Source organism: Streptomyces sp. NPDC006602 (assembly GCF_042870385.1).
Classification (GTDB): Bacteria; Actinomycetota; Actinomycetes; order Streptomycetales; family Streptomycetaceae; genus Streptomyces.
Map to the genome: position 1 here is coordinate 1 of NZ_JBIAHG010000006.1, position 226,756 is coordinate 226,756.

Annotated in this window: 200 protein-coding genes, 5 tRNA genes, 1 rRNA gene, 1 other RNA gene and 2 pseudogenes (1 of these 209 cut by a window edge); 119 read left to right on the top strand and 90 right to left on the bottom strand. The window is 69.9% G+C overall.

Features of this window, described 5'->3' with window-relative positions; all coding sequences use genetic code 11:
• Positions 1-95: ribosomal RNA gene (gene rrf / locus ACFYO2_RS17915) — 5S ribosomal RNA — on the top strand; the annotation flags it as partial.
• A 60-nt stretch (positions 96-155) separates the two neighbouring features.
• Here the strand turns inward: rrf and ACFYO2_RS17920 are convergent.
• From ACFYO2_RS17920 to ACFYO2_RS17940, 5 genes are read right to left on the bottom strand one after another with little or no spacing between them, the layout of a single operon-like run.
• Positions 156-1,466, bottom strand: coding sequence for a DUF58 domain-containing protein (locus ACFYO2_RS17920; protein ID WP_388349631.1), 1,311 nt, complete (start codon positions 1,464-1,466; stop codon positions 156-158).
• The gene (locus ACFYO2_RS17925; protein WP_388350372.1) at positions 1,466-2,455 is read right to left on the bottom strand and encodes an AAA family ATPase; all 990 of its coding nucleotides are present in this window, start codon (positions 2,453-2,455) and stop codon (positions 1,466-1,468) included. The genes ACFYO2_RS17920 and ACFYO2_RS17925 overlap by 1 nt, the downstream gene beginning before the upstream one ends.
• Positions 2,455-3,657 carry a DUF4350 domain-containing protein gene (locus tag ACFYO2_RS17930; RefSeq protein WP_388349633.1) on the bottom strand — a complete coding sequence of 401 codons (1,203 nt, stop codon included), beginning with the start codon at positions 3,655-3,657 and terminating at the stop codon, positions 2,455-2,457. Before ACFYO2_RS17930 ends, ACFYO2_RS17925 begins: the two co-directional genes overlap by 1 nt.
• Positions 3,654-4,502: a DUF4129 domain-containing protein gene (locus tag ACFYO2_RS17935; RefSeq protein WP_388349635.1), complete on the bottom strand. Its 849-nt coding sequence runs from the start codon at positions 4,500-4,502 to the stop codon at positions 3,654-3,656. Before ACFYO2_RS17935 ends, ACFYO2_RS17930 begins: the two co-directional genes overlap by 4 nt.
• A 4-nt stretch (positions 4,503-4,506) precedes the next feature.
• Positions 4,507-5,859, bottom strand: a complete 1,353-nt coding sequence (locus ACFYO2_RS17940; protein ID WP_388349637.1) for a hypothetical protein — start codon at positions 5,857-5,859, stop codon at positions 4,507-4,509.
• A gap of 141 nt (positions 5,860-6,000) precedes the next feature.
• Here ACFYO2_RS17940 and mtnA point away from each other — a divergent pair, with 141 nt between their 5' ends.
• The 7 genes from mtnA to ACFYO2_RS17975 all read left to right on the top strand — a co-directional run bounded on the left by mtnA (position 6,001) and on the right by ACFYO2_RS17975 (position 15,168).
• Positions 6,001-7,149: an S-methyl-5-thioribose-1-phosphate isomerase gene (mtnA, locus tag ACFYO2_RS17945; RefSeq protein ID WP_388349639.1), complete on the top strand. Its 1,149-nt coding sequence runs from the start codon at positions 6,001-6,003 to the stop codon at positions 7,147-7,149.
• Between the two features lie 177 nt (positions 7,150-7,326).
• On the top strand, positions 7,327-8,016 hold the full coding sequence (mtrA, locus tag ACFYO2_RS17950) for a two-component system response regulator MtrA (protein WP_187284748.1): 690 nt from the start codon (positions 7,327-7,329) through the stop codon (positions 8,014-8,016).
• A 1-nt stretch (position 8,017) separates the two neighbouring features.
• Entirely contained in the window at positions 8,018-10,135 is a 2,118-nt protein-coding gene (mtrB, locus tag ACFYO2_RS17955) for an MtrAB system histidine kinase MtrB (protein ID WP_388349642.1), read from the top strand.
• A complete protein-coding gene (locus ACFYO2_RS17960) occupies positions 10,125-11,951 on the top strand; it encodes an LpqB family beta-propeller domain-containing protein (RefSeq protein ID WP_388349644.1) in 1,827 nt (608 codons plus the stop codon). The genes mtrB and ACFYO2_RS17960 overlap by 11 nt, the downstream gene beginning before the upstream one ends.
• Before the next feature lie 263 nt (positions 11,952-12,214).
• Positions 12,215-13,213, top strand: coding sequence for a ComF family protein (locus ACFYO2_RS17965; RefSeq protein WP_388349646.1), 999 nt, complete (start codon positions 12,215-12,217; stop codon positions 13,211-13,213).
• Positions 13,214-13,524: 311 nt separating this feature from the next.
• Positions 13,525-14,217 carry a ribosome hibernation-promoting factor, HPF/YfiA family gene (gene hpf, locus ACFYO2_RS17970; RefSeq protein WP_388349648.1) on the top strand — a complete coding sequence of 231 codons (693 nt, stop codon included), beginning with the start codon at positions 13,525-13,527 and terminating at the stop codon, positions 14,215-14,217.
• Between the two features lie 204 nt (positions 14,218-14,421).
• Positions 14,422-15,168, top strand: coding sequence for a response regulator (locus ACFYO2_RS17975; protein WP_388349650.1), 747 nt, complete (start codon positions 14,422-14,424; stop codon positions 15,166-15,168).
• Positions 15,169-15,178: 10 nt separating this feature from the next.
• Here ACFYO2_RS17975 and ACFYO2_RS17980 read toward each other — a convergent pair whose 3' ends face one another.
• Together ACFYO2_RS17980 and ACFYO2_RS17985 are read right to left on the bottom strand one after the other, a co-directional pair.
• Positions 15,179-16,378 (bottom strand): winged helix-turn-helix domain-containing protein, encoded by a 1,200-nt coding sequence (locus ACFYO2_RS17980; protein WP_388349652.1) that lies wholly within the window; start codon positions 16,376-16,378, stop codon positions 15,179-15,181.
• Between the two features lie 55 nt (positions 16,379-16,433).
• Positions 16,434-17,012, bottom strand: a complete 579-nt coding sequence (locus tag ACFYO2_RS17985; protein ID WP_388349654.1) for a GNAT family N-acetyltransferase — start codon at positions 17,010-17,012, stop codon at positions 16,434-16,436.
• Positions 17,013-17,277: 265 nt separating this feature from the next.
• On the opposite strand from ACFYO2_RS17985, the gene secA reads away from it, so the two are divergent.
• Complete coding sequence (gene secA / locus ACFYO2_RS17990; RefSeq protein WP_388349656.1) at positions 17,278-20,118, top strand: preprotein translocase subunit SecA; 2,841 nt, start codon at positions 17,278-17,280, stop codon at positions 20,116-20,118.
• Positions 20,119-20,271: 153 nt separating this feature from the next.
• Here the strand turns inward: secA and ACFYO2_RS17995 are convergent, their stop codons facing one another.
• Positions 20,272-21,246 carry an Rv3235 family protein gene (locus tag ACFYO2_RS17995; RefSeq protein WP_388349658.1) on the bottom strand — a complete coding sequence of 325 codons (975 nt, stop codon included), beginning with the start codon at positions 21,244-21,246 and terminating at the stop codon, positions 20,272-20,274.
• A gap of 252 nt (positions 21,247-21,498) precedes the next feature.
• Between ACFYO2_RS17995 and ACFYO2_RS18000 the strand changes: the two genes are divergently transcribed.
• The 3 genes from ACFYO2_RS18000 (at position 21,499) to ACFYO2_RS18010 (ending at position 28,425) form a co-directional block, all read left to right on the top strand.
• The gene (locus ACFYO2_RS18000) at positions 21,499-22,011 is read left to right on the top strand and encodes a DUF6912 family protein (RefSeq protein ID WP_388349660.1); all 513 of its coding nucleotides are present in this window, start codon (positions 21,499-21,501) and stop codon (positions 22,009-22,011) included.
• Positions 22,012-22,126: 115 nt separating this feature from the next.
• Positions 22,127-22,792 (top strand): HAD family hydrolase, encoded by a 666-nt coding sequence (locus ACFYO2_RS18005; protein ID WP_388349662.1) that lies wholly within the window; start codon positions 22,127-22,129, stop codon positions 22,790-22,792.
• 701 nt (positions 22,793-23,493) lie between these two features.
• Positions 23,494-28,425: an NAD-glutamate dehydrogenase gene (locus ACFYO2_RS18010; protein ID WP_388349664.1), complete on the top strand. Its 4,932-nt coding sequence runs from the start codon at positions 23,494-23,496 to the stop codon at positions 28,423-28,425.
• 80 nt (positions 28,426-28,505) lie between these two features.
• Here ACFYO2_RS18010 and ACFYO2_RS18015 read toward each other — a convergent pair whose 3' ends face one another.
• Together ACFYO2_RS18015 and ACFYO2_RS18020 are read right to left on the bottom strand one after the other, a co-directional pair.
• A complete protein-coding gene (locus tag ACFYO2_RS18015) occupies positions 28,506-29,348 on the bottom strand; it encodes an ABC transporter ATP-binding protein (protein WP_388349666.1) in 843 nt (280 codons plus the stop codon).
• Complete coding sequence (locus tag ACFYO2_RS18020; protein ID WP_388349668.1) at positions 29,341-30,264, bottom strand: ABC transporter permease; 924 nt, start codon at positions 30,262-30,264, stop codon at positions 29,341-29,343. The genes ACFYO2_RS18015 and ACFYO2_RS18020 overlap by 8 nt, the downstream gene beginning before the upstream one ends.
• Positions 30,265-30,459: 195 nt before the next feature.
• Here ACFYO2_RS18020 and ACFYO2_RS18025 point away from each other — a divergent pair, with 195 nt between their 5' ends.
• Positions 30,460-31,086 carry a TetR/AcrR family transcriptional regulator gene (locus ACFYO2_RS18025; protein ID WP_388349670.1) on the top strand — a complete coding sequence of 209 codons (627 nt, stop codon included), beginning with the start codon at positions 30,460-30,462 and terminating at the stop codon, positions 31,084-31,086.
• A gap of 80 nt (positions 31,087-31,166) precedes the next feature.
• The gene (locus ACFYO2_RS18030) at positions 31,167-31,811 is read left to right on the top strand and encodes a LuxR C-terminal-related transcriptional regulator (RefSeq protein WP_388349672.1); all 645 of its coding nucleotides are present in this window, start codon (positions 31,167-31,169) and stop codon (positions 31,809-31,811) included.
• An 80-nt stretch (positions 31,812-31,891) separates the two neighbouring features.
• Here the strand turns inward: ACFYO2_RS18030 and ACFYO2_RS18035 are convergent.
• The 3 genes and pseudogenes from ACFYO2_RS18035 to ACFYO2_RS18045 form a co-directional block, all read right to left on the bottom strand.
• A pseudogene (locus ACFYO2_RS18035) lies at positions 31,892-32,113 on the bottom strand (ADP-ribosylglycohydrolase family protein); the annotation flags it as partial.
• A 172-nt stretch (positions 32,114-32,285) separates the two neighbouring features.
• Positions 32,286-33,278, bottom strand: coding sequence for a UDP-glucose 4-epimerase GalE (gene galE, locus ACFYO2_RS18040; RefSeq protein WP_388349674.1), 993 nt, complete (start codon positions 33,276-33,278; stop codon positions 32,286-32,288).
• 197 nt (positions 33,279-33,475) lie between these two features.
• A complete protein-coding gene (locus ACFYO2_RS18045) occupies positions 33,476-33,985 on the bottom strand; it encodes a MarR family winged helix-turn-helix transcriptional regulator (protein ID WP_388349676.1) in 510 nt (169 codons plus the stop codon).
• A gap of 115 nt (positions 33,986-34,100) precedes the next feature.
• Here ACFYO2_RS18045 and ACFYO2_RS18050 point away from each other — a divergent pair, with 115 nt between their 5' ends.
• Positions 34,101-34,514 carry an organic hydroperoxide resistance protein gene (locus ACFYO2_RS18050; RefSeq protein WP_388349678.1) on the top strand — a complete coding sequence of 138 codons (414 nt, stop codon included), beginning with the start codon at positions 34,101-34,103 and terminating at the stop codon, positions 34,512-34,514.
• A 233-nt stretch (positions 34,515-34,747) separates the two neighbouring features.
• Here the strand turns inward: ACFYO2_RS18050 and ACFYO2_RS18055 are convergent, their stop codons facing one another.
• From ACFYO2_RS18055 to ACFYO2_RS18075, 5 genes are all read right to left on the bottom strand, one after another.
• Positions 34,748-37,069, bottom strand: coding sequence for a CDP-glycerol glycerophosphotransferase family protein (locus ACFYO2_RS18055; RefSeq protein ID WP_388349680.1), 2,322 nt, complete (start codon positions 37,067-37,069; stop codon positions 34,748-34,750).
• A 156-nt stretch (positions 37,070-37,225) separates the two neighbouring features.
• Entirely contained in the window at positions 37,226-38,134 is a 909-nt protein-coding gene (locus ACFYO2_RS18060) for a carbohydrate ABC transporter permease (protein ID WP_388349682.1), read from the bottom strand.
• Positions 38,131-39,474 (bottom strand): carbohydrate ABC transporter permease, encoded by a 1,344-nt coding sequence (locus ACFYO2_RS18065; protein ID WP_388349684.1) that lies wholly within the window; start codon positions 39,472-39,474, stop codon positions 38,131-38,133. Before ACFYO2_RS18065 ends, ACFYO2_RS18060 begins: the two co-directional genes overlap by 4 nt.
• 4 nt (positions 39,475-39,478) lie before the next feature.
• Complete coding sequence (locus ACFYO2_RS18070) at positions 39,479-40,852, bottom strand: ABC transporter substrate-binding protein (protein WP_388349686.1); 1,374 nt, start codon at positions 40,850-40,852, stop codon at positions 39,479-39,481.
• A 282-nt stretch (positions 40,853-41,134) separates the two neighbouring features.
• The gene (locus ACFYO2_RS18075; RefSeq protein ID WP_388350374.1) at positions 41,135-44,911 is read right to left on the bottom strand and encodes an FHA domain-containing protein; all 3,777 of its coding nucleotides are present in this window, start codon (positions 44,909-44,911) and stop codon (positions 41,135-41,137) included.
• Positions 44,912-45,359: 448 nt separating this feature from the next.
• Between ACFYO2_RS18075 and ACFYO2_RS18080 the strand changes: the two genes are divergently transcribed.
• The 4 genes from ACFYO2_RS18080 (at position 45,360) to ACFYO2_RS18095 (ending at position 50,789) form a co-directional block, all read left to right on the top strand.
• Positions 45,360-47,024, top strand: a complete 1,665-nt coding sequence (locus ACFYO2_RS18080; protein WP_388349688.1) for a serine/threonine-protein kinase — start codon at positions 45,360-45,362, stop codon at positions 47,022-47,024.
• A 124-nt stretch (positions 47,025-47,148) separates the two neighbouring features.
• A complete protein-coding gene (locus tag ACFYO2_RS18085) occupies positions 47,149-48,390 on the top strand; it encodes a serine/threonine-protein kinase (RefSeq protein WP_388349690.1) in 1,242 nt (413 codons plus the stop codon).
• A 157-nt stretch (positions 48,391-48,547) separates the two neighbouring features.
• A complete protein-coding gene (gene prfB, locus ACFYO2_RS18090; protein ID WP_388349692.1) occupies positions 48,548-49,654 on the top strand; it encodes a peptide chain release factor 2 in 1,107 nt (368 codons plus the stop codon).
• Between the two features lie 304 nt (positions 49,655-49,958).
• On the top strand, positions 49,959-50,789 hold the full coding sequence (locus tag ACFYO2_RS18095; protein ID WP_388349694.1) for a hypothetical protein: 831 nt from the start codon (positions 49,959-49,961) through the stop codon (positions 50,787-50,789).
• A gap of 109 nt (positions 50,790-50,898) precedes the next feature.
• On the opposite strand, the gene ACFYO2_RS18100 is transcribed toward ACFYO2_RS18095, so the two are convergent.
• Positions 50,899-51,090 carry a hypothetical protein gene (locus tag ACFYO2_RS18100; protein ID WP_388349696.1) on the bottom strand — a complete coding sequence of 64 codons (192 nt, stop codon included), beginning with the start codon at positions 51,088-51,090 and terminating at the stop codon, positions 50,899-50,901.
• A 223-nt stretch (positions 51,091-51,313) separates the two neighbouring features.
• Here ACFYO2_RS18100 and ftsE point away from each other — a divergent pair, with 223 nt between their 5' ends.
• The 5 genes from ftsE (at position 51,314) to ssrA (ending at position 55,303) form a co-directional block, all read left to right on the top strand.
• Entirely contained in the window at positions 51,314-52,003 is a 690-nt protein-coding gene (ftsE, locus tag ACFYO2_RS18105) for a cell division ATP-binding protein FtsE (protein WP_217238635.1), read from the top strand.
• A 38-nt stretch (positions 52,004-52,041) separates the two neighbouring features.
• Positions 52,042-52,962, top strand: a complete 921-nt coding sequence (gene ftsX / locus ACFYO2_RS18110) for a permease-like cell division protein FtsX (RefSeq protein ID WP_388349698.1) — start codon at positions 52,042-52,044, stop codon at positions 52,960-52,962.
• 67 nt (positions 52,963-53,029) lie between these two features.
• Entirely contained in the window at positions 53,030-54,202 is a 1,173-nt protein-coding gene (locus tag ACFYO2_RS18115) for a S41 family peptidase (RefSeq protein WP_388349700.1), read from the top strand.
• A gap of 54 nt (positions 54,203-54,256) precedes the next feature.
• Entirely contained in the window at positions 54,257-54,799 is a 543-nt protein-coding gene (gene smpB / locus ACFYO2_RS18120) for an SsrA-binding protein SmpB (protein WP_388349702.1), read from the top strand.
• Positions 54,800-54,916: 117 nt separating this feature from the next.
• Positions 54,917-55,303: a transfer-messenger RNA gene (gene ssrA / locus ACFYO2_RS18125) on the top strand.
• Between the two features lie 241 nt (positions 55,304-55,544).
• On the opposite strand, the gene ACFYO2_RS18130 is transcribed toward ssrA, so the two are convergent.
• The 6 genes from ACFYO2_RS18130 to ACFYO2_RS18155 form a co-directional block, all read right to left on the bottom strand.
• Positions 55,545-56,552: a LacI family DNA-binding transcriptional regulator gene (locus tag ACFYO2_RS18130; protein ID WP_388349704.1), complete on the bottom strand. Its 1,008-nt coding sequence runs from the start codon at positions 56,550-56,552 to the stop codon at positions 55,545-55,547.
• Positions 56,552-58,801, bottom strand: coding sequence for an alpha-xylosidase (yicI, locus tag ACFYO2_RS18135; RefSeq protein ID WP_388349706.1), 2,250 nt, complete (start codon positions 58,799-58,801; stop codon positions 56,552-56,554). The genes ACFYO2_RS18130 and yicI overlap by 1 nt, the downstream gene beginning before the upstream one ends.
• 11 nt (positions 58,802-58,812) lie before the next feature.
• On the bottom strand, positions 58,813-59,634 hold the full coding sequence (locus ACFYO2_RS18140) for a carbohydrate ABC transporter permease (protein WP_388349708.1): 822 nt from the start codon (positions 59,632-59,634) through the stop codon (positions 58,813-58,815).
• Positions 59,631-60,599 carry a carbohydrate ABC transporter permease gene (locus tag ACFYO2_RS18145; RefSeq protein ID WP_388349710.1) on the bottom strand — a complete coding sequence of 323 codons (969 nt, stop codon included), beginning with the start codon at positions 60,597-60,599 and terminating at the stop codon, positions 59,631-59,633. Before ACFYO2_RS18145 ends, ACFYO2_RS18140 begins: the two co-directional genes overlap by 4 nt.
• On the bottom strand, positions 60,596-61,891 hold the full coding sequence (locus tag ACFYO2_RS18150; RefSeq protein ID WP_388349712.1) for an ABC transporter substrate-binding protein: 1,296 nt from the start codon (positions 61,889-61,891) through the stop codon (positions 60,596-60,598). The genes ACFYO2_RS18145 and ACFYO2_RS18150 overlap by 4 nt, the downstream gene beginning before the upstream one ends.
• 136 nt (positions 61,892-62,027) lie before the next feature.
• The gene (locus ACFYO2_RS18155) at positions 62,028-63,311 is read right to left on the bottom strand and encodes an MFS transporter (protein WP_388349714.1); all 1,284 of its coding nucleotides are present in this window, start codon (positions 63,309-63,311) and stop codon (positions 62,028-62,030) included.
• Between the two features lie 117 nt (positions 63,312-63,428).
• Between ACFYO2_RS18155 and ACFYO2_RS18160 the strand changes: the two genes are divergently transcribed.
• The 6 genes from ACFYO2_RS18160 (at position 63,429) to ACFYO2_RS18185 (ending at position 72,217) form a co-directional block, all read left to right on the top strand.
• Positions 63,429-64,403, top strand: a complete 975-nt coding sequence (locus ACFYO2_RS18160) for a LysR family transcriptional regulator (RefSeq protein ID WP_388349716.1) — start codon at positions 63,429-63,431, stop codon at positions 64,401-64,403.
• Positions 64,404-64,549: 146 nt separating this feature from the next.
• Positions 64,550-65,689 carry a hypothetical protein gene (locus ACFYO2_RS18165; RefSeq protein WP_388349718.1) on the top strand — a complete coding sequence of 380 codons (1,140 nt, stop codon included), beginning with the start codon at positions 64,550-64,552 and terminating at the stop codon, positions 65,687-65,689.
• Between the two features lie 148 nt (positions 65,690-65,837).
• Complete coding sequence (locus tag ACFYO2_RS18170) at positions 65,838-68,033, top strand: glycosyltransferase (RefSeq protein ID WP_388349720.1); 2,196 nt, start codon at positions 65,838-65,840, stop codon at positions 68,031-68,033.
• A gap of 38 nt (positions 68,034-68,071) precedes the next feature.
• Positions 68,072-69,271, top strand: a complete 1,200-nt coding sequence (locus tag ACFYO2_RS18175; protein ID WP_388349722.1) for an acyltransferase — start codon at positions 68,072-68,074, stop codon at positions 69,269-69,271.
• 203 nt (positions 69,272-69,474) lie between these two features.
• A complete protein-coding gene (locus ACFYO2_RS18180) occupies positions 69,475-70,860 on the top strand; it encodes a nitrate/nitrite transporter (protein WP_388349724.1) in 1,386 nt (461 codons plus the stop codon).
• 205 nt (positions 70,861-71,065) lie between these two features.
• Positions 71,066-72,217, top strand: a complete 1,152-nt coding sequence (locus tag ACFYO2_RS18185) for a uroporphyrinogen-III synthase (RefSeq protein WP_388349726.1) — start codon at positions 71,066-71,068, stop codon at positions 72,215-72,217.
• A gap of 16 nt (positions 72,218-72,233) precedes the next feature.
• On the opposite strand, the gene ACFYO2_RS18190 is transcribed toward ACFYO2_RS18185, so the two are convergent.
• Positions 72,234-72,749, bottom strand: a complete 516-nt coding sequence (locus tag ACFYO2_RS18190; protein WP_388349728.1) for a DUF1772 domain-containing protein — start codon at positions 72,747-72,749, stop codon at positions 72,234-72,236.
• A 182-nt stretch (positions 72,750-72,931) separates the two neighbouring features.
• Here ACFYO2_RS18190 and ACFYO2_RS18195 point away from each other — a divergent pair, with 182 nt between their 5' ends.
• From ACFYO2_RS18195 to ACFYO2_RS18220, 6 genes are all read left to right on the top strand, one after another.
• A complete protein-coding gene (locus ACFYO2_RS18195) occupies positions 72,932-73,525 on the top strand; it encodes a CGNR zinc finger domain-containing protein (RefSeq protein WP_388349730.1) in 594 nt (197 codons plus the stop codon).
• Positions 73,526-73,844: 319 nt separating this feature from the next.
• On the top strand, positions 73,845-74,366 hold the full coding sequence (locus tag ACFYO2_RS18200; RefSeq protein ID WP_010039908.1) for a sigma-70 family RNA polymerase sigma factor: 522 nt from the start codon (positions 73,845-73,847) through the stop codon (positions 74,364-74,366).
• On the top strand, positions 74,366-75,196 hold the full coding sequence (locus ACFYO2_RS18205; RefSeq protein WP_388349732.1) for an anti-sigma factor family protein: 831 nt from the start codon (positions 74,366-74,368) through the stop codon (positions 75,194-75,196). The genes ACFYO2_RS18200 and ACFYO2_RS18205 overlap by 1 nt, the downstream gene beginning before the upstream one ends.
• Positions 75,197-75,276: 80 nt before the next feature.
• Complete coding sequence (locus ACFYO2_RS18210) at positions 75,277-77,709, top strand: HelD family protein (RefSeq protein ID WP_388349734.1); 2,433 nt, start codon at positions 75,277-75,279, stop codon at positions 77,707-77,709.
• Positions 77,710-78,021: 312 nt separating this feature from the next.
• Complete coding sequence (locus tag ACFYO2_RS18215; protein WP_388349736.1) at positions 78,022-79,437, top strand: NAD-dependent malic enzyme; 1,416 nt, start codon at positions 78,022-78,024, stop codon at positions 79,435-79,437.
• A 353-nt stretch (positions 79,438-79,790) separates the two neighbouring features.
• Positions 79,791-80,072, top strand: a complete 282-nt coding sequence (locus ACFYO2_RS18220; protein WP_054220032.1) for an HU family DNA-binding protein — start codon at positions 79,791-79,793, stop codon at positions 80,070-80,072.
• A gap of 163 nt (positions 80,073-80,235) precedes the next feature.
• On the opposite strand, the gene murA is transcribed toward ACFYO2_RS18220, so the two are convergent.
• Entirely contained in the window at positions 80,236-81,582 is a 1,347-nt protein-coding gene (gene murA / locus ACFYO2_RS18225; protein WP_388349738.1) for a UDP-N-acetylglucosamine 1-carboxyvinyltransferase, read from the bottom strand.
• A 253-nt stretch (positions 81,583-81,835) separates the two neighbouring features.
• Here murA and ACFYO2_RS18230 point away from each other — a divergent pair, with 253 nt between their 5' ends.
• From ACFYO2_RS18230 to ACFYO2_RS18290, 13 genes are all read left to right on the top strand, one after another.
• Complete coding sequence (locus tag ACFYO2_RS18230) at positions 81,836-82,408, top strand: YqgE/AlgH family protein (RefSeq protein WP_388349740.1); 573 nt, start codon at positions 81,836-81,838, stop codon at positions 82,406-82,408.
• A gap of 29 nt (positions 82,409-82,437) precedes the next feature.
• A complete protein-coding gene (locus ACFYO2_RS18235; RefSeq protein WP_388349742.1) occupies positions 82,438-82,737 on the top strand; it encodes a DUF3039 domain-containing protein in 300 nt (99 codons plus the stop codon).
• 223 nt (positions 82,738-82,960) lie between these two features.
• Positions 82,961-84,256: an extracellular solute-binding protein gene (locus tag ACFYO2_RS18240; protein ID WP_388349744.1), complete on the top strand. Its 1,296-nt coding sequence runs from the start codon at positions 82,961-82,963 to the stop codon at positions 84,254-84,256.
• Between the two features lie 50 nt (positions 84,257-84,306).
• Complete coding sequence (locus tag ACFYO2_RS18245) at positions 84,307-85,242, top strand: carbohydrate ABC transporter permease (RefSeq protein WP_388349746.1); 936 nt, start codon at positions 84,307-84,309, stop codon at positions 85,240-85,242.
• Positions 85,239-86,084 carry a carbohydrate ABC transporter permease gene (locus ACFYO2_RS18250; protein WP_388349748.1) on the top strand — a complete coding sequence of 282 codons (846 nt, stop codon included), beginning with the start codon at positions 85,239-85,241 and terminating at the stop codon, positions 86,082-86,084. Before ACFYO2_RS18245 ends, ACFYO2_RS18250 begins: the two co-directional genes overlap by 4 nt.
• A 10-nt stretch (positions 86,085-86,094) precedes the next feature.
• Positions 86,095-87,729 (top strand): beta-N-acetylhexosaminidase, encoded by a 1,635-nt coding sequence (locus ACFYO2_RS18255; RefSeq protein WP_388349750.1) that lies wholly within the window; start codon positions 86,095-86,097, stop codon positions 87,727-87,729.
• A gap of 225 nt (positions 87,730-87,954) precedes the next feature.
• A complete protein-coding gene (locus ACFYO2_RS18260; protein ID WP_388349752.1) occupies positions 87,955-88,848 on the top strand; it encodes an FAD binding domain-containing protein in 894 nt (297 codons plus the stop codon).
• Positions 88,845-90,533, top strand: a complete 1,689-nt coding sequence (locus ACFYO2_RS18265) for a 2Fe-2S iron-sulfur cluster-binding protein (protein ID WP_388349754.1) — start codon at positions 88,845-88,847, stop codon at positions 90,531-90,533. The genes ACFYO2_RS18260 and ACFYO2_RS18265 overlap by 4 nt, the downstream gene beginning before the upstream one ends.
• Positions 90,530-92,839, top strand: a complete 2,310-nt coding sequence (locus ACFYO2_RS18270; protein WP_388349756.1) for a xanthine dehydrogenase family protein molybdopterin-binding subunit — start codon at positions 90,530-90,532, stop codon at positions 92,837-92,839. Before ACFYO2_RS18265 ends, ACFYO2_RS18270 begins: the two co-directional genes overlap by 4 nt.
• Entirely contained in the window at positions 92,836-92,973 is a 138-nt protein-coding gene (locus tag ACFYO2_RS18275; RefSeq protein WP_388349757.1) for a hypothetical protein, read from the top strand. The genes ACFYO2_RS18270 and ACFYO2_RS18275 overlap by 4 nt, the downstream gene beginning before the upstream one ends.
• A complete protein-coding gene (locus ACFYO2_RS18280) occupies positions 92,973-93,500 on the top strand; it encodes an AAA family ATPase (RefSeq protein ID WP_388349759.1) in 528 nt (175 codons plus the stop codon). Before ACFYO2_RS18275 ends, ACFYO2_RS18280 begins: the two co-directional genes overlap by 1 nt.
• 253 nt (positions 93,501-93,753) lie before the next feature.
• Positions 93,754-94,911 (top strand): SUKH-4 family immunity protein, encoded by a 1,158-nt coding sequence (locus ACFYO2_RS18285; protein WP_388349761.1) that lies wholly within the window; start codon positions 93,754-93,756, stop codon positions 94,909-94,911.
• A 75-nt stretch (positions 94,912-94,986) separates the two neighbouring features.
• Positions 94,987-95,892: a chitosanase gene (locus tag ACFYO2_RS18290; protein WP_388349762.1), complete on the top strand. Its 906-nt coding sequence runs from the start codon at positions 94,987-94,989 to the stop codon at positions 95,890-95,892.
• Between the two features lie 44 nt (positions 95,893-95,936).
• Here ACFYO2_RS18290 and ACFYO2_RS18295 read toward each other — a convergent pair.
• A tRNA-Cys gene (locus ACFYO2_RS18295) sits at positions 95,937-96,011 on the bottom strand.
• Positions 96,012-96,269: 258 nt separating this feature from the next.
• Here ACFYO2_RS18295 and ACFYO2_RS18300 point away from each other — a divergent pair.
• The 4 genes and pseudogenes from ACFYO2_RS18300 (at position 96,270) to ACFYO2_RS18315 (ending at position 100,737) form a co-directional block, all read left to right on the top strand.
• A pseudogene (locus ACFYO2_RS18300) lies at positions 96,270-96,660 on the top strand (type II toxin-antitoxin system death-on-curing family toxin).
• 192 nt (positions 96,661-96,852) lie between these two features.
• Entirely contained in the window at positions 96,853-98,646 is a 1,794-nt protein-coding gene (locus tag ACFYO2_RS18305; protein ID WP_388349764.1) for a DEAD/DEAH box helicase, read from the top strand.
• 395 nt (positions 98,647-99,041) lie between these two features.
• The gene (locus ACFYO2_RS18310; RefSeq protein ID WP_388349766.1) at positions 99,042-99,683 is read left to right on the top strand and encodes an IclR family transcriptional regulator; all 642 of its coding nucleotides are present in this window, start codon (positions 99,042-99,044) and stop codon (positions 99,681-99,683) included.
• 262 nt (positions 99,684-99,945) lie between these two features.
• Positions 99,946-100,737 (top strand): S16 family serine protease, encoded by a 792-nt coding sequence (locus tag ACFYO2_RS18315; protein WP_388349768.1) that lies wholly within the window; start codon positions 99,946-99,948, stop codon positions 100,735-100,737.
• On the opposite strand, the gene ACFYO2_RS18320 is transcribed toward ACFYO2_RS18315, so the two are convergent.
• From ACFYO2_RS18320 to ACFYO2_RS18350, 7 genes are all read right to left on the bottom strand, one after another.
• The gene (locus tag ACFYO2_RS18320) at positions 100,727-100,921 is read right to left on the bottom strand and encodes a hypothetical protein (protein ID WP_388349770.1); all 195 of its coding nucleotides are present in this window, start codon (positions 100,919-100,921) and stop codon (positions 100,727-100,729) included. The two genes, ACFYO2_RS18315 and ACFYO2_RS18320, sit on opposite strands and share 11 nt — an antisense overlap.
• Positions 100,918-101,541, bottom strand: coding sequence for an ArsR/SmtB family transcription factor (locus ACFYO2_RS18325; protein ID WP_388349772.1), 624 nt, complete (start codon positions 101,539-101,541; stop codon positions 100,918-100,920). The genes ACFYO2_RS18320 and ACFYO2_RS18325 overlap by 4 nt, the downstream gene beginning before the upstream one ends.
• 95 nt (positions 101,542-101,636) lie before the next feature.
• Positions 101,637-102,596, bottom strand: a complete 960-nt coding sequence (locus tag ACFYO2_RS18330) for a glycine betaine ABC transporter substrate-binding protein (protein ID WP_388349774.1) — start codon at positions 102,594-102,596, stop codon at positions 101,637-101,639.
• On the bottom strand, positions 102,593-103,429 hold the full coding sequence (locus ACFYO2_RS18335; protein ID WP_388349776.1) for an ABC transporter permease: 837 nt from the start codon (positions 103,427-103,429) through the stop codon (positions 102,593-102,595). Before ACFYO2_RS18335 ends, ACFYO2_RS18330 begins: the two co-directional genes overlap by 4 nt.
• Positions 103,426-104,664 carry an ABC transporter ATP-binding protein gene (locus ACFYO2_RS18340; RefSeq protein ID WP_388349778.1) on the bottom strand — a complete coding sequence of 413 codons (1,239 nt, stop codon included), beginning with the start codon at positions 104,662-104,664 and terminating at the stop codon, positions 103,426-103,428. The genes ACFYO2_RS18335 and ACFYO2_RS18340 overlap by 4 nt, the downstream gene beginning before the upstream one ends.
• Positions 104,657-105,304, bottom strand: a complete 648-nt coding sequence (locus tag ACFYO2_RS18345; RefSeq protein WP_388349780.1) for an ABC transporter permease — start codon at positions 105,302-105,304, stop codon at positions 104,657-104,659. Before ACFYO2_RS18345 ends, ACFYO2_RS18340 begins: the two co-directional genes overlap by 8 nt.
• A 22-nt stretch (positions 105,305-105,326) precedes the next feature.
• The gene (locus ACFYO2_RS18350; protein WP_388349782.1) at positions 105,327-105,818 is read right to left on the bottom strand and encodes an Lrp/AsnC family transcriptional regulator; all 492 of its coding nucleotides are present in this window, start codon (positions 105,816-105,818) and stop codon (positions 105,327-105,329) included.
• 124 nt (positions 105,819-105,942) lie between these two features.
• Between ACFYO2_RS18350 and hppD the strand changes: the two genes are divergently transcribed.
• Both hppD and ACFYO2_RS18360 read left to right on the top strand, forming a co-directional pair.
• Entirely contained in the window at positions 105,943-107,088 is a 1,146-nt protein-coding gene (gene hppD / locus ACFYO2_RS18355; protein WP_388349784.1) for a 4-hydroxyphenylpyruvate dioxygenase, read from the top strand.
• A 102-nt stretch (positions 107,089-107,190) separates the two neighbouring features.
• Positions 107,191-108,051: a Teichoic acid biosynthesis protein C (Precursor) gene (locus tag ACFYO2_RS18360; RefSeq protein WP_388349786.1), complete on the top strand. Its 861-nt coding sequence runs from the start codon at positions 107,191-107,193 to the stop codon at positions 108,049-108,051.
• Between the two features lies 1 nt (position 108,052).
• On the opposite strand, the gene ACFYO2_RS18365 is transcribed toward ACFYO2_RS18360, so the two are convergent.
• On the bottom strand, positions 108,053-109,486 hold the full coding sequence (locus ACFYO2_RS18365; protein ID WP_388349788.1) for a tetratricopeptide repeat protein: 1,434 nt from the start codon (positions 109,484-109,486) through the stop codon (positions 108,053-108,055).
• Between the two features lie 92 nt (positions 109,487-109,578).
• On the opposite strand from ACFYO2_RS18365, the gene ACFYO2_RS18370 reads away from it, so the two are divergent.
• The gene (locus ACFYO2_RS18370) at positions 109,579-110,985 is read left to right on the top strand and encodes an FAD-binding oxidoreductase (RefSeq protein WP_388349789.1); all 1,407 of its coding nucleotides are present in this window, start codon (positions 109,579-109,581) and stop codon (positions 110,983-110,985) included.
• Positions 110,986-111,043: 58 nt separating this feature from the next.
• On the opposite strand, the gene ACFYO2_RS18375 is transcribed toward ACFYO2_RS18370, so the two are convergent.
• Positions 111,044-111,457, bottom strand: a complete 414-nt coding sequence (locus ACFYO2_RS18375) for an SsgA family sporulation/cell division regulator (RefSeq protein ID WP_388349791.1) — start codon at positions 111,455-111,457, stop codon at positions 111,044-111,046.
• Between the two features lie 224 nt (positions 111,458-111,681).
• Here ACFYO2_RS18375 and ACFYO2_RS18380 point away from each other — a divergent pair, with 224 nt between their 5' ends.
• Both ACFYO2_RS18380 and ACFYO2_RS18385 read left to right on the top strand, forming a co-directional pair.
• A complete protein-coding gene (locus ACFYO2_RS18380) occupies positions 111,682-113,415 on the top strand; it encodes an RDD family protein (RefSeq protein WP_388349793.1) in 1,734 nt (577 codons plus the stop codon).
• Between the two features lie 89 nt (positions 113,416-113,504).
• Positions 113,505-114,170, top strand: a complete 666-nt coding sequence (locus ACFYO2_RS18385; protein ID WP_388349794.1) for an RDD family protein — start codon at positions 113,505-113,507, stop codon at positions 114,168-114,170.
• A gap of 23 nt (positions 114,171-114,193) precedes the next feature.
• Here ACFYO2_RS18385 and ACFYO2_RS18390 read toward each other — a convergent pair whose 3' ends face one another.
• Entirely contained in the window at positions 114,194-114,496 is a 303-nt protein-coding gene (locus tag ACFYO2_RS18390; protein WP_388349796.1) for a hypothetical protein, read from the bottom strand.
• Positions 114,497-114,896: 400 nt separating this feature from the next.
• Here ACFYO2_RS18390 and ACFYO2_RS18395 point away from each other — a divergent pair, with 400 nt between their 5' ends.
• Both ACFYO2_RS18395 and ACFYO2_RS18400 read left to right on the top strand, forming a co-directional pair.
• Positions 114,897-117,236 (top strand): immune inhibitor A domain-containing protein, encoded by a 2,340-nt coding sequence (locus ACFYO2_RS18395; protein ID WP_388349808.1) that lies wholly within the window; start codon positions 114,897-114,899, stop codon positions 117,234-117,236.
• Positions 117,237-117,369: 133 nt separating this feature from the next.
• Positions 117,370-117,711: a hypothetical protein gene (locus ACFYO2_RS18400; protein WP_388349810.1), complete on the top strand. Its 342-nt coding sequence runs from the start codon at positions 117,370-117,372 to the stop codon at positions 117,709-117,711.
• Positions 117,712-117,735: 24 nt separating this feature from the next.
• Here ACFYO2_RS18400 and ACFYO2_RS18405 read toward each other — a convergent pair whose 3' ends face one another.
• Positions 117,736-118,323, bottom strand: a complete 588-nt coding sequence (locus tag ACFYO2_RS18405) for a nicotinamidase (protein ID WP_388349812.1) — start codon at positions 118,321-118,323, stop codon at positions 117,736-117,738.
• 124 nt (positions 118,324-118,447) lie between these two features.
• The gene (locus ACFYO2_RS18410; RefSeq protein WP_388349814.1) at positions 118,448-119,842 is read right to left on the bottom strand and encodes a nicotinate phosphoribosyltransferase; all 1,395 of its coding nucleotides are present in this window, start codon (positions 119,840-119,842) and stop codon (positions 118,448-118,450) included.
• Positions 119,843-119,922: 80 nt separating this feature from the next.
• Between ACFYO2_RS18410 and clpS the strand changes: the two genes are divergently transcribed.
• The 7 genes from clpS (at position 119,923) to ACFYO2_RS18445 (ending at position 124,778) form a co-directional block, all read left to right on the top strand.
• On the top strand, positions 119,923-120,240 hold the full coding sequence (gene clpS / locus ACFYO2_RS18415; protein WP_388349815.1) for an ATP-dependent Clp protease adapter ClpS: 318 nt from the start codon (positions 119,923-119,925) through the stop codon (positions 120,238-120,240).
• Positions 120,241-120,284: 44 nt separating this feature from the next.
• Positions 120,285-120,890 carry a DUF2017 domain-containing protein gene (locus tag ACFYO2_RS18420; protein ID WP_388349817.1) on the top strand — a complete coding sequence of 202 codons (606 nt, stop codon included), beginning with the start codon at positions 120,285-120,287 and terminating at the stop codon, positions 120,888-120,890.
• A gap of 345 nt (positions 120,891-121,235) precedes the next feature.
• Positions 121,236-122,663 carry an amino acid permease gene (locus ACFYO2_RS18425; RefSeq protein WP_388349818.1) on the top strand — a complete coding sequence of 476 codons (1,428 nt, stop codon included), beginning with the start codon at positions 121,236-121,238 and terminating at the stop codon, positions 122,661-122,663.
• Positions 122,664-122,760: 97 nt separating this feature from the next.
• Positions 122,761-123,183: a Mov34/MPN/PAD-1 family protein gene (locus ACFYO2_RS18430; RefSeq protein ID WP_388349820.1), complete on the top strand. Its 423-nt coding sequence runs from the start codon at positions 122,761-122,763 to the stop codon at positions 123,181-123,183.
• Positions 123,184-123,325: 142 nt separating this feature from the next.
• Positions 123,326-123,421 (top strand): putative leader peptide, encoded by a 96-nt coding sequence (locus tag ACFYO2_RS18435; RefSeq protein WP_019759525.1) that lies wholly within the window; start codon positions 123,326-123,328, stop codon positions 123,419-123,421.
• A gap of 113 nt (positions 123,422-123,534) precedes the next feature.
• On the top strand, positions 123,535-123,813 hold the full coding sequence (locus ACFYO2_RS18440; RefSeq protein ID WP_388349822.1) for a MoaD/ThiS family protein: 279 nt from the start codon (positions 123,535-123,537) through the stop codon (positions 123,811-123,813).
• A 14-nt stretch (positions 123,814-123,827) separates the two neighbouring features.
• On the top strand, positions 123,828-124,778 hold the full coding sequence (locus ACFYO2_RS18445; RefSeq protein ID WP_388349824.1) for a PLP-dependent cysteine synthase family protein: 951 nt from the start codon (positions 123,828-123,830) through the stop codon (positions 124,776-124,778).
• Positions 124,779-124,799: 21 nt separating this feature from the next.
• On the opposite strand, the gene ACFYO2_RS18450 is transcribed toward ACFYO2_RS18445, so the two are convergent.
• The gene (locus tag ACFYO2_RS18450) at positions 124,800-125,261 is read right to left on the bottom strand and encodes a type II toxin-antitoxin system PemK/MazF family toxin (protein ID WP_388349826.1); all 462 of its coding nucleotides are present in this window, start codon (positions 125,259-125,261) and stop codon (positions 124,800-124,802) included.
• A gap of 213 nt (positions 125,262-125,474) precedes the next feature.
• Between ACFYO2_RS18450 and ACFYO2_RS18455 the strand changes: the two genes are divergently transcribed.
• On the top strand, positions 125,475-126,227 hold the full coding sequence (locus ACFYO2_RS18455) for an MBL fold metallo-hydrolase (RefSeq protein ID WP_388349828.1): 753 nt from the start codon (positions 125,475-125,477) through the stop codon (positions 126,225-126,227).
• A gap of 93 nt (positions 126,228-126,320) precedes the next feature.
• Here ACFYO2_RS18455 and ACFYO2_RS18460 read toward each other — a convergent pair whose 3' ends face one another.
• The gene (locus ACFYO2_RS18460; protein WP_388349830.1) at positions 126,321-127,571 is read right to left on the bottom strand and encodes a PTS transporter subunit EIIC; all 1,251 of its coding nucleotides are present in this window, start codon (positions 127,569-127,571) and stop codon (positions 126,321-126,323) included.
• Between the two features lie 148 nt (positions 127,572-127,719).
• On the opposite strand from ACFYO2_RS18460, the gene ACFYO2_RS18465 reads away from it, so the two are divergent.
• The 4 genes from ACFYO2_RS18465 (at position 127,720) to rdgB (ending at position 130,005) form a co-directional block, all read left to right on the top strand.
• The gene (locus ACFYO2_RS18465) at positions 127,720-127,953 is read left to right on the top strand and encodes a glucose PTS transporter subunit EIIB (protein ID WP_388349832.1); all 234 of its coding nucleotides are present in this window, start codon (positions 127,720-127,722) and stop codon (positions 127,951-127,953) included.
• Between the two features lie 95 nt (positions 127,954-128,048).
• Positions 128,049-128,786 carry a ribonuclease PH gene (gene rph / locus ACFYO2_RS18470; protein WP_388349834.1) on the top strand — a complete coding sequence of 246 codons (738 nt, stop codon included), beginning with the start codon at positions 128,049-128,051 and terminating at the stop codon, positions 128,784-128,786.
• Between the two features lie 156 nt (positions 128,787-128,942).
• Complete coding sequence (locus ACFYO2_RS18475) at positions 128,943-129,347, top strand: hypothetical protein (protein ID WP_388349836.1); 405 nt, start codon at positions 128,943-128,945, stop codon at positions 129,345-129,347.
• 55 nt (positions 129,348-129,402) lie between these two features.
• Positions 129,403-130,005: an RdgB/HAM1 family non-canonical purine NTP pyrophosphatase gene (rdgB, locus tag ACFYO2_RS18480; RefSeq protein WP_388349838.1), complete on the top strand. Its 603-nt coding sequence runs from the start codon at positions 129,403-129,405 to the stop codon at positions 130,003-130,005.
• 65 nt (positions 130,006-130,070) lie between these two features.
• Here rdgB and ACFYO2_RS18485 read toward each other — a convergent pair.
• Together ACFYO2_RS18485 and ACFYO2_RS18490 are read right to left on the bottom strand one after the other, a co-directional pair.
• Positions 130,071-130,153, bottom strand: a tRNA-Leu gene (locus tag ACFYO2_RS18485).
• A gap of 54 nt (positions 130,154-130,207) precedes the next feature.
• Entirely contained in the window at positions 130,208-131,212 is a 1,005-nt protein-coding gene (locus ACFYO2_RS18490) for an HNH endonuclease (RefSeq protein WP_388349840.1), read from the bottom strand.
• 144 nt (positions 131,213-131,356) lie between these two features.
• On the opposite strand from ACFYO2_RS18490, the gene ACFYO2_RS18495 reads away from it, so the two are divergent.
• Positions 131,357-131,869: a GNAT family N-acetyltransferase gene (locus ACFYO2_RS18495; protein ID WP_388349842.1), complete on the top strand. Its 513-nt coding sequence runs from the start codon at positions 131,357-131,359 to the stop codon at positions 131,867-131,869.
• Here the strand turns inward: ACFYO2_RS18495 and bcp are convergent.
• Positions 131,850-132,317 (bottom strand): thioredoxin-dependent thiol peroxidase, encoded by a 468-nt coding sequence (bcp, locus tag ACFYO2_RS18500; RefSeq protein ID WP_388349844.1) that lies wholly within the window; start codon positions 132,315-132,317, stop codon positions 131,850-131,852. The genes ACFYO2_RS18495 and bcp overlap by 20 nt on opposite strands.
• Positions 132,318-132,411: 94 nt before the next feature.
• Here bcp and ACFYO2_RS18505 point away from each other — a divergent pair, with 94 nt between their 5' ends.
• Positions 132,412-132,741, top strand: coding sequence for a DUF3618 domain-containing protein (locus ACFYO2_RS18505; protein ID WP_388349846.1), 330 nt, complete (start codon positions 132,412-132,414; stop codon positions 132,739-132,741).
• Positions 132,742-132,795: 54 nt separating this feature from the next.
• The gene (locus ACFYO2_RS18510) at positions 132,796-133,152 is read left to right on the top strand and encodes a GroES family chaperonin (RefSeq protein WP_388349848.1); all 357 of its coding nucleotides are present in this window, start codon (positions 132,796-132,798) and stop codon (positions 133,150-133,152) included.
• 81 nt (positions 133,153-133,233) lie between these two features.
• Here ACFYO2_RS18510 and ACFYO2_RS18515 read toward each other — a convergent pair whose 3' ends face one another.
• Positions 133,234-135,639: a transglycosylase domain-containing protein gene (locus tag ACFYO2_RS18515; RefSeq protein WP_388349850.1), complete on the bottom strand. Its 2,406-nt coding sequence runs from the start codon at positions 135,637-135,639 to the stop codon at positions 133,234-133,236.
• A 212-nt stretch (positions 135,640-135,851) separates the two neighbouring features.
• On the opposite strand from ACFYO2_RS18515, the gene ACFYO2_RS18520 reads away from it, so the two are divergent.
• The 4 genes from ACFYO2_RS18520 to ACFYO2_RS18535 all read left to right on the top strand — a co-directional run bounded on the left by ACFYO2_RS18520 (position 135,852) and on the right by ACFYO2_RS18535 (position 139,418).
• Positions 135,852-136,652: an ABC transporter permease gene (locus ACFYO2_RS18520; RefSeq protein WP_388349852.1), complete on the top strand. Its 801-nt coding sequence runs from the start codon at positions 135,852-135,854 to the stop codon at positions 136,650-136,652.
• A 28-nt stretch (positions 136,653-136,680) separates the two neighbouring features.
• Complete coding sequence (locus ACFYO2_RS18525) at positions 136,681-137,493, top strand: ABC transporter permease (RefSeq protein ID WP_388350377.1); 813 nt, start codon at positions 136,681-136,683, stop codon at positions 137,491-137,493.
• Between the two features lie 69 nt (positions 137,494-137,562).
• The gene (locus ACFYO2_RS18530) at positions 137,563-138,534 is read left to right on the top strand and encodes an ATP-binding cassette domain-containing protein (protein ID WP_388349854.1); all 972 of its coding nucleotides are present in this window, start codon (positions 137,563-137,565) and stop codon (positions 138,532-138,534) included.
• Between the two features lie 56 nt (positions 138,535-138,590).
• On the top strand, positions 138,591-139,418 hold the full coding sequence (locus ACFYO2_RS18535) for a DUF1707 domain-containing protein (protein ID WP_388349856.1): 828 nt from the start codon (positions 138,591-138,593) through the stop codon (positions 139,416-139,418).
• Between the two features lie 252 nt (positions 139,419-139,670).
• Here the strand turns inward: ACFYO2_RS18535 and ACFYO2_RS18540 are convergent, their stop codons facing one another.
• Complete coding sequence (locus ACFYO2_RS18540; protein ID WP_388349858.1) at positions 139,671-141,041, bottom strand: SGNH/GDSL hydrolase family protein; 1,371 nt, start codon at positions 141,039-141,041, stop codon at positions 139,671-139,673.
• Positions 141,042-141,235: 194 nt separating this feature from the next.
• Here ACFYO2_RS18540 and ACFYO2_RS18545 point away from each other — a divergent pair, with 194 nt between their 5' ends.
• Together ACFYO2_RS18545 and ACFYO2_RS18550 are read left to right on the top strand one after the other, a co-directional pair.
• On the top strand, positions 141,236-142,573 hold the full coding sequence (locus ACFYO2_RS18545) for a DUF445 domain-containing protein (RefSeq protein ID WP_388349860.1): 1,338 nt from the start codon (positions 141,236-141,238) through the stop codon (positions 142,571-142,573).
• 65 nt (positions 142,574-142,638) lie between these two features.
• Positions 142,639-144,123, top strand: coding sequence for an MFS transporter (locus ACFYO2_RS18550; protein ID WP_388349862.1), 1,485 nt, complete (start codon positions 142,639-142,641; stop codon positions 144,121-144,123).
• Between the two features lie 167 nt (positions 144,124-144,290).
• Here the strand turns inward: ACFYO2_RS18550 and ACFYO2_RS18555 are convergent, their stop codons facing one another.
• On the bottom strand, positions 144,291-145,748 hold the full coding sequence (locus ACFYO2_RS18555; protein WP_388350379.1) for an alginate lyase family protein: 1,458 nt from the start codon (positions 145,746-145,748) through the stop codon (positions 144,291-144,293).
• Between the two features lie 160 nt (positions 145,749-145,908).
• On the opposite strand from ACFYO2_RS18555, the gene ACFYO2_RS18560 reads away from it, so the two are divergent.
• Positions 145,909-146,268, top strand: a complete 360-nt coding sequence (locus ACFYO2_RS18560) for a VOC family protein (RefSeq protein WP_388349864.1) — start codon at positions 145,909-145,911, stop codon at positions 146,266-146,268.
• Positions 146,269-146,412: 144 nt separating this feature from the next.
• Here ACFYO2_RS18560 and ACFYO2_RS18565 read toward each other — a convergent pair whose 3' ends face one another.
• Positions 146,413-146,718: a hypothetical protein gene (locus ACFYO2_RS18565; protein WP_388349866.1), complete on the bottom strand. Its 306-nt coding sequence runs from the start codon at positions 146,716-146,718 to the stop codon at positions 146,413-146,415.
• 162 nt (positions 146,719-146,880) lie between these two features.
• Here ACFYO2_RS18565 and ACFYO2_RS18570 point away from each other — a divergent pair, with 162 nt between their 5' ends.
• The 3 genes from ACFYO2_RS18570 to ACFYO2_RS18580 all read left to right on the top strand — a co-directional run bounded on the left by ACFYO2_RS18570 (position 146,881) and on the right by ACFYO2_RS18580 (position 150,009).
• A complete protein-coding gene (locus ACFYO2_RS18570; RefSeq protein ID WP_388349867.1) occupies positions 146,881-147,306 on the top strand; it encodes an Hsp20/alpha crystallin family protein in 426 nt (141 codons plus the stop codon).
• A gap of 250 nt (positions 147,307-147,556) precedes the next feature.
• The gene (locus ACFYO2_RS18575) at positions 147,557-147,976 is read left to right on the top strand and encodes a DUF2267 domain-containing protein (protein WP_388350382.1); all 420 of its coding nucleotides are present in this window, start codon (positions 147,557-147,559) and stop codon (positions 147,974-147,976) included.
• Between the two features lie 362 nt (positions 147,977-148,338).
• Positions 148,339-150,009 (top strand): glycosyltransferase family 2 protein, encoded by a 1,671-nt coding sequence (locus ACFYO2_RS18580; RefSeq protein ID WP_388349869.1) that lies wholly within the window; start codon positions 148,339-148,341, stop codon positions 150,007-150,009.
• Positions 150,010-150,055: 46 nt separating this feature from the next.
• Here ACFYO2_RS18580 and ACFYO2_RS18585 read toward each other — a convergent pair whose 3' ends face one another.
• Both ACFYO2_RS18585 and ACFYO2_RS18590 read right to left on the bottom strand, forming a co-directional pair.
• On the bottom strand, positions 150,056-152,125 hold the full coding sequence (locus ACFYO2_RS18585) for a LamG-like jellyroll fold domain-containing protein (protein ID WP_388349871.1): 2,070 nt from the start codon (positions 152,123-152,125) through the stop codon (positions 150,056-150,058).
• Positions 152,126-152,430: 305 nt separating this feature from the next.
• Positions 152,431-152,847, bottom strand: a complete 417-nt coding sequence (locus ACFYO2_RS18590; RefSeq protein ID WP_388349873.1) for a winged helix-turn-helix transcriptional regulator — start codon at positions 152,845-152,847, stop codon at positions 152,431-152,433.
• 98 nt (positions 152,848-152,945) lie between these two features.
• On the opposite strand from ACFYO2_RS18590, the gene ACFYO2_RS18595 reads away from it, so the two are divergent.
• From ACFYO2_RS18595 to ACFYO2_RS18610, 4 genes are all read left to right on the top strand, one after another.
• On the top strand, positions 152,946-153,779 hold the full coding sequence (locus ACFYO2_RS18595; protein ID WP_388349875.1) for an NAD(P)H-binding protein: 834 nt from the start codon (positions 152,946-152,948) through the stop codon (positions 153,777-153,779).
• Positions 153,780-153,988: 209 nt separating this feature from the next.
• A complete protein-coding gene (locus ACFYO2_RS18600) occupies positions 153,989-154,537 on the top strand; it encodes a hypothetical protein (protein WP_388349877.1) in 549 nt (182 codons plus the stop codon).
• Positions 154,538-154,919: 382 nt separating this feature from the next.
• A complete protein-coding gene (locus ACFYO2_RS18605; protein ID WP_388349879.1) occupies positions 154,920-159,455 on the top strand; it encodes a DNRLRE domain-containing protein in 4,536 nt (1,511 codons plus the stop codon).
• Position 159,456: 1 nt separating this feature from the next.
• Positions 159,457-159,906 carry a hypothetical protein gene (locus ACFYO2_RS18610; RefSeq protein ID WP_388349881.1) on the top strand — a complete coding sequence of 150 codons (450 nt, stop codon included), beginning with the start codon at positions 159,457-159,459 and terminating at the stop codon, positions 159,904-159,906.
• Between the two features lie 172 nt (positions 159,907-160,078).
• On the opposite strand, the gene ACFYO2_RS18615 is transcribed toward ACFYO2_RS18610, so the two are convergent.
• Positions 160,079-160,987: a LysR family transcriptional regulator gene (locus tag ACFYO2_RS18615; RefSeq protein WP_388349883.1), complete on the bottom strand. Its 909-nt coding sequence runs from the start codon at positions 160,985-160,987 to the stop codon at positions 160,079-160,081.
• Positions 160,988-161,059: 72 nt separating this feature from the next.
• Between ACFYO2_RS18615 and ACFYO2_RS18620 the strand changes: the two genes are divergently transcribed.
• The gene (locus ACFYO2_RS18620; RefSeq protein ID WP_388349885.1) at positions 161,060-161,452 is read left to right on the top strand and encodes a RidA family protein; all 393 of its coding nucleotides are present in this window, start codon (positions 161,060-161,062) and stop codon (positions 161,450-161,452) included.
• An 11-nt stretch (positions 161,453-161,463) separates the two neighbouring features.
• Here the strand turns inward: ACFYO2_RS18620 and ACFYO2_RS18625 are convergent, their stop codons facing one another.
• Positions 161,464-162,174: a TetR/AcrR family transcriptional regulator gene (locus ACFYO2_RS18625; RefSeq protein ID WP_388349887.1), complete on the bottom strand. Its 711-nt coding sequence runs from the start codon at positions 162,172-162,174 to the stop codon at positions 161,464-161,466.
• Between the two features lie 111 nt (positions 162,175-162,285).
• Between ACFYO2_RS18625 and ACFYO2_RS18630 the strand changes: the two genes are divergently transcribed.
• Positions 162,286-162,987, top strand: a complete 702-nt coding sequence (locus ACFYO2_RS18630) for an NAD(P)-dependent oxidoreductase (RefSeq protein ID WP_388349889.1) — start codon at positions 162,286-162,288, stop codon at positions 162,985-162,987.
• 152 nt (positions 162,988-163,139) lie between these two features.
• Positions 163,140-163,790: a tetratricopeptide repeat protein gene (locus ACFYO2_RS18635; RefSeq protein ID WP_388349891.1), complete on the top strand. Its 651-nt coding sequence runs from the start codon at positions 163,140-163,142 to the stop codon at positions 163,788-163,790.
• A 38-nt stretch (positions 163,791-163,828) separates the two neighbouring features.
• Here ACFYO2_RS18635 and ACFYO2_RS18640 read toward each other — a convergent pair whose 3' ends face one another.
• From ACFYO2_RS18640 to ACFYO2_RS18650, 3 genes are all read right to left on the bottom strand, one after another.
• Entirely contained in the window at positions 163,829-164,200 is a 372-nt protein-coding gene (locus ACFYO2_RS18640; protein ID WP_388349893.1) for a hypothetical protein, read from the bottom strand.
• Positions 164,201-164,275: 75 nt separating this feature from the next.
• Positions 164,276-164,713 carry a hypothetical protein gene (locus ACFYO2_RS18645; RefSeq protein WP_388349894.1) on the bottom strand — a complete coding sequence of 146 codons (438 nt, stop codon included), beginning with the start codon at positions 164,711-164,713 and terminating at the stop codon, positions 164,276-164,278.
• Positions 164,714-164,947: 234 nt separating this feature from the next.
• Positions 164,948-165,436: a hypothetical protein gene (locus ACFYO2_RS18650; protein WP_388349896.1), complete on the bottom strand. Its 489-nt coding sequence runs from the start codon at positions 165,434-165,436 to the stop codon at positions 164,948-164,950.
• Between the two features lie 234 nt (positions 165,437-165,670).
• On the opposite strand from ACFYO2_RS18650, the gene ACFYO2_RS18655 reads away from it, so the two are divergent.
• The 4 genes from ACFYO2_RS18655 to ACFYO2_RS18670 all read left to right on the top strand — a co-directional run bounded on the left by ACFYO2_RS18655 (position 165,671) and on the right by ACFYO2_RS18670 (position 167,744).
• Positions 165,671-165,934: a hypothetical protein gene (locus ACFYO2_RS18655; RefSeq protein WP_388350385.1), complete on the top strand. Its 264-nt coding sequence runs from the start codon at positions 165,671-165,673 to the stop codon at positions 165,932-165,934.
• The gene (locus tag ACFYO2_RS18660) at positions 165,903-166,436 is read left to right on the top strand and encodes a DUF6879 family protein (RefSeq protein ID WP_388349898.1); all 534 of its coding nucleotides are present in this window, start codon (positions 165,903-165,905) and stop codon (positions 166,434-166,436) included. Before ACFYO2_RS18655 ends, ACFYO2_RS18660 begins: the two co-directional genes overlap by 32 nt.
• Positions 166,437-166,461: 25 nt before the next feature.
• A complete protein-coding gene (locus ACFYO2_RS18665; RefSeq protein ID WP_388349900.1) occupies positions 166,462-167,316 on the top strand; it encodes a helix-turn-helix domain-containing protein in 855 nt (284 codons plus the stop codon).
• A gap of 143 nt (positions 167,317-167,459) precedes the next feature.
• A complete protein-coding gene (locus ACFYO2_RS18670) occupies positions 167,460-167,744 on the top strand; it encodes a GNAT family N-acetyltransferase (RefSeq protein ID WP_388349902.1) in 285 nt (94 codons plus the stop codon).
• A gap of 73 nt (positions 167,745-167,817) precedes the next feature.
• Here the strand turns inward: ACFYO2_RS18670 and ACFYO2_RS18675 are convergent, their stop codons facing one another.
• Both ACFYO2_RS18675 and ACFYO2_RS18680 read right to left on the bottom strand, forming a co-directional pair.
• Positions 167,818-168,021, bottom strand: a complete 204-nt coding sequence (locus tag ACFYO2_RS18675; protein ID WP_388349904.1) for a DUF397 domain-containing protein — start codon at positions 168,019-168,021, stop codon at positions 167,818-167,820.
• The gene (locus ACFYO2_RS18680; RefSeq protein ID WP_388349905.1) at positions 168,022-168,867 is read right to left on the bottom strand and encodes a helix-turn-helix domain-containing protein; all 846 of its coding nucleotides are present in this window, start codon (positions 168,865-168,867) and stop codon (positions 168,022-168,024) included.
• Between the two features lie 218 nt (positions 168,868-169,085).
• Between ACFYO2_RS18680 and ACFYO2_RS18685 the strand changes: the two genes are divergently transcribed.
• Positions 169,086-169,718 carry an ATP-binding protein gene (locus ACFYO2_RS18685; RefSeq protein ID WP_388349907.1) on the top strand — a complete coding sequence of 211 codons (633 nt, stop codon included), beginning with the start codon at positions 169,086-169,088 and terminating at the stop codon, positions 169,716-169,718.
• Here ACFYO2_RS18685 and ACFYO2_RS18690 read toward each other — a convergent pair.
• The gene (locus ACFYO2_RS18690; protein WP_388349909.1) at positions 169,715-170,464 is read right to left on the bottom strand and encodes an HNH endonuclease; all 750 of its coding nucleotides are present in this window, start codon (positions 170,462-170,464) and stop codon (positions 169,715-169,717) included. The two genes, ACFYO2_RS18685 and ACFYO2_RS18690, sit on opposite strands and share 4 nt — an antisense overlap.
• A gap of 161 nt (positions 170,465-170,625) precedes the next feature.
• Between ACFYO2_RS18690 and ACFYO2_RS18695 the strand changes: the two genes are divergently transcribed.
• Positions 170,626-171,846, top strand: coding sequence for a DNA cytosine methyltransferase (locus tag ACFYO2_RS18695; protein WP_388349911.1), 1,221 nt, complete (start codon positions 170,626-170,628; stop codon positions 171,844-171,846).
• Here the strand turns inward: ACFYO2_RS18695 and ACFYO2_RS18700 are convergent, their stop codons facing one another.
• The 8 genes from ACFYO2_RS18700 to ACFYO2_RS18735 form a co-directional block, all read right to left on the bottom strand.
• Complete coding sequence (locus ACFYO2_RS18700; protein WP_388350387.1) at positions 171,847-172,338, bottom strand: very short patch repair endonuclease; 492 nt, start codon at positions 172,336-172,338, stop codon at positions 171,847-171,849.
• A gap of 19 nt (positions 172,339-172,357) precedes the next feature.
• Complete coding sequence (locus ACFYO2_RS18705; RefSeq protein WP_388349913.1) at positions 172,358-173,116, bottom strand: NgoMIV family type II restriction endonuclease; 759 nt, start codon at positions 173,114-173,116, stop codon at positions 172,358-172,360.
• A 12-nt stretch (positions 173,117-173,128) separates the two neighbouring features.
• Positions 173,129-174,091, bottom strand: a complete 963-nt coding sequence (locus tag ACFYO2_RS18710; RefSeq protein WP_388349915.1) for a NaeI family type II restriction endonuclease — start codon at positions 174,089-174,091, stop codon at positions 173,129-173,131.
• A gap of 11 nt (positions 174,092-174,102) precedes the next feature.
• Entirely contained in the window at positions 174,103-177,105 is a 3,003-nt protein-coding gene (locus ACFYO2_RS18715; RefSeq protein WP_388349917.1) for a Z1 domain-containing protein, read from the bottom strand.
• Between the two features lie 51 nt (positions 177,106-177,156).
• On the bottom strand, positions 177,157-178,710 hold the full coding sequence (locus tag ACFYO2_RS18720; protein WP_388349919.1) for an ATP-binding protein: 1,554 nt from the start codon (positions 178,708-178,710) through the stop codon (positions 177,157-177,159).
• Positions 178,711-178,897: 187 nt separating this feature from the next.
• Positions 178,898-179,914, bottom strand: coding sequence for an SEC-C domain-containing protein (locus tag ACFYO2_RS18725; protein WP_388349921.1), 1,017 nt, complete (start codon positions 179,912-179,914; stop codon positions 178,898-178,900).
• Between the two features lie 185 nt (positions 179,915-180,099).
• Entirely contained in the window at positions 180,100-180,483 is a 384-nt protein-coding gene (locus tag ACFYO2_RS18730; protein WP_388349923.1) for a hypothetical protein, read from the bottom strand.
• Positions 180,484-180,528: 45 nt separating this feature from the next.
• Positions 180,529-182,001 carry a beta-1,6-galactanase gene (locus ACFYO2_RS18735; RefSeq protein ID WP_388349925.1) on the bottom strand — a complete coding sequence of 491 codons (1,473 nt, stop codon included), beginning with the start codon at positions 181,999-182,001 and terminating at the stop codon, positions 180,529-180,531.
• A 322-nt stretch (positions 182,002-182,323) separates the two neighbouring features.
• On the opposite strand from ACFYO2_RS18735, the gene ACFYO2_RS18740 reads away from it, so the two are divergent.
• From ACFYO2_RS18740 to ACFYO2_RS18750, 3 genes are all read left to right on the top strand, one after another.
• Positions 182,324-182,635, top strand: a complete 312-nt coding sequence (locus ACFYO2_RS18740; protein ID WP_388349927.1) for a DUF6412 domain-containing protein — start codon at positions 182,324-182,326, stop codon at positions 182,633-182,635.
• A 103-nt stretch (positions 182,636-182,738) separates the two neighbouring features.
• On the top strand, positions 182,739-183,479 hold the full coding sequence (locus tag ACFYO2_RS18745) for a YidC/Oxa1 family membrane protein insertase (protein ID WP_388349929.1): 741 nt from the start codon (positions 182,739-182,741) through the stop codon (positions 183,477-183,479).
• A gap of 138 nt (positions 183,480-183,617) precedes the next feature.
• On the top strand, positions 183,618-184,475 hold the full coding sequence (locus ACFYO2_RS18750) for a fumarylacetoacetate hydrolase family protein (RefSeq protein ID WP_388349931.1): 858 nt from the start codon (positions 183,618-183,620) through the stop codon (positions 184,473-184,475).
• 85 nt (positions 184,476-184,560) lie between these two features.
• Here the strand turns inward: ACFYO2_RS18750 and ACFYO2_RS18755 are convergent, their stop codons facing one another.
• The 3 genes from ACFYO2_RS18755 to ACFYO2_RS18765 all read right to left on the bottom strand — a co-directional run bounded on the left by ACFYO2_RS18755 (position 184,561) and on the right by ACFYO2_RS18765 (position 187,166).
• Positions 184,561-185,439 carry an LLM class F420-dependent oxidoreductase gene (locus ACFYO2_RS18755; RefSeq protein ID WP_388349933.1) on the bottom strand — a complete coding sequence of 293 codons (879 nt, stop codon included), beginning with the start codon at positions 185,437-185,439 and terminating at the stop codon, positions 184,561-184,563.
• A gap of 111 nt (positions 185,440-185,550) precedes the next feature.
• On the bottom strand, positions 185,551-186,078 hold the full coding sequence (locus ACFYO2_RS18760; RefSeq protein ID WP_388349935.1) for a heme-degrading domain-containing protein: 528 nt from the start codon (positions 186,076-186,078) through the stop codon (positions 185,551-185,553).
• Positions 186,075-187,166 (bottom strand): Gfo/Idh/MocA family oxidoreductase, encoded by a 1,092-nt coding sequence (locus ACFYO2_RS18765; protein ID WP_388349937.1) that lies wholly within the window; start codon positions 187,164-187,166, stop codon positions 186,075-186,077. The genes ACFYO2_RS18760 and ACFYO2_RS18765 overlap by 4 nt, the downstream gene beginning before the upstream one ends.
• 247 nt (positions 187,167-187,413) lie before the next feature.
• Between ACFYO2_RS18765 and ACFYO2_RS18770 the strand changes: the two genes are divergently transcribed.
• From ACFYO2_RS18770 to ACFYO2_RS18795, 6 genes are all read left to right on the top strand, one after another.
• On the top strand, positions 187,414-188,208 hold the full coding sequence (locus ACFYO2_RS18770) for a hypothetical protein (protein WP_388349939.1): 795 nt from the start codon (positions 187,414-187,416) through the stop codon (positions 188,206-188,208).
• 130 nt (positions 188,209-188,338) lie between these two features.
• Complete coding sequence (locus ACFYO2_RS18775; protein WP_388349941.1) at positions 188,339-189,118, top strand: HAD-IIA family hydrolase; 780 nt, start codon at positions 188,339-188,341, stop codon at positions 189,116-189,118.
• 103 nt (positions 189,119-189,221) lie between these two features.
• Positions 189,222-189,803, top strand: a complete 582-nt coding sequence (locus ACFYO2_RS18780; protein WP_388349943.1) for a hypothetical protein — start codon at positions 189,222-189,224, stop codon at positions 189,801-189,803.
• Between the two features lie 6 nt (positions 189,804-189,809).
• Positions 189,810-190,481 (top strand): class F sortase, encoded by a 672-nt coding sequence (locus ACFYO2_RS18785; RefSeq protein ID WP_388349945.1) that lies wholly within the window; start codon positions 189,810-189,812, stop codon positions 190,479-190,481.
• A gap of 82 nt (positions 190,482-190,563) precedes the next feature.
• Positions 190,564-192,138 carry an LPXTG cell wall anchor domain-containing protein gene (locus tag ACFYO2_RS18790; protein WP_388349947.1) on the top strand — a complete coding sequence of 525 codons (1,575 nt, stop codon included), beginning with the start codon at positions 190,564-190,566 and terminating at the stop codon, positions 192,136-192,138.
• A gap of 471 nt (positions 192,139-192,609) precedes the next feature.
• Complete coding sequence (locus ACFYO2_RS18795; protein WP_388349949.1) at positions 192,610-193,635, top strand: glycoside hydrolase family 6 protein; 1,026 nt, start codon at positions 192,610-192,612, stop codon at positions 193,633-193,635.
• A 79-nt stretch (positions 193,636-193,714) separates the two neighbouring features.
• On the opposite strand, the gene ACFYO2_RS18800 is transcribed toward ACFYO2_RS18795, so the two are convergent.
• The 3 genes from ACFYO2_RS18800 to ACFYO2_RS18810 form a co-directional block, all read right to left on the bottom strand.
• Positions 193,715-195,652: a galactose oxidase-like domain-containing protein gene (locus ACFYO2_RS18800; protein ID WP_388349951.1), complete on the bottom strand. Its 1,938-nt coding sequence runs from the start codon at positions 195,650-195,652 to the stop codon at positions 193,715-193,717.
• Entirely contained in the window at positions 195,649-197,667 is a 2,019-nt protein-coding gene (locus tag ACFYO2_RS18805; protein WP_388349953.1) for a glycosyltransferase family 2 protein, read from the bottom strand. Before ACFYO2_RS18805 ends, ACFYO2_RS18800 begins: the two co-directional genes overlap by 4 nt.
• Before the next feature lie 440 nt (positions 197,668-198,107).
• Positions 198,108-198,181, bottom strand: a tRNA-Lys gene (locus ACFYO2_RS18810).
• Between the two features lie 188 nt (positions 198,182-198,369).
• Here ACFYO2_RS18810 and ACFYO2_RS18815 point away from each other — a divergent pair.
• The 4 genes from ACFYO2_RS18815 to ACFYO2_RS18830 all read left to right on the top strand — a co-directional run bounded on the left by ACFYO2_RS18815 (position 198,370) and on the right by ACFYO2_RS18830 (position 202,241).
• Positions 198,370-199,719 (top strand): peptidoglycan-binding protein, encoded by a 1,350-nt coding sequence (locus tag ACFYO2_RS18815; RefSeq protein ID WP_388349955.1) that lies wholly within the window; start codon positions 198,370-198,372, stop codon positions 199,717-199,719.
• A gap of 107 nt (positions 199,720-199,826) precedes the next feature.
• Positions 199,827-200,948 carry an SPFH domain-containing protein gene (locus ACFYO2_RS18820; RefSeq protein ID WP_388349956.1) on the top strand — a complete coding sequence of 374 codons (1,122 nt, stop codon included), beginning with the start codon at positions 199,827-199,829 and terminating at the stop codon, positions 200,946-200,948.
• Positions 200,949-201,049: 101 nt separating this feature from the next.
• Entirely contained in the window at positions 201,050-201,655 is a 606-nt protein-coding gene (locus ACFYO2_RS18825) for a lytic polysaccharide monooxygenase (RefSeq protein WP_388349957.1), read from the top strand.
• 124 nt (positions 201,656-201,779) lie between these two features.
• Positions 201,780-202,241, top strand: coding sequence for a DUF3592 domain-containing protein (locus tag ACFYO2_RS18830; protein ID WP_388349959.1), 462 nt, complete (start codon positions 201,780-201,782; stop codon positions 202,239-202,241).
• Between the two features lie 68 nt (positions 202,242-202,309).
• Here the strand turns inward: ACFYO2_RS18830 and ACFYO2_RS18835 are convergent.
• The 6 genes from ACFYO2_RS18835 to ehuB form a co-directional block, all read right to left on the bottom strand.
• A tRNA-Lys gene (locus tag ACFYO2_RS18835) sits at positions 202,310-202,383 on the bottom strand.
• Between the two features lie 275 nt (positions 202,384-202,658).
• A complete protein-coding gene (locus tag ACFYO2_RS18840; protein WP_388349961.1) occupies positions 202,659-203,417 on the bottom strand; it encodes an IclR family transcriptional regulator in 759 nt (252 codons plus the stop codon).
• Between the two features lie 222 nt (positions 203,418-203,639).
• On the bottom strand, positions 203,640-204,416 hold the full coding sequence (gene ehuA / locus ACFYO2_RS18845; protein WP_388350389.1) for an ectoine/hydroxyectoine ABC transporter ATP-binding protein EhuA: 777 nt from the start codon (positions 204,414-204,416) through the stop codon (positions 203,640-203,642).
• 10 nt (positions 204,417-204,426) lie between these two features.
• Positions 204,427-205,077 carry an ectoine/hydroxyectoine ABC transporter permease subunit EhuD gene (gene ehuD / locus ACFYO2_RS18850; RefSeq protein ID WP_388349963.1) on the bottom strand — a complete coding sequence of 217 codons (651 nt, stop codon included), beginning with the start codon at positions 205,075-205,077 and terminating at the stop codon, positions 204,427-204,429.
• A complete protein-coding gene (gene ehuC, locus ACFYO2_RS18855; protein WP_388349965.1) occupies positions 205,074-205,793 on the bottom strand; it encodes an ectoine/hydroxyectoine ABC transporter permease subunit EhuC in 720 nt (239 codons plus the stop codon). The genes ehuD and ehuC overlap by 4 nt, the downstream gene beginning before the upstream one ends.
• Positions 205,790-206,695: an ectoine/hydroxyectoine ABC transporter substrate-binding protein EhuB gene (gene ehuB / locus ACFYO2_RS18860; protein ID WP_388349967.1), complete on the bottom strand. Its 906-nt coding sequence runs from the start codon at positions 206,693-206,695 to the stop codon at positions 205,790-205,792. Before ehuB ends, ehuC begins: the two co-directional genes overlap by 4 nt.
• 97 nt (positions 206,696-206,792) lie before the next feature.
• On the opposite strand from ehuB, the gene ACFYO2_RS18865 reads away from it, so the two are divergent.
• Positions 206,793-207,287, top strand: a complete 495-nt coding sequence (locus tag ACFYO2_RS18865; RefSeq protein ID WP_388349968.1) for a DUF3830 family protein — start codon at positions 206,793-206,795, stop codon at positions 207,285-207,287.
• Here ACFYO2_RS18865 and ACFYO2_RS18870 read toward each other — a convergent pair.
• Both ACFYO2_RS18870 and ACFYO2_RS18875 read right to left on the bottom strand, forming a co-directional pair.
• The gene (locus ACFYO2_RS18870) at positions 207,268-208,692 is read right to left on the bottom strand and encodes an amidase (protein WP_388349970.1); all 1,425 of its coding nucleotides are present in this window, start codon (positions 208,690-208,692) and stop codon (positions 207,268-207,270) included. The two genes, ACFYO2_RS18865 and ACFYO2_RS18870, sit on opposite strands and share 20 nt — an antisense overlap.
• Positions 208,693-208,714: 22 nt before the next feature.
• A complete protein-coding gene (locus tag ACFYO2_RS18875; RefSeq protein ID WP_388349972.1) occupies positions 208,715-209,680 on the bottom strand; it encodes a D-2-hydroxyacid dehydrogenase in 966 nt (321 codons plus the stop codon).
• 243 nt (positions 209,681-209,923) lie between these two features.
• On the opposite strand from ACFYO2_RS18875, the gene ACFYO2_RS18880 reads away from it, so the two are divergent.
• From ACFYO2_RS18880 to ACFYO2_RS18890, 3 genes are all read left to right on the top strand, one after another.
• Positions 209,924-210,817 carry an aspartate/glutamate racemase family protein gene (locus ACFYO2_RS18880; RefSeq protein WP_388350392.1) on the top strand — a complete coding sequence of 298 codons (894 nt, stop codon included), beginning with the start codon at positions 209,924-209,926 and terminating at the stop codon, positions 210,815-210,817.
• 10 nt (positions 210,818-210,827) lie between these two features.
• Entirely contained in the window at positions 210,828-211,559 is a 732-nt protein-coding gene (locus ACFYO2_RS18885) for an aspartate/glutamate racemase family protein (protein WP_388349974.1), read from the top strand.
• Between the two features lie 379 nt (positions 211,560-211,938).
• The gene (locus ACFYO2_RS18890; RefSeq protein ID WP_388349976.1) at positions 211,939-213,033 is read left to right on the top strand and encodes an LLM class flavin-dependent oxidoreductase; all 1,095 of its coding nucleotides are present in this window, start codon (positions 211,939-211,941) and stop codon (positions 213,031-213,033) included.
• Here ACFYO2_RS18890 and ACFYO2_RS18895 read toward each other — a convergent pair.
• On the bottom strand, positions 213,019-214,878 hold the full coding sequence (locus tag ACFYO2_RS18895; RefSeq protein WP_388349978.1) for a putative bifunctional diguanylate cyclase/phosphodiesterase: 1,860 nt from the start codon (positions 214,876-214,878) through the stop codon (positions 213,019-213,021). The genes ACFYO2_RS18890 and ACFYO2_RS18895 overlap by 15 nt on opposite strands.
• A gap of 311 nt (positions 214,879-215,189) precedes the next feature.
• On the opposite strand from ACFYO2_RS18895, the gene ACFYO2_RS18900 reads away from it, so the two are divergent.
• Positions 215,190-216,452, top strand: coding sequence for a M6 family metalloprotease domain-containing protein (locus tag ACFYO2_RS18900; RefSeq protein ID WP_388350395.1), 1,263 nt, complete (start codon positions 215,190-215,192; stop codon positions 216,450-216,452).
• Positions 216,453-216,547: 95 nt separating this feature from the next.
• On the opposite strand, the gene ACFYO2_RS18905 is transcribed toward ACFYO2_RS18900, so the two are convergent.
• The 7 genes from ACFYO2_RS18905 to ACFYO2_RS18935 form a co-directional block, all read right to left on the bottom strand.
• A tRNA-Lys gene (locus tag ACFYO2_RS18905) sits at positions 216,548-216,621 on the bottom strand.
• Positions 216,612-217,208 (bottom strand): bifunctional DNA primase/polymerase, encoded by a 597-nt coding sequence (locus tag ACFYO2_RS18910; RefSeq protein ID WP_388349980.1) that lies wholly within the window; start codon positions 217,206-217,208, stop codon positions 216,612-216,614. Before ACFYO2_RS18910 ends, ACFYO2_RS18905 begins: the two co-directional genes overlap by 10 nt.
• A 155-nt stretch (positions 217,209-217,363) precedes the next feature.
• Entirely contained in the window at positions 217,364-217,729 is a 366-nt protein-coding gene (locus ACFYO2_RS18915; protein ID WP_388349981.1) for a hypothetical protein, read from the bottom strand.
• A 135-nt stretch (positions 217,730-217,864) separates the two neighbouring features.
• Complete coding sequence (locus tag ACFYO2_RS18920) at positions 217,865-219,196, bottom strand: AAA domain-containing protein (RefSeq protein ID WP_388349983.1); 1,332 nt, start codon at positions 219,194-219,196, stop codon at positions 217,865-217,867.
• On the bottom strand, positions 219,193-220,782 hold the full coding sequence (locus ACFYO2_RS18925) for a hypothetical protein (RefSeq protein ID WP_388349985.1): 1,590 nt from the start codon (positions 220,780-220,782) through the stop codon (positions 219,193-219,195). Before ACFYO2_RS18925 ends, ACFYO2_RS18920 begins: the two co-directional genes overlap by 4 nt.
• Positions 220,773-221,900, bottom strand: coding sequence for a hypothetical protein (locus ACFYO2_RS18930; RefSeq protein ID WP_388350398.1), 1,128 nt, complete (start codon positions 221,898-221,900; stop codon positions 220,773-220,775). Before ACFYO2_RS18930 ends, ACFYO2_RS18925 begins: the two co-directional genes overlap by 10 nt.
• Positions 221,851-222,804, bottom strand: a complete 954-nt coding sequence (locus ACFYO2_RS18935) for a phosphatase PAP2 family protein (protein WP_388349987.1) — start codon at positions 222,802-222,804, stop codon at positions 221,851-221,853. The genes ACFYO2_RS18930 and ACFYO2_RS18935 overlap by 50 nt, the downstream gene beginning before the upstream one ends.
• Positions 222,805-223,000: 196 nt before the next feature.
• Here ACFYO2_RS18935 and ACFYO2_RS18940 point away from each other — a divergent pair, with 196 nt between their 5' ends.
• Entirely contained in the window at positions 223,001-223,597 is a 597-nt protein-coding gene (locus ACFYO2_RS18940) for a histidine phosphatase family protein (RefSeq protein ID WP_388349988.1), read from the top strand.
• Between the two features lie 117 nt (positions 223,598-223,714).
• Here the strand turns inward: ACFYO2_RS18940 and ACFYO2_RS18945 are convergent, their stop codons facing one another.
• A complete protein-coding gene (locus tag ACFYO2_RS18945) occupies positions 223,715-225,157 on the bottom strand; it encodes a hypothetical protein (protein ID WP_388349990.1) in 1,443 nt (480 codons plus the stop codon).
• A 308-nt stretch (positions 225,158-225,465) separates the two neighbouring features.
• On the opposite strand from ACFYO2_RS18945, the gene ACFYO2_RS18950 reads away from it, so the two are divergent.
• Both ACFYO2_RS18950 and ACFYO2_RS18955 read left to right on the top strand, forming a co-directional pair.
• Positions 225,466-225,882: a hypothetical protein gene (locus ACFYO2_RS18950; protein WP_388350401.1), complete on the top strand. Its 417-nt coding sequence runs from the start codon at positions 225,466-225,468 to the stop codon at positions 225,880-225,882.
• Between the two features lie 234 nt (positions 225,883-226,116).
• Positions 226,117-226,756, top strand: the 5' portion of a protein-coding gene (locus ACFYO2_RS18955) for a spermidine synthase (protein WP_388349992.1). Its footprint extends 230 nt past the window's final position; only the first 640 of its 870 coding nucleotides appear in the window; the start codon lies at positions 226,117-226,119; the stop codon falls past the right edge of the window.

A 226,756-nucleotide genomic window follows, 5' to 3' on the forward strand; every position in this document is an offset into this window, starting at 1 on the left:
AAACGCCCGGTTACATTCCGAACCCGGAAGCTAAGCCTTACAGCGCCGATGGTACTGCAGGGGGGACCCTGTGGGAGAGTAGGACGCCGCCGAACAAATTTTAAAAAAGGCCCACACCTCACGGTGTGGGCCTTTTTGTGTTTACGTCCCGCCTCTCACAGGCGCCCTGCGGCCTTCAGCGCCAGATATGCGTCTGCCAGTGCGGGGGCCAGGTCATCCGGCGTCGCGTCGACGACGGTGACGCCGTGACGGCGGAGTTGTTCCGCTGTACGGTGGCGCTCGGCCTGAGCCTGGGCGGCGGCTGCGGCTTCGTAGACGGCCTCGGTGTTTCCGCGAGCCCTGGCCATGCCGGCGATGTGCGGGTCCGCCACCGATGCCAGCAGGATCGTATGGCGTTGGGTGAGTTGGGAGAGAACTGGCAGCAGGCCCTCTTCGACCGGGGCCGCGTCGAGGGTCGTGAGCAGGACGATCAGAGAGCGACGAGGGGCCGACCTCAGAGCCGTCGCCGTGAGGCCTCGGGAGTCCGTTTCGACGAGCTCGGGTTCCAGCGTTGCCATGGCGTTGACCAGGGACGGGAGTACATCGCCTGCGGAGCGGCCCTGGACGAGGGCGCGTACGCGACGGTCGTACGCCAGCAGGTCGACGCGGTCGCCGGCGCGGGATGCCAGGGCTGCCAGGAGCAGTGCCGCGTCCATGGAGGCGTCCAGGCGTGGGGCGTCACCGACGCGGCCTGCCGAGGTGCGGCCGGTGTCGAGGACCAGGAGGATGTGGCGGTCGCGTTCGGGGCGCCAGGTGCGTACGGCGACCGTGGTCTGGCGGGCTGTGGCGCGCCAGTCGATGGAGCGGGTGTCGTCGCCGGGGACGTACTCGCGCAGGCTGTCGAACTCCGTGCCCTCGCCGCGGGTGAGCACGCTGGTGCGGCCGTCCAGTTCGCGCAAGCGGGCCAGCTTGGAGGGCAGGTGCTTTCGGCTGGTGAACGGGGGCAGGACTCGTACCGTCCAGGGGACTTTGTGGGTGCCCTGGCGGGCGAAGAGGCCGAGGGGGCCGTAGGAGCGGATTGTGACGCGGTCGGACTGGCGGTCGCCGCGGCGGGTCGGTCGTAGGTGGGTGGTCACTCGGCGGCGTTCGCCGGTGGGGACGGTCAGACGGTGGCGGGAGGCCGCCACTTCTGTGCCGGGCTGCCAGGTGCTGGGGGGCCAGGCGTCGCGGAGGCGGGCGCGGAGTGGGCGGCGGGACGGGTTGGTGATGGTGAGTGTGACGTCGGCGGCGTCGCCCAGGCGGACCGATGCGTCGCCCGAGCGGGTCAGGCCGAGGCGTCGCACGGGTGCCGCGAGCGCGAAGTCGCAGGCGCAGGCGACGGCCAGGGGGGTGTTGACCGCGAGGATGCCGGTCCAGCCGGGGTCCCAGATGCCGACCGGGAGGGAGCCCAGGGCCGCCAGGAGTGCGGCGCGTCCGGTGAGTGCCATCAGCGGGGGACGGGGACGTGGGCGAGGATCGCGTTGATGACGGAGTCGGCCGTCACGCCTTCCATTTCGGCCTCCGGGCGGAGTTGTACGCGGTGGCGGAGAGTGGGGAGGGCGAGTGCCTTGACGTCGTCGGGGGTGACGTAGTCGCGGCCGGTCAGCCAGGCCCAGGCGCGGGCAGTGGCGAGCAGGGCCGTTGCGCCGCGCGGGGAGACGCCGAGGGTGAGGGAGGGCGATTCGCGGGTGGCCCGGCAGATGTCGACCACGTAGGCGGTGATTTCCGGGGAGATCGTCGTCTTGGCGACCGCGGCGCGGGCGGCTTCCAGGTCGGCCGGGCCTGCGACGGGGCGTACGCCGGCGGCGTGCAGGTCGCGCGGGTTGAAGCCCTCGGCGTGGCGGGTGAGGACGCTGATCTCGTCCTGGCGGGAGGGCAGCGGGATCGTCAGCTTGAGGAGGAAACGGTCCAGCTGGGCCTCGGGCAGGGGGTACGTGCCCTCGTACTCGACGGGGTTCTGGGTTGCGGCGACCAGGAACGGGTCGGGGAGCGGGCGGGGAGTGCCGTCGACCGTGACCTGGCGTTCCTCCATGGCTTCGAGGAGGGACGACTGGGTCTTGGGCGGCGTGCGGTTGATCTCGTCGGCCAGGAGGAGGTTGGTGAAGACCGGTCCGGGCTGGAAGGAGAACTCGGCGCTGCGGGTGTCGTAGACCAGGGAGCCCGTCACGTCGCTCGGCATCAGGTCGGGAGTGAACTGGACGCGCTTGGTGTCGAGTTCGAGAGCGGATGCGAGGGCGCGGACGAGCAACGTTTTGGCGACTCCAGGGACTCCTTCAAGGAGAACGTGTCCGCGGCACAGGAGGGCGACGACGAGGCCGGTCACGGCGGGGTCCTGGCCGACCACGGCCTTGGCGATCTCGGCGCGCAGGGCTTCCAGGGCGGCTCGGGCGTTGCCCGGATCCCCGGCGTACCCGGCGTTGTCAGTGGTCGGGTCCATCATGGACGGCGTACCTCTCTTTCGAGGGCGTCGAGTTGGTCGGCGAGGGAGATGAGGGCCGCGTCGTCGCCCGGCGGCGGGCCGAAGAGGAGAGCGTGCATGGCCTGTCCGTCTCCAGGGCGGTGGAGGTGGGCGGACAGGGCGGGGAGCAGGGCTTCGGGCGCGTGCGCCTGGGGGACGGGGACGCCTACAAGGGGGGCGAGGCGGGTGCGGGTGGTGGAGCGAAGAGCGGCGGCCGCGCGGTCGCGGGCGTTGGCCTTGCGGTAGAGGCGGGCGCGGCCTTCGACGGTTTCGGAGGCGCGGATCGCCACGGGGAGATTTTCGGACACCAGGGGGCCGAGTCGGCGTGCCCGCCAGAGGGCGGCGAGGGCCGCCGCGATGAAGAGCTGCAGTGTGCCCCAGAGCCAGCCCGACGGGAGCAGGTCGAAGAAGCCCTTTTCGTCGTCCGCGTCGGTGGCGGCGGTGTCGGAGAGCGAGGGGAGGTACCAGACCAGATGGGGGCGGGAGCCGAGGAGTTGGAGGGCGAGCGAGGCGTTGCCCTGCTCGTCGAGAGTGTCGTTGTAGAGGATGTCGGGCGCGCCGAGTACGACGGTGTCGCCGTTCCCGGACGTGTCCGGGACCCGTACCAGGGTGGCCAGGCGCTCGCTGGGGTAGCACTCGTCGGCGTCGGGTCGGGTGGCGGTGTAGCGGATGCCGCCCGTGTCGGCGGTGCCGGCGCGCCGAGCGGCGGGCAGGTCGCAGTCGGGGGAGAGGGTCGAGTCCAGGCTGGTGGCGGGGTTGGCGACGACGCCGGGAGCGAGTCGTTCGACGGACCAGCTGCCGGGGGCGACGAGAACGGTGCGGCCGCCGGAGCCGACGGTCTCGGAGCGCAGTTGGCTCTGTTGACCGTGTGTCAGGAGATCGGGGACGGCGACCAGGAGGGTGGTGTCGGGGCCGGCCGCGGCTCCGGCCTCGGCGAGGGAAGAGACCACGCGCGTGGAGACGCCTCGGTCGGCGAGGAGTTCGGCGACGGCGCGGCTGCCGTAGGGGTCGGCGGAGCGTGGATCGAGCGTGCCGTGCCGGGAGTCGGAGCGGATGACGGCGATCGCGACGGCCGCGACCAGGAGGAGCACGAGGGCGAGGACGACGCCTCGCGTGCGGGTCCACACCTGGCGTGCCGTGGGCGAGGCCGCGGTGGACGGGAGCGTGGCCTCGGTGGTCATTCGGCGGCTCCCCGGCGGGTGTCGTGGGCTGCCGCGCTGTGGGGGATGCTGCTGCTGCTCGCGAGTTGGGGCTTGGTGCGTTCCAGGTCGCGGTCGAGTTCGGCGAGGCGGTGGTACGACTGCTCGGTCGCCGTGCGTCCGCCGTATGTCACGTCGTCGAAGTCCCGGGCGGCGGCGCGCAGTCGGTCTGCCCGCGAGGGAAGTACGCGGCCCGCCTCGGCGGCTGCCTCGTCGGCGGTGCGGCCGGGGCGGGCGTCGAGCAGGGCTCGTTCCTCCAGGGAGCGGACGATGGCACGCATGCGCTCCTGGACGGCCTGGCTCCAGTGGGCCTGGGCCGCGTGGGCCTCGGCGGCCGCGCGGTGTTCGGCGGCGCTGCGGGGGCGGTCGTCGAACAGGGCGGCGGAGGAGGTGCCTTCGCGGCGCGGGGTGCCCAGACGCCACCAGAGGGCGCCCAGGACCGCGAGGACGGCCACGATGACGACCACCAGGCCGAGCGCTCCGCCGGGGGTCGCGGCGGAGGCGGTGTTGAACAGCTTGTCGACCCAGTCCCAGAAGGCGTTCAGGGCGCGCTGGAACCAGCTGGGGTCGTTCTCGTGGTACATCCGCTTGGACAACTCGCGCCGGGCAGCCTCCCGCGCGGGGTCGCGCGGGATCGTCAGCGGTGGTTCGTCGCTGGAGCGGACGAGCGACAGCACGGACGTCTGGTCGGTGTGCGGCGCTGCTCGGACCGATGTGTCGCGGACGCGCAGCAGGGCCACGCCGGTGCGCTGCGCGGCACGTACGGCGATGTCGGCGGCGTTCGGCAGCGCCGGCACCGCTGTGAGAACTCCCCCCGCCAGGATCACCGCATCAGCTCCCGGGGGCGGGGGTGGTGCCGTAGCCCTGGACGCCTGCGGCGCGGGCCAGGTCGATGTCGAGGGCCTCGCGGCGGATGCGCTGGTCGATGTAGAGCAGCACGGTGACGCCGGCGGTGATCGGGAACGTGATCATGGAGCCGATCACCGAGCCGATCCCGCTGATGATGAGGAACGTCCAGCCGAGGTCGCCGGTGCCCTCCATGAAGCCGGTGAAGCCGTCACCACTGAACGCGGCGGCGAGGAAGGTGAAGGGGAGGACGACGATCGCCGCCATGATGTTCGCGATGATCCCCGCGAGGAGTTGGATTCCGAACACTCGCCACCAGGAACCGCGGACCAGCCTCGTGGAGCGGCTCATCGACTTGACGATGCCCTGCTTCTCCAGCATCAGCGCGGGCGAGGCCAGGGAGAAGCGCATCATGAGCCACACGGCTACCACGCCGGCGCCGAGGCCGCCGATGACGGCGAGCGCCGCTCCTGCCCCGCCCGCGCCCGAGACGGCGACGAGGATGCCGGGCAGCACGCCCACGAGGACGATTCCGACCGCGATGAGCATCAACAGGAGGATCAGACCCAGCAGCTTCACCACCTGGGGGCGGGCGTCGCGCCAGGCCTCGCCGGTGGTGACGGGTCGGCCGAGGACCGCGCGGCTGGTGACAGTGGTGAGCAGGGCCGTCGCCATGACCGTGCCGATCAGGGAGATCACGAAGACGACCCCGCTGCCGAGCATGGCGTCGCCCATGGCGCGGGCTACTTCGCTCAGCGTGGCGCTCGGGTCGTTGAGGGCCTCGGCGTCGGTGGTGTCGTTGAGGACGAGACCCTGGAGCAGGATGACGACGATCTCCGTGACGACCGCGACCGTCAGCGAGATGCCCAGGACCGTGCGCCAGTAGGTGCGCATGGTCGAGACCGCGCCGTCGAGGATCTCGCCGACGCCGAGGGGGCGGAGCGGGATCACGCCGGGCTTGGCCGCGGGCGGGGGGCCGCCCCAACCGCTGTATCCGCCGGGAGGGACGTAGCCGCCGCCCCAGCCGCCGTTCCCGCCGCCGGGAGGGCCGTAGCCGCCGTATCCGCCGGGACCGGTGGGTGGTTGGGCGGCGCCCCAGCCCGGGCCGGGCGGTGGGGGTGGCGGCGATTGGCCGGGAGCCTGCGGGCCGGTGGGCGCGGACCACTGGGCGGCCGGTGGCTGGTCCTTGGACCACTTCGAGCCGGGGTCCTGCGGGTCCGTTCCCGGCTGCTCCGAAGGGTTCGCGGCGTCGGGCTGGTCGGCGGGGCCGGACTCGCCGGGTTCGTGCCCGTCGGAGGGGGCGGATCCGGGCGAGGCCCAGCCCGGAGTGTCCTTCATCGTCGCTCCTTCACGGTGCCCGTCCGCGGTCGCGGCGGCAGGTTGGCAGCCATCGTGCCATGGGGTGGTCGTCGACGGACCAGCCGAGGTATAGGCCCGGCCACCATCAATTGTCCGCCGGATAACGGGCAGACTGACCACATGGCTGATCAGCACGCGCAAACCGGCGAGGACAGCAGGCCGACCGACATTCCGGCGATCCGCTGGGAAGAGCCACCCGAAGGCCCCGTACTTGTGCTTCTCGACCAGACGAGGCTGCCGGCCGAGGAGGTCGAACTCGTCTGTACGGATGCACAGGCGCTTGTGGAGGCGATCCGTTCGCTCGCCGTGCGCGGAGCGCCGTTGCTCGGCATCGCGGGGGCGTACGGCGTCGCGCTCGCCGCCGTGCGTGGGTACGACGTGGACGACGCGGCGAACGCGCTGGCGGGTGCCCGCCCCACGGCGGTGAACCTTGCCGTCGGGGTCCGCAGGGCCGAGTCCGCCTACCGGGCAGAGCTCACCAAGGGCGGTGAACCCCGGCAGGCCGCCGATGCGGCGTTGGCCGCGGCCCGCAAGCTGCACCGGGAGGATGCCGAGGCCAGTGGCCGGATGGCCGAGCGTGGGCTGGCGCTGCTGGACGAGCTGCTGCCCGGCGGCGGGTATCGGATCCTCACCCACTGCAACACCGGGGCGCTGGTGTCGGGCGGTGAGGGTACGGCGTTCGCGGTGGCCCTCGGGGCGCATCGGGTGGGGCAGCTGCGGCGGCTGTGGGTCGACGAGACGCGGCCGTTGCTGCAGGGGGCTCGGCTGACGGCGTACGAGGCGGCGCGCAGCGGTATGGCGTACACCCTGCTGACCGACAACGCGGCGGGTTCGTTGTTCGCGGCCGGGGAGGTGGATGCGGTGCTGATCGGGGCAGACCGCATCGCGGCCGACGGGTCGGTGGCGAACAAGGTGGGGAGTTATCCGCTCGCGGTGCTGGCGCGGTATCACCATGTGCCGTTCATCGTGGTGGCGCCGCTGACGACGGTGGATCCGGACACGCCGGACGGGGCGTCGATCGAGGTCGAGCAGCGCCCTGGACATGAGGTGACCGAGCTCACAGCGCCGCAGGTGCCAGTGGCCGGGGCGGAGGCGGGTGGTGGGATCCCGGTGGCGCCGCTGGGGACCCAGGCGTACAACCCGGCGTTCGATGTGACGCCGCCCGAGCTGGTGACGGCGATCGTCACCGAGGAGGGCGTTGTTTCGCCGGTGACCGCTGAGGCGCTTGCGGAGCTGTGTGCGAGAGCGCGGCAGGTGACGATCGACTGAGGGGATCGGCTGGGCCGGCGGGGCATGGCACGCTGGGCTGCCGCGCTCGGGCCCGCCTGGCCACCTCGGGGACATCGACACCCGTGGGCGAGGGCAGACAGTAGCGACTCCGTACGACTATCGTCACAGGCCAGTGACCTCTCTCACCAGCGGCCCGGTCACTGTTACGAGAATGGGATGATGTCGTTTATGAAGGGACGAGTCCTTGTCGTCGACGACGACACCGCACTGGCCGAGATGCTCGGCATTGTGCTGCGTGGTGAAGGTTTTGAGCCGTCATTTGTAGCCGACGGCGACAAGGCGCTGGCCGCTTTCCGTGAGAGCAAGCCCGATCTGGTGTTGCTGGATCTGATGCTGCCCGGGCGGGACGGTATCGAGGTGTGCCGTCTGATCAGGGCGGAGTCCGGGGTGCCGATCGTGATGCTCACGGCGAAGAGCGACACCGTCGACGTCGTCGTGGGCCTGGAATCGGGCGCCGACGACTACATCGTGAAGCCGTTCAAGCCGAAGGAGCTCGTGGCCCGGATCCGGGCGCGGCTCAGGAGGTCCGAGGAGCCGGCGCCCGAGCAGCTCGCCATCGGTGACCTGGTCATCGACGTGGCCGGGCACTCCGTGAAGCGCGACGGGCAGTCGATCGCGCTGACGCCGCTGGAGTTCGACCTGCTCGTGGCGCTCGCGCGCAAACCGTGGCAGGTGTTCACACGTGAGGTGCTCCTCGAGCAGGTGTGGGGCTACCGGCACGCGGCCGACACCCGCCTGGTCAACGTGCATGTGCAGCGGCTGCGCTCCAAGGTCGAGAAGGACCCGGAGCGGCCGGAGATCGTGGTGACCGTCCGTGGCGTCGGTTACAAGGCCGGGCCGAGCTGACATGTCCGGAGACAGTGCCGCTTCGGCGCCCGGCAGGTCCGGGGCCGGCGCGGGGCGGCCTGTCGGCCGAAAGGCGGCAGGGTCGCGCTGGGGTCGCTTCCTCGAGGGTGGGCTGCTGCAGGGCGGCGTCCAGGGCAGTCCGGTGCTGCGCCTCTTCATGCGCTGGGTGCGCCGGCCGCTGCTGCCCGTCATGCGGCTGTGGCGGCGCAACATCCAGCTCAAGGTCGTCGTCACGACCCTGCTGATGTCGCTGGGCGTTGTTCTGCTGCTCGGTTTCGTCGTCATCGGACAGGTGCGCAACGGCCTGCTGGACGCCAAGGTGAAGGCCTCGCAGAGCCAGGCCACCGGCGGGTTCGCGGTGGCCAATCAGAAGGCCGACGAGGCCGCGAGCGGCACCGGCGACGAGGCCGCGAGCGGCACCGGCGACGATGCCACCACGGTGGACGGCCGACCCGCACAGAACGTCACCCAGTGGATGAGCGACCTGGTGGAGTCCCTGTCCAGCGGCGGCCAGGGCGCCTTCGACGTGGTGACACTTCCCGCCGGCAACGACAGCGGCAGCGGGCGCGGGCGGCGCGCTTCCGGCAACGTCGTCGCGTCGTCCAGCGTGCCCGAGGCCCTGCGCAAGCGGATCGACGACAACACGACGGCGGCCCAGAGTTACACCCGGATCGTCTACGACGCCGACAAGGAGTCCCAGCCGGCCCTCGTCATCGGCAAGCAGGTCAACGACCCGAACGGCGATCCGTACCAGCTGTACTACCTCTTCCCGCTCACCCAGGAGGAGAAGTCGCTGAGCCTGGTCAAGGGGACCCTCGCGACGGCCGGCCTCTTCGTCGTCGTACTCCTCGGGGCCATCGCCTGGCTCGTGGTGCGGCAGGTCGTCACTCCGGTGCGGATGGCGGCGGGCATCGCCGAGCGGTTGTCCGCCGGGCGGCTTCAGGAACGGATGAAGGTCACCGGCGAGGACGACATCGCACGGCTGGGTGAGGCCTTCAACAAGATGGCGCAGAACCTGCAGTTGAAGATCCAGCAGCTGGAGGACCTTTCGCGGATGCAGCGGCGGTTCGTGTCGGACGTGTCGCACGAGCTGCGTACGCCGCTGACGACCGTGCGGATGGCGGCCGACGTCATCCACGACGCGCGCGTGGACTTCGATCCGGTGACCGCCCGGTCGGCCGAGTTGCTGGCCGACCAGTTGGACCGGTTCGAGACGCTGCTCGCGGACCTGTTGGAGATCAGCCGCTTCGACGCGGGCGCGGCGGCCCTGGAGGCCGAGCCGATCGACCTGCGCGAGGTGGTACGGCGGGTCGTCAGCGGGGCCGAACCGCTCGCCGAGCGCAAGGGCACGAAGGTACGCGTCGTGGGCGACCAGCAGCCCATCGTGGCCGAGGCGGACGCCCGGCGGGTGGAGCGGGTGCTGCGCAACCTCGTCGTCAACGCAGTGGAGCACGGCGAGGGCAAGGACGTCGTCGTCAAGCTCGCCGCGGCGGGCGGGGCGGTCGCGGTCGCGGTGCGGGACTACGGTGTCGGACTCAAGCCCGGCGAGGCGACCCGTGTCTTCAGCCGCTTCTGGCGGGCGGACCCGGCACGCGCGCGTACCACCGGTGGTACGGGTCTGGGGCTGTCCATCGCCCTGGAGGACGCGCGGCTGCACGGCGGCTGGCTGCAGGCGTGGGGCGAGCCGGGCGGCGGCTCGCAGTTCCGGCTGACGCTGCCGCGGACCGCGGACGAGCCGCTGCGGGGCTCGCCCATACCGCTGGAACCCAAGGACTCGCGGCGCCATCGGGGCCTCGACGACGCCGGTCTGCCCCGAGGCGGCGGCGAGAAGACCGCCACCGTGCCGGCGCAGCCGACGGGCGACCAGGGACCGTCCCGGGGCCCGATCGGGACCCGGCCGTCCGGCATGACGCCCACGGCCGACCCGACGGCGCTGCCGGGCAACGGCGCGCGCGTGGTGCCCCGGCCCGCGTCGGGGACGCGGCGGGACGAGGACATGCCCGCGGCAGGCGTGCCGGGGAGCGGTGGGGCCGACGGGTCACGGAGCGAGGCCGCGAGCCGCCCGGACACCGGGTCGGAGGGCTCGTACGAGCAAGGGGAGGCATTTCGTGGGCGCTGACCGCAAGGGGGGCGCCCGGCACACGCCGGGTCGCGCGGCGGCGTACGCCGTTTGCGGCGTCGTACTGCTGGCCGGGTGTGCGTCCATGCCCGACAGCGGGGATCTGCGCGGCGTCGAGTCCACACCGCGTCAGGACACGCAGGTGCGGGTGTTCGCCATGCCGCCTCAGGAGGACGCGTCCGCCTCGGACATCGTCCAGGGCTTCCTGGAGGCGTTGACCAGCGATGATCCGCACTATGAGACGGCGCGGAAGTACCTGACCGCTCAGGCCGCGAAGAAGTGGCAGCCGGAGCTGTCGACCACGGTGCTCGCCGACGGGGTGAGCGTCGGGTCGGAGCAGGCGGCGGACCGCGAGGACGGCGACGTCGTCTCGTATCCGCTCACCGGCGACAGGCTTGCCACGGTGGACGCGCAGCAGTCGTACGCGCCTGCGGAGGGGGAGTACAGCCAGTCGGTGTACCTCACCCGGAACAAGAAGACCAAGCAGTGGCGCATCGACGGGCTGCCGCAGGGCGTCGTCATGGGGAAGTCGGACTTCCAGCGCAACTACATGTCAGTCGACAAGTACTACTTCGCCTCGAACACGACGGCCAGAACGAGTCCTCAGACCGTGGCCGTCGCCGATCCTGTTTATGTGCGTGAGCGCGTGGATCCCATGACGCAGATGGTGCGTTCCCTGCTCACCGGGCCCACGAGCTGGCTCGATCGCGTCGTCAGGTCCAGTTTCCCCACCGGTACGAAACTGCAGAAGGGCGTCACCTCGCTGACGCCGGACGAACAGGGCAAGCTGACCGTGCCGCTCAACGGCCGGGCGGCAGGGGTGGGTCAGGCCAAGTGCGAGGAGATGGCGGCCCAGCTTCTGTTCACCCTGCAGGACCTCACCCCGGCGGTGGACGAGGTCGAACTGCAGGCGGGCGGCAAGCAGTTGTGCGCGCTCCATGAAGGCGGGGCCGACGCCGTCGCGGCGCGTGGCTCGATGCGGAGTCCCGAGTACCTGTACTTCGTCGACGGGGAGCACCGGCTCGTACGGCTGCCGACGGGCAACGACAGCACGGACCCGGACCCGGTGCCGGGAGCGCTGGGCGAGGGCGCCGAGGAGCTACGGTCGGTCGCCGTGTCGCGCGACGAGCACAGCGCGGCCGGGGTCGGCATCGACGGCAAGGCGCTGTACGTCGGCTCGCTCGTGTCGGGCGGGTCGCTCGGCGAGCCCGTCCTGACCAGCAAGGGCGCGACGGTGAACGACCGGCTGACCGCCCCCAGTTGGGACGCGGAGGGCGATCTGTGGGTGGCCGACCGCGACCCCCGCAACCCGCGCCTGCTGTTGCTCAAGGAGGGCGCGGGCGAGCCGCTGACGGTGGACATGCCGGGGTTGGACGGGCGGATCAAGGACGTCCGGGTGGCTGCCGACGGGGTGCGGATCGCGCTCGTCGTGGAGAAGGGCGGCAAGCAGTCCCTCTTCATCGGGCGGATCGAACGGGGCGAGAAGGCCGGGGAGGCACCGTCGGTGCAGGCGCTGCGTTCCGCGACCCCGGAGATGGAGGAGCTCACCACCATGTCGTGGGCCGGTGACAGCCGACTCGTGGTGGCCGGGCGCGAGCAGGGTGGCGTGCAGCAGATGCGGTACGTCCAGGTCGACGGCTCCACACCGGAGGGGCCCGCGCCTGCGGCTCTGACGGGCGTGAAGGAGATCGCCGCGTCCGAGGACGACCGGTTGCCGCTGGTGGCGTACTCGGAGGACGGGATCGTACGGCTGCCGACCGGGACGCAGTGGCAGAAGGTGGACACGGACGGGACGGCGCCGGTTTATCCGGGGTGAGTGTCGTCCTGCGGGGGCCGAGGGCCGCTGCGGGGTAGGTGGGCGGCCGCTTTTGCCGGGTTTACTCTCCGGCGAGGGCGGTCGCTTCTGTTTTGGGGTGGCGGGAGGGGGCGGTTCGCTCGCTGTGTGGGAGCGGCGGATGGAGCGGCGTACTCGTGGTGGCTGCGGCTGTTTCGTATCGGCTCCATCGGCTCCTTGAGTTATCCACAGAGAGTTGTCCACAGGGGTGGCAGGGTGGCGTCTGCGTTGGCACAGTGGTGGGCATGCGGGGGTGGTGGCAGGACCTCACCGACCTGGTGCTGCCGGCCGAGTGCGGAGGCTGCGGAAGGCCTCGCACGGTGTTCTGTCCGGACTGCCGTGCCGTCCTGAGCGGGGCCGTGCCGCGCCGGGTGCGACCGGTGCCGGAGCCGCCGGGGCTGCCGGTCGTGCACGCGGTGGCCCGGTACGCGGACGAGGTGCGGGCCGTGCTGCTGGCCCACAAGGAAAGGGGTGCGCTGGCGCTGGCGGCGCCGCTCGGAACGGCGCTGGCAGGAGCTGTGCGGGCGGGGCTGCGGGCGGCTCGGGGGCCGGCTGACGGGAGCGGGCTTCTGGAGACGCGAGGGCTGGTCGACGGGGTCGGTGGCCAACAGGCCGCAGGGCGGGTCGGAGGGGTCGTGACGCTCGTTCCTGTGCCGTCCTCGCGTGGGGTGGTTCGGGCGCGGGGACATGATCCGGCGCGGCGGATCGCGCTTGCGGCGGCCGCGGAGCTGCGGCGGGCGGGGACGCCGGCCCGTGTGGCGTCCGTGCTGCGACAGGGGCGCCCCGTGGCCGACCAGGCGGGGCTCAACTCATGGCAGCGACTGGAGAATCTCGCCGGTGCCCTGGTGGTGGTTCCCAGAGGTGCGCGGCTGCTTTCCGGTGGTCCGGTCGTGCTCGTCGACGACCTGATGACCACGGGTGCGTCCTTGGCGGAGGCGGCGCGAGCGGTGCGGGCGGCGCCGTCGGAGGAAGTGGCCTCGGGCGGGGGCGTGACGTCGGGCGGCGTCGCGGGTGCGCGGCCGACTGTGGTGAGTGGGGCGGATGTGTGTGGAGAGGGTGCAACGGCGGTGTACGGCGCGGTAGGTCGGGAAGGCAGGGGAGAACAGAGGAGTCGCGCGGCGGAGGAGGAGACGGGCCGGGTGGCCGCTCTGTCGGGAATGGCGGGCGCCGGCGCTGACGGTGACGTGATCTGCGCAGCGGTGGTCGCAGCCACGCCGGATTCGTTCGAAATAAACCGGAACTGACCGCGAACTTGCATCGTTGCAGGTAATGAGAGGGCCAATTCACCTGAACGGAGGTACGCGGCGGTAGAGGGTGACGACATCGGCCCAGGCGAGATATGTTCGGTTGTGAGAGAAAGGCGCAGGCCACACCTCTCATATCCGAATGCCGTGCCGCGGGTTTTTCACTCTCACCCACGCCGGTGGAGTGGAGATCTTGCCCGCGGGGGAGGAGGTGGACGTCACCGAGTCCGAGGTTCCGGGGCTGACCGGAACCTGGTGCAAAAGGGAGATGCTCCGCAGCGAGGCGGAGCGTTCCGGGAACGGAGTTCTGCGTGGACATCGTCGTCAAGGGCCGCAAGACCGAGGTGCCCGAGCGGTTCCGCAAGCACGTGGCCGAGAAGCTGAAGCTGGAGAAGATCCAGAAGCTCGATGGCAAGGTGATCAGCCTCGACGTCGAGGTGTCCAAGGAGCCCAACCCCCGACAGGCCGACCGCAGTGACCGAGTGGAGATCACGCTCCACTCCCGCGGTCCGGTGATCCGGGCGGAAGCGGCAGCCAGCGACCCGTACGCGGCACTCGACCTGGCGGCAGAGAAGCTGGATGCCCGGCTGCGCAAGCAGCATGACAAGCGCCACACTCGCCGAGGCGCACGGCGGCTCACCGCTGCCGAGGTCGCCGACCACGTTCCGGGCGCGGCGACGCTCAACGGGAACGGCCACACCGCCCACGACGAAGAGTCGGACAGCGTGCCGACCAAGAAGATCGGCTCGCTCGAGGTGAAGGGTGACGGCCCCCTCATCGTCCGTGAGAAGACCCACGTCGCCTCCCCGATGTCCCTCGACCAGGCCCTCTACGAGATGGAGCTGGTCGGGCACGACTTCTACCTGTTCATCGACTCCGAGACGAAGGAACCGAGTGTCGTCTACCGGCGGCACGCCTACGACTACGGCGTCATCCACCTCAGCACGGACCCGATGGTCGCCCAGGCGCAAGCCCCCGCGGCGGGTGGCACGCTGGGCGGCTGATCGCCCGGCGGGCAGCTGAGCCGGTGCCCCTGGTGCGCGTGTGCGCCCCCAGGGGCACCGGTGTGCGACCACTTCGCGCCCGGCTCTGTCACCGCAGTGTCGTCCGGGCATGAAATCATGGCCGCACCGGCCCAACCGCTGGGCCGTTGCCTTGGGTTGGCGATGGCACAGAACCACAGGCCACAGCCTTCAGGGGGAGGAACGATGGCGGACAGCTTCGGACCGATGCAGGACGAGGACGCCGGGGACGGCGTCGTCGCCACGGGCTCGGGCGCGGGCTCTCCACGCAAGGAGCCGATCCGCGTTCTGGTCGTTGACGACCATGCCCTCTTCCGCCGCGGCCTGGAGATCGTGCTCGCGGCCGAGGAGGACATCCAGGTCGTGGGAGAGGCCGGGGACGGTGCGGAGGCCGTCGACAAGGCCGCCGACCTGCTGCCGGACATCGTGCTGATGGACGTACGGATGCCCAAGCGCGGCGGGATCGAGGCGTGCACCTCCATCAAGGAGGTCGCCCCCAGTGCCAAGATCATCATGCTGACGATCAGCGATGAGGAAGCCGACCTCTACGAAGCGATCAAGGCGGGTGCGACGGGATATCTCCTCAAGGAGATCTCCACGGACGAGGTGGCCACCGCGATTCGCGCGGTGGCCGACGGGCAGTCGCAGATCAGCCCTTCCATGGCGTCGAAACTGCTCACCGAGTTCAAGTCGATGATCCAACGGACCGACGAACGCCGTCTTGTGCCCGCGCCGCGGCTCACGGACCGTGAGCTCGAGGTGCTGAAGCTGGTCGCCACGGGAATGAACAACCGGGATATCGCCAAGGAGTTGTTCATCTCCGAGAACACCGTGAAGAACCATGTCCGCAACATCCTGGAGAAGCTGCAGCTGCACTCCAGGATGGAGGCGGTGGTGTACGCGATGCGGGAGAAGATCCTCGAAATCCGGTGAGGGCCGGGGATCAGAGGGTCGTGCGGGTGAGTTCCCTCGCGAGGGGCTCGCGCAGTTCCGGTGCGTCCACCCGCTCCACCCGTACGTCCGTGCAGTTCACCCAGCTCGCCGCCTCGACCAGCGCCTGCGCCACCGCCGGGACCGCCTTCGGGCCGTCCAGGGTGACTTGCCTGGCGACCAGGGTGCTGCCCTCGCGGGCCGGGTCCACGCGGCCGACCAGTTGGCCGCCGGCCAGCACCGGCATCGCGAAGTAGCCGTACACCCGCTTCTGCTTGGGGACGTACGCCTCCAGGCGGTGGGTGAAGCCGAAGATCCGCTCCGTGCGCGCCCGTTCCCAGACGAGGGAGTCGAAGGGGGACAGCAGCGTCGTGCGGTGGCGGCCGCGCGGGGGCGTCTGAAGGGCCGCCGGGTCGGCCCAGGCCGGCCTGCCCCAGCCCTCGACCGTGACCGGGACCAGGCCGGAGTCGGCGATCACCGCGTCGACCTGCTCGGCCTTGAGGCGGTGGTAGTCGGCGATGTCCGCGCGCGTGCCGACGCCCAGGGACTGGCCGGCGAGGCGGACCAGGCGGCGCAGGCACTCGGTGTCGTCCAGGTCGTCGTGCAGCAGGGTGTCCGGTACGGCGCGTTCTGCCAGGTCGTACACGCGCTTCCAGCCGCGGCGCTCGACGCACACCACCTCGCCGTACATGAGGGCGCGCTCGACGGCCACCTTGGTGCCGGACCAGTCCCACCACTCGCTGGTCTTCTTCGCGCCGCCCAAGTCCGTGGCGGTGAGGGGGCCTTCGGTACGGAGCTGCTTGATGACCTGGTCGTAGGCGCCGTCGGGGAGTGCGTGGTTCCAGTGGGGGCGGTTGCGGTAGGCGCGGCGGCGGAAGGCGAAGTGGGGCCACTCCTCGATGGGGAGGATGCAGGCGGCGTGGGACCAGTACTCGAAGGCGTGGGGCCGCACCGGAGACGCGCCTTCGGTCGCGGTGTTCCAGTAGGCGCTCTCGACCGTCTTGCGGCCCACGGCGCCGAGGCGGGCGTACGGGATGAGTTCGTGGGAGCGGGCGAGGACCGAGATGGTGTCGAGTTGGACCGCGCCCAGGTGGCGCAGGGTGCCGCGGACGCCTGCGCGGCGGTCCGGGGTGCCCAGGAAGCCCTGGGCCCGCAGGGCGATGCGGCGGGCTTCGTCTGCCGAGAGGGTGGTGTCCGGGCGCGGGGTCGTCATGGGCCGCACGATAGGGGGTGCCACTGACAATGCGGAGTGAGCTGCGGGTTCGCCGCTACGGCCGGGACGGTGCCGGCAGATACGGCGCCGTCGACGGCAGGCCCAGGTCCGACGGCAGCAGTGAACCCACCCAGCTGTCGCGTCGTACTCCCTGGTGGATGATCGCGGAGCGCAGGACGCCCTCACAGGTGAAGCCGGCGCGTTCCGCCACCGCGCGGGAGGGCTTGTTGCCGACTTCCGCGCGCCACTCCACGCGGTCGATCGACAGATGGGTGAAGGCCCAGCGGGAGGCTGTGCGGGCGGCCTCGGTGACGTAGCCGTTGCCGCGGTGTTCCTTCGCACCCCAGAAACCGATTTCGGCCGCGCTCAGGGAACGCATCGTGAGGCTGAGCATGCCCACCAGGTCCTCCCCTTCGGGGAGGAAGATGCCCCAGGTGAGCATCGAGCCGTCCGCCCAGCCCTCGGGGGCCAATTGCTCCGTGAAACTGCGGGCGTGCTCGGGGAGGTAGGGCGAGGGGATCGTGGTCCAGCGCTGGATGTCGGGGTCCTGGGCGGCCGCGTACACGGCGTCGGTGTCCTGCGGGCCGACCGCGCGCAGCCGGAGACGGTCGGTGGTGAGCGTGACGGGGTCCATCGGCCGATTCTGCTCGGGGCCGGGCAACGGCACCATCTCTTTGCCGTGCGTGAGCAGGTGATCACAATTCGCGCAATTCGTCGGAGCGGCGCGGCACCATCCGACGGGCCCGGACGTTGTCCTTTTGAAGAGATGTGAAGCAGTGGGCGGTCACCGCCCCGGCAGGCCTCCCGGCGTGGCGGGGTCCTCGCATACGATGGCCGTTGCTCAGTAGTCCAATGGAAACCGACCGTCCCAGGCCCGACCGGCAAGGAGACCAACCCCCGTGTCCGTCCTCTCCAAGATCATGCGTGCAGGCGAAGGCAAGATCCTGCGCAAGCTGCACCGCATCGCGGACCAGGTCAACTCCATCGAAGAGGACTTCGTCGACCTCTCCGACGCCGAGCTGCGGGCCCTCACCGATGAGTACAAGCAGCGCTACGCCGATGGTGAGAGCCTGGACGACCTGCTTCCCGAGGCATTTGCGACCGTACGCGAGGCCGCCAAGCGCGTCCTCGGGCAGCGCCACTACGACGTCCAGATGATGGGCGGCGCCGCCCTCCACCTCGGTTACGTCGCCGAGATGAAGACCGGTGAGGGCAAGACCCTGGTCGGCACCCTGCCCGCATACCTGAACGCCCTCTCCGGAGGAGGCGTCCACCTGATCACGGTCAACGACTACTTGGCCGAGCGCGACTCCGAGATGATGGGCCGGGTCCACAAGTTCCTGGGCCTGGACGTCGGCTGCATCCTCGCCAACATGACGCCGGCCCAGCGCCGCGAGCAGTACGCGTGCGACATCACGTACGGCACGAACAACGAGTTCGGCTTCGACTACCTGCGCGACAACATGGCGTGGTCCAAGGATGAACTGGTCCAGCGCGGCCACAACTTCGCCATCGTCGACGAGGTCGACTCCATCCTCGTCGACGAGGCCCGCACGCCGCTGATCATCTCCGGCCCGGCCGACCAGGCCACCAAGTGGTACGGCGACTTCGCCAAGCTGGTCACCCGGCTGAAGAAGGGCGAGCCGGGCAACCCCCTCAAGGGCCTCGAGGAGACCGGCGACTACGACGTCGACGAGAAGAAGCGCACCGTCGCCATCCACGAGTCCGGCGTCGCCAAGGTCGAGGACTGGCTGGGCATCGACAACCTCTACGAGTCGGTGAACACCCCGCTGGTCGGCTACCTGAACAACGCCATCAAGGCCAAGGAGCTCTTCAAGGCGGACAAGGACTACGTCGTCATCGACGGCGAGGTCATGATCGTCGACGAGCACACCGGCCGTATCCTCGCCGGTCGCCGCTACAACGAGGGCATGCACCAGGCGATCGAGGCGAAGGAAGGGGTGGACATCAAGGACGAGAACCAGACGCTCGCCACGATCACCCTCCAGAACTTCTTCCGCCTCTACAAGCGCCACGACCACAACGGCAAGGAACTGCCCGGCCTCTGCGGCATGACCGGTACGGCCATGACCGAGGCCGCCGAGTTCCACCAGATCTACAAGCTCGGCGTCGTCCCGATCCCGACCAACCGGCCGATGGTCCGCAAGGACCAGTCGGACCTGATCTACCGCACCGAGGTCGCCAAGTTCGAGGCGGTCGTCGACGACATCGTCGAGAAGCACGAGAAGGGCCAGCCGATCCTCGTCGGTACGACGTCGGTCGAGAAGTCCGAATACCTCTCGCAGCAGCTCTCCAAGCGCGGCATCCAGCACGAAGTGCTGAACGCGAAGCAGCACGACCGTGAGGCCCCGATCATCGCCCAGGCCGGCCGCAAGGGCGCCGTCACCGTCGCCACCAACATGGCCGGTCGTGGTACCGACATCAAGCTCGGCGGCAACCCCGACGACCTCGCCGAGGCGGAGCTGCGTCAGCGCGGCCTCGACCCCGAGGAGCACATCGAGGAGTGGGCCGCGGCCCTGCCCGCCGCCCTGGAGAGGGCCGAGAAGGCGGTCAAGGCGGAGTTCGAGGAGGTCAAGGAGCTCGGCGGGCTCTACGTCCTGGGCACCGAGCGGCACGAGTCCCGTCGTATCGACAACCAGCTGCGCGGTCGTTCCGGCCGCCAGGGCGACCCGGGCGAGTCCCGCTTCTACCTCTCCCTGGGCGACGACCTGATGCGCCTGTTCAAGGCCCAGATGGTCGAGCGCGTCATGTCGATGGCGAACGTCCCGGACGACGTGCCGATCGAGAACAAGATGGTCACGCGCGCGATCGCGTCCGCGCAGTCGCAGGTCGAGCAGCAGAACTTCGAGACCCGTAAGAACGTCCTGAAGTACGACGAGGTCCTCAACCGGCAGCGCGAAGTCATCTACGGCGAGCGCCGCCGCGTCCTGGAGGGCGAGGACCTGCACGAGCAGGTCCAGCACTTCATGGACGACACCATCGACGCGTACGTCACCGCGGAGACCGCCGAGGGATTCCCGGAGGACTGGGACCTCGACCGGCTGTGGGGCGCGTTCAAGCAGCTCTACCCGGTGAAGGTCACCGTCGAGGAGCTGGAGGAGGCGGCCGGCGACCGGGCCGGTCTGACCGCCGAGTACATCTCCGAGTCCATCAAGGACGACATTCACGATCAGTACGCGGCGCGTGAGGCGCAGCTCGGTTCCGAGATCATGCGTGAGCTGGAGCGCAGGGTCGTGCTGTCGGTCCTGGACCGCAAGTGGCGCGAGCACCTCTACGAGATGGACTACCTCCAGGAGGGCATCGGCCTGCGCGCGATGGCGCAGAAGGACCCGCTGGTCGAGTACCAGCGCGAGGGCTTCGACATGTTCACCGCCATGATGGAGGGCATCAAGGAGGAGTCCGTCGGCTACCTGTTCAACCTGGAGGTCCAGGTCGAGCAGCAGGTCGAGGAGGTCCCGGTCGAGGACACGAAGCCGTCCCTCGACAAGAAGGACGCGGTGCCGGCACAGGCCGGCGCGCGCCCCGAGATCCGCGCCAAGGGGCTCGACGTCCCGCAGCGCCGGGAGCTCCACTTCTCGGCGCCGACCGTGGACGGCGAGGGCGGAGTCATCGAGGGCGACTTCGCCGATGGCGACGAGCCGGCGCGGTCCGAGGCCGACGGCCTCACGCGCGCGGAGCGGCGCAAGCAGTCGCGTGGCGGGCGGCGTCGCAAGAAGTGACGGTGCGTGTGCCTGCGGCGCTGTAGCGGCTTGTTGAAGGGCCGGGTCACCTGAGGGTGGCCCGGCCCTTTGCCGTGGGCGTTCCGGGACTTGGCGTTCCGGGGCTTCGGGGCGGGCGGACGGTCTGTTGCTGCCTGTCGGTGTCAGTGGGTGTCAGTCGGTGTCGTCGTCCGTGTGTGGCCTGCGGGGGCCGCCCACTTCCACGGCCGTGCAGCGCCAGCGCAGGTCCCGGCCCTGTTCCAGGCGGAAGGCCATGGCGCGCAACCGGTCGCCGGCTCCGATGCGGGCGAAGGCCTCGATGGCGCCGGGGCGGGGTTCGAAGTAGCCGATGTCGCGGACGACGGGGAGGACACCGCGGGTGCGCAGGGGGCCGCGTTCGGCGAGCCAGGCCAGTTCGTCGTAGGCGCGGCCCGCGGTGTACCGGAGCATGAAGTGGACGGGACGTCGGCCGCTCAGGACAGCGAGGAGGCGGTCGGCGAAGACGTCGGTGAGGCGGGGCTGGGGGATGGGGAGGGGCCTGCGGGAAATTTGGGAGGGGGCGACGACGGGGGCTGTGGCGGGGGCGGCGCGGGAGGCCGGAGCGGGCTTGCAGGGGGTCGTGGGGGCGGTGGGGGCGGTTGTGCGGGTCCCGGGAGCGAAGGGGCTCACTGCGGCGCTTGTGCCTGCGCCGGGGGCGGTGCCGGGCCTGCCGGGGGGATTCCAGGGCCTGCGAGGGGCGGTGGCGGGCCTGGGCCTTTCCGCGGTGGTGGGGCTTCCCGTGGCCGTGGTGGGCTTGCCTGCGGTGGTGGGCCTTCCGGGGGGCGTTGTCCTGCCTGTGGTGCGGGTGGCTGTGGCGGGCGTGGTCGGGGGGCGGTTGTCGGGCGGGCTGGTGCGGGTGGGAGTGCCACCCGTGCTCGGGGAGCCCGGCGGGCGGCCGTCGGGCGTCGTCGTGCGGGGCGTGCCTCCGCCCGGCGTGCGGGGTGGGGTGCCGCCGGGGCGGCGGGGGTCGCGGCGGCCCGGCGGGCGGGTGCCGGGGTGGGGATTCGCCCTCGTCATGACCTTGTGCATGGTGTCCCCGTTCGATCGGCCCGCGTGATACCGGGCGGTAACTTCTTGGTTGGGGATCTTGTACGGGGTGGTGGACCGCATGGGCAAGGCGGCGGGAGTCCCGCCGGGGTGGCCGGAACGTTCACTTATCAGAGTGGTCGTGGGACGCGAAAAGCCCGTCGTATCGGGGGTGCACCGGGTGAGTTCCGGGACGTCAGGTGGACGCCTTCAGGGGGGTGGGCAGGGACTCGAAAGGGGACCCCACGGACGTATCCTGGAGGCCCTCCGGGAAGCGCCGAACGCCCTTCGCTCCAGGAGGATTCGAGGACCCTCCGACCACGAAAGCGGCGAGCCATGCGTGTCTACGTCCCCCTGACCCTTCCCGGGCTCGCCGAGGCCTACAAGACGGGAGAGCTGGGGAGCGAGCCGATCGTCGCGTACGCGGTCACGCCGGCGTTGCGTGAGTGGTACCTGTCCGACGACATCGAGGAACTGGAGTACGCGGCGCTGAACCGGGCCGCGCTGGCCTCGCTGGGGCTGCTCGCGGCGGACGCCGAGGCGGTGCGGCGGCGGGTGGTGGTCGCTGTGGATGTGCCCGACGGTGCGGCGATCTCTGATCCCGACCGGGCGCTTGATCCTGCGGCGCTCGGTGAGGTGCGGGTTGGGGGTGTGTCGTTGGCCAAGGCGGCGTCCGTGCATGTCGATGCCGGTGACGCGGAGGCGGATGTGGCCGCGGCGGCCGCGGCGCTGGCGGCGGCGGACGGTGGGGACGACGACGCGCAGTTCATTGTGGACGGGGCCGAGGATCATGAACTGCTGTGGTTCGCCACGCAGGAGATTCCGAACCTGGTGGGGCTGGGGGGCTGAGCGTGGCTGGGGGCTGGGGGCTGAGGGTGGCGGGGCCTGGCTGCGGACGGACGTCTAGACGCCGTGCTGACCTGCTCGTCTCTTGATTGTCAGTGGGGGCGGGTACGTTTTGGGCATGGGGAAGCAGACAGGCGCACACATTGTCTGGGACTGGAACGGGACGCTGTTCCATGACAATGACGCGATCATCGGGGCGACGAACGCGGCGTTCGCGGAGCTGGGGCTGGCGCCGATCACGATGGAGCAGTACCGGGCGTTGTACTGCGTGCCGGTGCCGAAGTTCTATGAGCGGTTGATGGGGCGGTTGCCGACCGATGCCGAGTGGGAGGTCATGGATGAGACCTTTCATCGGTACTACGCCGAGCATCGGGTGAGATGCGGGCTGACGGCGGGGGCGGCGGAGTTGCTTGTCGGCTGGGGGTCGGCGGGGCGGAGTCAGTCGATCCTCAGCATGTATGTGCATCACGAGCTCGTGCCGTTGGTGCGGGGGTTCGGTATCGAGGCGCACTTCTTGCGTGTCGACGGGCGGGTGGGGCCGTCCGGGGGGAGCAAGGCGGAGCATATGGTGCGGCATCTCGGGGCGCTTGTGGGGGTGGATCCGGCTCGTACGGTGGTGATCGGGGATGCCGCCGATGATGCGGTGGCGGCGCTGCATGTGGGGGCGCGGGCCGTGTTGTACACCGGGGGGTCGCATGGGCGGGCGAGTCTTGAAGTGGTGGGGGTGCCGGTGGTGGACACGTTGGAGGAGGCTGTGGAGGAGGCGCAGCGGTTGGCGGCGTGACGCTGCGCTGACCTGGGGTGGGGCTGGGGTGGGCGCCGGGTGGTCTCGCCCCCGCCGCCCCTACCCGTCCCATCCTCCAGGGGCTGCGCCCCTGCACCCCCGCTGGGGCTGCGCCCCAGACCCCGCTTCGGCCCGAAGGGCCTCGTCCTCAAACGCCGGACGGGCTGGCTGATGCGGGCGGCGCTGAGAGGCGCGGACCGGTGCGGCACTGCCGGGTGGGTGGGGTGGGATGGGCTGATGGGTGCGGGCCTGCACGGAATGGGGCCTTTCGCCTCTGTGCAGAACGTCAAAGTTCCACCCCCGGTTTTGTACACATACGGCTCATGACGCGGCCCCTGCAAGGAGCGATAGCCTTGGTGGCGTGATCAGCGCGATATCTCGCGGGGGCATCGTCGCTCCTGCCTTGCGCCCGGGGAGCACGGAGTACCTCCGTGGCCGGGCGGCGGTCGCTGGTCCTCGCGGGCGGGGTGGGGGCGCAAGGGCCCCCAGGACGCCGTACACACCCCGGAAGCACGCGCCGCAGAGAGCAGCGTCACACCCGTCCGGCGTGTCGAGAATGGCTGATAACCCCCCGCTCATCTCACCTTGCGGCATAGCGTCGGAGCAGACCGGAGACCCCGCGTCGCGGCGTTACGTCACAGGGGAAGAGACCGTACTTCCACCTACGTCACGCAATGGCGCGCGACAGGAGCCAGAGGACAATGCAGACCAAGCTGGACGAAGCAAAGGCCGAGCTGCTCGAGAGGGCTGCCCGGGTAGCTGAGAACAGCCCGGTCGGGGGGCACCTACCGACCGGGACGAAGGACGAGAGCACCCCCGACCGGGACACCGTGCTCGCGTTCCTCCAGCGCTACTACCTGCACACCGCCCCGGAGGACCTCGCCGACCGCGACCCGGTCGACATCTTCGGCGCCGCACTCTCGCACTACCGGCTGGCCGAGAATCGCCCGCAGGGTACGGCCAACGTACGGGTCCACACGCCCACCGTGGAGGAGAACGGGTGGACTTGCAGTCACTCGGTTGTCGAGGTCGTCACCGATGACATGCCCTTCCTCGTCGACTCCGTCACCAACGAGCTCACGCGGCAGGGGCGTGGGATCCACGTCGTCATTCATCCGCAGGTCGTGGTGCGGCGTGACGTCACCGGCAAGCTCATCGAGGTCGTCACAGCGCCTGTCACCGGCGAGCTGCCGCACGACGCGCACATCGAGTCCTGGATCCATGTCGAGATGGACCGCGAGACCGACCGCGGCGACCTGAAGCAGATCACCGCCGACCTGCTGCGTGTCCTGTCCGATGCCCGTGAGGCCGTCGAGGACTGGGAGAAGATGCGGGACGCGGCGCTGCGCATGGCCGATGAGCTGCCCAAGGAGCCCGTCGCCTCCGACCTGCGCGAGCAGGACATCGAGGAGGCGCGGGAGCTGCTGCGCTGGCTGGCCGCCGACCACTTCACCTTCCTCGGGTATCGGGAGTACCAGCTCCGGGAGGACGACTCCCTCGCTGCCGTCCCCGGTACCGGGCTCGGCATACTGCGGTCCGACCCGCATCACGCCGCGGGGGACAGTCACCCCGTCAGCCCGTCGTTCGAGCGGCTGCCGGCCGACGCCCGGGCCAAGGCCCGCGAGCACAAGCTCCTCGTGCTGACCAAGGCCAACAGCCGGGCGACGGTGCACCGGCCGTCGTATCTCGACTACATCGGCGTCAAGAAGTTCGACGCGGACGGCAACGTGGTGGGTGAGCGGCGGTTCCTCGGACTGTTCTCGTCCGCCGCCTACACCGAGTCCGTGCGGCGGGTGCCCGTCATTCGGCGCAAGGTCGAAGAGGTGCTGGAGCGGGCCGGGTTCTCGCCCAACAGCCATGACGGGCGGGATCTGCTGCAGATCCTGGAGACCTATCCGCGTGACGAGCTCTTCCAGACCCCGCCCGACGAGCTCGAGTCCATCGTCACGTCCGTGCTCTACCTCCAGGAGCGGCGGCGCCTCAGGCTCTACCTGCGTCAGGACGAGTACGGGCGCTACTACTCCGCCCTCGTCTACCTGCCCCGCGACCGGTACACCACCGGTGTACGGCTGCGGATCATCGACATCCTCAAGGAGGAACTCGGCGGTACCAGCGTCGACTTCACGGCCTGGAACACCGAGTCGATCCTCTCCCGGCTGCACTTCGTCGTCCGGGTCCCGCAGGGCACCGAACTGGTGCAGTTGTCCGACGCCGACAAGGAGCGCATCGAGGCGCGGCTGGTGGAGGCCGCGCGGTCGTGGGCCGACGGGTTCGCGGAGGCGCTGAACGCCGAGTTCGGCGAGGAGCGCGCCGCCGAGTTGCTGCGCCGCTACGGCAACGCCGTCCCCGAGGGGTACAAGGCCGACCACACCCCGCGCTCCGCGGTCGCCGACCTCGCGCACATCGAGGAGCTCACCGAGGAGAAGAGCTTCGAGCTAAGCCTGTACGAGCCCGTGGGCGCCGCCCCCGAGGAGCGCAGGTTCAAGATCTACCGCAAGGGCGAGTCCATCACCCTGTCGGCCGTGCTGCCGGTGCTCAACCGGCTCGGTGTCGAGGTGATGGACGAGCGGCCGTACGAACTGCGCCGCTCGGACCGGAGTGTCGCGTGGATCTACGACTTCGGGCTGCGCATGCCCAAGCCGAAGAGCGGGAGCGGCGACTACCTCGGAGACGACGGCCGAGAGCGGTTCCAGGACGCCTTCGCCGCGACCTGGACCGGCAAGGCGGAGAACGACGGTTTCAACGCCCTCGTGCTGAGCGCCGGGCTGCACTGGCGGCAGGCGATGGTGCTGCGGGCGTACGCGAAGTACCTGCGGCAGGCGGGCTCGACGTTCAGCCAGGACTACATGGAGGACACCCTCCGCCACAACGTCCACACCACCCGGCTGCTGGTGTCGCTGTTCGAGGCGCGGATGTCGCCGGACCGGCAGCGTGCCGGGCACGAGCTCGTCGACGCGCTCCTCGAAGAGCTCGACGCGGCTCTCGACCAGGTCGCCTCCCTCGACGAGGACCGGATCCTGCGGTCCTTCCTGACCGTCATCAAGGCGACCCTCAGGACGAACTTCTTCCAGGAGGCGGCGGGCGGCAAGCCGCACGACTACATCTCCATGAAGTTCGACCCGCAGATGATCCCCGATCTGCCGGCGCCCCGTCCGGCGTTCGAGATCTGGGTGTACTCGCCGCGGGTCGAAGGCGTGCACCTGCGGTTCGGGAAGGTCGCGCGAGGCGGGCTGCGCTGGTCCGACCGGCGTGAGGACTTCCGGACCGAGATCCTTGGCCTGGTCAAGGCACAGATGGTGAAGAACACCGTCATCGTGCCGGTCGGCGCCAAGGGCGGCTTCGTCGCCAAGCAGCTGCCCGACCCGGCCGTCGACCGCGATGCCTGGATGGCGGAGGGCATCCGCAGCTACAAGACCTTCATCTCGGCGCTGCTCGACATCACCGACAACATGGTCGCCGGTGAGGTGGTCCCGCCCGCCGACGTCGTCCGGCACGACGAGGACGACACCTATCTCGTCGTCGCCGCCGACAAGGGCACCGCGACCTTCTCGGACATCGCCAACGGGGTGGCCGAGAAGTACAACTTCTGGCTCGGCGACGCCTTCGCCTCCGGCGGCTCCGCCGGATACGACCACAAGAAGATGGGCATCACCGCCCGCGGCGCCTGGGAGTCCGTCAAGCGGCACTTCCGCGAGCTGGGCGTGAACACCCAGGCCGAGGACTTCACGGTCGTCGGCATCGGTGACATGTCCGGTGACGTGTTCGGCAACGGCATGCTGCTCTCCGAGCACATCCGCCTGGTCGCCGCCTTCGACCACCGGCACATCTTCATCGACCCGAAGCCCGACGCGGCCACCTCTTACGCAGAGCGCCGCCGCGTCTTCGAGCTGCCCCGCTCCAGCTGGGCCGACTACGACACCGCGCTCATCTCCGCGGGCGGCGGCGTGTTCCCCCGTACCGCCAAGGCGGTTCCGGTCAACGCGCACATCCGGGCGGCTCTCGGCATCGAGGAGAAGGTCTCCAAGATGACGCCGGCCGACCTGATGAAGGCGATCCTCAAGGCGCCGGTGGACCTGCTGTGGAACGGCGGCATCGGGACGTACGTGAAGGCGAGCACCGAAACGCACGCCGACGTCGGCGACAAGGCCAACGACCCGATCCGCGTCGACGGCGCCGACCTGCGCGTCAGGGTCGTCGGCGAGGGCGGCAACCTGGGCCTCACGCAGCTCGGCCGGATCGAGTTCGCGCTGCACGGCGGCAAGATCAACACCGATGCCATCGACAACAGCGCGGGCGTGGACACCTCCGACCACGAGGTGAACATCAAGATCCTGCTCAACGGCCTGGTCGCGGACGGCGACATGACGGTCAAGCAGCGCAACAAGCTGCTCGCCGAGATGACCGACGAGGTCGGCCACCTGGTCCTGCGCAACAACTACGCGCAGAACACGGCCATCGCCAACGCGCTCGCCCAGTCCAAGGACATGCTCCACGCCCAGCAGCGGTACCTGCGCCACCTGGTGCGCGAGGGCCTGCTGGACCGGGCCCTGGAGTTCCTGCCCACCGACCGCCAGATCCGCGAACGCCTCGGCGCCGCACAGGGCCTGACCGGCCCGGAGACGGCCGTCCTGCTGGCGTACACGAAGATCACGGTCGCCGAGGAGCTGCTGCACACCTCCCTGCCGGACGACCCGTACCTGCGCGGTCTGCTCCACTCGTACTTCCCGAGCGCGCTGCGCGAGAGGTTCGGGGACCGTATCGAGGGCCACCCACTGCACCGCGAGATCACCACGACGGTGCTGGTCAACGACACGGTCAACACCGGTGGTACGACCTACCTGCACCGGCTGCGCGAGGAGACCGGCGCCTCGCTGGAGGAGATCGTGCGGGCGCAGACCGCGGCCCGCGCGATCTTCCGCTCCGGTGCCGTGTGGGACGCGGTGGAGGCGCTCGACAACAAGGTCGAAGCCGCCGTCCAGACCCGGATCCGGCTGCACTCGCGGCGCCTGGTCGAGCGCGGCACACGCTGGCTGCTCAACAACCGGCCGCAGCCGCTGCAACTCGCCGAGACCGTCGACTTCTTCGCCGACCGGGTCGAGCAGGTGTGGTCGCAGCTGCCCAAGCTGCTGCGCGGCGCTGACCTGGAGTGGTACCAGAAGATCTACGACGAGCTGACGGGGGTCGGCGTCCCGGACGAGGTCGCCACCCAGGTGGCCGGGTTCTCCTCAGCCTTCCCGACGCTCGACATCGTCTCGGTGGGCGACCGTATGGGCCGGGACCCGATGGACGTCGCCGAGGTCTACTACGACCTCGCCGACCGCCTCCACATCACCCAGCTCATGGACCGCATCATCGAGCTGCCCCGCGCCGACCGCTGGCAGTCCATGGCCCGCGCCTCCATCCGCGAGGACCTCTACGCGGCCCACGCGGCGCTCACGGCCGACGTTCTGGCCGTCGGCAACGGCACCTCGACTCCCGAGCAGCGCTTCAAGGCGTGGGAGGAGAAGAACGCGCCGATCCTGAGCCGGGCGCGCACGACCCTGGACGAGATCCAGGGCTCGGAGACGTTCGACCTGGCGAACCTGTCGGTGGCGATGCGAACGATGCGGACGTTGCTCAGGACGCATTCGTAGGCCGCTCCGTAGGCCGTACGAGCAGCAGGGCGCCCCGAGCCGTCAAGGCTCGGGGCGCCCTCGCTTTTTTGGGGGCCACGTTACGAGGGGACAGGAACCTTCGGATTGGCCTTCGCCTTGTCCGGGCCGCCGGTGAACGCCTCGTACGCCTCCAGCACCTCCTCCGTCGGCCCGTCCATGCGCAGCTCGCCACGCTCCAGCCACAACACGCGGTCGCAGGTGTCGCGGATCGACTTGTTGCTGTGGCTGACCAGGAACACCGTGCCCGCGTGCTTGCGCAGCTCGCGGATGCGGGCCTCGGAACGCTTCTGGAAGGAACGGTCGCCCGTCGCCAGCGCCTCGTCGATGAGCAGGACGTCGTGGTCCTTGGCGGCGGCGATGGAGAAGCGCAGGCGGGCGGCCATGCCGGAGGAGTAGGTCCGCATGGGGAGGGTGATGAAGTCGCCCTTCTCGTTGATGCCGGAGAAGTCGACGATCTCCTGGTAGCGCTCCTTGACCTGCTCGCGGGGCATGCCCATGGCGAGGCCCCCGAGGTAGATGTTGCGCTCGCCGGTGAGGTCGTTCATCAGGGCCGCGTTCACGCCGAGGAGGGAGGGCTGGCCGTCGGTGTGGATCCGGCCGTTCTCCGCGGGAAGCAGGCCGGCGATCGCCTTGAGCAGCGTCGACTTGCCCGAGCCGTTGGTGCCGATCAGGCCGATCGCCTCGCCGCGGTACGCGACGAACGACACGTTCTTGACGGCGTGCACCTTGCGCACGCCCGCCGCCTGCTCGACCGCTTTGCGGCGCAGCATGCGGTTGAGGGCGGCGGTCGCGGAGCCGCGGCCGGCGCCGGTGCCGTTGACGCGGTAGACGATGTCGACGCCGTCGACGACGACGGTGGGGATCTTGTCGCCGTCGTAGATGTTCTCGCTGTTGTCAGCCACGGCCGTACGTCTCCTCAGCCTTCCAGAAGTAGATGAAGCCTCCGACTCCGGCGAGCAGGGCCCAGCCGGTCGCGATCAGCCACACGTGGGCCGGCAGCTGGCTCGCGTGGAAACTGTCGATCAGCGCGAAGCGCATCAGGTCGATGTAGACGGCGGCCGGGTTGGCCTTGAGTACGGGCGCCACCCAGGACGGCAGGTCGTTGTGCTTGCTGAGCAGGTGGTCGAGGCTCCACATCACGCCGGAGATGTACATCCAGGTGCGCAGGACGAAGGGCATCAGCTGCGCGATGTCGGGTGTCTTCGCACCCATCCGCGCAAGGATCATCGCGATGCCGGCGTTGAAGGTGAACTGCAGCAGCAGCGCCGGGATCGCCAGCAGCCAGGAGGCGGACACCGGCACGCCGAGGCAGAGCAGGATCACGACGAGGGCGGCCATCGAGAACAGCAGCTGTTGGAGCTGTTGGAGGCAGAAGGAGATGGGCAGCGCGGCCCGCGGGAAGTGCAGGGCCCGGACGAGGCCCAGGTTGCCGGAGATCGCCCGGGTGCCCGCCATGATCGAGCTCTGTGTGAACGTCCAGACGAACACACCCGTCACCAGGAACGGGATGTAGTCCGCCACGCCCTTCTTGGTGCCCATCAGCACACCGAAGATGAAGTAGTAGACCGCCGCGTTCAGCAGCGGGGTCATCACCTGCCAGACCTGGCCCAGCTTCGCCTGGCTGTACTGCGCGGTGAGCTTCGCGGTGGAGAACGCGGCGATGAAGTGACGCCGCGCCCACAGCTGCCGGACGTACTCCGGCAGGGAGGGGCGGGCACCGCTGACCGTGAGGCCGTGGCGGGCGGCGAGGGCCGCGAGGTCGTCGTCGGCGGGTGCGGTCGCCTTCGTCGGGGGCGGTGTGTGGAGGACCTGGCTCACATCCGCTGCTTTCGCTCGGGGGGTGGGGTGACGCGTGGTGCTCGTGCGGCTCGGCGGATCCGTTGCCCGGCGTTTCCTTACGCTTCTCTTCACGTTTTCTTACGTCGGGACGGGACCGTATCGTCGCAACGTGAGCGTAGGCCGAATTGACGTCGGAACGCAACCGTTTCGTCGTGACGCCCTATGCTGGTCCGCATGACGACCAACGCCGACGAGCCGCAGACCCGTCCGCGCCGCCGGGCCCCGGCCGGAGCCGCTGTGCTCCGCGAGGACGTGACGGAGGCCATTCGCGCTGCCGTCTTCGAGGAACTCGCGGCCGTCGGCTACGCGCGGATGTCCATCGAGGGCATCGCGCGCCGGGCGGGCGTCGGCAAGACCGCGGTGTACCGCCGCTGGCGCTCCAAGCTGCACCTCGTCCTCGACGTCGTCTCGGCGCTCGCGGTGATGGGCCTCCCGGTGCCGGACACCGGCTCGCTGGAGGGTGACCTGCGGCTGCTGTACGAGGTGACCTCCCGCGCCCTGCGCCACCCCGTGGCCTCACAGGTCATCCCCGACCTCCAGGCCGAGGCGGCGCGCAACCCGGAGATCGCCGAAGCCATGCAGAAGACCCTGCGGGAGGGGCAGGAGGGCGTCGCCAGCAAGATCGTGGCGGCGGCGCGGCAGCGGGGGGAGGTCCGCGAGGGGTTCGACAAGGACCTGGCGCTGGATCTCATCTCGGGTCCGCTGTACTGGCGCTCGGTGGTGATCCGCAGCCCGAAGCTCCCGAAGGGGTATCTGGGGGCGCTGGCGCGGGCTACCGCGGAGGCGCTCAAAGCGCTGTGAGCCCCCGGGGCCAGAGCCTGGGGCGCTGTGTGTCCCGGGCCGGTGGGCGTGCCCCGTGCGACCCGTAGGAACATGGCCCCATGAGACTCGTGATCGCCGAGGACAACGCCCTGTTGCGTGAGGGCCTCGTCCTCCTTCTGACGTCCGCCGGGCACGAGGTGGCGGCCGTGGTGGGCACCGGCCCCGAGGTCCTGCCCGCGCTGCTGGAGCACCGGCCGGACGTGGCCGTGCTGGACGTGCGGATGCCGCCCGGCTTCCGCGACGAGGGCCTGCGTGCCGCACTCGCCGCGCGCAAGGAGATGCCCGGGCTGCCGGTGCTGGTGCTGTCGCAGTACGTCGAGGAGTCGTACGCGGCCGAGTTGCTGAGCGGGGGGAGCAGCGGAGTCGGTTACCTGCTCAAGGACCGGGTCGGGCGGGTGGACGAGTTCCTCGACGCGCTGGAGCGGGTCGCGGCCGGTGGCACGGCCCTCGACCCCGAGGTGGTGACCGAGTTGCTGACCCGGCGCCGCGACACCCCGCTCGACTCGCTGACCCCGCGCGAGAGCGAGGTGCTGAAGCTGATGGCGGAGGGGCACGACAACGCCACCATCGCGAAGACCCTCGTCGTCACGGAACGGGCGGTGCACAAGCACATCGGGAACGTGTTCCTGAAGCTGGGACTGCCGCCGAGCGACAGCGGGCATCGCCGGGTGCTGGCAGTGCTGACGTATCTCAACAACGTGTAGCGGGGCCCAGTCGGAGTCGAGGGCGTTCGATCCGCGAACGAGGTCCGATTGGGTGCGTCTCCTGGACAGCAGGCCTGGGCGCTCAACCGTCGGGGCAGTTCCGTCAGTTCCGGTGTGGGCAGGATCCGTCCGCCGAATCCGGGCAGCGGTACGTGCAGAGGGGCGGTCCAGCGGTCGGGGATCGCGGTGAGGCCGTACACCGCGCCGGCGAGGCCGCCGGTCACCGCGGCGACCGTGTCCGTGTCGCCGCCGAGGTCGATCGCGGCGCGTACGGCTTCCTCGTACGAGGGCGCGCTACGCAGCGGCGGAGACTGCCGGGGAGCTGGTCATCGGCGCAGGTTACTCGCCGCGCGCACCCGCCCCCGTGCCCGCTCCCGCTCCCGCTCCTGGCCCCGTGCCCGCTCCCGTGCCCGCTCCCGGCCCCGCGCCGCTCTCGCTCGCGTCGTGCCGGCTCCCGCGCGCACCGAGCGTCCGCTAGCCGCGGGCTGCCTCCGGGTGGAGCCGGATCCAGCCCTCCCATGCCGACATGATCATGTCCTGGACGTCGTGCTTGGCCTTCCAGCCCAGTTCGGTGGCGGCGCGGTCGGCCGAGGCGACGACGCGGGCCGGGTCGCCGGGGCGGCGCGGGGTGACCGTCGGGGGGCGGTCGTAGCCGGTGAGGGCATTGATGCGGTCGATCATCTCGCGGACCGAAACGCCTTCTCCCCGGCCGATGTTGAGGGTGAGGTCACGGCCCGGGGCGCCCTGGAGGGCACGGGCCGCCGCGACATGGGCCTCGGCCAGGTCGACGACGTGGATGTAGTCGCGTACGCACGTCCCGTCCGGTGTCTCGTAGTCGTCGCCGAAGATGCGCGGGGGCGCGTGCTCCGTGAGCTTCTCGAAGACCATGGGGATGAGGTTGAAGACGCCCACGTCCGCGAGTTCGGGGCGCGCCGCGCCCGCCACGTTGAAGTAGCGCAGCGACGCCGTGGACAGGCCCGTCGCCCGGCCCGTCGCCCTGACCAGCCACTCGCCGGCCAGCTTCGTCTCGCCGTACGGCGACATGGGCACGCACGGCGTCTCCTCGGTCACCAGGTCGCCGTGGCGCACGGCGTCCGGCATGCCGTAGACCGCCGCCGAGGACGAGAACACGAAGGACGGTACGCCCGCCTCCGACACGGCCTCCAGGAGGACGCGCAGGCCCTCGACGTTCTCCCGGTAGTAGTGCAGCGGCAGGTCCACCGACTCGCCCACCTGCTTCTTCGCCGCCAGATGGACCACACCGGTCACCTCGTGGTCTGCGAGGGTGCGGGCCAGGCGCTCGCCGTCCAGGGTCGAGCCGACCACCAGCGGTACGTCTTCGGGGACGCGCTCGGTGATGCCGGTGGACAGGTCGTCGTACACCACCGTCCGTTCGCCCGCCTCGGTCATCGCCCGTACGACATGCGCTCCGATGTAACCGGCGCCGCCGGTGATCAGCCAGGTCATGTGCGGCCGTCCCCTCGTCAGTTGGCCTGTGATGGTGCGTGGTGCGTGGTCTGTGATGCGTGGTCTGTGGCTCGTCGGGGGCGGGTGTGCTGCCGGCTCCCGCCATCAGTGAAGCAGGCGGCGGAGCCGACTGCGATGACTCCGCGTGCACCAGTGGCGACTCGCAGTGCCAGAGCGTCGAGGCGTGCGGCCCGGGGCTACTGGCAGCCCGGCATCTCCTCCAGCGCCGCCGAGTCCAGCGTGGACGTGAGCTGGTCGAGACGTTCGCGCAGCTCGCGGAGTTCGTCGAGGTCGAAGCCGGTGGCCTGGAAGATCCGGCGCGGCACCTGGAGCGCGGGCTCGCGCATCGCGACGCCCGCGTCGGTCAGCCGTACCTCCACCGAACGCTCGTCGCGGACGCTGCGCTCCCGTCGGACGAGGCCGGCCGCCTCCAGGCGCTTGAGCAGCGGTGACAGCGTGCCGGAGTCGAGGCGAAGGTGTTCCCCGAGCTTCTTCACGGGCATCTCGCCCCGCTCCCACAGCACCAGCATCACCAGGTACTGCGGGTAGGTCAGCCCGAGGTCCTTGAGGATCACCCGGTAGACACCGTTGAACGCGCGCGAGGCGGCGTGCAGGGAGAAGCAGATCTGGCCGTCGAGGCGCAGCCAGTTCTCCTCCGAGGTCGAGGCGGCGGCTGATGCGTGGGCGGGGGTCGGCGTGCGGGTCATGCATCCAGGATAGCTCTTGCGAGCCATTCAGTTGTGTGCAATTGAATTGTGTGCTCTACTTGGCGTCGGCGGCCGGACAGGCCGCCGAGACGTGACTCGAGAGGGATGGTTTTCCATGGACGCGCTCTACACCGCTGTCGCCACCGCCACCCACGGCCGGGACGGCCGTGCCGTCTCCTCCGACGGCACCCTGGACCTCGCGCTGGGCATCCCGGTGGAGATGGGCGGCAACGGGCAGGGCACCAACCCGGAGCAGCTGTTCGCCGCCGGTTACGCCGCCTGTTTCGGCAGCGCCCTCGGCCTTGTCGGCCGTCAGGCCAAGGTCGACGTGAGCGACGCCGCCGTCACCGCCGAGGTCGGCATAGGCAAGGAGGGTGAGGGCTTCGGCCTCAAGGTCACCCTCCGCGTGGAGCTGCCCGACACCGTGGACGAGGCGGCCGGCCGCAAGCTGGTCGAGCAGGCCCACCAGGTCTGCCCCTACTCCAACGCCACCCGCGGCAACATCGAGGTCGACCTCGTCATCGAGTAAGCCCACCCGTAGGACAACGGATCACCCCCCGACCCGCGCCAGCACCTCCCCCGTCCGCCCGCTCCACGCCACCGCCACCGCCTCCTCAGGCACCGGGTGCCGGCGTGTCAGCAGTAGCCACCGCACATGATGGCGGCGGGCGACGGCGGTGCGCTCGGCGCGGGTCGACGTCGGGTCGGGGTCGGCCGCGAAGGCCTGGAGGGCATAGGAACTCCCCGGGGCCGTAACGGCGTTCAGACGCGATCGGCGACGACCCGCGGACCGGCCGCCTGCGGCACAGCGTCCGGCGAACCGGCAAGCTGCGGCACACCGTCCAGCGGCCCCGCCGGCTGCGGCACGCCCGCCTGCGGAAAGCGACCGAGGGCCGCCGCCGCGGACGGCACCGGGTGACGCTCGGCGAGCGGCACGACCGGCGGGAGGTTCGTCTCGCCCAGCACCACATGGCGTACGACCCGCTCGGCGGCGCGCCCGTCGTCGTACGGGCAGAACCGCTCGCGGAACGCCGACCGCAGCTGGGTGGAGCGCGAGCCGCGCCAGTGGCCGGTGGCGAAGATGTCGATCAGCTCGTCCTCGCTGCGCGCGACCGCGCCCGGCGGGAAGGACCGCAGGTCGAAGTAGGTGCCGCGGGCCGCCTCGAACGCCTCCCGGTCGTCGGCGAGGAGCACGATGGGACGGTCGAGGTTGGCGTAGTCGAACATGATCGACGAGTAGTCGGTGACCAGGGCGTCCGAGGCGAGGCACAGCTGCTCGACGCTCGGGTGGTCGGTGACGTCGATGACCCGGCCCGATCCGGCGGTCAGGGGTTCGCCGTAGGCGTGGTGGGCGCGGGCCAGGACGACGTAGCGGGGGCCGAGGCTGCGCAGGACCCGCTCCAGGTCGAGGGCGGGGTGCTGGCTGCGGCGGTGGTCGCGGTGGGTGGGCGCGTACAGGATCGCGACCGAGCCCGCCGGGATGCCGAAAGTCTCGCGCAGCCGGGACACGTCCGCGGGGGTCGCCTGCTGGAAGACGTCGTTGCGGGGCTGGCCGTACTCGAGCGTGCGGTAGCGGCCGGGGAGGACGCGCTCCCAGGTCAGGGTGGAGTGGCGGTTGGCGGACAGGACGTGGTCCCAGGTGTCGACGCCGCGCAGGAGCTCGGCGAAGTCCGTGCCGCGGGCGGCCGCCGGGCGTTCCTGGAGGTCGAGGCCCATGTGCTTGAGCGGGGTGCCGTGCTGCGTCTGGAGGAGGATCTGGCCGGGGCGCTTCAGCAGACGGCGGTCGAAGCCGACGTTGCTGACCAGGTACTTCGACCGGGCGAGCGCCGTCCAGTAGGCGACCGTGCCGGGCCCGACGCGGCGGGTGGCGGTCGGGATCGTGTGGTGGTGCTCGGGGCGGGCGACCCAGGACGTGCGGATGTACGGGGCGTAGGTCCGGAACGCGGTCTCCAGTGCGCCGGGGTTGCAGCCGTGGCCGCGGCCCCCGTACGCGGCGAAGAGGGCGCGGTCGGCGCGCAGGGGGAGGCGGCGCTGGACGCGGTAGTGAAGTCGGAGGGCCGCGATGCGCACGGACTTCAGCAGGCGGGTGGCGGACTTGACGGTACGGCGGCGCAGGGCCGATGCCCGTTGCAGGACGTGGAACGTGCGGTGCAGGCCCAGCTGGACGAGGGTGTGCCGCAGCCGGGAGCGCAGCGGGACCGGGTGGCCGGGGGCGTGGTGGCGACGGCAGTGGGCGCGGGCCAGGCGCAGGAACTCGGCCCGTGTGTCGCGCGGCAGCCGCTCGCGGTGGGCGAAGACCGCCGTCAGGTGGTTGACCATGCGGCGGAACAACACCGGCCGCCAGCACGCCAGTTCGGGGCGCTGCTCGACGTACGCGAAGACCCGGTCGTACTGCTCGAAGAGATCGAAATGGCGGCGGCTCGTGGTGCGGGTGATGCTGCCCCGCCGGCGCTGCCGGTAGTGGACGCACACCCGGTCGAGGGTCGCGATCGACTCGGCCGTCATCAGGACCGGGTACGTCCACGGAACGTCCTCGTAGTAGCCGGGCGGGAAGATGAGGCCCTCGTGCTCGACGAACTCCCGGCGGTACGTCTTGTTCCAGACGACCGTCAGCAGCTTGAGCAGACCCGGACGGTCCTCCAGGCCGAAGGGTGCCGGGCCGCGTTCGGTGAGCTGCATCGCGGCCTCATTGCGGACGGTCCGGCCCGACCAGTCGGTGCGCGCGTAGTCGTGGACCAGGACGTCCGGCTCGCCGGTCTCCTTCAGCCGATCGGCGATCGCGCGCAGCGCGTGCGGGGTGAGGGTGTCGTCGCCGTCCAGGAACAGCAGGTAGTCACCGGTCGCAGCGCGCAGACCGGCGTTTCGGGCGGGACCGAGGCCCTCGTTGCGGGGCAGGTGCACGGGGCGTACGCGCGGATCACGGGCGGCGAACTCGTCGATGATCTGGCCGCAGGCGTCCGGTGAGCCGTCGTCGACCGCGATCAGTTCCAGATCCGGATACGACTGGGAGAGCACCGAATCAAGGCATTCGTGCAGGTACGCCTGAACCTTGTACGCGGGGACGATGACACTGAACCTGGGCAAGGGGGACATCCAAGGGTCGTCGCGGGCGTTCTGCCCGGGAACGGCCGATGGGGTGGTTTGGTTACGACTGGTTACGTCATGTGGGGGATTGTGATCGTGGGCGAACGACGGGGGCGGACCGGTGTGGTCCGCCCCCGAAGTGGGTTTCCGTGCCGCCTACTTGACCGCGCCCGCCATCACGCCGGACACGAACTGCCGCTGGAACGCGAAGAACACGGCCAGTGGGATCACCATGGAGATGAACGCGCCCGGTGCCAGGACGTCGATGTTGTTGCCGAACTGGCGGACCTGCGTCTGCAGCGCCACCGTGATCGGCTGGCTGTCGGCGTCGGAGAACACCAGCGCGATCAGCATGTCGTTCCACACCCAAAGGAACTGGAAGATGCCCAGGCTCGCGATCGCCGGCGCGCCCAGCGGCATCACGACCCTGGCGAACAGGCGCAGTTCACCGGCGCCGTCCAGTCGGGCCGCCTCCAGCAACTCCCGGGGGATCTCCGCGAAGAAGTTCCGCAGCAGGAACACCGCGAAGGGCAGACCGAAGCCCGTGTGGAAGAGGACCACGCCGAAGATCGAGCCGAACAGGCCGAGCTTGCCGAAGAGTTCGGCGATCGGGATCAGCGCCACCTGCACGGGCACGACCAATAGGCCGACCACGCCCAGGAACCACCAGTCGCGGCCCGGGAACTCCATCCACGCGAACGCGTAGCCCGCGAGCGCGCCGATCACGACGACCAGGGCCGTCGCCGGCACGGTGATCAGCACGGTGTTGACGAGCGAATTCGTGATGTCGCTGTTCTGCAGGAGCTTGTCGTAGCTCTCGAAGGTGAGTTGGGACGGCTTGGAGAAGACCTCCCACCAGCCGCTTGCGGCCATCTCCCGCGGCGGGCGCAGCGAGGACAGCAGCAGACCGATCGTCGGCACCAGCCAGAACAGGCCGACGACGATGAGGAACACGCGCAGCAGACCGCCGCTGACGCCTTCGGCGAGGCGCGCGGCCAGGGACCGCTTGGCCTTCACGCTCTCGACCGGTGCCCTCTTGGTGAGCCTGTCGGCATGTGTCGTCATCGCCGCACCTCCCGCCTGAGCCTGCGGACGTTGAACCACATCACCGGGATGACCAGCAGGAGCAGGAACACCGAGATGGCACTCGCGATGCCCGGCTGGTCCTCGGAGAAGCCCTTGCGATACAGCTCCAGCGCGAGGACGTTCGCGTCGTCCTGCGAGGAGCCCGGCGCGATGATGAAGACCAGGTCGAAGATCTTCAGGACGTTGATCATCAGGGTGACGGCGACGACCGCCAGGACCGGTGCCAGCAGCGGGACCGTGACCCTGCGGAACACCTGCCACTCGTTCGCCCCGTCCACCCGGGCCGCCTCCAGGAGCTCACGGGGCATCCCGGCCAGCCCGGCCGCGATCAGCACCATCGCGAAACCCGCCCACATCCAGATGTACGACCCGATGATCGCGGGCGTGACCAGCGACGGGCCGAGCCAGTCCAGGCCGTTGTACGCCTCCTTGAAGTTGCTCGCGGGGAGCCGGAGCTGGGCCCCGTCCGCCTTCTCCGACAAGGTGAACGTGCCGTCGTCGGCGGCCTTCGTGGACGCCACGACCTTGCCGTCCTTGACCGCCTCGATCTTCATGCCGGGATAGCCGACCTCGGACGGGTCGGGCGCGCCGAGCGTGCCCACACCCTTGCCGCGGGTGAAGTCCTGCCAGGTCGTGCCGGTGATCTTCCCCGGATCGGCCTGCGGCGCCTCGGCCCGCTTCGCGTCGCCGGGCATCTGCTCGGGAGCGACGCCCACCAGGGGCAGGGTGACCGTGTCGCCGGTGCGGACCGTCGCCTTGGTGACGAAGCCCCCGCCCTGTGCCACCAGCGGCGAATCGCGGCCAGGGTGGGCCTTCGGGAACGCGGACGCCTCCGCGAACGTGTCATGGACGCCCACCCACACCGCGTTCGCCACACCCTTGTCCGGGTCCTGGTCGTAGACCAGCCGGAAGATGATGCCCGCCGCCAGCATCGAGATCGCCATCGGCATGAAGACGACCAGCTTGAACGCCGTACCCCAGCGCACCCGTTCGGTCAGCACCGCGAAGATCAGACCGAGCGCGGTGGCGACCGTCGGCGCGAACACCACCCAGATGACGTTGTTCTTCAGCGCCGTACGGATGCCCTCGTCGGTGAACAGGGCCTCGTAGTTGTCGAATCCGGCGAAGCCGTCACCGGACTGGTTGTAGAAGCTGCGGACGACCGAGTACCCGATCGGGTAGACCACGAGCGCGCCCAACAGCACGAGAGCGGGCAGCAGGAACAGCGCTGCCACGCTCTTGCGGGTGCCGGTCACGCTCTTGCGCGACTTGGGTGCGGCAGGGGGCGGGGCGCCCCCTGCCGCCGTGGCGGACGTCATCGCGTCAGCCGCCGTAGGCCGCAGCCGCGTCGGCCTCCAGTTTCTGCTGGGTGCCGGCGATGTCCGTCGGGTTCTTCAGGAAGTCCTGCAGCGCCTTCCACTCGCCCTTGCCGGGCGTGCCGCCGAAGGCCTGCGGGGCCTGGTCGGACATGTCGAAGCGGAAGTCGTCACCGGCCGCGATCAGCGCCTTGGCCATCTGCTGCTGCACGGCGTTCGGGTACGCCGAGTTCGGCACGCTCTTGTTCGGCGAGAGGTAGCCGCCGAGCTTCGCCTGGACGGTCGCCGCGTCCGGGGAGGCCAGGAAGGTGGCCAGTGCCTGCGCCGCCTCGGAGTCCTTCAGGATCACCGCCGCGTCGCCGCCGGAGACCACGGGCGCGTTGTCGCCCACGGCCGGGAACGGGAACACCTTGGCGCCCGTGCCGACCTTCGCACCGGCCTGGACGATGTTGACCTGCGCGAAGTCGCCCTCGTAGACCATGCCCGCCTTGGGCTGGTCGCCGCCGGTGAAGACCTGCGTCACCGAGGCCGGGAAGTCCGTCTGCAGTGCGCCGGCCGCGCCGCCCGCGACATAGTCCTTCTTGCCCCAGACCTGCGCCAGAGTGGTCAGCGCGTCCTTCACGGACGGGTCCGTCCACTTGATCTCGTGCTTGGCCAGCTGGTCGTACTTGTCCGGGCCCGCCTGGGAGAGATAGATGTTCTCGAACCAGTCGGTCAGGGTCCAGCCCTCGGCGCCGCCGACGGAGAACGGGGTGACGCCGGAGTCGTAGACCGTCTGCGCGGTGGTGAGGAGCTCGTCCCAGGTCTTGGGCTCGGTGGCCCCCGCGTTCTCGAAGACCTTGGCGTTGTACCAGATCAGCGACTTGTTGGCGGCCTTGTAGTAGACGCCGTACTGCTTGCCGTCGACCTTGCCGATGTCCTGCCAGCCCTGGGAGTAGTTCTCCTGCAGTTCCTTGAGGGCGCCGGCGCCGACGGGCTTGGCCCACTTCTTGTCCACGGCCTGCTTGATGGCGCCCGGCTGCGGGAGCATCGCGATGTCCGGCGGCTGGCCGCCCGCGATCTTCGAGCCGAGGAAGTTGACGATCGGGTCCTGTGCGGGCACGAAGGTGACCTTGGCGCCCGTCCGCTTCTCGAACTCCGCGAGAACCTTCTTGAAGTTTGCCTGCTCGGCGCCGCTCCAGACGGCGGCGACCTCCAGGCTCTTGCCGTTCAGCTTGGGCAGGGTGACCGTACCGGTCTCCTTGGCGGTCGTGTCGCTGCCGCTGCTCTTGTCGTCGTCGCCGCCGCAGGCCGTCAGCGAGAGCGCGAGGGCTCCCGCCACCAGAGCGGCTGCGGTCTTCGCGGCCCTGTTCTTCCGGTTCCTACTGCTCGTGCTACGCATCACTGCCCCGTTCTTCGTGCCTCGTCGAACGTTCGAGCGCTGTCCCGTTGCGATCTGGTCTACGCCCGGGGGGTTGGGGGCGGCAAGAGCGCGTCATGTGTCAAGCGGGGGATCGTGACCCCCTCGTGACCAGGTGCGGTGGGTTGCGGCTCGCGTCCACCGGGGGCCGACGCCCCCGGACTCCCGCTATCGGCCAAAGCGCCCTCGTGCTCAAGCTCCCCCGCTCCCGGCCTCGCTCGAACGGGGGGACCTCATGAGCGGCTGGACTGTGCCGAACGGGCGCTACAGGAGTGACGGCACCTCGGTCGCCGCGACCTCTCGTGCCGCCCGCTCCAGCGCGCTGGCCAGCAGAGCCAGATCCGTCGGGCCGTTGCCCAGCTCCCGAACCGGGCGTCGGGTCGGCGGGTCGCCCATCCGTTCCCACTCCAGGGGGACGACCGTGGGCCGCAGGGTCGCCGTGCGCGGGATGCGGCCCGTGACGCGGCCTCCTTGGAACGGGGTCACTCGTCCGTCCGCCCAGGTCAGGCGGCCGCGTCCCGGTGCCGGCTCGTCCGGGCCCGGTGCGGGGACGTCGAGGGTGACGCGGAGGGTGGCCAGCCGTGCCGGGTCCGACTGGGCCGTACGGCCGCCGATGCCGGCCGCGGCCACCAGATGAACGCCGAGGCGCTCGCCCTCGCGGGCCACGGCCTCCAGCGCGCGTATCACCGAACCCGCCGCGGGTCTGCCCGGTGAGCCCAGTGCGGGGGAGACCAGCGCGTCCAGGTCGTCCACGACCACGACGAGGCGGGGCAGGGGCGGGGCGGTCTCCGCCTGGCGCCGGGCGGCCGCCGGGCGCAGTCGGATGGTCGAGCTGGGCGCGGAGTCCAGGTCACCGGTGTGCTCAGCGACGCCGGACGCGCCGCGGGCCGACGCCGTCCGCTGGGCCACGATGCGGCCGGACACCTCGCGCCCGGTGTGCCACTCGGCGAAGTCGGACCGCCCGAGCAGCTCCGCGCGCCGCTTCAGCTCGGCGCTCAGGGACTGGGCCAATTCCCGCATACGCACCGGGTCGTTGGCGGTGAGGTGGGTGGTGACATGCGGTACGTCCGTACACACGCGCAGGCCCTCGCCGTGTCCGCCGCCGTCCGTGCCCACGCTGTCCCGGCCGTCGATCAGCACCACGCTCAGCCGGTCGGGCCGCTCGGCGGCGGCGAGCGAGGCGACGACCGCCCGCAGCAGTTCCGTCCGTCCGCTGCCCGCCGGGCCCTCGATCAGCAGGTGCGGGCCCTCTGCCGCGAGGTCCGCGCAGACCGGGCCGCGCGGTCCGGCCCCCAGCACGGCCCAGGCCCGGCCGCCGAGCGACTCCTTGTCGTCGGCCGCGTCCGCCCAGCGGGCCATCAGCGACGCCGGGGTGGCCCGGGCCAGCCCCAGCTCGTCCAGCAGCCTGGCCGCCTGGGGCAGCGGCGCCGACACGCGCGCGTGCCGCTCACCGGCGGTGCCCGCGGGCCGCAACGGCGCCAGCGCCCGCGCGAACCGCTCGGCCCAGGCGAGCGAGACGGCGTCCACGGCGGCGACGGTGCCGTGGCCCACGGGGCCCACGGGGCCGACAGGGGTGGTGTGGGCGGCAGCGGTGGCCGACGTGGCGCGCGTGGCGGAACCGTCCGTACTCGGCCGCGCAACCCGCAACAGCCGCAGTGCCGTCGCCACGTCGCCGCTGAGCAGCGCCACGGCACCGCACTCGCGGAACGCCGGTGCCGCCGCGCAGGCCGCCTCGTAGGTCTCCGTCACCGGAGAGGCGGGTGACGCGGGTGCCGTCTCGGCGAGGCACACCACGTGGATGCCGGCTCGCGGACCCTCCGACGCCAGCCGCGCCACCGCCTCGCGCACGGCGGCGCCTCCCGGATCGCCGTCCACGACGACCACGGTGTACGGCCCGCGGAAACCGCCCCTGTCCTCGCCGTCCACCGTGTCGTCGTCCCGGGCCCAGGAGGGGCGGTGGTTCGCACCCCGGGGTGACCTGTTGTCGCCGGAGGCACTCCCGTCGCTGCCGTACGACGGGGTGTTGTGCCGGGAGGAGGCGGGGACCGAGGCATCCGTGAGGTGGTCCTCCAGCCGGCGGAGGAGTTCGTCGGTGCGGGCCGTGGCCTGTTCGCGGTCGTAGGCGAGCAGGAGGCGGCAATCCTGGCCGTGTCCCGGGCGCAGATGCGGGAGCCAGCCCAGCCAGGACCACTCGGCGGTGCGCTCCGCGACGGGGCGGGACCGGTCCGCGCTGATCAGGACGACTTCCAGGGCGTCGGGGGAGTGCAGCGCGGCGAGCTGGGCGACGACCGCGCGGGCCAGCCCGGCGAGCCGCTCGCGGGGTCCGGCAAGCCCGAGCGCCCCGGCCTCGCGCAGATCGGCGGTCACCGGAACGGCGGGCAGCAGACCCGAGCCGTCGGGCGCCGCGCGGTCCGCCGTACCGAGCCGCACCGTGAGCGCCTCCGGGTGACCCGGTCCGCGCTCCCACAGCCGGGGCCCGGGGCCCAGCGCGGTCAGTAGCAGGGCTGCCGGGTCCGGCCAGGTCTCGGGGGCCTGCGAGGGCGGGGCCGGGGGTGCCGTCTGTGCTGCGGGGGAGGCGGTGCCCCCGGTCTCGTCGTACGTCCCGCCCCCGGCCGTCTCCTGCTCGCCGCGCCCGCCGGTCAGCCGGCGCGCCCACGCCGAGAGGCCGCCGCGCTTGCGCAGGCCGGGCGGTACGTCGGTCCCGCGGAGGGGGGTTCCTTTGCGGCGGCCGGAACCGGGGGTGGCGGCCGGGTCCATGGTGTCGTCGGCCTCGTCGCCCCGGCTGTGTCCGTGGCCGTCGCTCGCAGGTGTGCCGTGCGCAGGGGTGCCGTGCGGGGCGTTGTCGGACGCGCCGGATCGGGGCCGTCCGCCGTCCTGGCTGATCGGGCGGGTGGCGTCGCCGGGTCGGCTTGTCCCGGACGGGCCTCCGTGTGCTCGTCCGCCGTCGCCGGCGATCGCTCCGGACGGGCCTTCGCGGGTCTGCCCGACGGCTCCGGTCCCAGAGCCCGGGGCGCTGTTCGCCGCGCCCACGCCGAACCGCCCGGCGTGGGTCGCCCCGCTGTCGCCGGAGCCCGAGCCGTCGCGAGGCACGGCGTTGGTCCGGCCGTACGGCCGAGCCCCTCTGGTCTCGATGGGCGGTGCCCCGCCCTGGCCCGGTACGACGAGCGGTGGTTCGACGGGGCCGCGGCCCTGCGTGTCCGGGGTGCCGGTCGAGGCACCCCAGCCCGCCGAGCCGTACGCGTGATGCGTCATCCCAGAGGGGCCGGAGGAACCGGACGGGGCGGTGGAACCGGACGGGCCGGGTTCGCCGTCGGACCCGGAAGCCTGCGCCGGTCCGTCAGCGGTATCGCCGCCGGTCGGCACCCGCACCTGCCCCTCCCCGTCGGGAGTCGTCCGCACGCGTGCCCCCGGGCCGCCCGCCGGGGCCAGCCGCAGGGCCGACTCGCCGATCCGCAGTAGCGCACCCGGCGTGAGACGGACCGGGCGGGTGCCCACTCGTGCGCCGTCCAGTGAGGTGCCGTTCGTGGACTCGAGGTCGGCGACCGAGACGCGGCCGTCGGGGCCGACCGTCACCGCGCAGTGCAGGCGGGAGACGTCGGGGTCGTCGAGCGGGACGTCGGCGTCGGCGGAGCGGCCGATGTGGATCTGACCGCCGTGGAGGAGATGGACCCCGCCCGCGTCCGGACCCGCTACCACGCGGAGTTGGGTCGGCGCGTCGTCCAGCTCGGGATGCGCCTCCGGCTCGCCGGGGGCGCCCAGGGACAGCACGGCGCCGTCGATCAGCGGGGGCTCGCCCAGGGTGCAGCGCTGGGCGTCGAGCCGCTCCGCACCGGCGTACAGCACGACCGGGCCGCCTCCGGCCTCCCGGCTCCGCTCCGGCGGGGCGCCCGCGTCCGCGGGGACCGCCGAGGCGAGCGCCGACGCCACCGCGGCCAGAGCGGTGCCCGCGGGCGCGGTGACCAGCACGTCGCAGCTCGCGGTGCGGCTCTGGGCCCGATCGGGCGACCCCAGCGGGTCTACGACGGTCAGCCGGATCTGCATCGCCGTCAGCGGTCCCTTCTGCGCGGGCACCCGGGGGCGAGGACGAAGCCGCTCCGCGGTCCCACGCCACGGACTTCCCCACCACCACGAGCACGTCGGCCAGTACAGGAGGCATCCTCGCACCTGCCACTGACAAAGCGCCCGCCGCCCATCATCAAATGATCTTGATTGGTCGGCTCTGCCCGCAAAAGTGCCTGACCAGTGCCCGACCCGTGACCACTTGAGATCGGTCACGCGCGGCTGCGGCAACCAACGGGATCGAGTCGTGCGTCTTTCCTTCGAACGCGCACGGGAACCGGTACGTAAGACGCACAGAATGACGACACCGCGGTGTTCCGGACAGCGGCACTACAGTGGGTCGGAACACCCATAGCACGCCGGACACCCGTGCAGGGGTCAGCCAAGCAAGCAGGTAAGCCAGCAACGCCAGCAACAGGGAGCGCATGACGTGCGGCCGGTAGGCAGCAAGTACTTCCTCGAGGAGCCGCTCGGACGCGGCGCGACGGGGACCGTCTGGCGAGCCCGCCAGCGCGAGACCGCGGGCGCCGAGGCGGCCGTGCAGGGCCAGCCCGGCGAGACCGTCGCGATCAAGGTCCTCAAGGAGGAGCTCGCGAGCGATCCCGACATCGTGATGCGGTTCATGCGCGAGCGCTCCGTCCTGCTCCGCCTGACCCACCCGAACATCGTGCGGGTGCGCGACCTGGTCGTCGAGGGCGATCTGCTCGCCCTGGTCATGGACCTCGTCGAGGGCCCCGACCTGCACCGCTACCTGCGCGAGAACGGCCCCTTCACACCCGTCGGCGCCGCCCTGCTCACCGCGCAGATCGCCGACGCGCTCGCCGCCAGCCACGCCGACGGCGTCGTCCACCGCGACCTGAAGCCGGCGAACGTCCTGCTCAAGCAGTACGGCGGCCAGATGCACCCGATGCTGACCGACTTCGGCATCGCGCGCCTCGCCGACTCGCCCGGCCTGACCCGCACCCACGAGTTCGTCGGCACGCCCGCGTACGTCGCGCCCGAGTCCGCCGAGGGCCGCCCGCAGACCTCCGCCGTCGACATCTACGGCGCCGGCATCCTGATGTACGAGCTGGTCACCGGCCGTCCCCCGTTCGGCGGCGGCTCGGCCCTCGAAGTCCTCCACCAGCACCTCAGCGCCGAGCCGCGCCGCCCGTCCACGGTCCCCGACCCGCTCTGGACGGTCATCGAACGCTGCCTGCGCAAGAACCCCGAGGAGCGCCCCAGCGCCGAGAACCTCGCGCGCGCTCTGCGCACCGTCGCCGAGGGTGTCGGCGTGCACGCCAACTCCGCGCAGATCGCCGCCGCGGAGGCGGTCGGCGCGCTGCTCGGACCCGACCCGGCCCCGGCGGCCGTCCCGGGCGTGCCCGGCGCCGCCGACCCGACACAGGTGCTGCCGCACGGCGCGGGCGCGTACGACCCGAACGCCGCCACCAGCGTCATGCCGCACACCGGCGGGCCCGGTGGCCCTTCGGGTGCCGCCGACCCCACCGCCGTCATGCCGCCGGTGCCGCAGCACCAGCAGGGGCAGCAGCCCGGCAGGCCCGAGGACCCGCACCCCTGGCAGAACCAGCTGCGCGCCGCCCGCGACCGCAACGAACAGACGCAGGTCCAGTACCTCGACCCCAGCCAGGACCCGCTGCGCCGCCGCCCCCAGCGGCAGGTCGCCCGGCCGCAACAGCAGCCGCGACCTCAGCAGCAGCGGCCCGCACAGCCACCGCAGCCCGGTGGCTACGGCAACCCGCAGCAGCAACAGCCGCAGCAGTACGCCCCACAGCAGCAGCCCCAGCGACGTCAGCAGCCGCAGCCGCAGCGGTACGCGCCGCCCCCGCAGCCGGAGCCGGAGCGCCCCCGGCGTGAGCCCCGTGAGCGGCGGCAGCGCAGCGCCAACCCGATGAAGATCCCCGGGCTCGGCTGCCTCAAGGGGTGCCTGTTCACGATCGTCATCCTGTTCGTCGCGGGCTGGCTGGTGTGGGAGCTGAGCCCGTTGCAGGAGTGGATCGGCACGGGCAAGAGCTACTGGCAGGAGATCAGCGACCTCTTCACCACGGTGACCGGGTGGATCGGGGACCTGAGCGGGAGCTCGTCCGGCCAGTAGTGACCCCGGGGCCGGGCGACTCTGGGGATTTGTCGACACCCAGCGGGTGATTTCTGTCTCCGCGGTGAAGGTTGGCTCTTCCGACGCGTAGCTTTGTCGGCAACACGCGTCCGTAGGAGCAGCCTTGGCACGGAAGATCGGCAGCCGGTACACCGCCCACCAGATCCTGGGGCGGGGCAGTGCCGGCTCGGTGTGGCTGGGCGAAGGGCCCGCAGGACCCGTCGCCGTCAAGCTGCTGCGCGAGGACCTCGCGTCCGACCAGGAGCTCGTCGGACGCTTCGTGCAGGAGCGCACGGCCCTGCTCGGCCTGGACCATCCGAACGTGGTCTCGGTGCGCGACCTGGTCGTCGACGGCAACGACCTCGCGCTGGTCATGGACCTGGTCCGGGGCACCGACCTGCGCACCCGGCTCGACCGGGAGAAGCGGCTCGCGCCCGAGGCGGCCGTCGCGATCGTGGCGGACGTGGCGGACGGGCTGGCGGCGGCGCACGCGGCCGGGGTCGTCCACCGGGACGTCAAGCCGGAGAACGTCCTCCTGGACATGCAGGGCCCGCTGGGCCCCGGCGGGTCCCATCCGGCGCTGCTGACCGACTTCGGCGTGGCGAAGCTGATCGATTCGCCGAGGCGCACCCGGGCAACGAAGATCATCGGCACTCCGGACTACCTGGCACCGGAGATCGTGGAGGGCCTGCCGCCACGGGCTTCGGTGGACATCTACGCGCTGGCGACGGTCCTGTACGAGCTGTTGGCGGGCTTCACGCCGTTCGGCGGGGGACACCCGGGTGCGGTTCTGCGCCGGCACGTCACGGAGACGGTCGTCCCCCTCCCCGGCATTCCGGACGAGCTGTGGCAGCTGATCGTGCAGTGCCTGGCCAAGGCGCCGGCCTCCCGGCTGCGGGCCTCCGAGCTGGGCGCACGGCTGCGGGAGCTGCTGCCGATGCTGGCGGGCATGCCGCCGCTGGACGTGGACGAGCCGGACACCGAGGCCGAGGAGGACACGGGCGAGGCGCCGCCTTCCAACGAGCCGGCCTCCTCGGCGCCGGTACGGCGGCGGGGTGCGGTGCCGCTGGTACCGGGCGCGAAGCCGGCCGACTCCAACCGGGACACGCATACGTCGATGAGGGTGCCGGCGCCGGACGAGCTGGCCGGGGGTGCGCGGGGCACCGCCCGTGCGCCTCGGGCCGCGGGCGCCCCCCGGCCCGGTTCCGCCCGGCACCGGGCGGCCACGCGGCGACGGCGTGTCGTGCTGGGTGTGGCTGCGCTGCTGCTGGTCGCCGCGGCGGGCGTCGGCACGTGGGCGGCCACCTCGGGCGACGACCCCGGCACGCCCCAGGACAGCCGGAACTCGTCCCCGGCGACACCCTGAGTCCCAGGGGGCCCGCCCCTGGACCCCCGGCCTGTGCCACCCACCACCCGACTCGGTCGGACAAGAGGTGAGCCAAGAACAGGGCCCGGGGGCGGAGCCTCTGCGGACGACGACCGCACCGGCGCCCCCCGCTTGGCGGAGCCGTTAGGCTGGAGGCGTGGCAGTCGTCGATGTATCCGAAGAGCTCAAGTCCCTCTCCTCGACCATGGAGTCGATCGAGGCCGTTCTGGACCTCGACAAGCTGAGGGCAGACATCGCCGTGCTCGAGGAGCAGGCGGCCGCGCCGTCCCTGTGGGACAACCCGGACGAGGCGCAGAAGGTCACCAGCAAGCTCTCCCATCTCCAGGCCGAGGTCAGGAAGGCGGAGACGCTGCGCGGGCGGATCGACGATCTTTCCGTGCTCTTCGAGATGGCCGAGGAGGAGGACGACCCGGACACCAAGGCCGAGGCCGAGTCCGAGCTCGTCGCCGTCAAGAAGGCGCTGGACGAGATGGAGGTCCGCACGCTGCTCAGCGGTGAGTACGACGCGCGCGAGGCACTTGTCAACATCCGCGCGGAGGCCGGTGGCGTCGACGCCGCCGACTTCGCCGAGAAGCTGCAGCGGATGTACCTGCGCTGGGCGGAGCAGCACGGCTACAAGACCGAGGTCTACGAGACGTCGTACGCCGAAGAGGCCGGCATCAAGTCGACCACCTTCGCCGTGCAGATCCCGTACGCCTACGGCACCCTCTCCGTCGAGCAGGGCACCCACCGGCTCGTCCGGATCTCGCCCTTCGACAACCAGGGACGCCGCCAGACCTCGTTCGCGGGCGTCGAGATCCTTCCCGTGGTCGAGCAGACCGACCACATCGAGATCGACGAGTCCGAGTTGCGGGTGGACGTGTACCGGTCGTCGGGACCGGGCGGCCAGGGCGTGAACACCACCGACTCCGCGGTGCGCCTGACCCACCTCCCCACCGGCATCGTCGTCTCCTGTCAGAACGAGCGGTCGCAGATCCAGAACAAGGCGACCGCGATGAACGTGCTCCAGGCCAAGCTCCTCGAGCGGCGCCGCCAGGAGGAGCAGGCCAAGATGAACGCCCTCAAGGGCGACGGCGGCAACTCCTGGGGCAACCAGATGCGTTCGTACGTGCTGCACCCGTACCAGATGGTCAAGGACCTGCGCACCGATTACGAGGTCGGCAACCCCGAGGCCGTGTTCAACGGCGAGATCGACGGGTTCCTGGAGGCCGGAATTCGCTGGCGCAAGCAGCAGGAGAAGTAAGTTTGTCGACAAGGCAACTGCCGCCCCTCCGGCGGCAGTTGTCTTTTTGTGTGCCCGGATGTGCGCCTGATGTCTAGGTTTTACATCACACTCACACACTTCAATGTCCGGCAAAGATCGCTTAGTTGGACATCGTGCGCGCAACGGCCTTGACGTTGCTGTGAAAAATGGGAAAGGTAAAGCGCGGCATGCGTATCTCTGGGGCGCATGTGAACCGGGGGGCCTCAAGTGCAGCTACCTCCTCCGTCGATCACGGCCCCGAGCGCCGCCTCACTGACGATGAGCTACTGGGGGTAGCAACCAGATGACAAAGAAGACGCGGATCCGGATCGCGCGGATTGCCGCCGGTGCCGTGATCGCGGCCGGTGCCTCGCTGACCGCTGCGGGCGCCGCCTCGGCGCTGGAAATCGGCATCGGCGTGTCCGTCGCCGGCGACGATGGTGGTACGACCGGCGGCACCACTGACGGTGGTGCGACCACCGGCGGCACCACTGACGGTGGTACCACCGACGGCGGCGTCATCGGTGGTGTCATCGGCGGCAACGTCGGCGGCACGGCTGACGGCGGTACCACTGACGGCGGCACGACTGACGGCGGTACCACCGACGGCGGCACGGTCGACGGCGGTACCACTGACGGCGGCACGACTGACGGCGGCACGGTCGACGGCGGTACCACCGACGGCGGCACGACTGACGGCGGCACGGTCGACGGCGGTACCACCGACGGCGGCACGACCGACGGCGGCACGAGCAACGGCTCGGGCAACGGTGGTTCGGGCAACGGTGGCTCCGGCAACGGTGGCTCCGGCAACGGCGGCGCGACCGGCGGCAGCACCGACGGTGGCTCCGGCAACGGTGGCGCGACCGGCGGTTCGGGTTCCACCGGCGGCGACAACACCACCCCCGACGGCGGCGGCAGCGTCCCGCAGGACGAGGGCTCCTCGGCCCTCACCGACACCGGTACGGACACCTCGTCCGAGACGTCGGCCCAGGGCAGCGGTGGCGAGCTCGCCGAGACCGGTGCCGCGCAGACCACCTTCCTGGTGCTCGGTGCCGCCACGATGATCGCCGGCGGTGTCGGCTTCCGCGTCCTGCCGCGCCTCATGAGCGGTCGGGGCGGCGCTGTCGCCTGACGGTAGCCGTCTGCTTACGGACCGTACGCACGTCGTACGGTGAAGGGCCCGGAGCGGGTTACCGCTTCGGGCCCTTCGTACGTCCTGTCGTACGTCCTCGGATCGCTTCCTACGCGGTCTGGTGCGCCAGGAGCGCGACCGCCGCGATCAGTATCGCCAGCAATGTGATGAGTGCCATGGGGTTGAGACCCGCGAACAGGTTCTCCTGCTGCAGCCGCTCGCGGTTCGCACGGCACACATGGCACCGGCCCTCGCTCACGGGCGCCGCGCAGTTCGCGCACACCAGCCGGTCGTACGTCATGCGCTCGCCCTCCTTGCACCGGTTCCATGTACACAACGCCTGTGGGAACCCGAACGTTCCCCCTCCACTGTGCCAGGTTCCCCGGCATTCAGCGCGGGGTCCCGTGGGACCAGGGCATGCACAAAACGCACAACTGCCACGCAACCCCAACCGGTGCCTGCGCTCGCCTGCCCGGTTCGCGTATGGTCACGCTCATCTACCCCCGGCGACCCGTGGTGCATCCGTGATCCGATTCGACAACGTATCCAAGGTCTACCCCAAGCAGACCCGTCCCGCACTCAGGGATGTCTCCCTTGAAGTGGAGAAGGGCGAGTTCGTGTTCCTCGTGGGGTCCTCCGGCTCCGGAAAGTCCACCTTTCTGCGGCTGGTCCTCCGCGAGGAGCGGGCCAGCCACGGTCAGGTGCACGTCCTGGGCAAGGACCTCGCGCGCCTCACCAACTGGAAGGTGCCGCAGATGCGGCGACAGTTGGGGACGGTGTTCCAGGACTTCCGGCTGCTCCCGAACAAGACGGTCGCCGAGAACGTGGCCTTCGCGCAGGAGGTCATCGGCAAGTCGAAGGGCGAGATCCGCAAGTCCGTGCCGCAGGTGCTCGACCTGGTCGGGCTCGGCGGCAAGGAGGACCGGATGCCCGGCGAGCTGTCCGGTGGTGAGCAGCAGCGCGTGGCCATCGCGAGAGCCTTCGTCAACCGCCCCAAGCTGCTCATCGCCGACGAGCCCACCGGCAACCTCGACCCGCAGACCTCCGTCGGCATCATGAAGCTGCTCGACCGGATCAACCGGACCGGCACGACCGTGTTGATGGCGACGCACGACCAGAACATCGTGGACCAGATGCGCAAGCGCGTCATCGAGCTGGAAAAGGGCCGCCTCGTCCGCGACCAGGCACGCGGCGTCTACGGCTACCAGCACTGACGACCGGCATGCTCCACGGAAAGGCTTAACCAGACGCCATGCGCGCCCAGTTCGTACTGTCCGAGATCGGTGTCGGTCTCCGCCGCAACCTGACGATGACCTTCGCCGTCATCGTCTCCGTCGCCCTGTCGCTCGCCCTGTTCGGCGGGTCGCTCCTGATGAGCGACCAGGTCAACACCATGAAGGGCTATTGGTACGACAAGGTCAACGTCTCGGTCTTCCTCTGCAACAAGAGCGACGCCGAGTCCGACCCTAACTGCGCCAAGGGCGCGGTCACCGAGGACCAGAAGAAGGACATCCTCGCCGACCTGGACAAGATGACGTCGGTCGTCCAGAAGGTGGCGTACGAGTCGCAGGACGCGGCGTACAAGCACTACAAGGAGCAGTTCGGCGATTCCCCGCTGGCCAGCTCCCTCACGCCGGACCAGATGCAGGAGTCGTACCGCATCAAACTGAAGGACCCGGAGAAGTACCAGGTCATCGCGACCGCCTTCGACGGCCGTGACGGCGTGCAGTCGGTGCAGGACCAGAAGGGCATTCTCGACAACCTCTTCGGCCTGCTGAACGGCATGAACTGGGCGGCGCGCGCGGTGATGGCTCTGATGCTGGTCGTCGCGCTGATGCTGATCGTCAACACCGTGCGCGTCTCGGCGTTCAGCCGACGGCGCGAAACCGGGATCATGCGCCTGGTCGGCGCCTCGGGCTTCTACATCCAGGCGCCGTTCATCATGGAGGCCGCGGTCGCCGGGCTCATCGGCGGCACGGTCGCGTGCGGGTTCCTGGTGGTCGCGAGGTACTTCCTCATCGACCACGGTCTCGCCCTGTCCGAGAAGCTGAACCTGATCAACTTCATCGGCTGGGACGCCGTACTGACGAAGCTGCCGCTCATCCTGGCGACGAGTCTGCTGATGCCCGCGTTGGCCGCGTTCTTCGCGCTGCGCAAGTACCTCAAGGTGTGACGCACGCCAAGAGGGCCGTACGGTCAACCGACAGTGCGGCCCTTCGCGTTGTCCTAGACTCACCCGCATGTCAGGCCGAGACCTGTTCTGCCAGCCCCGCCGCATCCGCCGCGGGGCCGCCCTGACATTGGTCTTCACGAGCATCCTCGTCGCCGGCGCCGCGACCGGCTCCTTCCCGGAGGCCGACGGCCGCGACCGGAAATCCTCCTCCGACCCCACCGTGTCGGCCGCCTCGGCGAGCCGCCACGAGGTCGTGGAGAAGGCCGCCGAGGAGGCCATGGCCGACGGCACGTCCCCCATGGAGGCCGCCGAACGCGCGGTCAGCCGCAGCGGGGACCGCTGGGGCGCCGTCTACTCCGAGGGCGAGTACGAGGAGTTCGAGCAGGCCCTCGACGGCCAGTACACCGGCGTCGGCCTGTGGGCGCGGCGCGAACGGGACGGCCGTATCGAGGTGAGCCGGGTGCGGTCCGGGTCGCCCGCGGCCGCCGCCGGGATCCGGAAGGGGGACCGGCTGCGCAGCGTCGACGGTGCGAAGGTCGACGGGCGGCCCGTCACCGAGGTCGTCTCGTCCCTGCGCGGCGACGCCTCGGACGCGGCCGCCGGTACGATCGTCCGCCTCGGCCTGGAACGCGGCACGCGCGCGTGGAGCCTCACGCTGCGCAGGGCCCGCCTCTCCACCGACGATGTGACAGTGCGCACACTGGTCGGCGGCATCACCGTCATCAAGGTCGCCGCCTTCACCAAGGGCGTCGGCGAGCGCGTCCGCACCGCCGTACGGCAGGCCCCGGCCGGCGCCGGCATCGTCCTCGACCTGCGCGGCAACTCCGGCGGCCTGGTCACCGAGGCCGTCACCGCCGCGTCCGCCTTCCTCGACGGCGGCCTCGTCGCCACGTACGACGTCGACGGCGAGCAGCGCGCCCTGCACGCCGCCGCGGGCGGCGACACCACCAGACCCCTGGTCGCGCTCGTCGACGGCGGCACGATGAGCGCGGCCGAGCTGCTCACCGGCGCCCTGCAGGACCGCGGCCGCGCGGTCGTCGTGGGCTCCCGCACCTTCGGCAAGGGCTCCGTCCAGATGCCGAGCCGGCTGCCCGACGGCTCCGTCGCCGAGCTGACCGTCGGGCACTACCGCACCCCGTCCGGCCGCGGCGTCGACGGCACCGGCATCACGCCGGACCTGGACGCCGACCAGCAGGTGCTGGAGCGCGCGGAGACCGTTCTGAGCGGCCTGGGCCGGTAGCCGCTTAATCGGCTTCCCGCGGACCCCCTCCTTAGTGCGAAAATGGGCGGCACTATGAGCAAGGGAATGTACGTACCGAAGGAATCCCAGCCCAAGCAGGGCGCTGGGGCCGCGAAGGTCAAGGACGGCAAGCGCAAGATCGTCGCCCAGAACAAGAAGGCGCGGCACGACTACGCGATCATCGACGTCTACGAGGCCGGGCTGGTGCTCAGCGGCACCGAGGTGAAGTCGCTGCGCCAGGGCCGTGCCTCGCTGACGGACGGCTTCGTCCAGATCGACGGGAACGAGGCGTGGCTGCACAACGCCCACATCCCCGAGTACAGCCAGGGCACCTGGACCAACCACTCCGTGCGCCGCAAGCGCAAGCTGCTCCTGCACCGCGAGGAGATCGACAAGCTGGAGGCCAAGACCCAGGAGACGGGTCACACGATCGTGCCCCTCGCCTTGTACTTCAAGGACGGTCGGGCGAAGGCCGAGATCGCCCTCGCGCGAGGCAAGAAGGAGTACGACAAGCGTCAGACCCTGCGGGAGAAGCAGGACCGGCGGGAGTCGGACCGCGCGATCGCGGCGGCGAAGCGGAAGCAGCGGGCCCAGTAGGGCGAGCCGCCGGGAATACGGTGGCATCGTCGTGCGTTGGTCACGTACGATGGCACTGCACCCCACAGCGGGTGCGCGCTCCACTCCGGTCTCCGGAGGGGATTGAAAAAACAACATGGGGATGATCGGTTTCGACAGCGGCTGTCGAAGCAGGGGAAGCGTGTCGAGGAAGCGGCAATGATCTCGTTAACCATATGTCGCAACCAATAATCGCCAATTCCAAGAGCGATTCCCGCGCCTTCGCCCTCGCTGCCTAATAAGCAGTGAGTGAAGGCCCTTACGGGTGTCAGACCGGGGATGTTCCCGACCCGGACCCTGGCATAATCTAGGGAACTAAACCATCGGGCCCGGTCACGGGGTCCGATGGGAAATCAAACAGTGACTGGGCCCGTCGGCGACTTGTTCGCGTGATCGCCGGGGCCGAGAAAATCACAGCGAACTGCACACGGAGAAGCCCTGATTCTGCACCGTTGGACGCGGGTTCGATTCCCGCCATCTCCACTCGCCCGCGCCTGAGCGGGTACCCCATGTGGGCACAGGCCCCGTCGCTTCCGAGCGGCGGGGCCTGTGCCATGCTCGGATCAACAGCTTTCCCGGCGGCACCCACGTGGTCAAAGAGGGGCCCGCACTCACCCGAGTGCGGGCCCCCATGCATGCCCCGCCCGTTGTGGTGTGCCGCCCCATATCGGCGTACCGGCTCGGACGGGCCTGGGGGCTCGGCTGAGCCAGGCCCGACCGCCACGTGTCAGGTGTTGCGCGGCGCCGTGCTCGCCCGTTCCGTCAGCCGTGGCGCCAGCAGCGTCGCCTCCGGTACGGCCGTGCCGTCCAGCTTCTGCATGAGCAGCTCGACCGCCCGCGTGCCCACCTCCGCCGACGGCAGCGCGACCGAGGTGACGGGCACGCGGGCGGACTCGGCGAGGTCGTCGGGGCAGATGGCGGTGACGGAGAGGTCGCCGGGGACACGTAGGCCGAGTTTTTCGAAGGCGTCGATCAGGGGCTCCAGCAAGGGTTCGTTGTGGACGACGACTCCCGTCAACGCCGGCTGCTCGCGCAACAGTTGCTCGGCGACCCGGCGGGCGGCGCCCCGGCCCGCCTCGCACGGGTGGACCGAGGAGGCGAGTCCGTGCCGGTCGGCGGCGGCCGTGAAGCCCTGGACCACGCGCTGGGCGAAAGCGGTCTGCCGGACGTACACCTCAGGCGGCGAACCGACCAGCGCCACCGTCCGGTGCCCGAGCCCCGCCAGATGCTCGACGCACACCTCGCCGGCCGCCTTGAAATCCAGGTCGATGCAGGTCAGGCCCTCGGAGGAGGCGGGGAAGCCGATCATCACCGACGGACGCTCCAGGACCCGCAACAGCGGCAGGCGGGGGTCGTGGAGCTGGACGTCCATGAGGATCAGCGCGTCGACCAACGCCGTGTCGGCCACCCTGCGCAGGCCCTCCTCGCCCTCCTCCTGGGTCAACAGCAGGACGTCATGGTCGTAGCGGCGGGCCGTGGTCACGACCGACACCGCGAACTGCATGACCACCGGGACGTGGATGCCGGCCCGTAACGGCACCACCAGCGCCAGCACGTTCGACTTGCTGCTGGCCAGCGCCCGGGCGCCCGCGTGCGGCCGGTAGCCCAGCTCGCGGATGGCCTCCTCCACGCGGCGCTTGGTCTCGTCGGAGATGGGGCGCTTGCCGCTGAGGGCGTAGGAGACCGTGCTGGGGGAGACCCCGGCCTGCCGCGCCACGTCCGTGATCTTCACCATCAGGTCCACTCCACGGTCAGGAACCCGGTCCCGGCCTGCGCCCGCACCTCGCGCTCCCCCACGGCCAGCCCCCAGGGCGCCACCGGGTCACTGCACGACGCCCGCAGCAGATCACCCTCGCGTACGACGGTGAAGGTCACCTCGCCGACCCGCACCGCCACCTGCTGCCCCCGTTGCAGACCGTACGCCCGCAGGGTGACCCCGTCGGCGTGGTCGTAGTCGGGCCGGTCGTCCACCGAACCCACCGGGATCACGGCTCCGGGGCGTACGAGCAGCGGCACGCTCGAGAAGCCGTGGTTCTCGCGCACCCAGCGCGGCCCCGTCACCGTCTCCCCGGTCACGAAGTGGGTCCAGGTGCCCTCCGGGACGTAGTACGAGACGTCGCTGTCGTCGCTGAACACCGGCGCGACCAGCAGGTCCGGGCCGAGCATGTACTGCCGTTCCAGATGCGCGCACCCGGGGTCGTCCGGGAACTCCAGGACCATCGCCCGCATCACCGGCACGCCCTCGGCGTGGGCGGTGCGCGCGGCCTCGTACAGATACGGCATGAGCCGCAGCTTCAGCCGGGTGAAGTGCCGCAGCACGTCCACCGACTCCTCGTCGAACGCCCAGGGCACCCGGTAGGAGGAGCTGCCGTGCAGGCGGCTGTGGGAGGACAGCAGTCCGAAGGCCACCCAGCGCTTGAACAGGGACGGGGTCGGGGTGCCCTCGAAGCCGCCGATGTCGTGGCTCCAGAAGCCGAAGCCGGACAGGCCCAGGGAGAGCCCTCCGCGCAGGGACTCGGCCATCGACTCGTAGGTCGCCTCGCAGTCACCGCCCCAGTGGACCGGGAACTTCTGGCTCCCGGTGGTCGCCGAGCGGGCGAAGACGACCGCCTCCTCCTCACCCCGGTGCTTGCGCAGGACGTCGAAGACCGTGCGGTTGTAGAGGTACGTGTAGTAGTTGTGCATCCGCTCCGGGTCGGAGCCGTCGGACCAGGCCACGTCGAGGGGCACCCGCTCGCCGAAGTCGGTCTTGAAGCAGTCGACGCCCTGGGCGAGCAGCGCCTCCAGCTTCGAGGCGTACCACTCGCGGGCCGCTGGGCTGGTGAAGTCGACCAGCGCCATGCCGGGCTGCCACAGGTCCCACTGCCAGACGCTGCCGTCCGGCCGCTTCAGCAGGTGCCCCAGCGCCTTGCCCTCCGCGAACAGCGGGGAGCGCTGGGCGATGTACGGGTTGATCCACACGGACATCCGCAGGTCCCGCGCGTGCAGCCGCGCCAGCATTCCCTCCGGGTCCGGGAACACCCGCGGGTCCCACTGGAAGTCGCACCAGTTGAACTCGCGCATCCAGAAGCAGTCGAAGTGGAAGACGGACAGCGGCAGTTCGCGCTCACGCATGCCCTCGATGAAGGAGGTGACGGTCTCCTCGTCGTACGACGTGGTGAACGAGGTCGACAGCCACAGGCCGAAGGACCAGGGCGGCGGGAGGGCGGGGCGGCCCGTGAGGGCGGTGTACTTGCGCAGGATGTCCTTCGGGGTCGGGCCGTAGATGACGTAGTACGTCAACTGCTGGGTCTCGGCGCTGAACTGCACCCGCGAGACGACCTCCGAGCCGACCTCGAAGGCCACCTTGCCCGGATGGTCGACGAAGACGCCGTAGCCCCCGTCCGTCAGGTAGAAGGGCACGTTCTTGTACGCCTGCTCGGTCGCCGTGCCGCCGTCGGCGTTCCAGATGTCGACGACCTGGCCGTTCTTCACCAGGGGGCCGAACCGTTCACCGAGGCCGTAGACCGAGGTCCCCACACCGAGGTTGAGCTGCTCGCGCAGGTAGTGCCCGCCTGCGGCGTCCCGCATGATGCCCATGCCCTTGGTGGAGCTGGAGGTGAGGGTGCGGCCGTGGGCGAGGAAGTCGACGTGCCAGGAGCCGGTGCGGGCCACCCGGACCGACAGCGCGCCGGAGGTCAGGGTCGCGTGCTCGTCGTCGTACGACACCTGGGGCGGGACGTCTTCCCGCCCCACCTCGAACTCCGGTCCGCGCGGCTGCTCGCCGTCGAAGTGGGTGAAGGTGACGCCGATGACGTCCGGCATCGGAGCGTGGGCGCTGATCGTCACGACCGGTCCCTTCAGCAGGTCGCCGCGGTGGCGGATGGGCTGGGTCGGCGCGTGGATCTCCAGCGCGCCGTCCTCGGCGGTGACGTCGAGCACCTCGGCCGGATAGGCCGCGGTGACGCCCTCACGCAGCAGCCAGTAGCCGTCGGTGAACTTCATGTGGGGGGTCCTTACTTCACGGCACCTACGGCGATGCCGCGGGTGAGGGTTCGCTGGAAGAGGAGGAAGAAGACGAGGGCGGGCAGGACACCGAGGAGGGCGGCCGCGTTGGTCATCGTGGCGTCCATCAGGCGCTGGCCCTGCAGGACGCCGAGGGCCACCGACACGGTCTGGTTGTCGTTGGAGATCAGCATGACCAGGGGGAGCAGGAACTCGTTCCAGGTCCAGATGAAGAAGAAGACCAGGAGCACGCCGAGGGTGGGGCGGCTGACGGGGACCACGATCCGCCACAGCACCTGCCACTTGTTCGCCCCGTCGATCCGGGCCGCCTCGATGATCTCCCGGGGGAACTGGCCGAGGACGGAGGAGAGGAGGTAGGTGCCGAAGGCCGCCTGGATCACCGTGAACACGATGATCACGCTGAGCCGGGTGTCGTAGAGGCCCGCCTCCTTGCTCAGGTAGTAGATCGGGTAGACCAGCGCCTCCTGCGGCAGCATGTTCGCCAGGACGAAGAAGGCGAGGACCCAGGTGCGGCCCTTGACGCGGCCGACGCCGATCGCGTAGGCGTTCAGGACCGACAGGACCACCGCCAGCACCGCCACCGCGCCGCTGATCAGTACCGAGTTGACGAGCTTCTGGCCGAAGTCGACGCGCTGCCAGAAGTCCTTGACGCCGTCGAGGTAGAGGCCCTCCGGGAGGCTGAGGGGGCCGGTCTGGGCGTACTCCGTGGGGGACTTGAACGCGTTGACCACGACGATCGCGAACGGCACGACCATGAAGAGGGCCGCGATGCACAGGGCTACCAGGACCGGGTAGCGGCGGAGCGCGGTCATGCGCGGGTCCCCTCCTCGGCGTCCTCGGCGCGGGTCTGGAGCTTCAGGCCGATCAGGGACAGCAGCAGGATGATCACGGTCAGCACGGTGGAAATCGCGGCGCCGTAGCCGACCTGCGTCTTCTCGAAGAACGTGGTGAAGGAGAAGTAGGAGGGCACGTTCGTCGCCCCGCCCGGGCCGCCCTTCGTCAGGACGTACACCGCGCCGAACACCTTGAGCGCGGCGATCGAGCACCAGGTCAGGACGACGTAGATCTCCGGGCGGATCTGCGGCAGCGTGATGTGCCAGAAGCGGCGCCACCAGCCGGCGCCGTCCAGCTCGGCCGCCTCGTACAGCTGGGGGTCGACGCGTTGCAGGCCCGCCATGAAGACGACCAGCGGGAAGCCGAGCTGGACCCAGACCATCACGCCCATCACGCTGTAGAGCGCGAGGTCCGGGTCGCCGAGCCAGTCCTGCTGCCAGGACGACAGGCCGACGGACTTCAGGAGTTCGTTGAGCGTGCCGTTGTCCGGGGCGAGGATCCAGCTCCAGACGATGCCGGCGACCGCGATCGGCAGCACCTGGGGGAGGTAGAAGCAGGCGCGCAGGACCGCCGCCCACCTGGCTCCGAAGTGCTTGCCGACGTAGTCGAACAGGGCGGCGGCCAGGACCAGACCGATCACCGTCGGCAGGGCCGCCATCGCGACGACCATGAAGAGGCTGTGCCGGAAGGACGCCCAGAACTCGGAGTCGTCCAGCAGCTCGCGGTAGTTGGCCAGGCCCGTCCAGTCGGGGGAGCCCACGCCCTCCCAGTCGGTGAAGCTCACGCCCGTGTTCATCAGGAACGGGACGACGATCACGAGGAGGAAGGCGAGGACACCGGGGAGCAGGAACAGGGCGTACGAGTCGCGGGGGCGGCGGAGCGGGTTCCCGGTGCGGTGGTGCTTGCCGGTGACCCGCCCGCCGCGTTCGACGGTGACCGTCATCGCTTCGGCGCGTCCTTGTCGTACGCCTTCTGCAACGCGTCCAGGTAGTCGTCCGGTTTCTCGCTGCCCGTCATCAGCTTCTGGGTCTCGGAGACGAGGACGTCGTAGAAGCCGGCGACCGGCCAGTCCGGGTAGAAGGCCAGGCCGTCGCGCTGGGAGAGGGTGTTGAAGTCGTCGATGAGCGTCTTGGACTTGGGGTCGGTGATGGCGCTCGCGTCCGCCGCGACCGGCACGCCGCCCTTGTTGCCGAGCAGGTTCTGGATCTTCTTCGACATGGTGATGTCGATGAAGTCGTAGGCGAGGTCCTTGTTCTTCGCGCCCTTGGGGACGACCCACAGGTTGCCGCCGGAGCCGAGGGTGAGGTTCGAGTCGGGCCACAGGAAGGTGCCCCAGTCGAACTTCGCCTCGTCCTGGAAGCGGCCGTACCACCAGCTGCCGGAGAACAGGATCGGCGACTTGCCCTGGAGGAAGGAGACGCCGGTCTGCTCCGCGTTCGCGCCGGTGGACGACTTGCTGATGTATCCCTTCTTCACCCAGTCGGCGAAGGTCTCGGCGGCGTACGTCCAGGCGGCGTCGTGGAAGTCGACCTCGCCCTTGTACAGCTCGAACGCGTCGACCCAGGCGCGGTCCGCCTTCGACAGCGCCAGCTGGTAGAGGTACTGGTGGGCCGGGTACTCGGCGCCGCCGGCGGCGAGCGGGGTGACGCCCTCCGCGGCGAACTTGTCCATCGCGGCGGTCAGTTCGTCGAACGTCTTCGGCTCGGGGATCTTGTACTTGGCGAACAGGTCCTTGTTGTAGAAGACCATCGTGTACTCGGCGTAGTTGGGCACGCCGTACCACTTGCCCGACCCCATCACGCCGTTGGTGTCGTAGAGGCTGGTGGTGCGGACGCCCGCGCCGAGTTTCTTGTCCCAGCCGCGCTTCGTCGCCTCGGCGGTGAGGTCCGTGAGGAGCCCCTGCTTGGAGAGCAGGCCCGCGGTCGCGTTGCCCTTGTTGTACTCCATGAGGTCGGGCGCGTCCGAGGAGTTGAGAACCATCTGCGCGGTCTTCTGCATCTGCGCGAAGCTCTTCTCCTCGTACTCCACCTTCACGCCCGGGTGCTTGGCCTCGAATTCCTTGATGGCCTCGTTCCAGGCCTGCCCCATCGCGCTGTTGGGGGCCTCGTAGTGCCAGAGCTTGAGCGTCTTGCCGTCGGAGGAGCCGCTGTCCGAGCCCCCGCAGGAAGTCAGGAGCAGGGCTCCGCTCAGGGTCGCCGCGGCCAGGGCGGCCACACGCCTTCGTGCCGTCAACATCCAGTGCCTCCCGGGGAGTCGGCTGGGTATCCGGCGTCACGCTGCGTTCATCGAATCCATTCGATGCGTGACGTCGAAGCGCTTCGACGGGGGACCGTATGTTGCGGCTGTGAGGGCGTCAATGGGTTGTACAAGATTAGGTGAAGCGGTTCGACGATCCGACCAAGGCGAGCGCGATCATCAGCGCCACGGCCGCCGCCGCGACCGGTACCCCGAACCCCGCCGCGGCAGACGAGAGTTCCGCCAGCCGGCCGCCGACGGCGCTGCCCGCGGCGATACCGCCGAGCAGGCCGGTCACCGCGAGGGTCATGCCCTCGTTGATGCGGCCCTCAGGTGTGCGTTCCTGCACCAGGGTCATGCCGGTGACCATCGTCGGGGCCGTCGCCATCCCGGCGACCAGCAGCGCGCCCGCCAGGACGAGGAGCGAGCCGGTCAGGGTGGCGGCGAGCAGCGGCAGCGTCAGCAGCGCGGTCATGGCGGCGATGCACCACGGGTAGCGGTCGGCTGCCGGACCGGCCTTCGTCGACCCGTACAGCAGACCCGCCGCACACGAACCGGCCGCCTGGAGTGCGAGCACCACACCGGCCGCCGAGGGGTGCCCCCGCGCGTCCGCGTAGGCGATCGTGACGACCTCCATCGACCCGAACACCACGCCCATGGCCAGGCATACGGCGAGCAGCGAGGGCATGCCGGGTGCGCGGAACAGGACGGTGGCCTTCACCCGGGACCGTTTCCCGACCGGTGGCTCGGTGGAGCGCTGCGCGGCGAACAGCAACATGCCGGTCACCAGCAGCAGCACGCCCGCCAACGTGCCCGCCTCCGGGAAGAAGCTCCCGCACAGGAAGGCGGCGAGCACCGGGCCCAGCATGAAGCACAGCTCGTCCACGGCCTGCTCGAAGGAGTTGGCGGTGTGCAGCGCCTTGGGGTCGCCCTTCAGCAGATGGGCCCAGCGGGCGCGGGACATGCCGCCCAGGTTGGGGGTCGTGGCGGTGGCGGCGTAGCAGGCGAAGAGCGTCCAGGCGGGCGCCCCGTGCCGTACGCACAGCAGCAGCGCGAGCGAGCCGAGGGCCGCGAACAGCGTCGCGGGTACGGCGATCCGGGCCTGCCCGTACCGGTCGACGAGCCGCGCGGTCCACGGGGCGACCACCGCGGTCGCCGCGAGACCCGTCGCGGTGACCGCGCCGGCGAGGGCGTACGAGCCCCGGGTACCGGCGATCATGACGACCGCGCTCACGCTGAACATGCCCATCGGGAGGCGGGCGAGCAGGTTTCCGGCGGTGAAGGCGCGGGTGCCGGGGACGGTGAAGAGACGGCGGTAGGGGCCGGGTTCTCCGGCGGTGCGGGGGTTGAGGTCGACGGCGACGAGGGTGTCGGCGGTGACGGTGTACAGGGGCGGTTTCCTCGGGATCGGTTGCGGCATGGGGCAACCGTGGCCCGTGCCGGATCAAGGGGTCCAACACCTGTTGCGCACCGATTCACGCACTCCTGCTGTGAATACCCCGTGCCGATTCACGCATCCCCGTTGTAGGTTCCCGGGATGTCCGCCCCCGGCCGCCACCTCGACCCCCGTCTCCTGCGCGCCTTCCTCGCCGTCGCAGAGGAGCTGCACTTCACGCGTGCGGCGGCCCGGCTCTACGTCGCCCAGCAGGCGCTCAGCCGGGACGTACGGCGGCTGGAGCGGGACCTCGGCGCCGAGCTGTTCGTACGGTCCACCCGGCGGGTGACGCTGACGGCCGACGGCGAGCGGCTGGTGCCGTACGCGCGCCGGGTGCTCCAGGCGCAGGACGAGCTGCTCGCCGCGTTCGGGCAGGCCCGGCCGCTGCTGGTGGACCTGAACTCGCCGGGCCTTGCCACCGGCCGCCGCGTCCTGCACCGGGCCAGGGAACTCGCCCCCGAGCTGGAGCTGATGGCCCGCTACGAGAGCGGCCTGACCTACGCGGCGGGCGAGTTGCTCGCGGGCCGGCTGGACGCCTCCTTCGGGCGCTTCGCCGGCCTCGATCCGGCGCTGCGGTCGGGCCTCGACCAGCAGCCCGTGCGCTACGAGCCCATGGCGGTCCTCCTGCCCGAGGGCCACCCGCTCGCGGCGCTGGAGGCGGTGCCGCTCGCCGCGCTCGCCGGTGAGTGCCTGTACGCCGGGGCGGGCAACCCGCGTACGCCGGAGTGGACGGATCTCGCGCGCCGGTTGTTCGAGGGGCGCGGTATCGAGGTCGCATCGCCCGCTCCGCTGGCCGTCGGGGACGAGGAGTTCCAGCGCATCATGGCGAAGACCGGGAACCCGATCCTCGTCGTGGTGGAATTTCCGGCCATGCCCGCGACGGTGTTGCGCCCCTTGGTCGATCCCGTCCCGTTGTCACTCGTGTCACTGGTGTGGCGAAAGGGGCTGGTGCACCCGGCATTAGACGCTCTGCGCCGGGCGGCGCTCGAACTCTCGGTCGAGGCGGGCTGGCTGCGGCGACCTGCCGAGGGATGGATTCCAGCCACTGACGTGCACCTGATGAGTGTCCACAATTGAGCACCTTGCAAACACACAACCTCCTTGTGCGCTACATTCGTGGCCTGAGCACAGTGTGATAAAGGGGGCGCTCGGACCGGGTGGGGGCTCGGTTCGACCGACGGGTGCTTGGGTCGTACGCGCACCCGGAACTGTCCCGTGGGGGGATGTGCGTGCGCGTGAAGAAGTGGCGGGAAGACGCCCAACCGGAATGGCCCGAGGTCGCATCGACGGGGGACCATTCGGCGACGAGGGGCGGCACCCAGGCGTTCCCGGAGACCAGCGGCACCGGAATCACCGGACGGCCCGGAAGCGGAATCCCGGGCGAGGGCGGCCGGACCGCTGTCGACGCCGACGGCACCGCCGTGTCCGGCAGGGCCGGCCGGGCCTTCTTCGGCGCCGACAAAGCGGACAGAACCGACGCCGTTCCGCTGGTCGCCGAGTTGCCGGGACGCCCCAGGGCCGCCGCCCGGACCGGCGTCGTCCGTGACCCGTGGGACGAGACCGGTACGTCCGGTTCCGGCCATGACCCGCACGGTGACACCGGCCCCGCCCACGACCCGCACGAGGTGACGGTCCAACTCGACGGCATAGGGCAGCAGTTGGAGGAACTGCTCGTACGGCAGGCCAAGGACGGCGGGTCCGGTGACGGTCCGGCCGCCGCTCCGGACGGCTCCGACGGGCCGGTGTTCGTCGACGAGTCGGGCCGCCGCAGCCGCCGGTACCGCAGGATCGGCATCGCCGTCGGCCTGGCCTGCGCGGTCTACGCCGTCGTCATCGTCGCCACGCTGTTGTCCGGCAACTCCAACGCGCCCTGGCTGCCCGTGCCGGGCCAGCAGGAGGGCCAGCCGGCCGGACAGGTCGACACCTCGCCGCAGCCCTCCGAGTCGGCGTCCACCGGTACGGCCGGCGTCCTGCCGGAGCCCACCGCGACCGTCGGTACCGGCACGGCCCCGGTCCCGAGCGCCGGCGCCACCGCGCCGAGCGCCGGCGCCAGCTCCGGCAAGCCGAGTGCGTCCACCGTCCCCAAGCCGAGCCCGACGGCCACCGTCCCGGGCCCGGGCACCGGGTCGACCCCGGCCAACCCGACACCGACGACTGACCCGCCGGTCAGCACCCCGCCGCCCAACCCGACGCCGACGGGCCCCGGACCCACGGTCACCCCGACCGAGACCACGGCCGCCGGTGGCACCGGCGGCCCCGGCACCGGCACGGTGGCCGACGGCCCCAGCGACCCGACCCCGATCGTCACGGATCCGGACGGCACGGGGACCGCGCCCCCGCCGTCGCCGGAACCCGTCCTCTGAAGGGGTCGCGCCGAGAGGTCCTCGAGAGAGCCTCTCGGCGCATCCCGTCTCCCGGTGCACGCCCCGCTCGTGTGCACCTCCTACAGATGCACCTCCTTCCGATGCACATCCACCCGATGGCATCCCCGTCCCCGGAGCACTACCTCTGATGGCAACCCGCACCCGCCGTCCCGGGGCCGCGCCCGGAGCCGCCGTCGGCTCCCGGCGTCGCCGCCTGCCCATGCGCCTGCTGCTTCCCGTGCTGTTCCTCGCCGCGCTGATGGCGATGCTGATGCTGCGCGGCTACGTGCACAGCGGGATCCTCGCGGACCACCGCATCCGGCCCGAGTCCTCCGCCGACAAGGTGCCTCAGAAGATCATCGAGGGCGGCCCGGTCATCGACACCCGCACCGGCCGCACCAGCAGCCTCAATGTGCCCGATCGCCACATGGTCCTCACCTTCGACGACGGCCCGGACCCGACCTGGACCCCCGAGGTCCTGGACGTGCTCAAGAAGCACCACGCGCACGCCGTCTTCTTCGTCACCGGCACCATGACCTCGCGCTATCCGGATCTGGTCAGGCGCATGGTCGACGAGGGCCACGAGGTGGGACTGCACACCTTCAACCACCCCGACCTCTCCCTCCAGTCGAAGAAGCGCATCGACTGGGAGCTGTCCCAGAACCAGCTCGCCATCACCGGCGCCGCAGGCATCCGCACCTCGCTGTTCCGGCCGCCGTACTCCTCGTCCGCCGAGGCCATGGACAACAATTCCTGGCCGGTCACCCAGTACATCGGCAATCGCGGCTACATCACCGTCGTCACCAGCGTCGACAGCCAGGACTGGCGCAAGCCCGGTGCCGACCGGATCATCCGTAACGTCACGCCCGAGAGCGACGAGGGCGAGATCGTCCTGATGCACGACTCCGGCGGCGACCGCCACCAGACCGTCGAGGCGCTGGACCGGTTCCTGCCTCAGATGAAGGCCAGGGGCTACCAGTTCGACAACCTCACCGAGGCCCTCGACGCCCCCAGCGCGCACACCCGGGTCGCCGGCGTCGACCTGTGGAAGGGCAAGGCATGGGTCTTCCTCGTCCAGGCCTCCGACAACATCACGGCCGTCCTGGTGGTCGGCCTGGCGATCATCGGCTTCCTGGTCATCGCCCGCTTCGGCCTGATGCTCCTGCTCTCCGCCCTCCACGCCCGCCGGGTGCGCCGCCGCGACTTCCGCTGGGGGCCGCCGATCACCGAACCGGTGTCGGTGCTGGTCCCGGCGTACAACGAGGCCAAGTGCATCGAGAACACCGTCCGCTCCCTGATGGCGAGCGACCACCCCATCGAGGTCATCGTCATCGACGACGGTTCCAGCGACGGCACGGCACGCATCGTGGAGAACCTCAAGCTGCCGGGCGTACGCGTCGTCCGCCAGCTCAACGCGGGCAAGCCCGCCGCCCTCAACCGGGGTGTGGCCAACGCCCGGTACGACCTCGTCGTGATGATGGACGGCGACACCGTCTTCGAGCCGTCCACCGTCCGCGAACTCGTCCAGCCCTTCGGCGACCCCCGCGTCGGCGCCGTCGCCGGCAACGCGAAGGTCGGCAACAAGGACACCCTCATCGGAGCCTGGCAGCACATCGAGTACGTGATGGGCTTCAACCTCGACCGCCGTATGTACGACGTCCTGCAGTGCATGCCCACCATCCCGGGCGCCGTCGGAGCCTTCCGCCGCACCGCACTGGAACGCGTCGGCGGCATGAGCGACGACACGCTCGCCGAGGACACCGACATCACCATGGCCATCCACCGCGACGGCTGGCGGGTCGTCTACGCGGAGAACGCCCGCGCCTGGACCGAGGCCCCGGAGTCCGTCCAGCAGCTGTGGTCCCAGCGCTACCGGTGGTCGTACGGCACCATGCAGGCGATCTGGAAGCACCGCCGCGCCGTCTTCGACCGGGGACCCTCGGGCCGTTTCGGCCGGGTCGGCCTCCCGCTGGTGTCCCTGTTCATGGTCCTGGCCCCGCTGCTCGCCCCGCTGATCGACGTCTTCCTCATCTACGGCCTGGTCTTCGGCCCCACCGGGAAGACGATCCTGGCCTGGTTCGGCGTCCTCGCCATCCAGCTGGCCTGCGCGACCTACGCCTTCATCCTGGACCGCGAGCGGCTGACCCCGCTGATCTCGCTGCCGTTGCAGCAGATCCTCTACCGCCAGCTGATGTACGTCGTCCTGCTCCAGTCCTGGATCACCGCCCTCACCGGCGGCCGGCTGCGCTGGCAGAAGCTGCGGCGCAAGGGCGGGGTGTCGGCCCCGCCGAACATGCCCGCGCAGGGCAGGCAGCAGATCGCGGAAGGAAGGCCGGTCGGATGAGCGCCGTACCTGGCGAGACGAGTACGGAAACCGGAGACATGAGCACCACGACCACGCACGACCAGGCACCCTCGGGCCTGCCCGAGCAGCAGACCCGCACGAAGGCCCCAGGCCGCGACCGCTACTTCGACCTCCTGCGCGCCCTCGCGCTCTTCCGGGTCGTCTTCTACCACCTCATGGGCTGGGCCTGGCTCCCGATCCTGTTCCCGTCCATGGGCGTGATGTTCGCGCTCGCAGGCAACCTCATGGCCCGCTCCCTGGGAAGCCGCCAGGCCCTGACGGTCATCCGCGGCCGGATGCGCCGCCTGCTGCCGCCGCTGTGGCTGCTCGGCGCGATCGGCGTGACGGGCATGGTGATCCAGGGCTGGGGGCCCGGCGACGAGGGGCACCCCGGCTGGTGGTGGCTCCACCTCACCTACTGGATCCTGCCGCTGAGCGACCCGCCGTACGCCGAGGGCCTGTCCGGGATCCACGGCATCGTCGGCGCGGACTGGGCGGCGGAACTGGCCGGACCCCTCTGGTACATCCGCGCCTACCTGTGGTTCGTGCTGCTGTCCCCGTTCATCCTGAAGGCCCTGCGCGCAATGCCCCTGGCGACGATCGTCTCGCCGATCGTCCTGTCGGCGGCCTTCGAGTTCGGCTACCTCACCCTGCCCGGGGAGCGGTTCCCGTCGGCGCTGACCGACTTCAGCACGTTCGGCGCCTGCTGGATCCTCGGCATGGCCCACCAGGAAGGCATCCTGAGCCGGATTCCCCGCTACATCGTCCCCTCGGTCGCGCCGGCCATCATCTGCGTGGGCCTCTGGTACGCCTTCTCGCACGGCTTCAAGGCGGGCCACGACCTCGACGACATCCCCTTCGCCCAGTCCCTGTACTCCTTCGCCACGGTGCTGCTGCTTCTGCACATCAGCCCGTCCTGGTCGGAGTGGCCGAGCAGACTGCGCCGCTGGGCACGACCGATCACCCTCCTCAACTCCCGCGCGGTGACGATCTACCTCTGGCACAACCTGTGCATCCTCATCGCCTCGACGCTCTGGGACCACCTCTGGAGCATCGACACCCTCGCGATGCACTACTCCTGGCTCCTGGAAAGCCCCTGGCCGGTCCTCGTCTTCGTCTGGCTCCTCATCGCCGCCTGTGTGCTCGCCTTCGGCTGGATGGAGGACGTGGCGGCAAAGCGCAGGCCACAGCTGTGGCCGGACGGGGCGGAGCGGGGTCGTAACGCCAAGCACCGGTGATCGTCTTCCGGCCTGTCCAAGTTCGCTCACATATGAACCGGGTCACATGAGGTTCCGAAACCTCTCATCCGGCCTCCACTGTTGGTGAGAGCAAAGTTCCCTTCCGGTCACCCAGTGCCACAGACCGGAAACGCGTCCTCCCTAACGTCGGGACTCAGCCACTCCCTCGAACCACCCGAGCCCCGGTACACCGTGGAGGCGTCATGACAGCCCCTAGCACAGCCCCCGCACCCCCCAGTAGGGGCGGTCGCTGGATCCAGCAGTGGGATCCGGAGGACGAGACCTTCTGGAAGGAGACCGGAGAGAAGGTCGCCAAGCGCAACCTCCTCTTCTCCGTCCTCTCCGAGCACATCGGGTTCTCGATCTGGACCATGTGGTCCGTGCTGGTGCTCTTCATGGGCCCGGAGTACGGGCTCACGCCGGCGGACAAGTTCCTGCTGACGTCGATGGTGACCCTGGTCGGAGCCGTCGTCCGGGTCCCCTACACCTTCGCCATCGCGATCTTCGGCGGCCGGAACTGGACCATCGTCTCCGCCGCCCTCCTGCTCATCCCCACCGTCGCCGCGTTCACGGTGATGGAGCCGGGGACCTCCTTCAACACCCTCCTGCTGATCGGCCTGCTGGCGGGTATCGGCGGCGGCAACTTCGCCTCCTCGATGACCAACATCAACGCCTTCTTCCCCCTTCGTAAGAAGGGCTGGGCGCTCGGCCTGAACGCGGGCGGCGGCAACATCGGCGTCCCGGTCATCCAGTTGGTCGCGCTCGCCATCATCGGTGCGAGCGGCGGCCCCCGGGTCCTCCTGGGGATCTACATCCCGCTGATCGTCATCGCCGCCGTCCTCGCCGCGCTCTTCATGGACAACATCGCGTCCGTGAAGAACGACACCGGCGCCGCCAAGGACGCCGCGAGGGACCCGCACACCTGGATCATGTCCTTCCTCTACATCGGCACCTTCGGTTCCTTCATCGGATACAGCTTCGCCTTCGGGCAGGTGCTGACCAACCAGTTCGGCCGGACCCCGCTGGAGGCGGCGTACGTCACCTTCATCGGCCCGCTGCTCGGCTCCCTGATCCGGCCCCTGGGCGGGTGGCTCGCCGACAAGTACGGCGGCGCGAAGATCACGCTGTACAACTACATCGGCATGGGCGTGGCGACCGCGGTCCTCATCGCCGCCAGCATGGAGAAGTCGCTGGCCCTGTTCACCGTCGCGTTCGTGGTGCTGTTCGTCCTCACCGGCCTCGGCAACGGCTCGACGTTCAAGATGATCCCCGGCATCTTCCAGGCGAAGGCGCTGGCCAAGGGGCTGGAGGGTGAAGCGGCCGCCGCCTACGGGCGTCGTCTCTCCGGTGCCTCCATGGGCCTGATCGGCGCGGTCGGCGCGCTCGGCGGCGTCGGCATCAACCTCGCCTTCCGGCAGTCCTTCCTCTCCTACGGCTCCGGAACCGGGGCGTTCGTCGCCTTCCTCGCCTTCTACGCCGCCTGCTTCGTGGTCACCTGGGCCGTATACCTTCGCCGCTCGGCGAGCCGCTCGCAGGCCGCGACCACGGCCTCGGAGGCGAAGCCGCAGCTCAGCTACGCGGAGGTGTGAGGCTGAGCCCATCCGGGGGGCCACCCCCGGACCCCCGGCCGGAGGGCGGAGATCGCATCCGGCGCTTCGGGGGAAATGGGCATCGGTAACACCAGCGACATCAAGCCGAACCGAGCCTGTCACGAGCCGTTGACAGGCTCGGTCGGCATGCGGGTGCCATCACCTGGTGGTAGATGCAATGAACTCGAGTGCGGGAACGAGAGTTATGTACGAGGTACAGCAGCGACCGGACCATGGACCCCTTGCCGGGTTCACTGTGGGAGTGACGGCCGCACGCCGGGCCGACGAGCTGGGCGCGCTGCTCCAGCGGCGCGGAGCCGCTGTTCTGCACGCCCCTGCCCTGCGCATCGTGCCGCTCGCCGACGACAGTGAGCTGCTGGCGGCGACCAAGGAGGTCATCGGCCAGACGCCGGACATAGTGGTCGCCACGACCGCGATCGGCTTCCGCGGCTGGATAGAGGCCGCCGACGGCTGGGGCCTCGGCGAGTCCCTGCTCGACCGGCTGCGCGGGGTCGAGATCCTCGCCCGCGGCCCGAAGGTCAAGGGTTCGATCCGGGCGGCCGGCCTCCAAGAGGAGTGGTCGCCGTCGTCCGAGTCCATGGCCGAGGTGCTCGACCGGCTCCTGGAGGAAGGCGTCGAGGGCCGCCGTATCGCCGTACAGCTGCACGGCGAGCCGCTGCCCGGCTTCGTGGAGTCGCTGCGGGCCGCGGGAGCCGAGGTCCTGGGCGTCCCCGTGTACCGGTGGATGCCGCCGGAGGACATCGGGCCGATGGACCGGCTGCTGGACGCGGCCGTCTCGCGCGGTCTGGACGCGCTCACCTTCACCAGCGCACCGGCCGCCGCCTCCCTGCTCTCCCGCGCCGAGGACCGCCGCCTGCTGCCCGAACTGCTCGCCGCCCTCAACCACGACGTCCTGCCGGCCTGTGTCGGCCCGGTCACCGCGCTGCCGCTCCAGGCACAGGGCATCGACACCGTCCAGCCGGAACGCTTCCGGCTCGGCCCCCTCGTCCAGCTCCTGTGCCAGGAGATGCCCGGCCGGGCCCGCTCCCTGCCGATCGCCGGGCACCGGGTGGAGATCCGCGGCCACGCGGTACTGGTCGACGGCGACCTCAAGCCGGTACCGCCGGCCGGCATGTCCCTCATGCGTGCCCTGTCCCGCCGCCCGGGATGGGTCGTGGCCCGCTCCGAGCTGCTGCGGGCACTGCCCGGCGCGGGCCGCGACGAACACGCGGTCGAGACGGCGATGGCTCGCCTGCGTACGGCCCTGGGCGCGCCGAAGCTGATCCAGACCGTCGTCAAGCGCGGCTACCGGCTGGCACTGGACCCGTCGGCGGACACGAAGTACGGGGACGTCTGAGCCCACCGGACGGGCCTCAGGCCCCGGGACGAAGGCGGCCGTACAGCACCAGCGCCCTGGCCAGGCACCCCAGCGCCAGCGTCGACAACACCGCCCGCACGACGTTCCACGCGACCCACGGGTCCTCGAACTCCTCCCGCGCTGTGCCCACGTCGCTCGTGTTCGCCAAGTCGTCGTTGAGCGGGATGTTGAAGGCGACCGTGACCAGGAAGGCGAGCGCGTACGCGGTGAAGGCCGCCCAGGCCCACGCGCGGTACGGCGTGCCCCGCGCCTGCCACGCCGCCATCCCCGTCAGCGGCAGCGCGCCGAGGAAGCTCAGCATGAACACCGGGTTCTGGATCACGTCGTTGATGTCCCGCATGACATCGACGTAGACCCGGTCGTCGCTGCGCGCCAGCGCCGGCATGATCGCGCAGGCGAAGACGTAGAAGACCCCGGCGGCCAGACCCGTCGCGACCGTGGCCGCGCCCAGGACGCCTCCGGCGCCGCTGTTCCTCTCACTCCGCTGTTTCGTGTGCTCGAGTCGTGTCATGTGCTCCAGTCAACGGGCGGGGCGGCAGGGCGGGACATGGCCGAGACCCGCGTCCGCATACGCACGCGTCCACCGCCCGCCCCGCTTGCCGCCGGTACGAGGGGTTCCGGCCGCGCGAGCGGGCAGGCACTGTAAGAGGGAACGGTTCCTCACCGGGGTGACCCCTAGGCGGTGACAGGCACATGGCATTGGGTACGGCCACGGCCGCGTACGAACTGCGGTTCGATGCCGGGCGGATCTGCCTGGATCTCCTCGCGACCACCCACCCCGAGGAACGCCTCGACTCCGTCGCGGTGCTGCGCGCCTGGATCGCCGGATCGGGACTCGTCCCGGCGGGCACCGGGCTGGCGCACGCCGACGCGTCCTGGCTCGTCGGCTTCCGCGAACTGCGCGGCCGTATCGGCCAGTTGGTGCCCGGAGGGCTCGCGCCACAAGGGCGGCCGTACGATCTCGCGCTCGCCCGCGTCAATGAGATCGCCCGCGCCGCGCCTCCTGCCCCACGCGCCGTGACCTGCGAAGACGGCACGCTGGTGCGGGAGTTGGACGGCCCGCCCGAGTGCGCCGCGCTGCTCGGTGCCGTCGCGCGGGACGTCGTGGAACTGCTCACGGATCCGGTCGCGCGGGCCGGGCTGAGGCAGTGCGAAGGGGACAACTGCCCCATCGTCTATCTCGATACGTCACGGGGGCGCAGGAGGCGCTGGTGTTCCAGTGAGGTGTGCGGGAACCGCGAACGGGTGGCCCGGCACCGGCGTCGGGCGGCGCTCCCGCGCGCCTGAGTGTCCGTTATGTTGCTTCTGTAGAGCGGCTGTCGAAGTGATTTCGATTACATGCCGTTTACCTTCGGCGCCCCGAGGGCAGCTGGCGTGATCTTGCCCTTGTGGCGGAAATGTAAAGATCGCGCGGGGGGAATGTGCCCCCATGTCCAACCTCGTCACGTCACTCACAAGAAAACTGTCGTCCCGCTTTGAACATCCAACTCACCGCGTCCGTACCCGTGGAGGAGCGACCGACTGGGGGAACCCCCGGACATCGGAGGTGGGCGTGCGCAAGGATTCCGTCGTGGCCAATGAACGTGGATCGAGGGCCCGACATCGCATGTCCCAGCCCTCGGAACCTGATGAGGAGCTCATGCGTGCGCTCTACAGAGAACACGCCGGACCCCTGCTCGCCTATGTGCTCCGCCTTGTCGCGGGAGACCGGCAACGTGCCGAGGACGTCGTGCAGGAGACGCTCATCCGTGCCTGGAAGAACGCCGGCCAGCTCAATCGAGCGACCGGATCGGTACGCCCCTGGCTGGTGACGGTCGCCCGGCGCATCGTCATCGACGGCCACCGAAGCCGGCAGGCCCGGCCGCAGGAGGTCGATCCGTCGCCGCTGGAGGTCATCCCCGCGGAGGACGAGATCGACAAGGCGCTGTGGCTGATGACGTTGTCCGACGCGCTCGACGACCTGACACCGGCCCACCGGGAGGTGCTCGTCGAGACGTACTTCAAGGGGCGTACCGTCAATGAGGCGGCTGAGACGCTTGGTATACCGAGTGGCACTGTGCGCTCCAGGGTCTTCTATGCCCTGCGGTCGATGAAGCTGGCACTGGAGGAGCGGGGGGTGACGGCGTGATGAGTGTGTACGGGGGAAACCAGGGATTCGGTACAGGTGGTGCGGGTATGTCTGGCCCCATGATGGGATCTCCGGGTCCGAACGAGCACGAGACCGTCGGCGCCTACGCCCTGGGCATCCTCGACGACGCCGAAGCAACCGCTTTCGAGGCCCATCTCGCCACCTGCGAATGGTGCGCCCAGCAGCTCGACGAGCTCGCCGGCATGGAACCGATGCTCGCCGCCCTCGCGGACCTGCCGGGCTCCGGCACGCCCGCCATCGGCGAGTCGCTGTCCGCCAAGCCCAGCCCGCGCGTGGTGCACAAGCTCGTCGACGAGGTCGCCGAACGCCGCGCCCGCAAGCGCCGCCGCAGTCTCTACATGGTGGCGGCCGCGGCCGCGCTGATCGTCGGCGGCCCGATCGTCGCGATGGGAGCGACCGGCGACGACTCCAGCGGTGGCGGCACCAAGGGCGTGACCCTCTCGGCCACCCCCGCCAAGGATCTTTTCAACACCATCGACGACAAGGTGTCGGCGACGGACCCGTCGACGGGCGTGAGCGCGACCGTGGCCCTGGCCAAGAAGGACTGGGGCACCGAGTCGGTCCTGGAGCTCAAGAACGTCAAGGGCCCCCTCAAGTGCTCCCTGATCTTCATCGGCGAGAACGGCGAGCGGGTGACGGCCTCCAACTGGTCCGTCCCGTCCTGGGGTTACGGCCTCGCGGACGGCAAGACCGAGAAGGCCAAGAATCCGCTCTACATCGTGGGCGGCGCGTCCTTCACCCCGGACAAGATGAAGGGGTTCGAGGTCATGACCCTCGACGGCGACGTGCTCGTCAAGGGCGACGTGTGATCGACTGAGCGCGTACATAGCTTCCAGGGGCCCCCTTCGCGTACGGTTGACGGCTGCCCAGCACGTCAGAAGGGGGCCCGGTGGCCGCTCAGGCTCAGCAGGAAATCGCGGTCGACTCGGTTCAGGACTCCGCGCACGATTCCGTGCGTGACCGAGAGATCAGCGTCGAACAGGAACACCTCGACCGGGTGTACCAGCGCCTCGAGGAGAAGATCCACGAGGCCGAGTTCCTCATGAACGACGCGGCCAAGCGTGGCCAGGTCGGAACCCCCGGCGCGCTCGCCGAGCGCGACGCCCAGGTCTTCCGGGCAGGCATCCACCTGAACCGGTTGAACAACGAGTTCGAGGACTTCCTCTTCGGCCGTATCGACCTGCTCGCCGGCAAGGACGGTCAGAAGGGGCCGGACGGCGCCTACACCGCCGTGGAACCGGCGGAGGGCGCGGTCCGCCCGGACAGTACCGCCGACATCGCCGAGACCCTGCACATCGGCCGCATCGGCGTCCTCGACCAGGACTACGCCCCGCTGGTCATCGACTGGCGGGCGCCCGCCGCCGCCCCCTTCTACCGCTCCACCCCGGTCGACCCGGGGCGGGTGGTGCGCCGCCGCGTCATCCGTTCCAAGGGGCGCAAGGTGCTCGGCGTCGAGGACGACCTCATGCGTCCCGAGCTGAAGGCCCTCCTCGACGGCCGGGAACTGCCCGTGATCGGCGACGGCGCCCTGATGGCGGCCCTCGGCCAGGCCCGCACCCACACCATGCGGGACATCGTGGCGTCCATCCAGGCGGAGCAGGACATGGTGATCCGCGCCCCCGCCGCCTCCGTGACCTACGTCGAGGGCGGCCCCGGCACCGGCAAGACGGCCGTCGCCCTGCACCGGGCGGCCTACCTGCTCTACCAGGATCGGCGGCGGTACGCGGGCGGCATCCTGATCGTCTCCCCGACCCCGCTGCTCGTGGCGTACACCGAGGGCGTCCTGCCCTCCCTCGGCGAGGAGGGCCAGGTCGCCATCCGCGCGATCGGCTCGCTCGTCGACGGGGCGGAGGCCACGCTGTACGACTCCCCGGCCGTGGCGCGGGCCAAGGGGTCGTACCGCATGCTCAAGGTCCTGCGGAAGGTGGCGCGAGGCGCCCTCGAAGCGGGCTCGGGCAGCGCCGCGCGCGCGGGTGCCCCCACCGGGCAGCTCACCCTCGACGACACGGACCCGACGCCGCGGACACCGGCCGGCCCGCCCACCCGGCTCCGCGTGGTCGCCTTCGGACGCCGCCTGGAGCTGGAGGCCGGCGAGCTGGACCGCATCCGCAACAACGCGCTCAGCGGCACCGCACCCGTGAACCTGCTGCGGCCCCGCGCCCGCAAGCTGCTCCTGGACGCCCTGTGGACGCAGTCCGGCGCGGGCGGCCGGCACACCGACCCGGAGCTGGCAGCCGAGCTGCGCTCCTCCTTCGACGAGGACGTCAGCTCCGAGGACAGCTTCATCGAGTTCCTCGACGCGTGGTGGCCGGAGCTGACGCCGAAGGCCGTCCTCGACGCCATGGCCGACGAGCGGCGCCTCGGCCGCTGGGCCCGGCGGATCCTCAACCCGGGCGAGGTTCGCAGGGTCGCCCGCTCCCTCAGACGCGACGGCCTCTCCGTCCACGACATCGCCATGCTCGACGAGCTCCAGTCCATCCTCGGCACCCCGGCCCGCCCCCGCCGCAGGCGCGAGGCCGACCCGCTCGACCTGCTCACCGGCCTGGAGGAGCTGATGCCGGTCCGCGAGGAGTCGCAGCGCGAGCGGGCCGAGCGGCTCGCCCAGGAGCGCGTCGAGTACGCCCACGTCATCGTCGACGAGGCACAGGACCTCACGCCGATGCAGTGGCGCATGGTCGGCCGCCGCGGCCGGCACGCCACCTGGACGGTCGTCGGCGACCCGGCCCAGTCGTCCTGGTCCGACCCCGAGGAGGCGGCCCAGGCCCGCGACGAGGCGCTCGGCAGCCGCCCGCGCCGCCGCTTCCAGCTGACCGTGAACTACCGCAACCCGGCCGAGATCGCCGAGCTGGCCGCGAAGGTACTGGCGCTGGCGATGCCGGGCGCCCAGTCCCCGTCGGCGGTGCGCTCCACGGGCGTCCAGCCACGCTTCGCGGCCGTCCCCGTACGGGATTCCCTCGCGAAGACCGTCCGGGCCGAGGCCGCCCGGCTCCTCGACCTCGTCGACGGCACCATCGGCGTCGTGGTCGCCATGAACCGCCGCGAGGAGGCCAGGCGCTGGCTCGCCGGGCTCGGCATGGGGGTCCCCCCGGGTGAGCGAAGCCGAGACTGGGGGAGGGTCGTGGCACTCGGCAGCCTGGAGGCGAAGGGCCTGGAGTACGACGCCACGGTCGTCGTCTCCCCGGCGGAGATCGCGGACGAGTCCCCGGCGGGCCTGCGGGTGCTGTACGTGGCGCTGACCCGGGCGACGCAGCAGCTCACGGTGGTGTCGGCGGAGCGGGACGCGCCGGACGCGGACGGGGTTCCGGATTTGCTCAGGGACTGACCGGGGGGCTGGTGCGATGAACTTGCGAGACGGGAATGGCCTTACGGGATCCATTTGTTAGCCTGGGTGTGGCACCGGCCCGATCCAAGCCCCCGGGCCCAACCTTCGTCGCTACGAGCGACCACTTGCCGCGAGGCGAGCATGGCGGGTCGGTGCCACTGAACGTTCGAGAGGCCCACGTCGATTGTGACGTGGGCCTCTTTCGCTGCGAACACAACGTTCGCAATCCCACCCGGGCTAACGCCTACTCGGCGGTAGGTGCGACGATCGGACCGCATCCAGCGTCACAGGTGAAAGCAGAGGAAGTCGGCCATGGCAACGGCGCCCAGCGTCTCCTACTCGATGACGGTCCGGCTGGAGGTGCCCGCGAGCGGAACCGCGGTCTCCCAGCTCACCGGGGCCGTCGAGTCCCACGGAGGCTCGGTGACCGGCCTCGACGTCACCGCGTCCGGACACGAGAAGCTCCGGATCGACGTCACCATCGCGGCCACCTCCACCGCGCACGCCGACGAGATCGTCGAGCAGCTGCGCGACATCGAGGGCGTCACACTCGGCAAGGTCTCGGACCGTACGTTCCTCATGCACCTCGGCGGCAAGATCGAGATGCAGTCCAAGCACCCGATCCGCAACCGTGACGACCTGTCGATGATCTACACGCCGGGTGTCGCCCGCGTCTGCATGGCCATCGCCGAGAACCCCGAGGACGCCCGCCGCCTCACCATCAAGCGCAACTCCGTTGCGGTCGTGACGGACGGCTCGGCCGTGCTGGGCCTCGGCAACATCGGCCCGATGGCCGCCCTGCCGGTCATGGAGGGCAAGGCCGCCCTCTTCAAGCGGTTCGCCGGCATCGACGCCTGGCCGATCTGCCTGGACACCCAGGACACCGACGCGATCGTCGAGATCGTGAAGGCCATCGCCCCCGGGTTCGCCGGCATCAACCTCGAGGACATCTCCGCGCCGCGCTGCTTCGAGATCGAGGCCCGGCTGCGCGAGGCCCTCGACATCCCCGTCTTCCACGACGACCAGCACGGCACCGCGATCGTGGTCCTCGCCGCCCTGACGAACGCACTTCGGGTGGCCGGCAAGGCCATGGAGAACATCCGGGTCGTCATGTCCGGTGCCGGCGCGGCCGGCACGGCCATCCTCAAGCTGCTGATCGCCGCGGGCGTGAAGAACGCCGTCGTCGCCGACATCCACGGCGTCGTGCACGCCGGCCGCGAGGACCTCGTCGACGCCGCCCCGGACTCGGCGCTGCGCTGGATCGCCGACAACACCAACCCCGAGGGCCTGACGGGCACGCTGAAGGAGGCCGTGCAGGGCGCGGACGTCTTCATCGGCGTGTCGGCACCCAACGTGCTGGACGGCAACGACGTGGCCGGCATGGCCGACGACGCGATCGTGTTCGCCCTCGCGAACCCCGACCCCGAGGTCGACCCGGCGATCGCCCGCCAGACGGCCGCGGTCGTCGCCACCGGCCGCAGCGACTTCCCGAACCAGATCAACAACGTGCTGGTCTTCCCGGGCGTCTTCCGCGGTCTGCTGGACGCGCAGTCCCGCACGGTGAACACCGAGATGATGATCGCGGCGGCGAAGGCCCTCGCGGACGTGGTGACCGAGGACGAGCTGAACGCGAACTACATCATCCCGAGCGTCTTCAACGAGAAGGTCGCGGGCGCGGTCGCCGGGGCGGTGCGGGAAGCCGCGAAGGCGGTCGGCGCGGCCTCGTAGCCGCCCGGGACCGGGGCCGGGTACGGGTGCGGGTGGGCTGTGAGGATCGCCACGGCAGGCCTGACACCGGCGCGTCGTGGAACCCGGCCCTCTTGGCCGACGTTTATCGTGTCGGCCAGGCTCGGCCCTCTTTTCGTGTGACTCCCAAGGGTGTTCTCACGACTCCTGGGGGTGCCGGATTGGCTTTCCCGCCGCAGGTAGGGGCAGGATGCGTCCCTGGGCGCGAGGGTCCGGCCACGGACCCGGGTCCTGGGAGTGTCCGAGGACCCTGGCAGCATCGACTTCGCTGTGCCCAATATGCGGCTCCGCCGCGTGGCACGCCTCAACAGCAAGAAGAACACGGGAGTAACAACATGAACCGCAGTGAGCTGGTGGCCGCGCTGGCCGACCGCGCCGAGGTCACCCGCAAGGACGCCGACGCCGTTCTGGCCGCGTTCGCCGAGACCGTCGGTGAGATCGTCGCCAAGGGCGACGAGAAGGTCACCATCCCCGGCTTCCTGACCTTCGAGCGCACCCACCGTGCCGCTCGCACCGCGCGCAACCCGCAGACCGGTGACCCGATCCAGATCCCGGCCGGCTACAGCGTGAAGGTCTCCGCCGGCAGCAAGCTCAAGGAAGCCGCCAAGGGTCAGTAAGCCTTCGCGTACGCGACGGGACTTGCGTACGGGGCTCAGTAACGCGAATGGGGCGGCCACCCGGTGAGGGTGGCCGCCCCATCGTCGTACACGCGCATGTACGGGCGGCCTACGGGCGGCCTACGGGCGACCTACGGGCGGCCTACGGGCGCCCGAGCGACGGTCAGCCGAGTGCCTTGCCCGGCAGTTCGACCTTGGCCCCCAGCGCCACGAGCTTCTCCATGAAGTTCTCGTAGCCCCGGTTGATGAGGTCGATGCCGTGGACGCGGGACGTGCCCTGGGCCGCCAGGGCCGCGATGAGGTAGGAGAAGCCGCCGCGGAGGTCGGGGATGACCAGGTCGGCGCCCTGGAGCCGGGTGGGGCCGGAGACGACCGCGGAGTGCAGGAAGTTGCGCTGGCCGAAGCGGCAGTTGGAGCCGCCCAGGCACTCCCGGTACAGCTGGATGTGAGCACCCATCTGGTTCAGCGCGGAGGTGAAGCCAAGGCGGGACTCGTAGACCGTCTCGTGGACGATGGACAGCCCCGTGGCCTGTGTCAGCGCCACCACCAGCGGCTGCTGCCAGTCCGTCTGGAAGCCGGGGTGCACATCCGTTTCGAGGGCGATGGACTTCAACTGGCCGCCCGGATGCCAGAAGCGGATGCCCTCGTCGTCGATCTGGAAGGCGCCGCCCACCTTCCGGTAGGTGTTGAGGAACGTCATCATCGAGCGCTGCTGGGCGCCGTGGACGTAGATGTTGCCCTCGGTCGCGAGCGCCGCGGACGCCCAGGAGGCGGCCTCCAGGCGGTCCGGGAGGGCGCGGTGGTTGTAGCCGCCGAGCCGGTCCACTCCGGTGACGCGGATGGTGCGGTCGGTGTCCATCGCGATGATGGCGCCCATCTTCTGCAGAACGCAGATGAGGTCCTCGATCTCCGGCTCCACGGCCGCGTTCGAGAGCTCGGTGACGCCTTCGGCGAGGACGGCCGTCAGCAGGACCTGCTCGGTCGCGCCGACGGACGGGTACGGCAGGGTGATCTTCGTACCCCGAAGCCGCCGCGGCGCCTCCAGGTACTGCCCGTCCGCCCGCTTCTCGATCGTCGCGCCGAACTGCCGGAGCACCTCGAAGTGGAAGTCGATCGGCCGGCCGCCGATGTCGCAGCCGCCGAGGCCGGGGATGAAGGCGTGCCCCAGGCGGTGCAGCAGCGGACCGCAGAGGAGGATCGGGATACGGCTCGACCCCGCATGGGCGTCGATGTCGGCGACGTTCGCGCTCTCCACGTGCGTCGGATCCATCACCAGCTCGCCCGGTTCCTCACCCGGACGGACCGTCACCCCGTGGAGTTGCAGCAGTCCGCGTACGACCCGCACGTCACGGATGTCCGGAACGTTGCGCAGTCGACTCGGCTCGCTGCCGAGCAGGGCGGCGACCATGGCCTTCGGTACGAGGTTCTTCGCACCGCGGACACGGATCTCGCCCTCCAGCGGGGTTCCGCCGTGGACAAGCAGTACGTCGTCATTGCCGTTGACGGTCATGTATCTCGCGTTCCGATGAGTGGGGCAAGGGCCAGAAGGGAAAGGGTAATGGCCGCCCACCCCCCTTCTGTAAGCCCAAGGACCGCCCAGATCCGTCATAGCTCTGTCACAACACGCACGGTTTCCGGTCGAGTGCATGGGGTCACCGGCGCCGGGCGTGCGCGTGGGGCGCATCGTTGCGCTCTGAGCTGCATTCACTGCCGTAAGCGCATTGGCTGCCCGCGCACGGGGAAGATGCGGGATCATGTCTGGCATGACCGAGGTGTCCTCGCTCACAGGGCGGCTGCTCGTGGCAACGCCCGCCCTGGCGGACCCGAACTTCGACCGTGCGGTGGTGCTCCTCCTCGACCACGACGAGGAGGGCTCCCTCGGTGTCGTCCTCAACCGTCCGACCCCGGTGGACGTGGGGGACATCCTGGAGGGGTGGGGAGACCTGGCCGGCGAACCCGGGGTGATCTTCCAGGGCGGACCGGTCTCCCTGGACTCGGCCCTCGGCGTCGCCGTCATCCCGGGCGGCACGTCCGTCGACGGGGCCCCGCTGGGCTGGCGCCGGGTGCACGGCGCGATCGGTCTGGTCGACCTGGAGGCACCGCCGGAACTGCTCGCCTCGGCCCTGGGCAGTCTGCGGATCTTCGCCGGGTACGCCGGCTGGGGCCCCGGCCAGCTGGAGGACGAGCTGGTGGAGGGCGCCTGGTACGTCGTCGAGTCCGAGCCCGGCGATGTCTCCTCCCCGTCCCCGGAAAGACTCTGGCGCGAGGTCCTGCGCCGCCAGCGCAACGAGCTCGCGATGGTGGCCACGTACCCGGACGACCCTTCGCTCAACTGATGCGTGTGAGCTTCAGTACCCTGGCTGGTATGAGCACTCTTGAGCCTGAGCCCCAGCCGCAGCGAGGTACTGGGACGGGAACCCTCGTAGAGCCGACGCCGCAGGTGTCCCACGGCGACGGTGACCACGAGCGCTTCGCCCACTACGTCCAGAAGGACAAGATCATGGCGAGCGCCCTGGACGGCACGCCTGTCGTGGCGCTGTGCGGCAAGGTCTGGGTGCCGGGCCGCGACCCGAAGAAGTACCCGGTGTGCCCCATGTGCAAGGAGATCTACGAGTCCATGGGCTCCGGTGGCGACGACGACAAGGGCAAGGGCGGCGACAAGTAGTCCTGCAGTCCTTCCTTTCCTTCTGAGGTCCATGTGGCCCTCGTGGCGCGTTCTGGCGCGCCTCGGGGGCCTTTGTCATGTTCTGTCGTTGCACGGGGTGCGTCACCTGGTCACAGAGTGGTTGAGACCTCTTGTCGACGTGTTCATGTAGTCCATAGCCTCCGTGGTGTTGTGCAGAGCAAAACTGTCATTGCATATGCTGCAACGCTCGGAGGAATACGCCATGAAGCTCTCCCCCCGACTCCCCGCTCTTCTCCTGGCCGCTCTCGTCGTCACGGCATGCGCCCCTCAGACTTCTGACAACGCGTCCTCCGACAAGGACGAGAAGACCGGCACCCTGCGCGTCTGGCTCTTCCAGGAGGTCGGCAACGACCCGAAGCAGAAGGTCGTCGACTCCGTCGTCGCCGCCTTCGAGAAGGCCCACAAGGGCACCGAGGTCGATGTCGAGTACATCCCGATCGACACCCGCGCCCAGCGTGTCAAGGCCGCCTTCAACGACCCGAAGTCCGCTCCGGACGTCATGGAGTACGGCAACACCGACACGGCCGGCTATGTGCGGGACGGCGGACTCCTCGACGTCACCAAGGAGTTCGGCGACTGGAGCGAGGCCAAGGACACCGACCCCACCGCGAAGCAGTCCGTCACCGTGGACGACAAGCTCTACGGAGCGCCCTTCTACGTCGGTGTCCGCGCCCTCTACTACCGCACCGACGTCTTCGAGCAACTGGGGCTGAAGCTCCCGAAGACCATGGCCGAACTGGCCTCCACCGCCCGCGAGATCCGCGCGGCCAGGCCCGACCTGTACGGCCTCGTCGTCGGTGGCGCCTACATGTACGGCGCGATGCCCTTCGTCTGGGCCAACGGCGGCGAGCTCGCCACCGGCAAGGGCGGGTCGTACGCCTCCGCCATCGACAGCGCGGCGGCCCAGAAGGGCATCAAGGCGTACACGTCCCTCTTCAGCGACGACAACTGCCCCGCCGCCAAGTGTGCCGGGATGGGCGGCAACGACACGATCACCGCGTTCGCCGCGGGCAAGGCGGGCATGGCGATCGGCGGCGACTTCAGTCACACCGCCGTCGAGGCCGGGAAGGTCAAGGGCAAGTACGCGGTCGTGCCGCTGCCGGGTGTCACCTCGGGCTCGATCGCCCCCGCGTTCGCCGGCGGCAACAACATCGGCGTACTGAAGAGCACCTCGCACCGCACGCTCGCCGTCGAGCTGATGGAGCAGCTCGCCTCGAAGAAGACGCAGGCCGAACTCTTCGACGCGATGGGCTTCCTGCCGACCTTCGGGGACGTCCGCCAGCAGGTCGCGGCGAAGGAACCGTTCGTGAAGCCCTTCGTGCAGACCCTCTCCGCCGGCACCAAGTTCGTCCCCGCCTCACCGGCCTGGTCCCAGATCGACTCCTCGCTGGTCCTGCCGACCATGTTCCAGGAGGTCATCAGCGGCAAGAAGGACGTGGCGGCGGCGTCGACGGACGCGGCGAAGAAGATGGACGATGCGTTTGGCACCGCCGGGTGACGCCGGTGCCTGAGAGCTCGGGGCTTTCGGATCGTTGGCGGCCGCGGGTCGTGGGGGGCTGGTCGCGCCCACGCGGCGGTAGACGCAAATTCAGCACAGCCCCGCGCCCCTGGGGGCGTATCAGCACCCCTTGGCTGTATCTCGCCCCCGCTCTCGTCGTCCTTGGTGGGCTGCTTGTCTATCCGATCTACCAGCTCGGGCTGATCTCGTTCTTCCAGTACACGCAGGCCCAGGTCAGCGGTGGCGAACCGACCACCTTCAAGGGGTTCGGCAACTACGCCGAGCTGTTCTCCGACGACCAGTTCTGGCAGGTGCTGCTGGCGACGGTCCTCTTCGCGGCGACCTGTGTCGCCTCGACGCTGGCGGTCGGCTGCGCGCTCGCCGTACTGCTCACGCGTGTGCGTGCCCTGCCGCGGCTCGCGCTGATGCTTGCCGCGCTGGGCGCGTGGGCGACGCCGGCCGTCACGGGCTCCACGGTCTGGCTGCTCCTCTTCGACCCGGACTTCGGGCCCGTGAACCGGGTCCTGGGGCTCGGCGACCACTCATGGACGTACGGCCGCTTCAGCGCCTTCTTCCTCGTCCTGCTCGAGGTGGTCTGGTGTTCCTTCCCCTTCGTCATGGTCACGGTGTACGCCGGCATCCGGGCCGTCCCGGGCGAGGTGCTGGAGGCCGCCGCCCTGGACGGTGCCTCGCAGTGGCGCATCTGGCGCTCGGTCCTCGCGCCGATGCTCCGGCCGATCCTCACCGTCGTCACCATCCAGTCGGTCATCTGGGACTTCAAGGTCTTCACGCAGATCTACGTCATGACGAACGGCGGTGGCATCGCCGGCCAGAACCTCGTCCTGAACGTGTACGCCTACCAGCAGGCCTTCGCGTCCTCGAAGTACAGCCTCGGCTCCGCTGTCGGCGTGGTGATGCTGCTGATCCTGCTCGCCGCCACGCTCGTGTACCTGCGGCTGCTGCGCCGGCAGGGGGAGGAACTGTGAATCTCCCACGTCTGAGGGTGCGGCGCCCCTGGCGGCCGGCCGCCGAGGCCTCGGCGCTGCTGATCGCGGTCGTCGTCGCCTTCCCCCTCTACTGGATGGTGCTCAGCGCCTTCAAACCGGCCGGCGAGATCGAGTCGTCGAAGCCCCGGCCCTGGACGCTCGCGCCCTCCCTGGACTCCTTCCGGCGGGTCTTCGGACAGCAGGAATTCGGCCGTTACTTCCTCAACAGCCTTGTCGTGGCATGCAGTGTCGTGATCGTCTCGGCACTGATCGCGTTTCTCGCGGCGACCGCCGTGACCAGATTCCGGTTCCGCTTCCGGACGACCCTGCTGATCATGTTTCTGGTGGCCCAGATGGTGCCTGTGGAGGCCCTGACGATCCCCTTGTTCTTCCTCATGCGGGACTTCGGGCAGCTGAACACACTGGGCTCACTGATCCTTCCGCACATCGCCTTCTCGCTGCCCTTCGCGATCTGGATGCTGCGCGGTTTCGTGAAAGCCGTACCGGAGGCGCTGGAGGAGGCCGCGTACATCGACGGGGCGAGCCGGGCGCGATTCCTGTGGCAGATCCTTTTCCCGCTGGTCTTCCCCGGCCTCGTGGCCACGAGCGTGTTTTCCTTCATCTCCGCCTGGAACGACTTCCTGTTCGCCAAGTCCTTCATCATCAGCGACACCTCGCAGTCGACCCTGCCGATGGCGCTGCTCGTCTTCTACAAGCCGGACGACCCCGACTGGGGTGGTGTGATGGCCGCCTCCACGGTGATGACGATTCCGGTACTGATCTTCTTCGTACTCGTACAGCGACGACTGGTCTCCGGGCTGGGCGGAGCGGTAAAGGACTGACGTGACTTTGATGACTGGATTGATTCCGGCGCCCGCGACCTGGAGGGACGTCGACTCGGCGGGCGGTTTCGTGATCGACGAGGCCACGGTGATCGACGCCGGTCCCGGTACCGAGGCGACCGCCGGCTGGCTGCGCGGCGTGCTCGGTGCCGCGACGGGGCTCGCGCTGCCGCCCGGTGCGGGAGACGACGGCGAGACCATCCGCCTGCGCGTCCAGTCCGAGGACGCCGGCCACCTCGGCCCGGAGGGCTACAAGCTGTACGTCAACGGGGACGACATCACCATCCACGGCGGCGGTCCGGCCGGGGTGTTCTGGGGCGCGCAGACGCTCCGTCAGCTGCTCGGTCCCGATGCCTTCCGCCGGGCTCCCGTCGCCCCTGGTCGGCAGTGGCTCGTACCCGGCACATTCGTCGAGGACACTCCCCGCTTCCGCTGGCGCGGCCTCATGCTCGACGTGGCCCGGCACTTCATGCCGAAGGACGGTGTCCTGCGCTACCTCGACCTGATGGCGGCGCACAAACTCAACGTCTTCCACTTCCACTTGACGGACGACCAGGGGTGGCGCGTAGAGATCAAGCGCTACCCGAAGCTGACCGAGACCGGCTCCTGGCGGGCACGCACGAAATTCGGTCACCGGGCCTCACCGCTGTGGGAGGAGAAGCCGCACGGTGGCTACTACACCCAGGACGACATCCGGGAGATCGTCGCCTACGCCGCCGAGCGGCATATCTCCGTGGTCCCCGAAATCGACGTACCGGGCCACTCGCAGGCCGCCATCGCCGCGTACCCGGAACTCGGCAACACCGACGTCGTCGACACGACCTCCCTCACCGTCTGGGACAACTGGGGCATCTCTCTGAACGTACTCGCCCCCACTGACAACACCCTGCGCTTCTACGAGGGGGTGTTCGAGGAACTGCTGGAGCTGTTCCCATCCGAGTTCATTCACATCGGCGGCGACGAATGCGCCAAGGAGCAGTGGCGGCAGTCGCCCCTCGTCCAGGCCCGTATCGCGGAACTCGGACTCGCGGACGAGGACGAGTTGCAGTCCTGGTTCATCGGACACTTCGACAAGTGGCTCTCCGCGCGCGGGCGCAGGCTCATCGGCTGGGACGAGATCCTGGAGGGCGGGCTGGCCGAAGGGGCGGCGGTCTCGTCCTGGCGCGGCTACGCGGCCGGCATCGCGGCCGCCCGCGCGGGCCACGACGTCGTCATGTGCCCCGAGCAGCAGGTGTACCTGGACTACAGGCAGGACGCGGGCGCGGACGAGCCGGTCCCCATCGCCTACGTCCGCACCCTGGAGGACGTCTATCGGTTCGAGCCCGTTCCGCCGGAGTTGACGCCCGAGGAGGCCGCGCACGTCCTCGGCGCGCAGGCCAACGTGTGGACCGAGGTGATGGAGGACCAGGCGCGCGTGGACTACCAGACCTTCCCGCGGCTTGCGGCCTTCGCCGAGGTGGCCTGGAGTCCCCTACCCGCCCCGGCGGAACGGGACTTCGCCGACTTCGAGCGCCGGATGACCGCCCACTACCGGCGACTCGACGCCCTGGGGGTCGGCTACCGGCCGCCGACGGGGCCCTTGCCGTGGCAGCGGCGGCCCGGTGTGCTCGGGCGCCCGATCGAGGGGCCGCCTCCGAACAAGTAATGGAAAAAACTCGCAAGAGTCACCGAAGAGCGTCAATCAGTACGCACCGGTGATGCCGTACGAAAACGGACCATCTCCCTGGTGAGGTGGGCGAATGCCTCCTAGCGGACCCCCGCGTTCGGGTCCTGCGAAGATGTGCCAGAGTTGCCACGTCCGCCCTGTCAGCACGTACCGTACGGCAACACAGGTGGGACCAGGTGGGGCAGCGGGAAGGGGCAGCCGGTTTTGACCACGCACGCACCGCAGGCGGCGCAGGCCGTGACGCTGCCCACATCGCTGGACGAGGCAGTGGCGGCACTGGCCGCCATGCCCGCCGCCGTGCCCGTGGCCGGCGGCACCGACCTGATGACCGCCGTCAACTCCGGACAGCTCAGGCCCGCCGCACTGGTGGGCCTCGGGCGGATCAGCGAGATCCGCGGCTGGCAGTACCAGGACGGGCACGCCCTGCTCGGCGCGGGACTCACCCACGCGCGCATGGGCCGACCCGACTTCGCCGCCCTCATCCCGGCGCTCGCGGCCTCCGCGCGCGCCGCCGGCCCGCCGCAGATCCGCAACGCGGGCACCCTCGGCGGCAACATCGCCACGGCGTCACCCACCGGGGACGCGCTTCCGGTGCTGGCCGCCCTGGAAGCGACGCTGATCATCGCGGGCCCGGGCGGAGCCCGCCGGGAGATCCCGGTGTCGCACCTGCTGGCCGGCATGGAGATGCTGCGCGCCGGCGAACTCATCGGCTACGTGCGCGTGCCCCTGCTGCACGCCCCGCAGGTCTTCCTCAAGGCGACCGGCCGCACCGGCCCGGGCCGGGCCCTCGCGTCCGTCGCCCTGGTCCTCGACCCTGCCCGCCGCGGGGTCCGGTGCGCGGTGGGCGCCATAGCGCCGATGCCGCTCAGGCCCCTGGACGCCGAGCAGTGGGTCGCCCGGCTGATCGACTGGGACAACAACCGCGCGATCGTCCCGGAGGCGCTCAGCGCCTTCGGCGAGTACGTCGCCGCGGCCTGCATCCCCGAACCGGGCCCGGCCGAGGACGGCTCCGCACAACAGCTTCCGCCCGCCGTACTGCACCTGCGGCGCACCGTCGCCGCACTAGCCCGACGAGCACTGGGGAGGGCGCTGTCGTGACCGACGACCAGCACGGAGAGGGCACGCCCCAGGGCTCGGGCCGCTGGGACCCGCTGCCCCATGGCGACTACGACGACGGCGCCACCGCCTTCGTGAAACTCCCCGAAGGCGGCATCGACGCCCTCCTGGCCTCCTCCGACACGCCGCTCGCCGCACGCGGTCACGGCTATGTGCCGCCGCAGATAACGGTCAACCCGGCCGGCACCGCGGGCAACGACCCGGCGGCGACCGGCACGTGGCCGACGCCGGCCGAGGGTGTCCAGTGGCCCGACCCGAACGCGGCGCCCCACGACACCGGGAACGACCGGTTCACGTACAACCCGAGCGCCACGGGACAGTGGAACTTCGAAGAGCCGGCCGCTCCGGCGCCGGGGCACGACGTCACCGGGCAGTGGTCGATCCCCGTCGCCGGTGGTGACCTACCGGACGAATCGGGCGAGTTCACCACGTCCTCCCTGGTCGAGCAGTGGGGCGGCACACCGCCGGCCACGCTCCCGGGCGGCGCCCCCGCCCCTTGGGCGACGGAGGGCGCGGGGCAGCCGTGGGGGCAGCAGGCGCCCGCTGCCGACCCCTCAGCGGCGGGGCACGCGCACGAGCAGCCCGCCGCGCACCCGGGCGGGCCGCCGGCCCCGCCCCCGCACGCACCCGAAGCCGGCCGCGCGCCGGAGGGGTACGCGCCGGACGCGCACGGGCCGGAGGACTTCGCGCCCGACGCGCACGCATCCGTCGAGCCCGGACCGACCGGACACGACCACGAGCGGCCCCGCTCGCACGCGCCCGAGGTGCCCGCCGAGCCGCCGTACGCCGAAGCGCCCGCCGAACCCGCCTCACAGCCCGCCCACGGGGGCGGTGAGGCCGGTGGAGCCGCCGAGTCGTCCGAGAGGGCCCACGGGGCCGCTGAGGCCGCCGAGGGGGCCGCGGAGCCTCCCGCCGAGCCCGCCGCGGACGCGGACGCCGGCGAGGAGAGCACCGTAGGCGCCGTCACCGCGGAGACCGCGGAGAGCGCGCAGACTCCCGACGGCGAGGCCGCACCTCCGCCCTCCGGCGAGGAACACCCCCTCGCCTCCTACGTCCTGCGCGTCAACGGCGTCGACCGGCCCGTCACCGACGCGTGGATCGGCGAGTCCCTGCTCTACGTGCTGCGCGAGCGGCTCGGTCTCGCGGGCGCCAAGGACGGCTGCTCGCAGGGCGAGTGCGGGGCCTGCAACGTGCAGGTCGACGGACGGCTCGTCGCCTCCTGCCTGGTGCCCGCCGTGACCGCGGCCGGCAGCGAGGTCCGTACGGTCGAGGGCCTGGCCGTCGACGGACAGCCCTCGGACGTGCAGCGGGCGCTCGCCAGGTGCGGCGCCGTGCAGTGCGGCTTCTGCGTGCCGGGCATGGCGATGACCCTGCACGACCTCCTGGAGGGCAACCCGGCGCCGAGCGAGATGGCGACCCGCCAGGCGCTGTGCGGCAACCTGTGCCGCTGCTCCGGCTACCGGGGCGTCGTGGAGGCCGTCAAGGAGGTCGTCGCGGAACGCGAGGCACACTCCGCGGCGGACGATGAGACGGATGCGGACGGGGCGCGTATTCCGCATCAGGCGGGCCCGGGAGCCGGCGGCGTCAACCCGTCGGCGTTCGAACCGGCCGCACGGCATGACCATTCGTACGGCAACGGACAGGGACAGGACGGAGGCCAGGCGTGAGCAACGAAGCCGCCACCGCGACCACCGCCGCGGAGGCAGCCCCCGCCCCCGAACCGATCCCGCACGGCCTCGGCGCCGCACTGCCGGCCGCCGACGCCCGCGCGAAGACCGAGGGCACCTTCCCCTACGCGGCCGACCTGTGGGCCGAGGGCCTGCTGTGGGCGGCCGTACTGCGCTCACCGCACCCGCACGCGCGCATTGTGTCCATCGACACCTCCCACGCGCGCGAGATGCCCGGCGTACGCGCCGTCGTCACCCATGAGGACGTGCCGGGCAGCCCGGTCCACGGCCGCGGCAAGGCCGACCGCCCGGTGTTCGCCTCCGAGGTCGTGCGCCACCACGGCGAGCCCATCGCGGCCGTCGCCGCCGACCACCCCGACACCGCGCGCATGGCCGCGGCCGCCGTCATCGTCGAGTACGAAGTACTCGACCCGGTCACCGACCCCGAGCAGGCCTTCGAGGCCGAGCCCCTGCACCCGGACGGCAACCTGATCCGGCACATCCCGCTGCGCCACGGCGACCCGGAGGCGGCCGGCGAGATCGTCGTCGAGGGCCAGTACCGCATCGGCCGCCAGGACCCCGCCCCGATCGGAGCCGAGGCCGGCCTCGCCGTGCCGCGCCCCGACGGCGGCGTCGAGCTGTACGTGGCCTCCACCGACCCGCACACCGACCGCGACACGGCCGCCGCCTGCTACGGCCTGGAGCCCGAGCGGGTGAAGGTCGTCGTCACCGGTGTCCCCGGCGCCACCGCCGACCGCGAGGACCAGGGCTTCCAACTCCCGCTGGGCCTGCTGGCGTTGAAGACCGGCTGCCCGGTCAAGCTCACCGCAACGCGCGAAGAGTCCTTCCTCGGGCACGTCCACCGGCACCCGACCCTGCTGAGATACCGCCACCACGCCGACGCCGAGGGCAGGCTGGTGAAGGTCGAGGCGCAGATCCTGCTCGACGCGGGCGCCTACGCGGACACCTCGGCGGAGGCGCTGGCCGCCGCCGTCTCGTTCGCCTGCGGGCCGTACGTCGTCCCGAACGCGTTCATCGAGGGCTGGGCCGTACGCACCAACAACCCGCCCTCCGGCCACGTACGCGGCGAGGGCGCCATGCAGGTGTGCGCCGCCTACGAGGCGCAGATGGACAAGCTGGCGAAGAAGCTGGGCGTGGACCCGGCGGAGCTGCGGCTGCGCAATGTCCTGGCCACCGGCGATGTGCTGCCGACGGGCCAGACGGTGACCTGCCCGGCGCCGGTCGCCGAACTGCTGCAGGCCGTACGGGACTTCCCGCTGCCCACCCTCCCCAAGGACACCCCCGAGGACGAGTGGCTACTGCCCGGCGGCCCCGAGGGCGCGGGCGAACCGGGCGCGGTGCGCCGGGGCGTCGGCTACGGCCTGGGCATGGTGCACATGCTGGGCGCGGAGGGCACGGACGAGGTCTCCACGGCCACGGTCCGGGTCCAGGACGGTGTGGCGACCGTGCTGTGCGCGGCCGTCGAGACAGGGCAGGGCTTCACGACACTGGCCCGCCAGATCGTCCAGGAGACCCTCGGCATCGACGAGGTCCACGTGGCCCCGGTCGACACCGACCAGCCACCGGCCGGCCCGGGCAGCCGCGGCCGCCACACCTGGGTGTCGGGCGGCGCGGTGGAGCGGGCGGCCAAGATGGTCCGCACCCAGCTTCTGCAGCCCCTGGCGCACAAGTTCGGCATGTCCACCGAGCTGCTCTCGATCACCGACGGCAAGATCACGTCGTACGACGGAGTCCTGTCGACCACCGTCACCGAGGCGATGGACGGCAAGGAACTGTGGGCGACCGCCCAGTGCCGCCCACACCCGACCGAGCCCCTGAACGAGACCGGTCAGGGCGACGCCTTCGTGGGGCTCGCGTTCTGCGCGATCCGCGCGGTGGTGGACGTCGACATCGAACTGGGCTCGGTGCGCGTGGTGGAGCTGGCGCTCGCCCAGGACGTCGGCCGGATCCTGAACCCGACGCAGCTGGTGGCCCGTATCGAGGGCGGCGTCACACAGGGCGTGGGCATCGCCCTCACGGAGAACCTGCGCAGCGCGCGCGGGCTGATCCGCCACCCCGATCTCACCGGGTACGCCCTGCCGACCGCCCTGGACGCCCCGGAGATCCACATCGTGAAGCTCGTCGAGGAACGTGACGTGGTCGCCCCCTTCGGGGCGAAGGCGGTCAGCGCGGTGCCGGTGGTGACGTCCCCGGCCGCGATCGCCTCCGCGGTCCGCGCCGCGACGGGCCGCCCGGTCAACCGGCTGCCGATCCGGCCGCAGGCCGCGGTGGTGACGGCACAGTGAGCACACTGGAGCCGGAGACCGACGAGCAGCCGCGCTACCAACCGGCGCCGAACGTGGGGAAGCCGGCGGTGTGGGTCCTGCTGTTCGTGCCGGCGGCGATCGTCGTCGTGCTGGGCGGCGTCTACCTCGTGTGATGCGCGGCGTCGTGCTGATCACCGGCGTGATGGCGGCCGGGAAGTCGACGGTCGCGCAGGCGCTGGCGGAGAGGCTGCCCAGGGCGGCGCATGTCCGTGGTGACGTGTTCCGGCGGATGATCGTGTCCGGGCGCGAGGACTACGAGCCCGGCGCCGGCGGCGAGGGCGAGGCCCAACTCCGGCTCCGGTACCGGCTGTCTGCGGCGACGGCGGACGCGTACGCGGAGGCCGGTTTCACGGCGGTGGTGCAGGACGTGGTGCTGGGCCGGAACCTGACGGCGTACGTCCAGCTGGTGCGCACCCGCCCGCTGCACGTGGTCGTCCTCGCGCCGAGCCCGGAGGCCGTCGAGGCCCGGGAAACGGGCCGGGCGAAGACGGGTTACGGGGCCTGGACGGTCGAGGAGCTGGACGGGGTGCTGCGGGCAAAGACGCCGCGCATCGGGCTGTGGGTGGACTCCTCGGGGCTGACGGTGGGGGAGACCGTGGCGAAGATCCTGGCCGGGACGGAACGCGCGAGGGTGGTCTGAGCGTCTCCTGGGGTGGGGCGTTCGATCCCGCGGGGTGTTCGATCCGGTGGGGCGTCCGATCCGGTGGGCCGGGGCGCGTCTGGTCCGGGGTGTTTGATCCGGGGGCCGGGGCGCATTTTTCGGGCCGGGGGCGTTGTCAGTGGTGGCGCGTAGTGTTCTGGGCAGTGGGGGACGGCTGGGACGGCCGCCGGAACGGGGTGGCTGCGCGTGCCCTGCGCGGGGACTGTGAGAGAAGCACATTCGGGGGAAACACATGAGCACGACCGACGCCGGCCCGGCGACGATCACGCTGACCGAGGCCGAGCTGGATCCGTACATCACACACGCGTCGACGCGCCGCTGGCTGACGGGACCCGGGCTCCCGGGCGACAGCGGCCTGTTCACCTTCGCGGAACTGAGCCGGGAGGGCCTGCGGACAGTGGCGGACTCGACCGGCGACACGGACCGCCTGGCGTCGGATCTGAGCGACCAGCTGGTCATAGGCGGACTGGTGGGCCCCGGCGGCCTGGAGACGGAGTCGGTCCTGCTCAACGGCGCGACGGGTGAGATCTCGACGACGTACTTCCGCCCCGACCGCCCCGACCTGATGGGCCGCCGCCCGCTCGCACCGTCGCTGGAGAGGCTGGTGCGGTTCGCGACCGCGACGGACGAACTGGCCGCACTGCGAGGCCGGTTCGCCTCCTACGCCGGCCGCTTCGGCCCGAAGGCGGTGGCGGAGGCCTCACGCCAACTGCTGGCCGTGTTCCAGGAGGGCACGGGCGGTGAGGTGCCACCGTTCTGGAAGATGGCCGCCCTGATCCGACCCCTGTCCCTCGTCGCCGGACCGGGCACGCTGTCCGGGCTCGCCCTGGACCTCCCGGCCCGCCTCCTGGACCAGGAGTTCGGCCGGGGCAAAGTGGCCCGCTTCGAGGACGTCGACTTCCCCGCCACCCTCACGCACGAACCGACCCGCCGCTTCCTGCGCGAGACGGGCCTGCCCGAGGACGCCTTCCCCTTCCACCTCGACACGGACGTACCACTGGCGACGCTGGCCGAGTACTACGCCGACGACCCCGCCGCCGAACTCCCGGACCGAGCAACCCACTTGATACGCCTTGGCGACCTCGTCGAGGCGAACAGCCTCGTGATCGACGGCGAAACGGGGGCGGTCCTGAACTGGAGCGAACCCGAGGCGACCCTCTACCCCCTCAACACGGACGTCTCCACCCTGGGCTTCACCCTCTGGCTGCTCCACCGCGAGAGGGCGATCGACGAGGACCTCTCCCACGGCCCGAGCGCGGACACGCGCGACCAACTGGCCGCGACGATGATCCAGGTCCTGTCGACCGTCGACCCGACAGGTACGACGACCCGGGCCGGCCGGCACTACTGGACGGAGCTGCTCCGGGACGAGGAGAGCGGGGCGCTCTGAGCCACCGGCCGGGTCGCAGCCCGAGGCGGCATCCCGCGGTCGGGCACCCTTTCGGCCGCCCGTACTCTGTGCGGCATGAAGCGTCCCGGTCGTCTCCTTCACGCCGTCGCCCCGGTGGCCACGGCGGCGGTCTTCCTGCTGGTGACCGGCTGCGGCTCGACGGACCTGCCGGGCAACGACGCGGCCCGGACCTCCGGGGCGGGGCTGCTCGAAGCCGGACCGTCGTCGGAGTCGGAGCGGGAGAAGGACGACGCCCTCATAGCCGAGTTGCCGCCCGGCCTCGGCGCCCCCGACAAGAAGGAGCTCGCGCAGCAGATCCTGGCGACCGCCGATAACTCCACCCTCGACTGGCGAGGCCAGTACGACTACATCGAGGACCTCGGCGACGGCAACGGCTACACGGCCGGCGTCATCGGCTTCTGCACCGGCACCAACGACCTGCTCACGCTCGTCGAGCACTACACGAAGAGCCGTCCGGACAACGGCCTCGCCCGCTATCTGCCCGCCTTGCGCCAGGTCGACGGCAGCGACTCCCACGAGGGCTTGGACCCGGGATTCGCCGACGCCTGGGTGAAGGAGGCACAGAAGGCCGACTTCCGCAAGGCCCAGGACACCGAGCGCGACCGCATCTACTTCGACCCGGCTGTGCGCCTGGCGAAGCTCGACGGGCTCGGCACGCTCGGCCAGTTCATCTACTACGACGCGATGGTGCTGCACGGCCCCGGCACGGGACCCCGCGGCTTCTACGGCCTGCGCGAGGCAGCCATGGCCGAGGCGGACATCCCGTCCCAGGGCGGCAAGGAGAAGACCTACCTCGACGTCTTCCTGGACCTCCACCGCAAGGCGATGCAGTACGAAGACCCCCACCGCGACACCACACGCATCGACACGACCCAACGGAAGTTCCTCAACGACGGCAACTTCGACCTGGCCACACCGCTGCGGTGGGAGATGTACGGGGAGACGTTCCGCGTGCCGTAGGCAGGGCGGTCCCGTGCCGGCGCCGCCCTGCCATGACCGCGAACTGGAGGCCGTAGCGGGATTCGAACCCACGTAACTCGCTTTGCAGGCGAGCCCCTCAACCACTCGGGCATACGGCCGTGATCAATCGGTTGAGCTTCCACAGCCGCGGCCGTGTAACTCGATGACTTGACCGTACGGCCGGGTTGGGAAGGGGCTCAAGGGAATCGCGGGTGCTGCAATGGGACTGCCATACGGCGTTCATGAAAGGGCCGCGCGGGTCGGCGTCGTACGACCAAGGTCTCGGGTCGGGCCGTTCAACGAAGAGGCGCGGCGCGTGCGATCCGCCGAGGTCGGCTTGCCGTGGCGCACACCGAGCTGCTGAGGAGGCTCCGGGAATGACACGGCACCGCACCGTCGCGGAGGTCACCGCACTCGCGGAGGTCGCCTTCGGCGGGCGGGCGCCCGAGGCCAGGGCGCCCGGGCTGTTGGCCTCCGCTGTGCACCGGCCGCGCGCCCGGATGTTCGGTACGGCGGCCTGTCAGGATCTCCACGAGCAGGCCGTACGGTCCGAGCGCGGCGCCGCGCTTCTGCACGGCATTGCGGCCAACCACCCCCTCGTCTACGGGAACAAGCGCACCGCATGGCTCGCCGCCGCGACCTTTCTCGCACTCAACGGGGTCGACCGCCGGCGTGGACCAGGACGAGGTGTACGCGCTGGTCATCGATGTGGCGTCCGGGGTGGAGGGGGACGTCGGGGTGATTGCGGGGCGGCTGCGTCGGCTGTGACGTGGGTCCCACCCGCGGGCGAGCCGGGCTTGTCCGCGCGTTTCCACCGTGGGGGCGCCGGTAGGGTGGCCCGGTTGTCATACGTAGACGAGCCGTCTGCCCCTGTACGCCGAGCCGCCCACCCGTCACCCACCACCGCCCTACTCGACGCGCTACGCGCGGCCCCTCCCTTTCGACCACCAAACGGAGACCGTGACTACCACCGCCGCCTCCTCCTCCCACCACCTTTCCCCCGCCTTCCCCGGCCGTGCCCCCTGGGGTACCGCCAGCAAGCTGCGTGCCTGGCAGCAGGGTGCGATGGAGAGATACGTCCAGGAGCAGCCGCGTGACTTCCTCGCCGTGGCGACGCCCGGCGCCGGGAAGACGACGTTCGCGCTGACGCTGGCGTCCTGGCTGCTGCATCACCATGTCGTGCAGCAGGTGACTGTCGTCGCACCGACCGAGCACCTGAAGAAGCAGTGGGCCGAGGCGGCCGCCCGGATAGGGATCAAGCTGGACCCGGAGTACAGCGCCGGTCCGCTCGGCAAGGACTACCAGGGTGTCGCGGTGACCTACGCGGGTGTGGGCGTGCGGCCCATGCTGCACCGCAACCGGGTCGAGCAGCGCAAGACTCTGGTCATTCTTGATGAGATTCACCATGCCGGTGACTCGAAGTCCTGGGGCGAGGCGTGTCTCGAGGCCTTCGAGCCTGCCACGCGGCGGCTCGCGCTCACCGGTACGCCCTTCCGGTCCGACACCAACCCCATCCCCTTCGTGACGTACGAGGAGGGGAACGACGGGATCCGGCGGTCCGCCGCCGACTACACGTACGGATATGGGTCGGCTCTGTCCGACGGGGTCGTCCGACCCGTCATCTTCCTTTCCTACAGCGGCAACATGCGGTGGCGGACCAAGGCCGGCGACGAGATCGCCGCCCGGCTCGGCGAGCCCATGACGAAGGACGCGATCAGCCAGGCATGGCGTACGGCGCTGGATCCGCGCGGCGAATGGATGCCCAGCGTGCTGCGCGCGGCCGACCAGCGGCTGACGGAGGTCAGGAAGGGCATCCCGGACGCCGGAGCTCTCGTCATCGCCTCCGATCAGGACTCGGCACGCGCGTACGCCAAGCTCATCCGTGAGATCACCGGCGACAAGGCGACGCTCGTGCTGTCCGACGACGCCGGGGCGTCCAGCAGGATCGACGAGTTCAGCAGCGGCAACGACCGGTGGATGGTCGCGGTGCGGATGGTGTCCGAGGGTGTGGACGTGCCTCGGCTCGCCGTCGGGGTGTATGCCACGACCATCTCCACGCCCCTCTTCTTCGCCCAGGCCGTCGGCCGCTTCGTACGGTCCCGGCGGCGCGGCGAGACCGCCTCCGTGTTCCTCCCGACCGTCCCCGACCTCCTCACCTTCGCCAACGAGATGGAGGTGGAGCGGGACCACGCCCTCGACAAGCCGAAGAAGGAGGGCGAGGAGGACCCGTACGCCGAGTCCGAGAAGGAGATGGAGGAGGCGAACAAGGAGCAGGACGAGGACACCGGCGAGCAGGAGCAGTTCGCCTTCGAGGCGCTGGAGTCCGAGGCCGTCTTCGACCGGGTGCTCTACGACGGTGCCGAGTTCGGCATGCAGGCCCATCCGGGGAGCGAAGAGGAGCAGGACTACCTCGGGATTCCGGGGCTGCTGGAGCCCGACCAGGTGCAGCTCCTCCTCCAGAAGCGGCAGGCCCGGCAGATCGCGCACAGCCGCAAGAAGCCGGACGAGGAGGCCGACCTGCTCGAACTGCCCGCCGAACGGCGGCCGGTGGTCTCCCACAAGGAGATGATGGAGCTGCGCAAGCAGCTCAACACGATGGTCGGTGCGTACGTCCATCAAAGCGGCAAGCCGCACGGGGTCATCCACACCGAGCTGCGGCGGGTGTGCGGCGGACCGCCGAGCGCCGAGGCCACGGCCGGGCAGCTGCGGCAGCGGATCGCCAAGGTGCAGGAGTGGGCCACGCGGATGCGGTGACGCCGTACGCGTCGGCTCTGGGTCCGGCGCCGGGTTCTGCTCGGGGAGAGGCGTGTGCTGAGACGTGTGAGCCGGAGCGTGTGCGCTGCGTGCGGGTGTGGTGCACGCCGAGTGATGCACGCCGCGCGTATGCGGGCAAAAGGGAGTGATCCGTACCGGGTGATGCCCGGATTCTGGACGGAGCCTTCCGCTCAGCGAACTCCCTTCGCTAATGTCCGGCTACGCATACGCCCCGTGGCAGCGCCGCCGCGGAGCGCAGCCGTGAAGCGACGCGGTCCGGCAACAGGCCGGGCCGCCGACCGATCGGCGGCCTCTGAAGCGCGTCGCCGACGGGACTCGGTGACGCATCGACCGCGAGGGGGCTGCCGACCTCACCACTTGGAGGAGTGGGCGTCGTGACCGCGGAGACCTCTCAGACGCTCGACCGGGGACTGCGTGTCCTCAAGCTGCTGGCCGATACGGACCACGGGCTGACCGTCACCGAGCTGTCCAACAAACTGGGCGTGAACCGGACCGTTGTGTACCGGTTGCTCGCCACGCTGGAGCAGCACGCGCTCGTACGGCGTGACCTGGGCGGACGTGCCCGGGTCGGGCTCGGTGTGCTGCGGCTGGGCCGCCAGGTGCACCCGCTGGTACGCGAGGCGGCGTTGCCGGCTTTGCGGTCGCTGGCGGAGGACATAGGAGCGACCGCGCACCTCACGCTGGTGGACGGGGCGGAGGCGTTGGCCGTTGCCGTGGTCGAGCCCACATGGACGGACTATCACGTGGCGTATCGGGCGGGGTTCCGGCATCCCCTGGACCGGGGGGCTGCGGGGCGGGCGATTCTCGCCGCGCGGCAGCAGGCCGTGGATGACGCCGGGTACACCTTGACCCATGGGGAGTTGGAGGCGGGGGCCAGTGGGGCGGCCGCGCCGTTGATCGGGGTTACGGGGGTCGAGGGCAGCGTCGGTGTGGTGATGCTGGCGGATGCGGTGCCGGAGCGGGTGGGGCAGCGGGTGGTGGATGCGGCTCGGGAGGTCGCGGAGGCTCTGCGCTGACGTGCGGTGTCCTGCGCTGACGTTACGTTGGCCTGCGCTGACGTCCGTGCCCGGCGTGCGGCTGGACGGGGGTGGGTCGCGCAGCCCGGCGTTGCGGGGTGCCGCTGCGCCCACCCTCCCCCACTCTCGGCTTCGCTCGAGCGGGGGCCCCATCGCCCCAGCGGCACGGCTGCCGCAGCTACGGCGGCTACCGCAGCTACGCGGCTGCGCGGAGGGCTGACCGGCCCGTGGCCGGAAGTGGTCGTCGCGTTAGATTGATCCCGTGCTCTCTCGCCTCACGCGCCCCCAGGCCGTCGCCGTCTGCGCTCTCCCTGTCGTGGCTCTGCTCGCCACGGCGGGCTTCGCGCCGCTGCCGTTCTCACTGACGCGGCCGGGGCTGACGGCGAACGTCCTCGGCGAGAACAAGGACACCCCGGTGATCACGATTTCCGGCGCCCCGACCCGCGAGACGACCGGCCAGCTCCGTATGACGACCATCGAGGCGACCAATCCGGACACCGACGTCTCCCTCGGTGACGTGCTCGACGCCTGGTTCGCCACGGACCAGGCGGTCATGCCGCGCGACGCGGTCTACCCGAGCGGACAGAACGTCAAGGAGATCGAGCAGCACAACACCGAGCAGATGAAGGAGTCCCAGGACGCCGCGACCGAGGCCGCCCTGAACTACCTGAACCTGACCGGCAAGGACATCAAGGTCACCCTGAAACTCGCCGACGTCGGCGGCCCCAGTGCCGGCCTGCTCTTCACCCTCGGCATCATCGACAAGCTCGACGGCGACGGCAGCGGCCGCGACCTCACCGGCGGCCGCACCATCGCCGGCACCGGCACCATCGAGGCGAACGGGGCGGTCGGCGCGGTCGGCGGCGTGGCCCTGAAGACGCAGGCCGCGCGGCGCGACGGGGCGACGGTGTTCCTGGTCCCGAAGGACGAGTGCTCGGACGCGCAGGCCGAGCTGCCGAAGGGGTTGCGGCTGATCCCGGTGACCACCCTGAAGGGCGCGGTGAACGCGCTGACGGCACTGGAGAGCGGAAAGGGTTCTGTCCCTAGCTGCTAGGGCTGGGGGCGAGGGCCGGCTTCGGCGTCGCGAGGCGAAGGCCGACTTCTACGAGGGTCCAGCCGAGGCGGGTACGCAGGCCGTGCGGCTGCCTGGCCTCGGAGGCCAGGCGGTACGCCTCGGCCTCGGCACCGAGTTCGGCAGCGCGCATGCGGTGCAGGGCGAGGTGGGTCTCGGGGTTCATCGGGTGGCCTCTCCGTCCGTGGTGATCGGGAAGGTGTGCGTGTGGACGCGTACGCGCTCGGCGTCGGGGGCGTCCGCCATCGCGGGCAGGTCGCGGTAGCTCTCGACGAGGGCGTGCATCTTCTCGATGAGTTCGTGAGCGATTTCCGGGGTGAGCCGTAGCGTCATGTCGCTCATGTCCGTGCCCTGCACCCATTCCTCGGACCAGACGTGCCGGTTGCCGAGCCAGGTGGACAGTTCCTGGGCGTGCTTCGTCGCGATCTCGTGCATGACCATGTCGATGGCGCCGCGCACGGCGGGGGTCGAGTCCGTGAAGAGCGCGTCGTCGAACATCAACCCCTCATGGGCGGCCTTCCACCACCGCTCCCGCCCCTTGCCGTGCTCCGGGGCGTCCACCACGAAGCCGTACGTCGCCAGCTGACGGAGGTGGTAGCTGGTCGCGCCGCTCGACTCGCCCAGCCGCTCGGCGAGTTGGGAGGCGGTGGCGGGTCCGTCGAAGCGCAGGGCGTCCAGCAGCTGCATGCGCAGGGGGTGGGCGAGCCCGCGCAGGGAGCGGGCGTCGAGATGGTGGATCTGGCGTTCTTCGGGCTGACCCTGAGGCTCCGGCTGAGGCTGCGGCATGCGTACAAAGATAGCCTTGCAAAGAGATCTTTGCAACAGATTCTTTGCAACCAGGTCTTTGTAACTTTCGATCCCCAACTTCCGGGCACACGGCGCTACTTCACGAAGCCCTCCTCCTTCAGCCAGTCCAGCGCCACCTGATGCGGATCCTCCCCGGCGACGTCCACCCTCGCGTTCAGCTCCTGGGCCACGGCGTTGTTCAGCTTCTTCGTGATCGGGTCCAGGACGTCCGCGATGGCGGGCCACTTCTTCAGGGCCTTGGTGTTGATCTCGGGGGCCGCGTTGTAGTTGGGGAAGAACTTCTTGTCGTCCCGCATCACCGCGAGGTTCATGGACTTGATGCGGCCGTCCGTGGTGAAGACCTCCCCGAACACGCAACTGCCCTTCGCGGCCTGGGTGTAGATGATCCCGGTGTCCATCTGCGTGATGTTCCCGGCGGGGACGTTCATGCCGTACGCCTTCTGCATGCCCGGCAGCCCGTCCGCGCGGTTGGCGAACTCGCTCTCCACGCACAGGATCACCGCGTCGGGGTCCTTCTTGGACAGGGCGGCCACGTCCGAGAGAGTCTTCGTGCCGTACTTCTTGTAGTTGGCCCGGTTCATCGCGAGGGCGTAGGTGTTGTCGAGGGACGCCGGGGGCAACCAGGTCAGGCCATTCTTCAGGTCGGCGTCGCGCACCGCCTGCCATTGCTCCCGCGGGTCGGCGATGGGCTCGCTGTTGCCGAGGTACGTGATCCAGGAGGTGCCCGTGTACTCGTACATGCCGTCCGCGTCTCCGGATCTGACCGCCTCGCGGGCGCCGATGGAACCCTGGATGCCGGTGCGGTCGAGCACGTCCGCGCCGGCCGCCTCGAAGGCGATGCCCATGATCGCGCCGAGGACGAGCTGCTCGGTGAACTCCTTCGACGTCACGGTGAGATCCGCGCCCTTGAGGGGTTCTCCCGCGCCGATCGAGCCCGGCCGCACGTCGTCGACCATCGGGGAACCGCTGGTCAGGCCGCAGGCACTCGCCGACAGCAGCAGCCCGGCCGGCAGCAGCCACGTACGCCGTCTCATGTCCCCGTCTCCAGCCCCCGCGGCCGCAGGAGCAGTTCGGCCAGCGACGCCAGCCAGTCGACCAGCAGGGCCAGGGTGACGGTGAGGACCGAGCCCAGTACCAGCACCGGCATCCGCTGGTTGGTGATGCCGGTGGTGATCAGGACGCCCAGGCCGCCGCCTCCGCCGAAGGCCGCCAGCGTCGCCGTACCGACGTTGAGGACCAGGGCCGTGCGGACGCCCGCGAGGATCAGCGGGACGGCGAGCGGCAGTTCCACCTTCGCGAGGACCCCCGCGGGGGACATGCCGATGCCGCGCGCCGCCTCCAGCAGCGTCGGGTCGTTCGCCTTCAGGCCGGCGATCGTGTTCGACAGCACCGGGAGCAGGGCGTAGGCGATGATGCCGACCAAGGCCGCCTTCCGGCCCGTGCCGAGCCAGATGACCAGCAGGGCGAGCAGGCCGATCGCCGGGGTCGCCTGGCCCGTGTTGGCGAACGCCATGGCCACCGGGGCCGCCTTCCGGAACGCCGGCCGCGTCAGGAGGATCCCCAGCGGGATCGCGATGATCAGCACGAAGAACGTCGAGATCAGCGTGAGTTCGATGTGCTGCCACAGGGCCTTCGACACCTGGCCGCCCGACAGCGCGTTCTCGGAGATCGAGTCGAGGTCCGCCTGCTCGAACCAGAGCCAGGTCGCCAGCAGCACGGCGACGAGGACGGCGGGCAGGAACGTCAGCTTCTGCCAGGTGATGCGCGGCTTCAGGGGCCCCGGCGGTGGCGGCGGGGCTTCGGCTTCGATCTCTTCCCGGCCTCCCTGTTCCGGCTCTTCCGGCTCTTCCAGCTCGGGGGTGCTCACGCCTTCTTCACCCCTCCGGCGCCCTCCTGCTCGGCGTGCGTCTGCGCGGCCCGCAGCTCCTCCAGGTCGTGCCGGTGGGCCCTCGCCTCCAGCCGGTCGGCCTCCAGCAGGTCGTGCACGGAGTTCATCAGCGTCTCCACGTCGACCACGCCCGTGTACTCGCCGCGCCGCCCGGTCACCGCGACCCGCCCCGAGCTGTCGACGAGCACCGCCTCCAGCGCGTCCCGCAGGGTGGCGTCCCTGGTCACCGTGTCGCTCACCAGCGTTCCGGCGCGGGCCAGCGAGCCCTTGGCGCGCATCAGGTCGCCGCGCCGGAGCCACTTGTAGGGACGGCCCCGCTTGTCGAGGAGCAGGATCTCGTTCGTTGTGCTGGAGCGGAGCTTGGCGAAGATCTCCTGGAGCGGGTCGTCGATGGTCACCGCCGGGTAGTCGGTGATCTCCACCTCCCGTACGCGGGTGAGATTGAGCCGCTTGAGGGCCGCCCCCGCGCCCACGAACCCGGACACGAAGTCGTCCGCCGGGTTGGTGAGGATCGCCTCCGGGGTGTCGAACTGGGCGATGTGCGAACGCTCCCGCAGGACCGCGATCCGGTCGCCGAGCTTGATCGCCTCGTCGAAGTCGTGCGTGACGAAGACGATCGTCTTGCGCAGTTCGTGCTGGAGCCGGATCAGCTCGTCCTGGAGGTGATCGCGGGTGATGGGGTCGACCGCGCCGAACGGCTCGTCCATCAGCAGCACGGGAGGATCGGCGGCCAGCGCCCGCGCCACGCCCACCCGTTGCTGCTGGCCGCCGGAGAGCTGCCGGGGGTAGCGGCCGTGGAACTCACCGGGGTCGAGTCCGACCAGGTCGAGCATCTCCTCGACCCGGGCTTTGATCCGCGCCTTCGGCCAGCCGGTCATCCTCGGTACGAGTGCGATGTTCTGGGCGACGGTCATGTGCGGGAGGAGGCCGGAGGCCTGGATCGCGTACCCGATCTTCCGGCGCAGCTTGACCGGGTCCATGTGGGTGACGTCCTCGCCGTTGATCCGGATGTGACCACCGGACGGCTCGATCAACCTGTTGATCATCTTGAGTGTTGTCGACTTACCGCATCCCGACGGGCCGACGAAGACGACGATCTCGCCCGCCTTGATCTCCATGTTGACGTTGTCGACGGCGGGCGCGGGGCTGCCCGGATACCGCTTGGTGAGGTTCTCCAGCTCGATGGAGGCACCGGAGGCCGCTGTCTCAGACACGGATTCCCCTGGGAATGGTCAGCCGTCCGATCAGGACGTACGCGGCGTCGAACAGCAGGGCGAGGACGATGATCCCGAGCGTGCCGGCGAGCACCTGGTTGAGCGCGTTCCTGCTGCCCAGGGAGGCAAGACCGCGGAAGATCTCGTTGCCCAGGCCGGGCCCGGAGGCGTAGGCGGCGATCGCCGCGATGCCCATCAGCATCTGCGTCGAGACCCGGATCCCGGTCAGGATCGGCGGCCAGGCCAGCGGCAGTTCCACCCGCACCAGCCGCATCACCCGGGACATCCCGATGCCCTTCGCCGCGTCCACCAGTGAGGGGTCGACCCCGCGCAGGCCGACGATCGAGTTCCGCACGATGGGCAGCAGCCCGTACAGCGTCAGGGCGATCACCGTGGGCGGGACACCCAGGCCCACGATCGGGATGAGCAGACCGATCATGGCGAGTGACGGGACGGTGAGAATCGCCGAGGTGGTCGTCGTCGCGAGGCTGCCCGCCCACTCGCTCCGAAAGGTCACGACGCCGATCACGACCCCGAGCAGCGTGGCCACGACCATGCACTGGAAGACGGCACTCGCGTGCTGGTAGGCGTCCGTCAGCAGCTGCTGGTGGCGGTTGCCCAGGTACTCCCAGAAGTTCACCCGCGCTCACCTCAGGTCGCCGTCAGGATCGCTCGCGGTCCTCCGCCGCCTGCTCCACCAGCGGGATGATCCGCAGCGGAACGGGGTTCTCCATGACGATCGCGGTGGCGGCCCGGACGATTCCATCAAAACCGACGACCCGGTCGATGACCCGCTGGAGATCGGCGTTCGAGCGGGCCACCAGCCGGCACAGCATGTCCCCGCTGCCGGTGGTGGTGTGCAGCTCCAGCACCTCGGGCACGGTCGCCAAGTGCGCCCGTACGTCGCGCCCTTGCCCCTGCCGGATCTGCAGCGTCGCGAACGCGGTGACCGGGTAACCGAGCGCCGCCGGGTCCACCTGCGGACCGAATCCGCGGATGACGCCATTCGACTGAAGCCGGTCCAGACGCGCCTGCACCGTGCCCCGGGCGACCCCCAGCCGCCGGGACATCTCCAGCACCCCGATCCGCGGCTCCCGGGCCAGCAGCACGATGATCCGCCCGTCCAGCCCGTCGATCCCGTCGGTCGTCCCCACGGCAGCCTCCCGGTGCTGGTCATCCTGTACAGAAGGCCCGTAAGAACGGGCACTGCACTGAGCATATTGCCCGGCTCATTCGCGAACTGTTGCGCACCTTGCCGTAGCGGGCGACGCTTCCCACATGACGCAGACCACACACCACACTCCCGACACCGCCCGGCAGGCCGACTCCTTCCCGGTCAAGGGAATGGACGCGGTCGTCTTCGCCGTGGGCAACGCCAAGCAGGCGGCGCACTACTATTCCACCGCCTTCGGCATGAAGCTGGTCGCCTACTCCGGACCGGAGAACGGCAGCCGCGAGACCGCTTCGTACGTGCTCGAGAACGGCTCCGCCCGCTTCGTCCTCACCTCCGTCATCAAGCCGCACACCCCCTGGGGCCACTTCCTCGCCCAGCACGTGGCCGAGCACGGCGACGGCGTCGTCGACCTCGCCATCGAGGTCCCGGACGCGCGCGCCGCGTACACGTATGCGATCGAGCACGGCGCCCGTTCGGTGGCCGAGCCGTACGAGCTGAAGGACGAGCACGGCACGGTCGTACTCGCCGCGATCGCCACGTACGGCGAGACCCGCCACACGCTCGTCGAGCGGACCGGCTACGACGGCCCGTACCTCCCCGGATTCGAGGCGGCGCGCCCCCTGGTCGAGCCGCCCGCCCAGCGCACCTTCCAGGCGATCGACCACTGCGTCGGCAATGTCGAGCTCGGCCACATGAACGAGTGGGTCGGCTTCTACAACAAGGTCATGGGCTTCACGAACATGAAGGAGTTCGTGGGCGACGACATCGCGACCGAGTACAGCGCGCTGATGTCGAAGGTCGTCGCCGACGGCACGCTCAAGGTCAAGTTCCCGATCAACGAGCCCGCGATCGCCAAGAAGAAGTCCCAGATCGACGAATATCTGGAGTTCTACGGCGGCGCCGGCGTCCAGCACATCGCGCTCAACACGAACGACATCGTCGAGACGGTACGGACGATGCGCGCGGCCGGGGTGCAGTTCCTCGACACCCCCGACTCGTACTACGACACCCTCGGGGAGTGGGTCGGCGACACCCGGGTCCCCGTCGAGACCCTGCGCGAGCTGAAGATCCTCGCCGACCGCGACGAGGACGGCTACCTGCTGCAGATCTTCACCAAGCCGGTCCAGGACCGGCCGACCGTGTTCTTCGAACTCATCGAACGCCACGGCTCGATGGGCTTCGGCAAGGGCAACTTCAAGGCGCTCTTCGAGGCGATCGAGCGGGAGCAGGCCAAGCGCGGCAACCTGTGAAAGCGGTGTGCGGGAATACGTAGAACTTGCAACCAATGAACGGAAGTTGACACTCTCCAGTCCTGGGGTGCCGAGGGGCACCCACAGGACCCGGGAGAGACCGTGGACGAACGCATAGACCTGGACACACCGGCCGTCCGCTGGCTGTGGAAGAAGGGCCCGCTCAAGGAGCCGACGGTCCTCCAGTCGTTCGCCTTCGACGAGGTGAACCACCACCTGTACGTCCTTCAGGTCGGACGCGGCGGGGGCGAGGCCGGCAACCTGTGCCTGAACAAGCTCGACCTGCAGGGCAAGCGGCTCGGCCACATGTACCTCCAGGGCTTCGGGCACGGCGTGAGCATGGGGGTGCAGAACGCGGCCGACGGCACCGTCTGGATCTGGACCGAGACCGCCGCCGTGGGCGGATACGGCCGGGGCGTCACCCGCTTCCGTTTCTCCCACGAGGCCGTCCGCACCACCGAGGACGTCAAGGTCCGCAAGCCGATACCGGGTTCGACCAGCAACCAGCCGTCCGTCTGCATGGCCTCGCGGCGCATCGCCGTCCGCCACCGCATGGGCGGCAAGCCGCGCTACCGCGTCTGGGACCTCGACGCCTTCGTCGCCCGCGACTACTCCAAGCCCCTCGCCGACCTCGCACAGCCCGCCCACCACTCCGACGCGACGATCCCGTTCCAGGGGTACGCCCTGCACGGCGACCACATCTACCAACTCGCCGGCACCGCCTACGACGACGCCACCAACCCGCCCGCCGGCCACGGCAACGCGCACCTCTCCTGCGTCGACATCCACACCGGCAAGCTGGTCCAGCGAGAGCGCACGCAGGCCGGCCACTCCCTCGACTACCGGGAACCGGAGGGCGTCGCGATCCTCCGGACCCCCGAGCCCCGGCTCTGCATGGGGCTGGCGTCGGGTGCGGCGGGGGACCGCAGGTTCTCGATCTACTACAAGCCCCTGACGCGGTAGCTCACTCGGCCTTCGCGTCCATCACCGGCAGCTCCTCCATCGACGGCTCACCCAGCGCCGCCAACGCCGCCCGAGCCGCCCGCACCGCCGAGAAGTACGGGTTGATCCGCAGCGCCTCCTCCAGATGCCGCCGCGCGGACCCGTGACGCTTCAACGCCCGCTCGATCATGCCCCGGTGGTACATGTACAGCGCACTGCGTACCGCACCCCCCTTCGCCCGGTCCGTCGCCGTCACGGCGAACCGCAGCGCCTCCTCGTGCTCCCCGGCCCGGTGCAGCGCCCATCCCAGCGCGTCGGCCACCGCGATCCCCGGCTGGCGGGCCCACTCGACCCGCAACCGCCGTACCGCCGCACGGGGATCGCCGTGGTCCGCCTCGAACTGCCCCAGCACCAGCTCCTCGTCGGCCCCGCCCTCGGCCGCGCTCCGCACCCGCGCCCGCAGCACGTCGTACTGCACCCGCGCGGCCTGCCCCAGACCCAGCGACTCGTACAACTCACCCAGCTCCAGGGCGTATTGGGGACACGGCTGCTTGGCGAGGGCCGCCCGGTAGGCGTTCAGCGCCTCCGTCGTGCGGCCCAGCGCCGCCAGCGCCCGCCCCTGTCCGGCCTGCGCGGCCCGCTGGTCGGGATCGATGCGCACCGCCTCCCGGAAGTGCCGCAGCGCGTCCTCGCGGTCGCCGCGCTCCCAGGCCAGCTGTCCGGCCCGCTCCAGGTACGCCGCCTGCTCGGCCGGCGCCAGGGCCCCGGCCGCCGCGTCCGCGAGCTGGGCGGCGGCGTCCTCACGCCGGCCCTGGTCGCGGTAGACGGCCGCGGCCCGCGCCATCACGGCCGGCCCGGACCGCAGCTCCATCAGCCGCTCCAGGGCGGCCTGGGCCGCCTTGTGGTCGCCGAGGCCGGTGTAGGCGTCGATCAGCGGCGGATACGTCGTCCACCGCCCGGGTGCCAGCCTCCGCGCGGCCTGAGCCCACGTCCGCGCCGCCCGGAAGTCCCGGCGCGCGTTCGCGAGGGCCGCGAGACCGCCGAGGGCCTCGGTGTTCCCCCGCGCCGCGACCTTGAGCGAGGTCCGCAGCGCCTTGTCGGCCCTCGGGTAGTACCCGGCGTCAGCGGTCCGCCGCCCCTGCTCCACATACGCCGACCCGAGCACCGCCCACGACTGCGCGTCCCGGGGATGCGCCCGCAGATGGGTCTCGCGCTCGCCGATCAGCGCCGCCAGGTCGGGCAGCGAGGCCGGCACCCCGGCCGTGACCGCCGTCAGCGCCTGCGACCCCGCGGCCGGCGCGGGAGCCCGCGTCGCCGTCCACTCCCAGGGCAGCAGCACCAGCACCCCGCCGAGCACGACAGACCCGGCGACGGAGGCGATCAGCACCCGCCTCGCCCTGGACGAGCCTGGCTGCGCGGGAGCCTCCTCCTGGTTCTCCGTGGCTTGGTTCTCCATGGCGCTCACTGTGCGTCGGTACGACGACCACACCCCGGCATGCGGCGGCTGGTGTACACGGGGTTCACACCGATGGCCCCGGGTGCGAACCTTTGATCATGAGCCGTATCGAAGCGCCGCGCGACGAAGCGACCGGCAACCTTCTGGACCGCCTGCTGGGCGGTCTGCCCGCCGAGGCGGTCCTCACCGACCCGGACGTCACGGCCTCCTACGCCAACGACATGGCCAGCTTCTGCCCGGCCGGCACCCCGGGCGTGGTCGTGCTGCCGCGCACGGTCGAACAGGTCCAGCACGTCATGCGCACCGCCACCGAGCTGCGCGTCCCGGTCGTCCCGCAGGGCGCCCGCACGGGCCTGTCGGGCGCGGCCAACGCCTCCGACGGCTGCATCGTGCTGTCCCTGACGAAGATGGACCGGATCCTGGAGATCAACCCGGTCGACCGCGTCGCCGTCGTCGAACCGGGCGTCGTCAACGCCGCGCTCTCCCGCGCGGTGGGCGAACACGGCCTCTGCTACCCGCCCGACCCCTCCAGCTGGGAGATGTGCACGATCGGCGGCAACATCGGCACCGCCTCCGGCGGGCTGTGCTGCGTGAAGTACGGGGTGACGGCGGAGTACGTCCTCGGCCTGGACGTCGTCCTCGCCGACGGGCGGCTGATGTCCACCGGCCGCCGCACGGCGAAGGGCGTCGCCGGGTACGACCTCACGCGCCTCTTCGTCGGCTCCGAGGGCTCGCTCGGCATCGTCGTACGGGCGATCCTGGCGCTGCGGCCGCAGCCGCCCGAGCAGCTGGTGCTGGCCGCCGAGTTCCCGTCCGGGGCGGCCGCCTGCGAGGCCGTGTGCCGGATCATGGCGGGCGGCCACGTGCCGTCCCTCCTCGAACTCATGGACCGTACGACGGTCAAGGCCGTCAACGACCTCGCGAACATGGGACTCCCGCAGAGCACGGAAGCCCTGCTCCTCGCCGGCTTCGACACGGCGGACCCGGCCGCCGACCTCGCCGCCCTCGGCGCGCTGTGCGAGGCCGCGGGCGCCACCCAGGTCGTGCCGGCCGACGACGTGGCCGAGTCCGAACTCCTCCTCCATGCGCGCCGGTTGTCCCTCACCGCCCTGGAGGCGGTCAAGGGCACGACGATGATCGACGACGTGTGCGTGCCCCGGTCGCGGCTCGGCGAGATGCTCGAGGGGACCGAGCGGATCGCCGAGAAGTACCAGCTGACCATCGGCGTCGTCGCGCACGCCGGCGACGGCAACACCCACCCGACCGTCTGCTTCGACGCCCTGGACCCCGACGAGTCCCGGCGCGCCCGCGAGTCCTTCGACGAGATCATGGCCCTTGGCCTGGAACTCGGCGGCACGATCACCGGCGAGCACGGCGTGGGCGTCCTCAAGAAGGAGTGGCTGGCCCGCGAGATCGGCCCGGTGGGCGTGGAGATGCAGCGGGCGATCAAGACGGCGTTCGACCCGCTGGGCATTCTGAATCCGGGCAAGCTCTTCTGATCCTCGTCCCCTCGGCACGGTCGCTGTTCCCCGGCACGATCACCGCTGCCCGGCACGGTCACTGGGCGAGCAACTGGTCGAGCGCTTCGTCGATACCGAGTTGCTCGCCCTCGGTCCCCGGAGGCACCGCCCTCAGCGTCCGCTCCAGCCAGGCGGACACCTGGGGGGTCGGAGCCTCCAGGAGGGCGTCACCATCCGGTGAACTCAGCGCCATCAGGACGACGCTGCGGCCCCCCGCCTTGGCGGGCCACACCCGCACGTCCCCGTGCCCGCACGCCCGGAACACCCCCTCCACGAGGAGTTCGCGGGCGAACGTCCAGTCCACCGGGTGGTCGGAGTTGATGTGGAAGGTGATGTGGATGGCGTACGGGTCGTCGGTGTGGTAGCTCAGCAGGGCCGCGACCGGGATGCTGCGCTCCGGCGACAGGATGAGCCTGAGCTCCAGTTCGCGCTCCACAACGGTGTGGTGCATGGTGTGTTTCCTCTCTCGCGCTACTTGTACGGGGCCCTGCGGTGGGCCCGTACGAGTGGAGAGGAGGCGGGGCCGGAATCATTACGCGGGTTCCGGAACTTTTTTCCCGGCAGTGTCAGGTGCCCAAAAGGAGTGGGTCCGGTGGGACTGGCAGTGGTTGTCGCACCGGTCTGATAGATGTGGAGGCCCCCATTGGACCCCCGAGCAGATACGGGACGACGGACATGAGCGCCCCAACCCCGGCCCCCGGTGACGACAGGCCCCGCGACGGGTATTACCCGGACCCGTCCATTCCTGGATATGTCCGGTACTGGAACGGTGCCGCCTGGGTTCCGGGCACCAGCCGCCCGGCCCCCGCGGACGGCGAACCGCTCGCCCCACCGCCGGGTGCCCAGCCCGTATCCGGCCCCGGACCGGCTCCGGTCGAGGAGACGGGCCCGCACTTCTTCGACGAGGACCCGGCCGACGCCTCCGGCGGCCCCGGCCCGTCCTCGCCGGCCGACGCCCAGCACGGCAGCCGGCCCGAGCCCGCGTCCGCCTGGGGCGCCGACCGTTCCCGCCAGTCGGGCTTCGGCGGCGACCAGGACCGCCGGGTGTCCTGGGGCTCGCCGCAGGGCGCACAGGCGGCCGCTCCGCAGGGCGCCCAGGGTGCCGACCCGGGGCTGCCGCAGCCCGGTGACGGCCCGGCCCAGCCGGACGGCCGCTCGGCCCGCACGGACGGCACGGCGACGATTCCGCCCGCCGAGCCGGACCAGGGCGACGTCGCCTCCGGCAACACATTCGTCTTCCGCCGGGCCACTCCGGGGTCCGGGGGACCGGCGGCCGACGGCTCCGGCCCGGGCACCCGAGGCAGTACGGCTCCGGCGAATCCCGGCGTTCCGAACCCCGGTGGCCCCCGCGACGACGACGGCACCATGACCTTCCGCGCGCTCTCCCCGCGCACGGCGCAGCAGAACGGGGCGGCCGGGGCGCAGCGGGGGAGCACGGCAGCCGGCGCGGAGGCGGCAGGCATCCGTCCTCAGCCCTCGCCCGGTGCCGGCGCCCAGCACGCGGCCGGAGCCCCCTCGCAGGGCTACGGTCCTCAGTCCGGCCCCGCCGGACAGCCCGCGTCCTCCGACGCCTCCGAAGCCCCCGGCTTCGCTGCCGGGAAGGCCGCCGCGGCCCGGGCCGCGGCGGCACAGGGGCAGGGCGGGCCCGAGGGAGCCGCAGCCGCCCCCGCCGGCCCCCAGCAGACGCCTCCGGCGGGCCCGCAGCAGTCGGCCGCACCGAGCGTGCCCCAGCAGCCCGGCGCACCCCAGCCCGCCGCTTCCGGCGCTTCGGGTGGCACCCCGATGGCGAGCGGCGCCGGTGGCGGACAGCCGTCCTGGGCGCAGCAGGTGCACCGGCTCGCGGGTGCGTCCGACGAGGAGCAGCCGGTCACGCCCTGGAAGCCGCCGGTGGAGGACATCTTCCAGGCGGCCGCCCGGCGCCAGGCGTCGGCCCGCCCAGCCGGCCTCGGTAAACGGCTGGCCGCTCGTCTGGTGGACACCCTGGTCCTCGCAGCCGTCACCGCCGCGGCCGCCGTACCGCTCGGCACCAAGGCGATCGACCACGTCAACGAGAAGATCGACGCGGCCAAGCTGTCCGGCGAGACCGTCACGGTCTGGCTGCTCGACGGCACGACGTCGGTCTACCTCGGCATCGTCCTCGCCGTCCTGCTCCTCTTCGGCGTCCTCTACGAGGCGTTGCCCACCGCCAAGTGGGGCCGGACCCTCGGCAAGAAGCTGTTCGGCCTGGAGGTGCGGGACATCGAGGGCGGCGAGCCGCCGTCCTTCGGCGGGGCCCTGCGCCGCTGGTCGGTCTACAGCGTGCCCGGCCTGCTCGGCATCGGGGTCGTGGGTGTCGCGTGGGGCCTGTTCGACAAGCCGTGGCACCAGTGCTGGCACGACAAGGCGGCGCATACGTTCGTAGCGGGCTGACGGCGTACGGCGGACGTCGTACCCGATTCGGTAGCTCGGACGGCCGCTCGCCGGATGCGGAGCGGGAGGCTTCGCGGTCCACTCGGGCCATGAGCAGCGAACCGCCTCCCGGCTCCGGTCAGCAGCCACCGGAAGACGACCCGTTCAGGAAGCAGCCCCCGCCGGCCGAGGGATCGGGATCGCCGTACGGCGACCAGCCTCCGTACGGCAGCCAGCCCCCGCCCTACCAGGGCGGCGGGGACCCCTACGGCGGCGGTGGCGCCCCGTACGGGGGTGGTGGCGGGCACCCCGGCGACCCGCTGGCCGGCATGCCTCCGCTCGCCGAGAGCGGTCGGCGCACGCTCGCCCGGATCATCGACATGATCCTCGTGGGCATCGTGGTCTGGCTGCTCACCTGGGGCTTCGGCGTCAACGAGTACGAAGTGGACGGCGACGACATCGAGTACAGCAAGTCGCTCGGTCAGTCGCTGGTCGCCGCCCTGCTCTACATCGGCTACGACACCTTCATGATGGCCAAGTCGGGGCAGACGCTCGGCAAGAAGTGGCTGGGCATGCGGGTGGCCAACCTCGACAACGGGGCCACGCCGTCGGTGCAGAGCATGCTGATCCGCTCGGCGGTGCTGTGGATCCCGTTCGCCTTCTGCTGCGCCTGCATCTGGACCGCGATCTCGGGCGGCTGGAGCTTCTTCGACAAGCCCTACAAACAGGGCCTGCACGACAAGGCGGCGAAGACGGTGGTGGTCAGGGCTACCTGACCACCGGCCACAGAAGACTTACGTCAGGACGCGGCGCGCTCGTGCACGGGCTGCTCGGACGCCACCGAGGCGACCGAGGCCGGCACGGGCGCCTCGGCCGTTTCCGCGGCGGGGCGGTGTACCGCGACCACGCGGGGCCTGGGCACCGGCACGGTCATCGCGACCAGCAGCCCGAGGGCGAGCGCCGAGACGGCGATGAACGCGATCCCCACACCCGAACTCGTCTGTGACAGCAGCAGCATGGCGAGTGTCGAGAAAATCACGGTGCACGAACCGTAGGCGAGCTGTGCTGCCGTCGGGCGAGGCGTGACAGTCGGACGAGGCATGGCAATCGTGTCCTCGGAAGTGGGGGTCCACGGGAGTGTCGGCCTGGCTTTCCCCCGATTTCGGGGCGATCCGCCAGTCGACTCTAATCGCCTGCATGCCCGAGTGGAACGAACAGTAAGCGTGACCTGACCAACAGTGCCGGAGCATGGGGGGCGCACGGAGTCATGACGTCCAGCAAGTGGACGAAGTCGCGCGCCTGTTCGGTCGGCCGTCATGTGTCCGCAATGTGAACACCACTTCCGCATAATGCAATTGCCGTGCTCAAGTCAAGGTCTGTCTTTTCTCCCCAACCTCTAGTCAAATAACGTCACTTGACTACACGCGTTGATCAGGCGCACGCGGACCCCCAGCCAGGACCCCCCTTCCTTCCGTGTGCCCGGACGCGGGGGAGGATCTCAAGTGACCAGCAGACCCTGGCAGTTCAGAGTGGCGGCCACAGCCGTCGCGCTCGCCGCCGCCACCTTCTCCACCTTCGCGGTGGCGCAGGCCGATCCGGCCGACGCACCCGCCTCCGTCGACGGGCACGACCCGCAGCCGGCGAAGAGCAGGGAACACGACCTCGACGGTCCCTTGTCCAAGACCCAGGAGGCGCAGCGCAAGGAAGCGCTCGACCAGGTCATATCCGGCGCCGCCACGGTCAAGGACCGGGACGGCTCGAAGGTCGTCAAGCTCGAGGGCTCCAAGGACAAGGGCAAGTACGTCGAGCTCGGCCGCGAGAAGACCGACAAGATCTTCACGATCCTGGTCGAGTTCGGCGACAAGATCGACAGCCGCTACGGCGGCACGGTCGGCCCGCTGCACAACGAGATAGCCCAGCCGGACCGCGCGGTGGACAACAGCACGGCCTGGCAGGCGGACTACAACCAGGCGCACTTCCAGGACCTGTACTTCGGCACCGGCAAGAACACCGAGTCGCTGAAGAAGTACTACGAGAAGCAGTCCTCGGGCCGTTACTCGGTCGAGGGCGAGGTCACCGACTGGGTCAAGGTCCCCTACAACGAGGCCCGTTACGGCTCCAACGACGCCGCCACCGGCGCCTGGTACGCGGTGCAGGACGGCGTCAACGCCTGGGTCGCCGAGCGTGAGGCCGCGGGCGACACCCCCGCCGAGATCAAGGCGGAGCTGGCCGAGTTCGACCAGTGGGACCGCTACGACTACGACGGTGACGGCGACTTCAACGAGTCCGACGGCTACATCGACCACTTCCAGATCGTGCACGCCGGCGAGGACGAGTCCGCCGGCGGCGGCGCCCAGGGCGAGGACGCGATCTGGGCCCACCGCTGGTACGCCTTCGGCACCGACGCAGGCTCCACCGGCCCCGACACCAACAAGCTCGGCGGCGCCCAGATCGGCGACACCGGCATCTGGGTCGGCGACTACACCATCCAGCCGGAGAACGGCGGACTCGGCGTCTACGCCCACGAGTACGGCCACGACCTGGGCCTGCCCGACGAGTACGACACCTCCGGCGGCGGCGAGAACTCCACCGGCTTCTGGACGCTGATGTCGTCCGGCTCCTGGCTCGGCACCGGCAAGGACGCCATCGGCGACCTGCCCGGCGACATGAACGCCTGGGACAAGCTGCAACTGGGCTGGCTCGACTACGACGTTGCCAAGGCCGGCACCAGGTCCAGCCACACGCTGGGCGTCGCGGAGTACAACACCAAGAACCCGCAGGCCCTCATCGTCCAGCTGCCCGACAAGACGGTCACCACCGACGTGGTCACGCCGGCGCAGGGCGCCACCCAGTGGTGGAGCGGCAGCGGCGACAACCTCCGCAACACCCTGGCCCGCACGGTCGATCTGACCGGCAAGTCGTCGGCGTCGCTGACCCTCGACGGCTGGTGGGACATCGAGGCCGACTACGACTACCTCTACACCGAGGTCTCCACCGACGGCGGCACCAACTGGACGCCGATCGACGGCACCCTGGCCGACGGCACCGCCGTCCCGCGCGACGGCAGCGGCAAGCCCGCTCTCACCGGCACCGTGGACGCCTACCAGAAGCTGACCTACCCGCTCGACGCCTACGCGGGCAAGAAGGTCGACGTGCGCTTCCGGTACGCCACCGACGGCGGTGTGGCCCAGATGGGCTTCGCGGCCGACGAGATCACGGTGACCGCCGACGGCGCGGCCCTCTTCTTGGACAACGCCGAGTCCGCGGACGCGGCCTGGACGGCGAACGGCTTCTCCCGCATCGGCGCGGGCATCACCGACGACTACGCGCAGTACTACATCGCCGAGAACCGCCAGTACGTGTCGTACGACAAGACCCTCAAGGTCGGCCCGTACAACTACGGCTTCTCGACGACCCGTCCGGACTGGGTGGAGCACTACGCGTACCAGAACGGCCTGCTGATCTGGAAGTGGGACACCTCCCAGGCCGACGACAACACCAGCCAGCACCCCGGTGAGGGTCTGATCCTTCCGGTCGACTCGCACCCGACGCCGCTGAAGTGGTCCGACGGCTCGCTGATGCGCAACCGCATCCAGGCCTTCGACTCGACCTTCAGCTGGTACCCGACGGACGCGATCACGCTCCACAACGCGGACGTCGCGACGAAGATCAAGTCGCGGGCCGGGGTTCCGGTCTTCGACGACGGCAAGTCGACGTACTACGACGCGTCGACCCCGCTCGCGGGGGTCAGGATCACTGACACCGACACCCGGATCAAGATCGTCAAGGAGCCGCTGAGCGGCTCGACGATCACGCTCCAGGTCGGACCGTCCGCGAAGTAGGCGGCATTTTCGCAGGTCAGAAGATGATCGGCGGCGACCCCCTGGCGGGTTGCCGCCGATCGTGTTTAGGTGCGTCCTGTGATTGTCTTATTGACACCGACCTCGACACCGACGCGCACGGGGGTGTGACCGCATGGCCGCAGGAGGTTTCTGCAAGCTGCCGACCGGCAGCGTGGTGGTGGCATTGAACCTGCCCAGCCCCACCGCGGACGGCACGGGCTGTGTCCGCTTCCTCGTCCACGCCCAGAACCGTGCGCGCGCCCTGACCAGGCTGCGCAACCTGGGCATGCGGGCGGTCTACCTGCGCGGCAACGCCGCCCCGCCGACCCCGGACGAGATCACGGCGGTCCTGCACCATCCCGACGGCCTGATATGGCGTACGGCCCCTGGCAACGCTGTCGGCGGACCAGAACTCGTCCAGGAGCTCTGGCACCCGATCAGGGCCCTGCTGAGGCACCCCGCGGCACCAGCGTGAGGCCGCCGGGCTCTGCCGGTGTTTCTAGACGATCGGCTTTCCGTTCAGTTCCACGCCCGCCTCCCGCATCTCCTCAAGCGCCCGCTCGGTGGTCTCCTCGGCCACCCCGGCGGTGAGGTCGAGCAGCACCTGCGTGCGGAAGCCCTCGCGGGCGGCGTCCAGGGCGGTGGCGCGGACACAGTGGTCGGTCGCGATGCCCACGACGTCGACCTCCTCGACCTGCCGGGCGCGCAGCCAGTCGGCCATCTTCACGCCGTTCTCGTCGGCGCCCTCGAAGCCGCTGTAGGCCGCCGCGTACGCCCCCTTGTCGAAGACGGCGTCGACCGCGCCGGAGGCGACGGCCGGGGCGAAGTTCGGGTGGAAGCCGACGCCCTCGGTGCCGGCGACGCAGTGCGCGGGCCAGGAGTGCGTGTAGTCGGGGTTGTCGGCGAAGTGGCCGCCCGGGGCGATGTGGTGGTCGCGGGTGGCCACCACGTGCTGGTAGCCGGAACCGGCCGCCTGCCCGATCAGTTCGGTGACGGCGGCGGCCACATCGGCACCCCCGGACACCGCGAGACTGCCCCCTTCGCAGAAGTCGTTCTGCACGTCAACGACGATCAAGGCGCGGCGCATGGTCGATGTCCTTCGACTATGGGGTCGGGAAGGGATGCGGGCCCGGCCGGTGAACTTCCGAGCCTACGGACTTGTGGGGCGGGGCGGGAGGGGGCACGGCGGAGCGTGAAGCACGGCACCAGCTTTAGCTACCCGAGTGCCCGTGCACGTACTCCGTCGGAATGACCGGCTCTCCGCGCGACAACTGCGTAGCCGACAGCGGCAGTCCGGCCCGGGCGGCAGCATGCCGGTCGCGTACGACGTCCAGCGGCTCCCGCGCGACGACCTCGCCGCCCTTCACCAACTCCACCAGCAGCTGCCGGTCGGCGAGTTCACCCGGCACCGGCCCGGTGCCGACGACCTCGGCCTCCGCGACCCCGTACGCGTCCAGGCGCCGCGCGGCCCACTTGCGGCCGCCGATGGACGTCTTGCCGCCGGACGACTTCTTCGCCACCGGCACCAGCGGCGCCTTCGGGTCGGAGGTCTCGGCGCGCGCGACCAGCTTGTAGACCATCGAGGCCGTCGGGTGCCCCGAGCCGGTCACCAGCTGGGTGCCGACGCCGTACGCGTCGACGGGCGCCGCCGCGAGCGAGGCGATGGCGTACTCGTCGAGGTCGGAGGTCACGATGATCCGGGTGTCCGTGGCGCCCAGCTCGTCCAACTGCTGCCGCACCCGGTACGCGACCAGCAGCAGGTCACCGGAGTCGATGCGCACCGCGCCCAGCTCGGGTCCGGCGACCTCGACGGCCGTCCGGACGGCCTCGGTGACGTCGTACGTGTCCACGAGCAGCGTCGTGCCCCGCCCCAGCGAGTTCACCTGGGCCTGGAAGGCGTCCCGCTCGTGGTCGTGCAGGAGGGTGAAGGCGTGCGCGGAGGTGCCGACGGTGGGGATGCCGTAGCGGAAGCCCGCCGCCAGGTCGGAGGTGGTGGTGAAGCCGCCTACGTACGCGGCGCGCGCGGCGGCGACCGCTGCGAGCTCGTGGGTGCGGCGGGCGCCCATCTCGATCAGGGGGCGCTCGCCGGCGGCGGAGGACATCCGGGAGGCGGCCGCGGCGATCGCCGAGTCGTGGTTGAGGATCGACAGGATCACGGTCTCCAGCAGCACGCACTCGGCGAAGGAGCCCTCGACCCGCATGATCGGCGAGCCCGGGAAGTACACCTCGCCCTCCGGATAGCCCCAGACGTCACCGGAGAAGCGGTAGGAGGCGAGCCAGTCCAGAGTCTGGTCGTCGACGATGCCGCCTTCGCGCAGGAAGCCGAGGACGTCCGCGTCGAAACGGAAGTTCTCGATCGCGTCCAGCACCCGGCCGGTGCCCGCGACCACGCCGTAGCGTCGCCCCTCCGGCAACCGCCGGGTGAAGACCTCGAACACGCTGCGCCGTTCGGCGGTACCCGCCTTCAGCGCGGCCTGCAGCATCGTGAGCTCGTACTGGTCCGTGAAGAGCGCTGTCGAGGGAACGCCCACCCGTCGCCCACCACCACCCTTCTGAGGAAGCGCTTCGCGCCCTTCTTCCGGCAGCCCAAGGTCCGCTGTGTTCATGGCAACGAAGGGTACTCCCATCTCGTCACTCTGACGATTTAGGGAGTTGATTTGTGCGATCGCCCCCCTCCGATGGCAGCATGGGCCATGTGACGTCACCCGCTCCCGTAGAGATCGAACGCACCGAGTCGGCGGAAGAGGTCTTCGCCGTCCCCGAGCCGGACGTCCCCTGGGTCACCATCGTCCACAACGACCCCGTCAACCTCATGAGCTACGTGACGTACGTCTTCCAGTCGTACTTCGGCTACTCCAAGGACAAGGCCACCAAGCTCATGCTCGACGTCCACCACAAGGGCCGGGCGGTGGTGTCCAGCGGCAGCCGCGAGGAGATGGAACGCGACGTGCAGGCCATGCACGGCTACGGCCTGTGGGCCACGCTCCAGCAGGACCGGAAATGACCCGACCCAGCCGCCCGCAGGACCGGAAGTAGCGAACTCTCTCCATGCCAGGACAATTCGAACCGCTCCCCGGCGGCGGCGCGGCCGTCGCTCTCGACGACGTAGAGATCTCCATCATCCGGTCGCTGGCCGTCCAGCTCCTGGAACTCATCGGCCCCGGCCCCGCCGAGGACGCCCCCGACGACCCGCTCGCCGAGCTGTTCGCCGACGGCCCGAGCGAGCCGCCCGCCGACCCCGTCCTGCTCCGCCTCTTCCCGGACGCCTACAGCGATCCGGAGGGCACCCCGGGGCCCAAGGAGGCCGAGGAGCAGCGGGCGTACTCCTCCGAGTTCCGCCGCTACACGGAGAACGACCTGCGGGCCGGCAAGCGCGACAACGCCCTCACGGTGATCCGCACCCTGGACGAGCTCAGTGCCGCGGGCGAGGGCGGGTCCGTCCTCCTCAAGCTGTCGCCGGAGCAGTCCCAGCAGTGGCTCAGCGCCCTCAACGACCTGCGCCTGGCGATCGGCTCCCGGCTGGACATCTCGGACGAGGAGGACACCGACCTCCTCTACCGCCTCCCGGACGAGGACCCGCGCAAGCCGATGGTGATGGCGTATCTGTGGCTGGGTGGGCTCCAGGAGTCTCTCGTTTCGACACTCATGCCCTGACTTGTGACGATTCCGTGTTCGCTCAGAGGACGCTCAAATCCGGATAACGATCACGTCACCGTGACGGACGCCTATGCCCCTCCAGGGTGGCTTTTGTCCGACTCTCCCTGTGTGCTGCGCCACACGTCGCTCAGGTGATCAGCATTGCGGTCGTGATAAATCTGCACGACCGCCCGGCGAACACCACCCGTATGTTCGGCCGGGTGCGCCACCGAGCCGACAGATCGTCGGCCAGGCACGAGCGGGCCCGCGAGGCCCGCTCAGCTCCATCAATCCGGGGGGGATCGGACGCCGCTCCGAGGCCGACGAGAGGCCCGGGCCGGCATGGAGGAAGGCGCATCACACATGACCTCAGCGCAGGTCGACACGGAGCAGACCCCCGAGGGAGAGGGGTACGAACGCGGACTCGGCAGCCGCCAGGTCCAGATGATCGCGATCGGCGGCGCCATCGGCGTCGGCCTCTTCCTGGGCGCCGGAGCGAACATCGCCAAGGCCGGGCCCAGCCTCATCTTCATGTACGCCCTCGCAGGCGTGATCATCTTCTTCATCATGCGGGCACTCGGCGAACTCCTGCTCTACCGCCCGGTATCGGGCTCCTTCGCGGAGTACTCCCGCGAGTTCCTCGGCCCGTTCTTCGGCTACTTCACCGGCTGGACGTACTGGCTGATGTGGGTGGTCACCGGCATGGCCGAGCTGACGGCCGCCGCGATCTACGTCAACTACTGGTTCCCGCACATCCCGCAATGGGTGACGGCCCTGGTCTTCCTGGTGATCCTCTTCGGGGTCAACCTGATCTCCGTGAAGCTCTTCGGCGAGCTGGAGTTCTGGTTCTCGATGGTCAAGGTCACCGCCCTCATCGGCATGATCGTGATCGGCCTCGGCGTGCTCACCTTCGGCTTCAGCAGCGCCGGAGACACCGCGGCCGTCTCCAACCTCTGGGCCTTCGACGGCTTCTTCCCCAAGGGCATCGGCTCGTCCCTGATGACCCTGCAGGGCGTCATGTTCGCCTACCTCGCCGTCGAGCTGGTCGGCGTCACCGCCGGCGAGTCCGAGGATCCGGAGAAGACCCTCCCCAAGGCGATCAACACCCTGCCCTGGCGCATCGCGCTCTTCTACGTCGGCGCCCTCACCGTCATCCTGTGCGTGGTCAAGTGGACAGAGTTCGCGCCAGGAGTGAGCCCCTTCGTCGAGGCCTTCGCCAAGATCGGCATCCCGGCGGGCGCCGGCATCGTCAACTTCGTCGTGCTGACGGCCGCCCTGTCCTCCTGCAACTCCGGCATGTACTCCACCGGCCGCATGCTCAGGAACCTGGCCGACAGCGGCGAGGCCCCCGCGGCCTTCAGGAAGCTGTCCTCGACCAAGACCCCCGCCCTCGGCATCGCGGTCTCCGTCGCCTTCATGGGCATCGGCGTGGTCCTGAACTACGTCGTCCCGGAGAAGGCCTTCGCCTACGTCACCTCGGTGGCCACCGCGGCCGGCATCTGGACCTGGCTCATGATCCTGATCAGCCACGTCCTGTACCGCCGCGCCGTCGACGCCGGCCGCCTGCCCGCCTCACCCTTCCCGGCGCCGGGCGGCTCCAAGTGCTCGTACGTCGCGATCGCCTTCCTGCTCTTCGTCACCGGCCTGATCGCCTACGACGCCGACTCCCGCATCTGCCTGTACGTGATGGCCGTCTGGGCCGCCGCGCTGGGCATCGGCTGGGCGATCCTGAAGAGCCGCAACCCGCACATCGCGGCACGCCCCGAGCAGGACTTCCAGAAGATCGGCTGAGGACTTCCACAAGGTCGGCCGACCCGCCCGCCCACCATGTGGGCCGCCCCGTACCACCCTTCGGTACGGGGCGGCCCTTCTGCTTATCCTGACCAGCATGCTGACCATCACCCAGGCCCTGTTCGACCAGATCGTCGCCCACGCGCGCGAGGACCACCCCGATGAGGCGTGCGGCGTGGTGGCGGGCCCGGCGGGCACCGGCCGCCCCGAGCGCTTCATCCCCATGCTGAACGCCGCCCGCTCGCCCACCTTCTACGAGTTCGACTCCCAGGACCTGCTCAAGCTCTACCGCGAGATGGACGACCGCGACGAGGAGCCGGTGGTCATCTACCACTCCCACACGGCAACCGAGGCCTACCCGTCCCGCACCGACATCTCCTACGCCAACGAACCCGGCGCGCACTACGTCCTCGTCTCGACCGCGGACACCGACGAGGCGGGCCCCTTCCAGTTCCGCTCCTACCGGATCGTCGAGGGCGAGGTGACCGAGGAGGAGATCAAGGTCGTCGAGGCCTACTGATCGCCGCTTTCCGTCGTCGCACAGGCCCGGTCGGTCCCGCGCGCCTCGGCCTGAGCAGTGCGGTCTCACTCCCCGGCCGGAATTGGTCCAGCATGTGGGATCACATTCCGGGACCCCGACCGGGAATCGATACGATGAGCCCATGGTTTCCCACGACGTGAGCGAAAAGACGCCGGGCATGCTGCTCGTGGCGCGGCTGCACGTCGACCTGTGCAGGCTCGCCAGCGCCATCTGTTGACGCTGCCCTGCCGCCGTACGGCCGTGAGCCGCGGCGCCTGATGAGCACCACCCCGCTGTACAGCGCTGCCGCGCGCCCACCGACCAGACACCTTCCGACAGGAGCCCTGAGCCATGGCCATCGAGGTCCGCATCCCGACCATCCTCCGCCAGTACACCGACGGCCAGAAGGCCGTGGAGGGCACCGGGGACACCCTCACCGAGCTCTTCGCCGACCTCGAGGCCCGGCACACGGGCATCCAGGCCCGCATCGTGGACGGCGGCGAACTGCGCCGCTTCGTCAACGTCTACCTGAACGACGAGGACGTCCGCTTCCTCGACGGCATCAACACCAAGCTCACCGACGGCGACAGCATCACGATCCTGCCGGCCGTGGCCGGCGGCATGGTCTAAGGCCCGCTGCCCCCATGCGTTACGACTCCCCGCTGGCCGCGGTGGGCAACACCCCTCTGGTGCGCCTGCCGCGGCTCTCGCCGTCCGCCGACGTCCGCATCTGGGCGAAGCTCGAGGACCGCAACCCGACCGGCTCGGTCAAGGACCGCCCCGCCCTGCACATGATCGAGCAGGCCGAGAAGGACGGCCGCCTGACCCCGGGCTGCACGATCCTCGAACCGACCAGCGGCAACACCGGCATCTCCCTCGCCATGGCCGCCAAGCTCAAGGGCTACCGCATGGTGTGCGTGATGCCCGAGAACACCTCGCAGGAACGCCGTGAACTGCTCGGCATGTGGGGCGCCGAGATCATCCCGTCGCCCGCCGCGGGCGGCTCCAACACCGCCGTACGGGTCGCCAAGGAGCTCTCCGCCGAGCACCCCGACTGGGTGATGCTCTACCAGTACGGCAACCCGGACAACGCCGGCGCCCACTATGCGACGACGGGCCCGGAGATCCTGGCGGACCTCCCCTCGGTCACCCACTTCGTCGCGGGCCTCGGCACCACCGGCACCCTGATGGGCGTCGGCCGCTTCCTCCGCGAGAACAAGCCGGACGTCAAGATCGTCGCCGCCGAGCCGCGCTACGACGACCTGGTCTACGGCCTGCGCAACCTCGACGAAGGCTTCGTACCCGAGCTGTACGACGCCTCCGTCCTCACCACCCGCTTCTCCGTCGGCTCCGCCGACGCGGTCACCCGCACCCGCGAGCTCCTCCAGCAAGAGGGCATCTTCGCGGGCGTCTCCACCGGCGCCGCCCTGCACGCGGCGATCGGCGTCGGCAACAAGGCCGTCAAGGCGGGCGAGAGCGCGGACATCGTGTTCGTCGTCGCCGACGGCGGCTGGAAGTACCTGTCCACGGGTGTCTACACGGCCGCCACCACGGAAGAGGCCATCGAGACCCTCCAGGGCCAGCTCTGGGCGTGAGCCCCTTATGATGCGCAGCCCTCAGGTAGCCAGGTGACGGACCTGGTCCCACAGGACCGGGTCCACCACCCCCACCCTCCGCCGGAACTCCCACACCGGCACCTCGCGCAGCTCCTCCGTCTCCAGGAAGCTCGCGCGCCCGTGGGCATCACCCACGGCACCCGGCGGCAACGGGATCACCCCGCCCCGCTCGTCGTGGTACTTGCTGGTGATCTTCGCGACGGTCGCCCGCTCACCGTGCACCACCAGCACCAGACAGGGCCGGTCCTTGCCCCCCGGCCCGTCCTCGTACGGCACGTTCGCCCACCAGATCTCCGCAGGCCGCGGCCGTGTCCCGCCCCGCCCGGCCGGCCCCGTCGGACGCCCCGGCGGCCGGGTCCGCCGCCCCGCGGGACGCCGGCCGCGCCCCCAGCCGTCGACGAGCGTGGCGACCACCGCGAGCAGGACCAGCGCCGCGAGCGCCAGCCACCAGGACGTATCCATGGCCATGACGTTACCGGCGCGCCATCACCCCGCGCGCCCTTCCTCGCGCCGCACGCGCCCCCGGTCCAGCCGAACCGGTGACACCACAGGTGAGTTCGCCCACAACAGCCCCTGGTGGAGGAGCGACCGCGAGTTTTGCGCCTTACGCTCGACAAACCGCACGACCCCCGTCTCCTTCCCAGAAAAGTTCCCGCCAGCGGAGGTTTCTGCTTTATGAAGCTCACCGTCGTCGGCTGCTCGGGGTCGTTCCCGTCCGCGGAATCGGCCTGCTCGAGCTACCTCGTCGAGGCCGACGGCTTCCGGCTGCTTCTCGACATGGGCAACGGCGCCCTTGGCGAGCTGCAGCGCCACTGCGGTCTCTACGACCTCGACGCGATCTTCCTCAGCCACCTGCACGCCGACCACTGCATCGACATGTGCGCGTACTTCGTCGCGCGCTACTACCGCCACGACGGCGGCCGCTGCGACCCGATCCCGGTCTACGGCCCCGAGGGCACCGAGCACCGCCTCACCACGGCCTACGCGGACACTCCCACCGCCTCCTCCATGAGCGAGGTCTTCGACTTCCACACGGTCAAGCCGTCCACCTTCGACCTCGGCCCGTTCACGGTCCACACCGAACGCGTGGCCCACCCCGTCGAGGCGTACGGCATCCGCGTCGAGCACGCCGGCAAGTCCCTGACGTACTCCGGCGACACCGGCATCAGCCCCGCCCTGGACGAACTCGCCCGCGACACCGACCTCTTCCTGTGCGAAGCCGCCTTCACGTACGGCAAGGAGAGCATCCCCGACCTGCACCTCAACGGCCGCGAGGCGGGCGAGACAGCGAGCCGGGCAAGAGCCCGCCGCCTGGTCCTCACCCACATCCCCCCGTGGACCGACCCCCAGATCAACCTGGCCGACGCCCGCGCGGCGTACGACGGTCCGGTGGAACTGGCGGCGCCGAGGAAGTCGTACGAGATCTGAAGCTTCGTAGGTGCGTGTACGTGCACGAGGGCCCCGGAACCTGTTCGGATCCGGGGCCCTCGTCATGCCGTACGCCTGCTACGGCCGCGGCTCTCACGCCTTGGTGAGGTCCTCGACCTCCTCCTCGGGCTCACGGCCCGGGGTGGGGAGGTCGAACTTGGTGATGGCGAAGCGGAAGACGACGTAGTAGATAGCGCCGAAGACCAGGCCGATCGGGATGATCAGCCAGGGCTTGGTGGCCAGGTTCCAGTTCAGCCCGTAGTCGATGGCGCCTGCGGAGAAGGTGAAGCCCGCGTGGACGCCGAGTGCCCAGGTGACCGCCATGGACAGGGCCGTCAGGACCGCGTGGATCGCGTACAGCACCGGGGCGATGAACATGAACGAGAACTCGATCGGCTCGGTCACACCGGTCATGAAGGAGGTCAGCGCGAGCGACATCATCATGCCCATCACGGCCTTGCGGCGCTCGGGGCGGGCGGAGTGGGCGATTGCGAGCGCGGCAGCCGGCAGACCGAACATCATGATCGGGAAGAAGCCGGTCATGAACAGGCCGGCGGACGGGTCACCGGCGAAGAAGCGGTTCAGGTCGCCGTGGACGATCTCGCCCGCCGCGTCCTTGAAGTCACCGATCTGGAACCAGGAGACGGTGTTGACGAACTGGTGCATGCCGATGGGGATCAGCGCGCGGTTGATGAGACCGAACAGAGCGGCGCCGAAGGCGCCGAGGCCGGTCATCCACTCGCCGAAGTCGGCGATGACCTCACCGATCGGCTCCCACACCAGGCCGAAGAAGACGCCCATGACGGTGCCCACGAGGGCCATGATGATCGGCACCAGCCGACGGCCGTTGAAGAAGCCGAGCCAGTCCACCAGCCTGGTGCGGTGGAAGCGCTGCCACAGCACGGCGGACAGCAGACCCATGATGATGCCGCCGAGGACACCGGGGTTGTTGTAGGTCGCGGCTATGTCCGCGCCGGCCTGCACCTTGGCCTCGGTGACCGGGAAGGCCTTCAGGACGTTGCTGTAGACCAGGAAACCGACCAGAGCGGCCAGCGCGGTCGAGCCGTCGGACTTCTTGGCGAAACCGATCGCGACACCGATACAGAACAGCAGCGGCAGGTTGTCGAAGAGGGCGCCACCGGCGGTGGCGAACACGGCCGCGACCTTGTCCCAGCCGAGGCCGTCCTTGCCGAAAACGTCGGGCTGGCCGAAACGCAGCAGCAGACCCGCAGCCGGCAACACGGCAATAGGGAGCTGTAGGCTGCGGCCGACCTTCTGCAGGCCCTGGAACAGGCCGGATCCCCGCTTCTTCGCGGGTGGCGCCGTGGCGGTGGCGGAACTCATACTTCCTCCATCGGGTGGTGGTCTACACCACTCAGTGGTGTAGACCTGTTGTAGCACGATGAAGGACGCATAAGGAACCCACGATTCCCGTGACGGGAAAGCCACGGTGGGTCACCACCACAACCGGTTCGGACCAGGGAGAGAGAACATGGCCAGTAAGGCTGAGAAGATCGTTGCCGGGCTCGGCGGCATCGACAACATCGAAGAGATCGAAGGCTGCATCACCCGCCTCCGGACCGAAGTCATCGACGCGAGCAAGGTCGACGAAGCCGCCCTGAAGGCCGCCGGCGCCCACGGCGTCGTCAAGATGGGCACCGCCATCCAGGTCGTCATCGGCACCGACGCCGACCCCATCGCCGCGGAGATCGAAGACCTGATGTGAACCCGCGCGCCCGCAAAGGCCGCGCGCTCACTCGACAGGGGCCCATTCCCACCGCGGGAGGGGCCCCTTCCACATGTACGGCTAGGCTCAAGGCCATGTCTCGAATCGACGGCCGCACCCCCGAACAACTCCGCCCGGTCACCATCGAACGCGGCTGGAGCAAGCACGCCGAGGGCTCCGTCCTCGTCTCCTTCGGCGACACGAAGGTCTTCTGCACCGCCTCCGTCACCGAAGGCGTCCCCCGCTGGCGCAAGGGCAGCGGCGAGGGCTGGGTCACCGCCGAGTACTCGATGCTCCCCCGCGCCACCAACACCCGCGGCGACCGCGAATCCGTCCGCGGCAAGATCGGCGGCCGCACCCACGAGATCAGCCGCCTCATCGGCCGCTCCCTGCGCGCGGTCATCGACTACAAGGCCCTCGGCGAGAACACCATCGTCCTCGACTGCGACGTCCTGCAGGCGGACGGCGGCACCCGCACGGCAGCGATCACCGGCGCCTACGTGGCGCTCGCCGACGCCATCACCTGGGCCCAGGGCAAAAAGCTCATCAAAGCCGGCCGCCAGCCCCTGACCGGCACGGTCAGCGCGGTCTCGGTCGGCATCGTAGGAGGAGTCCCGCTCCTGGACCTCTGCTACGAGGAGGACGTCCGCGCCGAGACCGACATGAACGTCGTCTGCACCGGCGACGGACGCTTCGTCGAGGTCCAGGGCACCGCCGAAGCCGAACCCTTCGCCCGCGACGAACTCAACGCCCTCCTCGACCTCGCCGTCGCCGGCTGCACCGACCTGGCGGCCTTGCAGGGCAAGGCACTTGATACGGTCCTCGAAAAGTAAAGGACGCACCAAGAAGGACGGCCGCCAGGCGCAACCCCGCCGACCGTCCTCGCGTCACTACGGGTACGGGCGTACGGCTCACCGCTGTGCGCCCGGCCATCATGAGGGCCGACCGGGACACGACCTGGGGCCCTGCCAACGGGAGGGAACAGATCCATGGCCGCGAGCCGACGCCGCCCAAGTCGCCGAATCGCCATCGTTGCCGCGGTGGCCGCCGTCGGACTGACGGCCGGCCTCACCACCGGCTGCGACGCCGTGAGCAAGGCAATGGACTGCGTCCAGACCGCCGACGCCATCGCCGACAGCGTCACCGACCTCCAGCAGGCCGTGGAGAACGCGTCGAACGACCCGACGCAGCTGGAGGAGTCCCTCGACTCCATCGACAAGAACCTCGACGAAATAGGCGACAAGACCGACAACGCCGACGTCAACAAGGCCGTCAACGACCTGAACCAGGCCGTCACCAACGTCCGCACCTCCGTCGAGAACGGCGACAACACCCCCGACCTCAGCCCGATCACGGACGCGGCGGGCGAACTGACGAAGGTCTGCACCCCGTAGGTCACCCGGGAAACCGGGAAGCAGCGAGGGCCATGGGGCCGGGATACTGAACCCCATGACCCGCCTGATCCTCGCCACCCGCAACGCCGGAAAAATCACCGAACTCCGCACGATCCTCGCCGACGCCGGCCTACCTCACGACCTCGTGGGCGCCGACGCCTACCCCGACGTCCCCGACGTCAAGGAAACAGGCGTCACCTTCGCGGAGAACGCCCTGCTCAAGGCCCACGCCCTTGCCCAGGCGACAGGCCTGCCCGCCGTGGCCGACGACTCCGGCCTCTGCGTGGACGTCCTCAACGGCGCCCCCGGCATCTTCTCCGCCCGCTGGGCGGGCCGCCACGGCGACGACAAGGCCAACCTGGAGCTGTTGCTGGCCCAGCTGTCCGACATCGCCGACGAGCATCGAGGCGCGCATTTCGCCTGCGCGGCGGCGCTGGCGTTGCCGGACGGCACGGAGCGGGTGGTTGAGGGGCAGCTGCGGGGGGTGCTGCGACACGCTCCGGTCGGCACGAACGGCTTCGGCTACGACCCGATCCTCCAGCCGGAGGGCGAGACGCGGACGTGCGCCGAACTGAGCGCGGAGGAGAAGAACGCGATCAGCCATCGGGGGGAGGCGTTCCGGGCGTTGGTGCCGGTGGTCCGGGAGTTGTTGGGGTGAGGAGTGCCTACCAGCAAGGTCCGGATTGCGGAAGTCGCAAGCCGGACCTTGCAAGTGAAGGTGAGTGCGGCCTGAGGGATTCGAACCCTCACGGGATTGCTCCCATCGCGCCCTAAACGCGAGGCGTCTGCCGTTCCGCCAAGGCCGCTAGCCGCCCGTCGTCGAGCATGACGGGCGGCTGCAAGTGTACGGGGATGCACAGCTATCCGGCGAGCGGCGTTCTCTCTTTCTGTCGGCACCACGTCTCTGTCAGCGCATGGCAGTTAGGGCACAGGTATCGCAGATTCTCGCGACGGTTGTCGCGCCACTCCCCGTTGACATGGTCGATCTGCAAAGTGATCGGCTGGCCAAGCCACTCGCCCGTGTTGCCGCAGGTTTCACATGCGTAGGGCACTCCGATCTCGGTCAGTGCACGGTGGAGTTGAGCCCTGTTGGTCCGCCCGGCGTGATCGGGGAGTACGACGAGAACTCGGTAGGCGGTGGGTGCGGGTGCCTGACGTTCCGGCCGCCCCCATGCCCTGCGTGTGAAGTGGCTCGTGTCGAGGCCGAGTCGAGCCGCCGCTCGCCGGACCCGCCGGTGATTCGTGTCGTTGACGTCCAGGTCGAGACCGCGCATCACATCGGCGTAGCTGGTGGAGTGCTGCACGAGGTCACGGAGCCTGCCATCGGGAATCGGTACACGTCGGTGTGAGAAGTGTTCGGTGTCGATGCGCCGGGCGCGCAGCATGCGGTGCAGGGTCGCACGAGACCGACTGTCGTCCGGCACGCCCAGGGCGCGAGCCACGCCGCGCACGCTGGTGGCACCTGCCGCCGCCGCTCTCAGTTCCTCGAGAGTGAAGGGCAAGTCCAGTTCGGCGCGATTCAGGCCAGGGAAGTGGCTGATGTCGATGCCTGCGGCGCTGATGCGACGCCTAATGTGGGAAAGGGTTCCGGTAGCCGGGGTGGCACCCAGCTTGAGTGCTACTTCACGTAGCGACGACGACGAAGTAGCAGCTTCTGCGATGGCGGCGTCCGGGTACTTGCGCCAAGGGCTGCGCTTGACGAAGTGGCTCGTGTCGAGCCCGTGCTCCGCAACCTTCTCCTGCAGTACACGCCGCTGTCCTCCGCTCGTCCTGAGGCCGAGCCGTCGCATGAGATCGGTCCAGTTGCGGGCCTCGGCTACGGCTGATGCGAGCTGTTCCTTGCCGTATGGGTTCTGCACGTCCACTACCCCCTCGTGTCGGCCACACGTTCGTGACCTGCACGGAGTAACGAACCGGTTATCGGACAGTCACGCTCTGTCTGCTGATATGCTGTGGATCACAGTGAGGCCTTCCGGGTAGGACGCTTGTCCGTTCGGGAGGCTTTTTTCATGACCATGACCTCAGAACTGATCGTCCGACCAGCAACCCCCGCCGATCGCCCCGCCGTCGAACGCCTCTGGCTTCTCTTCCGGCATGACCTGTCCGAGTTCGGGGGGCAACTGCCCAACCCCGACGGGACGTTCCGTAGTGAGCGGTTGGAGGCTGCGTTTTCCGGTGACGTCGACTGGGCGCCGTATCTCTTCGCTCTCGGCGAGCATCCCGTCGGGTTCGCGTTCGTGCGGGGGCTCAGCAGTCCGACCCGGGTGCTCAACAGTTTCTTTGTCGTGCGGGCGGCGCGGAGGAGTGGGGTGGGGCTTCGGGGCATACGGGAGGTGGTTGCCCGGCATCCGGGGGAGTGGGAGATTCCCTTTCAGGACGTGAACACCGGTGCCGTGCGGTTCTGGCGGCGGGTGGCCGTCGAGCTTGCCGGGGATGCGTGGAGCGAGGAGGCCAGGCCGGTGCCCGAGCGGCCCGACCTGACTCCCGACGTGTGGATCTCGTTCAGATACCCAAGTCCTTGATGATCTTCGCCACGTGGCCCGTCGCGCGGACGTTGTACAGGGCGCGGTCGACCTTGCCGTCCTCGTCCACGACGATCGTGGAGCGGATGACGCCCATGTAGGTCTTGCCGTAGTTCTTCTTCTCGCCGTAGGCGGCGTAGGCCTCGGTGACGGTTTTGTCGGGGTCGGCGAGGAGGGTGATCTTCAGGGATTCCTTCTCGCGGAACTTGGCCAGCTTCTCCGGCTTGTCGGGGGAGATGCCGATGACGTCGTAGCCCGCGCCGGCCAGCAGCTCGAGGTTGTCCGTGAAGTCGCACGCCTGCTTGGTGCAGCCGGGGGTGAGGGCCGCGGGGTAGAAGTAGACGATGACCTTGCGGCCCTTGTGGTCGGACAGGGACACCGGGTTGCCGTCGGCGTCGGGGAGGGTGAAGGCGGGGGCCACGTCCCCGGGCTGGAGTCGCTCGCTCATCGGTCTAGCGTAACGGGGGGTCCTGAGGGCGCGATCCGGCGTCGAGCTGACAGACTGTCCAGAACAAGCATCAGCTGACTTCGGAGGCCGTACGGTGGCGGACACGTCGGACACGAGAACCCCGGCGCAGATCGAGGCGGACATCAAGCGCCGCCGCGAATTGCTGGCCGACACGCTCGACGAGATCGGGGTGCGGGTGCACCCGAAGACGATCGTGGGCGATGCGAAGGCCAAGGTCGCCTCCAATATCGATCACACCCTCGGGCGGGCCTACGTCGGGGTCAACAGGGTCGTGACGGACGTCAAGGCCCAGTTCGTCGACGAGGTGGGCGCGCCTCGGCTGGAGCGGGTCGTGCCGGTCGCGCTCGTGGTCGTCGGGGTTGTGGGGCTGCTCGCCCTGGGGACCCGGCGGCGCAGGGGCTGAGTGAGGGCTGACCCACCGGCCTCCGGGGTCGGCGAAGACAGGTAGGTTCGTGGCGTGAGCGCCAAGAAGAACGAGCACAGCATCCAGCACGACAAACTGCCCATCCGGATGCTGCACGACCGTGTACTCGTGCGGCAGGACGCCGGCGAGGGCGAGCGGCGTTCCGGTGGCGGGATTCTGATTCCGGCCACCGCGGCCGTCGGTCGTCGGCTGGCGTGGGCGGAGGTCGTCGCGGTGGGGCAGAACGTGCGGACGGTGGAGCCGGGTGACCGGGTGCTGTTCGATCCGGAGGACCGGGCCGAGGTGGAGGTGCGGGGCATCGCGTACGTGCTCATGCGTGAGCGTGATCTGCACGCGGTGGCCGCGGACCGGTTCGAGGGGTCCGAGGACTCGACCGGCCTGTATCTGTAGAACAAGCGGCCTGTATCCGGAGAGCAGCGGCAAAGGAAGAGGGGCTGGTGACCGTCGTCACCAGCCCCTTTTTGTGCGCGGTCACTGTCTCCTTGTGGTGAGTTGCGGGCCCACCCCGGTCGTCGCGCCGCCCGTCGTGCCTCCGGTGTCGCCGCCGGTCGTGTCGCCCGTGGTGCCGCCGGTGGCCGTGTCGCCGCCGTCGGTGTCTCCGGTGGTGCCGTCCGTCGTGCCGCCGTCGGTGGTGGTGTCGCCGCCGGTGGTGGTGGTGCCGGTGGTGCCGCCCGTGGTCGTGTCTCCGGTGGTGCCGTCGGTGGTGCCGGTGCTGGGGTCGCCGGTCTGTCCCTCCGTCTGGCCTTCGGTGTCCTGGCCGCCGGTGGTGTCTCCCGTCGTGCCGCCGGTGTTCTCGTCGGCCGTGCCGGGGTCGGTCGGGACGTCGGTGACGGGGGGCTGGACCACGTCGGCGCCCGGCTGGAGTTCGAGGTCGAAGTCCGTGACCGGCTCGTCCTTGAGGGCGTCCTTGGTGAACTGTGCCCAGATCTCGGTGGGCGCCCCGCCGCCGTTGATCCGCTGCAGGCCCATCGCGCCGTACAGGGACTTGTGCGCGGCCGTCACCGGGTCCTGGCCCATGACGGAGACGACGGTGGCGAGGTCGGGGGTGTAGCCGGCGAACCAGGCGGCGGTGTCTTCCTCGGCGGTGCCGGTCTTGCCCGCGGCGGGGCGGCCGGCGGCCTGGGCGGCGGTGGCGGTGCCGCCCTCGACGACGCTCTGCAGGATGGAGGTGGTGGTGTCGGCGGCTTCGCGGCTGACGGCTTGGCCGGTCTTCTTCGCCGGCAGCTCGATCGCGTTCGTGCCGTCCTTGGTGATCTTCTCGATCATCGTGTACGTGCCGTGCCGGCCGTGGTTGGCGAGGGTGGCGTAGGCCTCGGCCATGTCGAGGACGCTGGCGGTGGACGGGCCGAGCGCGATGGACGGGGACGCGGTCAGGTCGGGGGTGTTCGCGGGGATGCCGAGGTCGATCGCGGTCTGCTTGACCTTGTCGGAGCCGACGTCGACGGCCATCTGCGCGTACACCGAGTTGACGGACTTGTCGGTGGCCTCGCGGACGGTGATGTTGCCGTACGAGCCCTGGTCCTCGTTCTCGGGGGCGTAGGTGCCGCCGTCCCAGCCCACGATGGGCCGCTGGTTGGTGCCGTCGTAGATGGTGTTCGGGGTGATCGTGCGGCCGTCCTGCGTCACGGAGTCGTTCTGGACGGCGGCGGTGAACACGAACGGCTTGAAGGTGGAGCCGACCTGGAAGTCGCCGCGGGTGGCGTTGTTCGTGTACTGCTTCACGTAGTCGATGCCGCCGTACATGGCGACGACCTTGCCGGTCTTCGGGTCGACGGCGGCGCCGCCGGCGCGGACGTACGTGTCGACCTTGCGGTTCTTCTTGTCGAGCTTGTCCATCAGCTGGTCGTTGACGGCGTCGACGAAGGCGTTCTGCTTGGTCTTCTGCAGGGTGGTGGTGATGCGGTAGCCGCCGACGGCGAGCTGGTCCTTGTCGAGGATCTTGTTCTCGGTGAGGTAGTCCTTGATCGCGTCGACGATGTAGCCGCGCTGCCCTGACATGCCGGTGGAGACGGTGGCTTCCTTGGGCATGGGGAACTTCGTGCCGGCGCGGTCGGAGGCGCTGAGCCAGCCCTTGGTGACCATGCCGTCGAGGACGTAGTTCCAGCGGGCCTGGGCTGCGGCCTTGTTCTCGGGGTGGGCGACGACGTCGTACTCGCTGGGCGCGTTGAGCAGTGCGGCGAGGTAGGCGCCCTTGGCCGCGTCCAGGTCGGTGGCGTCGATGCCGTAGTAGGCCTGGGCGGCGGCCTGGATGCCGTAGGCGTTGCGGCCGAAGTAGCTGGTGTTGAGGTAGCCCTCGAGGATCTGGTCCTTGCTCTCGGTGCGGTCCAGCTTGATCGAGATGAAGAACTCCTTCACCTTGCGGGTGACGGTCTGTTCCTGGGCCAGGTAGTAGTTCTTGACGTACTGCTGGGTGATCGTGGAGCCGGACTGCTTGCCCTTGCCGGTCGCGGTGTTCCATCCGGCGCGGAGCATCGCCTTGGGGTCGATGGCGGACTCGGAGTAGAAGTCGCGGTCCTCGGCGGCCAGGACGGAGTGCTGGGCGTCCTTGGAGATCTGGGCGAGGCTGACGTTCTCGCGGTTGACCTCGCCGTCGCGGGCGAGCTGGCTGCCGTCGGCGTAGAGGTAGACGTTGCTCTGCTTGGTGGCGAAGGCGTTGGCGGCCGGGATCTTGACCATGGAGTAGCCGAGGAAGAACAGGCCGGCCAGGAGCAGCACGCCGATGAGGAAGGTGCCGAGCACCATGCGCCAGGTGGGGATGATCCGCCGCCAGCCGGTGCGCTTGGGCCGCTTGGGCTTGGCCGGTGGTTCGGCGGCCGCTTCCGGCTCTCTCGGCGCCCAGCCCTGGGTCGGCTGCTGCGGCTGCGGCTCGTCGCTCATGTCGTGCACGGACTCCTGTTTCGCGTCTTACGTTCCCGTACGTCTAGTACGCCTTGTGCGCCCCCAGTTGAAGACTCTCGCACCACGCGTTCCGTTCCCGGCAATCGGCACGCGCTTGCCCGGAAAATGCGTGGCGTGGCCCACAGCCTGCGGACTAGGCTCCTGCGCTTCGGTGCCGAGCGGGGTCGGTCGGACGAGGAGGGCGGTGTGCCGTGGATACGGCGCGGTTGTACGCGGCGGTCGCGGCGGGGTGTTTTCGACGGTACGCGACGTATCGGGTGGCGACGGCGGCGGGGGTGTTCACCAACACCGTCTTCGGGCTGATCCTGGTCTACACGTATCTGGCGCTGTGGGACGAGCGGCCGCATCTCGGGGGGTACGACCAGGCGCAGGCGGTCACCTATGTGTGGGTGGGGCAGGCGCTGCTGTCGACGCTGGCGATCGGGGGTGGCGGGGTCGAGGACGAGCTGATGGAGCGCATCCGGACGGGCGACATCGCGATCGACCTCTACCGGCCGGCGGATCTCCAACTGTGGTGGCTGGCCGCGGACCTGGGGCGGGCGCTGTTCCAGTTGGTGGGGCGGGGAGTGGTGCCGTTCGTGTTCGGGGTGCTGGTCTTCCCGGCGGCGGTGCCCGGTGACGTGTCGACGTGGTGTGCCTTCCTGTTCGCGGTGCTGCTGGCGATGGTGGTGGGGTACGGCATCCGGTTCCTGGTGGCGTTGAGTGCGTTCTGGCTGCTGGACGGGACGGGTGTGGTGCAGATGGCGTGGCTCGTCGGGTTCTTCTGTTCGGGGATGCTCTTTCCGCTGAACGTCTTCCCGGGGGCGCTCGGCGAGGTCGTCCGGGCTCTGCCCTGGTCGTCGCTGTTGCAGGCGCCCGCGGACGTGCTGCTGGGGGAGGCGGATCCGTGGGGGACGTATCTCTTCCAGGCCGGCTGGGCGGTGGCGTTGCTGGCCGTGGGGCGGATGGTGCAGGTCATGGCGACGCGGCGGGTGGTGGTTCAGGGTGGCTGAGGACGGGTGGCGGGCGGACGCGGTCCCGATGGGCCGGCTCGCGGAGGGTGTGCGGACGTACTGTCTGATCGCGGCGATGTGGATTCGCTCCACGATGGCCTACCGGGCCTCCTTCATCATGACCACGGTCGGTAACTTCGCGGCGACCGCGCTCGACTTCGTCGCGATCCTGCTGATGTTCTCGCAGGTGGACGCCCTCGGCGGCTATCCGCTGCCCGAGGTCGCCTTCCTGTACGGCCTGTCCTCGGTGTCCTTCGGGCTCGCCGACCTGGCGATCGGTTCGATGGACCGGCTGGGCCGGCGGGTGCGTGACGGCACGCTCGACACGCTGCTCGTGCGGCCGGTGCCGGTGCTGGCGCAGGTGGCCGCCGACCGGTTCGGGTTGCGGCGGCTCGGCCGGGTGACTCAGGGGGCGCTGGTGCTGGGTTATGCGCTGATCGAGGTGGACCTGCAGTGGACGCCGCTCAAGCTGGTGTTGATGCCGGTGATGGTGCTGGGCGGCGCCGGGATCTTCTGCGCTGTGTTCGTCGGGGGTGCGGCCTTCCAGTTCGTGGCGCAGGACGCCTCCGAGGTGCAGAACGCGTTCACGTACGGCGGTACGACGCTGTTGCAGTATCCGCCCACCATCTTCGCGAAGGACCTGGTGCGGGGGGTGACCTTCGTGCTGCCGCTCGCCTTCGTCAACTGGGTGCCCGCCGCCTATGTGTTGGGGCGGCCGCTGCCGCTCGGGCTGCCGCAGTGGACGGCGTTCGCGTCGCCGCTGGTGGCGGGGGTGTGCTGTGCGCTGGCGGGTGTGGTGTGGCGGGCGGGGCTTCGGTCGTATCGGAGTACGGGGAGCTAGAAGGTTCGGGGAGCCAGAAAGTCGTAGCGGAGTACAGGGAGCTGGAAATCGGAGTGCAGGGAGCTGGAAGTGGACCGTGCGTTCATCGAACTGGACCGCGTCGAGAAGGTCTTCGACGTGCGGAAGAAGACCGGCTTCCTGAAGCGGGAGCGGCGTGAGGTGCGGGCGGTCGACTCGATCTCGTTCACCGTGCCGCGTGGCGAGATGGTCGGTTACATCGGTCCGAACGGTGCCGGGAAGTCGACGACGATCAAGATGCTCACCGGCATCCTGACGCCGAGCGGTGGTCGGCTGCGGGTCGCGGGCATCGACCCGTCCCGGGAGCGGGCGCGGCTGGCGCATCGGATCGGGGTGGTGTTCGGGCAGCGTACGACGCTGTGGTGGGACCTTCCGCTGATCGACTCCTACCGGCTGATGCACCGCATGTACCGCATCCCGGACGGCCGTTACCGCGAGAATCTCGACCGTCTCGTCGAACTCCTCGAACTCGGCGAGCTGTTGGACGTGCCGGTGCGGCAGCTCTCGCTCGGTCAGCGGATGCGCGGGGACATCGCGGCGGCGCTGCTGCACGATCCGGAGGTGCTGTACCTCGACGAGCCGACGATCGGGCTCGACGTCGTGTCGAAGGCCAAGGTGCGGGAGTTCCTACGGGAGTTGAACACCGAGAACGGCACGACGGTGCTGCTGACCACGCACGACCTGCAGGACATCGAGCAGTTGTGCTCGCGGGTGATGGTCATCGACCACGGGCGTCTGGTGTACGACGGTCCGCTCACCGGTCTGCACGAGGCGGGGGAGAGCGAGCGGATCCTGGTGGTCGACCTGGAGCGCGAACTGCCGCCGATCGAGGCGCCGCCGCCCGCGCGGGTGGTGAAGGTGGACGGGCCCCGGCAGTGGCTGGCGTTCCCGGCGGCGGCGTCGGCGGCGCCGCTGGTGGCGCGGATCGCGGCGGAGTATCCGCTGGTGGACCTGTCCGTGCGGGAGCCGGACATCGAGGCGGTGATCGCGAAGATGTACGTGGAGCGGGCGGCGACGGCATAGCGACCGCACAGCGGCTGCCGTAGTGCCGGTGGCCAGGAACTCGTAGGCTGGCGGGTATGACCGAGGATGCCCCGGAGCTGCGCGCCTCCGACGCCGATCGTGAACGAGTCGCCGAGGTCCTGCGGGACGCCCTCGCGGAGGGGCGCCTCGACATGGAGGAGTTCGAGGAACGGCTGGACGCGACGTACCAGGCGCGTACGTACGGCGAACTCGCGCCGATCACCCGTGACCTGCCGTCCGGCGCGGGCGCCGCGCCCGCTCCTGGGATATCGATGAGCAAGGAGCCCGCGCAGGGCGGGAGTTGGGCGGGGCGGATCGTCGGCGGCGAGGGGTCGTCGACGTGGGCCGTGGCCGTCATGTCGGGCTTCCAGCGCAAGGGGCGCTGGACGGTGCCGAAGCGGTTCAACTGCTTCGCCTTCTGGGGCGGCGGCGAGATCGATCTGCGTGAGGCGAACTTCGCGGCCGGCGAGGTCGAGATCAACTGCGTCGCCATCATGGGCGGGATGCAGGTGGTCGTGCCGCCCGGCGTCGAGGTCGTCGTGCGCGGCATCGGCATCATGGGCGGCTTCGACCAGCGCGAGGAGGGTGTGCCGGGCGACCCGGACGCCCCGCGCGTGATCGTGACGGGCTTCGCCTTCTGGGGCGGCGTCGGCGTGGAGCGCAAGCTCACGCGGGCCGAGCGGCAACGCCAGAGGGAGGAGCGCCACCAGGAGAAGCTGGACCGCAAGGCGACGCGGCGGGAGTTGGACGAGTCCTACCGGGACGACGTCCACGACGCCCACCGCAGGATGCTCGAAGGCCACCACGACCTGCTGCGTGACCGCAGCCGTGAGCGCCGTGAGCGCCGCCAGGAACGGGACCGCCGCAGGCACCGAGAGCACTGACGCCTACGCCCACCCTCAGGGGCGCGGGGAACTGCGCGACCAGCCCCCGCCCACCCGCACCCGGCACACGCCCGAAACCAGCCCCTTCAGTGCCCGGACCACCACCGCCTGCCGGGCCCGGGCCCCTCGACCCGGGTGAGTGGATGCCCTTCAGGGGCGCGGGGAACTGCGCGACCAGCCCCCACGCCCCCGCACCCGGCGCACGGCCGAAACCAGCCCCCTCAGCGCCCGGATCCCCGGTCCGGTCCGGTGTCACAGTTTCGCCGGTGCCGCGCCGTTCAGGTCGGTCAGGTCGAAGGTCGCGGCCATCCGTTCGTAGCCCTTGTCGCTGGGGTGGAGGTGGTCGCCCGAGTCGTAGTAGGAGCGGAACTTGCGCGGGTTGTAGGGGTCACGGACGGCCTTGTCGAAGTCGACGACGGCGTCGTAGACCTTGCCCGCGCGGATCTCCGCGTTGATCTGCCGGCGTACGGTCTCGCGGGCGTCGGTGTAGCCGCGGTGGCCGCCGAAGGGCATCAGGGTGGCGCCGATGACCTTGATGCTGCGGGCGTGGGCCTGGCCGACCATGGCGCGCAGGCCGTCGAGGATCGCGTCGGGGTCGGCCAGCCGAGGGTTGCGCAGGATGTCGTTGATGCCGAGGTCGATGACGACGATCTTGACGTTCGGACGGCCGAGGACGTCCCGGGCGAAGCGGTCGACGCCGGCCTGGTTCTCGGCGATGGGGGTCCCGCCGCTCGAGGGAAGCCGGGAGTGGGGGAGGCCGAGGCCGTCGGCGAGGACCTGGTTGCCGCCGATGCCCTGGTTGACGACGCTGTAGCGGGGCACGTCCCGGCCCGCCTCGATCGCCGCGCGCAGCCGCTGCGCGAGGAGGTCGGTCCAGCGGTGGTTGGCGTTCTTGGTGGAACCAACGCCGTCGGTGAGCGAGTCGCCGAAGGCGACGACGGTGCCCTCGGCCTCGTCGCTCAGCACGTCCACCGCGGTGAGGTAACGCCAGTACTCGGTCTGCTCGGTGTACGCGGCCCCGGTGACGTCCTTGGTGGCGTCGCCGACGGCGGCGTAGGAGATCTGGCGGGCGCGCGGGTGGTAGGTGACCGGGCCGGAGAGGGCGGGGGAGTAGGTGGTGACCAGGACGTCGCTGCCCGCCGGGATACGCAGGGCGACGGCGTCGCTGAGCACCTGCTGTCCGGCCGGGACGACGGCGAGGGTGTTGCCGCCGAAGGTCAGGCGCCGCATGGTCTGAGCGGCCGCCTCGGCGGTTTTGCGGCCGGCCGCGAGGGCGATCGACGCGTGTGTGATGGTCAGCGGCGACTGGCCGTAGAGATTGGACAGGGTGATGCGGGCACTCGTACCGCCGATGCTCGCGTGGACGACGTTGCGCACCGAGCGGCCCGCCATGCCGTCGGTCTCGGTGCCGGGTTCGCCGCCGACGGGGGAGGCGGACCAGGTGCCGACCCAGACGCCGGTGGAGGCGGGGGCGGCGGAGTTGTGGGGGGCGCGGGGGCCGGCCAGCGTGGTCCGGTCGTTCGTGCCGGCGTCGGTCGCCACTCCGACATAGATGGCGGCGGACAGGGCCACGATCATGGAGAGGATCGCGGCGAGCAGGGCGTATCCATGACGCCGGGTCATGCGGTGTTGTTCTCCTCGGGCGATGGGAGCCCGAGGCTCCGATCTGATGAGCCCATGATGATCCATGGGTCGGGGAAGACCGGCAGGACCTCACCGCGTTCCCCCGACCGGACAGACGCCGGGAACTCTCGTTCCGTTCCAGGAGTCGGTCAGGAAGGGACAATGTGTGAGGGATCACCGAACGGGTGGAGCGGATGGAACGTACGGAAACGGGATCAATCGGTGCCGAAGGGCAGCATGCCCGGCCCGGCGGCTTCACGAACCGCGCCATGAACACGTTCAGCGAGGCCGACAAGGAGAAACAACGCGGCGTACGCCGGATGAAGCTCACCGCGACCGGCATGCTGCTGTTCGTCGCGGTCGTCTACGTCCTCGCCGAAACGGCGTCCCACCAGGGCGCCAGCGCCTGGGCGGGCTATGTCGCCGCGGCCGCCGAGGCCGGCATGGTCGGTGCGATGGCCGACTGGTTCGCGGTCACCGCCCTCTTCCGGCACCCGCTCGGCCTGCCCATCCCGCACACCGCGATCATCCCCACCAAGAAGGACCAGCTGGGGGTGTCGCTGGGCGAATTCGTCGGGGAGAACTTCCTCTCCGAGGACGTCGTACGACAACGGCTGCGGGCCGTCGGCATAGGAAGCCGGCTCGGCGCGTGGCTGGCGGACCCCGAGCACGCCGACCGGGTGACCGCCGAGCTGTCGGCCGCGCTCAGGGGCGCGCTGACCGTGCTCCGCGACTCGGACGTCCAGGCGGTGGTCGGCGAGGCGATCACCAGAAGGGCCGACGCGCAGGAGATCGCGCCCGGCGTGGGCAAGATGCTGGAGAAGATCGTCGCGGACGGCGGGCATCGTCGTGCCGTCGACCTGGTCGTCGCCCGCGCGCACGACTGGCTGGTCCTGCACAGCGACTCCGTGATGGACGCCGTACAGGGCGGGGCGCCCGGCTGGACGCCGAGGTTCGTCGACAAGAAGGTCGGCGAACGCGTCTACAAGGAGCTGCTGCGCTTCTGCGCGGAGATGCGGGACATGCCTTCCCACCCCGCCCGCGGCGCCCTCGACCGCTTCCTCACCGACTTCGCCTCCGACCTCCAGTCCGACACCGACACGCGCACGCGTGTCGAGCGGCTCAAGGGCGAGGTGCTGGGCCGTGGCGAGGTCCAGGACCTGATCGCCTCCGCCTGGACCGCCGTACGCTCCATGATCGTCTCGGCCGCCGAGGACGAGCGCAGCGAGCTGCGGCTGCGCGTCCGCGCCTCCCTGCTGTCCCTGGGCGCGCGGATGGCCGTCGACCCGAAGGTGCAGGCCAAGGTGAACGGCTGGGTGGAGGGCGCGGCGGTGTACGTCGTCACCACCTACCGCAAGGAGATCACCTCCCTGATCACCGACACCGTGGCCGGCTGGGACGCCGAGCACACGACGAAGAAGATCGAGGCGAACATCGGCCGTGACCTGCAGTTCATCCGGATCAACGGCACGGTGGTCGGTTCGCTGGTGGGGTTGTTGATCTACGTGGTGTCGCGGGCGCTGGGGGCGTAGCGCGGGCGTAGCCCCCTTCGTCCAGGGCACCCGATCCGGGTTCTCGCTCAACGAGGAGGGAGCCCATGACCACCGCGCAGGCCGAGACAGGCCGAACCGTGACGACCGACATCCCCGCCCGCCTCGACCGCCTCCCGTGGTCACGCTGGCACTGGACGATCGTCATCGGACTCGGCACCGTGTGGATCCTCGACGGCCTCGAAGTCACCGTCGTCGGCAACATCGCGGGCCGCCTGTCCGAACCCGGCAGCGGACTGCCGATCAGCTCCGGCCAGGTGACCGGCATCGCCGCCGCGCTTTACGTGGCCGGCGCCTGCTTAGGTGCCCTCTTCTGGGGCCGCCTGACGGACATCTGGGGCCGCAAAAAGCTCTTCATGATCACCCTGGCGGTGTATCTCGCGGCGACCGCGCTCACCTCGATCGCCTTCGACACCTGGTGGTTCTTCGCCTTCCGCTTCCTGACCGGTTTCGGCATCGGCGGCGAGTACGCGGCCATCAACTCCGCGATCGACGAACTGATCCCCAAGGAGTACCGCGGCCGCGTCGACCTGATGATCAACGGCAGCTTCTGGCTGGGCGCGGTCGGCGGCTCGCTGCTGTCGATCGTCGCGCTGAACACCGACATCTTCCCGGCGAACGTCGGCTGGCGGCTGACCTTCGCCCTGGGCGCCGTCCTCGCCCTGGTGATCCTCCTCGTACGACGTCATGTCCCGGAGAGCCCACGCTGGCTGCTGATCCACGGCAGGGACGAGGAGGCGGAACGGATCGTCTCCTCCATAGAGGAGCGGGTCGCGGTGGAGAAGGGCGAGCCGCTGGCGAGGCCCGAGGGTGAGATCACCATCCACCAGCGCCGCAGCGTCACCTTCCTGGAGATCGGCCGCACGGTCTTCTCCGACTACCGCAGGCGGGCGGTCCTCGGCTTCTCCCTCTTCATCGGCCAGGCCTTCCTCTACAACGCGATCACCTTCGGCTTCGGCGCGATCCTGACGGCGTTCTACGACGTCCCGACCGGCGACACCGGCTACTACTTCGCCGTCATCGCCGTCGGCAACTTCTGCGGCCCGCTGCTGCTGGGCAAGCTGTTCGACACGATCGGCCGCAAGGTGATGATCTCGTCGACCTACCTGCTCTCGGGCCTCCTGCTCTTCGGCACCGCCTGGCTCTTCGACCGCGGGTCCCTCAGCGCGTCCACGCTGACCGCCTGCTGGTGCGCGGTGCTGTTCTTCGCCTCCGCGGGCGCGTCGAGCGCCTACCTGACGGTCTCCGAGGTCTTCCCGATGGAGACCCGCGCCATGTCCATCGCCTTCTTCTACGCCCTCGGCACCGCCGCCGGCGGCATCAGCGGCCCCATCCTCTTCGCCGACCTCACCGGCACCGGCAAGGTCGGCGACACGGTCCTCGCCTTCCAGATCGGCGCGGCCCTGATGTGCGCGGCCGGCCTCGTCGCGGCATTCCTCGGGGTACGAGCGGAACGCCGCTCCCTGGAGGACATCGCCAAGCCCCTGACAGCGGCGACGACTTCAGCGGGGTCGCGGGCGGCTACGGCGTAGGGGTGAGGGTGGGTCTCGCCCCCGCCGCCCCTTCCCGTTCCCGTCTGATTTCAGCCCGTCCGGCGTTTGAGGACGAGGCCCCTTCAGGGCCGAAGGGGGGTCTGGGGGCGCAGCCCCCAGGGCCGGGACGGGAAGGGGCGGCGGGGGCGAGCCGCTGGGGCGGCCCGCTACTGAGCGCCGTCGCGCCGAACCCGGTCCCGCCGCCGCAGGAAAAGCAGCCCGCCGGCAACCGCGGTGACGCCCGCAGCGGCGGTCCAGCCGATCACGTCGTTGGAACCGGTGGCGGCAAGGTCGCCGTCAGCATTGGCGGCAGCGGACGCGGAGGGCGACGCAGCACCGCCCTGCGGCTCGGCCCCGGAGTCACTCCCCGTGCCGGAGGCAACCGACGCACTGGCAGCCGGTGCCGGGGAGGCCGACGTATCCGCAGCCCTGTCCCGGGTGAACGCCAACGTACCGAAGCCGAGCTGGTCGTACCCCCCGCTGTTGGGACCGTAATCCCCACCACCGCCCTCCGGCGCGGCCTTGGCGGCGATCCGCGTGAGGTACGTGGCGGACAGCCCCCTCCGCTTCGTGTAGTGGTTGGCGATCATCGCCCAGATGGGCCGCTGCATGGCCGGATCCACGGCCGCGGCACCCGCGGCGGTCTCCTGCCCGGACCAGCCGTTGATCGCCCCCTTCGCACGGGTGTTGGCGGTGTAGGGCACGTCGCCGCCCAAGCTCCACTTGGCCACGTACTGGGCACCCTTGAGGAAGCGGCTGTCGTCGTAGCCGTACAGGTCGACGCCCTGGTTCCAGGCCATCTCGCAGAAGGTGCCCATGAGGCCGACGCCGAGCAGCGCGTGCCCCTGGTCGCGGCCGGCCTCCAGCCACTCACCGAGTCCGTCGTCGCGCACGACGGGGATGGCGTTCTTGACGGCGCCCAGGCCCTCACCGTGCTTGAAGTAGTCGACCGCACGGGCCACTTGGGCCTTGTCGTCACAGAAGATGCCGGTGGCGAGGACGCACGCCATGGCGGCCAGGTCCCAGTTGGGCCAGTAGTTGGTGACGACGGCGCCGTTGTGCTTGACCAGGAAGCTGTCGCTCAGCGGCGCGAAGACGTTGCTCAGCATCTCCTGGAACCGGCCGAGCTCGAAGTCGCCGTGGTCGCGCACGAGTTCGGCGGCGTTCGCGAACTGGTAGCCGTAGAGCCCGGCGGCGAGGAACCGGTCGGCGCTGCCTTCGAGGCTGGTCAGCTTGGCCGACCAGGCGTTGAGGATCGCGACGGCCGTGTCGAGGTGCGCGCTGTCGCCGGTGACGTGTCCGCGCAGGGCGTTCTGGTAGGCGGCGTGGATGTCGTTGTAGAGGAGCGTGTAGTTCTGCGGGGAGCCCGACCCCCGGTACACGGTCGCCTGGGGGTTGGCCGTCCAGCCGCTCTGCGCATGGCGGTTGGCGGTCAGCTTGGCGAAACCGGCGGTGTAGGGGGCGGCGCCCGCCTTCACCTTGGCGGCCATACGGTCCAGGTCGGCGCGGGTGTGCAGCAGACCCGGGTGGGCGAAGGCGGCGCCCGCGGCGACGGCCGGCGTGGCGGTGCCGAGTGCGGTACCGACACCGACGGCTCCGGCGGTGACGCCCGCGGCCTTGAGCATGCTCCGGCGGCTGATCTCTCGTGTCACGTGTTTCGTTCCTCGGGGTCGAATCGCGTGCCTGTGGCGGGGGACGGTGAGGAGACGAGCGGAAGGGGCGGCCGATAACGAAAAGTGACACGAGACTGGAAACCCGTCCGCGCGAGCGCGAGGAGAGACGCCGATGACTGTCCGCCGAGTCGTCCCGGACATCCACGTCGAGTCCGAGGAAGCGTTGCGAACAAGCCGGGACTTCTACGGCCTGCTCGGCCTCGAGGAGGTCATGAGCCTGGGCTGGGTCACGACCTTCGCCTCACCCACCAACCCCACCGCCCAGATCATCTTCATCACCGAGGAGCGCACGGCACCCGTCGTCCCCGACATGAGCGTGGAGGTCGAGGACGTCGACACGGTGTACGCGCAGGTGGTGGCGTCGGGCGCGGAGGTCGTCCGGGAGCTGCGGGACGAGGAGTGGGGCGTACGACGGTTCTTCGTACGGGATCCAAATGGGCGGGTGGTGAATGTACTGGGGCACCGGGCTTAGCAGGCCGGGGCGTCCGGGTATGCGGGGCTTCCGGGGTATCCGGGGCTTCCAGGGCTTCCGGGGTATCCGGGGTATCCGGGGCGCCGGGACCGCTGTTTCCGGTGAGGCAGGGTGACGGTGTTCCCCGCGAGGCAGGGCGACGGATCAACCGGCGTTCCGGTCCGCCACCGCCCAGGACGCCAGGGCCACGGCACCGGCCACCCCGAACACGGCCGGCCAGGCGCCCACCTTCTTGGCCAGCGGATGCGACGCGGCGAAGGCGCCGACGTACGCGGCGGTCAGTGCCCCCGCGGCCTTCCCGCCCGCCTGGTGCCGCCACTGCCGCGCGGTCGCGGTCCCGGCGACGGCCAGCACGACCCCGCCCAGCTGCCGCTTCCTGGTCCAGCGGGCCACGCCGTACCCGCCGACGAGTCCGCTCGCCGCGACGACCGCGCTGGGAACCTGCGCCATGCCTGCCTCCTGTGCTGTCCGGTGTGCCTCGAGGCGAGGCTAACTCTCACCTTGGGCGACGCCCTCGACCTGAGTCGGGGCTTGTCAAGTTTCCTCCTCCGAGCTATATAAGAAGCCGTAGGGCATCGCACAGGCAGCGCCTGAGGAAAGGAGTGAACTGTGATGCTCATGCGTACCGACCCCTTCCGCGAATTCGACCGCCTCGCGCAGCAGGTCCTGGGCTCCACCACCCGCCCCACCGCGATGACGATGGACGCCTACCGGTCCGGGGACGAGTTCGTCGTCCACTTCGACCTCCCCGGCATCGACCCCGAGACGATCGAGATCGACGTCGAACGCAACGTCCTGAACGTCCGAGCCGAACGCCGTTCCCCCGCCCCCGAGGGCGCGGAACTACTCGTGGCCGAGCGCCCCACGGGCAGCTTCACCCGACAGCTCTTCCTCGGCGACACCCTCGACTCGGAGCGCATCGACGCCTCGTACGACACCGGTGTCCTGACCCTGCGCATCCCGGTGGCCGAGCAGGCCAAGCCGCGCCGCATCCAGATCACGGGCGGCGGCAGCGACCGTAAGCAGATCAACAGCTGACCGAAACCGGATCCAGAAACCGGGACTGAAACCGAACGGGACGGAAACCAGGAGCCGAACAAGCACGGGAGCAAGCACCGAAACCAGCATCGACAAAGCACCGAAACAAGCACTGAAACAAACACCGAAACCAGGACCGAAACCAGGAACGCGTCCCGCGGGCAGCAGCCCGCGGGACGCGCGGCGCCCCGACACGCAGAAGGAGCCCCGACGTGACAGTCCTCAGCGCGCCCCCCCCACGCCACCGCAGATCGACAATCCCCGGGACACGGACAGATGGGCTGAACTCATCGACGCCGTACGGGAGTCCGGCCAGTACCCGACCACCGCGGAAGCCGAACGCGTCACCCGCATCGTCCTCTCCGCCCTCGGCGGCCACGTCACCGGCGACGAACGAGTCGACCTGGCACGCGCCCTGCCCGAGGAAGCGGCCCGCGTGCTCGCCTCCCAGATCCCGGTGACCCGCCCCCTGACGGCACCGGAGTTCGTGGACGCCGTCGCCGCCCGCATCCAGGGAGCCACCCCGGCCACGGCCCGCTGGGACGTCAGCTCGGTCCTCAGCGTCCTGCCGAGCCTGGTCGGCGACGACCTGGTGGACAGCGTTCTGGCCCAACTCCCGCACGGCTACGCCCTCTTGTTCGGCCGAGCGGAACTGACACCGGCAGCCTGAACGAGCGGCCTGAACAGGCGGCCTGAACAGGCGGCCTGAACGTGCGGCCTGAACAGGCGGCCTGAACGTGCGGCCGAAGGTATGGCCTGAACGAGCGGCCGAACGTACTGCCTGAACGTGGCCCGAACGAGCCAGTGTCAGCCAACCCCCTGCCGGGCTTCGCCCTTCCGCGCATCGCCGCAGGCAAGGCCGAAGCCCGGCTGAGCGGGGAAGCCCAGCGCGGCGGGACGGGCGTAACGATCCCGAGCTCCTCCGACACTTCCGGACACATCGAGCGCGCCTGGCTGCAAGTGATCGAGGGATCCGACTACGGTGAGGCGCGAGTCCGAAATCGCCTGGTTTGATCATGTCTGGGGGAATTGATGCTCAAGGTCAGCATTGTGGTGCCCGTCTACAACGCGGGCGAGTACATCGATCGCTGCTCCCCCTCGCTCCTCCACCAGAGCATCGGCCGGGACGCGTACGAGATCGTCTACGTCAACGACGGCTCGACCGACGACTCCGCGCGACGCCTCGGCCGACTGGCCGCCCGGCATCCGCACGTGCGCGTGATCCACCAGGAGAACTCCGGCTGGCCCGGCAAACCCCGCAACGTGGGTGTCCGGACGGCCCACGGCGAGTACGTCCAGTTCGTCGACCAGGACGACGAACTGACCCCCGAGGCACTCGAACGCCTCCACCGCCTCGCCACCCGCAATGCCTCCGACATCGTCCTCGGCAAGGTCGTCGGCACCATGCAGGGTCCCAGCATCCTCTTCAGGCGCAACGTCGATCACTGCACGGTCGAGGACGCACCCCTCATGGACAGCCTGACGCCCCACAAGATGTTCCGCCGGGCCTTCCTCCTCGACGAGGGGATCACCTTCCCCGAGGGACCGGTACGCCTGGAGGACCAGATCTTCATGGCCCGCGCGTACGTGCGCGCGAAGAGGGTCTCCATCCTCGGCGACCACCCCGTCTACGTATGGAACCGCCGCGAAGACGGAGGCAACACCAGCAGCCGCGGGAGCACCCCCGAGACGTACTACGGCCACCTGCGTACGGTCGTGGAGGCCATCAAGGAGGGCACCGAGCCGGGCCCCCTCCAGGACCACCTGCTCCGCCGCTCCTACCGCGTCGAACTCCTCCGCCCGGTCAGCGAACCCCGCGTCCTCCAGCGCACGGGCGCCGGCCGCGAACGGTACTTCGACGTCGTACGCCGCATGGCCCTGGAGTGCTACCCACCGGGCGTACCGGACGGACTCCCCGCGATCACCAGGCTCAGGGCCCGTCTCCTGGAGGACGGCAACCTGGACGCCCTGGTCGAACTCGCGCGCCGTACCAAGATGATCAGGCCCCAGGTCACGGTCGACGACATCCGCAGGCGCAACGGCAGACTCGTCATCACGACGACGATCGGCATGCTCCGCCCCGACGGCGAACCCCTCACCCTCGTGGAGCGCTACGGCCGTCTCCTCCTGGACCCCGTTCTGCTGGCGGACATCAAGGGCGCCGAGGACTGGGAGGTCCCGCACCCCCTCGGCGGCGCCCGCGGCGAGCTCCTCGTCCACGACGCCGACCGCGACCTGTGGTGGTACCCGGACGCCGAACTCGCCCCGCGCACCCAGCCGCTGGGCAAGGGCCGCCACCGCGTGCTCCTCACCGGCGAGACCACCATCGACCCCCTGACCCTGGCCGGCGGCACCGAGATGCCTCCGGGGACGCACCTGGTGTGGGCGTACGGCCAACTCCTCGGCGTCGGCCGCCGGGCCCGCCTCACCGGCGACCCCTTCTGCCCCGCCGCGTTCACGACCGGCACCCCGCCCCGCCTGGTCCACCCCGCCTGGGGCGGCCCCGGCGGCCAACTCCGCCTGTCCGTGGGCCAGCCGGGCCACCTCTCCGTCCCCCACCGCGTACTCCTCCACGCCACGGCGACCCCAAGCGTCCGCCGCGCCGCCCGCACAGCCCTGCGGCGCCTCCCGAAGGACGTACGCAAGCCGGTCCGTACGCTCGCGCGCAGGGTGGATCCCTGGATGGCGGGGCGGCGGGACTGAGCGCCGGACGCCGGATCTACCGACGCTCACGCCCGGCGGTCAGCGACTAGCACTCCACGCAGGGGTTCGTCCCATGGCCCAGACCGCTGATCCTGTCGTCCTTCAGCGCGCCGACGTACGCCTGCACCTCGTCGACATCGCCGTGCAGATACTCGCCCCAGCCGTCACCGACCTGCGCCCGGCCGATCTGGAGCGCCCCGGAGCTGTGCCAGCCGTTCGGAAGGGGTCCGGTCGCCTGGGCGTTGGTCCAGCCGTCCAGGAAGAGCTTGACCGTGTCGGTGGCGTCGTCATAGACCACGGCGAGGTGGTGGCCCTGGCCCTCGCCGCCGTCCGCCGCCTCGATCTGGGACACGACCGTCTCGGCGGCGCCGGCCTCGTCCTTCTCCGGCATGATCAGCTGCCAGGCGTGCTCGGACGGTTCGTAGCGCACCTTGAAGGCGTCGGTGTGCTCGCCCGCCTGGGACAGCACGGTCATCGGGTGGGCCGGTTCGGAGTCCGCCAGCCGTACCACCACGCCCAGGGTGAAGCTGTCCCCGGTGTCCACCACGGGACCCTCGGCGACGGCGTGCCCGGTCTCGCCGTCCAGCCGCAGATGCCCGTCGCCGACCAGAGCGGGCGGCGTGTAGGTGCAGTCGGGGTCCAGATCCGGGATGCAGGAGCTGTCGGAGCTCTGGTAGATCGTCGCTCCGGTGCCGAGCCTGAGCGGCGCGCCGCCCTGCTGCTCCGGGCTCGCGCCGTCCGTCGCGCTCTCCAGCGACCAGTGGCCGAGCAGCTTCGGTGTGCGGCGGCTCAGTTCGGCCACCTCGACCGGCACCACGACCCTGTCGTACGCCCGTACGTCACCGATGTCACCGTGCCACCGCGCGTGGTAGCCGGACCCGCTGCGGGCGCGGCCGATCTGGAACGCGTCGTTCGCCCCGGCGGGCGTGGCCTCGACGGCGGTGCCGACCGGGTGGCCGTTGACGTACAGCTGCGCCTTGCCGGTCTCCGCGTCGTAAAGCCCCAGCAGATGGGCCCACTCACCGGTTTCCGGAGCACCGCCCGACACCCGTGCGCCACCGATGCCGAACGTCCAGGCGGGTCCGGAGTCCGGGCTGCTCAGTCCGAGGCGGAAGCCGGCCGTGTCGCCCGCGTCCTGGCTGGCGACGGTCATCGTCCGGTCGGTCTGCGCGGGCCGCACCCAGGCGCTTACGGCGAAGGTCTTGCCGGTGTCGACGGCTGGGGCGTCCGGAGTGAGGAAGCCGTGGCGGCTGCCGTCGAGGGCGACGGTGGCGGTGGCGCCGGTGCCCCGGGGTGCCGGACCGCCGAAGGTCACGCCGCTACCGGCGCGGGCCGCGGTGCCCGTCTCGGCGGCGGCGCCGGTGGCTCCCGCCGCGTCGTCGAGCTTCCAGTGGGCCACGGGTGCGCGACCGCTCTTGACCCGGAAGTAGTACGTGGTGGTCCCGCTGCTGCGGCCCGAGCGGTCGATCGCGCGGACGCTCAGGTAGTCCGGGCGGGCCTGGAGCGGCAGGAACCGGATGGTGGCGGGCCCGCCCATCTCGTCCGGCCGGGCGGTCCCGTACGGGCCGCCGATGAAGTTGTAGCGGTACTCGACGACGTCCGGTGACGGGGAGTCCATGGTGAAGCTGCCGTAGACGCCGACGCCGCCCCCGATCTGTTCCTCCGGGAAGTCGGGCGAGGTGACGACCGCCTTCTCCGGGCTGGCGTCGTCGTACACGAACTCGCAGACGGACCCGTCGCCTTCCGAACTCCAGGCGGAGGTCGCCTTGCCGTCGTCGGCGCGGACGTGCCAGGAGATCACCGTGTCCACCGGGATGTCCTCGGGCATCCGCCACGGCAGCCGCGACCCCGACAACGTCTCGTAGGACGTGTAGGTGCGGCGCTGCTCGACCCCGGCCGCGTCGGTCCACCAGGCCTCGAACTCGCCCCTGACCATGTTGGCCTCGGCGGGCTGGTTGTCCTCCTCCGGGTCGTACAGGACGGCGCCGAGCGTCGGCGGCGCCCCGACGTACGCCCGGTTCTCACCGGTCGCGCACGCCTTGGTCCCCGTCTGCAGGTCCTGCACGAGCGGCTGCTTCGGCGGCAGGTTCTCCGCCGCGTACGCCGTGCCGGACATGCCGGTCCCCGTCACCACGACCGCCGCCGCACAGCACACCGCCGCCAGCTGTGCGGATGCGGTTCTTCGTCTTGTGGCCGATGGTCTTCCAGCCAGGTGTCTTCCGGTCAACTGTCCCACCCCTGTTCGTCGTTGAGGCTCGTGGACCACACGAGCCGCATGAAGCTAACAGAGGCCACTGACACAGCCGAAGCGATTTCCGCCGAGCTGCCGAAGCCGCAGAGGGCCGCCGGCCTCGGCACCGGCTCTGCGTACTTCAGGCCCGTGGTAGTGATCATTGAAGTCGAAGACCATGCGGGCGGACCCTACCCGCGCCTGACGGTGCGACGGTCGTGGGGCCGCTCCGTGGTGTCGTACTCCCGCCGGGCTTCCTCGACCGTGCCCAGGTTGACCGACCAGTCGGCGAGTGCGGCGAACAGCGGCCCCAGGCTGCGTCCCAGTTCGCTGATCTCGTACTCCACCCGCGGCGGAACCTCGGCGTGGTACGTGCGCACGACGAGCCCGTCGCGTTCCAACTGCCGCAGTCGTTCGGTCAGGACCTTGGGCGTGATGGTGGTGATGCGGCGTTCGAGCTCCACGAACCGATGCCGCCCGTACTCATGGAGCGCCCACAGAATCGGAGTGGTCCAGCGGCTGAAGACGATGTCGACCACCGGGGCGATCGGGCACGCCTGCTCGGGGGCGACGTCGCCACCGGCCGCCGGAGTCGTGGGGTGTGTCACAACGAGCCCTTCTCTCCGTTACTTTCCTCTAGGTACCTACTATCCCCATGCCGGTAGCTTCCGTTGGGCCAACACAGAACTCGACAACGGGAGCGAACATGATTGTGGTGACCGGAGCCACGGGCAACGTCGGACGGCCGCTGGTACGGGCGCTCGTCACGGCCGGCGAACAGGTCACGGCGGTGTCGCGGGGGATCTCCGCGCGGGACATGCCGGCGGGGGTGCGGCATCATCAGGCCGACGTGGCCACACCGGAGAGCCTCGCACCCGCGCTCGACGGCGCCGACGCGCTGTTCCTGCTGACCTCGGGCGACTTCGTATCGGCCGGTGGCAGCGTCGGCGACGTCCTTGATGTCGCGCGGGCAGGAGGGATCCGCCGGGTGGTCCTGCTGTCTTCCCAGGGCGTGGCCACGGGAAGGCACCCCTCGACGCTGGAGGACCCCCTCACGCGGTCCGACTCGGATCTGGAATGGACCCTGTTGCGGCCGGGAGGCTTCGACTCCAACACGTTGCAGTGGGCCGAAACGGTCCGCACGCGACGGACGGTGGCCGCGCCCTTCGGAGATGTCGCGCTGCCGACCGTCGACCCGGACGACATAGCCGAGGTCGCCGCCGTGGTGCTGCGGGACGCCGGCCACGTCGGCAACGCCTATGAGCTGACCGGACCGGCACCGGTCTCACCTCGGCAACAGACCTCGGCGATCGCCGACGCACTGGGGGAGCCCGTGCGGTTCGTCGAGCAGAGCCGCGCGGAGGCGCGGGCACAGATGCTGCGGTTCATGCCCGAGCCGGTGGTGGAGTCGACCCTCGGCATCCTGGGCACGCCGAAAGCCATCGAGCAGCGGGTGAGCCCCGATGTCGAACGCATCCTCGGCCGCCCGCCCCGCACGTTCGCCGAGTGGGCCGTGCGCAATGTCGCGGCCTTCAAATAAGCCGGACACCGGTCATCCCTGAGTCATCCCTGACCAACTGCGCTGTCCTTGGGCCCCAGTCCGTTCGCGCCGTGGACGGCAGCCTTGTCAACCACGCCCGCGCTTGCCGCCCCAGGAGGTTGCCAGACAGAAAACCAGATACCTGCGGCACAGGACGAAGCTACGCTCGGCACATCCCGCAAGCACTCCGGCAAAGAGGGGCCAACGTCGTGCAACGACCTCTCCTCTACCTCGATGTGGACGGACCGCTCAACCCCTACGCCGCGAAGCCCGAGCGCCGACCGGCGGGCTACTCGACTCACCGGATGAAGCCCGAGGGATGGGTGGCCCAACACCCCTACACGCCACGGGCCTACGTGAAGCCGCTGCGGGTGTGGCTCAACGTCGATCACGGCCACGAGCTCCTGAGGCTGAGTGACCTGTACGACCTGGTGTGGGCGACCACGTGGGGCACGGAGGCGAACACCTTCATCTCGCCCGTCCTCGGTCTGCCTCAACTGCCCGTGGTGGACTGGCCCACGATGCTCGGCACAGGGCCGGAGGGCACGTTCTGGAAGACCCGCTACCTGGTCGCGCACGCTGACGGCAGGCCGTTCGCATGGGTCGACGACGAGATCGACCACTTCGACCGGTTGTTCGTGGCGAAGCACCACGACGGCCCCGCACTGCTCCATCGGGTCGACCCACGACGGGGCCTGCGCGACGCCGACTTCACAACGCTCGAAGCCTTCGCGCGTGCCCTGCCCTCCTCGACTTGACGGTGCCCGGAGCGACCGGACTTCGGACGGTCGAGCGCCTTCTGTCGCTGCGGTGCGACGCCCAAGGTCCGGATAGGCGGGGCCAGTTCTTCGCGGCACTTGAGCCCCCGTGCCGGGGCGGGACCGCAGGACAGCGTCGGGGTCCAACTGCGGCTTATGGACCATGAGTTGTGCACTGCGTACTTCAACAGCGATCGGTCACCTACGGCCGTCAGGAACGGAGCGATCTCTTCCTCTTGTGGGCGTGACATGTGCAGGCCTTATGATCAGCGATCTTCAGCCAAGATGACTGAAAGGACCCCCTGTGCACCACTCCACGCCGGCCGCCCCGGACCCAGGCCGACGAAGATCCAGCCGAAAGCAACGAGCCCTGGCGACAGCCTTGTTGGCCGCTCTCGTGTGCGCCCCGCTGCCCCTGCTCCACGGGCCCGCGTTCGCCGAGGACGCCGCCCCGGCCGCCGATGCCCCGGCGGTGCAGCAGCCGACCCGGACCGAGATAGTCTCCGAGCGCACCGGCTCGACCACCACGTGGGCCAACGCCGACGGCACGACCACCGTCGAGGCGTACACCGGCCCGATCCGGGTCAAGCAGCCCGACGGCAGCTGGCGGCCGATCGACACCACCCTCGTGGCCGAGGACGGCGTGGTGCGGCCGAAGACCGCGGCCGCCGACATCACCTTCTCCGGCGGCGGTTCGGGCGAACCGCTGGCCCAGGTCTCCCGGGGCGGCCGTACCCTCGGCCTCGACTGGCCGGGCAAACTGCCCGAGCCGCGCCTCGACGGCCCGACCGCCGTCTACCCCGGCGCCGTCGAGGGCGGCGACCTCGAGGTGACCGCCCTCAAGGAGGGCTTCTCCCACTCCGTCGTCCTGCGCCAGCGCCCCGACGGCCCGGTCAGCTACCGGCTGCCCATCTCGGCCGACGGCCTCACCTTGCACGAGACCGACGACGAACGCCTGCGCTGGAGCGACAGCAGCGGCCGTACGGTGGCCACCGCGCCGCTGCCGGTGATGTGGGGCTCGGGCGAGAAGCGCGCCTCCGGTGAGCCCGAGGACCTCGCGGCCATCGACGTCACGATCGAGCGGGACGCGGACACCGGCGACCAGGTCCTGGTCCTGGAGCCCGACGAGAAGTTCCTCGCCGACCCCGACCTGGAGTACCCGGTCACCATCGACCCGACCGACTCCCTGCTCGGCCCGGTGACCGACACCTGGGTCCAGTACGACGACTACCTCACCTCGCAGCGCGGCTCGACCGAGCTGAAGGCCGGTACCTACAACGGCACCGAGAAGGCCCGCTCGTACCTGAAGTTCGACGTGGCGAAGTACGCCGGCAAGCACGTCCTCGACACCGACCTGCGCCTGTACTCGTACTACTCGTCCACGTGCAACACCACCAACTCCGGCAACCAGGTACGCCGTATCACCTCGGCCTGGGACCCGTCGGCCATCACCTGGGCCGAGCAGCCGACGACCACCTCGACCGGCGCCGTGACCTCCACCGCGGCCAAGGGCTACAACTCCAACTGCCCGGCAGGGCACGTCTCCTGGGACATCGACGGGATCGTCCAGGCCTGGGCCGACGGCCAGCCGAACAACGGTGTGCGGATCGCGGCCGTCGACGAGACCGACCCGCTGACCTGGCGCCGCTACTACTCGGCGAACCAGACGGAGGGCTCGCACAACGCCGCCTACGAGCCCTCCCTGACGGTCACCTACAACTCCAAGCCCGGTACCGCGACGGCCGTTTCCCCGCTGTCCGGCACCTACACCTCGGACACCACACCCACCCTGTCCGCCAAGGCCACCGACGCCGACGCCCAGCAGCTCACCCTGACCTTCGAGGTCTGGGCGGCGAACGGCACCGCGGCCCTGCAGTCCGGCACGTCCGCCTCCGTGGCCTCCGGGGCGGTGGCGACCCACACGGCAACCACCCTGACGCCGGGCGACTACAAGTGGCGGGCCAGGGCGTCCGACGGCACCGACACCGGCGCCTGGTCGGCGTGGCAGACGTTCACCGTCGACACCACCGTCCCGCCCACCCCCACCATCACCTCCACCAGTCACCCCTCCGCGTCGGCCTGGTACAACGCCACCACCTTCACGGGCACGCTCGCCGCGACGGACGCCTCCGGCGTGACCGGATACGCCGTCAAGCTCGACCAGAGCCCGACGACCGCCGCCGGAACCACCGTCACGCAGACGACGGCCGGCGTGAACTGGTCCGGGCGCACCGACGGCACCTGGTGGGTGCACGCGGCCGCCAAGGACAAGGCGGGACTGTGGTCCCCGACCCAGCACCGCGGCTTCAACGTCGACACCACCGCCCCGGGCGCGCCCGGCGGCCTGGTCTCCTCCACGCACCCCGTGACGACCAGCGCATACGCCAACCGCACCGCGTCCTTCAGCTGGTCGGCGCCCACCGACCTGTCCGGCGCCGCCGGTTACGTGGTCACCGTGGACCGCGTCGCGGACACCCTGCCGGCCACCACCGGCACCGTACAGACGTCGACGAAGTTCACCACCACCGTCGACGCGGACGGCACCTGGTACCTGCACGTGCGGGCCAAGGACCAGGCGGGCAACTGGTCGTCCACCGCCGCGCATCTGCCGTTCCGGGTCGACATGACGCTGCCGCCGAGCCCGGTGATCAGCTCGTCCACGCACCCGGACCAGACGGGCGCGTACAAGAGCGGCTCCTTCAGCGCGACCTGGACCGCGCCGTCCGGCGCCTCCGCCGGGTACAGCATCGTCGTCGACGGCACCACCGACACCGTGCCCGACAGCACGGCCGAGACGACCGGCACCTCGTACACGACGACCCGCACCGAGGGCACCTGGTACCTGCACGTGCGCGGCATCGACGGCAACGGCACGGGCGGGGCGACCTCCCATTACCGCTTCACCGTCGACACCACCGCGCCCGGCGCCCCGGCCGTGACCTCCGCGGCCTACCCGTCGGACGCCTGGGCCGGCGGCGCGCAGGTGACCGGGACGTTCACACTGACGCCCGACGGCACCGACACCCGCGGTCTGACGTACTCGGTCGACGGCGGCACCGCGCAGACCGTCACCACCACCGGCGGCCCGGTGGCGCTGCCGATCACCCCGGCCACCGAGGGCAGCCACCAACTCGCCGTCACCGCGACCGACCGGGCCGGCAACGTCTCGGCGGAGACCAAGCGCGCCTTCCACGTCGGACGGGCGGCTGTGACCGCGCCCGCCAACGGCGAGGTGCTCGTCGGCTCGGCCGACCTCGCGGTCGGCGCCCCGGCGTCGCTGACGGACGTCACCTTCCTCCAGCGGGCCTCGTCCGCCGACCCGTGGCAGGTCATCCCGGCCTCCCAGGTCACCCGCGCCGACGGCACCGCCGTCACCTGGCCGGTGCCGCTCAGCGGCGGCGCGGCGCCGAAGCTGGTATGGGACACCTCCTCCCTGTCCGGCAGCGGCGGTCTTCAGATCGGCGCCCGCTTCGGTGGGTCGTACGCCCCGCCGGAGGCCGAACCGGTCTCGGTGATCGTCGACCGTGTCGAGGTCATCGAGGGCGGCCCTGCCGACGACATGCAGGAGTCGGAACCTGCCCAGGCCTACGCCCTGGAGCAGGCCGAGGCCCGCGCGGCGGAGAGCCCTGACGCCTTCGCCCCGCCCTACGTCGACCCGGTGACGGGTGAACTGGTCGCGCCGGTCGTGGAGTCGGCCTCGGCCGACGAGGCGTCCGCCCCGATCCAGGTGGCTCAGGCCCCCGCCGACGAGGGCAGCGGACTGCCCGCCGAGGACACGGAGGACGGCACCAAGCCCGACACCGTGACCACCGAGGCGGAGACTCCGGCGCCGCCCGCCGACGGGTCCGTGGAGACCACCGGCGAGGAGTCGTTCGCGATGCCCGAGGACGCCACGGAGACCACTCCCGCGCCTGCCGGGCCGACCGTCACCGAGCAGGTCGTCCCGCGCACCGAAGTGGTGGGGCACAGCGTCACCGCGCTGGAGTCCGTGCGTGACGAGGTCCTCCAGCTGTCGGAGGCGGAACTGCCCGGCGTGGGCGGACTGCACGTCGCGTCCGTGGACGCCGCGGAGAACCGTGTCGTCGTGGAGACCGAGACGGCCGCCCCGGCACTGGTCACAGCCCTGGGCGAGCGGTACGGCACCGACACCGTGGCCGTGCGGGTCACGCCCGGGGTCAACGCGCTGGAACCCCAGGCGACCCGCTACAACGACACCTCGCCCTACTACGGCGGGGCGCGCATCAAGTCGTACCTGACCACCAGCACGGCGGTCTGGTGCACGGCGGGTTTCCCCTGGAAGTACAACGGCAACTGGTACATGGTGACCGCGGGCCACTGCACCTCCGGCAACGGGGCCATCACCAACCCCAGCGAGAGCGACTACATCGGCCCCGTCGTCCGGGACAACTGGAAGAACGGGTACGGCTCGGTGAGGCTCTCCGGCCAGAGCTACTACTCGGGTGACCTGTCGCTGTACCGGATCAACAGCGACAGCTCCGCGTCGGCCCGGATCTACAAGGGCGGCAAGACGTCCAGCTCGTCCCGGCCCGTCCAGGACTACTGGCGGCGCTGGGCGCAGAGCGGCGACAAGGTCTGCACGGGCGGCATGATGAGCGGCGAGAGGTGCGGCTGGCAGGTGACCGACACCCAGGCGACCGTCCACTACTCCAGCGGTTCGACGGCCAAGAACATGGTCGTCGCCAAGAAGACGTCCGGATCCTGCACGATCAAGGGTGACTCCGGCGGTCCGGTGTACACCGTCGACGGCAGCGGACGCGCCTACGCGAAGGGCATCATCTCCGGCGGCGGTGGCGGCGGCGACGACAACAGCGGCGGGTTCTTCGACCCGTGCTGGCTGTACTTCACCGACATCGGGTTGGCCAACAGCGCTTTCCCCGGCACGGTAGCGAGGTACTGACATGCGCCGCGCCCTTCTCACACCCCTGCTGGCGGCGACCCTGACCGGATGCTCGCTCCTCAGCCAGGGCACGTCGTGCACCGAGGTCGACGCGAACTCGCAGGTCTCCGCCGTGTGGCGGCCCGCCGACTTCGGCGACCGTGACACGGCGAGGATCCGGCTGTGCGTGGACGGTACCTGCGAGGAGCGGACATCGGGCAGTCCCGACGACCCGTTCGCCTCGCTGTCGGTCCAACTCCCCGACGACATCGGTGCGTCCACCGTGCCGGTACAGCTCACCGTGACGTCCGCGAAGAGCGGTGACACGGTCGTCGAGGACAGCACCCGGGCCAAGCTGACGGAGCAGCACCCCAACGGCACGTCCTGCCCGCCCACCACCTGGACGGCAACGTTCCGTGCCCACCCCGACAAGGGCCTCACCTCACCCGAGGGCATGAAGCTCCAGGGCTGAGCCCTCTACGCCCCCTACGCAAGCGCCCGTTCCCCCGGCACCACCGGAGGGGCGGGCGCTTCGCGCTGTTCTTCCGCCGCATCGTCGCCGTCTGCGGGTGGGACGGGGAATCACCAGTCAGCGAGCTTGCAAGAGCACGGGCGTCGCGTTCCGCCCGGGCGGTCCGACGTGCCTAGCGCCTGTTCGGCGGATCTTGGCTGACGGCCGCCAGGAGATTGGTGACCAGGGGGTTCGGGTCGGTCTCGCGCCAGGCGACGGCGACTCGTGTGCGGGCAGTGCTGGGGTCGATACCGCGGAAGGCAACGCCCTTGAGGCGAATGCGCCGGATGCTCGCCGGAGCCAGGGAGACGCCCAAGCCGGTTTCCACCAGGGCGCACACGGTCTGCCATTCCACCGCGTGCTGGGCCACTCGGGGTGTGAAGCCCGCAGCGGTGCACAGGTTGGTGATCTGGTCATACAACTGTGGGCCGACCGCGCGGGGTAGCAGCACGAAGGGCGAGTCCGCCAACTGTCCTACCCGGATGGTCCGTTGGTTCGCGAGCACATGCGCGGACGGCAGGACGGCCACGAATGGCTCGGTCAGCACGGTCGCGAAGCCGAGACCTGTCTCGTCGTCGGGCGGCTCGCGCAGCAGGCCGATGTCGATGGTCTTGTCGTGCAGGGCGGCGATCTGCGGCGCCGTGGTCATCTCCTGGATGTCGAGACGCACGTCGGGGAACCGCTCCCGAAAGGTGCGCAACAGGCCGGGCAGGACAGTCAGGGCGAGGGAGGCGGCGAAGCCGATCCGCAGGTGGCCGGCCCTGCCGCTGCCGACGGCCCGGGCCGCGGCCAGGCCGTTCGCGAGGTCGGTGAGGGCCCGCCGGGCAGCGGGCAGGAGTTCTCGGCCTGCCGGGGTGAGCGTGACGTGTCCCGGTTCGCGGTGGAACAGCGCGTGGCCGACCTTGTCCTCCAGGCGGCGGATCTGCTGGCTCAGCGGCGGCTGGGCGATGCCCAGGCGGGCGGCCGCGTGGCCGAAGTGGAGTTCCTCGGCGAGCACGACGAAGGCGTGCAGTTGAGGAAAGGGAATTTCAGGACGCTCCATACCTCTAGAGATATCAGTTCAAGCCTGTGACCGTATTAGACGTATCGGTACTACTCACTTAGCGTTCGGCGCATGACGACAGAGCGACGTGCGATCCTCAGCGGTTCGACGTTCGAGGAGCAGATCGGCTATGCCCGCGCCGTGGTCGACGGTGACTGGGTGCACGTGTCCGGAACAACCGGGTTCGACTACGCCACCATGACGATCTCCGACGACGTGGTGGAACAGGCCGCGCAGTGCCTGCGCAACATCGAGGCCGCGCTGACCGAGGCGAACTGCACCCTCACCGACGTGGTGCGCGTGCGGTACATGCTCCCCGACCGGGCGGACTTCGAGCCCTGCTGGCCGGTACTGCACCGCGCCTTCGGCGCCGTGCGGCCGGCCGCCACCATGCTCATGTGCGGCCTCGCCGACCCCCGCATGAAGATCGAGATCGAGGCGTACGCGCGGCGGGCCACCGCGTAACCGAGGGCCTTCTATCGCCGCGGGGCGATGCCCAAGGTCCTGATGAGCTGGGCCAGTTCTTCCCGGAAGAGTTTGTCCGGGCTGAGTGTCTGGGTCTGCAGGTGGCCGTAGATCTCCAGTGAGACCAGGCCGTGCAGGTGGCTCCAGATGCGCAGAGCGAGGGCCACGGCGGCCGGGGGCAGGTCGGGGAAGGTCGGGCGGACCTTGTCGAGGAGTCCGGCGTCGAAATCGGACCAGGTGAAATCGCTGTCCGCGTAGCGGTGTTCGGCGTGTGGCCAGGCCGCGGCCGCCAGCGCGGTGATGCCGGTGCAGACCCGGCGGGCGGCGTCCGGGGCGGCACCCCCCTCCGGGGCACGGTAGCCGGGGACGGGGTCGCCGTAGACCAGGCGGAAGCCCTCGGGGTGGTCCAGGGCCCAGCCGCGGAACGCGCGCGCCCACGCCTCGATACGGGCCGCCGGGTCCTGGGCGGGTGCCGCCTCCCAAGCGGAGTCGACCGTGTCGGCCAGCGCCGTGTACACGTCGTTGATCAACGTCGTGACCAGGTCGTCGCGAGTGGCGAAGTATCCATAGATGGCGTTGGCGGTCATGCCCATCTCGCGGGCGATGGCCCGCAGAGTGATCGCGTCCGGGCCGCCCGACGCCATCAACTCGAGCGCGACCTTCTTGATTTCAGCGGTCGTCTCGGCCCGCAGCCGTTCGCGGCGCCCTTTGATCGTTCCCACAGCGACAGACTCTACAGCGTCACCAGTCTGCGTCCCGTGTAGTTACTTCACGCCGTATAGTTTCCGCATGCCGTGAAGACATCGCGGTACGCACAGCTACAGGGGAGAGCCATGCGCGTAGGAGTCATCGGAGCCACCGGCGGTATCGGCAGTCGTGTCGTCACCGAAGCCCTCGACCGGGGCCACCACGTCACGGCCTTCAGCCGCGACGCCTCGAAGATCGAGGAGAACCGGGAGAACATCGTCTGGAAGAGCATCGACGTCCTCGACGCCGACGGCGTCGCTGCCGCCCTCCCCGGCCTCGACGTCCTGATCAGCGGATTCCAGCCCGGCAACGCGGCCAAGGACATCGCCGACACAGTGGCCCGCTCGATCGCCGACCCCACCGTGTACGCCGCCGCCGCGCGAACCCTGCTGAAGGCGCTGGAGAGCCATCCCCGAACGCGGCTGATCGTCATAGGCGGCGCCGGCAGCCTGGAGATCGAGCCGGGACTCGTCCGGGCGGACTCCGACGACCTCCTGCACGAGACTCTCGACGCCATCGGCCTGCCCAGGGAGTACGCCGCCGCGGTACGCGGGCACCGCGACGCCCTGAACGTCCTGCGCACGTCCAACCGGCTGTGGACCTACCTCAGTCCCGCGGAGGACATCGCCCCCGGCGAGCGCACCGCCCGGTTCCGGATCGGCACCGACCAGCCGGTCCTCGACGCGGACGGGCGCAGCCGCATCTCCATGGAAGACGCGGCCGTCGCACTCCTCGACGAGGCGGAGCTGCCCCGCTTCGTGCAACGCCGCTTCACCATCGGCTACTGAGCCGAACCCGGTGGACCAGGCGGCGGACGGCCCCCATGAGGGATTGACGCAGGCCTCGTGGGAGCCGGCCGGCCTTCCCTCCGCACACCGCCCTTTCGCGAGCGAAAGCTCGATGACTGTAATCGCTTGTCCAGGATCGTTACGATCACCGAATGAATGTGGACGAGCGCATCGAACAGGCTCAACTCCTTTACGAGCAGGCCGTCTTCGGTGGCGACACCGGTGTGCTGGCGGCCGCGGATCAGGGCCTCGACGCAGTCGAGGCGGACCTCGCGCTGGCCCGTGGCCGCTTGGTCCACGCCCGCTTCCTGGAGGAGCGCGTTGAGGATGAGCGGGAGTTGGAGCTGTTCGAGCGGGCGGCGGAGCTCTACGGTCGGCTCGGTGACGTGAAGGGCGAGGGCGAGGCGGTGTTCTGGGTCGGAATCGTTCACCAAGTGGTGCGCGACGACAACGAGACCGCACTTCCCGCCTTCAAGCGCGCCCTCGACCTCAGCACCCAGGCCGGCGACCGGCTGACCATGTCGTACGCCCTGCGGCACATCGGCTTCGTCGACCATATGGCCGGGCGCCTCGACGCGGCCCGCGCCCACTTCGAGGAGTCCACCCACCTGCGCCGGGAATTGGGCTTCCTGCCCGGCGTCGCGGCGAACCTGATCGGCCTGGCCCATCTCGCCGCTCAGCAAGAACGGCGAGACGACGCGGTGGCGTTACTCGCGGAGGCGACAGAACTGGCCGAGAGGACCGAGTCCCACGGCGTCCTGCGGTGGGTGGCGGGAGCCCGCGAAGAGCTTGGTTTGCAGTGAGAAGGCGCCGACCTCGCCAAGGACCACATGCCGGTTGCTCAGTACCCCGGCAGCACCATCCGACCGGTCAACAGCACATCGTGGTTGGCGAAGAGCGAGTCGAGCTCGAACCGTCGACGGATGTACGCCGTCCAGGTCGCGCCCGGCAGATCGGTGTACGCCGTGACCGTTCGCGCACGACTCGCCTGCGTGAGGATCCAGCGGGCCTGGGCATGGCGTTGCTGATGGCCGCCTAGATCGCAGGCAAGGCGCCACAGCTCTTCGCCATCGCGGCGCGTGTCGACGACAGTGACGAGTCCGATGTCACCGAGGCAACGTTCGTCACTGGACTGGGTGGTATAGGCGACGCTGAGACCTTCGAGCGGGAAGACGGTCACGCGGCTGGTCGCGGTCAGCTCGGTGAGGGACAAGGACGGGGTCCGTTCTGGCACAGGGAGTGGGCGGGCCGACCGGGGGAGGCCGACCCGCCCGTTCTGGGAAAGTGGTCAGCAGCAGGGACCGTCGCCGCAGCAGGCAGGCGGGTTGCATTCGGCGGCCGTACCCCACAGCCGCTCGTCGACCTCGAATCCTGCGGACCGGATCCTGCCCACGACGTCGACCATCAGCCCGCGAGTGCGTACCTTCGAGTTCGGCTGGTGATGCAGGAAGTAGCCGAAGCTCCGCTCACACCAGTCGGCATACCAACCCGTGTGCAGGATGAGCGTGTGCCAGCCCGGATCGACCTGCTGCGACGGCGCCATGGCGGCCCCCTCACCGGACGAGCCCATGACGAAGACCATCGCGAGGGCCTGGTCCACGACACGGTCGGCGACACAGCGCTCCAGGCCGTACTCGTCAGCGCAGAACGCGGCGAGCATGTCGAACTCGGCGTCTGTGACGAGTGATTGACCGGTGCGGACCCCGGCGTCAACGGCGGTCGTCATCGGATGCCTCCCTTTGTAGCGCTGCCGTTCCTGGGTGGAGTCGGGCCCGGTGGCATGTCGGGTCCGGTCGGGGTTGTGTGCAGCACGGATTCACCTCACCGTGGGGTGGACCTTCGGGCAGCCCTCTCCCCGAGGGCCGAATGCCTGTCGTGTGCTCAGGGAGAGGGGGTTTGCAGATCGCGGCGCGACGTCGTGCAGACAGGCCGCGCGGCGGAAGACGGCTGAGCGGGCGGGTCAGACCAACGTCTGCTGGATGAGCTGCCGGTGGCCGGCGTCGACCAGCTCTCGCACGGCCTGTGGCCTGCACAGGTCGCCGTCGTAGCGAGGCGGAACGACCCAGTACGTTCCGGGCGGCTCCCGTCGATCGATGCGCGGAACGCCCAGATACGTGTCGTCCCGCAGACACGGGGCGCTGCGGTTGTAGTCCCAGACCAGGCCGGCGTGCCACTGGATGAGGGCGTAGTACGTCGGGCCCGCGGTGCGGTTGTCGTGGATGACGGGACCGCGCAGCCGTTCAAACAGAGCCTCCGCCACCACGCTCGGGTCGTCGGAGTCCAGGGCGGCGTACACCAGTACCCCCGAGAGCCTTACCGCGGCGAACCGTCGACCGAGAGGTAAGAGCGCTACCCCCTGGTTCGACCACTCCGCCCGAACCTGGGCAGGTGCGGGGTGCGCCAGGGCAAGCCACTCGGCGATCAGTCTGTTGAGTACCTGCGTCTCCATCTGCGGCCTCCAAGGGAGTTCGCCACTGAGCCCGTGCGGGGCCCGTGCACGAGTGGCTGGGCGGGCTGTCGCCGACCATGACGCTAGAGACGCGATGAGCATGGCTTCCAGAGATGTGCACCAATGTGCAACCAGCCACTCTCCCAAGTGACTTCTCACATGGCCCTCTTGACCGGCGGCGTCGGTGTCACGATCGTGTTGCACAAAGCTGCACACCCCGCAACGGAGGCTGCCATGCCGCTGCAGTTCATCGGGATCGATCCGAACACTGGGGACCACGAGAGCCCGACCATCTGGGTTGACCAGGAGAACGAGGAGCTCGTCCTCCAAGGCTGGAAACCTGGTGCTGACCTCGAAGCGGAATGCGCTGCCTTCGAGCTGCCAGGTCACGCCAGGGGCATTCCGGAACACGAAGCGGTGATCCGCATTCCCGCCAGGATGGTGCCCGTGATCAGGGAGGCGTGCGATGCCGTCGAACGTGCCAACGGCGTTCACTGACCTGCTCGCCGGCTGCACACGCTCTGCCGTTCACCTGGAGATGCGCGACTCGTACGCAGTCGACTACGAAAAGGGCCCCTTCGCCGAGTGGCGTGCCGGGTACCGTCACGATCCCGGCGACCGGGGTTCATGGTGGCGCCCCTGGCTCGACCTCGTCCAGGAGACCGTGGACCGAGGCGTCATCATGCGACGGGCCCGCATCGTGTCCGAGCCGGTCAGCGAGTACACCCGCTTCCTGTACGACGGCACGTTTACCAACGAGGCTGCTGGCGAGCAGGTCCGCTGGCTGCCCAGGCGCCAGGCCTCCAGCATCGCGTTGCCTGGCAACGACTTCTGGCTGTTCGATGATCAAGTCATTCGCTGGAACCACTTCGCCGGGGACGGGTCATCGCTCGGTGGGGAAGTCTGGGACGAGACCCCTGACGTAGCGAAGCTCTGCTCCGATGCCTTCGAATCGGTCTGGGCGCACGCAGTTCCGCACAGCGAGTACGAGATCCACTGACAACACGCACCAGACAGGTCAGCTCATGTCCGTCTCCCCGTCCTCGTCCGCCCAGGCCGCGCGCGAAGTCGTCGCCCGGCGGCTGCGAGACCTGCGCAAGGGGGCGGGGCTGACGGTCACCGAGCTGGCCGACAGCTGCGGATGGCACCACGCCAAGACCTCTCGTATCGAGAACGCCCACACTGCCCCGTCGACCAAGGACATACGCGCGTGGGCGGCGGCCTGTGGCGCGGCTGACCAAGGCGACGACCTCATCGCGCAGTCACTGCACGCGGAGGCGATGTACACCGAGTGGCGTCACCAGATCCGCAGCGGTCTGAAGAGCCTGCAGGACAGCGCCGTTCGCTTCTTCCACGAGACCCAGCTGTTCCGTGTCTACTCCTCGACGCTGGTGCCCGGACTGCTCCAGACCGAGGGCTATGCGGCCGGCGTGCTGGGCATCAGCGCTCGCTTTCGCGAACTGCCCATCGACGACAGCGCCGAGGCCGCCAGAGCACGAATCGACCGCTCGCGAGTGATTCACGAACCAGGCCATCGATTCGTGCTGGTGGTCGAGGAAGCCGCGCTGTACTGCCGCATCGGTGACGAAGATGCCATGGCCGCCCAACTTGGCCACCTACTCACCGCGGGAGCCCTGCCTCAGGTGTCGCTTGGCATCATCCCGTCGGCCACCCGGGCCCGAACACAGTGGCCCCGAGAAACGTTTCACGTCTACGACGACAAGCTGGTGTCAGTAGAGCTCGTCTCAGCCCAGGTAAGGATCACTCAGCCTTCCGAGATCGGGTTGTACCTGAAGGCTTTCGAGCAGCTTCGGAGCATGGCCGTGTACGGAGCAGAGGCCCGGGCCTTGATCCTCAGGGCGATCGCGGCGCTGCCTTGACCACATCTTCCTTTTGCCAACAGTCCGCGCCCTGAACCGTTGAAGGTCGTGATCAGTTCCGGCAGGTCCAGGAGGCTCTCGATCCTGAATTCGGTGCCCCACTCAGCACAGCCACCAGATGGTGGTCCAAGGTCACCCCACGGTTGCCCGGTGCCTTCACCGCTGAGACCGGACACCGTACGTTCGCCTTGTCCGAGCTGATGGTCCGTGCACCTTGGCGTGGTAGGGGTTCAGCTCGGCGCATCCACGACGCACTCCTCGCCTCCCGCAGGGAGCAACGGGCCGCGTTGCTCGTGCACAAAGACCACATCAAGGTCAGGGCGTTGTATGAGGCCTGGGGGTACGAAACGGTGGGGGAGGTGGTGCCGTTCGACGGATCCCCACAGCTGTGCGCCATGGTGCTGTCCTTGGAGAACTCGGTTCGCTAGACGGCACCGAGGCGCCCGCGCGGCCGCTCTCGCGCAGCGATGCGAGGGACTCGCCTCCTGCCTTGTCGGCCTCTCAGCGGCTACTGCGGGTACTCGACAAGAAGTTCGCCCACGCCTCTGACGAGATCACGAGGTGCGGCTGCTCAGGCCGCTTGGAGTCTCGTACAAGCACACCAGACAGGAAGAAGGCTGCCTCGACACACTCGGTTGTGTTGCCGCCGCTGTACGACGACTTGAACCAGGCAGGTTCGGAGGCGGACTCAGGACCGACGGGCATTTACAACTCCTGGCGGGCGCGGTGGATCACGGCGGAGGAAGCTTCCATGTCCAACGCTTGTGCCCGGAGGTACTCGAACGCAAGTCTGTATCGGTCCAGTTCCTCGTCCTTCTCCAGGAAGAGGGAGCCTGTGTGGAAATCGACGTACACCACGTCGAGGGCCGGTTCGGTGCCGCCGATGATCACGAAGCTCCCCAGTGCGGCTGCATGTGCCCCTTTGGAGAAGGGAAGCACCTGAAGCGTGACGTGGGGTGACTTGTTCGCTTCGAGCAGTCGGTCGAGCTGTTCTTTCATGATCTGAGGCGATCCGACCACGCGACGGATCACAGACTCGTCGAGGATCGCCCACAAGTGCAGCGGCTTCGGGCGGGTGAGGATCTCCTGCCGCTTCATGCGGATTTCGACCAGCCGCTCGATCTCCGCCTGCTCCAGGGGGACTTCATTGGCCTGCTGTAGCGCCGTGCTGTAGGCGCGTGTCTGTAGGAGCCCAGGGACGTAGACGCAGGAGAAGTGACTCTCACGCACCGCCTCGTCCTCAAGCGTGAGCAACAGGTTCATGCTCTCCGGAATGGAGTCGGCGAAGGAGCTCCACCAGCCTTGCTGCTTGGCATCTTTCGCCAGTCCGACAACGGCTGTGCGCTCGGCCTCAGTTGCCCCGTACTCGCGGCACAGTGCATCCACGACGATCCATTTGACCGGCCCGGCCTGGGTCTCGTACCGGCTGACCGTTGCCTTGGAAACGCCGACGAGCTGCCCGGCTTCTTCGAGCGTCAATCCCTTGCGGGCGCGCAACTTGCGCATCATGGCCCCAAGTTGGCGGCGGCGCGTTGTTGTCCGTTCGGGCATGCGGCTCCTTCACCATGCGCCGGGCGATGGGCCCGGAGATCTCCATCAGGCTATGCAGCATCGAAGCGGACCCACCATCACATTCACCCGATAGATTCCCATGAGAAGTTACACAGCGAGAGTTCTCTATGCCATGCTCGTTCTCAGATCGCTACGCAGCGCAGTCGTACGGATACGGCAGGCCCAGCAACTGCGTGGCTAGGGAGGGAGGAGTGGCCGTGCCTGGCTACGAAGTCACCGAACCTCGACTCCGCTGTGTCCTGCCTTTCGAGGCGGCGCCGGCAGAAGTGCGCCTGCTTCGGAGAACGGTCGTCAAGCAGCTGAGCCGATGGGGTACGCCCGTGGCTGCCGACGAAGCGGAGCTGCTCGTCACGGAGTTGGCGACGAACGTCGTGAAACACGTCGGCGAAGGAGCGTCGGCGACGCTGATCCTTGAGTGGAGGGGCGAGCGGCTCCGACTCGAAGTCCACGACAAGAGTCAGGTCGTGCCATCACTCAAGACCACGGGCTGCGACGAGGAATGTGGTCGTGGCCTGCATCTGCTCGCAGCGCTGGCGGTTGACTGGGGCACGGTGCTGACAGCGATGGGTAAGGCCGTCTGGTGCGAGATTTCGATGAGTGCGCGACACGCCTGCCAGCGCATCGAGCGGGCTGTCGAAGCACTGGAGAAGTACGAGGGGGTCGGCGGCGGTGTTGCGCCGCCCGGTAGGAGGCGAGACGCAGGCCTTGAGGAGTCAGCAATCGAACTGATCGCTGACTTGCTCCACTGGACTGCCGCCTGTGGCCGTGATCCGGAGGACATCCTCGATCGTGCTCAGATGCACTACCAGGCCGAAGCGGACGCGGCCTAGTGGACGGCCGCCTGAACAGACTTCTGTATCTGCTCCCGGAGAGCGGCCGGCGTGCGCCAGGATTCTCCAGGACGGCTCCTGTGGCACATGCGGTGACAGTTGGCGCACAGGCATGCGAGGTCGTCGAGCCTGGTCTCCCGAGTCCCGGAGACATAAAGGGGAGTGACGTGGTGCACTTCGATGTAGCCCTCGCCCAACTCTCCGTAGGTATGAGCGAAATCGAAGTCGCAGACCTGGCATTGGAGCGGGCGTCCGCCCTGCCGGACCTGGGCGATCTTCAGCGTTCGGAGCTTCGTGTCCCGCTCGCGGGCAAGCGCTCGGCGGACGAGCAGTCGTCCCTCGATCGCGGTCGTGCCCGTCTCGTCGACTTCGTCGGGCTGCCTGGGGATACGGTGCAATTCGCCCGAGGCGATGCCCTCCTCAATTGCCTCGGCGGCCTGGAGCATCTCAGCTTCACGATCCATGAACGCGTCGATCATGAGCAGCGTGGGCTTGCCACATCGCGTGGCCTTGCCGGGATACAACTTGTGGTTCGTCATGAAGTCGGTGGTCTTGCGGCTGACGCTGTCGGGAGACCGGAAGCTGGGAAGGGCGACTGCCTCCGGGGTGTGGACCGGGAGCGAGCGAAGCAGCTCCGACAGCTCCTGGACCTTCCGGTCGCCGGTCCGCAGCTCCCGCCAACCGTTCTTCACGACGAGGGCACCGGCCAGCACGAGTTCGTCCTCAGTCCACGCAGGTATCCGCATGGGCAATATCGTATGAGTGTTCGGCGTGACGGAGGGTGCGTTCAGCGAACCGCGGAGCGTGCTGCACACTTGGTGAGGTCTCGTTGTCAGTGGGGTCTGTCACCCTCAGTGATGGTGGATAGCAAGATGTGTCTGCCGCTGTACGACTGTAAGGAGGGGGCATGACCCACACAAACGAACCCGAGCGCGCCACCACGGTGTCGGCCAAGCGTGAGTTCACGTCGATCGAGATCTGCGCTGGGGCTGGTGGGCAGGCGATCGGTCTCCACCAGGCGGGCTTCGGGCACCTGGCCTTGGTTGAGATCGACGGGTACGCGGTCGACACGCTCAGGCTGAATATCGAAGATCACGAGGTATGGGCGTGGGAAAGAGAGTACTGCGACGTCCTGTCGGCTGACGTCAAGGAATTCGAGCCGTACCGGGACTTGCAGAAGAGTGCGGAGCTGCTGCGGCGCGACGGCCTGGACCTCCTTGCAGGTGGCGTGCCATGCCCTCCGTTCTCCCATGCGGGTAAGCAACTGGGCAAGGACGACGAGCGAGACCTCTTCCCGCGCATGCTGGAGCTGGTCACGACGCTCAATCCTCGAGCGGTGATGATCGAGAACGTCCGGGGGATCATGGACCCGAAGTTCTCGGACTATCGCGACTGGATCAAGGCGCGGCTTGAGGGTGGCACGTACCGGGGCGACGATGGGCAACTGGCTCATGAAGAAGGCCTCGGCTACACCGTCAGCAGGTGGGGCGTCCTGGAGGCCAGCGACTTCGGGGTTCCACAGCTTCGGCCACGCGCAATCCTCGTCGCGTTTCGGGACGATGTCATCAAGGACCTCAAGTACGAGTGGCCGACGGCTACGCACGAGGAGCCGGTCAGTGTCGCAAAGAGCCTTGAGCCGTCCATGCGTGAACGCTATGGCAAGTATTTCGAGGGAGCTCACTCGAAGCAGGCTCACGCGCACTTCGACCGATGGCTCACGAAGGCGAAAGAGCGGGATGCCGAGCTCAAGGGCAAGGGTGGAGGGATTGCGCCCACGCTCGTCGGCGGGTCAAAGAAACATGGCGGTGCTGACCTCGGCCCCAGCCGCGCGAAGGCGGCCTGGAAGCAGCTGGGGATCTCGGGCATGGGCGTTGCCAATGACATCGACACATGCAAAGAGAAGAAGACCGAGGGTCGAGATCTCTTCGGCCCTGATGGACCGATGCTCACGGTGCGGCAAGCAGCCATCATCCAGGGATTCCCGACGGAGTGGGATTTCTCGGGCGGGAAGACTGCCCAGTACCGACAGGTAGGCAATGCTTTCCCGCCGCCGGTAGCTAAGGCCGTCGGTAAGTCGATCATTGATGTACTGAAGGCGGCACGGGAACGCGATCAGAAGAAGGCATGATCAGTTACCTTGCCTGCTCTTTCGGGCTGCGCTGCGGCGCCTGTCAACCTCGGCTGCAATGCGTGCGGCGCAGTCTTCCGAAGGCTCGTGCTCCCAAAACCGGAGCACCGTCCAGCCTGCCTCTTCCAAGCGCTGGTCGGTGTCGCGGTCGCGGGCCATGTTCCGGGCAACCTTACCGGACCAGTAGCCAGGGTTGGTCTTCGGCGGCACGTAGTGCTCGGGGCAGCCGTGCCAATAGCAGCCGTCGATGAAGACAGCCACCTTCGCCGGGCGGAAGACCATGTCGGCAGTCCGGCGAAGGCCTGGAAGTGGCTTGGCTGCGACTCGGTAGCGCAGGCCCTGGGCGTGGACGAGTCGTCGTATGAGCCATTCTGGCTTGGTGTCCCGGTTTCGGATGGCCTGCATGTTCCGGCGACGTGCCGCGGACGATGCCCACGAACCCTCCGGAGGAGACCATCCGCTGTCCGGCTCGGCAGGGGAACCTGAAGACATACTCATAGCGCTCTGACTCTTACCAGGTTGCCAGCGTGGGCGCGAGTTCTTCGTAAGGCCGAAGTCGACCTTGGCTGATGCACTCTGCCAGATCGTCCTTCTGTTGGTTACTGCCGACAGCATCTACGGCTTGTTTCAGTGCAGCGAAGGCAATGTGGTAGACGGCGTCGACCTCGCCGGTTCCCCTGGCGATGGCAGCGATCCTGCTGGGCATTGGCTCGGCAGTCACAGTGACCAGGTGCGGAAGGCGACCGCGCCTATGCCTGATCATCTGCAGGAACTCATGCCGGATGTTCTGGACTCGATCGGAACGGATTGTCCACTTACATGATACGGCGGCGTGTAGAAATGCTTCAGTGCCAGGCTGAGGCGAATTATGTATTACGCCGACGGTCACGTCAGGCCTGATCAGATAGTCGAGTCCCAGGTCGGCACTTAGTACGGGATTCTTGCGTACAACCTTCTTGAGGTTGCCAAGATGGGAATACTGCGAGAAATCTGCGACAATTTTCTTGTGGTCAACTTGCCAGAAGCGGGAAGAGTCAGCGACTGGAAGTGCTTTTTCTAGATGTGCTTGAACTGCTCGTTCCAATGCTGGGCCAAGGTCTTTCGGGGTTCCCTCCAAAACCATCTCAGGAGTGACACTCAAGTGCTCGAGGATTGCCCTCGCTAGCGCTTTTGAAGGAGCGCTGCTGCTATCTGCGCTATTCGGTACCGGTTTCCCCGACGACTTCAGCTTCTTCCAGCCCAGGAGCTGGGCTGCGAAAGGTGCACTCATCTCCGTGCGTTCCTACTTTTTATGGGAGGGGAGCGATGGGGCCGTCTCGGGTTCGTCATCAGGCGTGGCAACAACCCAAGCCTGCCCATCCAGCACTACTTGTGGTGCGTCTTGGTGATGTGGACGACTCCTTGCAACGCGAACGCTGACGAACTCGCCCTCTCGCGGAGGGAGGAGTCCGAGCTGCTCCGCTGTGGTGCGGTGGCTGTCGTAGTCGCCCATGATGAGGATTCCCTCGGGCTGGAGGGCTGATCGGGAACCTCCGTTGCCGCGGACCCGTTTCATGTAATCCTTTTGCTGGGCCACGGTTCGCACCACGTTGCGGCTTATACGCCGTTTCTGTGCGCGCCGAAACAGCTCGTTGAGACGCTGCTGGCCAGACTGCGGTGCGAAGACCGCCGCGCAGTCGGATGGGGCCATGTGAAGGAGTACGTTCTCCGGCAACGCCGCATCGCGCCAAAGCCAGAGGATTTTGTCCCGGTGTATGGCCTTCACAGTAAGCTTCGCATCACGATTACCTCCTCGGTTCAGCCACTCATCCCTCACCCGGAAGAGGCCAGCACTCCAGAGGCTCTCGTTGTCGTTGGCCCAAACGAGCAAGCAGAGATGTCCTCTGGCCTCCGGAGGGATCATCCAGCCGCCGAAGCTCTGCGAGTACTTGCAGTCCACCTCGATGCCGGCGATCCGGTAGTCCATTGCGGCGCCGTCCGAGAACTTGAACTCCCGCTGCAGATTGATCTCGACGAGTGTTCCCGCATGGGTTCTCTCGGTCTTGTACAAAGATTCCCAGGCGTAACGGCCAGTGTTCTCACCGTTCAACAGCTGATCAATGGTGTTCCGAAGCACCGCTGCGAATCGCTCTTTTGAGTGCTCCATGCTCACCAATTCCGCGCGCACTGTCTGGAGCTCAGCGTCGCGCCTCAGCTCCTCCGACAGCGCGATGTTCTGCGCGGCATGAATGTCGATGGGCAGCAAGCGGATCCCCCTCAGGATGAACTAACTGGAATCGTAGCGTCGCTGGTATGCCGAGAGTCCTTCGCACGGAACCGCACCAGACGACGGTCTGCACTCACAGCTGAGGTCGGCGGGATCAGAGTGAATGCCATCACGATCTTCGATGGGTCAGCCGATCCGTTGCGGACGACGGCGTGGACGTCACTGTGGCTGTCCCCGTCGACGACCGGGTACAGCAGGATGACTCCGGTTGAGGGCCCGACTTCAGTGTCCTGGTCCGGGCGGCGGATGCTCAGCGGTGAGGCCGCCTCGTCGATGAGGTGCTGTGCCGCCGTGCGGTGTTCGACGCTGGCGATGCGCCCGAAGGACGTCTTGCCGGCCTGCCGCTTTCGGCGGACCAGAGACAGTGGGACAGAGCCGAGGATGCTGGCTTCGACCCGCTTGTTCGAGGTCAGCCGGGGTGAGATGAGCAGCCAGTCGTCCACCTTGGCTAGCGTGCCATCGAGCTGCCTCAGATAGGTCAGGTGGGGGTCGAAGTATCGCGGACGCTCCCATTCAAGCTGGGACAGCACGCTCACGAGTTCGCTGTGGGGAATAATCCCGGTCAGTGCTTCGAAGTTGCGCGTTAGCGCGCTGGAGCTGTCCGGCGGGTTGCTGAACGACATCGGCGTTGTACCGAGCCTGTCCAGCAGCGGGCGCCAGCGTTCTGTATTCCGCTTGTGAGCTGCGCTGTTGTTCATCGGGTACGAAGCCGGCTCGATGGGGCGTCCAGGGGACCGGATCTCCACGAGTTCCGCGTTGAACATCTTGTTGCGCGCCGACGGCCTGATCCACGGCAGGTGCTGGGCCACGAGAGGGGGGACTTCCATGGGCGTCATCTGTGGCTGTCCATCGACCACCACGGCGTACTGGGCCAGCTGCTCTCGGAATGTTTCCTCATCCCGGCATATCGCTTCGTACGCCTCGTATAGATCTGCGGACTTGTCACGCCCGAAGGGCTCTTCCCGCCCGATGTAGAGCCTGACAAGATCCCGGTATCCGGGCCTGAAACCGAACCAACGCCCCATCTGCATCAGCGTGTCTGCCTGCTGGGTGGTACGCCGGTAGTAAGTGATCGTCAGGCCCTCGACGGTGAAACCACGCGACAGCTTCGTGCCTCCCACCAGGATCTTCCAGACATGCGGGGTCCGGTCGAAGTCGAGGCCGAGTTGGTCGAAGTAGCGATCGGAGTCACCGTTCACAACGATGACCGGCTGACCGTTTGAACCGATGCGCTGTCGTGCGGTACTGACGTATGGGCGCAGTTCTTCATAGGAAGCCGGTGCTGGGAGGTCGGAGGCACGTGCCTCACTCACCGGGATGAAGTCTGAGGCCCACAGTGCGGCAAGGCGTTCATGACCGGCCCCTGAGCTGTATCCCGCCTGGTGCCACATGGAATTGATGCGCAGCGCGAGATCGGCGTGATCATCCCTGCGTACGGACTGATGCACGAGCATTGTGTGATGCCGGAACGGGCCTTCCGGGACTCCATGGGCAGCCCGGTAGAGCTTCAGGGCGCCAGACAGGACGAAGGCATCCATAGCCTCCTGGAGACGGTCGCCGGTTGACTCGTAGATTCCACGGACGTGCGCCTTCTCCTGAGAGTTGGCGAAGGTTCGCTCCTCTGCCGCTACCGGAGAATCCAGATCGTGGAAGTCCTGAGCGCCCATGTACCCGGTGGGACGGGGGAGCGAGATCAAGAAGTCGCTCGGGAAGATGTCATCGTCGTCGCCAGGGTCAACGAAGACATTGGCGAAGGGAGTTGCCGTATACCCCACGTACTGCGCCCGTGGAAGGAGTTTGAGGAGCTGGGATATAAGTCCGTTGATCGCGGTGCGCTCGGTGGTCCCGGCCTCCCACTTCTTCGGGTCCAAGGTGTTGACCGAAGCCTGGTCGGACTCGTCGTCGATGATCAGGGCAGGAAGCTCCCCGAGCAGCCCGTGGATCTGCTTGAGATCCTTGACGAGTTTGGTGAGGACGGACTTGTTCTTCTTCACCACCAGAACCCGAGCCGCGGCGTGATGGATGTTCGCCGGGTCGTAGAGCGGGCGGGTCGGTTCACGCTTCTCGAACTCCAGCGCCCGGATGCCCTGCGCGAGGCTCTTGTAGTCGTTGTCCCGAGTCGTCAGACGCTCAATGTCGAATGCACCCAGTGTGGAGGGTCGTCCTCCGTGCCGGACGAAGTCGGGCCAGTCGGCGTCTTCATCGCTGACGTAGTCCACACCAACGAGGGAGTCCAAGTCGGTGATGTCCGCGCCCCGCAGGATGTTCTCCTGGCCGATCAACTCCATGTCCAGGCGGCGCTGAGTCTGCGCGCGCAGGAGGTTGAGGGTGCCGCCGAGCACGATGACGAGGCGATAGCCGGCGTCGATTGCCTTGGCGGCGACACCGGTGAAGTTCGCCGTCTTGCCCGACTGGACGTATCCCACTACCAGGCCCTTTGCCTGCCGGGCTGCGGGCTGTTCGGGGTCGGTGAGGCGTTCGACGACTGCTCGGCTCGCCTCATCCAAGCTGGCGATCGCCGCCTCGGGCCAGTTCTTGGCACGGAGTTTGTCCTCGTACGACGTCCAGTAGAAGGACCGGGCGGTCGTGCGATCGGGCGTGTACCAGGGAGTGAACTCACGAGTGATCACGGTGGGACCCGGAAGCTTTGCGACGGGAACGGCGTTGTCCAGTGCCTTCCGCAGATCGTTGCCGAACCGGAGGCGGTCGTACACGGCCATCCGCCGTTCGTCGGAACGGGCGGGTGTGCCGAGTGCCCACTGGGGCTCTTCTGCGAAGTCCCATGAGGTGAGGTGGCGGCTCCAGAGAGCTGCCAGTGTCTCGTCCACGCTGACCAAGCACTCCCGGAACCGTTCCTCGCTGAGGTCGGCGTCCGGATGGACCTCATCGGCGGCAAGCGCCGCCCAGCGTTCGAAATGCCGAGGGACGCTGCCCATGCCAGCCAGCGCGGAGGCGTGGATCTCCAGGAGAATGTTGGCAGGGGTGGAGCTCATGTGCGGACCTCAATCAGCAGAGGGGAGCCAGTGGCGAGTGTCGTACGAGGGTCAGGAGAGCGCCTGAGTTCGCCGCGTGCGATGCGCCTCCGCAGAAGCCAGGAGAATGGTGTTCCAGTAGTCCACGCGGTCTTGGCGGCTGCGTTCCCAGCGGCCTAGCCCGAAGCAGTCCTCAAGAAGCAGGTAGAGCAGGGTCTTTGTGACGGGAGCGTCGTTTGCTCCGCCGCGCCTGCCGTCATTGAAGTCCTCGCGGAAGTCCTTGTTGAGGATGACGATGTTTTTCTCGCGATCCAGATCGAAGAACCGGTCGCGGGGAAGCGCCGCCCAGGTGAACGTGATCGGCTCCTCACCTGCCTTCTCCGGCAGTTCCTCCTTCACGACCCGTTTGACCTTCGGGTCTAGTCCCTTGCCCGGAGGGGTGACCGACTTTCGGACGACTTCAGTGCGTCTTGAACCGTCCCGGTAGGCGGTCTCGGCATCGCTGATGTACTGGCGGAAGGCGTGCCCTGCGGAATCCACCGCCTTGTCCAGGCCGAGGGTGAAGGCTGGGGTGACCGTGACCCTTTCCTTCTTCACGTCCAGACTCAGGACGCTGTTGTCACTCGCTGGGAGATCCACCGCAACCCGGGCCAGAACGAGATGCCCCTCGGGGTTGCGCAGGCCGTTCCAGCCTCCCGCTTGGACGAGGCGGTCATTCCGGTAGAAGTAGAATCCCTGCCGTTCCGCAAGGGAACCGATCTGCCGGAAGCCCGCCTTCTGCGACTTGGCTGGCCAAATGTGGGCGGTCAGGCGCATATCTCCGATGCCCTCCACGGGCGCGGTGAACTGCCTCGGATACCCCTTCTTCCCGGGCACTTTGTACCCGAAGGGATCCAGTGCCTCTACGGCGATGTGGTCGACTTCCTCGCCGAGTCCGCTCACGTTGCTGCTTACGTCCCACACGGCTATGTCCAGTTGGAGACCGCGTTGCAGGAAGCGGTGAAAGTAGAGGCCGAGATGAGTCTCCAGGCGTGCGATCGCCTTCGACAGGTACTGGTCGCTTTGCCCAGGTGTCACTGTTTCGAAGGCGCGTACCTGGTCCCACCGTACGACCGTGCCGTGCCACTCGATGATGCCGTCGTACCGGTCGATGAGATTCTGTGCGTAGCGCGGGTCGACGGTGTCACAGCGGAAACCGTCTTCGATCCCCTCCGCAGTAAGGCAGCGGCCGACCGCGCGGCTGCGCTTCGTGCGGCTGACCACGGTGAGCGACGAGGCATGGGAGAGCGACGCGGCCTTGAGGCCGGTGCCATACATGCCGAGGGCGTGTTCGTTGTAGATCCGGCGCCGTCCGACCGTCATCGCGTCAACCAGCCCGGCCTCGTCTATGCCCCGGCCGTTGTCGATGATCAACAGAGTGAGGATCCGCTTGGCGTCGCGCAAGAAATGCACGACGATCTTGTCGGCGCCCGCGTCGATTGAGTTGTCGATCAGGTCCGCTACAGCGACCTCGAAGCCGTAGCCCTGGTTGGTCAGAGCTTTGCCGTACCCGGCGTCTGGTGGCAGATGCGTGCTGCCGGTCGTGGGGACGTCGTACTGCCAGACGGTGCCGGGCTGGTAGGGCATCGGTTCCTCAAATACACAGGTCAGGGCCGCTCCGCAGACGACGGCCCTTCAGCTCACAGGTAAATGTGACGGTACTGCAAAGGTGGGACATAGGGGGAGTTGAACTCTGAAGTGGGTTGTTAAATCCCATATTTGCTCAGGGTTTCAGGGGTGACGGAACTCGTTGCTGGATCTGGACGAGTCCCGATCAGCTCACGCTCCCGTGGCACTCCCCGTAAGCCTGACCCGACCCACACCAGCAAACCGCCCCCCGCTGCGGCGGCCAAACCACCGCCCGCCCCCGCGCCGCCAACGTCGTCGCATACTGCGGCAGCAGCGCCACGTCGCCCGGCGACGCGCCCTCCGAGGCCGCGAAGGCCTCGTACGACGGAACAGTCCCGGTCACGATGCCCAGGTTCGGCGTCCCCGAAGACGCAAGTTCCCGCAGCGACGCCTCTATCGTCGCCAGGTGCTCCTCATGCGAGGGGTACTCCGCTGCCAGCGTCGGGTAGGCCGAGACCAGTTCCGTCAGTTCGCCTGCCGGCCAGTGCAGGACCGCGACCGGGAACGGGCGGGAGAGGGCCTCGCGGTAGGTGCCGAGTTCTGCTCGCAGCCTTGAGATCTCCGCTGCCAGCTCCGCCGGGTTGTCCGAGCCGAGGGACCAGACGCGCTTGGGGTCGTGGAGTTCGTCGAGGGAGACGGGGGAGTTGTGGAGGGTGTCCGCGAGGACGTCCCAGTCGTCGTGGCCGACGCCCAGCATGCGGCGGACCCGGTGGCGGCCGAAGAGCAGCGGGTGCGTGGCGTACGGGGGCTGGGTGTCCTCCGTGAGAAGCAGGAGTACGGCCTCCGTGAAGGTCTCCTGCGCCGCCTCCAGTTCGTCGTGCGCCTCCAACGCCTCCGCCACGATCACCCACGGGGCCGCGTCGCGCGGGGCAGCCGCCCGGACGCCCTCGATGATCGCCCTGGCCTCGGCCTCGTGGCCGTACTCCCAGAGGTTCGAGGCCTTGAGGGCTCGTACGAGAAACGGGTTCTCCAAGGCCTCCGGTGACGACAGCAGGCGGTCGTAGAGCTTGCTCGCGGCGGGGCGGTCGCCGGCGAGTTCGAGGTGGGCCGCGGCCTGTAGAAGCAGGGCTTCGGCGTCCTCGGGGTACAGGCCGGCGGTCCGCTCCAGGCGTGCCGCTTCGGCGGTGTGGTCTACGTTCTCGGCAGGCGTGTCGGGGCGCATGCATGACACGGTACTGCCGGGCTGTGACAAAGGGAGAGGTATCCCCAGGCCAGCACGCGGATCGGCGGATCGGCGGCGTAGCTTCCGGTATCTTCCGGCATCTCCGGCACCTTCTCGGCACCTTCCGGACCTTTCGGCTCGTACCGCGAGGGTCTCGTACGTCCGCAGGAGCGGGAAGCGACCGATCAGCGTGTCAGTGCGAACGCGGCGAACAACATGAGGACCGTGATGATGACGCAGAACGCGAGGTGGGAGCGCGGGTAGTCGTACGTCTCGCGGGTCTCGCCCTCGTTGATTTCGGTGGTCCCCCCGACGAACAGCTTGCGGGACGGGAACATCCCGACCGTGAGGCCGATGAGGGCGAACGCGTACCCGACGAGCATGGCGGCCAGGGAGAAGCCCTGTGCCTGGCCGACGGCGATCATGCCGGCCAGGCACAGGACCCAGATGAAGGGATACGCGACCCAGAATCTCCGGACGGGGATCCAGCGGGCCATGGCGGAGCAGTGGACGACGGTGGCTGTGGCTGCCATCAGCCACAGCCACTCGGTGGCAACGGACGTGAGCACGCGCGGCGTGTCCTTCCCGGAGTCCCGGAGGTGTGAACGTCCGTTCTAGATCGTCACCCCGTCGATCTGCAACGTCTGCACCGACTTCGCCGCGAACGGCACCGCCACCGACTTCCCGCTCAGCCGGGTGTCCGAGTACGCCGCGTACTTGTCGCCGCCCGTGGTGACCGTGTTCCAGCGGGGAACGAGGCCGTTCGTGCCGCCCGTCACCGTGGTGAAGCGGGAGAGGTCGAAGGTGAGGGTCTGGGCGGAGGTGGAGGTGTTCACCGCCACGATCACGAGGCGCTTCGCGGTCGCGTCGTAGGCCGCCGCCGCGTAGCTGACGCCCGTGTCGATGATCCGCATGCCCGGGCGGATGTGGCGGCTGAACTGGGCCATCACGTAGTACTTCGGCTGGACCGTCGTCGGCTGGAGGGTGTTCTGGTCGTACGCGATCATCGCCCAGCCCGTCGACGGGTCCATGACCTGCCAGTAGACCCAGGCGGTGGGGTGGAGCCAGCGGAAGTCGTAGCAGAGGTTGGAGGCCATGGTGAGGCCGGTGCCGTCGCTGTCGCCCGTCTCCGAGTTCCAGAGCTTCTTGCCGGATGTGGTGACCACGTCCGTGTAGAGCAGGTCCCGGCGGCCGCCCGAGCCCTGGTAGCCGTGCACGTTGACCTGGTTGACCAGGGCCTTGGTGGTGGAGTTGAAGGAGGCCCAGGTGGAGCGCGCGGTGTCGTAGTTCGTCTCGTCGGAGGCGGAGACACGCAGGCCCGTCAGGCCGCGCTTGTCCAACTCGCTGCGCATGTACGGGAGTACGGCCGCCTGGACCGCGGGGTCCATGTGGCAGCCCTCCTGGGTGCCGGTGTCGGTCCACCAGGACGAGGCCGGCTCGTTGAAGGGGTCCACCGTCGAGAAGTTCACGCCCCAGTTGTTCTTGGCGTAGAGGGCGGTCGCGGCCAGGTGGGAGGCGTGCTGGCGGTAGTTCCAGGTCTGGAGGTTGTTGCCGCCGCCGGAGGCGCCCGACGGATTGTGGTTCGAGCACATCCACCACATCGGGGAGTTGGCGAACAGCTCGCTGACCGCGCCTCGCTGCGTCGCCTTCACCAGCATCGCCCGTTGCTTGGCGTCGGCCGACCAGTTCCAGGCCGAGGACGTCGGGTCCTCGTTGTTCCAGTCCTGCCAGAAGCCCTCGATCTGCTTGAAGGCCGGGATGTTCGGCGACTCGACCATCGTCGCGCTGCCCACGCTGTTCCAGCTGCAAGCGCCCAGGTTGTAGCGGGCGATGTTCAGGCCGAGGCCGGGGAGTGTCGTCCCGTTGTACGACACCGACTTGGTGGTGAAGAAGGCGTCGGCGAAGTCGTCCCGGGCCCCGAACACGTTGGCCCACCAGGCCAGGGAGGTGCCCCAGCCCTCCCAGGTGCCGTACGAGGTGCCGGGGTTGACGGCGATCGTGGCGTCCGCGCGTGCGGTGCCGGTCGCCAGGGCGCTGCCGAGGAGCGTCCCGCCCGCGGCTGTGAGCAGGGTTCTGCGACGGATCATGGCTTCTCCGATTCGAATCGACGACGGTCCGTCCCTGAACCGGCGTCGTGGCCTGTCCCGTTCATGCCACGACGAAGCATCGGGTGTGGCGTGTGAGGTTGTCGAGAGTTGCGACAGCCCTTTTCCAAACCTGTGGAGGAAGGTGTGCGAGGGACCGAACGAAGCCGACAGCCGAAAGCCGATCAAGACCGATCAGGCACAGCCGATCGAGAACGATCAGGTATAACCGAGGGCAGGACAAGCAGTCGTACGAGATGCGCGAGACCTTCGCGGTGTCCCGGACGATCGAGAAGATCGAGAAGATCGAGAGGAGGGGCCGAGCATGATCCGCAGTCTGGCGAAGCTTCGCCCCGCCGCCCTCCTGCTGATCCTCTTCCTCGACGTCGTGCTGCTCGACGCCGGCAGCCTCTCCGCCACCGTCGCGCTCGCCGCGACCGCCGCGGCCGGCTCCGCGTTCGCCGCCTGCTCGCTCGTCGCCTCGCGCTCCGCGCTCCCCGTGCCGCCCACCCGGGTGCGTACGGCCATCCGCGACCGCGACCGCCGAACGGCGTTCCTGCCCCAACGCGACCCCGACGCGAAGGGGCGCACCCGGCCCCGAGCGCCGGGGCACGCCCTCCCGGCGACCGCCGCGTAGGGCGTAGGGCAGCAGCCGGCCACACCCCTGCCCCGCGGCGGGTCGTCATGCCGAGTCAGTCACTCATCATCCCGGCACGACGAGACCCCCGGAGGGCTCACCCATGTCCGTTTTCGCCGATCTGGTCCGGCAGTTGGCCGACCTGCTCCAGCCGCTGTTCGGGGCTACCGCGGCCGCCGCCGCGATCGTCCTGTTCACCGCGTTCGTACGGCTTCTCGTGCATCCCCTGTCCCGGGCCGCCGCGCGCGGACAGAAGGCCAGGGCCGCGCTCCAGCCGAAGGTCGCGGAGCTCAGGAAGAAGCACGCGAAGAACCCCGAGAAGCTCCAGAAGGCCGTGATGGAGCTGCACGCCGAGGAGAAGGTGTCGCCGCTGTCGGGCTGCATGCCGAGTGTGTTCCAGATGCCCGCGTTCTTCCTCCTCTACCACCTGTTCTCCAACACGCGGATCGGCGGACAGACGAACGAACTCCTCTCCCACCAGTTGTTCGCGGCGCCCCTCGGCGACCGCTGGGCGGACGCGCTCGGCGACGGCGGGATGTTCGGGGCCGCCGGGCTCGTGTATGTCGGACTGTTCGTGTTCGTCGCGGTGGTGGCCGTGTTCAATTTCCGCCGTACGAAGCGGATGATGGCCGCGAATCCGGCGAATCCGGTGAATCTGTCGAATCCGGTTGGGGACGGAGGGCCGGTGGCCGGTGCGGCCGGGGTGGGCGCGATGACCAAGGTCATGCCGTTCATGTCCTTCTTCACGCTCTTCACCGTGGCGGTGGTGCCGCTGGCGGCCGCGCTGTACGTCGTCACCAGTACGACGTGGAGTGCGGTGGAGCGGTCGGTCCTGTACCGCTGACCCCGCCCGTCCTCGGAGGTTACGGTCCAGTCCGTGAACCAGGTCTTGCGGACTGGACGCCGACCTTGGACGATCGACCAGTCCTCCGATGGCTGCACCCGTCGGTCGACGAGCCCGCGATCGAGGGAGATTGTCATCATGAAGCTGCTGCGAGTCGGTACGGCGGGATCGGAGCGGCCCGCGCTGCTCGACGCCGAGGGGACCCTGCGGGACCTGTCCGGCGTCGTGCCGGACATCGACGGACCGCTGCTCGCCGACGACGCCGCGCTCGGCCGGATCCGCGCCGCCGTCGACGCGGGGTCGCTGCCCGCGCTGGACGCCACCGGGCTGCGTGTCGGGCCGCCGCTCGCCCGGATCGGCAAGATCGTCTGCATCGGGCTGAACTACCACGACCACGCCCGGGAGACCGGGGCCGAGCCGCCCGCCGAGCCCGTCATCTTCTTCAAGGCCGCGGACACGGTGGTGGGGCCGTACGACACGGTGCTGGTCCCTCGCGGGTCCGTGAAGACGGACTGGGAGGTCGAGCTGGCGGTGGTCATCGGACGTACGGCTCGGTACGCGGGGTCCGTGGAGGAGGCGCTGGGGTGCGTCGCCGGGTACGCGGTGGCGCACGACGTGTCCGAGCGGGAGTTCCAGATCGAGCGGGGCGGGACCTGGGACAAGGGGAAGAACTGCGAGACGTTCAACCCGCTGGGGCCATGGCTTGTGACGGCGGACGAGGTGCCGGACCCGCAGAACCTGTCGCTGAGGCTGTGGGTCAACGGGGAGTTGAAGCAGGACGGCACGACCGCCGAGCAGATCTTCCCCGTGGGTGAGGTCGTGCGGTACGTCAGCCAGTTCATGACCCTCTACCCCGGTGACGTCATCAACACGGGCACGCCCGCGGGCGTTGCGCTGGGACATCCCGAGCCCAAGCCGTTCCTTCGGGCGGGGGATGTGGTGGAGCTGGAGATCGAGGGGCTCGGCCGGCAGCGGCAGGAGTTCAAAGACGCCTAGAGGGCGGGGGGGGCTGCGCTTGTACGGCTGCGGGTCCGTTGTGGCTGATCGCGCAGTTCCCCGCGCCCCTGAAAGGCCGGTCAGCTCAGGCCAGTAGAGAGGACAGCCGCTGCCACGCCTTGCGCGGCAGCGCGTCCCTTGGTTCGCCGTCCACCACCTGTAGGGCCACGTGGTCCGCGCCCGCCTCGTGGAACGCTTCGATGCGGGTGCGGATCGTCGTGTCGTCGCCCCAGGCGAAGAGCGCGTCGATCAGACGGTCGCTGCCGCCGTTCGTGAGGTCGTCCTCGGTGAAGCCGTGGCGGAGGAAGTTGTTGGTGTAGTTCGGGAGGGAGAGGTACATGGCCAGGGACTCGCGGGCCAGGGCGCGTGCGCTGGTCGGGTCCGCCTCCAGGACCACCGCCAACTCAGGGGCCAGCAGCGGGGCTTCGCCGAGGAGCTCGCGGGCGTAGGCGGTGTGTTCGGGTGTGACCAGGTACGGGATCGAGCCGGCCGCCCGGTCGCGGGCCAGCTCCAGGGTCTTCGGGCCGAGGGCGGCCAGGAGGCGGCGGTTCGCCGGTACGGCCGCCTCGTCCAGGGCGTCCAGGTAGGCGACCAGGGCCGAGTAGGGGCGGCGGTACTGGTCGGCGAGCTTGGCGTGGCTGACGCCCAGGCCGAGGAGGAAGCGGCCGGGGTGGGCCGCCTCGAGGTCGGCGAAGGCTGCCGCGCTGTCGGCGGGCTCGTGCTCCCAGATGCTCTGGATGCTGGTGCCGACGGTGAGCGTCGAGGTCGCCTCGATCAGCGGTACGGCGTTGGCGGCGGCGCTGTTGCCGCCCAGCCAGACGGCACCGTAGCCCAGCTCCTCCAACTCGGCCGCCGCCTCGGCGAGTTCGCCCCGCCGGGCAGGGTCCTCCGAGCGCAGGCCGACACTCCAGATGCCGTAGCGTCCGACGGATTCCTTCAAGGCGTCACTCGAGGCGTCACTCATGGGGCGGTCCCTCCGGTTGGTGGGTGTGCGGTACATCGGTTCCAACAGGAGGGTGCCCCGAGATCTTCCCATCAGTGCCCCAGCGCAGTGATCGAATCACTGCCCCAGGAATCACTGCCCCAGGAACTGCTCCAGCGCCTCAACGACGAACCGGTGGTCCTGCAACTGCGGCAGTCCCGACACGGTCACCGCACCGATCACGCCCACGCCCTCCACGTTGATCGGGAAGGAGCCGCCATGGGCCGCGTACTCGTCCGGGTCCAGGCGGGAGGACTCCTCGAAGGTCGTGCCCTTGGCGCGGAAACGGGCGCCCACCAGGTAGGACGCGGAGCCGTAGCGCTCCACGACCCGGCGCTTGCGGACGATCCAGGCGTCGTTGTCGGGGGCCGAGCCGGGCAGCGCCGCGTGGAAGAGCTGCTGGCCCGCGCGGTGGATGTCGATGGCGACGGGGGCCTGGCGCTCGCGGGCCAGGTCGACGAGGAGGGAGCCCAGCGCCCAGGCGTCATCGTGGGTGAACTGGCGGAAGACCAGATGGCGTTCCTGTGCCTCCAGCTCCTCCAGGGGCGGGGTGAGCTCCGGGTGGAACTTCGGGGTGATCTCCTGGTTGTGCGCCTGGTTGTGCGACCTGTTGTTCGTCACAGCGACACCGCCACTCCGTCGTGGGCCGAACGGCGCGCCGCCTCCAGTACGTCGAGGGCGGCGGCCGCCTCCAGCGCGGTCACCGGGTTGGGACCGCCCTCGGTGAGGGCCCTGGCCACGGCCGCATAGTAGGCCGGGTAGTCGCCGGGAAGCGTCGGTTCGGGGCGTCCGCCGCCGGTCAGCGGGGACTCGCCGGCTCCGACGCGGCCCCACAGGTCCTCCGGTTCCAGGCCCCAGTCGGAGGTCTTCGCACCGGGGCGCCGGCCTTCCCTGAGGGCCGCCTCCTGCGGGTCGAGGCCGTACTTCACGTAGCCCGCCTTCGAGCCCAGCACCCGGAAGCGCGGGCCGAGTTGGGCGGTCGTCGCGGAGGCGTAGAGATGGGAGCGGACGCCGCTGGTGTGGGTGACCGCGATGAAGGTGTCGTCGTCCGTCCGAGCGCCCGGGCGCCGGACGTCCGACTCGGCGTACACGCAGGCGGCGGGGCCGAAGAGGACCAGCGCCTGGTCGACGACATGGCTGCCGAGGTCGTAGAGCAGACCTCCGATCTCTGTGGGGTCGCCGGACTCCCGCCAGCCGCCCTTCAGTTGCGGCCGCCAGCGCTCGAAGCGGGACTCGAAGCGGTATACGTCGCCCAGCTCGCCCTCGGTGAGCAGCTTGCGCAGGGTCAGGAAGTCGTTGTCCCAGCGGCGGTTCTGGAAGACGGACAGGAGCAGGCCGCGCTCCTCGGCGAGGGCCGCCAGCTCCCGTGCCTCGGTGGCCGTGCCGGCGACGGGCTTGTCCACGACCACGGGCAGGCCGGCCTTCAGGGCGGCGGTGGCGAGCGGCACGTGTGTCTTGTTCGGGGACGCGACGACGACCAGGTCCAGCTCGTCGGCCCGCTCGAACAGTTCGTCCGGCGTGGCGGCCAGGCGTACGTCCGGGAACTCGGCGCGGACCTGCTCCCGCCGCTCGGGGTTCGAGGTGACCACCGTGTCCAGGGCGAGGCCCTCGGTGGCGGCGATCAGCGGGGCATGGAAGACGGAGCCGGCGAGGCCGTAGCCCACGAGGCCCACGCGGAGGGGAGTGCCAGGAGTCTTGCGTCCAGTCATGGGCTCCACTTTCGCAAAAGGTCCGCTCGCCCGCGCTGACGGGGTGCGGCCTGCGCTGACGGGGTGCCGCCCGCGCTGACGGGGTGCCGCCCGTGCTGACGGGGTGCCGTTGCGGCGGCACGGGTGGGCGCAGGCTACCCGGGCTGCCCGTCCACCCCGCCAATCGGGCGGAATCCGGCGCCATCGGCGCCCCCGTCCGGCATGGCACCGTCGCTCTCCCATCCGCACCCGGCATGGTCATGTGTTCATGCGACTGCCTAAGCCCGTGCCCGTGTCCCTCTGCCTCGCAGCAGCCGCCGTCTTCCTCTCCACCACGCCGGCGTACGCGGATTCCGACGCGTCCTGTGTCGCGTCCGGCGACCGGGCCTTTCCGGTGACCACCCGGATTCACGGCGGGCCTGATTCCTACGAGGCCGGGGGCGGTTATGGCACCTGGTACCTCGACCTCACGAACACCACCACCCGGACCTGCGCGAAGATCCACCCGGTCGTCGTCCTGGCCGACGACCGGCGGGCCCTCGAACCCTCCCAGCCCCGTCTGGAGTTCTACGACGGCACAGCGCGGGGCGGCACCCGCCCCCACCCCGTCCGCTTCGAGCGCACCGATGCCGACGAACTCGTGGGTGCGTTCGCCGACGAGCGTGCCGGCTTCGCCGGATTCACCGTCGGACCCGGCCGGACCCTCACCGTGAAGGTCCGGTTCGCGGTCACCTCGGACGCCGTGCCGAACGAGGTCACCGCCAACGCGGCCGTCGTGCAACGCCACGACGACGACGGCGACTGGATCGGCCAGTCCAACGACTACCGCTTCGGCATCGACGCCCGACCGAGTGAGGAGCGGGATCGAGAAGAGGCGGGGGAGGGGGAGCCGGAGCGCAGCCCGAGTGCCGCATCCACCGACCCCGCCACCGGCCGCCTGCCCTTCACCGACAAGGCCTACGAACTCGCCGCCACCGGCCGCCCCGTAGTCGCCGCCCTCGCCGCCACCGCCCTGCTCCTCCTCACCGGCGCCACCCTGCTGGCGGCACGCCGACGCCGCTGACGGAGCCTCCGCCGCCCCGGCAGGAACTGGCCATTCCACCGGCCATTCCCCAAGATCCGGCCACTGTTTAGGCTGGGGGCGCATCCAGCACCGCGTACATGCGGCATGCGTACGGCAGGAGATCCCGCACATGGCAGACCGCAGGCCCATCGAGTCGTGGCTCACCGACATGGACGGTGTACTCATCCACGAGGGCGTACCGATCCCCGGCGCCGACGCCTTCCTCAAGAAGCTGAAGGAGTCCGGGAAGCCCTTCCTGGTCCTCACCAACAACTCGATCTACACCCCGCGCGATCTGCACGCCAGGCTGCGGCGAATGGGCCTGGACGTCCCGGTCGAGTCCATCTGGACCTCGGCCCTCGCCACCGCCCGGTTCCTGGACGACCAGCGGCCGGGCGGCTCGGCGTACGTCATCGGCGAGGCCGGCCTGACCACCGCGCTGCACGACATCGGCTACATCCTCACCGACCACGAGCCGGACTACGTCGTCCTCGGCGAGACCCGCACCTACTCCTTCGAGGCCATGACGAAGGCCGTACGGCTCATCGAGGGCGGTGCCCGCTTCATCGCCACCAACCCCGACGAGACCGGCCCCTCCACCGAGGGCCCGCTTCCGGCGACCGGCGCCGTCGCCGCGCTGATCACCAAGGCGACCGGCAAGCAGCCGTACTTCGCGGGCAAGCCGAACCCCCTGATGATGCGGACCGGGCTCAACGCGATCGGCGCGCACTCCGAGACCAGCGCCATGATCGGCGACCGGATGGACACCGACGTACTGGCCGGCATGGAGGCCGGAATGCAGACGTTCCTGGTGCTCACCGGCCTGACCCGGCCCGAGCAGGTCGAGAACTTCCCGTACCGGCCGTCCAGGGTCGTGGACTCCATCGCGGACCTCGTCGACCGGGTCTGAAACCCGGCAGGGGCGGAACGTCCTCCGTTCGGAGCAGTGCGGCCCCGCTGCGGATGCGGGGCCGCACCCCGAGGGGGAGGCTCCAGGTATCTGGAGGTTCACGATGCGTTCCACACGTCTCACTCTCTGTACCGGCCTCATGCTCGCCACCGCCCTCACCCCGACGGCGTACGCGGCGGACGGAGGCGGCGGCATCGCGGTGACCCCCTCGTCCCCCGCCCCGGGCACGGACATCGCGCTGCGCGTCTCCGACTGCACGGCCCGGACGGCCACGGCCGTCTCCGCGGCCTTCGTCGCGGAGACCCGGCTCACGGGCACCGACGGCACACTCATCGGCGAGACCCGCATCCGCACCTCGCTCAAGGCGGGTTCCTACGGCGTGACGGTCAGCTGCGGCGGCACCGACCGCAAGGCCGCCCTGACCGTCGTGGAAGGATCACCGCGGTCGGACACACACCGGCCCACCACTCCCGCCTCCCCGGTCGCCCCCGTGCACGCCGGTGGCGGTGGCTCCGCGCACCTCGCCGACGTCGACACCGCCGTGAACGCCGCCGAGGACGCCCGTGCCGCCGGTCCCGGTAGGGGGCACGCCGTGATCGGGCTGATCCTCGCCGCGGCCGCCGCGGTGGCCGTCGTGCTCCGGAGCGCCCGCCGGAGTACCCGCCGGAGCCGCAGGACGGACTGACCCGCGATGTCCGATCACGACCACGAACGTTCCTCCGGCTCGGGCCGTCTGCTGACCGGCGTGGCCTGGGCGGTGCTGCTGCTCGGACTGTGGCTGTGGGGGCGCGAGGTGACCGACGTACGGCTCGGGATATCAGGGCCCACCACAGGTGACGTGGCGGCGGTCGGGCGGCCGCCGGAGGTGGAGCTGCCGCCCGCGCACCGGCCGCTCGGCGCGGCCCTGCCGCAGCGCGTCGACATCCCCTACCTCGGGGTGCGGGCGCCGGTGGTGGCGCGCGGCCTCGACGCGACGGGGGCGATCGATCCGCCGCCGTTCGAGCAGACCGGTGTCGTCGGCTGGTACGCGGGAGGTGTGAAGCCGGGCGCGGCCGGGACCGCGCTGATGGTGGGGCACGTCGACACCGAGACCCGGCCCGCCGTGTTCTACAAGCTCAGCTCCCTCAAGCCCGGCGAGACGGTCCGGGTGATCCGCGACGACGGCAAGGTCGCCGAGTTCACCGTGGACGACGTCCAGGTCGTCACCCGCGACCACTTCGACGCCCAGCAGGCGTACGGCCCCCGGCAGACCGGACGGGCCGAGCTGCGGCTGATCACCTGCGGCGGCAGCTTCGACCGGGCGAGCCGCAGCTACACGGCGAACGTGATCGTCTCGGCGTACCTGACGGGCAGCGGTCTTTAGAACTCCTGTACAACCCTGGGTGGCTGTCGGGTGTCTGAGTGGCTGGCGGGGCGAACGACGTTCCGCGGGGAGGGACCCAGAGATGATCAACCGCCGACGCAAGGCGGGGGCGGTTCTGGCCGCCTTCGCGGCCGCCGTCGCCGCATGGCTGCCCGCCACGTCCGCCCAGGCGGCCGACGGCCCGGTCGTGCACATCTACGTGCGGAGCGACAACATCGGGCTGCCCGTACCGCCGAGCCAGGATCCGCCGCAGATCAGCTGGGGCCTGAAGAACGACGGGCCCGGCACGGCCAAGGACGTCACCATCAGCGCGGACCTGAGCGATGTCAAGGACTGGGTCACGGTCAACGGGAAGTCGGTCGACACCTTCACCTGGCCCGCGAGAGCGGACGTCCCCGAGGGCGACAACGCGGGCTACATCGCCGATGTGAACGCCAAGCCCGGCACCCCGCTCGGCACCACCGGCACGGTGACCCTGAGCGGCACGTCGTCCAACGGCACCGTGGTCTCGATCCCCATCAAACTGACGGCCGGAACCACCGAGTTGAAGGTGAACAAGCTGCCCGACCGGAAGGGCGACAAGCCCGGATCCACGGTCGAAGCCCCGGTCACGATCAGCAACACCGGCAGCCTGCCCGCCGACGGCGTCCAGTTGCGGATGCTCACCACTCTCGGGCTCTCGTACACGGACCGCTTCTCCAACTGCGTGTACTCCACGGTCACCAGCGGCCCGAACGAGTACTACGCGACCCAGCAGGCGCTGTGCACGTTCGACACGGTCGTCGAGCCCGGCAAGAGCTACCGGCTGGACCGGCCGGTCGCACTGGACGTGACGAAGCAGGCCCTGCTCGAGTACTTCGGCCGCGAGGCCCTGCCCCTGTCCGGCGGCGCCGGCACACCGCCCTCGGGGAACGGTCCCGCACTCTCCCTCGTCCCCGCCGGAGCCGCGGCCACCGACGGCCAGGAGATCGGCCGACAGAGGTTCGACGTCGCCAACACCGCCGACATGGTCGCGGGCGGCGACACCGCCGAGGGCGCACCGGGCGACCTGGTGCACGTGGACGTCTCCCTGAGCAACAAGGGCCCGGCCCGGGTCGGTTACTTCAACGGCGACTTCTTTCCGACGCTGGTGCTGACCGTCCCCACCGGCACCAAGGCGGTGGAGATCCCCGACGGCTGCAGCGTGTGGGTCCAGGAGGCGTCGTCCGGTTCCGGAGAGAAGACGCCGGGCGCACCGCAGTACCTCTGTTACCCCGATCCGAAGCAGTTCACCGTCGGGGACACCCGCTCCTACCGGTTCGGCCTGCAGATCCGCGACAACGCCGTGACCACCACCGGTGAGGCCCAGGTGTCCACGCCGAACGGCAGCGCCCTGAGCTTCGACGACAAGCAGGGCAACAACACCGCGGCCGTCACGGTCAAGGTCAAGGGCAGCGGCGCCCCGGCGCCGGGCGCCTCGGCGTCGGCGTCCACCGTCGCCACGGCCGACGGCAACACGCCCGGAACGCAGACGGTCGCCACCGACGCTGCGGACGACACCGGCTCCCTGGCCAGCACCGGCGGCAGCGGCACCTCGTTCGTGGCAGCCGCCGCGGGCGCGGTCGCACTGCTGCTCGGCGGCGCGCTGGTCCTCCTGGTCAGGCGCAACCGGGCCTGACACGCACGCCCCTACGGACCGATCCGGGGCAACCCGGCCCGGTCGGCGGCCCGCTCCTCCAAAGCCGCCGACCGGGCTGGTCCTCAACCGCGCGCGCACGGGCTGCGGGAGTAACCCGGCGCCGGCGCGGGAGGCTTGAGTGGCCGGGGGCTGGGGCTGTATGAGCAGACTTTAGAACGGATGAGCGCCAGGGCCTAGGGGTCGGTCGACGCCAAGTCCCGGCCCGGTGGCTCTCCGTCATCCGCGCTGGTGATACGGACTCCGGCAAGGCGGTTCGCGGTTTCTACGACGGCTCGTCTTCTACGACGGCTCATCTCTCTCCTTCTGATGACGGGCGCCCCCGTACAGGCGCGCGAGTTCCCCGACCATCGGGGTGTAACAGCTCTCGGACAAGGCCTGGACGGCATCGTGGTCGGCGCGACGGGTGTGTCACGATTGAGCCTTGGAACGGTGCACCCAAGGGGGAGTTGGATGTACGTCAGCAGGGGGGCTGGAACACGAGCTTCCGCGGCGGTGCTGGGGGCGGCACTGCTCATCGCGGGGTGTTCCTCGTCATCGGGGGACGGGGAGGGCAAGGAGAACGACAGCGCCGGCGCCGGGATCACCCAACAGCCCAAGGCGACCAACCCGTTCTGGGTCAACCCGGACAGCAACGCGGCACAGCAGGTGGCCACCTACGAGAAGGCCGGCAAGAAGACGCAGGCCGAGCAGATCCGCAAGATCGCCGAGCAGCCGACCGGCGAGTGGATCGGCGTGGAGAACCCGGAGCAGGAGGCACGCGGCTTCACCGAGGCCGCCGAGAAGGCCGACCGTACGGCCCTGTTGGTCCTCTACAACATCCCGCACCGCGACTGCGGCCAGTACTCGCAGGGCGGCGCCGCCGACGGCAACGCCTACCGGGCCTGGATCGACGGCGTGGCCAAGGGCATCGGCGACCGCTCGGCAACGGTGATCCTGGAGCCGGACGCCGTACTGCACCTCGTCGACGGCTGCACGGGCGACGAGTTCCACGAGGAGCGCTACGCCCTCCTCACCGAGGCGGTGGCCAAGCTCACGGCCCTGAAGAACACCGAGGTCTACCTCGACGCGGGCAACGTCGGCTGGGGCCATCCCGACCAGATCTTCGAGCCCCTCCAGCGCGCGGGCATCGAAAAGGCCGACGGCTTCTCCGTCAACGTCTCCAACTTCTACTCCACCCAGGACTCCATCACCTACGGCAAGGAACTCTCGTCGAAGGTGGGCGACAAGCCCTTCGTCATCGACACCAGCCGCAACGGCGACGGCCCCTACACGGGCGGCAACGCCGACGAACGCTGGTGCAACCCGCCCGGCCGGGCGCTGGGGGAGACCCCGACGACCAAGACGGCGGATCCGTTGGTGGACGCCTACCTCTGGGTCAAACGCCCGGGAGAGTCGGACGGCGAGTGCAAGGGCGGCCCGAAGGCGGGCGAGTGGTGGGCGGGCTACGCACTGAAGCTGGCCAAGGCTTCCAAGTAGTTCCTTCTACGCATTTGGGGGCGCCCTCCGTGACGGAGAGCGCCCCCAAATGCGTATTGCCGCTACGGCACCTTCACCGCTACGGCACCTTCACCCACTGCGCCTTGCTCGGCGTTCCCTGGTCGTCGTTCACGAACACCATGTACCACCCCGACTGGACAAGGTTCTTGTTCTTCGGCACGGTCACCGTGATCTTGTCCCCGGACACCTTGTAGTCCAGCGCGACGGAGCGCTGGTCGACATCGGTCACGTGCGTGGACGCGCTCGGCCGGATCAACCGCACCGACTTGATCGACGACGCGTGCTGCGAGGTGAACGTCCCCGACTCCCCGCGCTCGATGGTCTGCGGCCCACCGGACAGCGACGGCCGCGAACCCTGGTAGAGATACGGCGGCGTGTACATCTCGATCCGCTGCTCGAACTCGCCCGGCTTCGTGTTCGCCTTGTCCGCGTACAACGAGTCCGACCCGAAGAACATCACCCGCCCGTCCGGCAGCAGCAGCGACCCGGAGTGGTAGTTCCGGCCCACCAGCGGATCGGCGACCTCCTCGAACGTGTTGGTGTCCGGGTGGTAGAGCCGCGCCTGCAGGATGTTGGAGTCGCCGCGCCCGCGGTAATCCTCCGAACCGCCCGACACCAGCACGGTGTCGTCCGGCAGCACGGAGGCCTGCGGGTATCGCGTGCCCTTCTCCAGCGTCGGCCCGTCCACGAACTTCGGGTCGTCCGCCTTCAGGTCGATGAGCCGCGTCTTGTTGCTGGACAGCTTGGACTCGCCGACCCCGCCGCCGCCGATCACCATGTACTTCTCGTCCTGTGCCGGAGGCAGCAGCACGGTCCCCGCGGTCTCCAGCATGTTCGGGTCGCTGAGTCCGGGCAGCTTGGTGAACTTGTTGGTGTCCACGTCCCAGACGCCCGGGTCGCGGCCCACGTCGTCCGGCCCGTAGCCCGCGTTCGCACCCGAGTAGAAGATCTTGCCGTTCTGCATCAGGAACAGCGCGGGGTAGGTCGGGAACTGCCTGGTCTTGGGCAGGTAGGTCCACTTCTTGGTCTTCGGGTCGAAGACCTCGTTCTTGCCCGGGACCAGCTGCCCGATGTCGTCGAGGCCGGAGACGCTGAGGATCCTCCCGTCGCTCAGGGTGGTGAGCGTCGGGTACCAGCGGGCCTCCTTCATCGGGTCGACCTTGATGTACTTCTCGGCGATCGGATCGAACTCGAAGGCGTCCCGGATGCCCTGGAAGTCCTTCTTGTCGAGGGCGAGCTTCTGCGCGATGCCGTACGTGTTCTTGGCGTCGGCGCCGGACAGCCCCTGGATCGTGTAGTTGTCCTGCGTGCCGGTCTCGTACTTGGCGCCGCTCTCCTGCGCCTCGACGTAGATGCGGCCGAGGCCGGGAGTGTTGCCGAGGAACTCACCGGTCGTCTTGTCGAACTTCTTCGTCGCCCGCTCGACGACGACCGGGTCCTTCGACACGAAGGTCCTGCCGTTCTCCTTGCCCACGAACCTGGTGCCCGCGGGCAGCGTGATCGGCTTGTCCGGGTTCTCGTTGTGGACGATCATCAGGCCGCCGGCCTTGGTGACGTCACCCTTCAGCTTCTCGTACCGCTTGGTGCCGCCGGCGATCAGCAGGTTGCCGTTGGCGAGCTGGGTGTGGCCGGTGCAGAACAGGTCCTTGGGCGTGGGGATCTTCTTGATGGTGCCCTTGACCGGGTCCCAGATCCGGGTGTCGAACTTCTTGTCGTCGAAGTTGTCCTGGTTGTTGCCCGACCCCGCGACGAGCAGCACCTTGCCGGTGCGCAGCAGCGCCGCGTGAATGGTGTTCTGCCGGTACTCCTCCGGGAACTGGATGGTCTCCCACTTGCCGTTCTCGGCTTTGTACTCGGGTTTGTTGATCTGGTACTGGTGGTATTTCTCGGTCCCGAAGCGGTACAGCCACGGCCCGTTCATCCCGGCCAGCGCGAGCACCACCGCCGTACCTATCGCGAGTCGACGGGCGCGGCGGCGGCCTGCACGGTCGTTCATTCCTTACGTCCCCCAAGTCCACCAAGGGCGATTTGCATGGTCTGGTCGCCCGTCCCGTTCGACGCGGCCCAGCTCGGCTTGGGCTGCGGGGCGTGCTGACCCGGAGTGCGCTGCACGGGCAGCGGCTGCGGCTCGTAGGGTCCCGCGGGAGTCGCGGGAGTCGCGGGAGCCGAGGGCTGGTGGGCGACCGGAGCCGCGTCCTGCGGCTCCTGCTCGGGCACGTTCGGCTTCTTCTTCGCCTGACGCAGCATGTGGCGCCAGGCGAAGATCGGCGTCGCGGTGATCAGCGTGGCGAACATCGCCCAGGTGATCATCGCGGGGTGCGAGTGCCCGAAGACGAATCCGGCGACGATCGAGGCACCGAAGAGCGCGATGAAGTACCAGTGGTACCGGAAGGTTCCGAACCACCGGTCCGGGCTCGCGGAGTCGCCCTTGGGGGTGACCACGAACTTGCTCTTGCGGCGCAGCACGGAGTCGATCAGCGCCTTCGCGTAGAGCGGCGCGGACAGCGCAGACATCACCATGCCGGCCACACCGCCGGAGCCCTCCGGCTCGTGCGGCGAGACGTTGTGCCGGCGGTTCCAGATGTAGAGGCCGATCTGCAGCGCGGAGGCGTTGCCGTAGAGCATCAGCCACACGGTCGGGTCGATGTTCACACCCGATGCGCCCAGGCCCAGGAACAGCGCGCAGCTCAGTGCCGCGAGGATCCAGTTGAGGGCGGACATCGGGTAGAAGATGATCATCATCGTGTAGTTGAAGAGCTTGCTCGGCGGCAGCGAGTACCAGCCCTTCCAGTACTGCTTGAGGATCGTCTCGTACGTACCCCGGGACCAGCGCATCTGCTGGGTGAAGAAGTCCGTCCAGGCGCTGGGGCCCTCACCGACCGCGAGCACGTCCGGGGTGTAGACCGAGCGCCACTTCTTGCCCGTCGCCGGGTTCTTGTGGCGGTGGATCTCGAAGCCGGTGGCCATGTCCTCGGTGATCGAGTCGTACAGGCCGCCGACCTGCTTGAGGGCCTTGATGCGCACGGCGTTCGACGTGCCCACGAACATCGGCGAGCCGTAGCGGTTGCCGGCGCGCTGGATCAGCGCGTGGAAGAGGAACTGCTGCGACTCGGCGGCCTTGGTGACGAAGTTGTCGTAGTTGCCGTAGACCTGCGGGCCGATGACGAAGCCGATGTTCGGGTCCCGGAAGAAGCCGAGCATCCGCTCCAGATAGTTGGGCAGCGGCACGTGGTCGGTGTCGACGGAGGCGAAGAAGTCGTAGTTGTCGCCGTGCGCGTCCAGCCAGGCGTTGTAGTTGCCGTGCTTGGTCTTGGCGCGGTGCGGGCCCTTGGCCTGGTTCCACTTCGCGACGCCCTTACGGGAGAAGTGGTGCACGCCGAGGCGCTCGCACACCTCCTTGACGGCCGGGTCGTCGCCCTCGTCGAGCAGCCAGACATGCATGAGGCCGCGGTGGCGGATCTTCACCGCGGCTTCCAGGGTCTTCGTCACCATCTCCAGCGGTTCCTTGCCGGGCACGAAGGAGGTGAGGAAGGCGACTCTGGTGCCGGTCTCGGGCACCACCGGGATCGGGTCGCGGGCGACCAGGGTGGCGTGCGCGTTCGACAGCACGTTCATGCAGCGGAAGAACTCGATCAGGCCGATCGAGACGAGCATGACGATGTCGAGCGCGGGCAGCCAGGAGAAGGCCGGGTAGTCGCGCTCGGTCCAGTGCTCGGGCTGGAGCAGCCAGCCCAGCAGCACCAGCGAGAGCAGCGGCGCGGCGGCGAGCATCAGTGCGACCCTGATGCGGTGCGGTTCCTGCGAGATCAAAGAGCGGTACTGCACCCTGTACGGCTGGCCCGGATCGGGCTGCGTGAGGGGACCGGCCAGTCTGCTGTAGTGCTCGTAGTCGTACTTGGGCAGCGTCTTCTTGATCCGGCGGAACGAGCCGGTTCGATGTGAAGGCACCCTGAGCTGGGTGGTCTCGGACGGGTCGAAGTCCTGCCGGGCGCCCGTCGGCGTCGACGTCATGAGTCATTCCCCCCACACGCGGGAACGCCGCGTGTTTCGTCGTTTCCTTACGTCTGCTCGGGTCCCCCTCGACCTTCACAGTCGTATCAGCGGTGGGTCGCAGTCACCACATGCTCCACACTTACAAGACACGGAACCACGACCATCCGGTTGCATGATGCCCCCCTCGGCATCCGGTCGTGAACGGGGCCCCTCTCCCCGATCAACCGGGCAACCGGCTCCTTGCCCCCCAACTGCCGCGAATGCGCAGCATCTTGAAATCCAGGGTTCTACGGTGTTCATCATGATCGCAAGATGCGAAACGCGGTGTTTACCGGTCATACGCGTTCATTGTGGCGCCTGTGGGGACCTTGTGGAGCCATTGTGGGCAGCAGGGCGGGCGACGGCCCCGGCCGGAACGTCACAGGCCCCCCGCCTGAGCGGGGGGCCTGTCGTGTCTGTGCGCCGCCAGGGACTCGAACCCCGGACCCGCTGATTAAGAGTCAGCTGCTCTAACCAACTGAGCTAGCGGCGCCCGCTGACCTGCACAACTCTACCGGATGGCGGAGAGTGCCCCGGACCACCGGCGCGGGCCGGAGCCCGGCCGGGAGCGGGTCGCCGTACATCGTTCGGACCGTCAACATGCGCGTCGAGAAGACAGTTGAGAAACTGGCGAACATGCACAGGTGCGGACATTTCCATCTGGAGTGTGAGGGGAATCGCATGACGACTCCGGTCTTCGAGGAATTCGACCCCGCGAGCGACTGCGACTGCCCCGGATGCGTTCACTGGCGGCGGGTCCTGCCGCATGCCTCGAGATCCCCGGCCGGCCGCCATCCCGCCGCCCACCGGGCGCTGATCCTCGCCGCGGCGGTCTCCACGGCGCTGGTCTCTGGCCATACGGTACCGGCCCTCGCCGCCCCCGACGCGCCCGCTCGTCCGGGCGTTCCCGCAGGTGACGAGCCCGATACCCCGCAGGGCGGCACGGCCCCGCTGCACGGCCCGGGCGGTCGGCCGGCCACCGTGGAGGCGCCCACGACCACCCGCGCGGACATCGTCAAGCGGGCCAAGCAGTGGGTCGCCGCGAAGGTGCCGTACAGCATGACCGGGTACTGGTCCGACGGGTACCGGCAGGACTGCTCGGGCTTCGTGTCGATGGCCTGGAATCTCCCCGGAAACGAGTGGACGGGCAGCCTCGGCCAGTACGGGGTGCGGATCGCCAAGGACGATCTGCAACCCGGCGACATCCTGCTCTTCCACAATCCGACGGACCCCCAGAAGGGCTCCCACGTCGTCATCTTCGGCGGCTGGACGGACTACACGCACACCTACTACGTCGCCTACGAGCAGACCCGCCCGAACGCCCGCCGCCAGTCCACCCCGTACGCCTACTGGAGCCATTCCGGCCAGTACGTCGCCTACCGCTACAAGGGCCTCGCGGGCGGTACGGCGGGGGCGGAGCCGGACCCCGCGAAACCTGATGCCCCGAAACCTGGCCCCTCGAAGCCTGACACCGCGAAACCGGCCGCCCCTGTGGAGACGCCGTTCCCGGGAGCGGCGTACTTCGGCCCGGGCGCGAACAACAAGTACGTCACCCAGCTCGGCCGCATGCTCGTCGAGCGCGGCGCAGGGCGCTACTACACCTCCGGTCCCGGCCCGCGCTGGTCGGACGCGGACCGCAGGGCGACCCGGGCCTTCCAGCAGGCCCAGGGCTGGCGGGGCCCGGGCGCGGACGGGCTGCCGGGTCCGCGGACCTGGGCGCTGCTGGTGACGGGGCAGGGCAGGGACGTCACGGCCGGGGCGGCCGCGTCTCCCGCGCCCTCCTCCCACGGGGTGCCCGGCTATCCGGGGCGGGCGATGTTCCGGCCCGGGGCGACCAACCAGTACGTCACCCAGCTCGGGAAGCAGCTGGTGAAGAAGGGATTCGGCAAGTACTACGCGACCGGCCCGGGACCGCGCTGGGGCGAGGCGGACCGGCGAGGCGTCGAGGCCTTCCAGCGTGCCCAGGGCTGGCGGGGCGGCGCGGCGGACGGCTACCCGGGTCCGGAGACCTGGCGGCGGCTCTTTTCGTAGGAGGCCCACGCACTGCTCGTGAGCAGCCGTACTGCTCGCACTCCCACGTCCTGCTCGTAATCCGACGCACTGTCATGGCCTGTCTGGCGCGGAGGCTGGAGGCACGCATGAGTACGACCACTTCACACACGCCCGAACACATCCCCGAGTCCGAGGGGCCCCACCGTCCCGCCCGGCTCATCCAGAACGAGGCGACCACCGAGATCCCCGTCAACCTGCTGTTCCGCGACGAACCCGGCCCGGTGTCGGTGTCGTTGAAGCCCGCCGTCGTGGGGCGGCGGCAGGGGACGGGGGAGCAGCCCCGCTTCAGGCGGCAGCTGCCCTCGGAGCCCCGGCCCGCCGCGGAGGTCGACCCCGCGCTGACGGAACGGCCCGCGCGGGTGCTGCCGGGCGCGGCGGGCGTGCTCGCCGGTGCCTGCGGGGTGGCCGGCTGTCTGGCCACGTGGTGGTGGGCGGGCGTGCTGCCCCCGCTCGTGGTGCAGGCGCTCGGGCTGCCGTTGTCCGCCGGTGCGGGCCTCGGTCCCGTGCAGTGGGGGGCGTACGCGGGTACGGGCGCCCTCGCGCTGTTCGGCTTCGGCGGGCTGGCCCGGGGGCGGACCGGGTGGGCCTGGGTGCTCGGTCTGTTCGGCAGCTACCGGGGTACGGTCCGGCGCACCGGCCTGATGTGGGTCAACCCGCTGCTGCTGCGCCGCCGGGTGGACGTACGGCTGCGGCACTGGCGCAGCGAGCCGATGCCCGCGGCCGACGCGAGCGGGGTCGCGCTCCGGGCGGTGGTCCTGGTGGTGTGGCGGGTGCGGGACACCGCGCGGGCCACGCTGGGCGTCGAGGACCACGAGACGTATCTGCGCGAGTGCGTGGAGGCGGGGCTGGCCCGGGTGCCGGTGGAGATGCCGGGATCCGGCCGGGGGCCCGCCGAGACGGCCGGGGACGCGCTGACCCGGCTGGTCGCGGCGGACGCGGCGGTGGTCGGCGTCGAGGTGTTCTCGGTGCAGCCGGTACGGGTGGAGTACGCGCCCGAGGTCGCGTCCGCGATGCACCGCCGCCGGATCGCGGCGCTGGACGCCCAGCACCGGTCGAGCGTGCTCACGTCGGTCGTGGACTCGGTCGAGGACACGGTGACGCGGCTGGCCATGCGAGGGCTGGTGGAACTGGACGACTACGAACGCAAGGCGCTGGTCAAGGACTTGACGGTGGCGTTCTGCGCGGGGCGCGGAGAGTCGGGGCGGTGATTGGTCTGGACATGTCTATCGGGCGGCAATAATCTGGGACTTGGTCTAGACCTACCTGCACAGCTCACTGAACTTCCCCCACGTTCTCCAGGAGCGGCAGCATGCGCAAAAAGACCAGGTGGTACGCCGCCGCGCTCGGCCTCACGACGACCGGAGCCCTTGTGCTCTCGTCCGGGGCCGCGAGCGGCCACGGCTACACCGACCTCCCCATCAGCCGTCAGAAGCTCTGCCAGAACGGCTCCGTGACCAACTGCGGCGACATCCAGTGGGAGCCGCAGAGCGTCGAGGGCCCGAAGGGCTTCCCTGGATCCGGCCCGGCCGACGGCCGGATATGTTCCGGCGGCAACACGCGCTTCGCACAGCTCGACAGCCCTAAGACCCCGTCTGGCGGCGCCTGGCCGACGACGAAGGTGACGGGCGGCCAGAGCTACACGTTCCGCTGGCAGTTCACGGCCATGCACGCCACGACCGACTTCAAGTACTACGTCACCGAGGCGGGCTGGAACCAGAACCACAACCTGGCCCGCTCCGACCTCAACCTCACCCCGTTCCTGACCGTCCCCTACGGCGGCCAGCGACCCCCGTCCACGCTCTCCCACAGCGGCACCCTGCCGTCCGGCCTCAGCGGCCGCCACGTCATCGTCGCGGTGTGGACGGTCGCGGACACGACCAACGCCTTCTACGCATGCTCGGACGTCACGTTCTGACAGCCGCCCCGCTGCCCGCGGGGGCGCCGGAACTCTGAGCGTTACTTGAGCAAGTCCGGCATCCCCCGCGGGTACGTTCCCCACACGCCGCCGAACGTGACGGCGACGAACATCGGGGGACACCATGGAAGCGTTCTTCTACGTCGTGCCGTTGCTCATGATCGGGCTCGTGGGCTTCGGCGCGTTCACGGTGCTCCGGCGCGCCCGGGACGTCAGCAGCGCCTGGAACAGCGGCCTGACGGCCCAGGCGCGCTGCCTGCGGACGTATACGACGACCAGCGGCGGCGGTGACAGGCACGTGCACACCACCCTGCACCACGTCTACGAGTTCGCCACCCGTGAGGGCCGCGTCGTCCGGTTCGACGAGACGGGCGGCCCGGGCACGATCGTCGAGGGCGACCTCGTCACGGTGCACTACGTGTGGGACCGCCCGGAGCGGGCCACGGCCAAGGCGCCGGCCCGCGGGAAGCTCGCGGCGGGCACCGGCTGCCTGCTGGTGTTCTTCGGAATGATCATCCTGTTCTGCCTCGGCTTCATGGCCGTGGCCCACGAGATGTTCGACCTGGCGGACGGACTCGCACCCTAGGGAGTGCCGGACGCTGACCTGGGCGAATGCCGAAGGGCCCCTCGCTTTCACGAGAGGCCCTTCAGCTGTGCGCCGCCAGGGACTCGAACCCCGGACCCGCTGATTAAGAGTCAGCTGCTCTAACCAACTGAGCTAGCGGCGCATGACTCCCGCCGACCGCTCTTCGCGGCCGACGACAGAGAAAATACTACCTGGTCCCCAGCAGTGCTCCCGACCCCGCTGCTCGGCCTGGGCCTGGGGGGGGGGGGGGGGGGGGGGGGGGGGGGGGGGGGGGGGGGGGGGGGGGGGGGGGGGGGGGGGGGGGCGGCGGCGGGGGGCGGGGGGGCCCGGCCCGCGCGCGGGGGCGGGGGGCGCCGGGGCGGTGCCCGCCCCCCCCCCCCCCGCCCCCCCCCCCCCCCCCCCCCCCCCCCCCGGGCCCTAGATCGCCAGGGACAGCAGCACCGGGGCCGCCCCCCGGTTCAGCTTGTCCGCGGCCTGGCGGAGCCGGTGGGCGTGCTGCACCGGCAGGGACAGGGCGAGGCAGCCGACCGAGGAACCGGCCGTGATCGGGACGGCCGCGCAGACCGTGCCGACGGCGTACTCCTGGAGGTCGAGGTGGGGCACCGTCGGCGGCTGGGTCTCCAGGCGGGAGAGCAGCAGCCTGTCGCTGGTGATGGTGCGCGAGGTGAGGCGGGCCATCTTGTGGCGGGAGAGGTGGTCCCGGCGGCCGTTGTGGTCGAGCTGGCCGAGCAGGCTCTTGCCGAGCGCGGTGGCGTGGGCGGAGTAGCGGAAGTCGACCCACTCGTTGACCGAGGGGGTGGCGGGGCCGTCGGCGTACTGGGCGATGGTGACCTCGCCGTCCACGTACCGGCTGATGTAGACGGCGGCGCCGATCGAGTCGCGCAGCCGGTCCAGGGTGCGCTGGAGTTTCTCGCGCAGTGCCTGATCCCGGTCCTGGGTGGAGCCGAGGCGGCGCAGGGCCGCCCCGGTGACGTACGCCCCGTCGGTGACCTGCTCGACGTAGCCCTCGCGGCGCAGCATCCTCAGGAGCGTGGTCAGTCGCTCCGGGCTGAGGCCGGTCAGGCGGGCGAGTCGGGTGTCGGTGACTCCGGTGGTGTGTCGCGCCACGGTCTCCAGGACGCGCAGGGCGTCCTGGGCCGAGTGGTACGGCGCGGTCGGCTCGTGCATCAGCGCCACGGTCTTCCCCCTGCGCTCGCTCGGTCGCTCTTACAACTGGGCCGTAATCCGGACAGCGAATCCCTTCCACGATAAGGGGCAAGACGCTTGGAGTGAGCGGCTGTTGACGAGATTACGTCGGTATCGCAGCCCTCTCAGCAGGGGCACTGGCACTCTGGCATATGCCGATGTCATGAGCCTGTCCCCGGACCTCGGGAATTGAACCATGTTCACCTCTTGTAGTCACAGGACCGCGCTGAGAAATTCCCGCGTCCGGTCGTGCTCCGGCTCGCTGAAGATCTTCTCCGGCGCTCCCGACTCGATGACCCGGCCGGAGTCGAACATCAGGACCTGGTCGGAGATGTCCCGGGCGAAGTTCATCTCGTGGGTCACACAGAGCATCGTGATGTCGGTGGTGCGGGCGATGTTCCGCAGCACGTCCAGGACGCCCGCGACCAGCTCCGGGTCCAGCGCCGAGGTCACCTCGTCGAGCAGCAGAACCTGGGGTCGCATCGCCAGTGCCCGGGCTATCGCCACCCGCTGCTGCTGACCGCCGGACAGCTGGCTGGGGCGGGCGTCGGCCTTGTCGGCGAGGCCCACCAGGTCCAGCAGGTCGCGGGCGCGCTCGTCCGCCTCGTCCTTGGACATGCCGAGGACGGTGACGGGGGCCTCGGTGATGTTCCTGAGGGCCGTCATGTTCGGGAACAGGTTGAACTGCTGGAACACCATCCCGATCTTCTTGCGGACCTCGCGGACCTGCTTCTCCGGCGCCGGGAACAGCTGCTGCCCGTCGACGGTGATCGTGCCCTCGTCGGGTTTCGTCAGCGTCATCAGCAGCCGCAGGATCGTGGTCTTGCCGGAGCCGGAGGGGCCGATGAGGGTGACGTGCTTGCCCGCGTCGACGGAGAAGTCGAGGTGGTCGAGGACGGTGTTGTCCCCGAACCGCTTGGTGACCTGCTCCAGGCGGATCAGCTCGCTGCCGTCCACCGGCGGGTTCGCGTTGGCGTCGGGCTCTTTCATCAGGGGGGCGTCAGTGGACAAGACGTCGCTCCAGTGCTCGCAGGAGAAGGGAGGCCAGGTAGGAAATGAGGATGAAGGCCACGCCGATCACGGTCAGGGGCTCGGTGAACTGGAAGTGCTCCTGGGAGTACAGCCGCGCCTGCCCGAGCATCTCCAGCACGGTGATCGCCATCAGCATCGGCGTGTCCTTGAGCATCGCGATGACGTAGTTGCCGAGCGCCGGCACCACCCGGCGGATCGCCTGCGGAAGGATCACCACCCGCCAGGTCCGGGCCACCGGCAGGTTGAGCGCCGTGGCCGCCTCCCACTGGCCGGGCGGCACGGCCTCGATGCCGGCGCGGTAGACCTGCATCGTGTACGTCGAGTAGTGCAGCCCGATGCCGACCACACCGGTGGCCAGCGCCGACAGGGTCACGCCCCACTCCGGCAGCACATAGAAGAGGAAGAACAGCTGCACCAGCAGCGGGGTGTTGCGCACGAACTCCGTGATCACCCCGACCGGCCAGCGTACCCAGCGGGTCGGCGTGCGCATCAGCAGCGCCCACACCAGGCCGAGGGCGAAGGAGATCAGCGAGCCGAGCACCAGCGCCTGCAGGGTGACCAGCAGGCCGTCCCAGAAGTGCGGCATGAAGCCGCTCACCGCGTCCCAGTCCCACTTCACGAGACAGCACCTCCGACCCCGGTCGTCTCGGCACGCTTCAGCTCATGCGCGCCGACCCCGCGCTGTGGCGCCTTCCCGACGCCCGACTTCAGCTTCGTCTCCAGCCCCCGCATCACCCGCGTGAGCAGGAAGGCGATCACGAAATAGATCACCAGCAGATACGAGTAGATCTCCGCGCTCTCCTGCAACGCCAGGCGCACCAGGTTGCCGCTGAACGCCAGGTCGCCCATGCCCATCACCGACACCAGCGCGGTGCCCTTGAGCAGTTCGATCAGCAGGTTGGAGAACGGCGGGATCATCTCCGGCACCGCCTGCGGCAGCAGGATCAGCCGCATCCGCTGCCAGGGCGTGAAGCTGAGCGCGATCCCGCCCTCCTGCTGTGCCGGGTCGACGGCCTGCAGCCCGCCGCGGACGATCTCCGAGCCGTACGCCCCATAGGTCAGCCCCAGCGCGAGCGTGCCCGCCCACATCGGGACCAGCTGCCAGCCGAAGGCGATCGGCAGTACGAAGAACGTCCAGAAGATCATGACCAGCGCGGAGGTCCCGCGGAACACCTCGGTGTAGAGGCCCGCGAGGAAGCGGACGATCCACAGCCGGTGGGTGCGGGCGACGCCGGCGACGAAGGACACGGCCGCGGCGAGCAGCGAGCTGAAGACCAGGAGCTGGACGGTGGTCCATATCCCCTTGAGTACGAGTTCCCAGAGTCCTGAGGTCATCCGCCGCACAACTCCTTCGCGGTGAGGTCGGTCATCTCGGCCTCGGTGAACCCGAAGGGCTTGAGGATCCGGAACAACTCCCCACTCTTCTTCAGCTTCCGCAGCTCGACGTTGAAGGCGTCCCGCAGATTGGTCTCGGTGGGCCGGAAGGCGAAGGCGCCCCCGTCCACATGCGGCTTGCCGTCCACGAGCGGGGCGAAGGCCTTGGTGGCCTCGGCCTTGCTCGACTTCTTCACCACCTCGCGGGTGGTGAGCGCGGTCCCGGCGAAGACGTCGACACGGCCCGCCTCGACGGCGTTCAGCCCGGCCACCTGATCCGGCACGATCAGGATGTCGCTCTCCTTGTACCCCGCGTCCACGGCGTACTGGATCTCGGCGTACCCGGTGCCGGTGGCGAACCTGGCCTTCTTCCCGACGACGTCCTTGTAGTCGTGCAGCCCCTTCGGATTGCCCTTGCGGACGATGAACGAGTCGAGCATCTGGTAGTCGGGGTCGGCGAAGATGACCTGCTCGCAGCGCTCGGGATTGACGTACATCCCGGCGGCGACGACGTCGAACTGCTGCGAGTTCAGCCCCGGAATGAGCGACCCGAACTCGGTCGGCACGGGCTGCACCTTGTCGACCCCGAGCCGCTTGAAGATCACCCGCGCGAGCTCCGGCGCCTCGCCGGTCATCTCGCCGTTCTTGTCGATGTACCCGAAGGGAATCTCACCGGCGATTCCCAGCCGTACGACACCGGCCGCCTTCAGCCGGTCGAGGAGTTCACCGCCCTCGATGCTCGACGCGGTGGCCACGCGCGAGCACCCGGCGGCACCCAGCGCACCGAGCGCCGCTACCCCCGCGAGCAGCGACCGGCGTGTGGTCCCGGACGTGTGTGTGCCATGTTCCAGTGGTGGAGCCATGGCGGCGCGGCTACCCGAGAGCATGCGAGTTATGCAGGCCGATTTCGGCCCCGATCTTCGACAAGGCCCTCTTGACCGGCGGGGGACCATGGAACGCATGGTTGATCGCTACATCGAAGTCTCCCTGGTCAAGCGGGGTATCACCTGCACCGCCAAGCTCCTCGACGACCGCGCGCCGATCACCTGCGCGGCCGTCTGGGACGCCCTGCCTCTGGCCGGCGACGTCTACCACGCGAAATACGCACGCAACGAGATCTACGCCCTTTTCCCGCCTTTCGCCCAATCCGAGCCACCCCTGGAAAACCCGACAGTCACTCCCATCCCCGGCGATCTCTGCTATTTCTCCTTCGCCGGAGCGGAGTTGGGCACCAAGTCCTACGGCTACGACCGCGAGGTGCGCCCCGGCACGACCGTCGTCGACCTCGCCCTCTTCTACGAACGCAACAACCTGCTGCTCAACGGTGACGTGGGATGGGTGCCGGGCATCGTCTGGGGGCAGGTCGTCGAGGGCCTGCCGGAACTGGCGGACGCCTGCAACGACCTGTGGCGGACGGGGGCGGCGGGGGAGACGCTCAGCTTCCGGAGGGCGTGACGGAAAGGGCCGTGTCGGCGACCTCCGCCTCGTACAGCGCGTGCGCCGCCCGCAGCACCAGGTCGTCGCGGTGCCGGGCCGCCACCAGCTGCAGGCCCACCGGCAGCCCGTCGGCGTCCTTGCCCACGGGTACGGACGCCGCCGGCTGCTGGGTCATGTTGAAGGGGTAGGTGAAGGGCGTCCACCCCGTCCAACGGCGGTGGCCCGACCCCTTCGGGACCTCCACGCCCGCCTCGAAGGCCGTGATGGGGAGGGTGGGGGTGACCAGGAGGTCGTAGGACTCGTGGAAGTGGCCCATGCGGCGGCCGAGTTCCATGCGGACGTCCACCGCGGCCAGGTAGTCGAGGGCGGTGAGGCGGGCGCCCTGGGCGCAGATCTCCCGCAGGCCGGGGTCCAGCAACTCCCGCTGCTGAGGGCCGAGATGCTGGGTCACGCGGGCGGCGCCGCTGAACCACAGGGTGTGGAATGCGTCCACCGGGTCGGTGAAGTCGGGGTCGGCCTCCGTGACGTACGCGCCGAGTTCCGCGAGGCGTTCCACCGCCCGCCGGACCGCCGCGGCGACCGCCGGCCGGACGGCGACCTGGCCGCCGAGGGAGGGCGAGTAGGCGACGCGCAGTCCGCGCACCCCGCCCGACAGGCCCGCCGCGAAGGAGCCGGGCGGTGCGGCGAGGGCCGACCAGTCGCGGGAGTCCGGGGTGCCGATGACGTCGAGGAGCAGGGCCGCGTCCGCCGCGTCGCGGGTCATGGGGCCCACATGGGCGAGAGTTCCGAAGGCGCTCGCCGGGTACAGCGGCACCCGGCCGTACGTCGGCTTCAGGGCGAAGATCCCGCAGAAGGCCGCCGGGATACGGACGCTGCCGCCGCCGTCCGTGCCGAGGGCCAGTGGACCCGCGCCCAGTGCCACGGCCGCCGCCGCGCCGCCGCTCGAGCCGCCCGCGGTGCGGGTCGGGTCGTGCGGGTTGCGGGTCACGCCGTTCAGCGGCGAGTCCGTCACGCCCTTCCAGCCGAACTCCGGGGTCGTGGTCTTGCCGAGGAAGACCGCGCCGTTCTCGCGCAGCCGGGCCACGGACGGCGCGTCCTCGTCCAGGCGGCCCTGCTCGGAGATGGTTTTGGAGCCCTTGAGGGTCGGCGCCCCGCGCAGCAGCAGGATGTCCTTCACCGTCACCGGCACGCCGTCCAGCAGACCGGCCGGCTCGCCGCGCCGCCAGCGGTCCGCCGACGCCGTCGCCTGCGCGAGGGCCTCGTCGGCGGTGAGCCGTACGAACGCGTTCACCTCCGGCTGGATCCGCTCGGCCCGTTCCAGCGCCGCTCGAGTCACGTCGACGGGGCTGAACTCGCCCTTGCGGTAACCGTCGAGGAGTTGTACGGCAGTCAGCCCGGTGAGATCGAGGTCCTGCTCCGTCATGCGCTCTCCAGCCGTGGGGAGTTCAGCGTCCGGGGACGTAGCCCCGCTTCTTGTCGACCACGTTCGTCAGTGGTCTGCCCGCCTCCCAGCGCTCGTACAACTCCATGAACTGGGCGCCGAGTTCGTCCCGCCAGCCGACCGTGTCGCCGCTCATGTGCGGGGACACGATCAGGTTCGGGACCTGCCACAACGGGCTGTCGGGGGTGAGGGGCTCGTGCTCGAAGACGTCCAAGGCGGCGCCCGCGATCCACCGCTTGGCCAGCGCCTCGGCGAGCGCGTCCTCGACGACCAGCTGGCCCCGGCCGACGTTGACGAACCGCGCGGAGGGCTGCATCACGCCGAACCGGCGGGCGTCGAACATGCCGTACGTCTGCTCCGTCAGCGGCGCCGCCGCGATCACCCAGTCGGCGCGGGCCATCAGCCGGTCCAGCTCCTCGGGGCCGTGGACACCGGTACGCGGGGTGCGCCCGACGAGCGCCGTGGTGATGCCGAGCGCCTTGAGCGTGGCGACGATCGCCCGCCCGATGGGCCCGGACCCGACGACGCACGCGCGTGTGCCCGCGACCCGCTGCGACTCCCGGTGCCGCCAGGTGCGCTCACGCTGAAGCTCCCAGGTCCGGGGCAGGTCCTTGGCCATCGCCAGCACCAGCGCGGCGACGTACTCCGCGATCGGCTGGTCGAAGACACCCCGGGCGTTCGTCACCACCGTGTCGGACTCGGCCAGTTCGGGACACATCAGATGGTCCACGCCCGCACTCGCCGTGTGCACCCAGCGTGGCCGCGGTCCCTCGCCCGGCCAGGCCGAGCGCACCGCGTGCGAGGTGAAGTCCCAGACCAGCAGCACATCGGCGGACGGCAGGCGCTCGGCCAGCGTCGACGCGTCCGCGTGCTCGATCCGGGCCCGGCCGGTCAGCCTGCCGAGGCGGGGGAGCGGATCGGCGTCGAGGACGAGGAGAGTGGGCGGGGGACCGGATGAGGAGGCGGTCATTTCGAGCCGTTTCTGAGCCGATTCTTGAGCCGGTTTCCTGGCCGGTTTCGCGGCCGGATCATGAGCCGTCTCCCGGACGGTGACGGCCGTCCGACATGGGCGGACATGAGCGGGTGACCAAGGCGTGACCTGGGCGTCACGAGGGCGGATTGACCACGCTCGCACCCGAACCTACCTTCGTCAACACGGGCATGTGCACGGTCCGTTTCCCTCCCGCTTCCCACAGTGAGGCCGGTGTCTGCCATGGACGTCACTTTTCTCGGTGGTCCCCGCCCCCAGCGCGGCGTCGGTGTCGTCGCCCCCTTCGACTTCGCCCTCGACCGCGAACTGTGGCGCTGGGTGCCCGACGACGTCTCGCTCCATCTGACCCGCACGCCGTACGTGCCCGTCGAGGTCAGTCTCGACCTCGCCCGCCTGGTCAGCGACCACGAGACCCTGCACGACGCGGTACGCACCCTCACCGCCATCGCCCCCGAGGTCGTCGCCTACGCCTGCACCTCCGGCAGCTTCGTCGGCGGGATCGCCGGGGAACGCGCGATGTGCGGCGCGATGACCCACGCGGGCGCGCTGCCCTCGGTGACGACGTCCGGGGCGCTGCTGGAGGCGCTGGCCGAGCTGGACGTATGGCGGGTGGCGCTGGTGACGCCGTACACGGTGTCCGTCACGCGGGCCCTGGAGGAGTACGTGGCGGAGGCGGGCGTCGCCGTCACCGGATGCGCGTACATGGGGCTGACCAGGCACATCTGGAAGGTGCCGTACCGGGACGTGGCCGAGATGGCGCGCCGGGCGGTGGACGGCGGCGCCGAGGCGCTGTTCATCAGCTGCACCAACCTGCCGACATACGACGTGATCCCCCAACTCGAGGCGGAACTGCGCATCCCCGTGATCTCGGCCAACCAGGTGACCATGTGGGCTGCGCTGCGCCGACTGGGTACCCGAGCGGTGGGACCGTACCAGGCGCTGATCGATCCGGCGGCGCGGCGGTCCGGTCCCGTACTGCCCGACGTGCCGACACTGCCGGAAGCGCAGGCGCTGCCGGACGTGACGGGACTGCAGGGGCTCCCGGGGCTCCCGGGGCTCCCGGGGCTCCCGGGGCTCCCGGGACTGTCGGGCCTGCCGGACGAAGAACAGCCGTAGGAAGGGTGACATGACAGCACTGGGGTTCCTCTATCCGGGCCACTCCGCCGAGGACGACTACCCACGCATCGAACAACTACTGGGCAGCGACATCCGGCTGGACTTGGTGCACACCGACATCGGCGAGGACGCCCACCGGGTCGACGCCCTGCTCGAGATGGGCTCGGCCGGGCGGCTCGCGGCCGGGGTCGAGGAACTGCGCATGTCCGGCGCCGAGTCGGTGGTCTGGGCGTGCACCAGCGGCAGCTTCGTGTACGGCTGGGAGGGCGCCCACGACCAGGTCCGCGCCCTTGCCCGTACGGCGGGCATGCCGGCCTCCTCCACGTCCTTCGCCTTCGTGCACGCGGCGCGGGAGATCGGGGCGACGCGGGTCGCGGTGGGCGCGACGTACCCGGACGACGTGGCCGGGCTGTTCGCGGAGTTCCTGCGGGCGGCGGGTATCGAGGTGGTCGGAGTCCGCCCGTCCGGGATCATCACGGCCGCGGAGGTCGGGACGTGGGGGGAGGCGGAGGTGTTCGCGCTGGCCCGCGAGGCGGACGACGAGTCGGCGGAGGCGGTACTGCTCCCTGACACGGCCCTGCATACGGCGGCCTACATCCCGTCCCTGGAGAAGGAACTCGGCAAGCCGGTGCTCACGGCCAACCAGGTCACCGTGTGGGAGGCGCTGCGGCTGGCGGACCGGCGGGTGAACGCACCGGAGCTGGGCGCGTTGTTCACACGCGAGCCGATCATCCAGGCCTGACCCGCGCACCGTCCCAGGGGGCTCCGCGCTCCGCCCCCTGGACCCCCGGCCTTCTCCCACCCACCACCCGTCTCGGCGGGTCGAGGGGTCACCCGCTGGGGCTCCGCCCCAGAACCCGGCCTTTGCCACCCACCACCCGTCTCGGCGGGTCGAGAGGTGCCGTGTCGAGGCGAGGGTGCGTTCTCGGCCGGCCGGGTCGGAGGCGGCGGTCGCCTTTTGTCCGACCGAGTCGGGTGGTGGGTGGGCGAAGGCCGGGGGTCTGGGGCGGAGCCCCCAGCCGTGCGCCCGCACCGACGCCGGTGCACAGGGAATAAGCGGAGACTGCCTCCTGTTAATCCCCGGCAGGACAGCGCACGGCCCACACCAGGAGGCACCCACCGTGACGGCAACGGCAGACGAGACCCGGGGATCGACGCACGGCACCGCCCCCACCCCCCTCTCCGTACTGGACCTGGTCACCGTCGGCGCAGGCCGCACCGCCACCGACGCCCTCCGCACCAGCGTCGAGATCGCCCGCCTCGCGGAGTCCCGCGGCTACCACCGCTACTGGGTGGCCGAGCACCACTCCATGCCGGGCGTGGCATCCAGCTCCCCCGCCGTGATCCTCGCCCACCTCGCCGCCCACACCACCCGCATCCGCCTCGGCTCGGGCGGCGTGATGCTCCCGAACCACGCCCCGCTGGTGATCGCGGAGCAGTTCGGCACGCTGGAAGCCATGGCCCCCCGCCGCGTGGACCTCGGCCTCGGCCGAGCCCCCGGCACGGACGGCGCCACCGCCGCCGCCCTGCGCCGCACCGACCACCTGAACGAAGGCGCCGACGACTTCCCCCAGCAGCTCGCCGAGCTGATCCGCTTCCTGGAAGACGACTTCCCGGACGGCCACCCCTACCGCCGTATCCACGCCGTACCCGGCCCGATCCAGGCGACTTCCCCCGGCGGCGTCCAGGACCCGCACCGCCCGCCGATCTGGCTGCTCGGTTCCTCCGGCTTCAGCGCCCGCCTGGCCGGCTCCCTCGGCCTGCCCTTCGCCTTCGCGCACCACTTCTCGGCGCAGAACACCGTCCCGGCCCTGGACCTGTACCGGGAGTCGTTCCGCCCGTCCGCCGCCCTCGACGAGCCGTACGCCCTCATCGGCGTCTCCGCGCTCGCCACGGAGGACGAGAAGGAGGCCCGTCGCCAGGTCCGTGCCGCCGCCCTCAACATGGTCCGCCTGCGCACGGGCCGCCCCGGCCTCGTCCCCACCCCGGAAGAGGCCGAGGCGTATCGGTTCAGCCCGATGGAGCAGGAGTTCATCGACTCCTGGAACGCCAACGTCGTCCACGGCACCGCCGACGAGGTCCGCTCCGGACTCGACGACCTCCACAAGCGCACGGGCGCCGACGAGCTGATGATCACGTCCCACGCGCACAGTGGCGATCTCCGCCTGCGCTCGTACGAACTGATCGCGGACGCGTACGGGCTACCGCACGACTAGACCCAGCAATCCGGAGATACGATCCGGCGCCACCGGCCGCGAGTACAGCCACCCCTGGCCGGTGTCGCACCCGATCCGCCGCAGCCGGGCGGCCTGCGCCGAGGTCTCCACGCATTCCGCGGTGACGGTCAGGCCGAGCCGGTGGGCGAGCTGGATCATCGCCTCGACGACGACCTCGTCTGCCGGGTTCGGCGGGACGCCCTCACCCTCGTACTGGAAGCCCCGTACGAACGACCCGTCCAGCTTCAGCACCGACACCGGCAGCCGGCTCAGGTACGCCAGGTTCGAGTAGCCGGTGCCGAAGTCGTCGATCGCGATGCCCACGCCCATGTCGCTGAGCGACTGGAGGGCTTGCAGCGGACGTCCTGCCGAGCCCATCACCGCCGACTCGGTCAGCTCCAGTTGGAGCAGGTGCGGCTCCAGCCCCGTCTCCGCCAGGATCTCCGCGACGTCCGCCACCAGGTCGGAGTCCCAGACCTGACGCACCGCCACGTTCACGCTGACGAAGATCGGCGGCTCGTCGGGATGGTCCAGCTGCCACTGCCGCGCCTGGCGGCAGGCTGTGGCCAGGACCCAGCGGCCGAGCTGCACGATCGAGCCGTCCTCCTCGGCCAATCCGATGAACCGATTCGGCGTCAGCATTCCGAAGTGCGGGTGGCTCCAGCGCACCAGGGCTTCGACGCCCCGCAGCCGCCCGTTCTCCATGCTCACCAGCGGCTGGTACTCCAGCACGAACTCGCCGCGCTCGATGGCCGGGCGGAGCGCGGAGGCGAGGGCCTGGCGGGTCATGCGGTGGGCGTTGCGCTCCGGGTCGAAGAGGGTCCAGCGGGCCTTGCCGTCGGCCTTGGCCCAGTACAGCGTCGTGTCGGCGGCCTGCATCAGACCGGTCGCGCTGGTCCCCGCCGCCCGCCGTTCCACCACGCCGATGGAGGCGGACACCGACATCCGCTGCCCCGAGAGGTCGAAGGGGGCCTGGACCGCCTCCAGTACGGCCTCGGCGAGATCGGCGAGTTGCTCGGTGCCGGTGGAGTCCTCGACGAGCAGGGCGAACTCGTCGCCGCCGAGCCGCGCGACCAGCGGGGCGGTCGCCCGGCCGTAGCCCGCCTCGTCCGCACAGCGTGTGAGGCGGTCGGCGACGGCGGCCAGCAGCCGGTCTCCTACCCGGTGGCCGAGGGTGTCGTTGACGGCCTTGAAGCCGTCCAGGTCCAGGTAGCACAGCCCGATCCGGCCGGTGCCGCTCTGCTCGTACGCCTCCGCCTCCAGCGCGGCCGAAAGGCGTTCGAAGAACAGCGTGCGGTTGGGCAGCCGGGTCACCGGGTCATGCATCTGCAAGTGCCGCAGCCGCGCCTGAAGTTCACGGCGGGCGCTGATGTCGGCGACCGACAGCAGGACCCCGGGCTCGTTCCCCGCCAGTGGTGCGACGGTGACCTGCACCCACAGGGAGCGCCCGTCGGGGTGCTTGAGGCGGCGCGTGCAGCGCAGTTTCGCCTGGCGGCCGCGCAGCACCTCGCGGTACGCGTGCCAGGTGCGGGCGTCGGAGGCCAGGTCCACCAGGTCGGCGGCGATCCGTCCGGTCAGCGACCCGGCGTCGGCGTCGGCGGCGAGCAGGGCACGGAAGGCGTCGTTGACGTCGACGACCATGCCCTCGCTGTCGACGACCGCCATGGCGAGCGGCGCGGCGGCGAACACCGAACGGTAGGACGGAGCCTCGCCACCGGGACACGGCGACCCGGTACCGGGAGACGACGGTGACCCGGTACCGGGGGACGTGCGGACATCGCTCTCTGTTACGACCGACCCGTCGAGGTCTGCCGCGGCCGTCGGCCCTTCGGACGTTCCGCTCACCGCTTGCTCCCGCAGTGCACTCGATCGCTGTCCGCCAGGAAAGTGTGCCGATCATAGAGGCTGGCCCCGGGCCCTTCCAGCCAGAGTCCAGTGTCCCTGAACAACAGGCCCTTCTGGCAGATCGTTTCTGCACGCGTCTGGACGGGTCTTTCAGGCGCCTGACCAGTTGTGACGTTCCGTGAGCGATTCGGGGCGTCGGTCCTGACGCTTCTTCGGCCCTCTCACTCATCTGGTGCAGACAAACAAGGCGTAGTACGACAATCACGAGCAATCTGGGTGCGGTGTCCAGTGAACCGCACCCGGAGGTCCCTGTGCCGCGTCAGTTCCCGCGCCCCCGACTGCGCAGTACCGCGGCCGTGTTCACCACGTTGTCGGCGCTCGCCGCCACCTCCCTCGTGACCGGACCCTCGGTCGCCGAACCGTTCGCGGCGAGCCCGTGCGCCCTCCGGCGCACCGAGGCCCACCACTCGGAGGGCCTGGACACCTGGAACGCCGCCTATCCGCGCCCGGCCCGCTCGCTGAACGCGGTGATGATCTTCCTGTCATTCCCCGATTCGGTCCCGCTGACCACCCCCGCCGAGCTGACCGCCGACCACTTCCCGGCCACCAGCCGCTTCTTCGAGCGTGCCTCCTACGGCAGGTTCACCCTGCGCCCGCACCCGCTGCGGCACTGGATCCGGATGCCGCGGCCCTCGACGTCGTACGCCATACAGCGCGACTGGAACACCGACCACCGCGCCGCCTACCTGCACGACGCGCTCGCCGCCGCCGACGGGCAGGTCGACTTCTCGCGCTACGACATCGTGTACTTCGTCGCCGACCCGGACGCGCCCGGCGTGGACTCCGACGCGACGAAGGTCGTGAACCTCGACACCCCGCTGCGGGCCGACGGCGTGGACGTCCGGCGGGTCGTCACGGTGTTCGAGCAGCATCCGCCGGACCGGTTGGTGCTGGCCCACGAGACCGGGCACGTCTTCGACCTGCCGGACCTCTACCACCGCCCGGTGGACGGCAAGGGCGACTGGGACACCTTCGTCGGCGACTGGGACCTGATGGGCAGCCAGTTCGCGCTGGCTCCGGACCTGTTCGCCTGGCACAAGTGGAAGCTCGGCTGGCTGGAGCCCCGGCAGGTGTCGTGCGTACGGGGAACCGGGCCGACCCGGCTCACACTGGAGCCGCTCGGTGCGGGCCCGGGCGTCCCGGCCGTGGGTGCCACCGGGGTGCCGGCCTTCGGGCTGGGCCGCGGGACCAAGGTCGCGGTCGTGCGCACGGGGGCCGACAGTGTGCTCGCCTTCGAGGCGCGAGGGCCGGTCGGCAACGACGCGGGGGTCTGCCGGCCGGGCATCCTCGTCTACCGGGTGCGCAGCGGCGCCGCGTCCGGTGGCGGACCGGTCGAGGTGATCGACGCCCATCCGCACAGCGAGGCCTGCTGGGAGACGTCCGTGTACCCGCCCCTCGCGGACGCCCCGGTCGGCGTCGGCGAGAGCTTCACGGTGCCGGACGAGGACGTACGGCTGGACGTGGAGGGGCGGACGGTTTCGGGGGCATGGGCGGTGAAGATCACGACTGGATAGGCGGACCGGGGAGGCGGGCCGGAGAGGTGCTTGTGCGGCTCTCTTCGGGGATACGCGAAAGGCCCCTCGCTCGCGCGAGGGGCCTTTTCGTGTCGTGCGCCGCCAGGGACTCGAACCCCGGACCCGCTGATTAAGAGTCAGCTGCTCTAACCAACTGAGCTAGCGGCGCCTGCTGACGTCGTAGACCTTAGCACCCTGATCGGCCGGGGGAAAAATCGATATCCGCACGGCCGCACGGGCCGCCCGTACCGCCGCCCAGAGCAGGATCTCGGGGCCCGGCAGCCAGGGGTCACGGGTGTCCGGGGCGACCAGCCAGCGGCAGCCGGACGAGGTGGCGGAGCCCGCGGCGCCCATCGGCGCGGGGACGGTCACCGCGTCGCCGGTGCCGTGGCACAGCAGCGGCGGAATGGCCGCCGTACGCCCGGACTCCTCCCAGTGCAGCAGTGCGGGCAGCCGCTGTGCCGTGCCGGGCGCGGCGAACAGCAGCATCCGGCCCCGGAACGCCGCGACCGGCCCCGAGCCCGGGCCCTCGCCCCACAGCCGGTCGAGCATCAGGCGCCCGAACATCGCGGGCGCGCCGACGACGTCGAAGGCCGTGCCGCAGGGCAGGACGACCGGGGCGTCGGGCCGCTCGTCCCAGAGCGCCAGGGTGCTGCGCGGATATGCTCCCGCCGAGGCGAGCCAGGCGGCTCCGTCCGGGGTGACCCCCGAGACGTCGAAGCGGTCGGCGACGGTCTCTTCGCGTGTGCTGCTCATGCCGCCAGATCTACCGGGCGTGAGCAGTCCGTCTCGGAGGGTTGCCGGAAACCGGGACGCGGCGGGGTGGAGGGGAGTATCTTGCCCGCCTGGCATATGCCATGCGTGCCATGCGGGGGCCGTGCGGCGCACGGTGCCCATGTGGCGTACCCGGCTCACACCGGGTCGGCGTGCCCCGGTCCCTCGGCGCCCCGCAGCAGGTCGCGGCCGAACTCGACCATCTTCTTCGCGTAGTCCTCGGTCCACTCGGCCCGCGCGGCGATGTCCGCCGGCGTCAGCCGGTCGAAGCGGCGCGGGTCGGCCAGCTGGGCCGCCGCGATCGCCTGGAACTCCACGGCACGGTCGGTCGCCGCGCGGAACGCGTGCGTCAGCTCCGTGGCACGGGCCAGCAGGGCGCGGGGGTCGTCCATCGACTCGAGATCGAAGAAACGCTCCGGGTCGTCGGCGACCTGCGCGGGCTCGAAGAGCAGGGGCGCGGGGCGTAGCCGCGGTTCGTTCCGACGCGGCTGGGGCTCCGCCATGTCTTCTCCTCCTCGTACGTCACGGATGACCCGTCGTTGAGTGGGCCACCGTCCATTGTCCCGCGCCCGCGCAAGAGGGCCGGGTGCCTCCGGGAGTCACAAGGTGTTGAGGCCACCCGATGTTCCCGGAGCCGGTCACGGTCGCCAGGCCACCTTGTGCTCCGCCAGGTGCGCCAGCACCGCGTGGTTCGCCTCCCAGCCGTCCGGGAACTTCACCAGCGTTCCCAGCTGGACCGGTTCCGTCGACGGATAGTCGTCGAGCAGGTCGGTGACCCCCGCGCGGCAGACCACGATGCACGCGTGCCGGTGGCGGGAGGCGAGGACGCACAGGCGGCCCGTCTCCAGGTGGAAGGCGGTGGCGTCGGGGCGGCCGGAGAGGGGGTGGAGGACGACCGTGACGTCGTATTCGCGGCCCTGGAGGCGGTTCGCGGTGTCGACGGTCACGTCCATGACGCCCAGCTCGGCCAGGGCCGCGCGGACCGCCGCCGCCTGGTCCCGGTGGGCCGTGCCGACGGCGATCCGGTCGGCGGTGAGGGGTGTGGGGTCGGGGGAGCGCTCCGACGTGGCCGCGCCGCCCCGGTCGAGCAGCCGTCGTACGACCGTCGCGACGGCCCGCACCGCCTCGGGATCCGTCCGCGGGGTGTGCCGCGCGGGCAGCTCCAGCAGGCCCCAGCCGGACTCGGCCGCCTCGTCGATCACCCGGTCGGGACCGGAACCGTCCGACGGGACCGCGAGACTGAGACGGCGGTCGTCGTGGCCGGTGCCGCTGCGGAACGGCGTGTACGGGTAGAAGGCGTCGGAGACCAGGGGCGCGGCCGAGGCCGGGAGCCGCCAGGACACCGGCAGGCGGTGCTGCGGCAGCTCGGGGTTGTGGGCGAGCAGGGTCGTCACGGCGGAGCCCGAGGGGTCGTACGACAGGCCCGCCCACTGCTCGCTGCCGACGATCGCGAACGGGTCCAGCTGGCCAGGGTCGCCCACGAACAGCGCCCGCTCGAACAGCCCGGCCACGGCGAGCAGCGCGTCCGAGCGCATCTGGTAGGCCTCGTCGACGATGGCGTGCCGCCACGGTTCGTCGACCTTGACGTGCCCCCACTTGGCGGCCGTGGAGATCACCACCGCGAGCCCGGTGAGGTCGCCCGCCTTCGCCGACTTCCGGACGTTCGGCAGGTCGTCGAGCGCCTTGTCGTACGGGTCGGCGTCACTGCTGTGCAGCCGACCGACCGGCAGGTCGGGGTTCTTCTCGGCGAGCCTCAGCACGAGGTCGTCGACCTGGGCGTTGGTCTGCGCGACCACCATCAACGGGCGCCCCGCGTCGGCGAGCTCCAGCGCTGCACGCACGACGAGCGTCGACTTGCCGGCGCCGGGCGGGGAGTCGACGACGACACCGCGCGCCGATCCGTGCAGGGTGTCGTGGAGGATCGCCCCGGTGGCGCGGGATGCTTCGGCGCCGGGATCGAAGGCGGTCACAGGAGGTCCTCCGCGGTCAGGGGGTCGGGAGCCGGTGTCGTCGGCTCGCCCGGCGGCCCGCCGTGCGTCCACGGGGTGTTCTCCGGGTCGGGCAGCTTCGCGCCGCCGCGCTGCTCATGCTCGAAGAGGGTGAAGCAGACCGGGTCGCCCTTCTCGGGCACGGAACCGGCCTCGGGCTCCTTGCCGCGGCCCATCTTGTCGACGATCCGCAGGACGAGCAGATCCTCTGCCTCCCGGCCCACGAACTCGGCCGCCTGCGGCTTCCCGCCCAGCGAGCGGTACACCTTCACGCGCTCCCCGAGATGCGGCCGGTCGTCCGTCCGTACGGTCACCAGCGGGCGCGGGCTCGGCCGCCTGCCCTCGCTGTACGCCATGACGACGTCCGTGACCTCGCCCGCGAACGCCTCACCGGCCAGCCGCCGGCCCGCCATCACCAGCGGGTCGTCGAGGGCCTCCTGCGCCTCCAGGCGGGCCTGTTCGCGCTCGCGCGCGGCGAGCTTGTTCGCGGCGGTGACCGCGTCGTCGCGGCGCGGCTGCGGGGGCTCGCCGGCCAGCACACGGTCGCGGTGGCCGGTGAACGACCAGCGGTCGCGCGTCCACCGCTCCTCGACGTGCGCGCCCTCGGGCAGCTCCCGCAGCAGCTCCAGGCCACGCCACACCGCGTCCCAGGTGGGGCGGGTCCGGCTCGCCACCAGGGCGCGGATCTCCTGCTCGGCGGCGGTGAGGATGCCGAGCCGGTCGTCGGCCTGCAGACCGTCCTCTGCGGCGGCGAGGGCGAGGCGGGCGCGGTCGTAGTGCTCGAAGGCGGGGGCGAGGAGCTTGTTGTCGAACGCCGGGTCGGTGGCCGGGCCGGCGGGCGGGCACAGCAGCTGGCCCTGGGGGTCCCGCGCCAGCTCGGCCCTGAGCGCGGCCTCGGCGCCGATGGTCCCCTCCGGCGGGTCGATCCAGGCGAGCAGCGCGCCGAGATGCTGGTCCTCCAGGGTCGACTGGCCGGTCGCCCAGTGCCGGGCCAGCACGTCGGTCATGGCCAGCAGCAGCGAGGAGCCGGGCACGCGGGCGCGCTCCCCGAAGTGGGTCAGCCAGCGGCCGAGCAACGGCAGCCGGGGCGGCGCAGGGTACGGCGTCTCCGGGTCCTGTTCCGCCGTACGCCTGAAGCGCATGGAGCGCCCGAGCAGCCGTACGAACTCGACGCCGGCGCGGCTCGGCACGATCAGCTGCGGTGCGTCCGTGCACAGCTCGACCTCGACCTTGACCCGCTTGCCGGTCTCGGGGTCGGTCTCGGTGCGCTCGGCCGCCTCGACGGACCCGGCATACGCGTCGAGGTACGGCAGGACGACGTCGGCCAGCTCCGCCAGGAACGCGAACCGGAGGTCACGGTCGCGCGGCTGCGGTACGACCAGCAGGTGCGGGGCGTCCCGGTCGGTCCCCACCAGCGCGCCGAGCGGGGCACCGGCCTCACCGGCGGTGGTGAGCGGCACGAAGACGAGGGGGTGCTCGGACAGCCGCCGGTGCCGCACCGTGGCGGCGGGCTGCGCGCGGCCGGCGCTGACGGCTTCGAGACGGGCGAGGGTGGAGATCAGCGACATGCGGCCACCCCCTGGCCGAGGGCCTCTGCCCTCAGCTCGGCCGCCCGCCTGAGCGCCGCCACCGCCGGATCGTCCGGATCGCCGGTCTCCCCGCAGGCCGCCGCCAGGACCTCCTCGACCGTGGTCAGGCCGCCGAGTTCGGCGCGCACCGAGCGGCCGAGGGAGGTCACCGCGCCATCCGTGCGGGAGCGGTCCCGGCAGTGGAAGGCCAGCTCGCACGCGGACAGGCACTCGGGCGCGTAGGTCGCCGGGACCGCCTCCACGGCCGCCGTCAGCTCGTCGGCGGGCAGTTCGGGCGAGAAGCAGGTGCCCTCGGGGAGGGCGTCGGCGATGTCCTGGACGCGAGTGAGGCGGGCCAGTTGGCGGGCGGTCACCGCGCGCTGCTTTCGGACGTCGACGGCGGACGCGGTGGCGAGGTTGGAGAAGTCCTTCGGGCAGACGAGGAGGACGTGGTGGCGCACGCGTGGAGGTGGATCGAGGCGGGCAGCCACCTCCTCCAGCGCCAGCACGTACACCGCGGCCTGCCGGGCTGCGGCGCCCACCTTCGCCGGGTCGGCCGAACCGTCCAGCATCGGGAAGGACTTGATCTCCACGACCGTCCAGCTGCCGTCCGGGTGCACGACCACCGCGTCCGGCTCCAGGAAGGCGGGCGAACCGGCGACGTCGAGCGCCAGCATCGGGTGGTCGAGGAGCGCCCAGCCGCCGGCCGCGGTGGCGTCGCGCAGGGCCAGGGCCGTACGCGCGGTGCGGCCCTCGGGGCCGATCGCCGTCAGCTCGGGCACCTGGGCGTCCGACGGCGGCTCGGCCTTGCGGTCCAGCTTCTCGTGCACCAGCCGCAGCAGCTCCGCGCCACCGTCCGCCTTCACCCGCGCCTCGAACGCGTTGCCCCGCGTGAGGGCGAACTGCGACTGGCCGAAGGCCGACGGCGAGCCCAGCGCGTCCGCCAGCGCCGCCTTGTTCACCCCGGCGCCGTCGAGGATCGCCCGCCGCTTGCAGCCGGGGTTGGCGGCGAGTGCCGCAAGGGCGCGCGCGTCCAGAGCCTTGGCCGGTACCTCGGGACCGCGCAGCTCAGCGAGCCGCTGCCGCAGCCCCGTCTCCCGCGTCCGTGGGAGCGGCACTCGGCTCGGCTCCGCCTGCGAACTGTGACTCGCGCTGCCGTCGAATGTGCTCACCCGCGGAAGTCTGGCATCCGGCACTGACAATTGAGGCAGGTGTGCCGGGAGAGTCCGCCCCGACGCCCAGGAAACGCGCCCGCATCGGCTCCATGGCCCGACCCCCGTACCGCATGACGTGCGGCGCGAGCAGCAGCCCGGCCCCCATCACGACCGCCCCCGCGACCGCGTCGAGGAAGTAGTGGTTCGCGGTGCCCATCACCACGATCGTGGTCACCAGCGGATAGCCGACACCGGCGGCCTTCGCCGTACGCGTCCTGCCGTACTTCCACAGCATCACCCCGCACCACAGCGCCCAGCCCACGTGCAGGCTCGGCATGGCCGCGTACTGGTTCGTCATACCGCCGAGACCCCGCGGGGCACTCGCCTCGCCGCCCCACCAGCCGTACGAGCTGTACTGGGCCATCGTGTCGACGAAGCCGTGGCCGGAGGAGAGCAGTCGGGGCGGGCAGGTCGGGAGCAGGGTGAAGCCGATCAGACCTATGAAGGTGGACGTCATCAGCCAGGTGCGGGCCATGCGGTACTGCACGGCACGGGACCTGAACAGCCAGACCAGGATCACCGGAGTGACCAGGTAGTGCAGCGACGCGTACCAGAAGTCGGCCGGGACGCCGATCCACGCCTCGGTCGTGAAGAGGCGGTTGAGCGGATGCTCCGCGTTGATGTGCAGGAACTTCTCGACGCGCAGGAGCGCCAGACCGTGGTCGACGGCACTCGTGACGTCGCCCCGGGCGAGGAGCCGGCCGGCCGAGTAACAGGCGTACACCAGCACGATCAGTGGCAGCTCCGTCCACCAGAGCAGCCGGGTTCGCTGGGCAACCTCGATGCCCGGTGTCTCGGTCTGCGGCATCCGATCGCCCTCCCCCTTCGTCTCGCCCGGTGTCCGGCGTCTCGGTCCGGTCGTGCCACTTTACGGCGCATGCGCGCGCCCTCGTGGCACGCCCCCGGCCCTCAAAGACGCAGAGATCGCCCGCCGGGTTGCCCCCGTACAGCGTGCGCGATGATGGGGTGGCCCCGCCTCTCGTTTCTCCCGGAAGGGTCTCTTCATGGCACCGCGCATCCTGCTGGCCCGGCACGGACAGACGGAGTGGTCGCTGTCCGGCAAGCACACCGGCAGGACCGACGTACCGCTCCTCGAAGAGGGCAGGCGCGGCGCCAAACTGCTCGGCGAGCGCCTGCACCGGGCGCCGTTCGAGGGCCTGGCCGGGGTCGAGGTGCGATCCAGTCCGCTGGCACGCGCGCGTGAGACCTGCGAACTCGCCGGCTTCGGCGAGCGCGCGAGCACCTGGGACACGCTCATGGAGTGGGACTACGGCTCCTACGAGGGGATGACCCCGTTGGAGATCCAGGACATCCGGCCCGGCTGGCTCATCTGGCGCGACGGCGTGCCCGGGGGCGAGTCGCTCGCCGAGGTGACCGCCCGGGCGGACGAGGTGGTGGCCTGGGCGCGTGCGCAGGACCGGGACGTGCTGGTCTTCGCGCACGGGCACATACTCCGGTCCATCGGCGCGAGGTGGTTGGGGCTGCCGATCGACTTCGCGGCGCGGATCAGGCTCAACCCGACGTCCTTGTCGGTGCTCGGGTGGGCTTACGGGGAGGCGGCGATCGAGAGCTGGAACGATGTGGGGCACCTCACGGTGTAGCGCGGCGCTGGTGCCGACGGGTGGGTCGCTCGGCGGCGCCGGCCGGGCGCCGCCCCCACTCTCGACTTCGCTCGAGCGGGGGGATCCCCATCGCCCCAGCGGCGCGACTGCCCGCGGCTACGCCGTGCGCGGCAGGCTCGCGTGCCGTTCCAGGAACGTCGACACCCCCGACGCCCGCCGATGGGGCAGCAACACCCTCGCCGTGCCCGCGAGCATCGTCTGGATCCTGGACGACTGGACCTCGTCCAGCAGGTCCAGCACCCGCATCCCGGCCGCCGCGGCCTCGTCGGGATGTCCCCCGCGGGCCAGGTCGTCCGCCAGTTCCGCCGTGTAGAGGGCGATGTTCCGGGTGAAGTGCGGGTCTTGGAGCTGCGCCGCACGGCCCGCGTGCCGGGCCGCGCGCCGCCAGTCGCCGAGTGTCGACCAGCACTGCGCCTCCAGCCCCTCCAGCTCGGCCTCTCCGTAGAAGCTCATCCACTCGGGGTCGGCGTCCGAGCGGCCTCGCTCGAAGAGGGCCTGCGCGCGGGCGAGTGCCTGTTCGCAGCCGGTGCGGTCGGCGAGCGCGGCCCAGCCGCCCGCCTCGCGCAGCGCGAGCAGCGACATCAGCCGGGCGGAACCCAGCGGGCGCCCGACGCGTTGCGCGGCCTGCGCGGCGCGTACCGCCTCCCGCGGCCGGCCCGCGTCCCGCGCGAGGAAGGCCGTATTGCAGAAAGCGTGAGCCTCCAGGCCCGGGTCCCCGGTCATCCGGGCGGTCGCGAGCGCCTCCGCGTAGTGCGAGCGGGCGTCGTCGAAGCGGCCCGAGTCGTGGGCCAGCCAGCCCACCGAGATGGCCAGTTCACCGGCGCCCGAGTGGAGCCGTTCGGCGGTCGTCTGCCGGGTCGTGTCGGCGTCGAGCAGGGCGTAGGCGGCGCGCAGCGGGGCGGCCGCGCGCCGGTAGAGGCCGTCCGCGCCGTGCCGGTCGTCGAGCAGCCGGATCCTGCGGACGGCCTCTTCGAGGGCGCCCGCCTCGCTCGTCCCGACGCGCCGTACGGGGCGTTCCGCCGCCGAGACGTCGAAGGCGAGTGTCAAAGGGCTCAGCGAGGCGGCGGCCATCGTGGCGCCCCCGCTGGTCATGAATGCGCGACGCAGCACGTCGCTCTCCTCGTGGTTGTCGTGCGTCTCGTACGGGTTCTGCGCTTCATACGGCTCGTACGCCCCAGGCGTCTCACCCGCGGTGCCCACCAGGGGCGTGGCGCGTGAGGGGGGCGCGTCCTCGGGTACGTGCGCCCGGCGTCCTCGTACGGACGAGCGGGGTGCGAACCCGAGGTCGGTGAGCGTGCGGCCGGGGAACATGTGCAGGAACACCCGTTCGTACGCATAGTTGGGACAGCGGATCTCACCCGCCTCGACCCGGCCGACATAGCGTGCGTCGCAGCTGACCCGCTCGCCGATCTCGCGGGCGGCCCGCCGTACCGCCGCGGCGAACTCGGCCGGCGAGCGCCGGCCGCGCAACTGCCGGAACGCGAGGTTGGGCTGTGGTGGTCTGGGGGACTGGGACGGGGTCACCATTGACGACGCCATGGCCGGGTCCTCTCGTGCGAACCGTCGAACCATGCCGGAACCACGGTGGATTCACGGTTGATTCACGGTGAGTTGTCCGTGTGACACCCCGTTTCCGGCGGGCAAGACCGTACCCGCTGTGTCGGACCCGCCACGCGACGTTTGGCTACAAACCGGATATCTCATCCGGGATCTGCCATGAACTGCCATCCTTTGCGGCGGACTTCCGCCGTAGCCGTTGACAGGTGGACGCGTTGAACCCTGTGGACCGGGAGCCGCCCGACTCCCGACCCGTTCGTTGGAGGAGTGGTTCCGTGGTGGAGGCCGACATGGAGACCAGACACAGTGTCGACCCTTGTATGTCACTTTCGTCCAGTACGCCGCTTTCCTGTCCGGACGCCGCGTGCGATGTCGTCACGGTGCCCACGCGGCACGGGCTCGAGGCGGTCGACATCCTGCGGCGCGGGGCGGGCGACGACGCGGTCGGGCCCGTCCTGCATGACGACGACTGCGGCACGCTGGGGTTCGTGGTGCCGCCGGGGACCGCGGCCGGGTGGGACGTGCCGGGCAGTACCTGTACGGAGACGGACGGGCGGGGGCTGCGGCTGAGCCCCGAGCCGCCGGTGGAGGGCTCGGACTGGTTGCTGCCACCGGGGGACACGGATCTCGCGACGGATCCGGCGGTGCTGAGAGCCGCGCTGGGGGAGGCGGCTCGGTTGATCGAGGCGGCGGACAACTGCCGGTGAGGTGTCTCGGGCGGTGAGCGGCGCTTGGGCTGAGCGGGGTGGGTGCGCAGCCCGGCGCCACGGGGTGCCGCCTGCGCCCACCCTCCCCCACTCTCGGCTTCGCTCGAGCGGGGGCCCCATCGCCCTGCGGCACGACTGCCCGCAGGCTGACGGCCGGCCCAAGCGGCACGACCGGCCGCAGGCTGACCGGGTCGCCCCGGCGGCCCGACGGGCTGCGACTGAGACAATGGCGCAATGGGAAAGTCCAGGAACGCTCGGCGCGGGAGTGGGGTCGCCGTCGCTGTCGTCGAGGCCGTCGACGGTGGGCTTGCCGAGCTCATACCCGATCGGGACCGGGCGCGGGCCTGGACGCTGCTTGTCGACGGGGCGCCGCAGTCACATGTCGATCTCGACGACCCGGCGTATCTGTCCTTCGAGTACCAGCGGCGGCTCGGGCACGTCATCGACCTGGCCGCCCCACCCGGCAGGCCCGTGCACGCCGTGCACCTCGGCGGTGGCGCGTTCACCCTCGCCCGTTACGTCGCCGCCACCCGCCCCCGCTCCACCCAGCAGGTCGTCGAACGCGACGCGGCCCTCGTCCAACTGGTTCGCCGGGAGCTGCCGTTGGACACGGGGGCCCGGATCCGGGTGCGTTCCGTGGACGCCCGTGAAGGTCTCGCCAAGGTGCCCGACGGTTGGGCCGACCTCGTCATCGCCGACGTGTTCAGCGGCGCCCGCACCCCCGCCCACCTCACCTCGACCGAGTTCCTCGACGAGGTCCGCCGGGCCCTGAAGCCGGGCGGTCTCTACGCCGCCAACCTCGCCGACGGGCCGCCGCTCGCCCACCTGCGCGGCCAGATCGCCACCGCGGCCGCCCGCTTCCCGGAACTCGCCC

Coding starts and splice junctions, on each gene's coding strand:
- ACFYO2_RS18705 (WP_388349913.1), bottom strand. CDS start 173,116: ATGAGTGCACCTTTCGCAGCCCAGCTCCTGGGCTGGAAGAAGCTGAAG.
- ACFYO2_RS18375 (WP_388349791.1), bottom strand. CDS start 111,457: ATGCACCACACCGTTGTGGAGCGCGAACTGGAGCTCAGGCTCATCCTG.
- ACFYO2_RS18755 (WP_388349933.1), bottom strand. CDS start 185,439: ATGAGTGACGCCTCGAGTGACGCCTTGAAGGAATCCGTCGGACGCTAC.
- ACFYO2_RS18540 (WP_388349858.1), bottom strand. CDS start 141,041: ATGACCCGGCGTCATGGATACGCCCTGCTCGCCGCGATCCTCTCCATG.
- ACFYO2_RS18390 (WP_388349796.1), bottom strand. CDS start 114,496: ATGCCTCGTCCGACTGTCACGCCTCGCCCGACGGCAGCACAGCTCGCC.
- ACFYO2_RS18925 (WP_388349985.1), bottom strand. CDS start 220,782: ATGTCGCTGATCTCCACCCTCGCCCGTCTCGAAGCCGTCAGCGCCGGC.
- ACFYO2_RS18565 (WP_388349866.1), bottom strand. CDS start 146,718: ATGGCGCAGGTTCCCAGCGCGGTCGTCGCGGCGAGCGGACTCGTCGGC.
- hppD (WP_388349784.1), top strand. CDS start 105,943: ATGACGCAGACCACACACCACACTCCCGACACCGCCCGGCAGGCCGAC.
- ACFYO2_RS18030 (WP_388349672.1), top strand. CDS start 31,167: ATGAGACTCGTGATCGCCGAGGACAACGCCCTGTTGCGTGAGGGCCTC.
- ACFYO2_RS18285 (WP_388349761.1), top strand. CDS start 93,754: ATGAGCACGACCGACGCCGGCCCGGCGACGATCACGCTGACCGAGGCC.
- ACFYO2_RS18735 (WP_388349925.1), bottom strand. CDS start 182,001: ATGATCCGTCGCAGAACCCTGCTCACAGCCGCGGGCGGGACGCTCCTC.
- ACFYO2_RS18570 (WP_388349867.1), top strand. CDS start 146,881: ATGCTCATGCGTACCGACCCCTTCCGCGAATTCGACCGCCTCGCGCAG.
- ACFYO2_RS18465 (WP_388349832.1), top strand. CDS start 127,720: ATGGCCAGTAAGGCTGAGAAGATCGTTGCCGGGCTCGGCGGCATCGAC.
- ACFYO2_RS18830 (WP_388349959.1), top strand. CDS start 201,780: ATGGAAGCGTTCTTCTACGTCGTGCCGTTGCTCATGATCGGGCTCGTG.
- ACFYO2_RS18460 (WP_388349830.1), bottom strand. CDS start 127,571: ATGAGTTCCGCCACCGCCACGGCGCCACCCGCGAAGAAGCGGGGATCC.
- ACFYO2_RS18430 (WP_388349820.1), top strand. CDS start 122,761: ATGCTGACCATCACCCAGGCCCTGTTCGACCAGATCGTCGCCCACGCG.
- ACFYO2_RS18525 (WP_388350377.1), top strand. CDS start 136,681: ATGGGCCGGCTCGCGGAGGGTGTGCGGACGTACTGTCTGATCGCGGCG.
- ACFYO2_RS18695 (WP_388349911.1), top strand. CDS start 170,626: ATGACCCACACAAACGAACCCGAGCGCGCCACCACGGTGTCGGCCAAG.
- ehuA (WP_388350389.1), bottom strand. CDS start 204,416: ATGAAAGAGCCCGACGCCAACGCGAACCCGCCGGTGGACGGCAGCGAG.
- ACFYO2_RS18815 (WP_388349955.1), top strand. CDS start 198,370: ATGACGACTCCGGTCTTCGAGGAATTCGACCCCGCGAGCGACTGCGAC.
- ACFYO2_RS18715 (WP_388349917.1), bottom strand. CDS start 177,105: ATGAGCTCCACCCCTGCCAACATTCTCCTGGAGATCCACGCCTCCGCG.
- ACFYO2_RS18175 (WP_388349722.1), top strand. CDS start 68,072: ATGAGCACCACGACCACGCACGACCAGGCACCCTCGGGCCTGCCCGAG.
- ACFYO2_RS18165 (WP_388349718.1), top strand. CDS start 64,550: ATGTGCGTGCGCGTGAAGAAGTGGCGGGAAGACGCCCAACCGGAATGG.
- ACFYO2_RS18745 (WP_388349929.1), top strand. CDS start 182,739: ATGTCCGTTTTCGCCGATCTGGTCCGGCAGTTGGCCGACCTGCTCCAG.
- ACFYO2_RS18795 (WP_388349949.1), top strand. CDS start 192,610: ATGTACGTCAGCAGGGGGGCTGGAACACGAGCTTCCGCGGCGGTGCTG.
- ACFYO2_RS18555 (WP_388350379.1), bottom strand. CDS start 145,748: ATGCTCAAGGCCGCGGGCGTCACCGCCGGAGCCGTCGGTGTCGGTACC.
- rdgB (WP_388349838.1), top strand. CDS start 129,403: ATGACCCGCCTGATCCTCGCCACCCGCAACGCCGGAAAAATCACCGAA.
- ACFYO2_RS18075 (WP_388350374.1), bottom strand. CDS start 44,911: ATGCAGATCCGGCTGACCGTCGTAGACCCGCTGGGGTCGCCCGATCGG.
- ACFYO2_RS18655 (WP_388350385.1), top strand. CDS start 165,671: ATGCCGCTGCAGTTCATCGGGATCGATCCGAACACTGGGGACCACGAG.
- ACFYO2_RS18320 (WP_388349770.1), bottom strand. CDS start 100,921: ATGAACCCCGAGACCCACCTCGCCCTGCACCGCATGCGCGCTGCCGAA.
- mtnA (WP_388349639.1), top strand. CDS start 6,001: ATGGCTGATCAGCACGCGCAAACCGGCGAGGACAGCAGGCCGACCGAC.
- ACFYO2_RS18915 (WP_388349981.1), bottom strand. CDS start 217,729: ATGGCGGAGCCCCAGCCGCGTCGGAACGAACCGCGGCTACGCCCCGCG.
- ACFYO2_RS18290 (WP_388349762.1), top strand. CDS start 94,987: ATGAAGCGTCCCGGTCGTCTCCTTCACGCCGTCGCCCCGGTGGCCACG.
- ACFYO2_RS18690 (WP_388349909.1), bottom strand. CDS start 170,464: ATGCGGATACCTGCGTGGACTGAGGACGAACTCGTGCTGGCCGGTGCC.
- ACFYO2_RS18455 (WP_388349828.1), top strand. CDS start 125,475: ATGAAGCTCACCGTCGTCGGCTGCTCGGGGTCGTTCCCGTCCGCGGAA.
- ACFYO2_RS18675 (WP_388349904.1), bottom strand. CDS start 168,021: ATGCCCGTCGGTCCTGAGTCCGCCTCCGAACCTGCCTGGTTCAAGTCG.
- ACFYO2_RS18280 (WP_388349759.1), top strand. CDS start 92,973: ATGCGCGGCGTCGTGCTGATCACCGGCGTGATGGCGGCCGGGAAGTCG.
- ACFYO2_RS18185 (WP_388349726.1), top strand. CDS start 71,066: ATGTACGAGGTACAGCAGCGACCGGACCATGGACCCCTTGCCGGGTTC.
- ACFYO2_RS18235 (WP_388349742.1), top strand. CDS start 82,438: ATGAGCACTCTTGAGCCTGAGCCCCAGCCGCAGCGAGGTACTGGGACG.
- ACFYO2_RS18385 (WP_388349794.1), top strand. CDS start 113,505: ATGAGCAGCGAACCGCCTCCCGGCTCCGGTCAGCAGCCACCGGAAGAC.
- ACFYO2_RS18220 (WP_054220032.1), top strand. CDS start 79,791: ATGAACCGCAGTGAGCTGGTGGCCGCGCTGGCCGACCGCGCCGAGGTC.
- ACFYO2_RS18820 (WP_388349956.1), top strand. CDS start 199,827: ATGAGTACGACCACTTCACACACGCCCGAACACATCCCCGAGTCCGAG.
- ACFYO2_RS18405 (WP_388349812.1), bottom strand. CDS start 118,323: ATGCGCCGCGCCTTGATCGTCGTTGACGTGCAGAACGACTTCTGCGAA.
- ACFYO2_RS18100 (WP_388349696.1), bottom strand. CDS start 51,090: ATGACGTACGACCGGCTGGTGTGCGCGAACTGCGCGGCGCCCGTGAGC.
- ACFYO2_RS18660 (WP_388349898.1), top strand. CDS start 165,903: ATGCCGTCGAACGTGCCAACGGCGTTCACTGACCTGCTCGCCGGCTGC.
- ACFYO2_RS18800 (WP_388349951.1), bottom strand. CDS start 195,652: ATGAACGACCGTGCAGGCCGCCGCCGCGCCCGTCGACTCGCGATAGGT.
- ACFYO2_RS18585 (WP_388349871.1), bottom strand. CDS start 152,125: ATGTCCGGCACGGCGTACGCGGCGGAGAACCTGCCGCCGAAGCAGCCG.
- ACFYO2_RS17975 (WP_388349650.1), top strand. CDS start 14,422: ATGGCGGACAGCTTCGGACCGATGCAGGACGAGGACGCCGGGGACGGC.
- ACFYO2_RS18205 (WP_388349732.1), top strand. CDS start 74,366: ATGAGTGTGTACGGGGGAAACCAGGGATTCGGTACAGGTGGTGCGGGT.
- ACFYO2_RS18025 (WP_388349670.1), top strand. CDS start 30,460: ATGACGACCAACGCCGACGAGCCGCAGACCCGTCCGCGCCGCCGGGCC.
- ACFYO2_RS18550 (WP_388349862.1), top strand. CDS start 142,639: ATGACCACCGCGCAGGCCGAGACAGGCCGAACCGTGACGACCGACATC.
- ACFYO2_RS17980 (WP_388349652.1), bottom strand. CDS start 16,378: ATGACGACCCCGCGCCCGGACACCACCCTCTCGGCAGACGAAGCCCGC.
- ACFYO2_RS18775 (WP_388349941.1), top strand. CDS start 188,339: ATGGCAGACCGCAGGCCCATCGAGTCGTGGCTCACCGACATGGACGGT.
- ACFYO2_RS18145 (WP_388349710.1), bottom strand. CDS start 60,599: ATGACGGTCACCGTCGAACGCGGCGGGCGGGTCACCGGCAAGCACCAC.
- ACFYO2_RS18475 (WP_388349836.1), top strand. CDS start 128,943: ATGGCCGCGAGCCGACGCCGCCCAAGTCGCCGAATCGCCATCGTTGCC.
- ACFYO2_RS18725 (WP_388349921.1), bottom strand. CDS start 179,914: ATGCGCCCCGACACGCCTGCCGAGAACGTAGACCACACCGCCGAAGCG.
- ACFYO2_RS18630 (WP_388349889.1), top strand. CDS start 162,286: ATGCGCGTAGGAGTCATCGGAGCCACCGGCGGTATCGGCAGTCGTGTC.
- ACFYO2_RS18195 (WP_388349730.1), top strand. CDS start 72,932: ATGGCATTGGGTACGGCCACGGCCGCGTACGAACTGCGGTTCGATGCC.
- ACFYO2_RS18945 (WP_388349990.1), bottom strand. CDS start 225,157: ATGGCGTCGTCAATGGTGACCCCGTCCCAGTCCCCCAGACCACCACAG.
- ACFYO2_RS18425 (WP_388349818.1), top strand. CDS start 121,236: ATGACCTCAGCGCAGGTCGACACGGAGCAGACCCCCGAGGGAGAGGGG.
- ACFYO2_RS18635 (WP_388349891.1), top strand. CDS start 163,140: ATGAATGTGGACGAGCGCATCGAACAGGCTCAACTCCTTTACGAGCAG.
- ACFYO2_RS18870 (WP_388349970.1), bottom strand. CDS start 208,692: ATGACGGAGCAGGACCTCGATCTCACCGGGCTGACTGCCGTACAACTC.
- smpB (WP_388349702.1), top strand. CDS start 54,257: ATGAGCAAGGGAATGTACGTACCGAAGGAATCCCAGCCCAAGCAGGGC.
- ehuB (WP_388349967.1), bottom strand. CDS start 206,695: ATGGCTCCACCACTGGAACATGGCACACACACGTCCGGGACCACACGC.
- ftsX (WP_388349698.1), top strand. CDS start 52,042: ATGCGCGCCCAGTTCGTACTGTCCGAGATCGGTGTCGGTCTCCGCCGC.
- ACFYO2_RS17965 (WP_388349646.1), top strand. CDS start 12,215: ATGCGGGGGTGGTGGCAGGACCTCACCGACCTGGTGCTGCCGGCCGAG.
- ACFYO2_RS18650 (WP_388349896.1), bottom strand. CDS start 165,436: ATGGAGACGCAGGTACTCAACAGACTGATCGCCGAGTGGCTTGCCCTG.
- bcp (WP_388349844.1), bottom strand. CDS start 132,317: ATGAGCGAGCGACTCCAGCCCGGGGACGTGGCCCCCGCCTTCACCCTC.
- ACFYO2_RS18750 (WP_388349931.1), top strand. CDS start 183,618: ATGAAGCTGCTGCGAGTCGGTACGGCGGGATCGGAGCGGCCCGCGCTG.
- ACFYO2_RS18420 (WP_388349817.1), top strand. CDS start 120,285: ATGCCAGGACAATTCGAACCGCTCCCCGGCGGCGGCGCGGCCGTCGCT.
- ACFYO2_RS18885 (WP_388349974.1), top strand. CDS start 210,828: ATGACAGCACTGGGGTTCCTCTATCCGGGCCACTCCGCCGAGGACGAC.
- ACFYO2_RS18170 (WP_388349720.1), top strand. CDS start 65,838: ATGGCAACCCGCACCCGCCGTCCCGGGGCCGCGCCCGGAGCCGCCGTC.
- galE (WP_388349674.1), bottom strand. CDS start 33,278: ATGACCTGGCTGATCACCGGCGGCGCCGGTTACATCGGAGCGCATGTC.
- ACFYO2_RS18150 (WP_388349712.1), bottom strand. CDS start 61,891: ATGTTGACGGCACGAAGGCGTGTGGCCGCCCTGGCCGCGGCGACCCTG.
- ACFYO2_RS18770 (WP_388349939.1), top strand. CDS start 187,414: ATGCGACTGCCTAAGCCCGTGCCCGTGTCCCTCTGCCTCGCAGCAGCC.
- ACFYO2_RS18440 (WP_388349822.1), top strand. CDS start 123,535: ATGGCCATCGAGGTCCGCATCCCGACCATCCTCCGCCAGTACACCGAC.
- ACFYO2_RS17940 (WP_388349637.1), bottom strand. CDS start 5,859: ATGAAGGACACTCCGGGCTGGGCCTCGCCCGGATCCGCCCCCTCCGAC.
- ehuC (WP_388349965.1), bottom strand. CDS start 205,793: ATGACCTCAGGACTCTGGGAACTCGTACTCAAGGGGATATGGACCACC.
- ACFYO2_RS18115 (WP_388349700.1), top strand. CDS start 53,030: ATGTCAGGCCGAGACCTGTTCTGCCAGCCCCGCCGCATCCGCCGCGGG.
- ACFYO2_RS18130 (WP_388349704.1), bottom strand. CDS start 56,552: ATGGTGAAGATCACGGACGTGGCGCGGCAGGCCGGGGTCTCCCCCAGC.
- ACFYO2_RS18910 (WP_388349980.1), bottom strand. CDS start 217,208: ATGAGCAGCACACGCGAAGAGACCGTCGCCGACCGCTTCGACGTCTCG.
- clpS (WP_388349815.1), top strand. CDS start 119,923: ATGGGCCATGTGACGTCACCCGCTCCCGTAGAGATCGAACGCACCGAG.
- mtrA (WP_187284748.1), top strand. CDS start 7,327: ATGATGTCGTTTATGAAGGGACGAGTCCTTGTCGTCGACGACGACACC.
- ACFYO2_RS18545 (WP_388349860.1), top strand. CDS start 141,236: ATGGAACGTACGGAAACGGGATCAATCGGTGCCGAAGGGCAGCATGCC.
- ACFYO2_RS18095 (WP_388349694.1), top strand. CDS start 49,959: ATGACAAAGAAGACGCGGATCCGGATCGCGCGGATTGCCGCCGGTGCC.
- ACFYO2_RS18680 (WP_388349905.1), bottom strand. CDS start 168,867: ATGCCCGAACGGACAACAACGCGCCGCCGCCAACTTGGGGCCATGATG.
- ACFYO2_RS18050 (WP_388349678.1), top strand. CDS start 34,101: ATGGACGCGCTCTACACCGCTGTCGCCACCGCCACCCACGGCCGGGAC.
- ACFYO2_RS18495 (WP_388349842.1), top strand. CDS start 131,357: ATGACCATGACCTCAGAACTGATCGTCCGACCAGCAACCCCCGCCGAT.
- ACFYO2_RS17925 (WP_388350372.1), bottom strand. CDS start 2,455: ATGGACCCGACCACTGACAACGCCGGGTACGCCGGGGATCCGGGCAAC.
- ACFYO2_RS18645 (WP_388349894.1), bottom strand. CDS start 164,713: ATGACGACCGCCGTTGACGCCGGGGTCCGCACCGGTCAATCACTCGTC.
- ACFYO2_RS18740 (WP_388349927.1), top strand. CDS start 182,324: ATGATCCGCAGTCTGGCGAAGCTTCGCCCCGCCGCCCTCCTGCTGATC.
- ACFYO2_RS18400 (WP_388349810.1), top strand. CDS start 117,370: ATGGCCGCAGGAGGTTTCTGCAAGCTGCCGACCGGCAGCGTGGTGGTG.
- ACFYO2_RS18825 (WP_388349957.1), top strand. CDS start 201,050: ATGCGCAAAAAGACCAGGTGGTACGCCGCCGCGCTCGGCCTCACGACG.
- murA (WP_388349738.1), bottom strand. CDS start 81,582: ATGACCGTCAACGGCAATGACGACGTACTGCTTGTCCACGGCGGAACC.
- ACFYO2_RS18200 (WP_010039908.1), top strand. CDS start 73,845: ATGTCCCAGCCCTCGGAACCTGATGAGGAGCTCATGCGTGCGCTCTAC.
- ACFYO2_RS18330 (WP_388349774.1), bottom strand. CDS start 102,596: ATGAGACGGCGTACGTGGCTGCTGCCGGCCGGGCTGCTGCTGTCGGCG.
- ACFYO2_RS18940 (WP_388349988.1), top strand. CDS start 223,001: ATGGCACCGCGCATCCTGCTGGCCCGGCACGGACAGACGGAGTGGTCG.
- ACFYO2_RS17985 (WP_388349654.1), bottom strand. CDS start 17,012: ATGGACCCCGTCACGCTCACCACCGACCGTCTCCGGCTGCGCGCGGTC.
- ACFYO2_RS18410 (WP_388349814.1), bottom strand. CDS start 119,842: ATGAACACAGCGGACCTTGGGCTGCCGGAAGAAGGGCGCGAAGCGCTT.
- rph (WP_388349834.1), top strand. CDS start 128,049: ATGTCTCGAATCGACGGCCGCACCCCCGAACAACTCCGCCCGGTCACC.
- ACFYO2_RS18160 (WP_388349716.1), top strand. CDS start 63,429: ATGTCCGCCCCCGGCCGCCACCTCGACCCCCGTCTCCTGCGCGCCTTC.
- ACFYO2_RS18805 (WP_388349953.1), bottom strand. CDS start 197,667: ATGACGTCGACGCCGACGGGCGCCCGGCAGGACTTCGACCCGTCCGAG.
- ACFYO2_RS18000 (WP_388349660.1), top strand. CDS start 21,499: ATGCGTGTCTACGTCCCCCTGACCCTTCCCGGGCTCGCCGAGGCCTAC.
- ACFYO2_RS18155 (WP_388349714.1), bottom strand. CDS start 63,311: ATGCCGCAACCGATCCCGAGGAAACCGCCCCTGTACACCGTCACCGCC.
- ACFYO2_RS18045 (WP_388349676.1), bottom strand. CDS start 33,985: ATGACCCGCACGCCGACCCCCGCCCACGCATCAGCCGCCGCCTCGACC.
- ACFYO2_RS18700 (WP_388350387.1), bottom strand. CDS start 172,338: ATGTCTTCAGGTTCCCCTGCCGAGCCGGACAGCGGATGGTCTCCTCCG.
- ACFYO2_RS18010 (WP_388349664.1), top strand. CDS start 23,494: ATGCAGACCAAGCTGGACGAAGCAAAGGCCGAGCTGCTCGAGAGGGCT.
- ACFYO2_RS18935 (WP_388349987.1), bottom strand. CDS start 222,804: ATGCCGCAGACCGAGACACCGGGCATCGAGGTTGCCCAGCGAACCCGG.
- ACFYO2_RS18535 (WP_388349856.1), top strand. CDS start 138,591: ATGACCGAGGATGCCCCGGAGCTGCGCGCCTCCGACGCCGATCGTGAA.
- ACFYO2_RS18435 (WP_019759525.1), top strand. CDS start 123,326: ATGGTTTCCCACGACGTGAGCGAAAAGACGCCGGGCATGCTGCTCGTG.
- ACFYO2_RS18325 (WP_388349772.1), bottom strand. CDS start 101,541: ATGCCGCAGCCTCAGCCGGAGCCTCAGGGTCAGCCCGAAGAACGCCAG.
- ACFYO2_RS18450 (WP_388349826.1), bottom strand. CDS start 125,261: ATGGATACGTCCTGGTGGCTGGCGCTCGCGGCGCTGGTCCTGCTCGCG.
- ACFYO2_RS18070 (WP_388349686.1), bottom strand. CDS start 40,852: ATGCGTAGCACGAGCAGTAGGAACCGGAAGAACAGGGCCGCGAAGACC.
- mtrB (WP_388349642.1), top strand. CDS start 8,018: ATGTCCGGAGACAGTGCCGCTTCGGCGCCCGGCAGGTCCGGGGCCGGC.
- ACFYO2_RS18365 (WP_388349788.1), bottom strand. CDS start 109,486: ATGGAGAACCAAGCCACGGAGAACCAGGAGGAGGCTCCCGCGCAGCCA.
- ACFYO2_RS18865 (WP_388349968.1), top strand. CDS start 206,793: ATGGTTGATCGCTACATCGAAGTCTCCCTGGTCAAGCGGGGTATCACC.
- ACFYO2_RS18180 (WP_388349724.1), top strand. CDS start 69,475: ATGACAGCCCCTAGCACAGCCCCCGCACCCCCCAGTAGGGGCGGTCGC.
- ACFYO2_RS18005 (WP_388349662.1), top strand. CDS start 22,127: ATGGGGAAGCAGACAGGCGCACACATTGTCTGGGACTGGAACGGGACG.
- ACFYO2_RS18780 (WP_388349943.1), top strand. CDS start 189,222: ATGCGTTCCACACGTCTCACTCTCTGTACCGGCCTCATGCTCGCCACC.
- ACFYO2_RS18240 (WP_388349744.1), top strand. CDS start 82,961: ATGAAGCTCTCCCCCCGACTCCCCGCTCTTCTCCTGGCCGCTCTCGTC.
- ACFYO2_RS18790 (WP_388349947.1), top strand. CDS start 190,564: ATGATCAACCGCCGACGCAAGGCGGGGGCGGTTCTGGCCGCCTTCGCG.
- ACFYO2_RS18580 (WP_388349869.1), top strand. CDS start 148,339: ATGCTCAAGGTCAGCATTGTGGTGCCCGTCTACAACGCGGGCGAGTAC.
- ACFYO2_RS17920 (WP_388349631.1), bottom strand. CDS start 1,466: ATGGCACTCACCGGACGCGCCGCACTCCTGGCGGCCCTGGGCTCCCTC.
- ACFYO2_RS18620 (WP_388349885.1), top strand. CDS start 161,060: ATGACGACAGAGCGACGTGCGATCCTCAGCGGTTCGACGTTCGAGGAG.
- ACFYO2_RS17995 (WP_388349658.1), bottom strand. CDS start 21,246: ATGCGGTCCACCACCCCGTACAAGATCCCCAACCAAGAAGTTACCGCC.
- ACFYO2_RS18190 (WP_388349728.1), bottom strand. CDS start 72,749: ATGACACGACTCGAGCACACGAAACAGCGGAGTGAGAGGAACAGCGGC.
- ACFYO2_RS18765 (WP_388349937.1), bottom strand. CDS start 187,166: ATGACTGGACGCAAGACTCCTGGCACTCCCCTCCGCGTGGGCCTCGTG.
- yicI (WP_388349706.1), bottom strand. CDS start 58,801: ATGAAGTTCACCGACGGCTACTGGCTGCTGCGTGAGGGCGTCACCGCG.
- ACFYO2_RS18720 (WP_388349919.1), bottom strand. CDS start 178,710: ATGCCCTACCAGCCCGGCACCGTCTGGCAGTACGACGTCCCCACGACC.
- ACFYO2_RS18615 (WP_388349883.1), bottom strand. CDS start 160,987: ATGGAGCGTCCTGAAATTCCCTTTCCTCAACTGCACGCCTTCGTCGTG.
- ACFYO2_RS18140 (WP_388349708.1), bottom strand. CDS start 59,634: ATGACCGCGCTCCGCCGCTACCCGGTCCTGGTAGCCCTGTGCATCGCG.
- ACFYO2_RS18445 (WP_388349824.1), top strand. CDS start 123,828: ATGCGTTACGACTCCCCGCTGGCCGCGGTGGGCAACACCCCTCTGGTG.
- ACFYO2_RS18595 (WP_388349875.1), top strand. CDS start 152,946: ATGATTGTGGTGACCGGAGCCACGGGCAACGTCGGACGGCCGCTGGTA.
- ACFYO2_RS18215 (WP_388349736.1), top strand. CDS start 78,022: ATGGCAACGGCGCCCAGCGTCTCCTACTCGATGACGGTCCGGCTGGAG.
- ACFYO2_RS18610 (WP_388349881.1), top strand. CDS start 159,457: ATGCGCCGCGCCCTTCTCACACCCCTGCTGGCGGCGACCCTGACCGGA.
- ACFYO2_RS18665 (WP_388349900.1), top strand. CDS start 166,462: ATGTCCGTCTCCCCGTCCTCGTCCGCCCAGGCCGCGCGCGAAGTCGTC.
- ACFYO2_RS18060 (WP_388349682.1), bottom strand. CDS start 38,134: ATGACGACACATGCCGACAGGCTCACCAAGAGGGCACCGGTCGAGAGC.
- ACFYO2_RS18950 (WP_388350401.1), top strand. CDS start 225,466: ATGGAGACCAGACACAGTGTCGACCCTTGTATGTCACTTTCGTCCAGT.
- ACFYO2_RS18875 (WP_388349972.1), bottom strand. CDS start 209,680: ATGACCGCCTCCTCATCCGGTCCCCCGCCCACTCTCCTCGTCCTCGAC.
- ACFYO2_RS18880 (WP_388350392.1), top strand. CDS start 209,924: ATGGACGTCACTTTTCTCGGTGGTCCCCGCCCCCAGCGCGGCGTCGGT.
- ACFYO2_RS17930 (WP_388349633.1), bottom strand. CDS start 3,657: ATGACCACCGAGGCCACGCTCCCGTCCACCGCGGCCTCGCCCACGGCA.
- ACFYO2_RS18230 (WP_388349740.1), top strand. CDS start 81,836: ATGACCGAGGTGTCCTCGCTCACAGGGCGGCTGCTCGTGGCAACGCCC.
- ACFYO2_RS18785 (WP_388349945.1), top strand. CDS start 189,810: ATGTCCGATCACGACCACGAACGTTCCTCCGGCTCGGGCCGTCTGCTG.
- ACFYO2_RS18380 (WP_388349793.1), top strand. CDS start 111,682: ATGAGCGCCCCAACCCCGGCCCCCGGTGACGACAGGCCCCGCGACGGG.
- ACFYO2_RS18255 (WP_388349750.1), top strand. CDS start 86,095: ATGACTGGATTGATTCCGGCGCCCGCGACCTGGAGGGACGTCGACTCG.
- ACFYO2_RS18560 (WP_388349864.1), top strand. CDS start 145,909: ATGACTGTCCGCCGAGTCGTCCCGGACATCCACGTCGAGTCCGAGGAA.
- ACFYO2_RS18065 (WP_388349684.1), bottom strand. CDS start 39,474: ATGACGTCCGCCACGGCGGCAGGGGGCGCCCCGCCCCCTGCCGCACCC.
- ACFYO2_RS18515 (WP_388349850.1), bottom strand. CDS start 135,639: ATGAGCGACGAGCCGCAGCCGCAGCAGCCGACCCAGGGCTGGGCGCCG.